The organism is Nonomuraea sp. NPDC004702 (genome assembly GCF_053601695.1).
Genome location: NZ_JBSGCE010000007.1, coordinates 1 through 221675, shown reverse-complemented (window position 1 = coordinate 221675; position 221675 = coordinate 1). Strand labels below are relative to the sequence as shown.

General features: G+C 71.2%; 220 protein-coding genes, 1 tRNA gene and 3 pseudogenes (1 of these 224 running past the window's edge). 118 read left to right on the top strand and 106 right to left on the bottom strand.

Annotated elements, in window-relative coordinates:
• Together ACWEJ6_RS12470 and ACWEJ6_RS12465 are read left to right on the top strand one after the other, a co-directional pair.
• Positions 1-266: the 3' portion of an RtcB family protein gene (locus ACWEJ6_RS12470; protein WP_452423459.1), read on the top strand. Its footprint begins 1252 nt before the window's first position; 266 of the gene's 1518 nt are visible here — the last part of the coding sequence; its start codon lies beyond the left edge, outside the window; the stop codon is at positions 264-266.
• A 714-nt stretch (positions 267-980) separates the two neighbouring features.
• On the top strand, positions 981-1430 hold the full coding sequence (locus tag ACWEJ6_RS12465) for an RICIN domain-containing protein (protein ID WP_452423457.1): 450 nt from the start codon (positions 981-983) through the stop codon (positions 1428-1430).
• 88 nt (positions 1431-1518) lie between these two features.
• Here ACWEJ6_RS12465 and ACWEJ6_RS12460 read toward each other — a convergent pair whose 3' ends face one another.
• The 3 genes from ACWEJ6_RS12460 to ACWEJ6_RS12450 all read right to left on the bottom strand — a co-directional run bounded on the left by ACWEJ6_RS12460 (position 1519) and on the right by ACWEJ6_RS12450 (position 3966).
• Positions 1519-2148 (bottom strand): CG0192-related protein, encoded by a 630-nt coding sequence (locus ACWEJ6_RS12460; RefSeq protein WP_452423455.1) that lies wholly within the window; start codon positions 2146-2148, stop codon positions 1519-1521.
• Positions 2149-2209: 61 nt separating this feature from the next.
• On the bottom strand, positions 2210-3304 hold the full coding sequence (locus ACWEJ6_RS12455) for a sensor histidine kinase (protein ID WP_452423453.1): 1095 nt from the start codon (positions 3302-3304) through the stop codon (positions 2210-2212).
• Complete coding sequence (locus ACWEJ6_RS12450) at positions 3301-3966, bottom strand: response regulator transcription factor (RefSeq protein ID WP_452423451.1); 666 nt, start codon at positions 3964-3966, stop codon at positions 3301-3303. Before ACWEJ6_RS12450 ends, ACWEJ6_RS12455 begins: the two co-directional genes overlap by 4 nt.
• A gap of 164 nt (positions 3967-4130) precedes the next feature.
• On the opposite strand from ACWEJ6_RS12450, the gene ACWEJ6_RS12445 reads away from it, so the two are divergent.
• The 11 genes from ACWEJ6_RS12445 (at position 4131) to ACWEJ6_RS12395 (ending at position 15224) form a co-directional block, all read left to right on the top strand.
• Positions 4131-5195: a hypothetical protein gene (locus ACWEJ6_RS12445; protein WP_452423449.1), complete on the top strand. Its 1065-nt coding sequence runs from the start codon at positions 4131-4133 to the stop codon at positions 5193-5195.
• Positions 5196-5516: 321 nt separating this feature from the next.
• Positions 5517-6848 (top strand): extracellular catalytic domain type 1 short-chain-length polyhydroxyalkanoate depolymerase, encoded by a 1332-nt coding sequence (locus ACWEJ6_RS12440; protein WP_452423447.1) that lies wholly within the window; start codon positions 5517-5519, stop codon positions 6846-6848.
• The gene (locus ACWEJ6_RS12435; RefSeq protein ID WP_452423445.1) at positions 6833-8221 is read left to right on the top strand and encodes an extracellular catalytic domain type 1 short-chain-length polyhydroxyalkanoate depolymerase; all 1389 of its coding nucleotides are present in this window, start codon (positions 6833-6835) and stop codon (positions 8219-8221) included. Before ACWEJ6_RS12440 ends, ACWEJ6_RS12435 begins: the two co-directional genes overlap by 16 nt.
• Positions 8222-8247: 26 nt before the next feature.
• Complete coding sequence (locus tag ACWEJ6_RS12430) at positions 8248-9825, top strand: lectin (RefSeq protein WP_452423443.1); 1578 nt, start codon at positions 8248-8250, stop codon at positions 9823-9825.
• Positions 9826-9851: 26 nt separating this feature from the next.
• Positions 9852-11234 carry a glycoside hydrolase family 43 protein gene (locus ACWEJ6_RS12425; RefSeq protein WP_452423532.1) on the top strand — a complete coding sequence of 461 codons (1383 nt, stop codon included), beginning with the start codon at positions 9852-9854 and terminating at the stop codon, positions 11232-11234.
• Between the two features lie 211 nt (positions 11235-11445).
• Positions 11446-11736: a hypothetical protein gene (locus ACWEJ6_RS12420; RefSeq protein WP_452423441.1), complete on the top strand. Its 291-nt coding sequence runs from the start codon at positions 11446-11448 to the stop codon at positions 11734-11736.
• A 203-nt stretch (positions 11737-11939) separates the two neighbouring features.
• Positions 11940-12299 carry a hypothetical protein gene (locus ACWEJ6_RS12415; protein ID WP_358296109.1) on the top strand — a complete coding sequence of 120 codons (360 nt, stop codon included), beginning with the start codon at positions 11940-11942 and terminating at the stop codon, positions 12297-12299.
• Positions 12300-12431: 132 nt separating this feature from the next.
• Positions 12432-13682: a sensor histidine kinase gene (locus tag ACWEJ6_RS12410; RefSeq protein ID WP_452423439.1), complete on the top strand. Its 1251-nt coding sequence runs from the start codon at positions 12432-12434 to the stop codon at positions 13680-13682.
• Entirely contained in the window at positions 13679-14329 is a 651-nt protein-coding gene (locus ACWEJ6_RS12405) for a response regulator (protein WP_452423437.1), read from the top strand. The genes ACWEJ6_RS12410 and ACWEJ6_RS12405 overlap by 4 nt, the downstream gene beginning before the upstream one ends.
• Before the next feature lie 66 nt (positions 14330-14395).
• On the top strand, positions 14396-14905 hold the full coding sequence (locus ACWEJ6_RS12400) for an alcohol dehydrogenase catalytic domain-containing protein (protein WP_452423435.1): 510 nt from the start codon (positions 14396-14398) through the stop codon (positions 14903-14905).
• A gap of 112 nt (positions 14906-15017) precedes the next feature.
• Entirely contained in the window at positions 15018-15224 is a 207-nt protein-coding gene (locus ACWEJ6_RS12395; protein ID WP_452423433.1) for a hypothetical protein, read from the top strand.
• Between the two features lie 8 nt (positions 15225-15232).
• Here the strand turns inward: ACWEJ6_RS12395 and ACWEJ6_RS12390 are convergent, their stop codons facing one another.
• Positions 15233-15931, bottom strand: a complete 699-nt coding sequence (locus tag ACWEJ6_RS12390) for an MBL fold metallo-hydrolase (protein WP_452423432.1) — start codon at positions 15929-15931, stop codon at positions 15233-15235.
• A gap of 121 nt (positions 15932-16052) precedes the next feature.
• On the opposite strand from ACWEJ6_RS12390, the gene ACWEJ6_RS12385 reads away from it, so the two are divergent.
• Entirely contained in the window at positions 16053-16985 is a 933-nt protein-coding gene (locus ACWEJ6_RS12385) for a LysR family transcriptional regulator (RefSeq protein WP_452423430.1), read from the top strand.
• A gap of 49 nt (positions 16986-17034) precedes the next feature.
• On the opposite strand, the gene ACWEJ6_RS12380 is transcribed toward ACWEJ6_RS12385, so the two are convergent.
• Complete coding sequence (locus ACWEJ6_RS12380) at positions 17035-18489, bottom strand: MFS transporter (protein ID WP_452423428.1); 1455 nt, start codon at positions 18487-18489, stop codon at positions 17035-17037.
• An 84-nt stretch (positions 18490-18573) separates the two neighbouring features.
• Between ACWEJ6_RS12380 and ACWEJ6_RS12375 the strand changes: the two genes are divergently transcribed.
• Positions 18574-19404, top strand: coding sequence for a helix-turn-helix transcriptional regulator (locus ACWEJ6_RS12375; RefSeq protein ID WP_452423426.1), 831 nt, complete (start codon positions 18574-18576; stop codon positions 19402-19404).
• Positions 19405-20387: 983 nt separating this feature from the next.
• Here the strand turns inward: ACWEJ6_RS12375 and ACWEJ6_RS12370 are convergent.
• Positions 20388-21077, bottom strand: coding sequence for a Pr6Pr family membrane protein (locus ACWEJ6_RS12370; protein WP_452423424.1), 690 nt, complete (start codon positions 21075-21077; stop codon positions 20388-20390).
• Positions 21078-21150: 73 nt separating this feature from the next.
• Here ACWEJ6_RS12370 and ACWEJ6_RS12365 point away from each other — a divergent pair, with 73 nt between their 5' ends.
• The 3 genes from ACWEJ6_RS12365 to ACWEJ6_RS12355 all read left to right on the top strand — a co-directional run bounded on the left by ACWEJ6_RS12365 (position 21151) and on the right by ACWEJ6_RS12355 (position 23041).
• Positions 21151-21759 (top strand): PadR family transcriptional regulator, encoded by a 609-nt coding sequence (locus ACWEJ6_RS12365; protein WP_452423422.1) that lies wholly within the window; start codon positions 21151-21153, stop codon positions 21757-21759.
• Positions 21756-22553 (top strand): alpha/beta fold hydrolase, encoded by a 798-nt coding sequence (locus tag ACWEJ6_RS12360; protein WP_452423420.1) that lies wholly within the window; start codon positions 21756-21758, stop codon positions 22551-22553. The genes ACWEJ6_RS12365 and ACWEJ6_RS12360 overlap by 4 nt, the downstream gene beginning before the upstream one ends.
• A 233-nt stretch (positions 22554-22786) precedes the next feature.
• On the top strand, positions 22787-23041 hold the full coding sequence (locus tag ACWEJ6_RS12355) for a hypothetical protein (RefSeq protein WP_452423418.1): 255 nt from the start codon (positions 22787-22789) through the stop codon (positions 23039-23041).
• Between the two features lie 111 nt (positions 23042-23152).
• Here the strand turns inward: ACWEJ6_RS12355 and ACWEJ6_RS12350 are convergent, their stop codons facing one another.
• Positions 23153-23674, bottom strand: coding sequence for a MauE/DoxX family redox-associated membrane protein (locus ACWEJ6_RS12350; protein ID WP_452423416.1), 522 nt, complete (start codon positions 23672-23674; stop codon positions 23153-23155).
• Between the two features lie 329 nt (positions 23675-24003).
• Here ACWEJ6_RS12350 and ACWEJ6_RS12345 point away from each other — a divergent pair, with 329 nt between their 5' ends.
• The 5 genes from ACWEJ6_RS12345 (at position 24004) to ACWEJ6_RS12325 (ending at position 27684) form a co-directional block, all read left to right on the top strand.
• Positions 24004-24192 (top strand): hypothetical protein, encoded by a 189-nt coding sequence (locus ACWEJ6_RS12345; RefSeq protein ID WP_358296152.1) that lies wholly within the window; start codon positions 24004-24006, stop codon positions 24190-24192.
• Positions 24193-24262: 70 nt separating this feature from the next.
• Positions 24263-24841, top strand: coding sequence for a TlpA family protein disulfide reductase (locus tag ACWEJ6_RS12340; RefSeq protein ID WP_397159378.1), 579 nt, complete (start codon positions 24263-24265; stop codon positions 24839-24841).
• Positions 24842-24863: 22 nt separating this feature from the next.
• The gene (locus ACWEJ6_RS12335; protein WP_387667416.1) at positions 24864-25400 is read left to right on the top strand and encodes a TlpA family protein disulfide reductase; all 537 of its coding nucleotides are present in this window, start codon (positions 24864-24866) and stop codon (positions 25398-25400) included.
• Positions 25397-27223: an ABC transporter ATP-binding protein gene (locus tag ACWEJ6_RS12330; RefSeq protein ID WP_452423413.1), complete on the top strand. Its 1827-nt coding sequence runs from the start codon at positions 25397-25399 to the stop codon at positions 27221-27223. Before ACWEJ6_RS12335 ends, ACWEJ6_RS12330 begins: the two co-directional genes overlap by 4 nt.
• The gene (locus ACWEJ6_RS12325) at positions 27220-27684 is read left to right on the top strand and encodes a S26 family signal peptidase (protein WP_452423411.1); all 465 of its coding nucleotides are present in this window, start codon (positions 27220-27222) and stop codon (positions 27682-27684) included. The genes ACWEJ6_RS12330 and ACWEJ6_RS12325 overlap by 4 nt, the downstream gene beginning before the upstream one ends.
• A gap of 27 nt (positions 27685-27711) precedes the next feature.
• Here ACWEJ6_RS12325 and ACWEJ6_RS12320 read toward each other — a convergent pair whose 3' ends face one another.
• Positions 27712-28584: a PASTA domain-containing protein gene (locus tag ACWEJ6_RS12320; protein WP_452423409.1), complete on the bottom strand. Its 873-nt coding sequence runs from the start codon at positions 28582-28584 to the stop codon at positions 27712-27714.
• Positions 28581-29081, bottom strand: a complete 501-nt coding sequence (locus tag ACWEJ6_RS12315; protein ID WP_452423407.1) for a SigE family RNA polymerase sigma factor — start codon at positions 29079-29081, stop codon at positions 28581-28583. Before ACWEJ6_RS12315 ends, ACWEJ6_RS12320 begins: the two co-directional genes overlap by 4 nt.
• A 251-nt stretch (positions 29082-29332) precedes the next feature.
• On the opposite strand from ACWEJ6_RS12315, the gene ACWEJ6_RS12310 reads away from it, so the two are divergent.
• Positions 29333-29797: a GNAT family N-acetyltransferase gene (locus ACWEJ6_RS12310; RefSeq protein WP_452423406.1), complete on the top strand. Its 465-nt coding sequence runs from the start codon at positions 29333-29335 to the stop codon at positions 29795-29797.
• A 175-nt stretch (positions 29798-29972) separates the two neighbouring features.
• On the opposite strand, the gene ACWEJ6_RS12305 is transcribed toward ACWEJ6_RS12310, so the two are convergent.
• The gene (locus ACWEJ6_RS12305; RefSeq protein ID WP_452423404.1) at positions 29973-30587 is read right to left on the bottom strand and encodes a TetR/AcrR family transcriptional regulator; all 615 of its coding nucleotides are present in this window, start codon (positions 30585-30587) and stop codon (positions 29973-29975) included.
• A gap of 136 nt (positions 30588-30723) precedes the next feature.
• Between ACWEJ6_RS12305 and ACWEJ6_RS12300 the strand changes: the two genes are divergently transcribed.
• Positions 30724-30945, top strand: a complete 222-nt coding sequence (locus ACWEJ6_RS12300; protein WP_397159398.1) for a hypothetical protein — start codon at positions 30724-30726, stop codon at positions 30943-30945.
• The gene (locus ACWEJ6_RS12295; protein WP_452423402.1) at positions 30942-32507 is read left to right on the top strand and encodes a carboxylesterase/lipase family protein; all 1566 of its coding nucleotides are present in this window, start codon (positions 30942-30944) and stop codon (positions 32505-32507) included. Before ACWEJ6_RS12300 ends, ACWEJ6_RS12295 begins: the two co-directional genes overlap by 4 nt.
• Positions 32508-32641: 134 nt before the next feature.
• On the opposite strand, the gene ACWEJ6_RS12290 is transcribed toward ACWEJ6_RS12295, so the two are convergent.
• The 3 genes from ACWEJ6_RS12290 to ACWEJ6_RS12280 all read right to left on the bottom strand — a co-directional run bounded on the left by ACWEJ6_RS12290 (position 32642) and on the right by ACWEJ6_RS12280 (position 35207).
• A complete protein-coding gene (locus ACWEJ6_RS12290; protein ID WP_452423400.1) occupies positions 32642-32851 on the bottom strand; it encodes a hypothetical protein in 210 nt (69 codons plus the stop codon).
• A gap of 110 nt (positions 32852-32961) precedes the next feature.
• On the bottom strand, positions 32962-33285 hold the full coding sequence (locus tag ACWEJ6_RS12285) for a M14 family zinc carboxypeptidase (RefSeq protein WP_452423398.1): 324 nt from the start codon (positions 33283-33285) through the stop codon (positions 32962-32964).
• Positions 33286-33380: 95 nt separating this feature from the next.
• Positions 33381-35207 (bottom strand): S8 family peptidase, encoded by a 1827-nt coding sequence (locus ACWEJ6_RS12280; RefSeq protein WP_452423396.1) that lies wholly within the window; start codon positions 35205-35207, stop codon positions 33381-33383.
• 388 nt (positions 35208-35595) lie between these two features.
• Between ACWEJ6_RS12280 and ACWEJ6_RS12275 the strand changes: the two genes are divergently transcribed.
• Together ACWEJ6_RS12275 and ACWEJ6_RS12270 are read left to right on the top strand one after the other, a co-directional pair.
• Positions 35596-37086 (top strand): M4 family metallopeptidase, encoded by a 1491-nt coding sequence (locus ACWEJ6_RS12275; protein ID WP_452423394.1) that lies wholly within the window; start codon positions 35596-35598, stop codon positions 37084-37086.
• Between the two features lie 260 nt (positions 37087-37346).
• Positions 37347-37598: a S8 family serine peptidase gene (locus ACWEJ6_RS12270; protein ID WP_452423392.1), complete on the top strand. Its 252-nt coding sequence runs from the start codon at positions 37347-37349 to the stop codon at positions 37596-37598.
• An 86-nt stretch (positions 37599-37684) separates the two neighbouring features.
• Here ACWEJ6_RS12270 and ACWEJ6_RS12265 read toward each other — a convergent pair whose 3' ends face one another.
• Positions 37685-38896, bottom strand: coding sequence for a helix-turn-helix domain-containing protein (locus tag ACWEJ6_RS12265; RefSeq protein WP_452423390.1), 1212 nt, complete (start codon positions 38894-38896; stop codon positions 37685-37687).
• A 447-nt stretch (positions 38897-39343) separates the two neighbouring features.
• Between ACWEJ6_RS12265 and ACWEJ6_RS12260 the strand changes: the two genes are divergently transcribed.
• A complete protein-coding gene (locus ACWEJ6_RS12260; protein WP_452423388.1) occupies positions 39344-39466 on the top strand; it encodes a hypothetical protein in 123 nt (40 codons plus the stop codon).
• Between the two features lie 116 nt (positions 39467-39582).
• Here the strand turns inward: ACWEJ6_RS12260 and ACWEJ6_RS12255 are convergent, their stop codons facing one another.
• The 4 genes from ACWEJ6_RS12255 to ACWEJ6_RS12240 are packed head-to-tail and all read right to left on the bottom strand — an operon-like array spanning position 39583 to position 43834.
• Entirely contained in the window at positions 39583-40926 is a 1344-nt protein-coding gene (locus tag ACWEJ6_RS12255) for an alpha-L-fucosidase (RefSeq protein ID WP_387667426.1), read from the bottom strand.
• Positions 40927-40936: 10 nt separating this feature from the next.
• Positions 40937-41758 (bottom strand): carbohydrate ABC transporter permease, encoded by an 822-nt coding sequence (locus ACWEJ6_RS12250; RefSeq protein ID WP_452423386.1) that lies wholly within the window; start codon positions 41756-41758, stop codon positions 40937-40939.
• Complete coding sequence (locus ACWEJ6_RS12245; RefSeq protein ID WP_357980176.1) at positions 41748-42584, bottom strand: carbohydrate ABC transporter permease; 837 nt, start codon at positions 42582-42584, stop codon at positions 41748-41750. The genes ACWEJ6_RS12250 and ACWEJ6_RS12245 overlap by 11 nt, the downstream gene beginning before the upstream one ends.
• Positions 42581-43834, bottom strand: coding sequence for an ABC transporter substrate-binding protein (locus ACWEJ6_RS12240; RefSeq protein WP_452423383.1), 1254 nt, complete (start codon positions 43832-43834; stop codon positions 42581-42583). The genes ACWEJ6_RS12245 and ACWEJ6_RS12240 overlap by 4 nt, the downstream gene beginning before the upstream one ends.
• 100 nt (positions 43835-43934) lie before the next feature.
• Here ACWEJ6_RS12240 and ACWEJ6_RS12235 point away from each other — a divergent pair, with 100 nt between their 5' ends.
• The gene (locus ACWEJ6_RS12235; RefSeq protein ID WP_452423381.1) at positions 43935-45050 is read left to right on the top strand and encodes an ROK family protein; all 1116 of its coding nucleotides are present in this window, start codon (positions 43935-43937) and stop codon (positions 45048-45050) included.
• A 54-nt stretch (positions 45051-45104) separates the two neighbouring features.
• Here the strand turns inward: ACWEJ6_RS12235 and ACWEJ6_RS12230 are convergent, their stop codons facing one another.
• The 8 genes from ACWEJ6_RS12230 to ACWEJ6_RS12195 form a co-directional block, all read right to left on the bottom strand.
• Positions 45105-46229, bottom strand: coding sequence for an NAD(P)/FAD-dependent oxidoreductase (locus tag ACWEJ6_RS12230; RefSeq protein WP_452423379.1), 1125 nt, complete (start codon positions 46227-46229; stop codon positions 45105-45107).
• A 60-nt stretch (positions 46230-46289) separates the two neighbouring features.
• On the bottom strand, positions 46290-47762 hold the full coding sequence (locus ACWEJ6_RS12225; protein ID WP_452423377.1) for an amidohydrolase family protein: 1473 nt from the start codon (positions 47760-47762) through the stop codon (positions 46290-46292).
• On the bottom strand, positions 47759-48934 hold the full coding sequence (locus ACWEJ6_RS12220; RefSeq protein ID WP_452423375.1) for an MFS transporter: 1176 nt from the start codon (positions 48932-48934) through the stop codon (positions 47759-47761). Before ACWEJ6_RS12220 ends, ACWEJ6_RS12225 begins: the two co-directional genes overlap by 4 nt.
• A 370-nt stretch (positions 48935-49304) precedes the next feature.
• Positions 49305-49730, bottom strand: coding sequence for a DUF2690 domain-containing protein (locus tag ACWEJ6_RS12215; protein ID WP_452423373.1), 426 nt, complete (start codon positions 49728-49730; stop codon positions 49305-49307).
• Between the two features lie 386 nt (positions 49731-50116).
• Positions 50117-50662: a hypothetical protein gene (locus tag ACWEJ6_RS12210; RefSeq protein WP_452423371.1), complete on the bottom strand. Its 546-nt coding sequence runs from the start codon at positions 50660-50662 to the stop codon at positions 50117-50119.
• A 51-nt stretch (positions 50663-50713) separates the two neighbouring features.
• Positions 50714-51172: an SRPBCC domain-containing protein gene (locus ACWEJ6_RS12205; RefSeq protein WP_452423370.1), complete on the bottom strand. Its 459-nt coding sequence runs from the start codon at positions 51170-51172 to the stop codon at positions 50714-50716.
• Positions 51173-51561: 389 nt separating this feature from the next.
• On the bottom strand, positions 51562-52689 hold the full coding sequence (locus tag ACWEJ6_RS12200; protein WP_452423368.1) for a sensor histidine kinase: 1128 nt from the start codon (positions 52687-52689) through the stop codon (positions 51562-51564).
• Positions 52679-53311 (bottom strand): LuxR C-terminal-related transcriptional regulator, encoded by a 633-nt coding sequence (locus ACWEJ6_RS12195; RefSeq protein WP_452423366.1) that lies wholly within the window; start codon positions 53309-53311, stop codon positions 52679-52681. The genes ACWEJ6_RS12200 and ACWEJ6_RS12195 overlap by 11 nt, the downstream gene beginning before the upstream one ends.
• Positions 53312-53585: 274 nt before the next feature.
• On the opposite strand from ACWEJ6_RS12195, the gene ACWEJ6_RS12190 reads away from it, so the two are divergent.
• Complete coding sequence (locus ACWEJ6_RS12190) at positions 53586-55571, top strand: hypothetical protein (protein WP_452423364.1); 1986 nt, start codon at positions 53586-53588, stop codon at positions 55569-55571.
• A gap of 183 nt (positions 55572-55754) precedes the next feature.
• On the opposite strand, the gene ACWEJ6_RS12185 is transcribed toward ACWEJ6_RS12190, so the two are convergent.
• A complete protein-coding gene (locus ACWEJ6_RS12185; protein ID WP_452423362.1) occupies positions 55755-56345 on the bottom strand; it encodes a helix-turn-helix domain-containing protein in 591 nt (196 codons plus the stop codon).
• A 73-nt stretch (positions 56346-56418) separates the two neighbouring features.
• Here ACWEJ6_RS12185 and ACWEJ6_RS12180 point away from each other — a divergent pair, with 73 nt between their 5' ends.
• Positions 56419-57582, top strand: coding sequence for an MFS transporter (locus tag ACWEJ6_RS12180; RefSeq protein ID WP_452423360.1), 1164 nt, complete (start codon positions 56419-56421; stop codon positions 57580-57582).
• 198 nt (positions 57583-57780) lie between these two features.
• On the top strand, positions 57781-58221 hold the full coding sequence (locus tag ACWEJ6_RS12175; RefSeq protein ID WP_452423358.1) for an SRPBCC family protein: 441 nt from the start codon (positions 57781-57783) through the stop codon (positions 58219-58221).
• Between the two features lie 314 nt (positions 58222-58535).
• Here ACWEJ6_RS12175 and ACWEJ6_RS12170 read toward each other — a convergent pair whose 3' ends face one another.
• Complete coding sequence (locus ACWEJ6_RS12170; protein ID WP_387675678.1) at positions 58536-59006, bottom strand: hypothetical protein; 471 nt, start codon at positions 59004-59006, stop codon at positions 58536-58538.
• Positions 59007-59363: 357 nt separating this feature from the next.
• Positions 59364-61079 carry a right-handed parallel beta-helix repeat-containing protein gene (locus ACWEJ6_RS12165; protein ID WP_452423355.1) on the bottom strand — a complete coding sequence of 572 codons (1716 nt, stop codon included), beginning with the start codon at positions 61077-61079 and terminating at the stop codon, positions 59364-59366.
• A 63-nt stretch (positions 61080-61142) separates the two neighbouring features.
• Between ACWEJ6_RS12165 and ACWEJ6_RS12160 the strand changes: the two genes are divergently transcribed.
• The 4 genes from ACWEJ6_RS12160 to ACWEJ6_RS12145 all read left to right on the top strand — a co-directional run bounded on the left by ACWEJ6_RS12160 (position 61143) and on the right by ACWEJ6_RS12145 (position 64175).
• Positions 61143-62030 carry a TetR/AcrR family transcriptional regulator gene (locus ACWEJ6_RS12160; protein WP_452423353.1) on the top strand — a complete coding sequence of 296 codons (888 nt, stop codon included), beginning with the start codon at positions 61143-61145 and terminating at the stop codon, positions 62028-62030.
• A 137-nt stretch (positions 62031-62167) separates the two neighbouring features.
• The gene (locus tag ACWEJ6_RS12155; protein ID WP_452423351.1) at positions 62168-62800 is read left to right on the top strand and encodes a TetR-like C-terminal domain-containing protein; all 633 of its coding nucleotides are present in this window, start codon (positions 62168-62170) and stop codon (positions 62798-62800) included.
• A 267-nt stretch (positions 62801-63067) separates the two neighbouring features.
• Positions 63068-63649 carry a hypothetical protein gene (locus ACWEJ6_RS12150; RefSeq protein ID WP_452423349.1) on the top strand — a complete coding sequence of 194 codons (582 nt, stop codon included), beginning with the start codon at positions 63068-63070 and terminating at the stop codon, positions 63647-63649.
• A 145-nt stretch (positions 63650-63794) separates the two neighbouring features.
• Positions 63795-64175: a hypothetical protein gene (locus ACWEJ6_RS12145; protein ID WP_452423347.1), complete on the top strand. Its 381-nt coding sequence runs from the start codon at positions 63795-63797 to the stop codon at positions 64173-64175.
• A 256-nt stretch (positions 64176-64431) separates the two neighbouring features.
• Here ACWEJ6_RS12145 and ACWEJ6_RS12140 read toward each other — a convergent pair.
• The 9 genes and pseudogenes from ACWEJ6_RS12140 to ACWEJ6_RS12100 form a co-directional block, all read right to left on the bottom strand.
• A pseudogene (locus ACWEJ6_RS12140) lies at positions 64432-64583 on the bottom strand (IS3 family transposase); the annotation flags it as partial.
• Between the two features lie 112 nt (positions 64584-64695).
• On the bottom strand, positions 64696-66807 hold the full coding sequence (locus ACWEJ6_RS12135) for a serine hydrolase domain-containing protein (RefSeq protein WP_452423345.1): 2112 nt from the start codon (positions 66805-66807) through the stop codon (positions 64696-64698).
• Positions 66808-66929: 122 nt separating this feature from the next.
• Complete coding sequence (locus ACWEJ6_RS12130; RefSeq protein WP_352326865.1) at positions 66930-67178, bottom strand: hypothetical protein; 249 nt, start codon at positions 67176-67178, stop codon at positions 66930-66932.
• Complete coding sequence (locus tag ACWEJ6_RS12125; RefSeq protein ID WP_364339121.1) at positions 67175-67507, bottom strand: ArsR/SmtB family transcription factor; 333 nt, start codon at positions 67505-67507, stop codon at positions 67175-67177. Before ACWEJ6_RS12125 ends, ACWEJ6_RS12130 begins: the two co-directional genes overlap by 4 nt.
• A 246-nt stretch (positions 67508-67753) precedes the next feature.
• Positions 67754-67921 (bottom strand): hypothetical protein, encoded by a 168-nt coding sequence (locus tag ACWEJ6_RS12120; RefSeq protein ID WP_452423342.1) that lies wholly within the window; start codon positions 67919-67921, stop codon positions 67754-67756.
• Complete coding sequence (locus ACWEJ6_RS12115; protein ID WP_452423340.1) at positions 67918-68547, bottom strand: hypothetical protein; 630 nt, start codon at positions 68545-68547, stop codon at positions 67918-67920. Before ACWEJ6_RS12115 ends, ACWEJ6_RS12120 begins: the two co-directional genes overlap by 4 nt.
• A 55-nt stretch (positions 68548-68602) precedes the next feature.
• Positions 68603-69148: a hypothetical protein gene (locus tag ACWEJ6_RS12110; RefSeq protein WP_452423339.1), complete on the bottom strand. Its 546-nt coding sequence runs from the start codon at positions 69146-69148 to the stop codon at positions 68603-68605.
• 78 nt (positions 69149-69226) lie between these two features.
• Entirely contained in the window at positions 69227-69691 is a 465-nt protein-coding gene (locus tag ACWEJ6_RS12105) for an N-acetyltransferase family protein (RefSeq protein ID WP_452423337.1), read from the bottom strand.
• A 123-nt stretch (positions 69692-69814) separates the two neighbouring features.
• Positions 69815-71230 carry an MFS transporter gene (locus ACWEJ6_RS12100; RefSeq protein ID WP_452423335.1) on the bottom strand — a complete coding sequence of 472 codons (1416 nt, stop codon included), beginning with the start codon at positions 71228-71230 and terminating at the stop codon, positions 69815-69817.
• A gap of 90 nt (positions 71231-71320) precedes the next feature.
• Here ACWEJ6_RS12100 and ACWEJ6_RS12095 point away from each other — a divergent pair, with 90 nt between their 5' ends.
• The gene (locus ACWEJ6_RS12095) at positions 71321-71899 is read left to right on the top strand and encodes a TetR/AcrR family transcriptional regulator (RefSeq protein WP_452423333.1); all 579 of its coding nucleotides are present in this window, start codon (positions 71321-71323) and stop codon (positions 71897-71899) included.
• 61 nt (positions 71900-71960) lie between these two features.
• Here ACWEJ6_RS12095 and ACWEJ6_RS12090 read toward each other — a convergent pair whose 3' ends face one another.
• Together ACWEJ6_RS12090 and ACWEJ6_RS12085 are read right to left on the bottom strand one after the other, a co-directional pair.
• Positions 71961-72398, bottom strand: coding sequence for a hypothetical protein (locus tag ACWEJ6_RS12090; RefSeq protein ID WP_452423331.1), 438 nt, complete (start codon positions 72396-72398; stop codon positions 71961-71963).
• A 409-nt stretch (positions 72399-72807) separates the two neighbouring features.
• Complete coding sequence (locus ACWEJ6_RS12085; RefSeq protein WP_452423329.1) at positions 72808-73209, bottom strand: ACT domain-containing protein; 402 nt, start codon at positions 73207-73209, stop codon at positions 72808-72810.
• A gap of 142 nt (positions 73210-73351) precedes the next feature.
• Here ACWEJ6_RS12085 and ACWEJ6_RS12080 point away from each other — a divergent pair, with 142 nt between their 5' ends.
• Together ACWEJ6_RS12080 and ACWEJ6_RS12075 are read left to right on the top strand one after the other, a co-directional pair.
• The gene (locus ACWEJ6_RS12080) at positions 73352-73609 is read left to right on the top strand and encodes a hypothetical protein (RefSeq protein ID WP_452423327.1); all 258 of its coding nucleotides are present in this window, start codon (positions 73352-73354) and stop codon (positions 73607-73609) included.
• 8 nt (positions 73610-73617) lie between these two features.
• Entirely contained in the window at positions 73618-74844 is a 1227-nt protein-coding gene (locus ACWEJ6_RS12075; RefSeq protein ID WP_452423325.1) for a M28 family metallopeptidase, read from the top strand.
• Positions 74845-74857: 13 nt separating this feature from the next.
• Here ACWEJ6_RS12075 and ACWEJ6_RS12070 read toward each other — a convergent pair whose 3' ends face one another.
• From ACWEJ6_RS12070 to ACWEJ6_RS12025, 10 genes are all read right to left on the bottom strand, one after another.
• Complete coding sequence (locus ACWEJ6_RS12070) at positions 74858-75193, bottom strand: sulfocyanin-like copper-binding protein (RefSeq protein ID WP_452423323.1); 336 nt, start codon at positions 75191-75193, stop codon at positions 74858-74860.
• 339 nt (positions 75194-75532) lie between these two features.
• Positions 75533-75952: an arsenate reductase ArsC gene (locus ACWEJ6_RS12065; RefSeq protein ID WP_452423321.1), complete on the bottom strand. Its 420-nt coding sequence runs from the start codon at positions 75950-75952 to the stop codon at positions 75533-75535.
• On the bottom strand, positions 75945-77021 hold the full coding sequence (arsB, locus tag ACWEJ6_RS12060; protein ID WP_452423319.1) for an ACR3 family arsenite efflux transporter: 1077 nt from the start codon (positions 77019-77021) through the stop codon (positions 75945-75947). The genes ACWEJ6_RS12065 and arsB overlap by 8 nt, the downstream gene beginning before the upstream one ends.
• 11 nt (positions 77022-77032) lie before the next feature.
• Positions 77033-77374 carry an ArsR/SmtB family transcription factor gene (locus tag ACWEJ6_RS12055; RefSeq protein WP_387675724.1) on the bottom strand — a complete coding sequence of 114 codons (342 nt, stop codon included), beginning with the start codon at positions 77372-77374 and terminating at the stop codon, positions 77033-77035.
• A 145-nt stretch (positions 77375-77519) separates the two neighbouring features.
• On the bottom strand, positions 77520-78626 hold the full coding sequence (locus ACWEJ6_RS12050) for a GNAT family N-acetyltransferase (RefSeq protein WP_452423317.1): 1107 nt from the start codon (positions 78624-78626) through the stop codon (positions 77520-77522).
• A gap of 9 nt (positions 78627-78635) precedes the next feature.
• Positions 78636-78971 carry an ArsR/SmtB family transcription factor gene (locus ACWEJ6_RS12045; RefSeq protein ID WP_452423315.1) on the bottom strand — a complete coding sequence of 112 codons (336 nt, stop codon included), beginning with the start codon at positions 78969-78971 and terminating at the stop codon, positions 78636-78638.
• A 660-nt stretch (positions 78972-79631) separates the two neighbouring features.
• Complete coding sequence (locus ACWEJ6_RS12040) at positions 79632-80489, bottom strand: aldo/keto reductase (protein ID WP_452423313.1); 858 nt, start codon at positions 80487-80489, stop codon at positions 79632-79634.
• 427 nt (positions 80490-80916) lie between these two features.
• On the bottom strand, positions 80917-81726 hold the full coding sequence (locus ACWEJ6_RS12035) for an FAD:protein FMN transferase (protein WP_452423311.1): 810 nt from the start codon (positions 81724-81726) through the stop codon (positions 80917-80919).
• A complete protein-coding gene (locus tag ACWEJ6_RS12030) occupies positions 81726-82301 on the bottom strand; it encodes an FMN-binding protein (RefSeq protein WP_452423309.1) in 576 nt (191 codons plus the stop codon). Before ACWEJ6_RS12030 ends, ACWEJ6_RS12035 begins: the two co-directional genes overlap by 1 nt.
• 9 nt (positions 82302-82310) lie before the next feature.
• On the bottom strand, positions 82311-83690 hold the full coding sequence (locus tag ACWEJ6_RS12025) for a ferredoxin reductase family protein (protein WP_452423307.1): 1380 nt from the start codon (positions 83688-83690) through the stop codon (positions 82311-82313).
• Between the two features lie 158 nt (positions 83691-83848).
• Here ACWEJ6_RS12025 and ACWEJ6_RS12020 point away from each other — a divergent pair, with 158 nt between their 5' ends.
• The gene (locus tag ACWEJ6_RS12020; protein WP_452423305.1) at positions 83849-84580 is read left to right on the top strand and encodes a response regulator transcription factor; all 732 of its coding nucleotides are present in this window, start codon (positions 83849-83851) and stop codon (positions 84578-84580) included.
• Positions 84577-86025 carry a sensor histidine kinase gene (locus ACWEJ6_RS12015; protein WP_452423303.1) on the top strand — a complete coding sequence of 483 codons (1449 nt, stop codon included), beginning with the start codon at positions 84577-84579 and terminating at the stop codon, positions 86023-86025. The genes ACWEJ6_RS12020 and ACWEJ6_RS12015 overlap by 4 nt, the downstream gene beginning before the upstream one ends.
• Before the next feature lie 92 nt (positions 86026-86117).
• Here ACWEJ6_RS12015 and ACWEJ6_RS12010 read toward each other — a convergent pair whose 3' ends face one another.
• Both ACWEJ6_RS12010 and ACWEJ6_RS12005 read right to left on the bottom strand, forming a co-directional pair.
• The gene (locus tag ACWEJ6_RS12010; RefSeq protein ID WP_452423301.1) at positions 86118-86963 is read right to left on the bottom strand and encodes an alpha/beta fold hydrolase; all 846 of its coding nucleotides are present in this window, start codon (positions 86961-86963) and stop codon (positions 86118-86120) included.
• 42 nt (positions 86964-87005) lie between these two features.
• Positions 87006-87545 carry a dihydrofolate reductase family protein gene (locus ACWEJ6_RS12005; protein ID WP_452423299.1) on the bottom strand — a complete coding sequence of 180 codons (540 nt, stop codon included), beginning with the start codon at positions 87543-87545 and terminating at the stop codon, positions 87006-87008.
• Between the two features lie 109 nt (positions 87546-87654).
• Between ACWEJ6_RS12005 and ACWEJ6_RS12000 the strand changes: the two genes are divergently transcribed.
• Complete coding sequence (locus ACWEJ6_RS12000) at positions 87655-88311, top strand: TetR/AcrR family transcriptional regulator (RefSeq protein WP_452423297.1); 657 nt, start codon at positions 87655-87657, stop codon at positions 88309-88311.
• Positions 88312-88426: 115 nt separating this feature from the next.
• Here the strand turns inward: ACWEJ6_RS12000 and ACWEJ6_RS11995 are convergent, their stop codons facing one another.
• Positions 88427-89029, bottom strand: coding sequence for a hypothetical protein (locus ACWEJ6_RS11995; RefSeq protein WP_452423295.1), 603 nt, complete (start codon positions 89027-89029; stop codon positions 88427-88429).
• A gap of 217 nt (positions 89030-89246) precedes the next feature.
• Positions 89247-90218 (bottom strand): AraC family transcriptional regulator, encoded by a 972-nt coding sequence (locus ACWEJ6_RS11990; RefSeq protein WP_452423293.1) that lies wholly within the window; start codon positions 90216-90218, stop codon positions 89247-89249.
• Between the two features lie 71 nt (positions 90219-90289).
• On the opposite strand from ACWEJ6_RS11990, the gene ACWEJ6_RS11985 reads away from it, so the two are divergent.
• Together ACWEJ6_RS11985 and ACWEJ6_RS11980 are read left to right on the top strand one after the other, a co-directional pair.
• Positions 90290-91135 (top strand): SDR family oxidoreductase, encoded by an 846-nt coding sequence (locus ACWEJ6_RS11985; RefSeq protein WP_452423291.1) that lies wholly within the window; start codon positions 90290-90292, stop codon positions 91133-91135.
• Complete coding sequence (locus ACWEJ6_RS11980; RefSeq protein WP_452423289.1) at positions 91132-91488, top strand: DUF4440 domain-containing protein; 357 nt, start codon at positions 91132-91134, stop codon at positions 91486-91488. The genes ACWEJ6_RS11985 and ACWEJ6_RS11980 overlap by 4 nt, the downstream gene beginning before the upstream one ends.
• 195 nt (positions 91489-91683) lie before the next feature.
• Here the strand turns inward: ACWEJ6_RS11980 and ACWEJ6_RS11975 are convergent, their stop codons facing one another.
• Positions 91684-91902 carry a cold-shock protein gene (locus ACWEJ6_RS11975; protein ID WP_387675774.1) on the bottom strand — a complete coding sequence of 73 codons (219 nt, stop codon included), beginning with the start codon at positions 91900-91902 and terminating at the stop codon, positions 91684-91686.
• Positions 91903-91954: 52 nt separating this feature from the next.
• A complete protein-coding gene (locus ACWEJ6_RS11970; RefSeq protein WP_452423287.1) occupies positions 91955-92386 on the bottom strand; it encodes a GNAT family N-acetyltransferase in 432 nt (143 codons plus the stop codon).
• Between the two features lie 119 nt (positions 92387-92505).
• Between ACWEJ6_RS11970 and ACWEJ6_RS11965 the strand changes: the two genes are divergently transcribed.
• Together ACWEJ6_RS11965 and ACWEJ6_RS11960 are read left to right on the top strand one after the other, a co-directional pair.
• Positions 92506-92919, top strand: coding sequence for a TetR/AcrR family transcriptional regulator (locus ACWEJ6_RS11965; protein WP_452423285.1), 414 nt, complete (start codon positions 92506-92508; stop codon positions 92917-92919).
• 123 nt (positions 92920-93042) lie between these two features.
• On the top strand, positions 93043-93672 hold the full coding sequence (locus ACWEJ6_RS11960; protein WP_452423283.1) for a hypothetical protein: 630 nt from the start codon (positions 93043-93045) through the stop codon (positions 93670-93672).
• A gap of 212 nt (positions 93673-93884) precedes the next feature.
• Here the strand turns inward: ACWEJ6_RS11960 and ACWEJ6_RS11955 are convergent, their stop codons facing one another.
• From ACWEJ6_RS11955 to ACWEJ6_RS11930, 6 genes are all read right to left on the bottom strand, one after another.
• On the bottom strand, positions 93885-94415 hold the full coding sequence (locus ACWEJ6_RS11955) for a hypothetical protein (protein ID WP_452423281.1): 531 nt from the start codon (positions 94413-94415) through the stop codon (positions 93885-93887).
• A gap of 52 nt (positions 94416-94467) precedes the next feature.
• Positions 94468-95376: a phosphotransferase gene (locus ACWEJ6_RS11950; RefSeq protein WP_452423279.1), complete on the bottom strand. Its 909-nt coding sequence runs from the start codon at positions 95374-95376 to the stop codon at positions 94468-94470.
• Positions 95377-95444: 68 nt separating this feature from the next.
• Positions 95445-95966, bottom strand: coding sequence for a hypothetical protein (locus ACWEJ6_RS11945; protein WP_452423277.1), 522 nt, complete (start codon positions 95964-95966; stop codon positions 95445-95447).
• A gap of 267 nt (positions 95967-96233) precedes the next feature.
• Positions 96234-97568, bottom strand: coding sequence for a serine/threonine-protein kinase (locus ACWEJ6_RS11940; RefSeq protein WP_452423275.1), 1335 nt, complete (start codon positions 97566-97568; stop codon positions 96234-96236).
• Positions 97569-97629: 61 nt separating this feature from the next.
• Complete coding sequence (locus tag ACWEJ6_RS11935) at positions 97630-98121, bottom strand: SRPBCC family protein (protein WP_452423273.1); 492 nt, start codon at positions 98119-98121, stop codon at positions 97630-97632.
• A gap of 36 nt (positions 98122-98157) precedes the next feature.
• Positions 98158-99036: an alpha/beta fold hydrolase gene (locus tag ACWEJ6_RS11930; RefSeq protein WP_452423271.1), complete on the bottom strand. Its 879-nt coding sequence runs from the start codon at positions 99034-99036 to the stop codon at positions 98158-98160.
• A 70-nt stretch (positions 99037-99106) separates the two neighbouring features.
• Here ACWEJ6_RS11930 and ACWEJ6_RS11925 point away from each other — a divergent pair, with 70 nt between their 5' ends.
• Positions 99107-99724, top strand: a complete 618-nt coding sequence (locus ACWEJ6_RS11925) for a TetR family transcriptional regulator (protein ID WP_452423269.1) — start codon at positions 99107-99109, stop codon at positions 99722-99724.
• Positions 99725-99880: 156 nt separating this feature from the next.
• Positions 99881-100687: a TSUP family transporter gene (locus tag ACWEJ6_RS11920; protein WP_452423267.1), complete on the top strand. Its 807-nt coding sequence runs from the start codon at positions 99881-99883 to the stop codon at positions 100685-100687.
• Between the two features lie 26 nt (positions 100688-100713).
• Here ACWEJ6_RS11920 and ACWEJ6_RS11915 read toward each other — a convergent pair whose 3' ends face one another.
• On the bottom strand, positions 100714-101646 hold the full coding sequence (locus ACWEJ6_RS11915; protein ID WP_452423265.1) for a TetR/AcrR family transcriptional regulator C-terminal domain-containing protein: 933 nt from the start codon (positions 101644-101646) through the stop codon (positions 100714-100716).
• A 186-nt stretch (positions 101647-101832) separates the two neighbouring features.
• Between ACWEJ6_RS11915 and ACWEJ6_RS11910 the strand changes: the two genes are divergently transcribed.
• Complete coding sequence (locus tag ACWEJ6_RS11910) at positions 101833-102636, top strand: alpha/beta fold hydrolase (RefSeq protein WP_452423263.1); 804 nt, start codon at positions 101833-101835, stop codon at positions 102634-102636.
• Between the two features lie 104 nt (positions 102637-102740).
• Here the strand turns inward: ACWEJ6_RS11910 and ACWEJ6_RS11905 are convergent, their stop codons facing one another.
• Both ACWEJ6_RS11905 and ACWEJ6_RS11900 read right to left on the bottom strand, forming a co-directional pair.
• The gene (locus tag ACWEJ6_RS11905; RefSeq protein ID WP_452423261.1) at positions 102741-103358 is read right to left on the bottom strand and encodes a LysE family translocator; all 618 of its coding nucleotides are present in this window, start codon (positions 103356-103358) and stop codon (positions 102741-102743) included.
• Positions 103355-104104, bottom strand: a complete 750-nt coding sequence (locus ACWEJ6_RS11900; RefSeq protein ID WP_397159527.1) for a metallophosphoesterase — start codon at positions 104102-104104, stop codon at positions 103355-103357. The genes ACWEJ6_RS11905 and ACWEJ6_RS11900 overlap by 4 nt, the downstream gene beginning before the upstream one ends.
• A 71-nt stretch (positions 104105-104175) precedes the next feature.
• Here ACWEJ6_RS11900 and ACWEJ6_RS11895 point away from each other — a divergent pair, with 71 nt between their 5' ends.
• Positions 104176-104814 carry a CGNR zinc finger domain-containing protein gene (locus ACWEJ6_RS11895; protein WP_387675786.1) on the top strand — a complete coding sequence of 213 codons (639 nt, stop codon included), beginning with the start codon at positions 104176-104178 and terminating at the stop codon, positions 104812-104814.
• Between the two features lie 36 nt (positions 104815-104850).
• On the opposite strand, the gene ACWEJ6_RS11890 is transcribed toward ACWEJ6_RS11895, so the two are convergent.
• The 3 genes from ACWEJ6_RS11890 to ACWEJ6_RS11880 form a co-directional block, all read right to left on the bottom strand.
• The gene (locus ACWEJ6_RS11890; RefSeq protein ID WP_452423259.1) at positions 104851-105981 is read right to left on the bottom strand and encodes an oxidoreductase; all 1131 of its coding nucleotides are present in this window, start codon (positions 105979-105981) and stop codon (positions 104851-104853) included.
• Between the two features lie 81 nt (positions 105982-106062).
• Positions 106063-106683: a DsbA family oxidoreductase gene (locus ACWEJ6_RS11885; RefSeq protein ID WP_452423257.1), complete on the bottom strand. Its 621-nt coding sequence runs from the start codon at positions 106681-106683 to the stop codon at positions 106063-106065.
• Positions 106680-107069 carry a RidA family protein gene (locus ACWEJ6_RS11880; RefSeq protein WP_387675795.1) on the bottom strand — a complete coding sequence of 130 codons (390 nt, stop codon included), beginning with the start codon at positions 107067-107069 and terminating at the stop codon, positions 106680-106682. Before ACWEJ6_RS11880 ends, ACWEJ6_RS11885 begins: the two co-directional genes overlap by 4 nt.
• A 222-nt stretch (positions 107070-107291) precedes the next feature.
• Between ACWEJ6_RS11880 and ACWEJ6_RS11875 the strand changes: the two genes are divergently transcribed.
• Positions 107292-108389, top strand: a complete 1098-nt coding sequence (locus ACWEJ6_RS11875; RefSeq protein ID WP_452423255.1) for an epoxide hydrolase family protein — start codon at positions 107292-107294, stop codon at positions 108387-108389.
• Between the two features lie 50 nt (positions 108390-108439).
• Here the strand turns inward: ACWEJ6_RS11875 and ACWEJ6_RS11870 are convergent, their stop codons facing one another.
• Entirely contained in the window at positions 108440-109423 is a 984-nt protein-coding gene (locus tag ACWEJ6_RS11870; RefSeq protein WP_387675798.1) for a helix-turn-helix domain-containing protein, read from the bottom strand.
• A 286-nt stretch (positions 109424-109709) separates the two neighbouring features.
• Between ACWEJ6_RS11870 and ACWEJ6_RS11865 the strand changes: the two genes are divergently transcribed.
• The 3 genes from ACWEJ6_RS11865 to ACWEJ6_RS11855 all read left to right on the top strand — a co-directional run bounded on the left by ACWEJ6_RS11865 (position 109710) and on the right by ACWEJ6_RS11855 (position 113498).
• The gene (locus ACWEJ6_RS11865; protein ID WP_452423253.1) at positions 109710-111161 is read left to right on the top strand and encodes an alkaline phosphatase family protein; all 1452 of its coding nucleotides are present in this window, start codon (positions 109710-109712) and stop codon (positions 111159-111161) included.
• 70 nt (positions 111162-111231) lie between these two features.
• Positions 111232-112491 carry an MFS transporter gene (locus ACWEJ6_RS11860; protein ID WP_452423251.1) on the top strand — a complete coding sequence of 420 codons (1260 nt, stop codon included), beginning with the start codon at positions 111232-111234 and terminating at the stop codon, positions 112489-112491.
• A complete protein-coding gene (locus tag ACWEJ6_RS11855) occupies positions 112488-113498 on the top strand; it encodes a hypothetical protein (RefSeq protein WP_452423249.1) in 1011 nt (336 codons plus the stop codon). Before ACWEJ6_RS11860 ends, ACWEJ6_RS11855 begins: the two co-directional genes overlap by 4 nt.
• 48 nt (positions 113499-113546) lie before the next feature.
• On the opposite strand, the gene ACWEJ6_RS11850 is transcribed toward ACWEJ6_RS11855, so the two are convergent.
• Positions 113547-114155 carry a TetR/AcrR family transcriptional regulator gene (locus ACWEJ6_RS11850; protein ID WP_452423247.1) on the bottom strand — a complete coding sequence of 203 codons (609 nt, stop codon included), beginning with the start codon at positions 114153-114155 and terminating at the stop codon, positions 113547-113549.
• A 76-nt stretch (positions 114156-114231) separates the two neighbouring features.
• On the opposite strand from ACWEJ6_RS11850, the gene ACWEJ6_RS11845 reads away from it, so the two are divergent.
• Positions 114232-115449 carry a glycosyltransferase gene (locus ACWEJ6_RS11845; RefSeq protein ID WP_452423245.1) on the top strand — a complete coding sequence of 406 codons (1218 nt, stop codon included), beginning with the start codon at positions 114232-114234 and terminating at the stop codon, positions 115447-115449.
• Between the two features lie 393 nt (positions 115450-115842).
• Here the strand turns inward: ACWEJ6_RS11845 and ACWEJ6_RS11840 are convergent, their stop codons facing one another.
• Entirely contained in the window at positions 115843-116277 is a 435-nt protein-coding gene (locus ACWEJ6_RS11840) for a hypothetical protein (protein WP_452423243.1), read from the bottom strand.
• Between the two features lie 67 nt (positions 116278-116344).
• Positions 116345-116776, bottom strand: coding sequence for a hypothetical protein (locus ACWEJ6_RS11835; protein ID WP_387675819.1), 432 nt, complete (start codon positions 116774-116776; stop codon positions 116345-116347).
• Positions 116777-117187: 411 nt separating this feature from the next.
• Between ACWEJ6_RS11835 and ACWEJ6_RS11830 the strand changes: the two genes are divergently transcribed.
• The gene (locus tag ACWEJ6_RS11830) at positions 117188-117532 is read left to right on the top strand and encodes a hypothetical protein (RefSeq protein WP_452423241.1); all 345 of its coding nucleotides are present in this window, start codon (positions 117188-117190) and stop codon (positions 117530-117532) included.
• A gap of 213 nt (positions 117533-117745) precedes the next feature.
• Entirely contained in the window at positions 117746-120841 is a 3096-nt protein-coding gene (locus tag ACWEJ6_RS11825; RefSeq protein ID WP_452423239.1) for a BTAD domain-containing putative transcriptional regulator, read from the top strand.
• Between the two features lie 62 nt (positions 120842-120903).
• Here ACWEJ6_RS11825 and ACWEJ6_RS11820 read toward each other — a convergent pair whose 3' ends face one another.
• Positions 120904-121860 (bottom strand): LysR family transcriptional regulator, encoded by a 957-nt coding sequence (locus ACWEJ6_RS11820; RefSeq protein ID WP_452423237.1) that lies wholly within the window; start codon positions 121858-121860, stop codon positions 120904-120906.
• Between the two features lie 130 nt (positions 121861-121990).
• Here ACWEJ6_RS11820 and ACWEJ6_RS11815 point away from each other — a divergent pair, with 130 nt between their 5' ends.
• From ACWEJ6_RS11815 to ACWEJ6_RS11805, 3 genes are all read left to right on the top strand, one after another.
• Complete coding sequence (locus ACWEJ6_RS11815) at positions 121991-122716, top strand: SDR family oxidoreductase (protein ID WP_387675829.1); 726 nt, start codon at positions 121991-121993, stop codon at positions 122714-122716.
• Positions 122717-122765: 49 nt separating this feature from the next.
• A complete protein-coding gene (locus tag ACWEJ6_RS11810) occupies positions 122766-123548 on the top strand; it encodes an SDR family NAD(P)-dependent oxidoreductase (RefSeq protein ID WP_452423235.1) in 783 nt (260 codons plus the stop codon).
• A gap of 94 nt (positions 123549-123642) precedes the next feature.
• Positions 123643-124248, top strand: coding sequence for an ester cyclase (locus tag ACWEJ6_RS11805; RefSeq protein ID WP_452423233.1), 606 nt, complete (start codon positions 123643-123645; stop codon positions 124246-124248).
• A gap of 15 nt (positions 124249-124263) precedes the next feature.
• Here the strand turns inward: ACWEJ6_RS11805 and ACWEJ6_RS11800 are convergent, their stop codons facing one another.
• Positions 124264-125469: an MFS transporter gene (locus ACWEJ6_RS11800; RefSeq protein WP_452423231.1), complete on the bottom strand. Its 1206-nt coding sequence runs from the start codon at positions 125467-125469 to the stop codon at positions 124264-124266.
• 57 nt (positions 125470-125526) lie between these two features.
• On the opposite strand from ACWEJ6_RS11800, the gene ACWEJ6_RS11795 reads away from it, so the two are divergent.
• Positions 125527-126504 carry a DUF5937 family protein gene (locus tag ACWEJ6_RS11795; protein WP_452423229.1) on the top strand — a complete coding sequence of 326 codons (978 nt, stop codon included), beginning with the start codon at positions 125527-125529 and terminating at the stop codon, positions 126502-126504.
• A gap of 295 nt (positions 126505-126799) precedes the next feature.
• Here ACWEJ6_RS11795 and ACWEJ6_RS11790 read toward each other — a convergent pair whose 3' ends face one another.
• Positions 126800-127819, bottom strand: coding sequence for a LacI family DNA-binding transcriptional regulator (locus ACWEJ6_RS11790; protein ID WP_452423227.1), 1020 nt, complete (start codon positions 127817-127819; stop codon positions 126800-126802).
• Positions 127820-127945: 126 nt separating this feature from the next.
• Between ACWEJ6_RS11790 and ACWEJ6_RS11785 the strand changes: the two genes are divergently transcribed.
• Both ACWEJ6_RS11785 and ACWEJ6_RS11780 read left to right on the top strand, forming a co-directional pair.
• Positions 127946-129199 (top strand): MFS transporter, encoded by a 1254-nt coding sequence (locus ACWEJ6_RS11785; protein WP_452423225.1) that lies wholly within the window; start codon positions 127946-127948, stop codon positions 129197-129199.
• Positions 129196-131901: a family 78 glycoside hydrolase catalytic domain gene (locus ACWEJ6_RS11780; protein ID WP_452423223.1), complete on the top strand. Its 2706-nt coding sequence runs from the start codon at positions 129196-129198 to the stop codon at positions 131899-131901. Before ACWEJ6_RS11785 ends, ACWEJ6_RS11780 begins: the two co-directional genes overlap by 4 nt.
• A gap of 106 nt (positions 131902-132007) precedes the next feature.
• Here the strand turns inward: ACWEJ6_RS11780 and ACWEJ6_RS11775 are convergent, their stop codons facing one another.
• Entirely contained in the window at positions 132008-133480 is a 1473-nt protein-coding gene (locus ACWEJ6_RS11775; RefSeq protein ID WP_452423221.1) for an alpha/beta fold hydrolase, read from the bottom strand.
• A gap of 93 nt (positions 133481-133573) precedes the next feature.
• On the opposite strand from ACWEJ6_RS11775, the gene ACWEJ6_RS11770 reads away from it, so the two are divergent.
• From ACWEJ6_RS11770 to ACWEJ6_RS11745, 6 genes are all read left to right on the top strand, one after another.
• On the top strand, positions 133574-134158 hold the full coding sequence (locus ACWEJ6_RS11770) for a hypothetical protein (protein WP_387675862.1): 585 nt from the start codon (positions 133574-133576) through the stop codon (positions 134156-134158).
• 166 nt (positions 134159-134324) lie between these two features.
• Positions 134325-134582, top strand: a complete 258-nt coding sequence (locus tag ACWEJ6_RS11765) for a hypothetical protein (protein ID WP_452423219.1) — start codon at positions 134325-134327, stop codon at positions 134580-134582.
• A gap of 56 nt (positions 134583-134638) precedes the next feature.
• Positions 134639-135205 carry a MauE/DoxX family redox-associated membrane protein gene (locus tag ACWEJ6_RS11760; RefSeq protein ID WP_452423217.1) on the top strand — a complete coding sequence of 189 codons (567 nt, stop codon included), beginning with the start codon at positions 134639-134641 and terminating at the stop codon, positions 135203-135205.
• Positions 135202-135756 carry a hypothetical protein gene (locus tag ACWEJ6_RS11755; RefSeq protein WP_352354283.1) on the top strand — a complete coding sequence of 185 codons (555 nt, stop codon included), beginning with the start codon at positions 135202-135204 and terminating at the stop codon, positions 135754-135756. The genes ACWEJ6_RS11760 and ACWEJ6_RS11755 overlap by 4 nt, the downstream gene beginning before the upstream one ends.
• Positions 135757-135806: 50 nt before the next feature.
• The gene (locus ACWEJ6_RS11750) at positions 135807-136157 is read left to right on the top strand and encodes a hypothetical protein (RefSeq protein ID WP_387675868.1); all 351 of its coding nucleotides are present in this window, start codon (positions 135807-135809) and stop codon (positions 136155-136157) included.
• Between the two features lie 206 nt (positions 136158-136363).
• The gene (locus ACWEJ6_RS11745) at positions 136364-136924 is read left to right on the top strand and encodes a hypothetical protein (RefSeq protein ID WP_358298058.1); all 561 of its coding nucleotides are present in this window, start codon (positions 136364-136366) and stop codon (positions 136922-136924) included.
• Between the two features lie 38 nt (positions 136925-136962).
• Here ACWEJ6_RS11745 and ACWEJ6_RS11740 read toward each other — a convergent pair whose 3' ends face one another.
• Positions 136963-137547, bottom strand: a complete 585-nt coding sequence (locus ACWEJ6_RS11740; RefSeq protein ID WP_358298056.1) for a hypothetical protein — start codon at positions 137545-137547, stop codon at positions 136963-136965.
• Positions 137548-137694: 147 nt separating this feature from the next.
• On the opposite strand from ACWEJ6_RS11740, the gene ACWEJ6_RS11735 reads away from it, so the two are divergent.
• The 5 genes from ACWEJ6_RS11735 to ACWEJ6_RS11715 all read left to right on the top strand — a co-directional run bounded on the left by ACWEJ6_RS11735 (position 137695) and on the right by ACWEJ6_RS11715 (position 140774).
• Positions 137695-137790: transfer RNA gene (locus ACWEJ6_RS11735), tRNA-Sec, on the top strand.
• Between the two features lie 18 nt (positions 137791-137808).
• The gene (locus ACWEJ6_RS11730; protein ID WP_452423530.1) at positions 137809-138270 is read left to right on the top strand and encodes a rhodanese-like domain-containing protein; all 462 of its coding nucleotides are present in this window, start codon (positions 137809-137811) and stop codon (positions 138268-138270) included.
• Positions 138261-140000: a selenocysteine-specific translation elongation factor gene (gene selB / locus ACWEJ6_RS11725; protein WP_452423214.1), complete on the top strand. Its 1740-nt coding sequence runs from the start codon at positions 138261-138263 to the stop codon at positions 139998-140000. The genes ACWEJ6_RS11730 and selB overlap by 10 nt, the downstream gene beginning before the upstream one ends.
• Positions 140001-140046: 46 nt before the next feature.
• Positions 140047-140352, top strand: a complete 306-nt coding sequence (locus tag ACWEJ6_RS11720; RefSeq protein ID WP_452423212.1) for a hypothetical protein — start codon at positions 140047-140049, stop codon at positions 140350-140352.
• 41 nt (positions 140353-140393) lie between these two features.
• The gene (locus ACWEJ6_RS11715) at positions 140394-140774 is read left to right on the top strand and encodes a hypothetical protein (RefSeq protein WP_452423210.1); all 381 of its coding nucleotides are present in this window, start codon (positions 140394-140396) and stop codon (positions 140772-140774) included.
• Between the two features lie 92 nt (positions 140775-140866).
• Here ACWEJ6_RS11715 and ACWEJ6_RS11710 read toward each other — a convergent pair whose 3' ends face one another.
• Positions 140867-144724: a terpene synthase family protein gene (locus ACWEJ6_RS11710; protein ID WP_452423208.1), complete on the bottom strand. Its 3858-nt coding sequence runs from the start codon at positions 144722-144724 to the stop codon at positions 140867-140869.
• Between the two features lie 2 nt (positions 144725-144726).
• Here ACWEJ6_RS11710 and ACWEJ6_RS11705 point away from each other — a divergent pair, with 2 nt between their 5' ends.
• From ACWEJ6_RS11705 to ACWEJ6_RS11695, 3 genes are all read left to right on the top strand, one after another.
• Positions 144727-144990, top strand: coding sequence for a hypothetical protein (locus ACWEJ6_RS11705; RefSeq protein WP_452423206.1), 264 nt, complete (start codon positions 144727-144729; stop codon positions 144988-144990).
• A 54-nt stretch (positions 144991-145044) separates the two neighbouring features.
• Positions 145045-145974 (top strand): phosphotransferase family protein, encoded by a 930-nt coding sequence (locus ACWEJ6_RS11700; protein ID WP_452423204.1) that lies wholly within the window; start codon positions 145045-145047, stop codon positions 145972-145974.
• 386 nt (positions 145975-146360) lie between these two features.
• Positions 146361-147209 carry a CPBP family intramembrane glutamic endopeptidase gene (locus ACWEJ6_RS11695; protein WP_452423202.1) on the top strand — a complete coding sequence of 283 codons (849 nt, stop codon included), beginning with the start codon at positions 146361-146363 and terminating at the stop codon, positions 147207-147209.
• A gap of 191 nt (positions 147210-147400) precedes the next feature.
• Here ACWEJ6_RS11695 and ACWEJ6_RS11690 read toward each other — a convergent pair whose 3' ends face one another.
• Positions 147401-148060 (bottom strand): MmyB family transcriptional regulator, encoded by a 660-nt coding sequence (locus tag ACWEJ6_RS11690; protein WP_452423200.1) that lies wholly within the window; start codon positions 148058-148060, stop codon positions 147401-147403.
• Positions 148061-148282: 222 nt separating this feature from the next.
• On the opposite strand from ACWEJ6_RS11690, the gene ACWEJ6_RS11685 reads away from it, so the two are divergent.
• The 6 genes from ACWEJ6_RS11685 to ACWEJ6_RS11660 all read left to right on the top strand — a co-directional run bounded on the left by ACWEJ6_RS11685 (position 148283) and on the right by ACWEJ6_RS11660 (position 157822).
• Positions 148283-149026 carry an SDR family oxidoreductase gene (locus ACWEJ6_RS11685; RefSeq protein ID WP_452423198.1) on the top strand — a complete coding sequence of 248 codons (744 nt, stop codon included), beginning with the start codon at positions 148283-148285 and terminating at the stop codon, positions 149024-149026.
• A gap of 353 nt (positions 149027-149379) precedes the next feature.
• Positions 149380-149916: a hypothetical protein gene (locus ACWEJ6_RS11680; RefSeq protein WP_358298048.1), complete on the top strand. Its 537-nt coding sequence runs from the start codon at positions 149380-149382 to the stop codon at positions 149914-149916.
• 77 nt (positions 149917-149993) lie between these two features.
• The gene (locus tag ACWEJ6_RS11675; protein WP_387675890.1) at positions 149994-150587 is read left to right on the top strand and encodes an RICIN domain-containing protein; all 594 of its coding nucleotides are present in this window, start codon (positions 149994-149996) and stop codon (positions 150585-150587) included.
• Positions 150584-151594, top strand: coding sequence for a hypothetical protein (locus ACWEJ6_RS11670; RefSeq protein ID WP_452423196.1), 1011 nt, complete (start codon positions 150584-150586; stop codon positions 151592-151594). The genes ACWEJ6_RS11675 and ACWEJ6_RS11670 overlap by 4 nt, the downstream gene beginning before the upstream one ends.
• Positions 151595-151631: 37 nt before the next feature.
• On the top strand, positions 151632-154019 hold the full coding sequence (locus tag ACWEJ6_RS11665; RefSeq protein ID WP_452423194.1) for a S8 family peptidase: 2388 nt from the start codon (positions 151632-151634) through the stop codon (positions 154017-154019).
• 53 nt (positions 154020-154072) lie between these two features.
• A complete protein-coding gene (locus ACWEJ6_RS11660; RefSeq protein WP_452423192.1) occupies positions 154073-157822 on the top strand; it encodes a GDSL-type esterase/lipase family protein in 3750 nt (1249 codons plus the stop codon).
• A gap of 75 nt (positions 157823-157897) precedes the next feature.
• Here the strand turns inward: ACWEJ6_RS11660 and ACWEJ6_RS11655 are convergent, their stop codons facing one another.
• The gene (locus ACWEJ6_RS11655) at positions 157898-158914 is read right to left on the bottom strand and encodes a nuclear transport factor 2 family protein (RefSeq protein WP_452423190.1); all 1017 of its coding nucleotides are present in this window, start codon (positions 158912-158914) and stop codon (positions 157898-157900) included.
• A gap of 200 nt (positions 158915-159114) precedes the next feature.
• Here ACWEJ6_RS11655 and ACWEJ6_RS11650 point away from each other — a divergent pair, with 200 nt between their 5' ends.
• Positions 159115-160710, top strand: a complete 1596-nt coding sequence (locus tag ACWEJ6_RS11650; RefSeq protein WP_452423188.1) for a sensor histidine kinase — start codon at positions 159115-159117, stop codon at positions 160708-160710.
• A gap of 78 nt (positions 160711-160788) precedes the next feature.
• On the opposite strand, the gene ACWEJ6_RS11645 is transcribed toward ACWEJ6_RS11650, so the two are convergent.
• Complete coding sequence (locus ACWEJ6_RS11645) at positions 160789-161463, bottom strand: alpha/beta hydrolase (protein WP_452423186.1); 675 nt, start codon at positions 161461-161463, stop codon at positions 160789-160791.
• 81 nt (positions 161464-161544) lie between these two features.
• Positions 161545-162696 (bottom strand): twin-arginine translocation signal domain-containing protein, encoded by a 1152-nt coding sequence (locus ACWEJ6_RS11640; RefSeq protein WP_452423184.1) that lies wholly within the window; start codon positions 162694-162696, stop codon positions 161545-161547.
• A 154-nt stretch (positions 162697-162850) separates the two neighbouring features.
• Between ACWEJ6_RS11640 and ACWEJ6_RS11635 the strand changes: the two genes are divergently transcribed.
• The gene (locus ACWEJ6_RS11635) at positions 162851-163444 is read left to right on the top strand and encodes a hypothetical protein (protein WP_452423182.1); all 594 of its coding nucleotides are present in this window, start codon (positions 162851-162853) and stop codon (positions 163442-163444) included.
• Between the two features lie 60 nt (positions 163445-163504).
• Here the strand turns inward: ACWEJ6_RS11635 and ACWEJ6_RS11630 are convergent, their stop codons facing one another.
• The gene (locus tag ACWEJ6_RS11630; protein ID WP_452423180.1) at positions 163505-164287 is read right to left on the bottom strand and encodes a helix-turn-helix domain-containing protein; all 783 of its coding nucleotides are present in this window, start codon (positions 164285-164287) and stop codon (positions 163505-163507) included.
• Positions 164288-164373: 86 nt separating this feature from the next.
• Between ACWEJ6_RS11630 and ACWEJ6_RS11625 the strand changes: the two genes are divergently transcribed.
• Positions 164374-165216 carry an NAD(P)H-binding protein gene (locus ACWEJ6_RS11625; protein WP_452423178.1) on the top strand — a complete coding sequence of 281 codons (843 nt, stop codon included), beginning with the start codon at positions 164374-164376 and terminating at the stop codon, positions 165214-165216.
• 31 nt (positions 165217-165247) lie between these two features.
• Here the strand turns inward: ACWEJ6_RS11625 and ACWEJ6_RS11620 are convergent, their stop codons facing one another.
• The 3 genes from ACWEJ6_RS11620 to ACWEJ6_RS11610 form a co-directional block, all read right to left on the bottom strand.
• Positions 165248-165466: an EF-hand domain-containing protein gene (locus ACWEJ6_RS11620; protein WP_189654025.1), complete on the bottom strand. Its 219-nt coding sequence runs from the start codon at positions 165464-165466 to the stop codon at positions 165248-165250.
• Positions 165467-165621: 155 nt separating this feature from the next.
• Positions 165622-167082, bottom strand: a complete 1461-nt coding sequence (locus ACWEJ6_RS11615) for an endo-1,4-beta-xylanase (RefSeq protein ID WP_452423176.1) — start codon at positions 167080-167082, stop codon at positions 165622-165624.
• A 352-nt stretch (positions 167083-167434) separates the two neighbouring features.
• Complete coding sequence (locus tag ACWEJ6_RS11610) at positions 167435-168034, bottom strand: TetR/AcrR family transcriptional regulator (protein ID WP_452423174.1); 600 nt, start codon at positions 168032-168034, stop codon at positions 167435-167437.
• A gap of 75 nt (positions 168035-168109) precedes the next feature.
• Between ACWEJ6_RS11610 and ACWEJ6_RS11605 the strand changes: the two genes are divergently transcribed.
• Positions 168110-168496: a DUF4345 domain-containing protein gene (locus ACWEJ6_RS11605; protein ID WP_452423172.1), complete on the top strand. Its 387-nt coding sequence runs from the start codon at positions 168110-168112 to the stop codon at positions 168494-168496.
• A 42-nt stretch (positions 168497-168538) separates the two neighbouring features.
• On the opposite strand, the gene ACWEJ6_RS11600 is transcribed toward ACWEJ6_RS11605, so the two are convergent.
• The 3 genes from ACWEJ6_RS11600 to ACWEJ6_RS11590 all read right to left on the bottom strand — a co-directional run bounded on the left by ACWEJ6_RS11600 (position 168539) and on the right by ACWEJ6_RS11590 (position 171671).
• A complete protein-coding gene (locus tag ACWEJ6_RS11600) occupies positions 168539-169081 on the bottom strand; it encodes a hypothetical protein (protein WP_387675931.1) in 543 nt (180 codons plus the stop codon).
• Between the two features lie 127 nt (positions 169082-169208).
• Positions 169209-170456, bottom strand: coding sequence for an alpha-L-fucosidase (locus ACWEJ6_RS11595; protein WP_452423528.1), 1248 nt, complete (start codon positions 170454-170456; stop codon positions 169209-169211).
• Positions 170457-170483: 27 nt separating this feature from the next.
• On the bottom strand, positions 170484-171671 hold the full coding sequence (locus ACWEJ6_RS11590) for an ROK family protein (RefSeq protein ID WP_452423170.1): 1188 nt from the start codon (positions 171669-171671) through the stop codon (positions 170484-170486).
• Positions 171672-171766: 95 nt separating this feature from the next.
• Between ACWEJ6_RS11590 and ACWEJ6_RS11585 the strand changes: the two genes are divergently transcribed.
• The 6 genes from ACWEJ6_RS11585 to ACWEJ6_RS11560 are packed head-to-tail and all read left to right on the top strand — an operon-like array spanning position 171767 to position 180464.
• Positions 171767-173056, top strand: a complete 1290-nt coding sequence (locus ACWEJ6_RS11585) for a sugar ABC transporter substrate-binding protein (RefSeq protein WP_452423168.1) — start codon at positions 171767-171769, stop codon at positions 173054-173056.
• Complete coding sequence (locus ACWEJ6_RS11580; protein ID WP_387675938.1) at positions 173053-174021, top strand: carbohydrate ABC transporter permease; 969 nt, start codon at positions 173053-173055, stop codon at positions 174019-174021. Before ACWEJ6_RS11585 ends, ACWEJ6_RS11580 begins: the two co-directional genes overlap by 4 nt.
• Positions 174018-174869: a carbohydrate ABC transporter permease gene (locus ACWEJ6_RS11575; protein ID WP_452423166.1), complete on the top strand. Its 852-nt coding sequence runs from the start codon at positions 174018-174020 to the stop codon at positions 174867-174869. The genes ACWEJ6_RS11580 and ACWEJ6_RS11575 overlap by 4 nt, the downstream gene beginning before the upstream one ends.
• Entirely contained in the window at positions 174866-175876 is a 1011-nt protein-coding gene (locus tag ACWEJ6_RS11570) for a Gfo/Idh/MocA family protein (protein ID WP_387675944.1), read from the top strand. Before ACWEJ6_RS11575 ends, ACWEJ6_RS11570 begins: the two co-directional genes overlap by 4 nt.
• Positions 175873-176838 (top strand): Gfo/Idh/MocA family protein, encoded by a 966-nt coding sequence (locus ACWEJ6_RS11565; protein WP_452423163.1) that lies wholly within the window; start codon positions 175873-175875, stop codon positions 176836-176838. Before ACWEJ6_RS11570 ends, ACWEJ6_RS11565 begins: the two co-directional genes overlap by 4 nt.
• The gene (locus ACWEJ6_RS11560; RefSeq protein WP_452423161.1) at positions 176838-180464 is read left to right on the top strand and encodes a carbohydrate-binding protein; all 3627 of its coding nucleotides are present in this window, start codon (positions 176838-176840) and stop codon (positions 180462-180464) included. The genes ACWEJ6_RS11565 and ACWEJ6_RS11560 overlap by 1 nt, the downstream gene beginning before the upstream one ends.
• 128 nt (positions 180465-180592) lie before the next feature.
• Here ACWEJ6_RS11560 and ACWEJ6_RS11555 read toward each other — a convergent pair whose 3' ends face one another.
• Positions 180593-181780: an NAD(P)/FAD-dependent oxidoreductase gene (locus tag ACWEJ6_RS11555; protein ID WP_452423159.1), complete on the bottom strand. Its 1188-nt coding sequence runs from the start codon at positions 181778-181780 to the stop codon at positions 180593-180595.
• A gap of 172 nt (positions 181781-181952) precedes the next feature.
• Here ACWEJ6_RS11555 and ACWEJ6_RS11550 point away from each other — a divergent pair, with 172 nt between their 5' ends.
• From ACWEJ6_RS11550 to ACWEJ6_RS11520, 7 genes are all read left to right on the top strand, one after another.
• Complete coding sequence (locus ACWEJ6_RS11550; RefSeq protein WP_452423157.1) at positions 181953-182894, top strand: RNA polymerase sigma-70 factor; 942 nt, start codon at positions 181953-181955, stop codon at positions 182892-182894.
• Positions 182895-182945: 51 nt separating this feature from the next.
• Positions 182946-184175, top strand: coding sequence for a cytochrome P450 (locus ACWEJ6_RS11545; RefSeq protein WP_452423155.1), 1230 nt, complete (start codon positions 182946-182948; stop codon positions 184173-184175).
• An 83-nt stretch (positions 184176-184258) separates the two neighbouring features.
• Complete coding sequence (locus ACWEJ6_RS11540; RefSeq protein ID WP_452423153.1) at positions 184259-184777, top strand: SigE family RNA polymerase sigma factor; 519 nt, start codon at positions 184259-184261, stop codon at positions 184775-184777.
• On the top strand, positions 184774-186027 hold the full coding sequence (locus ACWEJ6_RS11535) for a hypothetical protein (protein ID WP_452423151.1): 1254 nt from the start codon (positions 184774-184776) through the stop codon (positions 186025-186027). The genes ACWEJ6_RS11540 and ACWEJ6_RS11535 overlap by 4 nt, the downstream gene beginning before the upstream one ends.
• A gap of 287 nt (positions 186028-186314) precedes the next feature.
• Complete coding sequence (locus tag ACWEJ6_RS11530; protein ID WP_452423149.1) at positions 186315-189368, top strand: tetratricopeptide repeat protein; 3054 nt, start codon at positions 186315-186317, stop codon at positions 189366-189368.
• Positions 189369-189535: 167 nt separating this feature from the next.
• Positions 189536-190807, top strand: coding sequence for an FAD-dependent monooxygenase (locus tag ACWEJ6_RS11525; RefSeq protein ID WP_452423147.1), 1272 nt, complete (start codon positions 189536-189538; stop codon positions 190805-190807).
• A gap of 121 nt (positions 190808-190928) precedes the next feature.
• On the top strand, positions 190929-191168 hold the full coding sequence (locus ACWEJ6_RS11520) for a hypothetical protein (RefSeq protein ID WP_452423145.1): 240 nt from the start codon (positions 190929-190931) through the stop codon (positions 191166-191168).
• A 61-nt stretch (positions 191169-191229) separates the two neighbouring features.
• On the opposite strand, the gene ACWEJ6_RS11515 is transcribed toward ACWEJ6_RS11520, so the two are convergent.
• Positions 191230-191922 (bottom strand): SDR family oxidoreductase, encoded by a 693-nt coding sequence (locus ACWEJ6_RS11515; protein ID WP_452423143.1) that lies wholly within the window; start codon positions 191920-191922, stop codon positions 191230-191232.
• A 96-nt stretch (positions 191923-192018) separates the two neighbouring features.
• Between ACWEJ6_RS11515 and ACWEJ6_RS11510 the strand changes: the two genes are divergently transcribed.
• The 5 genes and pseudogenes from ACWEJ6_RS11510 (at position 192019) to ACWEJ6_RS11490 (ending at position 197939) form a co-directional block, all read left to right on the top strand.
• Complete coding sequence (locus tag ACWEJ6_RS11510) at positions 192019-192588, top strand: TetR/AcrR family transcriptional regulator (protein ID WP_452423141.1); 570 nt, start codon at positions 192019-192021, stop codon at positions 192586-192588.
• Positions 192589-192671: 83 nt separating this feature from the next.
• Positions 192672-193271 carry a LysR substrate-binding domain-containing protein gene (locus ACWEJ6_RS11505; RefSeq protein WP_452423139.1) on the top strand — a complete coding sequence of 200 codons (600 nt, stop codon included), beginning with the start codon at positions 192672-192674 and terminating at the stop codon, positions 193269-193271.
• Between the two features lie 710 nt (positions 193272-193981).
• A pseudogene (locus ACWEJ6_RS11500) lies at positions 193982-194980 on the top strand (TROVE domain-containing protein); the annotation flags it as partial.
• Between the two features lie 365 nt (positions 194981-195345).
• Entirely contained in the window at positions 195346-195645 is a 300-nt protein-coding gene (locus ACWEJ6_RS11495) for a hypothetical protein (RefSeq protein ID WP_452423137.1), read from the top strand.
• Positions 195646-195887: 242 nt separating this feature from the next.
• On the top strand, positions 195888-197939 hold the full coding sequence (locus tag ACWEJ6_RS11490; protein WP_452423135.1) for a WD40 repeat domain-containing serine/threonine protein kinase: 2052 nt from the start codon (positions 195888-195890) through the stop codon (positions 197937-197939).
• 45 nt (positions 197940-197984) lie between these two features.
• On the opposite strand, the gene ACWEJ6_RS11485 is transcribed toward ACWEJ6_RS11490, so the two are convergent.
• From ACWEJ6_RS11485 to ACWEJ6_RS11475, 3 genes are all read right to left on the bottom strand, one after another.
• The gene (locus tag ACWEJ6_RS11485) at positions 197985-198890 is read right to left on the bottom strand and encodes a S41 family peptidase (RefSeq protein WP_452423133.1); all 906 of its coding nucleotides are present in this window, start codon (positions 198888-198890) and stop codon (positions 197985-197987) included.
• Positions 198891-198988: 98 nt separating this feature from the next.
• Positions 198989-200014, bottom strand: coding sequence for an RNA polymerase subunit sigma-70 (locus ACWEJ6_RS11480; RefSeq protein WP_452423131.1), 1026 nt, complete (start codon positions 200012-200014; stop codon positions 198989-198991).
• A gap of 32 nt (positions 200015-200046) precedes the next feature.
• A complete protein-coding gene (locus tag ACWEJ6_RS11475) occupies positions 200047-201039 on the bottom strand; it encodes a zinc-binding dehydrogenase (protein WP_452423129.1) in 993 nt (330 codons plus the stop codon).
• Positions 201040-201256: 217 nt separating this feature from the next.
• Here ACWEJ6_RS11475 and ACWEJ6_RS11470 point away from each other — a divergent pair, with 217 nt between their 5' ends.
• Positions 201257-201604, top strand: coding sequence for a hypothetical protein (locus ACWEJ6_RS11470; protein WP_452423127.1), 348 nt, complete (start codon positions 201257-201259; stop codon positions 201602-201604).
• 63 nt (positions 201605-201667) lie between these two features.
• On the opposite strand, the gene ACWEJ6_RS11465 is transcribed toward ACWEJ6_RS11470, so the two are convergent.
• Positions 201668-202129: a DoxX family protein gene (locus tag ACWEJ6_RS11465; protein WP_452423125.1), complete on the bottom strand. Its 462-nt coding sequence runs from the start codon at positions 202127-202129 to the stop codon at positions 201668-201670.
• Between the two features lie 81 nt (positions 202130-202210).
• On the opposite strand from ACWEJ6_RS11465, the gene ACWEJ6_RS11460 reads away from it, so the two are divergent.
• Positions 202211-202798, top strand: a complete 588-nt coding sequence (locus ACWEJ6_RS11460; RefSeq protein ID WP_452423123.1) for a TetR/AcrR family transcriptional regulator — start codon at positions 202211-202213, stop codon at positions 202796-202798.
• 55 nt (positions 202799-202853) lie between these two features.
• Here the strand turns inward: ACWEJ6_RS11460 and ACWEJ6_RS11455 are convergent, their stop codons facing one another.
• A complete protein-coding gene (locus ACWEJ6_RS11455; RefSeq protein ID WP_452423121.1) occupies positions 202854-203828 on the bottom strand; it encodes a DUF5937 family protein in 975 nt (324 codons plus the stop codon).
• A 69-nt stretch (positions 203829-203897) separates the two neighbouring features.
• On the opposite strand from ACWEJ6_RS11455, the gene ACWEJ6_RS11450 reads away from it, so the two are divergent.
• Together ACWEJ6_RS11450 and ACWEJ6_RS11445 are read left to right on the top strand one after the other, a co-directional pair.
• The gene (locus tag ACWEJ6_RS11450) at positions 203898-204749 is read left to right on the top strand and encodes an alpha/beta fold hydrolase (protein WP_452423119.1); all 852 of its coding nucleotides are present in this window, start codon (positions 203898-203900) and stop codon (positions 204747-204749) included.
• Positions 204750-205050: 301 nt separating this feature from the next.
• Positions 205051-205326: a hypothetical protein gene (locus ACWEJ6_RS11445; RefSeq protein ID WP_452423117.1), complete on the top strand. Its 276-nt coding sequence runs from the start codon at positions 205051-205053 to the stop codon at positions 205324-205326.
• A 16-nt stretch (positions 205327-205342) separates the two neighbouring features.
• Here ACWEJ6_RS11445 and ACWEJ6_RS11440 read toward each other — a convergent pair whose 3' ends face one another.
• Complete coding sequence (locus ACWEJ6_RS11440; RefSeq protein ID WP_452423115.1) at positions 205343-206185, bottom strand: universal stress protein; 843 nt, start codon at positions 206183-206185, stop codon at positions 205343-205345.
• 115 nt (positions 206186-206300) lie between these two features.
• On the opposite strand from ACWEJ6_RS11440, the gene ACWEJ6_RS11435 reads away from it, so the two are divergent.
• A complete protein-coding gene (locus tag ACWEJ6_RS11435; RefSeq protein ID WP_452423113.1) occupies positions 206301-206810 on the top strand; it encodes a hypothetical protein in 510 nt (169 codons plus the stop codon).
• A 61-nt stretch (positions 206811-206871) separates the two neighbouring features.
• Here the strand turns inward: ACWEJ6_RS11435 and ACWEJ6_RS11430 are convergent, their stop codons facing one another.
• Positions 206872-208692: a M4 family metallopeptidase gene (locus ACWEJ6_RS11430; RefSeq protein WP_452423111.1), complete on the bottom strand. Its 1821-nt coding sequence runs from the start codon at positions 208690-208692 to the stop codon at positions 206872-206874.
• A 222-nt stretch (positions 208693-208914) separates the two neighbouring features.
• Between ACWEJ6_RS11430 and ACWEJ6_RS11425 the strand changes: the two genes are divergently transcribed.
• Positions 208915-210228, top strand: a complete 1314-nt coding sequence (locus ACWEJ6_RS11425) for a hypothetical protein (protein WP_452423109.1) — start codon at positions 208915-208917, stop codon at positions 210226-210228.
• Positions 210229-210258: 30 nt separating this feature from the next.
• On the opposite strand, the gene ACWEJ6_RS11420 is transcribed toward ACWEJ6_RS11425, so the two are convergent.
• Positions 210259-211317: a polyprenyl synthetase family protein gene (locus ACWEJ6_RS11420; protein WP_452423107.1), complete on the bottom strand. Its 1059-nt coding sequence runs from the start codon at positions 211315-211317 to the stop codon at positions 210259-210261.
• A 256-nt stretch (positions 211318-211573) separates the two neighbouring features.
• On the opposite strand from ACWEJ6_RS11420, the gene ACWEJ6_RS11415 reads away from it, so the two are divergent.
• Positions 211574-212125 carry a GNAT family N-acetyltransferase gene (locus ACWEJ6_RS11415; protein ID WP_387676024.1) on the top strand — a complete coding sequence of 184 codons (552 nt, stop codon included), beginning with the start codon at positions 211574-211576 and terminating at the stop codon, positions 212123-212125.
• An 89-nt stretch (positions 212126-212214) separates the two neighbouring features.
• On the opposite strand, the gene ACWEJ6_RS11410 is transcribed toward ACWEJ6_RS11415, so the two are convergent.
• Together ACWEJ6_RS11410 and ACWEJ6_RS11405 are read right to left on the bottom strand one after the other, a co-directional pair.
• Positions 212215-212640 carry an NUDIX hydrolase gene (locus ACWEJ6_RS11410; protein ID WP_452423105.1) on the bottom strand — a complete coding sequence of 142 codons (426 nt, stop codon included), beginning with the start codon at positions 212638-212640 and terminating at the stop codon, positions 212215-212217.
• Between the two features lie 51 nt (positions 212641-212691).
• Positions 212692-213348 (bottom strand): annotated as a pseudogene (locus ACWEJ6_RS11405) (MFS transporter); the annotation flags it as partial.
• Positions 213349-213377: 29 nt separating this feature from the next.
• On the opposite strand from ACWEJ6_RS11405, the gene ACWEJ6_RS11400 reads away from it, so the two are divergent.
• Entirely contained in the window at positions 213378-213935 is a 558-nt protein-coding gene (locus ACWEJ6_RS11400) for a TetR/AcrR family transcriptional regulator (RefSeq protein WP_452423103.1), read from the top strand.
• Between the two features lie 20 nt (positions 213936-213955).
• Here the strand turns inward: ACWEJ6_RS11400 and ACWEJ6_RS11395 are convergent, their stop codons facing one another.
• Positions 213956-214597: a TetR family transcriptional regulator gene (locus ACWEJ6_RS11395; RefSeq protein WP_452423102.1), complete on the bottom strand. Its 642-nt coding sequence runs from the start codon at positions 214595-214597 to the stop codon at positions 213956-213958.
• A gap of 75 nt (positions 214598-214672) precedes the next feature.
• Between ACWEJ6_RS11395 and ACWEJ6_RS11390 the strand changes: the two genes are divergently transcribed.
• From ACWEJ6_RS11390 to ACWEJ6_RS11380, 3 genes are all read left to right on the top strand, one after another.
• Entirely contained in the window at positions 214673-215602 is a 930-nt protein-coding gene (locus ACWEJ6_RS11390) for a zinc-binding dehydrogenase (protein WP_452423100.1), read from the top strand.
• Between the two features lie 47 nt (positions 215603-215649).
• Positions 215650-216249 (top strand): hypothetical protein, encoded by a 600-nt coding sequence (locus ACWEJ6_RS11385; RefSeq protein WP_452423098.1) that lies wholly within the window; start codon positions 215650-215652, stop codon positions 216247-216249.
• A 421-nt stretch (positions 216250-216670) separates the two neighbouring features.
• Complete coding sequence (locus ACWEJ6_RS11380) at positions 216671-217375, top strand: hypothetical protein (protein WP_452423096.1); 705 nt, start codon at positions 216671-216673, stop codon at positions 217373-217375.
• A gap of 99 nt (positions 217376-217474) precedes the next feature.
• Here ACWEJ6_RS11380 and ACWEJ6_RS11375 read toward each other — a convergent pair whose 3' ends face one another.
• Complete coding sequence (locus ACWEJ6_RS11375; protein ID WP_452423094.1) at positions 217475-218296, bottom strand: MBL fold metallo-hydrolase; 822 nt, start codon at positions 218294-218296, stop codon at positions 217475-217477.
• 113 nt (positions 218297-218409) lie between these two features.
• On the opposite strand from ACWEJ6_RS11375, the gene ACWEJ6_RS11370 reads away from it, so the two are divergent.
• Positions 218410-219018, top strand: coding sequence for a helix-turn-helix domain-containing protein (locus tag ACWEJ6_RS11370; RefSeq protein WP_449924655.1), 609 nt, complete (start codon positions 218410-218412; stop codon positions 219016-219018).
• Between the two features lie 22 nt (positions 219019-219040).
• On the opposite strand, the gene ACWEJ6_RS11365 is transcribed toward ACWEJ6_RS11370, so the two are convergent.
• The 3 genes from ACWEJ6_RS11365 to ACWEJ6_RS11355 all read right to left on the bottom strand — a co-directional run.
• Entirely contained in the window at positions 219041-220177 is a 1137-nt protein-coding gene (locus ACWEJ6_RS11365) for a hypothetical protein (protein ID WP_452423092.1), read from the bottom strand.
• Positions 220174-220713, bottom strand: a complete 540-nt coding sequence (locus ACWEJ6_RS11360) for a SigE family RNA polymerase sigma factor (protein ID WP_452423090.1) — start codon at positions 220711-220713, stop codon at positions 220174-220176. The genes ACWEJ6_RS11365 and ACWEJ6_RS11360 overlap by 4 nt, the downstream gene beginning before the upstream one ends.
• 118 nt (positions 220714-220831) lie before the next feature.
• Positions 220832-221675 (bottom strand): hypothetical protein (locus ACWEJ6_RS11355; protein WP_452423088.1); only part of this gene is annotated, 844 nt, incomplete at its 5' end.

Below are 221675 nucleotides of genomic sequence, written 5' to 3'. Positions count from 1 at the left end.
GGCGAGTCCCGCGCGGCGCCACCGCACGGGCCGGCGACCGCGATCTCGACGCGTTCCTGCGGGAGTTCCGCGTGGTCACGCCGCTGGACCACCGCGATCCGACCGTGGCGCGCCGCGCGGACGTGATGGCGGCCTGGCGGCGCGACCTCAAGCAGGAAGCTCCGTGGGCGTACAAGGACATCGGGCCCGTGGTGTCGAGCCTGCACGCGGGAGGTGTGGCGGACCCGGTGGCCGAGCTGCGCCCGCTCCTCACCGTCAAGGGCTGACCGCCTTTTCCGCGCATGGCATCGTCCGGTCGGGCCAACCCGATCGGTTGGCCTGGAAATAGGTCGCCCAAAAGCCGATAAGGTCAAATCAAACTTCCCGATGAACTGAACTATTGGCCTATTCCGATAGCCGCCTGCCCATGGGCGATGTCCTGACCAGCACCAGTGCTTCGGCCGCGCATAATTCTCCATACGGTCGGCCGTGACGCGCTGCTGCCATTGGCATCGGATCTGAACGTTGATAGTCGCCTGCGCCGTTTTCTCTTGAGGCGGGGTGGCCGGGAACGTCGTGATGAGCTTGTCTGACACTGCTGGTGGGACCGGGTGGCGGAGGCTTGAACCCTGTCCGGATGTGGCCACGGCTGGAGGGTGATTTCCCGCCCGCAATCAAGTTTCATAGAGACGAACAGCGCGTCGCCGCCTCGATCATCGACTGGAGGGAAGCAAATGGCCATTCCTGCTGTCGCCGATCGAGCCGTTGCCGACAAGTCCATGATCTCCAGGCGCAGCCGTGGTCTGGCAGCTCATCACGGGTTTTCATGACGGGCGCGTCTGCCGGAATTCAAGGCTGAGAAATAGGCCCCTGATATGGCCACTGTTTCGCTGTTGACCCTTGAATGTCGACCGGCTCAATGTGGTGACCACTGGCAGGGCCGCACCGTCCGGTGTGTGTGGCAGGGTCCTGCCCCCGATTCCCCTACCCAGGAGGTACTCATGGCTCCTTTCCCGCCGCGAGCCCGGCTGATCGTCAAGCAATCGGGCAAGGTGCTGGCCATCGAGAACGCCAGCCTCAAGGACGGCGCCAGCCTGAACCAGTACGACACGGGCACCCAGGACAACGAGAAGTTCGAGCTGCGTGACGCCGGCGACGGCTACGTCCGTATCGTGGTCAAGCATTCGGGCAAGGTGCTGGCCGTCGAGAACGCCAGCCTCAGTCAGGGTGCCAGCGTGAACCAGTACGACACGGGCACCCAGGACAACGAGAAGTTCGAGCTGCGCGACGCCGGCGACGGCTACGTCCGCATCGTGGTCAAGCATTCGGGCAAGGTGCTGGCCATCGAGAACGCCAGCCTCAGTCAGGGCGCCAGCGTGAACCAGTACGACACCGGCACCCAGGACAACGAGAAGTTCCGGCTGGAGCCCATCAGCGACGCCAACTGGTAGTTCACAAGGTTCACCACGTCCGTGCCGTCCGTGCCCCGGGCGGCCGGGCGTGCCGCGAGCGTGTCAGGCGCCGGTGGTCTCGTAGACGTCAGCGAAGTCTCGCGGACGCCAGTGGCACCGGCGTCTCCTGACCTGGCCAGGCACCACGTAGCACCACGTCCGCGAGCTCGACGCCGACGTCGAGTCGGCGGACGACGACCAGCTCGATCGTGTCTGTCCCGATCACCGTCGGGTCGTCCTCGGTGACGCGCTCGATCTCTCCCACGGCCGGCATCACCGCTGCCTCGCCTCCACCACCGATGACGGTCATATCAGGCTCGCGACGCACCAAACGGCCATCGACCTGCACCAGTTTCTCGGCCTGGCCCGTGCCGCCGATGATCGCCCTCGCCAGTGCCGCAGCGTAGACAGGATCACCGACCGCGTCATAAACCCAGCGCATACCCAGCACCGAGTGCTCGGCGGTGCCCAGCAGCCACGCGTCGCCCCCGGGCAACGGCGCCTCCCGGTAGGTGAGCGGCATCTGATGAACCGGGCCGTCACCGACCCGTACCAGCATCGTCTCCATCCCGACCGCGCCGGCCGGGTCATCGAACCGGAAGGAGGCCAGCTGCTGCGTCTCGCCGGCCGGCCCGGTGTACCAGGGGCGGCCGGGCAACCAGCCGCTCAGCAGCTCAAGCTTCGTAGGCCGAAGCGTTGCCTGGTAGAGCAATGCCATGGGGCCATCGTAGCGTGATCGAAGAATACGCAATCGGGAGAATTTCCGCCCCGAACCGGGATCAGCCGAACAGTATCGTCACGTCCAAGCCGCCATCGGCGCGTGGAAGCGCCGTCAGCCGTGCGCCGTGCGCCTGGGCGACGGCCCGGACGATCGCCAGGCCCAGTCCGTGGCCGTCGGTCGTGTGGGTGCGTGGGGCGCCGAGCCGCTGGAACGGCTGGAAGAGCCGCCGCAGGTCCTGCGGCCGGATGGGCGGGCCGGTGTTGCCGATCGTCAGGCGGGCGCCCTCGCCGGTGAGGCCGGTGGCGATGGTGACGTGTCCGTCGGGAACGTTGTGGTGGAGCGCGTTGTCGACCAGATTGCCGATCATGCTGGCGATCAGGTCGGGGTCACCGCTGACGGGCGCGGGGTCCAGCGACGTACGAACCGTGACCGTTCGCCCGGCGGCCTCCGCGCGGCGCGACGACACCGCCTGCTCGGCGACCTCGGCCAGGTCGACCGGCTCCCGGTGCTCGATGCCCTTCTCTCCTTCGGCCAGCGTGAGGAGAGCGCCGATCAGGCGTTCCTGCCGCGCTCCGAGAGCGAGTGCCTCCTCACACGCGGCCCGCAGGCTCGCCTCACCCGCCTCGGGGTCGGCGAGCGCGACCTGGAGCACGGCGCGCTGACCGGCCAGCGGGGTGCGCAGCTCGTGGGAGGCGTTGGCCACGAAATGGCGCTGCGCCGCGAACGAGGAGTCCAGCCGCTCGAACAGGTCGTCGAGGGTGCGCCCCAGCCTGGTCAGCTCGTCGTCCGGGCCACGCAGGCCCAGCCGACGGTTGAGGTTGGTGGCCGAGATCTCCCGGGCGGTCACGGTCATGGCGCGCAGCGGGCGGAGGAAGCGCCCGGCCAGCCACCACGCGGCCAGCACGGTCAGGACCACGACGACGATCCCGGTGACCGCGAGCACGGCGTCGACCTGCTGGGCGGAGCTGTCGGGCGGTGGAGCGGCGTCCCCCGCCCGGCGGCGGACCTGGTCCCTGCCGAACAGGAATCCGGCGACCAGCATCATCGGGACGACGACGGCCAGAACCAGTCCGGCGTACAGCGTCGTGAGCTGCGCGCGCAGGGACGGCCGTCGCAAGTGGCGCCGAGCGCGGCCGGTCACCGTCAGGTTCATCGCGGGACCCCGATGCGGTAGCCGCCCTCACGGACGGTGCCGATCACCGGTGGTTCGCCGAGTTTGGCCCGTAACCGGCGCACGGTCGTCTTGACGGCCGTGGTGAACGGGTCAGCGGCCTCGTCCCAGACCCGTTCCAGCAGCTCCTCCGTGGACACGACCCGGTCACCGGCGGCGAGCAGGCACTCCAGCAGCGCGAACTCCTTCGGCGTCAGCTCCAGGCGCCGCGCGCCGCGAAAGGCCACCCGCCTGCTCGGGTCCAGGATCAGGTCCTCCGCCCGGAGGATCGGCGGCACGGCGGGCGCCGAGCGGCGTCCCAGCGCGCGCACGCGGGCCACGAGTTCGGCGAAGTCGAACGGCTTGGGCAGGTAGTCGTCCGCGCCCAGCCCCAGACCCTCGACCCTGTCCCGTACGGTGCCCGCGGCGGTGAGCATCAGCACCCGCGACCCCGCGTCACCGGCGGCGATCTCGCGGCACACCTCGTCGCCGGGCGTGCCCGGCAGATCGCGGTCCAGCACCACCACGTCGTACCGGGTGGCGGCCAGGCGGGCCCGGGCGTCGTCGCCGTCGAGGACGACGTCCACCGCCATGCCCTCGCGCCGCAACCCGGTCCCGATCGCCCGCGCCAGGACCTCGAAGTCCTCGACGACCAGTACTCGCACGACCGTCCTCCTCACCCCGGTGGTGGCGCCGTTCCGTCCACCGCGTCCGGTCACCGGACACGATGCCAGGGATCCGGTGTCGAGCGGGTGTCAGCGGCTGACACCCGGCCGACACCGGCCGTGCCGTACAACCGTCGGTGATTCCCCTTCGGAAAGGACGAGACGTGACAGATCCGCGGTTGACCCGGCGCAGGTTCCTCGCCGTCACCGGGGCCGGTACGGCAGCCGGCGGACTGCTGACGACCAGCTCGACGACCAGCTCGAAGGCCGGCTCGAAGGGCACGGGCGAGGTGTCCGCACGGGGCCTCACCCAGGCCGTCCTGTCGGCCTTCGAACACCACCGGCTCGTCGCCGTCGGCGAGTCGCACGGCCAGCAGGAACACGGTGACGCGCAGCAGATGCTGCTCACGGACCCGCGGCTGCCGGACGTGGTCGACGACATCGTCGTCGAATTCGGCAACGCGCTCTACCAGCCGGTCATCGACCGGTTCGTCGCCGGCGCGGCCGTCGAGGACCACGTGTTGCGGCAGGTCTGGCGGAACACCACGCAATCGCCCGGGGGCACCGGCGACCAGCCGATCCGTGAGCAGTTCTTCCGTACGGTCCGCGCCGTCAACTGGACGCTGCCCACCGCGCGGAGGATCCGGGTGCTCCTCGGGGACCCGCCGATCGACTGGTCACGCATCACCACCCAGGACCAGGTGGACGGCTTCCTGGCCCAGCGTGACACCCACATGGCGTCCCTGGTGCGGCGGGAGGTGCTCGCCAGGAACCGCCGGGCGCTGATCTGCTACGGCAGCGGGCACGTGACGCACTCGCCGGAGCGGGGCCAGAACGCCGACCACGCGGTCCCGCTGATCGAGGAGCAGACCGGCCGGCGCGTGTACGTGATCGTGGCCGGCAGCCATCCCCGCCTGGCGGCCTGCCCACGGCGTACCGTGATCGCGTGCTCCGGCAACTGGCTGGAGTCGGCCGACGCGGGACAGTTCATGGACGCGCCCCGGCTGTGCGGCTTCCCGCTGGGGAAGCTGGCCGACGCCGTCCTGTACCTGGGGCAGCTGAAGGACCTGACGCAGCCGCTGTGGAACCCCGCGATCTTCCTCGATCCGGCGTACTGGGCGGAGCTCCAGAGACGCAACGCGATCAACGGGAACCTCGTCGACCTGGAGGCGTACCGGCGGCAGCAGCCGATCTCCCTGCCCTCGTCACCGCCCGTGAACTGCGCCTGACAGCGCCGGCCAGGGCGCTTGCGGCCCCGCCCGTGCCGTTCGTCTCGATCGCGCAGGTACAACCTGCACCTTGGCGTCCGGAGAGTTTCGTCAGCTGCTGTCGCGGGAGGCTGATGAAAGTTTCACGGCGACGCTCTCGCCGGCCCGCCTCGATAAGTCAAGGTGAGCGCGCTCGGCGGCCGCCTCCTCCGGCCGCCGCGCGCCATGGCGCTCTTGACAGCGCCTTTACGGCTCGTATTTGCTCCCTCCGTCCCTTCCATCGGCCCGGAAGAGCTCGGCCGGGCAGCGCTTTGTTAGCGCTAACATGCGAGAGGTGGAGGCATGAAGCCAGGCGAATCGCGCAGGACGAGGCGCGCGGGCATCGGAGCCGCTCTGGCGGCTGTGATCACGGCGGCGGTCACCGGTCTGTCCATGCTGCTGGTGGGCGCGCCGCAGGCGTCGGCCGCGGTCCTGACCGAGGTGACGAACTTCGGGGCCAACCCGGGCGGGCTGCGGATGTACCTCTACGTCCCCGACAGGGTGGCGGCCAGGCCGGGCGTCCTGGTGGCGATGCACGGCTGCAACGGCTGGGCTCCCGGCTTCCACCAGGGCACCGAGTTCGCCTCGCTGGCCGACCGGTACGGCTTCATCGTCATCTACCCGCAGGCGAACAAGAGCGCCAACGGCCTGTCGAACTGCTTCGACGTCTGGTCGAACGAGGCCCTGCGGCACGGCGGCGGCAGCGACCCGGTGTCGATCGTCTCCATGACCAACTACGTGCTGCAACGCTACAACGGCGACCCGCAGCGGGTGTTCGCGACCGGCTTCTCCTCCGGGGCGATGGAGACCGGCAACCTGCTCGCCACCTACCCCGACGTGTTCAAGGCGGGAGCGCCGTTCTCGGGCGTGCCCTACGGCTGCCTCGGGCCCGCCGGATGCGGGGACAAGACGCCGCGGCAGTGGGGCGACCTGGTCAGGAACGCCTACCCCGGCTACACCGGGCCCCGGCCGCGCGTGATGGCCTGGCACGGCACCGCCGACTCCGTCCTGCCGTACACGATGTTGCAGGAGGAGGTCGACCAGTGGACCGACGTGCACGGCCTGAGCCAGACCCCCGCCTCCACCGACAGCCCGCAGCCCGGCTGGACCCGGCGGGTCTTCGGCTCCGGGCAGGTCGAGGCGTACACCGTCACCGGCGCCGGACACGACCTGCCACATCCCGGGATGGCGGCGTACGCCATCCGCTTCTTCGGCCTGGACGGCGGCTCGTCCACCACGACGCCGACTCCACCACCCGCAGGTCAGATCAGGGGAGTGGCCTCCGGCCGCTGCGTGGACGTGCCCAACGCCGGCACCGCCGACGGCACCGCCGTACAGCTGTGGGACTGCAACGGCCGCACCAACCAGCAGTGGACGCGGACCTCGGCCGGAGAGCTGAGGGTGTACGGCGACAAGTGCCTGGACGCCGGAGGCACCGGAAACGGCGCCAGGATCCAGATCTACTCCTGCTGGGGCGGCGACAACCAGAAGTGGCGCGTCAACTCCGACGGCACCATCACCGGCGTCCAGTCCGGGCTGTGCCTCGACGCCGTCGGCGCAGGCACCGGCAACGGCACCGGGCTCCAGCTCTACACCTGCCACGGCGGCACCAACCAGAAGTGGACCTGGACGTGATGCCCCTGGCCCGCCGCGCCGACCGCGGCCCCGCGACGACCCGGGCATCGCGTGCCGCGCTCGCGACCGCCGCCGTCCTCCTGATGGCCGCCGCCGTGCTGCTGGGCGTCAGGCCCGCCGCGGCCGCGTCGCTGACCCGGGTAACCGGCTTCGGCAACAACCCGACCAACCTGAACATGTACATCTATGTCCCGGATCGGCCGGCGGCGAGGCCGGCGCTGCTGGTCATGGTGCACTACTGCACCGGCTCGGCCGCCGGGGTGTTCAACGGCGTCGGGCACGACTACGTCAGTGCCGCCGACCAGTACGGATACGTCATCGTGGTCCCGGAGGCCACCCGCAGCGGCCAGTGCTTCGACGTGTCCACCCCGGCCGCGCTGAGACGTGACGGCGGCGGGGACTCCACCGGGATCATGTCGATGGTCAGCTATGCCCGGCAGCGCCACAATGTGGACCCCGCCAAGATCGTGGTCAGCGGCTTCTCCTCGGGCGCGATGATGACCAACGTACTCGCCGCGCAGTACCCCGACGTGTTCTCGGCCGCCGCGGCGTTCTCCGGCGTCCCGGCCGGATGCTTCGCCACTACCAACGGGTCCTTGTGGAACAGCGAGTGCTCCGGCGGCCGGATCGTCAAGACCGCCCAGCAGTGGGGCGACCAGGCCCGCGCCATGTTCCCCGGCTACACCGGCGCCTACCCGCGCATGCAGCTCTGGCACGGCACCGCCGACACCACACTGGCCTACGCCAACTTCGGCGAGGAGATCAAGCAGTGGTCCGGCCTGAACGGGGTGAGCCAGACCCCGGCGTACACCGACAGCCCGCGCTCGGGCGTCACCCGCACCCGGTACGGCGGCACCGGAGCCCAGCCGCGGGTCGAGGGGCTCAGCTTCGCGGGGGACGGCCACTCCCTGCCGTTGACGGGCATGTTCCCCCACGCCCTCTCCTTCCTCGGGCTCGACGGCACCTCGCCTGGCCCGGCGCCCGGCGGCCAGGTCAAGAACGTGGGGTCGGGCAGGTGTCTCGACGTCGCGGGCGCCTCCCAGACCAACGGCGCCCAGGCGCAGATCTGGGACTGCCACGGGCAGCCCAACCAGCAGTGGACCTCCACCGCCTCCGGTGAGCTGCGCGTGTACGGCGGCAAGTGCCTGGACGTGGCCAACAGGAGCACCGCCGACGGCGCCGGCGTGATCATCTGGGACTGCAGCGGCCAGAGCAACCAGCAGTGGCGCTTCAACGCCGACGGCTCCATCACCGCCGTCGGTGCGAACAAGTGCCTGGACGTGCCGAGCAACAGCACCGCCAACGGCGTCAAGCTCCAGATCTGGTCCTGCAGCGGCGCCGCCAACCAGCGCTGGGCCCGCGCCGGCTCATGACGACACCCAGGAGGTGGAGAACCGAAATGCGCAGAATTCTGGGCCTGACGACGGCCGTGATACTGGCGGCCGGCTCCCTCGTCGCGATCGGCGGTGCCACGTCCCCGGCCGTCGCGCTGGAGAACGGCCTCGCCCGTACCCCGCAGATGGGCTGGAACGACTGGAACAGCTTCGGCTGCAACGTCAACGACGGACTCATCCGCCAGACGGCCGACGCCATGGTCTCCAGCGGCATGGCGGCGGCGGGCTACACCTACGTCAACATCGACGACTGCTGGTCCACCAAGAGCCGGAACGCGAGCGGAGACCTGGTGCCGGATCCGCAGAAGTTCCCCAACGGCATCAAGGCCCTGGCCGACTACGTGCACTCCAAGGGGCTCAAGCTCGGCATCTACTCCTCGGCGGGCACCACGACGTGCGCGGGTTACCCGGCCAGCCTGGGCTACGAGCGGCGGGACGCGGCCCTTTGGGCGTCGTGGGGGATCGACTATCTGAAATACGACAACTGCGGCGACCACCGTGGCATGAACGGGCAGCAGCGGTACACGGCCATGCGGGACGCGCTGGCCGCCACCGGCCGCCCGATCGTGTACAGCCTGTGCAACTGGGGTCAGGAGAACGTGTGGACCTGGGGGGCGCCGGTGGGCAACTCCTGGCGTGACACCGGCGACATCGCGGCCAACTGGAGCTCCATCATGGGCATCCTGGACCAGCAGGTCGGGCTGGAGTCGTACTCGGGCCCGGGGGGCTGGAACGACCCGGACATGCTGGAGGTCGGCGTCGGTTCGGTGACGGGCACCGAGGGGCGCGCGCACTTCAGCCTGTGGTCGCTGCTGAACGCGCCCCTCATCGCCGGCAACGACCTGCGCACGATGAGCGCCGACACGCGCACCATCCTCACCAACACCGAGGTCATCGCGGTCAACCAGGACTGGGGTGGCCGGCAGGGCCACAAGATCAGCGACAACGGCGACCTGGAGGTCTGGCGCAAGCCGATGAAGAACGGCTCGGTCGCGGTCGTCCTGCTCAACCGAGGCACCTCGACCGCGACCGTCTCCACCACCGCCGCGGCCCTGGGGCTGGGCTCGGCGTCCTCCTACTCCGTGCGTGACCTGTGGGCGCACACGACGTCCTCCTCGCCGGGGACGATCAGCGCACCGGTCCCCGGGCACGGGGCGGCCATGTACGTCGTGACGGGAGGCGGCATCGTCACGCCCACCGCGGTCGCGATCAAGGGAGTGGGCTCGGGAAGGTGCCTCGACGTCGCCGGCGCCTCGCAGGCCAACGGCTCACAGGCGCAGATCTGGGACTGCCACGGCCAGGCCAACCAGCAGTGGACGCCCACCGCGAGCGGCGAACTGCGCGTCTACGGCGGCAAGTGCCTGGACGTGTACGGCGGTGGAACCACCGACGGCACCAACGTCATCATCTGGGACTGCAACGGCCAGAGCAACCAGCAGTGGCGCTTCAACGCCGACGGCTCCATCACCGCCGTCGGTGCGAACAAGTGCCTGGACGTGCCGAACAACGCCACCGCCAACGGCACCAAGCTGACCATCTGGTCGTGCAACGGCGGCGCCAACCAGCGCTGGACCCGTAACTGACCCGTCATCCGGGAGCGATCGTGAGAATGGCATTACGGTTGCCGGCCACCACAAGAGCCGGACGCGGAATCGCAGGGGTGCTGGTCCTGCTCGGCCTCGTGGCGTTCCTGCCCGCCCACCCGGCCAGGGCGGACAATCCGATCATCCAGACCGTCTACACCGCCGACCCGGCGCCGCTGGTGCACAACGGACGGGTGTACCTCTACACCGGCCATGACGAGGACGGCTCGACCTGGTTCACCATGAAGGACTGGCGGGTCTGGTCCTCCGCCGACATGGTGAACTGGACCGACCACGGATCCCCGCTGAGCCTGACCACCTTCAGCTGGGCGAAGTCCGACGCCTGGGCGGGACAGACCATCTACCGGAACGGCCGGTTCTACTGGTACGTGCCCACGACCAACCGGGCGACCGGCCGGATGGCCATCGGGGTGGCCGTCTCCGACAGTCCGACCGGGCCGTTCAGGGACGCACTCGGACGGCCGCTGATCGAGAACGGCGAGATCGACCCGACGGTCTTCATCGACGACGACGGGCAGGCCTACCTCTACTGGGGCAATCCGCACCTCTGGTACGTGAAGCTGAACGCCGACATGACCTCGTACTCGGGAAGCGCGACGCAGATCCCGCTCACCACGGCGGGCTTCGGCACCAGGACGGGCGACGCCAACCGCCCGACGCTGTTCGAGGAGGGGCCCTGGGTCTACAAGCGGAACGGCCTGTACTACCTCGTGTTCGCGGCCAAGTGCTGCTCGGAGTTCATCGCCTACTCCACGGCCCCCGGCCCCACCGGGCCCTGGACCTACCGAGGGACGATCATGCCCACCCAGGGCGGCAGCTTCACCAACCACGCGGGCATCGTCGACTACCAGGGCGGCTCGTACTTCTTCTACCACAACGGCGCACTGCCGGGCGGCGGCGGCTTCACCCGTTCGGTGGCCGTGGAGAAGTTCGCCTACGGCTCCGGCGGCACGATCCCGACGATCAACATGACCGCGTCCGGGGCGCCCCAGGTGGGCACCCTCAACCCGTACGTCCGCCAGGAGGCCGAGACGATCGCCTGGGAGTCCGGGGTCGAGACCGAGCCCTCCAGCGAAGGCGGGATGAACGTCGGCTGGATCGAGAACGGCGACTACATCAAGGTCAAGGGCGTCGCGTTCGGCGCCGGCGCCAGGACCTTCACCGCGCGGGTCGCCTCGGCGTCCGGCGGCGGCAGGCTCGAACTCCGCCTGGACGGCGTCAACGGCCCGTCGGCCGGGACCTGCACCGTGCCGGGCACGGGCGGCTGGCAGACCTGGACCACCGTGTCCTGTCCGGTCAGCGGCGCGAGCGGCACCCGTGACCTGTACCTGAAGTTCACCGGCGGAAGCGGCTACCTGTTCAACATGAACTGGTGGCAGTTCAGCTGACGTCACATCTCCCGCGCGTCACCGGCGCCACCGCCACCCGCCTCCCGCTCCGCCGGCGAGAGGGGGTGGCGGTTCCCGTACGACTGACACCTGGTCTTCCGGCGTCGGCGGGGGCCAGGACGGGTCCCATCGCCACCTGGAGAGCATGATCATCGAACGGACCGACAGCCAGGTGATCGCGGCGCGCTGGTGAACGGAGGGAACGGGAGTCATGATCAAGCCCTTCGGTTCGCCGACCACGGCCCAGAGGGGGCCCGGCTGGACCGGGTGGCCGCCGCCGCGGGCGTCAACCAAGGAGCGCATCCACCAGTACTTCGGCAACAAGGAGCAACTGTTCGCAGCCGTGCTGACCTGGGCGCTGAAGCAGCTGGCCGAGGCGGGGGACGGTGCGGGCAACGCTCGCGACACTCTCGTCCGCCGGTTGCCAAGATCGTCGCATGACGTCACTCCACCGCCCGCGCGGGAACCCCACGCAGAAGCAGACCTTGCCCGCATGAGCTGAGTGCTCACCGTCCTCGTGCCCGGGCGGCCGTCCCGGGCCGGGGCGCTCGGTGAGAGCATGCTCCACCGATCGGCTGATCGGCTCCACCACCTGAACGGTCACCCGAATCCACCGCCCACTCGGAGGATCGGGCGATCCGCGCGGGGCGCCTGCGTTGCGACGCTGGATCCCGTCGGTGAGCACCAAGGACGGAGACGGTCGAGATGCGCAATGTGGTGTGGCTGGTCAGAGGGTACGTCCTGGTCAGCGTGCTGACGCTGGTCACGATGGTCGTGTTCCGGAACGACGCGGCGATGGTCCCCGACTCGGTGTGGATCCGCGGCACGCTCGTCGCCGTCGCTTCGCTGGTCACATGGTTCTTCGCGGTACGGGCGGCCAGAGGCGAGCGGAAGATGCTGCTGCGGCTGCGGATCGTCACCTCGATCATGCTGGTCGCGATCGTGGTGATCATCGCGTTGCCCGGTCTGTTCCCGCTCTGGTTCAAGCTGGAGCAGGGTGTCTGCGGCCTGCTCCTGCTGCCGGTGGTCGTCCAGCTCAACCGGCGGCCGGCGGACCGGCGCTGAGCGCGCCGATCGACGAGGCGGCGCAGGAGCGCGCCGACCCGAGGGCGGCGGACGGCGCTTCCGGCGGCGCGGGAGTCCCGACGGCGGCGGCTAGATTGTTCTGGGAGCGGGTGAGCGATGGACAATTGGCGGATGGCCGCGCCGGCGGGCTGGGAGCGACGGCTCCTTCCCATGATCACCGTGGTCCCGTACGTGCTGCTGGCCGTCATGGCCGCCCTGACGATCGTCGTCAAGCACGACCAGCCGGGCTCGCTCGCCCTCGACCTCGCGCTCTGCGCGGCAGCCGCGGTGTGGAAGCTCGTGCTCTTCACGCTGCACCCGCAGTGGCGCGGGCGAGTCGGCGTGATGAGCGTGTTCATCGCGGGCCTGATCCTGTTCGGGCTGGTCATGGTCGTACGCGATCCGTGGTTCGGCGTCTACACGCCCGCGCTGTACTTCTACGCCTTCCGGATCATCGGCTGGCCGCGTGAGCTGTACTTCATCGCGGGCGTCGCGGTGGTGGCGGGCACGGCGCAGTCGGCCGGTCTGGACTTCGGCACCTGGATGGGCCTGCTGGAGTATCTGGGGGTGCTGGCCGTCAACGTCGTGCCGATGTGCCTGATGGCCTGGCTCAGCGAGGTCGGCGCACGCTACTACGCGGCACGGGAGACGGCGCTGCGCGAGAGCAGGGAGGCCAACGCCCGGCTGGCCGCGGCCCTGGCCGAGAACGCGGCACTCCAGGAACGGCTGGTCGAGCAGGCTCACGAGACCGGCGTCCTGGACGAGCGGGCCCGGATGGCGCGGGAGATCCACGACATCCTGGCCCAGGGCCTGACCGGCATCGTCACGCAGTTGCAGGCGGCCGAGCAGGCGGCCGACGACCCGGCCGCGTGGCGGCGGCACCACGCGGCGGCGACCGCGCTGGCCAGGGAGAGCCTCACCGAGGCGCGGCGCTCGGTGGACGAGCTGCGCCCCGAGCCCCTGGAGTCCGGCCGTCTGGCCGACGCCGTCAGCGAGGTCGCGGCCAAGTGGTCGGCCCGCCACGGCCTTCCGGTCCAGGTGGCCGTCACCGGCGAGACCCGGACGATGCCCCCGCAGGCCGAGGTCGCCCTGTTACGGGTCGCGCAGGAGGCGCTGGCCAACGTCTTCAAGCACGCGTCCACCGCCACCCGCGTCGGCCTCACCCTCTCCTACACGGATCGGCAGGTGGTGCTCGACGTCCGCGACGACGGCCCCGGCTTCGACCCGGACGTGCGCGCCGGTCACGACGGGGGCTTCGGGCTGGTGGCGATGCGGCAGCGGATCGAGGCGCTGTCGGGCGCGTTGCGAATCGAATCAGAGGTGGGCGGCGGGACCGGGATCTCGGCCTGTCTGCCCGCGGACACGCCGGAGGCAGGCACATGAGTGACGCCATCAGGCTGCTCGTGGTCGACGACCATCCCGTCGTGCGTGACGGGCTCAGCAGCATGTTCGCCCGCGATCCCGAGTTCATCGTGGTGGGGGAGGCGGCGGACGGAGCCGAGGCCGTCCGGCTGGCCGAGGCCCTCGCGCCGGACGTGATCCTGATGGACCTGCGGATGGCGGGCATGGACGGCGTCACCGCGATTGGTGAGCTGGCCAGGCGCGGCGTGCCGGCCCGGGTGCTGGTGCTGACGACGTACGACACCGACAGCCACGTGCTGCCCGCGATCGAGGCGGGCGCCACCGGTTACCTGCTCAAGGACGCGCCGCGCGAGGAGCTCGTCCGTGCCGTACGCTCGGCCGCGCGCGGCGAGGTCGCGCTCTCGCCGTCGGTGGCCGCCCGCCTGGTGAGCCGGCTCCGCACCCCGGCCCCATCGACCGGGCCGTTGAGCCAGCGCGAACTGGAGGTGCTACGGCTGGTCGCGGCCGGCCACAGCAACCGCAAGGCCGCCGTCCGGCTGTTCATCACCGAGGCCACGGTCAAGACGCACCTGCTCAACATCTACGCGAAACTCGACGTCAACGACCGCGCGTCCGCGGTGGCGGAGGCGTACAACCGCGGCCTGCTGGGGACGCCCGAGCGCCCGTAACCCTCGCCGCCCGCCCCGCTCCGGCGAGCCCGATCGGCGGATCCCGGCACCAACTGGGCGGAGTGGGTGCGTTACCCGTTCCGGCCCGGGTACAGCATGGCCGGGATCGTGGAGGCGGTCGGCGAAGGCGTCACGACAGTGCGGCCCGGCGACCGCGTGCAGAGCTACGCGTCCCACCAAGAGCTGGTCACGCTCCCCGAGCGCGAGGCCCGGCTGCTGCCCGGCGGCGTCGCGGACGAGGAGGCGGTGTGGGTGCCCCTCGTCGTCACGGCGGCGGGCACCGCCAGAGCCGCGATCACCCTGGGCGAGACCGTCGTGGTCATCGGACTCGGCCCGGTGGGACAGCTGGTCGTCCAGTACGCGGTCGCGCATGGAGCCTCCCGCGTCATCGCCGTCGACACCGATGCCAGGCGGCTCGGCCTGGCCCGTACGCTGGGCCGTGTCGTCCTGCTCGGCGACACGCCCACGCCGCCCTCGTCTCCGACGACCCGTCAGCCGGCCCGCTCAACCGTGACGCGGTGGCCGAGTTGTACTTCCGCCGCCTCGCCTCCGGCACGTTCCGTACCGCCGGAATGATCTCCGAGCGGGTGTCGCCCATGGACGCGGAATCCACCTACGCACGCCTGCGGGACGGCGGCGCACCGCCTGGAGCCCTCTGCTTCGACTGGACCGACACGAAGGGGGAACGGTGACCGCCAAGATCGCGGTCGCCACCCGCGGGTCGGTGTCCACGATGAGCCTGCGCCGCCCATGCTGCCTGATCGTTCTGGTACGCGCCGAGGAGTCCTGGGACGGCGACCCGATCCGCGCCGACGCCGAGGGCATGGCCGCCGCGCCCGACGCCTCGCTGACGGCCTGGCTGGCACGCCCGAAGAGGACGGCTGAGAACGCCTGAGCAGCGGGTCAGGCGGGGAGCTCGGCGGCCGCCTTCCGGAGGGCGTCGCCGGCGTCCGTGACGGGGTCGCCGTGGCCCACGCAGGCCGTCCGGACGTCCAGTTCGGCCAGCCGCCGGAACGAGCGGAGCATCTCGTCACGGTCCATGTTGAACACTCCGGGCATGACCAGCCCGGACACGTGCGCCACAGTGTCGCCCGTGAAGAGGACTCCGTGCTCCGGCAGGTGGAGGGCGATGCTGCCGGCGGTGTGCCCGGGGGTGGCGATCACGCGGGCCCCGCCCCCGAAGGCGATCACGTCGCCGTCCTCAAGCTCGCGGTCCACCCGGCACGGCGGCGCGGGCGGCAGCAGGTGGGCGCCCAGACTGCGATGCAGGGCCCGCTCCTCGTCGGTGAAGTTCGGCGGCGGGGCGGGCACGTCCCCTCGGATCACCGGAGCCTCCAGGCGATGGGCCATCACCGTGACCTCGCCCCACGCCGTCACGTCCGCCGCACTGCCGCAGTGGTCCTCGTGGTAGTGGGTGAGGACGACCCGCCGTACGGCGTCGGTGCGCAGCCCCAGCAGGCCGATCGCCTCTGCGATCTCCCCGGCCGAGGTGGCGATGCCCGTGTCCACCAGGGTGAGCACACCGTCGTCGTTCCACAGGTACGCCTGCCCGAACGTCAGCCGCAGCAGGTGCAGGCGCCGGTCGACCTCCACGACCTCCATCGCGGAACCCCTCTCATCAGCACGGATGTCAGGGAACAGGTAACCGGTCCGCCGATGGCACTGTCCAACATCCATGGGACCGCGGATTGACAACCGATGGTTGTCGATGCAGGGTCTGGGCGTGGAAGCAGACGTTTCCGGCGTACGCGCCTTCATCGCGACCGCCGAAGAACTGCACTTCGGCAGGGCCGCCGCGCGCATGTTCATCACCCAGCAGGCGTTGTCGAAACGCGTCCGCAGGCTGGAGGACGCCCTCGGCACGCCGCTGTTCGACCGGACCACCCGATCCATCGAGCTGACCGCCGCCGGAAGGCGGTTCCTGCCCCTGGCCGTGGCGGCGGTGGCGGCGTTCGACGAGGCCGTGGGGGCGGTCCGCGTGGTGGACAGCCCCGTCCGCGTGGACGTCTACGACGAGCGCTTCACGCCCCTGCGCATGGTCAGGGAGGCGAGCGAGCGCGAACCGCGGCTGCGCGTGGAGGTGAGCATGCGACAGGGGCTCGCCGTGGCGTTGCCGGCGCTGCGCCGCCAGGAGATCGACGCGGCCTTCGGACGGGCGCGCGACCTGCCGTGGCCGGAAGAGCTGGCCCAGCGGATGGTCCACCTGGAGCCCCTGGCCGCGTTCGTCCCGGAGGATCACGCGCTCGCGCACCTGAGGGAGCTGCGGCCCGCCGACCTGCGGGCGGGCGGCATCGCGATGCCCGACCCGGCGGGCGCCGCCGAATGGCGCGCCTACCTGGGACGCCTCGCCGACCGTCTCGGCGTCCCCTTGCGCTTCACCGAGCCCGCCATCGGCCAGGGGCATCTGGTCCAGCAGTTCCTGCGCGAGAAGAGCGCCGTCGGCCTGGGGGAGTGGAGCATCGGCGCGACGGGGAGCGGGCTGCGCCGCATCCCCATCGTGGACCCGGTCCCCCTCCTGCCATGGTGGGTGGTCTGGCACCGCCGCAACCCGCACCCGCTGCTCCGTACGCTGCTCGGCCGGCTCCCACGCGTACGCCCGCCGGACCCGTCGGACGGGCGGCACTGGATCCCCGACGCCGACCGTGCCCTCCCGTAGGGGCGCGCCGGCGTGACCGGCGCGGCCTGACCGGCGGGCCGCGGGCCGTTCACGCGTGCGTCCTTCGTGGCCGGCGGGAGGTGGTGCGGAGCAGGGCGTACCCGATCAGGAGCGAGACGGCCAGCAGCACGCCGGCGTCCACGGCGGCGGCCAGCCGGACACCGCTCAGCAGAGCCGGGGCCGCGGCCTGACCGGCGGCCTGGAGCGTCGACACCTGCGCCATGCAGATGGCGCTGAGGATCGGGGTGCCGACGGTGATGCCGATCTGCTGGGCGCTCGTCACCAGCCCGGTGGCGACCCCTTGAGCCGTGTCGGGCAGCCCGGACGTCACGGTGACGCCGTAGGAGACCACGACCGACATGTGGCCCACGGAGGCCAGGCAGATCACGGCCAAGGCCGGCCAGGCACCCTCGGTCACGGTCATCGCGGCGGTGCAGACGCCCTGCAGGGCCAGCCCCGCGACCAGCGTCCGCCCCGCGCCCAGCACCCGGATCACCGAGGAGGACACCATGCCCGTCACGGCCAGCACGACGCCCTGGCCGCCGAAGAACAGACCTGTCCACAGGGGTGACAGCGCCACGACGTCCTGCAGGTAGAGAGTCAGCAGGAAGATGAACGAGCTCATCATGGAGAAGGTGATCAGGCCGCCCAGGCTGCCGAAGGCGACCGTGGGCCTGCGCAGCATCGTCAGCGAGACCAGCGGCTGCGCGGCTCGCGACTCGATGACCACGAACCCGCCCAGCAACAGCACGGCCGCCGCCATGGCCACCACCCTCACCGCTCCCGCCGCCGACAGGGCAAAGATGAGGCAGACCAGGCCGCCGCTGACGGTGGCGGCTCCGGGCAGATCCAGCCGGGGGGAGCGGGCGCCCCGGCTCTCGGTCAGCAGTCGGGGCGCCGCCACGGCGAGGACGCCGCCCGCGACGGCCAGCAGCGCCATCGTCGAACGCCAGCCCAGCGTGTCGGTCATGGTGCCGCCGACCAGCATGCCGACGGTGAATCCGAGGGAAAGCACCGACCCGCTGGCCCCGAGCGCCCGGTTGCGCTGAGGCCCTTCGGCGAAGGTCGTCGTCAGCAGCGACATGCCGGTGGGAACGACTGCTGCGGCCCCCAGCCCCTGCAGGACCCGCCCCGCGACGAACACCCCCGGGTTCCACGCGAGGGCGGCCACCACGGAGGCCACGGTGAACAGCAGGACGCCGCCCAGGAAGAGCCTGCGCCTGCCGTACAGGTCTGCCATGCGGCCGAACAGCAACAGGCACCCGCCCGAGGGCAGCGCGAAGGCGGTGATCGCCCATTGCAGGTCGGCCTGTTCCATCCCCAGCTCCCTGCCGAGATCGGGCAAGGCCACATTTAGAATCGAAAAATCCAAAGAAATGATGAATTGTGCGGCACACAGGATGGCAAGGATGAGTTTGGCACGCGTGGTGAAGCGAGCGCCGTGCTCCCCGGAGGAGGTTCCGGCACCGGCCTCGGCGTCCCTGGACAAGGGGTCGATCGTCATGACGTCCACGCTCGGCCATCACCGATCCGCGCGGGGAGAGCGTGGTGACACCGGTGGTGGCACCACCAGCCGAAGCGGTGCGCGGTGAGGTCGGGAGAGGAACGTCGCCGGGACCTGCGTGACTTCCTGGTGAGCAGACGCGCCCGCGTCAGCCCTGCCTCCGCCGGCCTGCCGGCGGGCGGGCGCCGGCGCACGCCGGGGCTGCGCCGTGAGGAGGTCGCGGTGCTGGCCGGGGTGAGCCCGGGTTGGTACCAGTGGCTGGAGCAGGGACGCGACATCAACGTCTCCGCGCAGGTGCTGGACGCGGTGGCCCGGGTGCTGCAACTGGACGAGGTCGAACGGCGGCACCTGTACACGCTGGCCGGGCACAATCCGCCGTCTCCGGCCGGACACCCGCACGCCTACTGCGAGGGACTGCAACGACTGATCGAAGCCTGGGACCCCAAGCCGGCGACCATGCTGGACGCCTCCTGGAACCACGTGGCCTGGAACGAGTCGGCCAGGCTCGCGCTGGACCTGGCGCAGGCCGAGCGCAACTGCCTGGTGGGCTTCTTCCACGACCCGCGGTACCGACGCCGGGAGCGGGCCTGGCAGGACCTGGCGCCGACCGTGGTGGCGGCCTTCCGCGCCACGGCGGCTGAGCAGCCCCGCGATCACGACATCCACGACGTGGTCCGCGCACTGGACGCGACCAGTCCCGAGTTCGCCCGGCTGTGGGCACGACAGGACGTCCAGGCGGCAGGAATCTGGATCAACGAGGTCGACCATCCCGTCGTGGGCACGCTGACCTTCGAGAGCAGCCAGATGAGACTGCCCGCCAGACCCGACCTGACCATGGTGCTGTACAACCCGCTGCCCTGCACCGACACCGCGGACAAACTCGCCTGGCTGCGCTCCGTCACCGCGCCCGTCTGAGACCGGCGGCCGTGAAGGGAGACGGGCTCATCGGCGGACAACAAGCTCCGGATTGTCGTGCTGGGCCACGTCTGATCGTTTCGCGGGCAGCAAGGCGGCCTTGGGTGATCATGTGCGGTGTGGAGTCGCTGCTGATCGCTCAAGGCCGTGAGGGTGAGTCTGCTCTGAAAGATGCCGCCTGTGTCGAGTCCTCCAGGGTGTTGTCCCGCTTCCGGAACGATGTCTACGCCTGCCTCAGGCCGCGGGCCGATGCGTTGTTGTGCGAGCCAGAGCCAGTGCGCTTGCCGGTGGACCTGAGCCTGTCGCCGGAGTACCGGCGTGGGCACGGCGCGTTGTACGGCGGGCTCAACCACGGCCGGATCGACCTGGAGCAGCTTCGGCAGGTGCTAACAGGTTGCCGTTACCGCGCTGGCCGGACGGACGGATCGTGCTGGCAGTGGACGTGTCGTCGCGGTTGCGCTCGGACGCCGCCTGCTCGCCGAGCGGCTGTTCTGTCACGTCTGCGGCCGGCCCAACGCGCCTCACAGTCATCCCAGGCTCGCCGTACTCGTTCGTCGCGGCGCTGAAGACGAGCCGCAGCTCGTGGACGGCGCCGCGGGCTCGTCTCGACGTCCTGGCTTTCCTGCTCCGGCCGCCCGTGTTGCTCACCGTTCGGTATCCAGGGCAGCCCCGCTATGACGAATACCATCTGGCCCAGCTGGCTGCCGAGAAGATCGGCTCAGAACTCATTTGTCTCGAGCTCCCTACGACGACCTGTGCCCGTGACATCGGGCACAACGCCGCGCTGGCACCCCGATCGACAAGTCGCCTCGGCTGAGCTGTTCGCCGTAGACGCGTGGTCAGGGGGAGCGGTTCGAACTCGCGTAAGGCGTCGATGGACGGACCGCGCGGAGTGTCGGCCTCGCGTTCGATCATGATCTCGCCCAGCACGGGACGCGCATGCGCGCCGCGTCCCTGAGCATCCACTCCACCGCCGGCCGGTCTCAGCGCCTTGCTGGAGTGGTGGGGTCTGCTGTGTCGGCGGCAGCCGAAGGGGGGAAGATCGCGAGCCTGCGACTGGCGTGATCGACCAGGCTGCGCAGGGCGATCAACCCGTCTCCGAGCAGTACGAAGCACACGGCCAGCGCCAAGGCCATGAGCGCCACCCCGTCGTACCCGAACTTGTCCACATCCAGAAAGGGATAGGGATACCGCTTCCACGCGTCGGGAGGCAGTAGGGCGCCTCTGACCAGGGCGAAGGCTAGATACGCCATCGGGTAGACCAGCCACCTGACAGCGGCCGCCCATCTTGGCCGAGGAGCGTTCCGGTCGAAGAACAGCCAGTCGATCACAGCCATGACGGGCGTCACATAGTGGAGGAGGAAGTTGCCCAGACCGTAGCCGTGCAGGGAGAGATGTTCGAAGGGGCTCGCTCCCCGCATGCGTAGAAAGTGCCAGACCAGCCCCGTGATCACGATGTAGAGCGTCACGGCTCCCTTGAGCTCGGCAGAGGGGCGCCAGCTGCCGATCACTTTCCAGGAGTAGAACCCCATGAGCAGCAGATTGCTCTGCACGGTGAAGAGCACGAGCGGGTTCAGCGGGCTGCCCAGGCCCATCCAGGTATAGATCAGGCCCACCATGGCAGCCGCTATCAGCATCAAGCGGTACGCCGTCCCCCAAATCACAGGGATCATGGTCGCACGAAGCGCATCGTACCGACCCACAATCACGCTTGTTAGTCATAATATGACTAGTTAGAGTATGGCTATGGCGCAACGTTCCGTCCTTGGACTCATCGTGCTGGGGCTGCTCACCGAGGAACCCATGCACGTCTACCGCATGCAGAAGCTCATCGAGCTGTACGGCAAGGACCGCGTCGTGAACGTCAGGCGCCGGGCAAGTCTGTACCAGACCATCGACCGGCTGACCCGCCTCGGCCTGGTGGAGGTGCTGCAGCGGGAGAGCACCGAGAGCCACCCGGACCGCACCGTCTACGCCATCACCGACCTGGGGCGCGAAACCGCCGAACGCTGGCTGCGCGAGATGCTGCGCACCACGGGCGGCGAGTTCCCCGAATTCGTCGCGGCCATTTCGATACTGGTCGGGCTCCCACCGGAAACAGCGCGCAAGGAGCTGGAGACACGCGCCCACGCGCTGGCCGGGGCCCTGACGGAGGTCGAGTCGACTCTGAAGTCCTCCGGTGAGGTGCCACGGCTGTTCCTGCTGGAGGAGGAGTACCGCCGCGCGGTGCTCACCGCCGAACTGGAGTGGGTCCGCGGTGTGGTCGAGGACCTGCGGCAGGGACGGCTGACCTGGGACGAACCATGGCGGCGCGCGATCGCGGCCGCCCTCGAATCGCCGGAGGAAGAGGCATGAGCAAGGGGTTGTACTACAAAGTGACGGGCTCGGGCCCGTTACTGCTGCTGATCGCCGGCGGCACCGACGACGCCAGGGACTTCACCGGGATGACGCCGCTGCTGTCCGACAGCTACACGGTGGTCTCCTACGACTGTCGCGGCATCTCCCGCAGCCGGTCCGACGGCCCGCCTCCGGACGTGTCGATGGAGACGCAGGTGGAGGACGCCCGTTCGGTCCTGAAAGCCGCCGGCGGCGGACCGGCGCACGTCTTCGGCAACAGCAGCGGCGGCCTGATCGCCATCGCCCTCGCCGCCCGCCATCCCGACCTGGTACGTACGGTGGTCACCCACGAACCGCCCGCCGTCTCCCTCCTCCCCGCCGACGATCCCCGCAGGAAGCTGGGCCACGAGGTGGACGAGGCGTACCGAAGCGGCGGGGTGGAGGCGGCGATGGCGCTCTTCGCGGCCGGCGCCGGTCTCGACAAGTGGGACCCGGACCCGCCGGGCGGAATCGCGGAGTCGCCGGAAGCGATGGCGCAGATGCAAGCCAAGCTCGCCCGGATGCAGACCAACCTGGAGTTCTTCTTCGGGCATGCGGCACTGTCGTACATGTCGTACAAGCCCGTCGTGGACCCCTCGATCCACGTCGTGGTGGCAGTCGGTGAGCAGTCGCGCGGGCAACTGCCCCACGACACGGCACTGGCGCTGGCCGAACGACTGGGCGTCAAGCCGATCATGGTCCCGGGCGGGCATTCAGGCTTCGTCACCCACCCAACCGCATTCGCCCACAAACTCCGCCAAATCCTGGCCTAACCCGGCCTCCTGAAACCCATTCCACCTTCGGGCGGCCTGCGTGGGTGGTTCCGCAGAACTGCGATGGCCTTGAGCAGGTGGCCCCGCTCGCCCCTCGTCCAGGTCGAGTTGAGCCCCGCCGGTAGGCAGCCGACGGTGCCCGGCAGCATGGTGTCTTGTTCGCGCGGCGCGTCCCCGGCCTTGCCCCGATAACGCGCCAGGGGTTGCGATCCAGCCCCGCGACTGGCACCACCGTGCCCGACACCGCCGCCGTGGCGCTCGTCCCCGGCGCGATCGGCCGGGCCATCCGGGTGGCGGGGGACGTGCTGACCATGATGGAGTTCCCCGCCCTGGAACGCGGCACCGGCCGCCGACTGTGGCTGCGCCGGCGCGGCGACGCCGACGAACTGGCGGCCGGGATCAGGCCGCCGGGATCGGGCGGCCGGGATCAGGCGGGGGCAGGCGAAGGCCCCCACCCGGGGGAGTACGTCGCCCTCCAGCACCCCTGAGGCATGGTCACCGGCAAGGCCAAGCTGAACCCGCTGCACCACAACCGCTCCCCAGCAGTCCGCCCGGCCCGTGTCAGCGAGTTCGCGAGCACGCTGCGCCCCTGACCCAGGTCAGCCGCGCAGCAGGGCGGTGAGGTCGTCCCAGCGGGACATGAGCAGCCCGGCGACGGCGCCGAAGACGCCGACGACGGCGGCGAGCGCGAGGTCGGCGGGCTGGGGAGTCGACGCGCCGGCCAGCCCGAGCAGGGCGACCGCGAGGAGCACGAGGTTGCGCACCACGTGCTGCACCCCCATGGGCGTGGTCGAGGCGCCGAAACAGCGGCACGACACCGCGGCCCCGCGCCGGACGACCAGCACGACGGCGACCGTGAGGCAGGCCAGCAACCCGGCCGCCAGCACGAACGCCGCCGTCCCCGCCCACGGCAGCGGGATCGCGGCCAGGACGACCACGAGGGCCTCCGCCACGGCGGCCGCGACGGCGACCGGCCGGGCCGCCGCGCCACGGGCGACCCTCATCGCCCTGACGGACTCGACGAACTCTCTCCAGGCCGTGCGGCTGGTCACCTTGCTCGCCAGCGCGAGCGCGAACGTGGTGAGCAGCAACAGCCGGCACGCCACGTCGACGTACTGCATGATCGCAACCTCACGAATCGGGCGATGGGGATGACGGGCCGGAGTGCGGCCGGGACCCGTCGGTCGTGGAGTCGCCGGCCCGCGCCGGGCTCGCCGAGGCCAGTGGGACGAATTCTTTCGGCTGATCCCTTACCGCCCGCATGTTGGCAGGTGATTCCCGTCCAGCGCAACACCCCGGATCGGCCGGCCGGGCCGCGCCGTCCGGAGAACCGGCGCTCTGCCTGGGCCGATGGGAGGCCGATGGGAGGCCGTTGAGAAACCATTGAGAAATCGTTCAGGAGGCTGACGCATGCTGCGGCCACCAGCCCACCGACCGAAAGGAAGGCTTCATGCGTGCCATGACCAAATTGGCCGATCGGCTGCTGGAGATGGTCGCCCCGCACACCGTCGCCCGGGCGACCGACTGCGACTACCAGTGTTGCAGGGCGGACTACTGGAAGTACTGCTGCTACTACCCGAACGGCACCTCGCACTGCGGCTCCTGCATCACCAACTCGAGCGCCAAGCAGTGGTGCTGAGACCGACCGGTGCCCGGCCGCCGTCCGGCGGCCGGGCGCCTCGTTCGTGCCCCTCTCCGGGAGTTGGACAGTGTCCTACGCAATCGCCGTGCCGGCTCTCGCCGGCGTTCTGTTCCTGATGAACCTGGTGCTGGCGCTCGCGGTGCTGCGGCGCCTGCGCAGGCACACCGCCCGCATCGACCACCTGTACGAGGTCGTCGCCGGCACCCCCGACCTCGACGGCCCCGCCACGGGCGACCTGGTCGGCGACTTCTCCGCGACGGACCTGGACGCGGCCCCCGTGACACGGGACTCGCTGCCGGAGGGCGGCGTGGTGGCCTTCCTGTCGCCCGACTGCGAGGGCTGCCGGGCGGAGCTGACCGAGCTGACCGCCTGGGCGGCCGGGCAGGACCGGTCGCGGGTCCTGGCGGTCGTGGACGCCCGCGCCGGGGACCCCGCCCGGATGGTCGCGGCGCTCTCCCCTGTGGCGCGGGTGGTGGTGGAGCGCGACCACGCGCACGTCGCCGAGGCCTTCGGGGCGCGGACCGTGCCGACCGTCTTCCGCGTCGCCGCGGGCGGGACGGTCCTGTCCCGCGTCCGCAGCGTCACGCGGCTCCCCGAGACCGCCGGGAGCCGCGGGGCTGAGCGGGCGGCGAGCAACCCGTCGTGAACGTCGAACCGGAGGTGAACCCGTGACCCCATTGCTGATCGTCTCGAGTCTGTTGTGCGTGTTGTGCCTGGCGGGCCTGGTGCTGATGCTGGGGTTGGCCCGGCGGCTGCAGGAGCACGGCAAGCTGCTCGACGCCCTGGACGAGGTCGTCGAGCAGCGCGGCGGGCCCGGCGGGAAGGGGCTGGCGGCCGGTGAGGTGGCCGGCGCGTTCGACGTGCGGACGGTCGACGGCGACCGCGTCGCCCGCGACCTGCTGCCCGAGGGCGCCGTGGTCGCCTTCCTGTCCTCCGACTGCGGCCGGTGCCGGACCGAGCTGCCCGAGCTGGCCTCCTGGGCGGCCCGGCAGGACCGGTCGCGGGTGCTCGTGGTCGTGGACGCCGAGCCGCTGGCCCGCACGCTCTCGCCGGTGGCCCAGGTGGTCGTCGAGCCGGACGGCGGGCCGGTGACCGGCGCGTTCCAGGTGGACTCCTTCCCCAGCTTCTTCCAGGTCGCCGCGGGAGGCGGTGTCCTGGCGCGCATCCGCGGCGTCGCCCAGCTGCCGGCCGGCTCGGCGGCATGACGGACGGGCCGGGCCCGCGCGTCCTGGCCGCGTGCGCGGTGCGGGGCGTCGGGCTGGTGTGGCGGGCCGCGCCGCTGTACGTCCTGGGGTACGTCACGGTCACGCTGGTGAGCGGCGTCACCCCGGTCGTGCTCGCGTGGCTGACCAAGGCGGTGCTCGACGGCGTCGCCACTGGGCGGGTCGCCTCGCTGCTCTGGCAGGCGGTGGCCGTCGCGGCCGTCACGACGCTGGCGGCCGGCGCCGCGCAGGCGGCCCAGTACCTGCGGGCCGAGGTCGACCGGCAGGTGTCGGTGCGGGCCAAGGCCGAGCTGTTCGCCGCGGTGTGCGGGTTCACCGGGCTGGCCAGGTTCGAGAGCCCGACCTTCCTGAACCGGCTGCGCATGGCCCAGCAGAGCGCCAGCAACCCGGGCAGGCTGGTGGACACCGCGCTCTCGACGACCAGCAGCGTGATCACCGTCGCCGGGTTCGTCGGGTCGCTGGTGGTGATCAGCCCGGCCTTCACTGGGCTGGTGCTGCTGTCGGCGGTCCCGGCGCTGCTGATCGAGCTGCGGCTGGCCCGCCAGCGGGTGGACATGATGTGGCGGATCGGGCCGGCCGAGCGCCGGGAGATGTTCTACGCCCACCTGATGTCCACGACCGACGCGGCCAAGGAGATCCGGCTGTTCGACCTCGGGTCGTTCCTGCGGCTGCGCATGCTGGGCGAGGCGTGGACCGCCATCAGGGCCCGCCGGACGATGGACCGGCGCGAGTTCGGGATGCAGGCGGGCCTGGCGGGCGCGTCGGCGCTGGTCGCCGGGGCCGGCATGGTGTGGGCGATCCTGGCGGCCGGACAGGGGCGGCTGAGCGTGGGCGACGTGGCGATGTTCGTGGCGGCCGTAGCGGGCGTGCAGGCGGCGCTGAACGTCACCGTCTCGGCCGGGACGATGGCCCACGAGCAGTTGCTGACCTTCCACCACCACGTCACGATCCTGGACTCGGGCCCGGGGCTGCCCTCGCCCACGCGGCCCGTCCCGCTGCCGGCGCTGCGCCGCGGCGTCGAGCTGCGCGACGTGTGGTTCCGCTACAGCGACGAGCACCCGTGGGTGCTGCGCGGCGTCGACCTGTTCATCCCGTACGGGCACACGGTCGCGCTGGTCGGGCGGAACGGCGCCGGCAAGAGCACGCTGGTCAAGCTGCTGTGCCGGTTCTACGACCCGACCCGCGGCTCGATCCTGTGGGACGGCGTGGACATCCGGGACGTGGCCCCCGGGACGTTGCGCGCCCGCATGGGGGCGGTGTTCCAGGACTTCGTCTCCTACGAGCTGACCGCGGCCGACAACATCGCCGTGGGCGACCTCACCGCGGAGGGCGATCGCGACCGCCTGGAGCGCGCCGCCCGCGAGGCCGGCGTCCACGACGCCCTCTCCGCCCTGCCGCACGGCTACGACACGATGCTGAGCCGCGAGTTCGCGCCGGAGCAGGACGAGGAGGAGGACGGCGTGCTGCTGTCCGGCGGGCAATGGCAGCGGCTGGCGCTGGCCAGGGCCTTTCTGCGGCGCGACGCCGACCTGATGATCCTGGACGAGCCGAGCGCCGGCCTCGACGCCGAGGCCGAGCACGAGGTCCACCGGCAGCTCGCCCGCCTGCGGGCCGGACGGACCAGCGTCGTCGTCTCCCACCGGCTCGGCGCGATCCGCGACGCCGACGGCATCGTGGTGCTCGGCGACGGCGTGGTCACCGAGCTGGGCACGCACGGCGAGCTGATGGCCCTGGACGGCACGTACGCCCGGCTGTTCACCCGGCAGGCCAGCGGCTACCGGGACGACGTGGAGGTGCCCGGATGATCCTCACCGGCCTGGCCGCCGGGGTCGGGGCGATCGTGCTCGGGCTCGCCTGGCTGCGGCGCGCGTACGTGGTGGTGACCGTGGAGGGGGAGAGCATGCTGCCCACCTACCGGCCCGGGGAGCGCGTGCTGGTGCGCAGGACCGGGCCGCGACGGCTGCGCACCGGCCAGGTCGTCGTCCTGGCCCGGCTCGTGGAGGCGGCCGAGGACGGGCAGGCGCGCTGGATGATCAAGCGGCTCGCGGCCGTCCCTGGCGACCCCATTCCCCGCGCGACCGTGCCCGCCCTTCGCGCCGCGCCGGGAACGCGCGTCCCGGACGGCCATCTCGTCGTGCTGGGCGACAACCCGCGGCGCTCGCTCGACTCCCGCCGCACCGGCTACCTGACCGCCGACCGGCTGCTCGGCGTGGTGCTGCGCAAGGTCGAGAGCACGGACGCCCCTCGGGTCCCGCGCGCACCATGATCGGACGAGCGCCGCTCCGGGCGCGCGTCACCGGGCCGGGCGGACGCCTTTCGCGATCTTCCTCAGCTCACTCATGGCGTCGATCTCCTTGGCGTACTCGGGGCCGATGAGCACCTTGACGGCCAGGTCCTTGCGGAGCTTCCAGGTGACCGTGGGCGTGCTCGGGCCGCCGGCGGCCCCCGAGTCGCCGTCCCTGGACAGTCGCGCGGGCCTGCCGTCGAGGTCCACCGTCTCGGTGTGCGGTTCCGGCCGGAAGTCGTACAGGGCGTCCGCGGACGCGCCATGGGCCACGATCACCTGGACGGCGTAGCCGCCCTGCTGGAGGCCCGGCCTCCGGAAGCTGGTGGTGTAGCTCTTGCCGGGGCCGACCACGTCGTCCTTCGACCATTTGCCCCATTCGAGCCCGTCCGGCAGGTAGGTGAGCTGGATGCCGCCGAACTTCCGCCCGTCGCCGAGGTCACCCAGGGCCTGCGGCGTCGGCGCGGGCGGCAACTGGACATGCAGCGTGACCGTGCTGCCCCGCCCGACGACCTGGCCGGCAGCCGGTTCCTGCGTGCCCACCAGGCCGTTGTCGCTCCGCATCCCGGCGAGCGCGACCTTCAGCCCGGCGTCGTGGAGCGCCTTGGCCGCCTCGCCGGCGCGCCGGCCCGTCACGTCGGGCACGGTCACGTCGTCGCGGATCACGACCTGGTTCGGGCCGTTGTCGGCGGGTTCGCCGGGATTCAGCATCACCGGCGCGGTCACGGCCACGGCCGCCGTGACGATCGCCGCTCCCGCCACGCGGAGCCTGGTCACGCGGGCGCGGTGCCCCCGGCGTACGGCGCTGCCCAGTCCGGGCCCGGCCTGAACCTCGGCGACGTGCGCCGCCATGGCGTCGGCGAGGTCGTCCTCGATCGTCATCTCGTCACTTCCCTTGCGACATCCATGTTCTGGCGGATCCTGACGAGCCCGCGCGCGGCCTGGCTCTTGACCGTCCCGGCCGAGCAGCCGAGCAGGGCCGCGGTGGCCTGCTCGGACTGGTCCTCCCAGTAGCGCAGGACGAGCACGGCGCGCATCCTGGGCGGCAGCCTGCGCAGCTCACTGATGAGGGTGTCGCGCAGGTCCAGGTCGGGAGAGTCGGCGGCGGTCTCGGGCGGCCGGGCGAACATGATCTCCTGGACGACCCTGCGCCGCCGCGCCCGGCTGATCGCCGCGTTCACGACGACCTTCCTCGCGTACGCCTCGGGGTTGTCGTGCCTGATCCGAGGCCAGTTCCGGTAGACCTTCTCCAGCGCGTGCTGGACCAGGTCCTCGGCGTCGTGCCGCGTCGCCCCGCACACCAGGATCGCGGTACGCAGCAACGAGGTGCTTCTGGTGGCGAGGAAGTCGTCGAAGGCAGCCTCGTCGTCATCTGTCATCAGTGAAGGTCCCCTTTCGCCCTCCCTAACGCGCGAGCCCGCCCGGAGGTTGAGTGCCTTCCCGAAGAGTCGAGGTCGGGCGACGACGCCGTCCGCGCGCAGGGACACCGGCTCCGGCGGCGACAGGCACTCAAGCGCGCCTGCGCGCTGGGATACCGGTGGCCTCGGTGATCAGGTGACGCCGGCTGCCGGCCAGGTCTGGGGTATCCCTGCACCATGAGGGATCTTGTCAGGAGAGGAAGATCGCGCCCATGAACACCGACAACTTCAGTGCACTGTCTGTTCGAGCCGGGGGAGCGGTCGATGCCGAGGCCCTCGTGATCCTTGATTCCGTCGCGAGATCCGATGGTGGCGAGCGGCGCGGCAGCATCGAACGTTGGTGTCGCGACGGGTCCGTCCTTGTCGCCGGCACTCCGGCCGGGCTGGTCGGCTATTGCGTCGTTGAGTACACCTTCTTCGAGCAGGGGTTCGTGACGATGCTCATGGTGGCTGAGCCGGCCCGGGGGCATGGCGTTGGCGAGAGGCTCCTGCGCGCTGCAGCAGCCTCATGCCGGACCGCGAAGCTGTTCACCTCGACGAACCTGTCCAACCATCCCATGCAGCGACTGCTCCAGCGGGTTGGCTGGCAGCCGGTAGGGATGGTGCACGGCCTCGATGAAGGCGATCCTGAGGTGTTCTACCTCTGTACTTCTCCGAGCACCGAAGGTGCGGAGTGATTCCGGACAGTGCACGGATGTGCTGGGCGTTGGCGGGCGCACACCTTGAGCGGGGCGTCCTGACGGCCTCGGAAGACAGGTGGGACGTGGCGGTGCACCAGGCGGAGGTGATCGGCCGCTTCGATGATGGCGACCTCTGACGATCGAGTGGCGCCGGTCCCGGCCTCCTCCACCGTCACATCCTCGACGTGGTGGTGCTGAAGACGCGGGCAAGCTGGTGGTCGATCATGGCTACGGCGTCCTCGGCGGACCGCTGCCTCAGCAGAACGCTCGACTGCATCCCCTCGGCGCCTGCCACCAGGAACGCGGCCTCGGCCGCGGCGTCGATGTGCGGGGGCACCTGACCGGACTCCTGCCCTTGCACGAGCAGGCCGGTGACCAGGTTCTCCAGCGCACGCGGTGCGTCCTGGGCGACCTTGGCCAGGGCAGGGTCGGTCAGGAAGCGGACGAAGTAGGCGGCGTACACCAGGTGCCGGCTGCGTCGTTCCTCGTCCAGCGGGAGCAGCTCGCACAGCACTCCGCGCACGACCGCGTGCATGCCGGGCGCTTCGCCGAGCTTTGCGAGGCGTTCGCGGGCCCGCTGCTCGGCGTCGTCGTTGAGGATCTCCAGCGCGCCGAGCAGCAGCTCATCGCGGGTGCCGAAGTAGTACTGCAGCAGCCGGGCGGAAACCCCCGCCTCCGCGGCGACCTGCCTCAGGGTGACGTCTTCCAGGCCACCGCGGGTGGCCAGGCGCCAGACGGCTTCTGCGATCTGGCGGCGGCGCTGGTCGTGGTCCACCTGTCGTGGCATGCCATCCTTCCTCGCGAAACGTTTGTGGTGCGATCGTACCAAGTCCGGTGTTATGGTTCGATCGCACCACAAACCGTGGAGGGCGTGTTCACGCCTGCCGTCACTGCCCTTCGGGGCGATGGGAGACAAAGCGCACATGAAGCACGTCACCGTGCTGATCATTGGCATGCTGCTGCTGGTCCTGGGAGCGCAAGGTGCCATCCGGCTGCTCGCCGACCATGACAACGCCGGGCTGCTCGCATGGCTGCCCGGTGGATTCGCGGTCTGGCTGGCGTGTTACGCGGTGGCCGCCGTCACCGGAGCCTTGCTGGCCGGCTGGGGCAGCAAGAAGGCAAAGCAGAGCGGCCACGGGCGATGACCGGCCGCACTCCGGCGCCGGCCGCGATCGTCGCCCTGCTGGCAGCCGCATGGACGCTCGTGGCGGGCGGCACCACCGCCCATGCCGGCGACATCTCCGGCCCGGTCGTCATGACGGCGTCGGGCAAGGTCCAGGGCACGAATCAGAATGGGGTCCGCCGCTTTCGCGGCATCCCGTACGCCGCCTCGCCCACCGGAGAGCGGCGCTGGCAGCCACCCCGGCCGGCGGGTTCCTGGACCGGCATCCGCGACGCGACGAAGGCGGGACCGGCGTGCATGCAGCCGGAGGCGCCTGACATGCCGAAGGGCACCCCGCAGAGCGAAGACTGCCTGACCCTGGAGGTGACCACACCCGTCCGGCCCGGCAAGGGGCGGCCCGTCATGGTCTGGGTGCCCGGCGGCGGTTTCATCACCGGCGCCGGCTCGATCTACGACCCGGCCCGGCTGGTCAAGGCCGGCGACATCGTGGTCGTGACGGTCAACTACCGGCTCGGCGTGTTCGGCTTCTTCGCCCATCCCGAGCTCGGCGAGGCCGGCAACTTCGGCCTGCAGGACCAGGTGGCGGCGCTGCGCTGGGTGCGCGCCAACATCGCCGCGTTCGGCGGCGATCCCGGCAAGGTCACCCTCGCCGGAGCCTCGGCCGGCGCGATGAGCACCTGCACCCTCATGACCTCACCGGCCGCCCGGGGCCTGTTCCACCGGGCGATCGTCCAGAGCGGGTCGTGCCGCACCAGGCATCCGGCCGGCGCGATGGGCGAGGGCATGCCCGCGATCTCCTCCTGGCACCCGCTCAGCACGATCCAGGGAGCCGGACAGGCTCTGGCCGGGCAACTGGCCTGCGCCGACGTGTCCTGCCTGCGCCGCAAGAGTGCCGGCGAGCTGCTGCCGCACACCGCCGGGTTCCCGCTGCTGGCCTACGGCACCAGCCTCGTCCCGCAGGAGCCGGCCAAGGTCTTCGCCGCGGGCAGGCAGGCGGCCGTACCCCTGCTCCAGGGCGACGTCCGCGACGAGCACGTCGAGTTCGCCCTGGCCGTCTACCCGCACGGCATCACCGCCCGCCAGTACCCGGCCATGCTCACAACCGCCTTCGGAGCGGCCGCACCACGTGTCGAGCGACGCTACCCGGCGCGACGCTTTCCCTCCCCCATCGCGGCGGCCGGCCGCGTGTTCAGCGACAGCGGCTGGATCTGCCCCTCCTGGAAGTCCGGCCGCGAGCACGCCAGGAAAGCGCGCACCTACGCCTACGTCTTCACCGACCCGTCCGCGCCCACCCCCAGCGGACAGCCCTTGCCCGCCCACGTCCGCCCCGCCACCGCGCACGGAGCCGAGACCTTCTACCTGTTCGACTTCCCCGACAGCTCAGGGCTCACCGCCGACCAGCGGCGCCTGGCCGACCGGATCGTCGGCTACTGGACGCGGTTCGTCCGGACCGGTGACCCCAACGGGCCGGGCAGCACGACCTGGCCCCGTCTCGACGCCGCCGACCGCGCGCTCAACCTCTCTCCTGAGTCGGTACGCCCGATCGACATGAAGAACGCCCACCACTGCGGTCTCTGGTTTTGACGGCCGGGTAGGCCCACGAGCGTTTGATCAAACGACGATGCCAGGCCAACAGGGTGCCGGAGTGACCAGCCGATGAGCTCGCAGCACTGTCTTGTTCAGCTCCGACCGGCGCGGCAAGTTCTCGGACCGGCCCTCTACGGCCCCATGCCCACCACCACTTGAGCCATTGTCAGCTGGCTCTGAGCGGTGGCGCAGTACTGTGCTTCCTTGCCGATCGCGCGGTACACGCAGTCGGCGTACTCGGCGAGCATCAGGAGCGCCTCCTTGTTGCGGGTTGTCTGCGGCACGATCTGCTCGTCGGGTGGGTGGAAGCCGCCGCCGGAGCAGCACCAGGTCGGGTACATCTCGAACGGTGTAGGCAAACACGCTGTTCTGGTCGACCGACATGTCGGTACCCGTATCCGCCTACTTGGAGTCGTACGGCCACAGGATCAGCTCGGAGTATGAGTGCAGGTCAGCATTGATCCTGATCTGTTGCACTCCGCCAATGCGGCGGCTGAGGACGAAGTCGCGCAGGCGCTGCGCTCGGGCGCTGAGAACGCCGACGCGCCGCGGTAGTCCTCCGCGGACCTCGTGCTGCTTTCAGCATCGGGATGATCCAGAACTCGCGGGTGTTCACCAGGTTCGCGATCCGCCTGTCGGACGGGTAGGAGCCGGTGAGCAGGTTCGCCAGGTACAGCGCCTGCTCCACCGTGATGTGCTCGCGGGCGTGTTGGTCCGCGTTGACCAGCACCTCCGGCTCGTTCTCGTCCGTGCCGACGTTGTCGGAGATCTTCACGCCGTAGATCGTCCGGTCTTGGCACGGTTGTGCGTCGGGCGCGGGCGGTGAAGGCCGCCCACGCCCGACGTCAGCTGCTGATCGAGGGATGTCCGTCAGGCGCCGCTGGTGCCCAGGTTGAGCTTCCAGGAGTCGATGAACCCGGCCACGCCCTGTTTGGCCATGTCACGGGTGAGCAGCTGCCACGTGCCGTTCGCCGTCTCACCCGACAGGTTGAGCGTGTAGACCTTGTCGATGTTGACGACGGATATGCCCGTACGGTTGTGCAGCGTGTACACCGTCCCCTTGGGCGAGACCAGGGTGACGATCAGGTCGCTGATCTCCCCGTGCTTGATGTGCACCTCCGCCGTGCTCGCCCCAAGTGTCCCCGAGCAGCCGGAGACGGTTACCAGGCTCTGCGCGGCTTTCTGACTGCTTCCTTCGGCGATCGGTACATCGGTTCCGTTGGTCACCGAGCAACCCGGACGGGCGCTGACGGTCAAGGTGAAGGAGGCGTTCTGGGCGTGGACGGTGCCGACGCCGACGACGGTGAACGCATAGGTGCCCGGCGGCGTCGCCGACGTGGTCGTGATGCCCATCGTCGAGGTCGCGCCGGAGGTGACCGTCGAGGGACTGAAGCTCGCAGTCGCGCCGGGGGGCAGTCCGGTGACCGACAACGAGACCGGTTCGGAGCCGCCGACGGTCGTGGTGGTGCTCACGGTCGCCGACAGCGTGCCGCCGATGCCGACCGTGCCGGAGCCGGGTGTCACCGCCATGGCGAAGTCCTGCGAAGGCGGCTGGACGTTGCTCACGTTCAGCAGCCTGTTCGGGGAACCGGCGCCGGGGTCGGTGACGGCGTTGTAGACGGCGGTGTTGACGACGAGCTTGTCGCGTACCTGTTGCGGGGTGAAGCCGGGGTTGGCGGCCAGGACGAGCGCGGCGGCTCCCGTCACGTGCGGTGTCGCCATGGAGGTGCCGCTGATGGTGTTGGTGGCGGTGTTCGAACCGATCCACGCCGACGTGATGTCGCTGCCAGGGGCGAAGACGTCCACGCATGGGCCGTAGTTCGAGTACGAGGCGCGCGCATCGGCGTTCGTGGTCGCGCCGACGGTGATCGCGGCTGGCGTGCCGGCCGGGCTGAACTCGCAGGAATCGGCGTGCGCGTTGACGGCCGCGACGGCGAAGACCACGCCGTCGTCGATCGCGCCGGTGATCGCGTCGTTCAGAGCCTGGGAGAAGGGGCCGCCGAGGCTCACGTTCGCCACGGCCTTCTGCCCGGCGGCGTGGTCGGCGGCGACCCAGTCGACGCCGGCGATGACGTCCCCGTACGCGCCCGCACCGTTGCAGCCGATGACGCGGACGCCGACGAGGGTGACGCCTTTGGCCACCCCGTAGGAGGAACCGCCCACGGTCCCCGCGACGTGGCTGCCGTGCCCGTGGCAGTCGGTGGCGTCCTTGGCCCGGTCGAGGATGTTGATGCCCGAGATCGCGCGTCCACCGAAGTCCTGGTGGGTGAAATTGATGCCGGTGTCGATGATGTACGCCTTCACGCCCGCGCCGTTGTTCCCGTACGTGTAGGAGTTGTCCAGCGGCAGGGCTCGCTGGTCGATCCGGTCCAGGCCCCACGACGGGGTCGGCGACTGGGTTGCCTCGATCGAGATCGTCCGGTCCTGTTCCACATAGGCCACGGCCGGATCCGCCGCGAGCCGCTTGGCGGCGTTCTCCGACATGCCGGCGGAGAAGCCGTGCACTGCGCTGCCATAGGTCCGTTTGACGCTCCCGCCGTACCGGGTGGCGAGGCCCCTGGCCGTCGCGGCAACGGCCTTCACGCCGACCGCGTCCTTGAGGACCACGATGTACGAACCGGGAACCGCGGCCGGGTCACCGGCATGCTGGATCCGGCCGCTCGGCTCGGCCTGCGCGGCCTGGCCGAACGTGGTCATGGAAGCAAGCACGGCGATGAATGCGGTGACCGCGGTGACCGCCAATCTGGGTAATTGACGCTTGGGTGTCATGCCACTCCTAGGGTGCGCATGCCACACCGCCATGATTCGACGAGTGCATGGCGGTGTGGCAGCCGCCGGCTATTCCGGCGGATGTCGTCAGGTGCACGAAGGTTCGGACAGGCCATTGGCGAGGTCAAGGCTCCCAATGCCGCTCTCCGGCCCTCCGCGGGAATACTCCCGCAGGTCAGCATGGTGAATACGGCTGAATAACGCCCACTGTCTCCGAGCAGTCCACATGAGCTCGGCAGATCTATAGCCTCTCCACCAATCGAACATTCCATGTCCCGCCGTGACCTCGCGGGTGAACACGAAGGAAAGGAACACCATGCGATTAGGCAAGGGCGCGAAAGTCGCCGGCGCATTACTCGTCGCCTGCAGTGTCGTCGCCACCCTCACCGTTCCGGCCGCGGCCAGACCCGCTCCACCGAACACACCGGCGGCCGTCCTGGCCGACAAACCGGCTTTCCTGCACGCGAGTACGCATGACCGCTTCGTTCAACGGTCGGCGACCGACTTCGAAGGCATGAGGTTCCTGGTCTATGACCGGACCTACAAGGGCCTGAAAGTTGTCGGCGGCCAGTTCGTGCTCGTCACCGACCGCACCGACAGGGTGATCGACGAATCGGTCGCGCAGACCAGGAGCATCGGCGATCTCTCGGTCACCCCGAAACTCAGCGCGGCGGACGCAGAAACGGCCGCCAAAGGTCAGCTGACCTCGGTGAGCGCGGTCGAGGGTACGAGGCTGGCTGTCAGGGCTGTTGGTGACACGCCCCGGCTTGTGTGGGAGACCACGGTCACCGGGACCGGCACCGAAGGCCCCAGCAGCCTCACTGTCCAGGTCGACGCCCTGACCGGCGCGGTCCTCGACAGCCAGGAGCACATCCACTACGACGTTGGCAACTCCGGCTGGAACGGCACCGTCTCCCTCGACACGACGTTGTCAGGCGGCGTCTACAGCATGGACTCGCCGAGCACCAAGAACATGCCCTGCCAGGACTCGGCCACCAACGTCACGTTCTCGGGCCCCGACAACGTGTGGGGCAACGGTGACCCCGCCGACCGCGAAACCGGGTGCGTGGACGCGCTGTACGGAGCCCAGGGTGAAATGCGGATGCTGAAGGAGTGGCTCGGCCGCGACGGCATCGACGGCAGCGGGGGCGCCGTACCGATCCGCGTCGGCCTCCAGATGGTCAACGCCTTCTACCAGGACGGCAAACAGGTCCAGATCGGGCACAACAAGCTGAACGGCCAGTGGATCGGTGACATCGACGTCGTCGCCCACGAACTCGGCCACGGTGTCGATTACCAGACCGGCGGCGGCCTGTCCGCGTGGGGGACCGCGGAGTTCATCGGCGACGCGTTCGGCGCTGCCACCGAGGTGTACCTGCGGGGCAAAACGGACTGGCTCGTCGGCGCCGGCGTCAACCTCCGAGGCGACGGCGCTCCCATCCGCAGCATGTACGACCCGCCGCTGAAGTGTTACGACGGCGGGTACTACGAGGAGCACTACGCCGCAGGTGTCGGCAACCACTGGTTGTACCTGCTGACCGAGGGATCCAACCCGACCAATGGCCAACCGGTCAGCCCGACCTGCAACGGCAGCACCACCACCTCAGGGATCGGCATCAAGAACGCCATGAAGATCATCTACATGACGATGCTGTCGAACGCCTGGAAGTCCAACTACATGACCTACCGCGCCGGGACCGTCAAGTCGGCCAAGATTCTCGACCCGACGGGTGCGCTGTGCCGCGCGACCAAGGCCGCATGGGACGCGGTCTCCGTCCCGGTCCAACCAAGGGAGGTCACCTGCTGAACAAGCGTGGGGCGGCTCCGTGAGGGGCCGCCCCACGGCGCGCGAAGCATCCTTTGCGGACACCTGGAAGGAGCCGGACGATGAGACGGCCAGCCGGCCTTGGCCACATTCGCGGCGATCATCGTCGCCGCCGCTCCAACCACCCCGGCCCAGGCGGCACCCGCCGAGGCCGCACGTCGACTCGCCGTCGATCCCGCCGTCGACTACGTGCAGGCGAACCAGACGATGTCCCTCACGGGCACCGAGTCGCCCGTGCCGTCGTGGGCCTGGACCGGATCGACCAGCGGGCCTTGCCGCTGGACAACTCCTCCACGTACGCGAACACAGGCACATGGATGGCGGCGCCACACGTGGCAGGTGCCGCAGCGCTCCTCCTGGCGGCCAACCCCGGATTCACGCCACAGCAGGTACGTGACCACCTCGTCGACAACGCCACCCCGAACGTGGTGACCAACGCGGGGACCGGTTCACCGGACAGGCTTCTGCACATCGCTCAGGCACCGATGCTCTGACCGCCGACCCGACCGGGGACCAGGTCGAAGCCGTCTCGCGCCGCCGGTGCAGGTGGGCCGGCCCGCCGGGGAGATGTCCAGTGTGGTCACCCAGTCCTCAGTCTGTCGTGGAGGGCGATGACCGCGGCCAGCTTGCGGGCGCGGGGTGGGACGGCGGCGAGTACTGCCTTGGCGGTGACGTTCACGCTTTCGAAGCGCACGGTGGCGTCCGTGTCGTCGAGCACGCTGGTGGCGCACGCGATGCCTTCGGTGATGTCGCCGTCGATGACCAGGCAGCGCGCGCGGTGCAGCAAGATCCTGGCCCGATCGCGGGGCATGTCGGTGTGGTAAATGCCCAATGCGCGGTCCTGAGCGGCGTAGGCGGCCGCCGTGTCGCCGCAGGCGGTGTGCACGTGAGACTCGGTATACCGCAGCCGGACCTCCGGCCAGCCGAACAATGACCCCCGATCGTCGGCAACCGCGGCGGGCACACGTTCGGAGAGCCTGGCCAGTTGCCGCAACGTCGTCACGGCCGCAGGATCGCCGAGGTCGGCTTGGGTCTGGGCGAGCCCGCTCAGCAATGCGCATGACGCACAGTCCGGGACGAGGTGCTTGCCGAGCCGTTCACGGGCCAGGGTGAGGCTCTCGACCGGTCGTCGGTTGATATAAGGCCCGTTGGCCACCGCCCACGCGCGCACCCACACCTGCGCGGCCGGGTCCTCGGACTGGTCTGCGGCGTCGATGGCGGTGTGCCACCAGCGGCGGGCTTGGCGGCGCTCGCCCAGGTTCGACCACGCATACGCGGTGACGCCGGCCAGATATCCCGCGGAGCGCAGCAGTCCGCGCCGATCGGCGTCGGCGCCGTCGGAAATGTGTTTCTTGAGCACGGCGGCGTCGGCGAGCACATCGCGCAGCATTTCCGTGGGCGGTGCGAGATAGTGGCTGGCGCCGTAGTCGGCGATGGCCTGCTGCCACCACTCGGCGCGGGAGCGGCGGCCGACCGCGTCGTGCAGACCGGCGCGGACCGACTCGGCGGCGGTCAGCGCGGGAACGGTGCTGCCCAGCGGACCGGCAGCGGCATCGCGCAACAGTTCCGACACTTCGCGGAACTGCACGTCCTCGCCTCCCGCCTCCAGGACGTGGCCCTTGTCAGCCAGCGCGCGCCGGTATGCCTCCACCACGGGCGCAGTGGCCGCCCGGTCGCCGCGCTCCACATTGGACAGATGACTGTACGAGATGCTGGTGCGGCGGGCCATGCCCCGCATCGAAATCCCCGCCCTCACCCGTGCGGCGCGCAGGGCCTGCCCACTGATAAGCATGCCAGCCTCACTTACCCGAATATCCCGGTTTGAATATGGCTGAATATCACTCGCTCGCTATAGAGGTGACCGCAGCGGACGGACGGTGGTCAAGGGCCAAGTTGCACGCCCTCGTTGTGCACGTTATGGACACCGGCTCGACAGTTCAAGGCATTCCATCCCAGTGATCCCTTTCATTCTCAGGATGCCTGAGCAACGCGATGGTTCTGGGCAACGGCGATGGCTTGCCGGGAGCCCTTCGCAGCGGCAGACGTGGTAATTGCCGGCGCCGGGAATGTAATGCTCCGTCGCGGCGTGGGGCGGCCCGTCGTTGGTGATGGCGAAGATCTCCTGTGTCGCCTCCCGGAACGCTGTCGTGCCGCCCGTCAGAAACAGGGTCTCGGCGTGGACGGCCTGGTGAAGCAGGCTGCTGTGCTTCGGATTGCTTCGCACGGAGGTCTTCAGCCCGTGGTCGCTCTCGCGCCCGCTGCCACCAGGAGCGGGCGCACCGTCGTGGTCGACGCCGGGACCATGACGGCCGCCTACGGCCTGCTCCAGGTCATCGTCGCGCTCCCCCAGAACGGGCCGTGAGCAGACGAGGGCGACCCGCCCGGCGCAGGGGCCGCCCCCCGAGCGCCGGCCCCCCTACCTCCAGTCCCGTCAGCCTTCCACGCCGGTGGTGCGGTCGCGGCCCATCGTGTCCCCGTTCAGGCGCCGGGCGCCAGCCTGAGGACGGCGGCCGGCAGCCCGCGCAACGCCTCGGGGACGACGACCCCGCCGGAACGGTCCACCGCGGCCGGGCCGTCACCCCAGGTGGCTCCGGCCCGCGCCCGTTCGACCAGGTCGCCGGCGAGCGTCAGCCGTCCCGCGGCCGGGTCCAGGGCGATCACGTGGAGGGCGCCGTCGGGGGCGGCGGTGTAGCGGACCGGGTCGCCGACGGGCTCGGCGTGCCGGACCCACGGCCGGGTGCCGTAGATCGCCTCGCCGTGGGCCGCCAGCCAGGCGCCCAGGTGGCGCAGCCGTTCGACCTGGGACTCCGGCAGTGAGCCGTCGGCCCGCGGCCCGATGTTGAGCAGCAGGTTGCCGTTCTTGGCGACGGTGTCGACCAGCAGGTGGACGAGCTCGTCCGGCCGGACGAGATGGCGCTCGTCCTCGGCCCGGTTGAAGCCGAACGACTGGCCGAGCCCGCGCGTGGCCTCCCACACCCACGGGGAGGTCTGCTGCTCGGAGACGTACTCGCGGGTGCGCGAGCCCAGGTGCGGCACGCCCCAGCGATCGTTCACGATGCCCTCGGGCACCCGCTCGTAGTAGTGCTCGAACAGCGCCTGCAGGCTGTGCGGCCCGGCCGCCTTGCCCGAGTCGGGCCAGTCGATGTCGTTCCACAGCACGTCGGGGGAGTGCCGGTCGATCAGCTCCATGGCCTGCTCGAAGCAGTAGCGCGCGAACGCCTCGTCGTTGCGGCGCAGCGTGAACAGGTCCGTCATCGACTGGATCGGCGGGAAGTCGGACACGTGCCAGTCCAGCGCACCGGAGTAGTACAGGCCGAACCGCAGGCCCGCCGCCCGGGCGGCGCGGTCCAGCTCGGCGATCAGGTCGCGGCGGGGGCCGCGGCGCGCGCTGCTGAAGGCCGTGGTGGCGGTGTCCCACAGGCAGAACCCGTCGTGGTGCTTGGCCGTGGGCACGACGTAGCGCGCGCCGGACCCCGCGATCAGCCGCATCCAGGCCGCCGGGTCGAACGCCTCCGCCCGCCAGGAGTCGGCCAGGTCCTCGTACGGGGTGCCGACCCCGTACTCCCGCTCGTGGAAGGCGCGGGCGGGCGAGCCGGGGATGCGGACGGTGTTGGCGTGCCATTCGGCGTACTGGTGGTGGCTGAACTCCAGCTCCACGGGCACGTGCTCGCCGGGCAGGCGGGCGGTCGCCCACGCGGGCACCGAGTACAGGCCCCAGTGGACGAAGACGCCGAACTTGGCGTCCCTGTACCAGTCGGGCACGTCCCTCGCCGGGTAGTCGGCGCCCAGGTCGGGGCCTACACGGCGGTCGAAAAACAGCACTATGGTCCTTTCAGCGGCCGGCGAGACCGGCGGTGGCGATGCCCTTGACCAGATGCTTCTGAAGGGCGAGGAGGAGCAACAGCGTCGGCAGGATGGACACGATGGAGGCGGCCATCACCAGATGCCACTGGTTGCCGTTCTGGCCGAAGAACAACTGCAGGCCGAGCGGCACGGTGCCGCGCTCGGTCACGTCGTTGATCATGATGAGCGGCCACAGGAAGCTGTTCCAGTAGTTGATGAAGGTGAACACGGCCAGCACCCCGAGCGCGGGCCTGGCCAGCGGCAGCATGATGGACAGGAAGATCCGCACCTCGCTCGCGCTGTCGATGCGCGCCGCCTCCTGCATCTCGCGTGGCACCGAGCGGAAGAACTGCCGCAGCAGGAACGTCCCGAACGCGGTGAAGGCCCACGGGAAGATCAGCGACTGGTAGCTGTCCACCCAGCCGAACTTCTGCATGAGGATGAACATGGGCACGACCAGCACCTCCTGCGGCACCATCAGCGTGGCCAGGAACAGCAGGAAGACGCCGTCCCGGCCGCGCCAGCGCAGCGAGGCGAAGGCGTAGGCGGACAGGGCGGAGGCGGCCAGCACGACCAGCGTGCCCACGCCCGCCACCAGCACGCCGTTGAGGATGTAGCGCTGGAACGGCACGTACGTGAACACGTCGCCGAAGTTCTGCCACCGGATCCGCGAGCCGACCAGCGACCCGGGATCGCTGAACGTCTCGCCCGCCGGCTTCAGCGCGGTGGCCACCGCGAAGACCAGCGGATAGAGGAAGGCCAGCGTCACCGCCGCCAGCAGCATGTGGGAGACGACGGATCTAACTCTCATAGTGCACCCACCGCCTCTGGCCGAGGAACTGCGCGGCGGTCACGAGCAGGATGATCGCGAACAGCACCCACGCGCCCGCCGCCGCCAGCCCGAGCTCGCGCGACTGGAACCCGGCCTGGTAGACGGTCATGACGAGCGTCTCCGTGGCGTTGCCCGGCCCGCCGGCCGTGAGGATGTACGGCTGCGTGAACACCTGCAACGAGTTGATCACCGTCATCGTCGTGGCGAAGAACAGCGCCGGCGAGATCAGCGGGAGCTGCACGCTGACCAGCTTGCGCAGCCCCGTGGCCCCGTCGAGCGAGGCCGCCTCCAGGACCGACGGCGACATCTCGTTGATCGCCGCGGAGAAGACGATCAGGTTGTACCCGAACCCCTGCCAGACGCTCATGGCCACCACCGACACCAGCGCGGTGCGCCCGTCGGCCAGCAGGTTCGGCTCGGTGCCGACCATCTGGAACAGCAGCTTCCAGATGACCGCGTTGGCCACCATCGGCGTGATCGCCGGGATGAAGAACAGCACCCGCCACAGGTTCTGCCACCGCGACCTGCTGATCCAGAACGCCAGCGCCAGCGCCAGGACGATGTTGAGCGGCACGTACAGGCCGGTGAAGACGAACGTGTTGCGCAGCGCGGACAGGAAGGCCGGGTCCTCGCCGAACAGGTAGCGGAAGTTCTCCAGGCCGATGAAGCTGCTCCCGCCCAGCATCGGCCAGTCGAAGAAGCTCATCACCACGGCCATGCCGACCGGGAACAGGGTGAACAACCCGAGGCCGAGCACGCTGGGCGTGGCGAACCCCAGCGCGCTCCACTGCTCTCGTGACCTCACTGCCCGCGCGCCCCCTGCTGCTGGATGGTGGCGAGCGCCTCCTTGGCGCCGCTCGCGCCGGTGTAGACCTGGAGCAGGTGCTGGGCCATGAGCTTGGTGACGTCGTCCCAGTTCTTGGTGGTGAACAGCGGCACGCCGCCGGCCACCGCCTCCTTGACCGCCGACACCGCCGCCCGCACGTCGTCGGCCTTGTCCTGGTTCTTACCGACCAGGAAGTTCTCGTACGCCGACTGCTCGGAGGTCATCGCCGGGAAGCCGCGCCCCTCGCCCGCCAGGTACGCCTGCGCCTGCTTGCCGCTGAGCACGGAGACCGCCTTGACCGCCTGCTCCTTGTACGGGCAGCCCTTGGCCACCCCGAACCCGGAGTTGGCCACGTACGTCTTCGCACCCCCGGACCCGGCGGGAAGCTGGGTGATGCCCACCCGGAACTTGGCGCTCTTGATCGTGGACCCGATGTTCCAGGAGCCGTCGACCGCCATCATGGCGTTGCCGTTGACGAACTGCGTCTCGCCCCAGCCCAGCTCCGCCGACCCGGCCGGCACGCTGGCCGCCTTGTTCCCGGCCAGGCCCGCGTACCAGGTGGTGGCCGCGACCATGGGCTCGCTGTCGAGCTGCAGCTTCACGTCGTCGGTGACCGGCTTGGCGCCGTTGTAGGACAGCAGCATCGACAGCAGGTGCAGATCGGAGAAGGACATGCCGAACCCGTACTTGCCGCCGGTGGTCAGCTTCCTGGCGGCCTGCTCGAAGTCGGCGGTGGTCCAGCCGGGCTTGGGCTCGGCCAGGCCGGCCTTGGCGAAGGCGTCCTTGTTGTAGTAGAGGAGCATCGGGCCCAGGTCGTAGGGGAGGGCCAGCTGCCGGCCGTTCATCTTCAGCGCGTCCAGCGCCGCGGGGGCGAAGCCTTCGGGAGCGGTGAGGGGTTCGAGGAGATCGGCGTAGGCGCCCAGGCGCAGGCTCTGCATGGAGACCAGGCACGGCTGCTCGCCCGCGGCGAACTCGGTCTGCAGCTTGGTGAAGTAGGCGTTGAAGGGCGCGGTCCGCAGGTTGATCCTGATCTTCGGGTCCTGCTGGGTGACCATCTTGGCCAGGTGGTCGAGCTGGGCCTTCTCCTCCTCGCTGCCCGCCCACATCTCCCAGTCGAGGGTGACCGTACCGTCGTCCTGTTGGGCGCCGCCCGCCGTGCCCGCCCCGCCGCCGCCGCACGCGGTGACGCCGGCGAGGAGTACGAGCCCCGCGGCCAGGAGTGCCTTCATGGGGGGACCTCCGTCAAGGTATATTTTTCGGGGTCGAATTTATTATTGATGCGGAACCCTAGGCTTGTTCCGGAACACACGTCAAGAGGGAGGACCGCGGATGCGCGAGGACCTGGCCAGGACGGAGATCCTGACGACGCTCGGGTCCGGGCCGCTCAACCGCACCCAGCTCGCCCTCAGGCTGGGGCTCGGCGCGGCGACCGTGACCGAGCACAGCCGGCGCCTCATCGAGCTCGGCTACGTACGCGAGCTGGCGCCGCAGGCGGCCGGGCGTGGTCGCCCGAAAGTGCCCCTTGAGCTGGTGCCGGACGCCGCCTACACGCTCGGCCTGCGGGTGCACCACACGCACGTGGTCGGCGTGCTCATGCGGCTCAACGGCAGCGAGGCGCGCCGCTTCACGGTGCCCTTCGACCCCCGCGCCGACCCCGTCGGGCAGCTCGCCGCCGTGTGCGCCCACGAGCTGGCCGAACCCGCCGCCGGCGGGCGGGTGCGCGGCATCGGCCTGGCCGTCCCCGGCGTGATCGACCAGGCCAGGGGGATCGTGCGCATCTCGCCGCACCTGGGCTGGTCGGACCTGCCGCTGCGGCCCCTGCTGGCCGAACGCCTGCCGGTCCCCGTCCTCATCGACAACGACACCCGCGCCAGCACCAGCGCCGAGCTGCTGTTCGGCGCCGGGTGCGACCACGACGACTTCCTGGTGCTGGCCGTCGGCGGCGGCATCGGCATGGGCATCGTGCTCGGGCGGCGCATCCATCGCGGGCCCGACGGCGTCGCGGGCGAGTTCGGGCACGTGCCGATCGACCCGCAGGGGCCGCCCTGCGTGTGCGGGCGGCGCGGCTGCCTGGAGTCCTACGCGGCCGACTACGCGCTGGCCGCCCGCGCGTACGAGCGCGGGCTGACGCCGGCGCCGGTGCCGGTGGCCGAGCTGCCCCGGCTGGCCGCCGAGGACGTGCCGGGCGTGCGCGACCTGATGGCCGAGGCGGGGGCGGCGCTCGGGAGGGCGGCCGCGGGCGTGGTGAACGTCCTGGCCGTACGGGCGCTGGCGGTGATCGGCGAGAGCCACGTGTTGTGGCCGTATCTGGAGCCCGGGTTCCGGCCGGCGGTGGAGAGCGGCGTGCTGTCGGGAGTGGAGATCATGGTCCGCCCCTGGGACGACAGCGGCCACGCCCGCGGCGCCGCCACCCTGGCCCTGTCGGCCACGGTCGCCGCCCGCTGACCGGCGGCTCGTCGCTCAGTCCGCCAGGGGGCGCAGCACCAGGCACGCGTACCGTCAGCTCGCCGGGGTGTCATGGGAGAACCGTTCCGGGCGGAAGCCGGCGAGCCTCTCGTCCCTCCTCCCGCTGACGATCTCCGACGCGAGCAGCCGGCCGATCACCGGCCCGAGCGTGATGCCGCTGTGGGAGACGGCCTCGTAGTAGCCCGGCACGGACGGCACCGCTCCCACCGAGGGGTGTCCGTCGCCCGGGATGGGCCGGTCGACCACCCGTGTCCCGACGATACGGGAGTCCTCGAACCCGCGAACGACGTGCCGCGCCGACTCGTGGAGCAGCCGTTCGAGCGCCGCCGGATCCTCGCCGGTGTCGATGAGCGCGTCGACCTCGCGGCTGTGGAGGACCACCGAAGCGTCCCCGTCAGGACGGATCGCGACGCGCGGCGCGTGCATGGCCCGGCGGATCGGCGCCTGGGCACACTCGATCCGGGTGACGAGGCCGGGCTCCCGGCGCATCGGCAGGTGCCGCGCGACGAGCCCGGCGACGTGGGCGGCGCCGGGCCCCGCGGCGTTCACGACGGCGTCGACGTCGAGACGGCTGCCGTCGGACAGGACGACGGTCCGTACGCTCCCGTCGGCGCCGGTGCCGACGTCATGGACCGTGGTGCCGAACCGGTGCTCGGCGCCGGCCGCGACGGCCTGGCCGACCAGGCGGCCGACGAGATGGCGTCCGTGCACCCACGCTTCCTCGGGGAAGAACACGACCGGAACCTCGTCGGACACCGTGAGCGCGGGTTCGAGATGGCGGCGTACCTCGGCTCCCGTGCGTACCTCGGCCCGGTAGCCCCAGCCGGCCAGCAGCCCGGCCGTTTCCAGGAGGCTCGCCTCCGTCGCGGGGTCGTCCGCCCAGCGCAGGTGGCCGCCGGGGTGCCACCATGGGTCCGGCCCGATGATCCCGGCAAGCTCGCGGTACGCCGCCATGCTCGCGACGTTCAGCTCGAAGTAGGACCTGCTCGCGGTCTTGGCGCTGGCGTTGACCCACGAGAACGACCAGTCGGTGACCCCTTCACCCGGCCGGCCCGCGTCGACGAAGACCACCTTGACGCCGTGCCGTGCCAGATTCCAGCCCACACAGGCTCCGAGAACGCCCACCCCGATGACAGCAACACATCCAGGCCGCTCCACGCCCCGATTCTCGCACGAACAGGCAGTCGGCCTTGTCGACCAGGCGGCCCTGGGCAGGCATCAGGCTCTGACGGCGCGCCCGGGCAGGGCGGTCGGCTGCAGCTGCTCGTCGCGGACCACGAACTGGCCGCCGACGAGGACGTGAACGAAACCGGAGGAATGCCGGACCGTCTCGGTGTAGTCGGCCTGGTCGCTGACGGTCTCGGGGTCGAAAACGGTCAGGTCGGCGTCGCAGCCCGGCTGAACGCGACCCTTGCGCCGCATCGCCGGGACGCCTGAGCCCACGACGTCGGCGGGGACGAGTGTGCACCGGCGCACAGCCTCAGGCAGCGACAGGACGCCGTCCTCCCGGACGAGCCTGCGCAGCGTCCGGCCATAGGTGCCGGCGGTACGGGGGTGGGTGACGGCGTCGGGACGGAGCGGCCATGAGAGCGGGTCAGGCGCTCCGGAGCGCCACAGGAGGGGGACGGCGTCGGTGGCGACGGCGGCGTCGGTGAAGGTGACGGCCCGCCGGATGTAGTCGAACTGGGCGGGGTCGTCCTCGTCGAGCAGGTGGACGAAGGCGGCCGAGCCGGGTGCGCTCTCGCGGACCCGGCGCAGGGCGTCGGCGTCGGGGATACGCCCATGGGCGCCGAGCAGGCCGATGGAGTGCGGGGTCAGTCCGCGCCGGTGGAGGAGTTCCGGGGCGAGGAAGGCCGCGCCGACGCCGGTCATGCCCGCGCCGTAGGGGTAGGCCTCGGTGGTGACGCGCGAGCCTTCGGCGCGGACCTTCTCCACCAGTCCGAGCACGCGGTCGACATGGCGTATGGAGGTGCTGTTGACGTGGCAGTAGTGCATGTGCGCGCCGGTCTCGGCGGCGGCGCGGACGATCTCTTCAGCGCCGTCGACGGGAGTGGTGGGGTCCATCTCGACAAGTTCGCGGGCGTGGGTGTACGTGGGCAGCCCGGCTCGGGCGGCGAGGGCGGCTACGGCGAGGTACTCGGAGGGGTCGATGCGAGGCGCGTAGCCGACGAGGATTCCGATGCCGAGCGCGCCGTCGCCGAGGTCACGCTCCAACATGCCGGTGATGCGGTCGACGGTCTGCCGCGGGGCCGCACGCTGCCATTCCTCGCGACCGATGTTGGCGAGGAAGTCGGTCGTCAGGTCGCCGCCGGTGTCGAGGCCGAGGAGGACGGCCATGCGGGCCACGGCCCAGGAGGTGGCGAAGCCGTAGTTGAGCGGCCTGCCCTCGGTCTCGGCTCTGCGGTAGGCGGCGGCGACCGGGTAGGCGCCGGCTTCGAGTTCCAGGACGGTGGTGACGCCGTCGAGTGCCTGCAGGCGGTGGCCGGCGACGTCCGTGCTGTGGCTGTGCAGGTCGATGAAGCCCGGGCTGACGACCAGGCCGGTCGCGTCGACACTGGTGACGCCGTCGAGCGGCTGGTCGGAGACGGCCTGGATGACCCCGCCGTTGACGCCGACGTCGCGCACGGCATCCAGACCGGTCTCGGGGTCGATGACCCGGCCGCGGGCCAGGACCAGATCGTATGTCGTCACGCGAGCTCCTTCGTAGCGAGGCTGAACTGCTCAGGGCGCTGGGGCACGATCAACGCGATCAGCGCGCCGAGGACAGTGGTGGCGATGAGCAGGCCGAAAGCGGCGGTGTAGGAGAACTTGTCGACCAGGAAACCCATGAGGACGGGGGCGAGGACACCGGCGATCTGACCGCCGACGTTGACGATGCCCATGCCGGAGCCGATGACGGCGGGCGGCAGGGCGCGCACGGGCATGCCGAGGATGCCCATCGAGGAAAGGCCCGCCACCCCCATGGCGAGGGTCTGGTAGATGGTGAACCCGACAGCGGAGTCGGCCATCAGCATGAGCACCAGGAGCACGGCGGTGACCAGCAGCAGGGGGATGACGTAGAGCCGGGCTCTGTCATGGAAGAAGCGGTCGAACAGCCAGCCGCCGAGGAAGACGGTCGCGCACATGACCAGGCCGGGGATGGCGGACATGACGCCGGTGTTGATGAGGGAGATTCCGCGCTCCTCCAGCAGGTAGCTCGGCACCCATGTGATCAGGCCGTAGCCGAGCATGTTGGTGGCGCAGAAGAGGGCGGCGAACTTCCAGACCGACGCCGAGCGCATCACGGCTCCGAGGCCGAGCCCCTTGTCCTGAACGATGTCGGAGCCGTTGAGGTGGGCGGGCAACGCCTTGGGCAGCAGCTTCCAGAGCAGCACCCCGATGACGACGCCGGCGGCGGCGGTGACCCAGAAGGTGTGGCGCCAGCCGAGGACGAGGATGAGCGGCGCGACGATGAGCGGGGCGACGCCGGCACCGAGTTGGTTGGAGGCGAGCATGGCACCGGCGGCGGTGGCGCGGACGGCGGGGGTGGTGCGTTCGGCGATGGCCTTGAAGGACGCGCCGGGGAACAGGCCCTGGCCGACGCCGAAGAGGGCACGGATGACCAGGAGAGATGCCAGGCCCCAGGCGATGCCGGTGAGGGCGGTGAAGACCGACCAGAGCAGCAGGGAGACCATGAGCTGGCGTCGGGCGCCGAACCGGTCGGCGAGGATGCCGCCCGGTATCTGGCACAGCAGATAGACCAGGGAAAAGGCAGTGATCAGCCAGCCTTGCTCGGTTTTGGTGAGTGTGAAGTCCTCGCCGATGAACGGCAATGCGACGGCCATCATCACCCGATCGACGTAGTCGATCACCCAGACACCCATGAGCAGCCCTACGGTGACGGTCGCCGTCCTGCGTATCTGCGCAGGGGCCAGGGGGCGAGTGTCTTCGGCGAGTCCCATTCACAGACCTCCGGAGCTTTCACGTCAGTGTTCCAGCAACCCTCCATCACGTGACCCGGGAGTGCTTCGTGCAGGGACATGAAGTCGGAGCCGCCGGCGGTGCAATTGCACCAAGCTCGGTCCGCCGACGTTGGCGATCTGTCTCGGGATTCGTTCCCCAACAGGTGTTCCGGAAAGGGGCTGCCGGGACGCGTTGCGGAACGTAACATCGCCCGCAGTACCCCGCCGGCGGGGGGATGCCGCCGCACGACGTCGACGATGTCCAGGGCGTTGTGGAAGACGACAGGGGGTGTCAGTACCAGGGGCTGCACAGGTCGGGGTCGTCGGGGTCACTGGGGGTGTACTTGTTCTGGGCGCACACGCGGGCAAGTTGGGTGCCGTCGACCATGCTGGTGAAGCGGTTGCCGTCGCCTCCGTATTGCAGATCGACTCTGGCCGTCCTCCTCCCGTCCCAAGTTTGGGCCCACATCCAGAGCGGGGGATGGCTGCCGCTGGGGTATCGGGCCCAGTTGGCCGCGCAGTTGGCGGAGTAGCGTAGTTCTACGTAGGCATTCCAATCAGGAACCTTCCACGATGTCACGGTCCGGACCTCGTCGTCGCACAAGATCGGTGATCTGCCGACACAGGTGGCTCCCACACACGCGGGCGGGGGCGGCCATGGCTGGGCCGCGGCGGGGGAGACCGGTGAGATCGCGACGCCGAGAACAGCCGCGATCATGACAGCGGCACGGGTCCTGTGACGCATCTGCCTGCCTTTCGCTTGCTGAGGAATGACGCGGTTGCGCGATCGGCCGCCAAACAGCCCTTGCCGGGCAGTTCGGCGTCAGGGGGTCGTACGGCTGAGCGAAGCCGGTGGCCGTTACGATCACGTCGCCGGTCCCACCCGATCGAGGCTCGCCACAGGCCGGTCATTGTGACCGTCCCGCCCGCCAGGGTGAGGCCGAACAGTATGACCGCATGGGCGCGGGCCCACAGCTTGCCTCTGGGCAGCTCTCTGACCAGCGCAACCTGGTGATTCCGCCGGCCGGCAGGTAGGCCAGGAACGCGCACGCGTGCACGGTTCAGGTACCACGCGCCGTCCCTCTGTCAGGGGAGCGGGCGCAGTCATGCCGGGCATTCCTGCTTGATGCTCCACACGGCGGACTTGCCCCACCCGATCTTCACCGGGTGACGCTGTCCGTTGTCGTCACCGAACCAGATGCGCGTCACTCCTGCTCGCCTGGCGATGACGCGCCACGACCAGACGGGCCCTTCGTCGAGAGTGACGACGTCAGAACCTCGGGACGGCCGCGCGTTGCCGTACTCGAAGTGGAAGTCGATCTGCCCGGTGGCGAGGCTGCCCTTGGGCACGTAGAAGGAGTAGGCGCACGTCTCCTTCCGGAAGTAGGGCTGGTAGCCCACCTCCAGACAGCGGTGCGAGCCGTTGGCGTAGGTCCAGTTCACGGACGTGCCGTTGTCGTCGACGCCGGTGTTGTACTGGGCGTCCTTGCCGCCGGCACACCCCTGGGCGGCGTTGCCGAAGTCGAGCACCGTCATCTTCGGGGACAGGAAGGAGACCCGGGGCCAGGCGGCCTGGGCAGGCGCGGTGGCGATCGCGGTCAAGAGCAGGGCGGGAACGGTGAGCGTCAGGGAACGCGACAAGATCGACATGGCTCTCCAGAGTCGGACCAGGCGCTGTGCGCAGGCTGGGCGGGAGACGGTTCAGGCGGTGACGGCGGAGGCCAGCTCGAAGGTGAGGCCGAGCGGTTCGCCGGTTTCGACGAGGGTCTTGAGGTTGGCCAGTCCCATCGGCCAGGCCCGTACGGTCAGGGCGGCCGTCACGCCCGCGGGGTCGAGCTGGTCGTGCACCACCCGCAGGTGCGTCAGGTGGGCCAGCTCGGTGAAGGTGCAGGAGACACGGGAGGCCTGCTCGGCGTGTGCGTCCGGGTGCCACAGTTCCTGCCAGGTGCGCACCAGTCGATGGGGCGCCTCGGCCTCCAGCACGATGCCGTCGACCATGACCGGGCCGTCGCCGATGCGGCTGGGCAGGCGCGAGCCGACATTCCAGTCGGATTCGATGGTCGCGCCGAAGTTGATGTGCGGGCTGAGCTCGGGATCGGTGAAGATGCGCCACACCTGAGGGGGTGTGGCACGGATGTAGCTGTCGAAGGTGTACGTCATGCGGGGCTCCAGGGACGGGGAGGCAGGCAAGAGGGTGTCAGAGCGCGGCGGTCAGCGGCCGACCGGTCTCGGCCACGGTCTTCAGAGCACTCAGGGCACGCCGGCTGGTCACCAGTCTGCGCGGAGGATCGAACATCTCGACGAGGCCATCGCTCAGCGGCTCACCGCCGGGGCCCAGGACATGAAAGGGCGACCCGGGCTCTCCGGACGTGCCGGCGGGACGTCCCGCCCGGAGCCGGTGTCGAACCTGGCCCTGTTGCCGGAGTGGTCCGGCCTCGTCACGGGCGCGGCGCGCCGTCGACGTGGTGCGGTGGGGCTTCATGCATGCCAGTGTCCGGAGGACGATCTCATCCGCATAGTCGTGAAATAGCGGGACAGCAGGGGTGGTGTCATGAGGGGACACGGAGTTCGACCAGGGTGCCCTCACCGGGTGCCGAGTCGACCACGGCCGTGCCGCCGATGTCGGCGATCCGGCCTTCGATCGACTCTCGCAACCCCAACCCCGCACCACGCGCACTGAAGCCGTCGCCCTGGTCCAGGACGCTGACCACGATCTCCCCGCGACGTGCTCGGCCGTGCACGACAGCCTGGTCCGTGCCGGCGTGCTTACGGACGTTCGTCAACGCCTCCCGTACCGCGCCGGTCACCGCCTCGACCGTGGCGATCGGCAGAACCACGTCGGCTGACTTCAGGCCGGAGGCGTGCAACTGCACGTTCAGCCCTGCCTGGTTGGCGTGTTCGACCACTTCCTCCAAGGCGGTGACCAGGTTGTTGCCGGCGCTGTCGTGCTCGCCCCGGACGTAGCGGCGCAGCCACCTGGCTTCCGCGGCCACGTGCCGCCTGACCTGCTCATCGCTCACCCACCCGTCGCGGACCAGGGCCTCCAGGGTCTGCAGGACCCGGTCGTGCAGGATGCGGCCGTTCCTGGCGCGTTCCTGCTCGGCGGCCAGCCTGGCCACCTGCCCTCGCGCCTCGTCCAGTTCGGCGGCGTTCCGGCGCAGCAGGGAGGTGACGAACCAGGCGATGCCCGCGTTGACCCAGAATCCGATCGTGTGCGGCAGCGCGCCCAGCCAGAAGAAGCCACTGGAGCCCTGCATGTACAGGTAGGCCGCGGCCAGCGGCGCGGTGGCCGCCAGCGCGCCGGGCAGCGTGCGCACGCACACGCCGACGCCGATGGACACCAGCAACATGTACGGCAGCAGGAAGTCGGGGCCCGACCCGCGGAGCGCGGCGCCGGCGACCACCGTCATCCCAACGCCGACCCCGGCGGTCAGCAGGGCGTCAGCCGCGACGAGCCGGCCCGCCGGGGGCCGGCGGCGAAGCCGGCACGCCATGACCACCACGGCACTTGTCAGCCCGAGCACCGCCAGCGCGCCGCCGAAGCCGGGAATGTGCCGCCGCCAGCCACTGTCGCCCACGTAGTTGAGCGCGACGACCTCGGCCAAGGCTCCGGCGCGGAAGAGGATGACCGTCCAGGCGAGCACGGCCTCGGTACGGGCGCCGGCCTCACCGGCCACGGATGGCTCGCTCGGCGATCCGGTCCAGGGCGGCGGCGATCAGCTGGGCCTTGTTGCCTACCTGCAGCTTGCGCCTGATCCGCTCGACGTGGGTGTCGACCGTGGACTTCTTGATGCCCATCCGGCGGGCGATCTGGTCGTAGGTGAAGCCTTGCGCGATATGGGTGAGCACCTCCTCCTCGCGCGGCGCCAGCGGCACTGCCGGGGTGGGCGTGGTCAGCGCCGACATCCGCGCGTGCAGGATGTCGGCCAGCTCGGCCGACAGGTAGAAGCCGCGGGCCGCCACGACGCGGATGGCGCTGGCCAGGAGCCCGGCGGGTTCGCTCTTGGTGACGTAGCCGCGTGCCCCGGCTCGTACGGCGGCCACCAGATCGGCGGGTCTGGCCGAGGCTGAGATCACCAGGATGTTGTACAGCTGCGACAGTTCGGCGATGGCGGGCACGCACGGCTCGTCGTCCCCCAGGTACAGGTCGAGCACCAGCACGTCCAGCTCGGGCTGGGTGCCGACGGCCGCCAGGTCGCGCCCGCCGAGCACGACCGCGAAATCCTCCGACTGTGCCAGGACGTGTTCGAGCCCGTGTCGGATGAGATCGTGATCGTCGATGACCCCGATCGTGATCATGTCCCGCTCCTGCATAAGCCACCGTGACCCAGGAGATGACCTCATGGCAAGTCCCGTATAACAGGGACAAGAGGGGACAAGCGTCGGGTGTGACGGCCCCGGCCTCGCCGCAGCCCCGGACCGCTCGGAGCAGGTCATCGCCGGCGCCCGCACGTACTTCGACAAGGGCGCCCTCGGTTTCGTGATCAGATGACTCCTTGTTCGGCTTGACGCCAGTGGTCATCTATGGATTGATCATTACTGTCATTCGAACTTGTGACCGAAAAGGGCTGTGATGTCAGAACGCTCGTCGTCGACCCGCACGACGTTGTCCCGATTAACCCACCGGCTCCTCACCTGCGGCGCTGCCGTCGCCTTGGCGGCCGGCCTGCTCGTGGCCCAGGCCCCCGCGGCCATGGCCACCGATCTCATGACCGACCTCGGCGAGCACCTCTCCTGGGCCTCCGACGTGGCCACCGCGAACGACAAGGTCTTCGTCTCCGGCAGCGACCGGATCGTTGTCGCCGACTCGCGGGGCTCGCTCACCGGTGTCATCACCGACCTGCCCGGTGTGATCGGCCTCGCCGCGGCACCCGACGGTGCCCGGCTGTATGCGGCGCTGAGCGAGGCGAACCAGGTCGCCGAGATCGACACCGCCTCCCTCGCCGTCACCCGGCGCATCGACCTGAAGGCGTTCGCCTGCCCCTCGCCCTGGTACCTGTCGCTGTCCGGCAGCCGGCTCTACGTCGGCCACGGGTGTTACGCCCAGTCCGGCTCCGGCGGCGTCGTGAGCATCGACGTGGCGGCGTCGCAGCCGGAGCAGACCCAACTGGTGACGGGGGCCTACAGCGTCCCCATCGTGGGCGCCGCGGGGACGACCCTGGTGGTCGGCAGCCAGGGGCTGTATCCCGGCTCCTTCGCCGTCTACGACGTGTCCGGTTCCGGCGCCACCCTCCGGGGCCAGATCAACGGCCACGATCACGGCTTCTCGGCCCTGCACGACCTCGCCATCAGCTCCGACGGTTCGACGGTGTTCACCACGTACAGCACTCCCAGCAGGTACGACGCCTGGGACACGACCGATCTGACCCTGATCCGCAGCTACGGTGTGGAACCGACGTTCACCGGCCGGTCGAACGCGGTCGCGCTCAGCCCCGACGGCGCCTCCGTGGTCGGCGGCAGGTGGGGCGAGACGTCCGTCGGCGTTTTCGACACGGCCACGGGCGCGAAGACCTTCAGCTACGCGAACCCCGACGTGCAGCTGGTCGACAAGACCCTCGTCCACACCGGCAAGGACGTCTTCGGCGTGGTGAAGGACACCTCCGACCGGCTCCATCTGTGGAGAGTGCCCGACGTCGCCCTCGCGATGTCGGAGCTCACCCTGACGGCCCCGTCGTCGGCAACCGTGCTCGAACCGCTCACGCTGACGGGCCGGCTCACGCTCTCCGACGGCTCGGCGCCGGGGGCGCAACCGCTGGTGGTGACCCGCCGGCTGCCGGACGGCACCCGCAAGACCCTCCCCGCGACGACGACCACCGCCGACGGCGCCTTCACCGTCACCGACACGCCCTCGGTGACGGGGACGATCGGGTACGAGGTGCTCTGGCAAGGCAACCCGGCGTTCCGGTTGAGCAAGGCGTCGGCGACCGTCAACGTGCTCAAGGCCAAGTCCTCGATCAGCCTGACGCCGCCGTCCTCGGCCACCGCGCTCCAGCCGTTCACCCTGACGGGCCGGCTCGCCCTGGCGAACGGCTCGGCTCCTGGTGAGCAACGGTTGACGGTGACCCGCAGCCTTCCGGCCCGCCCGGTCGAGACCCTCCCGGCAGTGACGACCACCGCGGACGGAACCTTCACCATCACCGACACCTGGCCGCTCGGCGGGACGGGCACGTACGAGGTGAGCTGGCCGGGCAGCGCTCTCTACGGGCAGGCCACCGCCACGCTCGGCATCACGGTGGCCAAGGCGCAGGCGGAGCTCACGCTCTCCGGCCCCAAGAAGGCCCCCGCCGGCAAGGAGCTCCAGTTCAGCGGCGCGCTGACCTCACCAAGCCGGCTCCCGTCGTCTGTGCTGATCGAGGTCTTCCGCACCGTCACCGGCCGCGACGGCACCGAGACTGTCCAGCTGCCGTCGATCCAGGCGTACGGCGAGCTGACGTTCGGCTTCACCGACACCCCACAAGCGGGCGGTGAATACACCTACACGGTCAAGTGGAGCGGCGGCCCGGCGCACTTGCCCGCGGAGGGCGGCCACGTCGTCGTGGTCGGAGGCGCGTCCGACTGACGTCTCCCCGGCCCGGCCGGGTGGCCCGACGGTGGACGCCGTCGGCCCACCCGGCCGATGCGGAGGGGGTCTCGTATCGTGGCCGGCCAGTGCTGACAGGCCGGTCATCGTCGCCGGGTGCTCTGCGGGTCGTCGGGACGGATCGGAGCGCCGTAGGGCGGAGCCGCACGTCAGACCGTCGAATCAGCCGGGGACAAGACTCGCGTAGCGAGGGTCTCGGGCGCCGGCATAGACCACGACCATCGTGAAGTGGGCCGGCTCCGGGCCTTGGCTGCTGTAGGCGTGCGGGCGGTCGCCTCGCATGCGGAGCGCGTCTCCCGCGGCGAGTCGGAACAGCGCTCCGCCGACGGTGACCGCGACGCTGCCCGAGTGGAGCTGCAGCAGTTCCCGGGTGCCGGGCGGATGCGCGGGCGTGGAGATCTTGTCGCCGGCAGGCAGCCGGAACTCCCAGAGCTCGGTGAAAGGCGGCTGGCTGTCGTTGATCAGGAGCCTGGCGCGGCCTTCGGAGCGAACCACGGCGTCGGCGGCACGGGAGACGCGTCCAAGCTCCTCCGGGGGCTCCACCAACTCGCCGATCGACACACCCAGCGTGGCGCTGATCCGGGCGAGCGTCGCGATGCTGGGGTTGGTGCGCATGGTCTCGATCTGCTGGAGCATGCCGCGGCTGACGCCGGACCGGGTGGCCAGCTCTTCCAGCCGCCAGCCGCGGTCTTGACGGGCAGCGCGCAGGTTCGCGGCGAGGGTGTGGCCTACGGCCTCGGCGGGATCGTTCATGGCGCAATGCTGCCCCAGGGTGCAAAATAGTGCGACTATGACACAAGATACTGGTCGTACCGAGCGTCGAGCGGTGCGGCGGCTGCTCGGCGCCAGCTTCATGGACTTCCTTGGCTCGGGGCTCTTCTTGGCCTTCTCGGCCGTCTACTTCACCGGCGTGGTGGGGCTCGCCGCCGGCCAGGTCGGGCTGGGCCTGAGCATCGCGGGCGCCGCGGCCATAGCCGCCGCGATACCGCTGGGCCGGGCGGCCGACCGCTACGGCGTCCGGCGGGCACTGGTGCTGGTGCATGCCTTACGCGCTGCCGGAACCGCCGCCTACGCCTTCGTCGGAGACTGGTGGGGGTACCTCGTGGTCGTCACCGTCATCACGGTCGCCGACCAGATCGCGACCGCGCTGACCCAGGCGTACGTGGCAGAGATCGTCGAAGGGAACAGCCGGGTGAAGGTGCTGGCCTCGTATCGGACGGTGATCAATCTGGCGATCAGCATCGGCGGCCCACTCGGCGGGCTGCTGGCCGGCACCGGACTCTTCCGGACCATCATCCTGGCCAACGCGGCGGCCTATCTTCTGGTCACCGCGGCCTTCGCCACCCTGCCCCAACCGGTTCGGACCGTAGAGCCCGCCCCGGTCCGGCGAGGCTTGGGCGTGCTACGTGACCTGCGGCTGCTCTCGCTGGCTGGTGTGGATGGCGTACTGCAGCTTTGGCAGCCGATCCTCAACCTCGCCTTTCCGCTGTGGCTCGCCCAGGCGACCACATTGCCGGACGGCTTGCTCGGGGCGCTGTACGCCATCAACACCGTCCTCGCGCTCGTCTTCCAAGCTCTCATAGCACGCCACATCACCAGCCTCAGAGCTGCCCGGCGATGTCAGCCCGTCGCTGCGGCATTCGCTGCCGCCGCCTGTCTGTTGTTCTGGTACGCGGCCCAGTCGATGCCTCTCGCACTCTTCTGTGCTGCGCTGGTGATGCTGACCGCGGCGGAACTGATCGCTGTCCCCGCGGCCTGGACGTTGTCGTACGCCTTCGCTCCGGATGACCAGAGAGGCGAGTACCTGGCGGCGTTCGGCATGGGTCGCTCGGTCAGTCGCTACGTTGTCGGCCCCATCTTGATCACCGGCATGCTCCAACTGGCGGGCGGTTGGACCTGGGGCGTCCTGGCACTGCTCTTCGTCGCCGCAGGCATCATCGCCCCCCTGACCGTCAGGAACGCAGACACAACGCGGTCGGCCGCAAGCTGACCACCATCTGCCCGGCACCTGACGCTCAACCCCGGCCCGTTCCGGCCGTCCTCCGGTGGCACTCTGACCAGCCGGAACGCGAACGCGTGCACCTGATGACACAAGCCTTACCGACACCCCGGATCGCGCCATCCGCACCCCGCCGGCCTGCCGGAACGCCGCGAACCGCGGCAGAACCGCCGGCAGTATCGTGGCGGGATGATCGAGCTTCGAGAGGGCGGTGTGATCGGCTGCTCCGCCGCACGGGTGTGGGCGGTGGTCGCCGACTACGCGCAGGACCCGCGGTGGCGGAAGGGCGTCGAGACGATGGCGCCGTCGCCCGAGGGACTCGTGCGGGTGGGGACGACCACCGCCGAGGTCATGCGGTTCGCCGGCAAGACCTATCGCAACGGCGGCGAGGTCGTGGCCGTGGAGCCGGGGCGGTCGTTCGCGTGGCGGACCACCTCGGGGATCGTCGCCGAGGGCGGCAGGCTCGTCGAACCGCTCGGTGAGGAACGGTGCCGCTTCACCTTCCACGTGCGCGTCACCCCGCGCACCGGCTCCGAGCGGGTGCTGGAGCCGGTGCTCAGATGGTTGCTGCGGCGCTCGATCCGTGCGGACGTCCGCCGGCTGGCCGTGGGGTTCAGCCGCGCTGATTGAGGGCGCCGTCCACGGGTTCTACGCCGAAGCCCCGGACGGCGCTCCTGAGCAGCACCGCCCTGGCCACAGCGGCCTCCCACAAGGCCACCCGCCGGACCAAGCGCTCCATCGCCCCAGTCCGGTTCGGGAAACGATCAGTCCTGACGCGCGAAGCGATCTTCCAAGGTCCGCGGTGCGTAACGCCGGGTGCCGCACAGCCCGTGGCACGCGGCCCATGGCGATCCAGGTCGCGGCCGGCCCGTGCCGGGTCGAGCAGCACGCAGGGAGCTCCTGCCCGTGTGGCGTTCACGAACACCACGCGCGGCGAGGGGCGTTCAGGAGTGGACGGCGCGGATCTCCGTCACGGTGAACGCGTCGACGATGTGCCGGTTCTGCACCAGGAACCCCACCACTCCCGCCACCGCCTCCACGCCCAGAGCGGCTGTCACCCGTGCGCTCAGAAGGTAGACCAGGGGCGTCGACGGCTGGGTCAGCGTGAGCCCGCGGTCGTGGCGGTGCACGTCCTGCAACGCCCTGATGGGGATCGGCCGCTCGGTGGTGAACCACGCCGCGACCTCCCATTGCGGATGTGCCGGATCGGCCTCGGCACAGGCGTGGTAGCAGGCGACGCAGCCATGGCCGGCATGCCGCCCATGGGGACAGGTCCATTGGGCGATCTCGGCCGGGCTCTGGTCGTGGGCGCTCAGGACGGCCGCTTCGGTGACGCGGCGGCGCGCCGGCCGTGACCGGTCCTCCGGCGGAGAGGCAAAGTCGCTGCTGATGATCGGATCCCTTCCCGGCTGCATCCCAACACGTCGGAGCCTAGCGGCGGCGGCCTGTGGAGCCGGTCGAGGGCTTGATGACCGCGGTCCAGTGTCTGCACCGACCGTTCCATGATGGAGTTCATGCGCGGCATTCGGATGCCGGTGAATACGGTCTGGATACCGATTCTGGCGAGATCTCGTCCATGAGAGCGGTGAACTTGCCATCACGGTCTCGAATCAGGAACGGCGGCCGGCAGCCCGTAGGGCGTGCTCGATGACTGCGCCGGCAGTTTCGCCATGCGGCCGAGGCGGGGCTGTCGGGCCGCCTGCCGATCGAGTTGCTCGTCGCTCGCGACCGGCCCGGCCGGGACGACTGGTCCCGGCTCGGGCGTGCGTTCGTCAGAGGGTGCGGCGCGGGCCCGCATGGGCGCGGATGGCGGTGGTCGCGGCGTTCAGTTCCTGCTCGTCCTTGATGGTGCGGTTCTCCTCGTACGTGACCCCGGGTGGCGGGGCGTCGTGGCCGAGCGGGTCGGCGTCCCAGAAGTTGCCCCGGTAGACGACGTTCTCCAGCGGCGGGCCCACGTGCAGCACCGCCGTGTTGTCGGCGCGCGCGACGACGTTCTCCTCCACCCGAACCCAGGAGGCGCCGTAGTCGGTGTAGAGCCCGAAGTTGTACGGCGTGCGGGTGTCCTCGATGACGTTGCCCAGCACCAGCGCCCCGTCGTCATGGGAACCGCCCTGCGGCCCCGACACGTACACGCCGCCGCCGTCGGCCAGCACCTGCATGGTGTCGACGGTCCGGTTGCGTACGATCCGGGTGCCCTCGCCGGGCCCGGCGGTGATCCCGCAGTGTGGCACGTCCCTGACCTCGTTGTGCGCGACGACGCACCCGGACGTCCCCAACACCGCGATCCCCGGCGATCCCGGATATTCGAGCCCGACGCCCCGCACCCGGTTGTCCTCGATCAGCGTGCCGCGGCTGCCCGTCACCACGACGGCCCCCGCCGAGAGCGTGTCGAAGTCGCAGCCGCGCACGACGTGCCCCTCGCCGCCGGACACCCCCAGCCCGGACGCCCCCAGCCTGGTGAACCGGCATCCCTCGATCACCACGTCCGAGCAGTCCTCGAACGTGACGCAGGCGGGAATCGTCACGGAAGCCGTGGGATACGTCACGGACGCCCCCTCGCCCAGCTCCGCCACGCCGACGCCGCCACCCTCGTAGAAGCCGCTGCCGTGATAGTGCACGAAGCCCTCGGGGCGGCTCGGGCGCAACCAGGTCGCCTCGGCGAACGTCAGCCCGCGGAAGGTCACCCGCCGCGCGCCGGACCCGCGTACCAGGGTCTCCAGCGCCGGGGCGACCACCCGCGTACGGGCCGGGTCCTCGCCGGGGCGGGGCAGGTAGCGCAGCACGTGGTGGCCCGGCCGTGAGCGGTCGAGCACGAACGTGCCCGGCTCGCGCAGGAAGCTCGGGTCGTTCTCGATCCTGGTGGGCAGGCCGGGACCGGCGGAGGTGGTGCCCTCCCAGGTGGAGTTGTACAGCTCGGCGGCCCATCGGAAGGCGGGCGTCGCCATGGTGATCACGGTCCGGTCGCCGTCCTGGGCGACGTCCGCGACGGGCAGGCGGCCCTCGGTCCACGGGTACACGCCGCGGTGGACGAACTCCACGTCGCGCGGGCTGGTCCAGGCCAGCGGCGCGGCGCTGTCGGTGACGTAGCCGGTGGCGGTCGCGGCCGGGGACGAACCGGGCAGCCCCTCGATCCCGGCCCGTTCGGCGCGGCGGCCGTCCACGTAGAGCTGGCGGGTCTCCAGGTCGCCGACGTCGGCCAGCCAGACGCCGTCGCGCACCTGCCAGCCCGTGATCGTCCGGCCACCGCTCAGCACGGCGTCCTCCTGGTCGGGGGTGCCGTGGCCGTACGCCTGGTAGACGGTGCCCGAGTCGGCCTCGGTGAGCTCCAGAGGCTCGCCCAGCGCGTGGACGCCGCGCCTGAGATGGACGACGGACTCCCCGCCGGACTCCCTGGCGGCCTCCCGGGCGCGTTGGACGGTGGCGAAGGGGCGGTCGAGGGAGCCGGGCCAGGAGTCGTCCCCGCCGGGTGCGACATGGAAGTGGAACACAGGTTTCCCCTTTGCTGTTTATGGCGTACACGGAGTAATACACCATAAACGAGGGAGGTGCCAATGGCGCGAGGTGTGGCGGGGGACCCGGACCACGGGGTCGAGCTGTTGTGGCGGGACGCGGAACGGGAGCCGCGGCCCGGCCTCAGCCTGGGCCGGATCGTGCGGGCCGCGGTCGAGCTGGCCGACGCCGAGGGCCTGGAAGGGTTGTCGATGCGCAAGGTCGCCGACCGGCTGGGCTTCACGACCATGTCCCTCTACCGCCACGTACCCGGCCGCGACCAGCTCGTGGACCTGATGCGCGACGAGGTGCTGGGCGAAGCCCTCGTCACCGCCCCGGACGCCGCCCCGGACAACTCTCTGGACGCCGGCCCGGACGCCGATGACGGCTGGCGGGGGCGGCTGGAGGAGGCGGCCCGGCGGGCCTGGGAGCTCCGCATGCGGCACCCGTGGCTGGCCGAGGTGCGCGGCTCCCGCCACCTGCCGGGTCCGAACGCGGTCGCCCACTACGACCACATGCTCGGCGCGCTGACCGGCACCGCGCTGCGGCCGTCCGAGGTGGTCGCGGTGGTCGGCCTGCTCGGCCGGTTCGTGGACGCCGAGGCGCTGCTCCTGGCCGAGACCCGGCGCGAGGAACGCCGCAGCGGCGTGTCCGAGCAGGAGTGGTGGGGTGCTCGCGAATCCCTGTACGAACGCCTCGACCGCTTTCCCGCCCTCTCGCGCCTGTGGGAGACGGGCGGCTGGGACGCCCCGGAGGACTCCTTCACCTTCGGCCTGCGCCGCCTCCTGGACGGCGTCGAGGTGCTGATCCGAGAGCGTGACGAAAACCGTGACGAAAGATGCCCCGAGTGTGGCACACCACTGGAATCCGCCCCCTCGGGCCGCCCTCGCGTCTACTGCTCGCGGGCCTGCCAGCAACGCGCCTACCGCAAGCGCAGGTCGGCCGACTGATCCAACCCGGCGGGCCGTCCCCGGGTAGCCGGGTAACTGGGTATGTGGGGGCCGGCGTGGTGGTGGGCGGGTGATGGGCGCAGGAGCCGTGGCGGGGTCGCCAAGCTGCGCGGACGGCGCGGATACTGCTCCACTCGATGTACGGGCCTGCGGCCGCCGTCCACCACGCCGCCGACCGGCCCCGTGCGGCGGGGCACGAGGTGCGCGTCCCTGACATGTACCACGGCCGCGTCGTGGACAGGCCCGAGGCGGGGACCGCCGTCAAGGAGGAGATCGGCCTAGGAACTGCTGCGGCGGTCCATATCCGCGGGCGCGCCGCTGTCCGCCGACGGCCTGGTCTACGCCGGCTTCTCGCTCGGCGCCGACGACGGGCGCCCCGATTACGCCGGTTCCCTGCTGGGCGACCTCTCGGCGCTCAACCACGAAAATCCGGCGGCCCTGGCCGGGCAGCCGTCGATGGCGGCGGCCCTGATCGCCACGTCGTTCCGCTGGGAGGAGGCGGCCCGCGGCGTGCGCGGCTCTGGGAGGACCGGTACACCCGCTGCGAGGTCATCGTCCGGCGGGCCGTCGAGCGCGGCGAGCTCCCGTCGCACACCGACGCGCGGCGGCTGCTCGTCGCCGCCCCCACGCCGCTCTACCACCACCTGGTGTTGTTGCGTACGCCACCCGACCCGGACCTGCCCGGCCAGGCGGCCAGGACGGCCGTGCTCGCCGCTTGGGCGGGCGCGTTCGCCGGCACCGAGCGCCCGTCGATTGAGGGCCCGCGGTAACCGAGGCCTTCTCAGCGTTGGACGTCTTCGGCGGCCGTCCCGCGTCCGCACAGCCACGTCTCCAGTGCGACGTGGTAGGCGTCGGCCAGCCCCGGACGGGGGCGATCCGGCGGAGGAGGGCATGGCCCGGGTGGTGGGCGGACACCCAGGTCCGGTCGATGGCGGTGATCTCGTCGTCCACCTAGCCGAACGGGCGTCCGGCACCACCGGCAGGCGCGGCAGGCCCAGGAGCGGGGGACACAGTCGTTTGCGTCGTCCATCCAGGTCGTGGCCCCCGACCAGGTCGCACGGCAGCGCCTTCAACCGGGGCCGTGCGCGGGGGCGACCCTGGCCAGGAGCGGGTTCGCGGAGGCCGTACGGAAGGTCGGGAAACGCGAGAGCGCGCTCACGCAAGGCGTTCCGCTCATCGATCGTCAGGCCGGCCGCGGCCAGGGGATCCCCATCCTGCTGGCCGGCCTCGACCGTGAGGACGTCGCCGAGGGCGGACTTCATGGCGGTTACAGCCCAGCTGCCATCGGCCAGGACGCCCTGGAGGATGGCGATGAAGTCGCTGCCGAACTCGAGGGAGTGACCGGCCTGGCGTGCGAGCTCGAGCCATGCGTCTCGGACGAGCGCGATGGCTTCGGCCGACGTCTGCCTTCTGTCGAACTCCGGTTCCCGGTCGCCCGACCAGCCGTCGGCGCGCAACGACGTGAGCACACGGTGCACATGCGCCAGGCCCGCGCTCAGGACCTTCTTCGCCTTCGTCTCCAGGCCCTGCTTGGCCGCGTGATCTCCTGCATCGGACGCGGAACGATATGTATGAGGTTGGTCGGTCCAGCTCCCGCCGAGATGCGTTTGCGGAGCTGACCAGGGTGAACGCCGTGGCTGGTGTCAGGCGACAGTGACGATCGCCGAGACATAACGAGCTTAAAGCGAAACAAAATCCGGGATTCGTAATCTCATGCGCAACGTGTACGGGCGAGCTTTCCCTTCCGAAAGGATGATCATGCGAATGATTCATGCACTCGTCAGTCTCCTGGTCGCTGCTCCCCTCGCCGCTGGCGGCGCGACCTCAGTGCAGGCCGAGTCCCAGTCCTCCGCCTGCCCGGGAGGCCATGCCTTCGCCAACCTCGACAATCGGTATGACACGATCAATGATCGAGGCATAGATAAGGTCGGAATCCGCATCGGGCTATCGGTTGATTGCAGCGCGGTCTTCTATCTGAAAGAAGGGGCCCAGGTCGATCTCTGGTGTTATGCCCATGGTCAGTACATCCTTGACGGACCCACCTGGACATACATCCGGTACAACAACGGTAGCGGAGACAAATACGGCTGGGTCAACGACGGCTACCTGCACGGGTACGGGTCGAATCAGTATTGCCCGTATTGACAAACAACTGGACCCACGTCCAATGTGGCGCTGGCCGGCGTCCTTCGGCGCCTGCTTCGAGCGCTCCCTCACCTCTGGGTGGACGGGGCGCTCGTCCTGTTGGTCGTCCTCGTCGAAGCCTGGCCGCTGGTCTCCGGAGAACACCTCGGACTAGGCCGTTCCATGATCGGATGTAAGTTCTCTCTACGTCTATCAAGGGCAGACGCCTTTTGGCGGCGCAGCAGGCACTGGTGGACATCGAGCAGCCGCGGTCGGTCAGGACACGGCAGATCGGCTCGACGCCGAACACCTCGGCGTGCTGGTCGATGAAGGTCACGAGTGCGGGTGTGGCCGGTCGAGCGCGGCCGCGAAGAAGGCCGAGGCGGGCTTCAGGATCTCGTTGGCCCGCCGCAGTTCAGTGTTCTGCCGGAAAGGGGCCCGGTCCCGGACCCGGTCCCGGTCCCTGCCACGCGCCGCGCGCTGCATGCCGGCGGCAGAGGCGCGCGCCGCCGGCATGTCCGGTGGGAGTCTCCGGAGGCTCTCAGCCGATCAGGTTGTAGGCGGCGGCCACACTCAGGTAGGCGAGCGCGGCGAGGACCACGACGGTGCAGTGAACCCGCCCGGCCAGGGTCCACCAGCCCTTGACCCAGGCCAGCCCGGCGGTGACCAGCGTCACCCCGGCCCCGGCTGCGGCCAGGACGGGCAGCGTGGTGATGGTCGTGAACAACGGGCTGCCGCCCAGGAAGAACTCGGCCTGGTTGGCGTCGAAGTCGGCGAACATCGCCACGAGCGATCCGGCGGAGGCCGTGACGAGCACCGCCGTGATCCACGCGGGCAGCCCGGCCAGGCGTGGCCCGCGAACCGGCCGCCGCCGCGCCGCCCGCCCGCCTCCGGCGGCAACCCCGAAAGCACCCGCGACTGCGGATCCGTCGCCGACCCCGCCGGCTCCGCCAGAGCGGCCGGACCCGCCAGACATGCCGGGCCTGTCGGACCCGGTGGACCCGCCGAAGCCGCCGGCCCCGCCGGACCCGCCGGACCCGCCGGACCCGCCGGAGCCGGTGGGCCGGCGGCGGCGGCGGGCGAGGCGTACGGCATGCGCGAGGGGTCCGCCCACAGCCGACAGCAGCAGCACGCTCAGGCTCACGCCGAGCACGCCGAGATGAAAGGTGGGCGACTGGTACCAGGCCAGGCGCTCCAGCGGCCCCGCCGGGTTCTCCGTGGCCAGCAGGCCGTCGGGGCGGAACCGGATGGTGCGGTAGCCGTTCTTCTCACGGAACAGGGCGGGGGCGATCTGCGTCCACTGGCGGCTCTCGGTGGGGCCGAGCGCGACCGCGCCGGTGGTGGTCAGGAGGCCGTCGCCGGCCGCGCTGACCGTCACGGTGCTGGTGAGCGAGCTGAGCTTGCCCAGGTCGGTCATGTCAGCGGCCAGGGCCGTACGGTAGGTGCCGGTGTACTGGGCGACGTCGGGCAGCGGCCCCGGCGTGCCGTCCGCCGGGACGGGGGCCGGGGCGAAGCGGTCGGCGAAGGCGTTGACCAGGGACCAGGCGGAGTCGGGGCCGCCCTTGCCGATGCCGTTGTAGGAGGCGTAGACGCCGATGCCCCGGTCGGGGATCAGCGCCATGATCGCGAAGTAGCCGGGAATGTTGCCCCGGTGCACCAGCAGGCGCCGGCCGTTCCTGGTGTACTCCTGGAAGCCGTACCCCATGCCGGCGGTGCCCTCGGCGTTGCCGAAGTGGCGGCTCTGCATGAGCCGCACGCTGTCCGGCCTGAGTATCCCCCTGCCGCCGGTCAGCTGGGCCAGCATGAACGCGGCCATGTCGGTGGCGGTGGAGCGGAAGCCGGCTCCGTGCGGCGGCATGTGCCCGTATTTGGCCCCTTCTGCCCGGACCTGGTGGCCGTCCTGGAGACGGTAACCGGGGGCCAGCGCCTCGGCGACGGGGCCGGGCTCGGGCTGGGCCATGCTGGAGTGCGTCATGCCGAGCGGGCGGAAGATGTTCTCCTGCACGTACTGGTGGAAGGGCAGGCCCGAGCGCACCTCGACCAGGTAGCCGGCCAGGCCCATCCCGTAGTTGGAGTAGACGGCCCTGGTGCCGGGCGGCCGGATCCGGGGCGGCTGGTGGTCGGCGAGGTGGGCGCCGAGCGGGTGCACATCACGGGCGGTGGCCGCGCCGGTGCCGAAGTCACCGCCGGCGAACCCGGCGGTGTGGGTCAGCAGGTTCGCCATGGTGACCGGCCGGCCCGGGTAGGCGTCGTCGATCTTGAACGTGGTGAGGTACTGGTTGACGTCGGCGTTCAGGTCGATCCGGCCTCGTTCGACGAGCTGCATGACGGCGGTGGCGGTGATCAGCTTGGCCACCGAGGCGGGGGCGAAGACCGTCCGCTCGGCGTCCACGGGACGGCCGGTCTCCACCTCGGCGACGCCGTACCCCTGGGCGAAGACCTGACGGCCGCCCGCCACGACGGCGATCGCCGCCCCCGGGATGTGGTGCTCCTTGAGCTGGCGGGGCACGTAGGCGTCGGCGAACTGCCGTACCGACCGTGCCGGATCGGCCGCCGTCGCGGCGGCGGGGGCGCTCACTGCCAGCAGCGGCGCGGCGACCGCCAGCGAGCACATGAGGGCACGCCAGCGGGATGATTTGCGTTCGAGCAGCATGAGCTGCTCTCCTTTCTGTGGGAGCACGTACGCGTCAAAGGCACGCCGTCACGGCGTGGTCGTGCGGTTCCGCCGTCCGGGGGTGAGTTGCCGCTCGCCCCCGGACCTGTGTCACAGGCTCGTCAGTCGACGCTGAGCAGGATCCTCTCCATCGCCGCGACCTTCTCCGTCAGCTCGCCCAGCCTGGCCTGCACCTCACCCTGTCGCTGCACGGCCTGCTCGGCCAGTTCGCGATATCTGGCCATCTCGGCCGTCAGCACGTCGGTGCGGTGCCGTTCGAACCGGAAGTAGAACGCCATGCAGGCCGTGATCGCGCCGAACAGAATCAGCACGACCACGATGGGGATCACGATGGAACCGATGTCGATCACTGCGGGGTCTCCTGCACCTGATGGGGTCCTTCCTCGTCGTCCGCGCGCAGAGCCGCGAGGACGGTGTCGATCGTCAGGGTGAGCTCGAAGGGCAGCAGCTCGATGTACTTCATCGCCTTGCCGTCGGCTGACAGCTCCAGCCGTCCTTCGATCAGCCCCGCCTTCTCCAGCCGCTCCAGATGCATGTAGAGCAGCGCACGGGACACCTTGATCCGGCGAGCCAGCTCGCTGACGTGGATTCGGCCGCCGGCGAGCTCGGCGAGGATCTGCAACCTGAGTGGATGCCCGACCGCGCCGAGCAGGCGGAGCAACTCTTCGCTGGTCGGCATGTCGTCCTTGGAGAGGGTCTGTCTTGCACCTGTTAGTTCAGTCTTACAGGTGCAAGTGTACGCGTCAAACCCGGGACGCTGAGGTCGGCCACGTCGTGGGGTTCCGGGCGCGGCGGGCGAGTCCGAGGCGCACATGACGATGGGCGCGGCCTGGTGGCCGCGCCCATCGTGAGGCTCGCGTCGTGGTCGAGCGGCGTGATCACGTCTCGCCGCGTCGGGATGTGGATCGCCTTACTTCGGGCTCTCCTACGGCTGGTCTCCGGCCTTGTCGACGACCTTGGCCGTCATCCGTGCGCTCCACACCAGAGGAGTGCCCGCCTTGACCGTGCGGGTCGCGCCGCCAGGAAGGTCGAAGGTGCGATCGGCGACGCTCTCGCCGTACGTCCCCAAGAACTGGTAGTCCTGCGCACTCACGATGATCTCGAAGCGTTCCCAGGTCCCCGTGTACGCGAACGCGACCCCGTGGCGGCCCGCACGTCGGCGACCAGCGGCTGCTCGCCCAGCAACTGGGAGATCGTCCGGAAGATCCGCTGCTGCCTCGTCGCGTCGGCGTCGTCGAACTCCGTCACGGGGATCGCGTCGACGCTCGCCCCGATCCTGGCGATCATCTCCTCGGGTGTGACCGGCGCCTCGGCCAGGTCCGCGCCCGTGACGCCGGGGCCGTACTCCTTCGTGACGAGCTTGCCGCGTCCGTTGTCCAGCGCCAGCTGCTTGCCGTCCAGGCTGTGCCACGTCTCAAGAGTCATGCGCCGGTCGCGATCCACCTCGGGCTCCGGCTCCTCGCGGAGCGGAGCGATCGTCTGCTTCACGTACAGCCAGCGGCCCGGCGACGGCGTGATCTCGTACGGATCGGTCTCGGCGCCCCTGGCCGCCTTGTCGCCCAGTTCCCGGACGCTGGCGACCGGGGCGGTGGCGGGTCGTTCACTGCCGCGTACCGTGATGATGCCCGCACCGACGGCCAGCGCGACCGACGCGGCCGCTGTGGCAGGGGACGGGGATGCCTTTCGAGCACGATGATCGCTGTCACCGGACGCCGTCACGGCATGCGCCGGCCAGGGCCCGGCGCCGGGCGGTGGCTTCGCATAGGGTGACCGGTCAGAACTTGCCGGGCTCGAACCGTCGGACGAAGACGTAGGTGCCGGATCGGCTGACCAGCTCTATCACTCGCCTGCGCGGGTGCTCCAGCATGGTGACCTTCACGCATTTCAGCGTGACCCTGCGCCGGCCGAGGAGCGCGTCGTAGGAGAGGTACATCTTGTCGAAGCCCCGGTTGTTCCTCATCCCGACGCCCAGCTGTGTGCGGAACGTCCTCGAACCCGGCGGATTGAACGGTTTGGCGGCCACGATCGCGTCGGTGGCCTCGGCGGGGCAGCGTACGAGCACGCGAACGTAACTGTCCTGACGCGGGCGACGCGGCCTGATCTTGACCCCCGTCCAATTGCCGATCCCCGCCGGTGCCTTGGGCCGGCCCGCCGCTCCCTCAGGGTTGGTCTGGAGATCGGCGCTGTCGCCCTCCTCCACCGGAGGGTCGGGCATCGGCAGGACGGGCGCGGCCGCCGCGATCGTGCAGGGGGTTGCGACAAGGGCCGCGAGCAGGCCGAATGTCGCCACAACCCTCATGATCTCCCTCTCGACGGGCATGTGAAGCGATTGACGATGGGAGGGGGAGTGTCCCCAGTATGCGCGCGAGCCCCGGCGAAGAAGGGGATGCCACGCCGTTCACCAGGTGTTCGACGGTTCCGGGCGAGTCCGCGCCGGTTGCCAGCGGCAGATCTTCTTGGCGGTGAGGGTCGCGCCGATGCGGGCGTAGAAGCGTTGCGCGGCGACGTTGGCTTCGGACACCTCCCAGCGGACCACCTTGCCGTCGGCGGCTTCGGCCGCGGCCTGCATCAGCCGTTCGCCCACGCCGTCGCCGCGTTCGGCGCCGGTCACGTACAGGTCGTCCAGGGCGAGGTAGTCCTGGCCGGACCAGAAGCTGATGCGCTCCAGCCAGGAGACGTAGCCGACGGCCCGGCCGCCCCGCTCGGCGAGCAGGTAGGTGATCTCGGGGCGGGCGAGCATCCGCTCCAGATCCTCGACGCCTACGGTGATGGCCGAGGACTGGCCTTGGTGTTCGGCCAGAGCGCGAATGAGGTCGTGCACGATGGCGGCGTCTTCGGGCGTGGCACGACGGATCGTGGTCACAGTGATCCTTTCCGGTCGGGTTCAGGGGCGGTGCGTTTCAGGCCGCTCGCCGTCTGCCGGGCGAGCTTCGAGGTGGTCAGGGGAGTCGACAGGCCGTGGCGCCGGCAACCAGGCGGTCCCCGCTCACTGAGAGCCGGCTTGCGCCGCGGGTGACGGGCGGCCGGGCGTCACCAGCGCTGCGACGACCGCGCCGACCGCCGATGCGATCGCGGCCACGGCGAATCCGCTGGTGAAGCCGTTCAACGTGGTCCCGGCCAGGCTTGCGGCTGCGACGCTGGACATGACGGCGGCTCCGACGGACGCGCCGAACTCGTGGAAGGTGCTCACGATGCCGGAGGCGATCCCGGCCTCGTGGGGCGCCACTTGACCGAGCGCGGTCGCCGAGGCGATGACGAACATCGCCCCGGTGCCCGCCGCCGCGACGGCCACGCCCGCCACGACGCTGACGACGTTCGTCGAGAAGGCCGGTGCGGCCATGCCGATCGCCGCGACCGTCAGACCCGAGACGGCCAGGGCGCGCCCGCCCCAGCGGCCGAGCAGGCGCCCGGTCAGGTTGGCGCCGAGCATCGTCGCCAGCGCGACCGGCAGGAACAGCAGCCCGGCCTGCAGCGCGCCGTAGCCCAGAGCGTGCTGGAAGTAGAAGGTTCCCAGGAAGAACACCGCGATCATCAGTGCCGTGGCCATCAGGATGAGGAAGGCCCCGACCGCCACGGGCCGCCGGGCGAGCAGTCGCACGTCCATCAGGGGCGAACGCGCCCGCCTCTGCCACAGCACGAACAGCACGTAGCCCACGGCAGCGGCGAGCACGAGCCACCCGGTGAGGGCGCTGAGCCACCCCCGCTCGCCGGCGGCGATGAGGGCGTAGATCAACGACGCGCCGGCGGACGTCACCAGGATCGCACCGAGTACGTCGAGCCGGGGCCGGGAGGCGGGCGGAGGCGTACGCGCCGGGAGCAGTACGGCGAGGACCACGGCGATCACCAGGCCGATCGGCACGTTGACGTGGAACACCCACGACCATCCCGGACCGGCGGTGAGCAGGCCGCCGAGGAGAACGCCGAGCGCGGCGCCGCCGCCGCCGAGCGCGGACCAGACCCCCAGGGCCTTGTTCCGCTCCTCTCCGTCGAACAGGGCGACCACCAGCGACAGCGCCGCGGGCGACAGCAGCGCGGCCCCGACGCCCTGGGCCACCCGACCGGCGAGCAGCATGCCCGCCGACCCGGCCAGCCCTGTGACCAGCGAGGCGACGGTGAACAGCAACAGGCCGGCGATCACGATCCGCTTGGCGCCCAGCAGGTCCGTGATGCGGCCGCCGAGCAGCATGAGGCCGCCGAAGGTGAGCGTGTAGGCACTGACCGTCCAGGTCAGGGCCTCGCGACCGAGGGCGAGGTCCGTCTCCATGTGAGGCAGCGCGATGGCGACGACGGTGACGTCGAGGATCAGCATGAGCTGGGCCACGCCGAGGAAGCCGAGGATGCGCCACCGGGCCGGGAGCGGCTCGTGGAGCTCTGCCTGAGCGTGCACTGCAGGTTGGGTCATCAGATCCTCCAGCCGATATCTCGTATGTCCATATACGAGTTCCGCTGGTCACTATAAGCCGTATGCGCGCATACGAGATAGGCTGGGGGCATGGCTGCACCTCCTGCGCGTTCCAGGCGCCGTGCCGATGCCGAGCGCAGCATCGCCCGCATCGTGTCCGCGGCACGCGAACTGATGCGTTCGGACCCGCATGCGACCACCGACGACATCGCCCGCGCTGCCGGCGTCGGGCGGATGACCCTGTACGGGCACTTCCGGACCCGGGCCGACCTCATCGAGGCGGCACTGGCCGAGGCGCTGCGAGACGGTGACGAGCTCCTGGCCTCCGTCGACCTGACAGGCGACGCGCGCGAAGCCATGGGCCGCCTGCTGGCGTCCAGCTGGGAACTGGTGGCCGAATCAGCGGCCCTGCTGGCCGCGGCCGAAGGAGTCCTTCCCGCGGGACGGATCCGGGACCTGCACGCCGAACCCGCCCAGCGCATGGCCGACCTCGTCCACCGGGGCCAGGATCAAGGCGTCTTCCGTACCGACCTGCCCGCCACCTGGCTGGTCAGCCTCACCCACTACATCCTGCACGGCGCGGCGAACGAGGTACGCCAAGGACGCCTGGCCCGTGACGATGCCGCCGACACGGTCACGAAGTCCATCCAGTCGGTGCTGGCCGCCTGAGGCGGGAGCCCGGTTCCGGCGTGGGGCGGCGGACTCGCCGCACGCGTGGCCTGGGCAGGATTCAGAGCAGTTGTGCTCGCACGAATCCGGCGAGCAGCACAGCGAAGCCGCCGATTTCGCCCACGATGAGCGCCGCCATGAACGCCGTTGTGCCGCGGACGGGATGGCGGAACTGATTGCCGGTGTCCCGGCGCCGACCGTGAAGGACGTAGCTCGCGATCGCCGCGACGAAGAACACCACGACGACTCCCGCCGCGACGAGATCGACTGCCGCCGGCCAGCCGCTCAGCTCGACGAAGACAGCGATCAGCAGCGTCGCGAACGAATACAGCAATGCGGCACGATGTGCGATGTCCACATAGGGATGAGCCCTGTGGCGCTCCGAGTGGATCATCTGCCGGTATTTCCATACGCCCAGCACCAGGGCCGCCATGAAGATCAGTCCTGCCAGCAGCAGCACGACGATGGTGTCGTCGCCCAGGGGCACGGCGCTACGCATGACGGGCCTCCGGGAAGAGGCCGGGGAGCGACGCTGACCCATCGTGAGAAACGGTGAGTCCGCCGCCGGAGGCGACCGGCGTGACCGTTCTGGCCGACCGTGAACTGACCGTTGCTGATGCTCGTCCCTCTCTCGGCGCTTCTCGTGCCACGTCCAACCACCTTCCCGATAACTCGAACATAGATGTTCGAGTTATCGGAGCCTATCTGACTCTCCGGTGCAGGGGCGACGGCTGAGGGCTTCCATGCCGAGCCTGACAAGCCGCCGCCACCGGGCCGTGCTGGCCGGACAGAACGCCGAAAGCGTTGGCGACCTGGGCGGTTCGTCGCCGTCGCGCCCGTACGCGAGGCCCGCGACCTGGGCGCGCTCATGGTCGGCTTCCGTCCCGCCCTGGTTCGCCTGGCCCCCGCTACGGCTGCGCGGCCCCGGCGGCACTCGCGCCCTGGCTCGTCACCTGGTGCCCCGCTTCCTCAAGGACGGCGATGGCCTGCTGTTTCCTCGGCTTGGGAACCAGAACCAGGTCGGCGTGGAAAGTCGAGGCCACGAATACCGGGATCGCCGCCTCCGCCAGCGGCTTGACGATCGCGGACAGCATGCCGGGAATGTCCAGGCCATGTGCTGTGGCGCCTCCGTAGAAGCCGATCCACTGCTCCGCCGCGTCCATATCTCTGGCCTCGCGGACCACGGTCAGCCCTTCCGGGGCGCGGACGAGCACCAGCCAATCGTCCTCGGGCACCCCTTCGTGCGGCAGATGCTCGACGGCGTATGCGGGAGACATGATGTTGAGGTGCTGGGCGGTGGATGCGTTCATGGGCATGTGTCTATCAGGCGCCCCTTATTTCGACTCCCGTCTATCTTGACGAACGTCTAAGCAGCGTGGGATCGTCGTGCCTGATTCGACATAGGTCGAAGTGTTGATGGCCTCGACCTCACACCGCAGAAGGGAATCCATCATGACGACGGACCAGACCAGCGGCGGCTTCATCGGCGACCTGGCAGAGGCTTTCGCGCCGCCCGCCGCCGGTGGCTGCTGTGGAGCTCCTGCCGCCGCCTCCGCGGCCGGTGACACGGCGGACCTGGCAGAGGCAGCCGCAAACGCCTGCTGTGGCAGCACGGCCGCCGCCCAGCAGGCCGCCCAGGCCGGTTGCTGCGGTCAGGCCCCAGCCGCCACCCCGGCCGTCGAGGCAGCCGCCACCGGCTGCTGCGGATGATCTCCACCATGCCGGACCTCCCTCAGGCGCCCGGCCTGGCCGCCGTCGTGGAGCGGGTGTCGGCGGCGCGGATGCAGGCCACGGTGCACGAACTGGCCCGCGATCGCTACGCCGGGCGGCGCGTGGGCACCCCCGGAGGCAGGGCCGCCGCCGATCGGCTCGCCGAGCGACTGCGCGAGCTGGGCGCCGAGGTCGAACTCGACTCCTTCCCCGTCGCCGACGTGCGGGAGCTGTATGCCACCCCGGTGCTCGAATGGAACGCAGGCGACCAAGAGCTGCGACTGGAGCACCGGCGGGACTTCGTCGAGCACCTCGCCACCGCAGACTTGCCGGACCCGCGCACCGCGCCGCTCGCCGCCGCCTCCGAGGCCGACCTGCGCGGCCGATGGGTGCTGGCCGAGGCCGGAGGCTGGGTGTACGCGTGCGAACGAGCCGAGGCCCACGGCGCGGCCGGAGTGCTGACCGCGCGCGGCACCGACGCCGAGGGGTGGATGCCCAAGATGATCGCCGGACCGGCCCCCCGCGCCGTCCCGACCATCGCCCTTCGCGCCGACCTGCACGCCCGCCTGGCCGACGCGCTAGCCGCCGGGCCGGTGCGGGTGACCGCGTCGATGCCGCTCCGGCAGATCTCCACGGACGGCCGTAACGTGCACGCCCGCTTCCCCCACGCCGGGGGAGCGGGGAGCGGGCCGCGAGTGCTGCTGGCCGCGCACTACGACGGCGTCGGCGACGACCCCGGCCTGCGGCTGCCCGCGGCCGCCGACAACGCCTCCGGCGTGGCCGCCGTCCTGGAGGCCGCCCGCGTCCTGACGGCGGACCCGGCCGTCCGGGCCGAGCTGTCGGTGGTCTTCCTGGACGCCGAGGAAGCCGGGGCATGGGGCTCGGCCCACCACGCGCCCGCGCTGCCGTCCGACACGCTGGTGATCAACCTCGACGGCGCCGCGCACCTGCACCAGGCCGCCTCGGTCGAGGCCGGAGGACCCGCCCACGCGCTGCTGGCTACCCTGGACCAGGCCGCCCGCCTGACCGGCGTGCCGCTGCGAGCGGGCGCGATGGCGTCCGACAACCGCCGCTACGCCGCCGCCGGCCTGGCCGCGATCGGCATCGGCATGGGCATGCCCGGCTACCAGACCCCCGCCGAAACCCCCGACCGCGTCGAACCGGACACCCTCGTGGCGGCGGCCCGGCTGCTGGTCGCCACCGTGGGGCTGCTGGCCGCCCAGACCTCGATCTGATCAGGCCCATGGCCTAGCCGGTGACGTCGAGTTCGGCGTACATGCCGGCCGCGTAGTGGCCCGGGAAGTTGCACAGCAGTTCGTATCGGCCCGGTCGCAGTGTCAGCGTGGTCCAGCTCGTGGATCCAGGAGCTATGCCGTTCCCGGCGCCCGCCCCGCACGTACGGGACGCCTCGCCGAGGCTACCCGCCTCGCTGACGCGCCCGTCCGAACCGGTCACCCGCTGTCCCGGCGCGTGCCCCGCCGGGAGCGGCAGCACGACGACCTCGTGGGCGAGGACCCCCTCGTCGTACGCACGCAGCGAGACCTTGCCGGCTGGAACGCTCGAAGGCTTGGCCGTCAGTTTCATCCGCGTGCCATGCGGCCCTGAGCCGTACGGAGGGCCAGGGCTCACCATGCCTGATCCCATCTCCCCGAGGGACACATCCACCACATGACCTTGAAGCGGTGGCGCAGTGCACGCAGGCTGCTGACGTGGCGTGATCGCCGCAGCCAACGCGGCTCCTCCCAGGCCAAGGTTTGCGCACATGACGGCGCTCATCGCTGTGTAACTGATCCTGTGCAGCCACATGCTCGGCACCTCCGTCGCTCCGCCTCCACTTGAGGCCGGCCGTCCTGAGGCTCTGGGTGAGGACACCTCACCCAGGTCCCCCTGCCCCGACGGAGCCATGGCATGCCCACGCCCACATCAGTCTCGTGGCCGCCTTCGCCCGGGTGCCTCGCCGAGCAACTTCTCCACTTGGAGGCGGATGTCGTCGCGGATGGCTCGGACGGCGTCGATGCCCTGTCCGGCGGGGTCGTCGAGCTTCCAGTCCTCGTACCGCTTGCCGGGGAAGATCGGGCAGGCGTCGCCGCAGCCCATGGTGATGACCACGTCGGAGGCCTGGACCGCGTCGACGGACAGGACCTTGGGGCGGGCGGCGGTGATGTCGATGCCGACCTCGGCCATGGCCTCGACAGCGACCGGGTTGACCTGGTCGGCCGGGGCGGAACCGGCCGAGCGGACCTCGACCTGGTCGCCTGCCAAGTGGGTGAGCCAGCCGGCGGCCATCTGGGAGCGTCCGGCGTTGTGCACGCAGACGAACAGGACGCTGGGCTGGTCAGACATGCACGGGCTCCTTGGCGAACAGGCGGCGGCCGGCCAGGCTGACGTAGACCAGGGCGACCAGGACGGGAACCTCGATGAGCGGGCCGACCACTCCGGCCAGCGCCTGGCCGGAGGTGACGCCGAAGACGCCGACGGCCACGGCGATGGCCAGCTCGAAGTTGTTGCCGGCGGCGGTGAAGGCCAGCGTGGTGGAGCGCTCGTAGCCCAGGCCGATCAGCCTGCCGGCCAGGAACGATCCGCCCCACATGAGCGCGAAGTAGGCCAGCAGCGGCAGCGCGATGCGCGCGACGTCGCCGGGCTGGGCGGTGATCGGGCCGCCTTGCAGGGCGAACAGGATGACGATGGTGAAGAGCAGCCCGTACAGGGCCAGCGGGCCGACGCGTGGCAGGAAACGGCTTTCGTACCAGTCCCGGCCGCGGGCGCGTTCGCCGAGCCGGCGGGACAGATATCCGGCGGCCAGCGGGATGCCGAGGAAGATGAGCACGTACTGGGCGATGTCCCAGGCCGAGACCTGAAGCGCGGACTGCGCGAGGCCGAGCCAGCCGGGCAGCACCTGCAGGTAGAACCAGCCCAGCGCGCCGAACGCGACCACCTGGAAGACCGAGTTGAGCGCCACCAGGACGGCGGCGGCCTCGCGGTCGCCGCAGGCCAGGTCGTTCCAGATGAGGACCATGGCGATGCAGCGGGCGAGCCCGACGATGATCAGGCCGGTGCGGTACTCGGGCAGGTCGGGCAGGAGGGTCCAGGCCAGCGCGAACATGACGGCCGGGCCGAGCACCCAGTTCAGCACCAGGGAGGAGAGCAGCAAGCGGCGGTCGCTGGTGACGGCGCCCAGACGGTCGTAGCGAACCTTGGCCAGCACCGGGTACATCATCAGCAGGAGTCCGAGCGCGATCGGCAGGGAGATGTCGCCGATCCTCACCGCTTCCAGCGCGGTGTTCAGCCCCGGTACCAGCCGTCCGAGCAGCAGTCCGGCGGCCATGGCCGCGACGATCCAGACTGGCAGGAACCGGTCGAGCGTGGACAGGCCGGCGATGACGCCCTGCGCGGGCGCGGCCGAAGAGGACATCGCGGCGCTTCTCAGACGGTGGCAGGCACGTCGAGCAGGGCCGACAGCTCACCCAGCGTCTCGGGAACCAGCCGGTAGTACACCCAGGACGCGCGCCGCTCCGACGTCAGCAGCCCGACCTCCTTGAGCACCTTCAGGTGGTGGCTGATAGTCGGCTGGGACAGCTCGAACGCGCCGGTGATGTCGCACACGCACACCTCGCCACCGGCACGGCTGGCCACGATCGACAGGATGCGCAGCCGTACCGGGTCGCCCAGTGCCTTGAACACCCGCGCCACCCCGGCCGCCCGCTCGGCGTCCAGGGGCTCGCGCATCAGCGGCGGGCTGCACTCCAAGAGCTCCAGAGGTTCCACATCTTCTCCGTATAGACAGACATCAAAATCGATGTCTCTCTATATTGACACAAATCAAAGCCAGGAGGACCCGGTGGAGCTCGGGTGAGATCTCGTACGGCTCCGGCCGAGCGGCAGTCCGCGAACCGCCGTCCTGGGCGGCGACTCAGACCCCGGTCAAGGTGCTGCGGCGCTCGATCATCAGCACGTCCCGCCAGAGGCCGCGGTGACAGCCGATGCGCTCGCGGGTGCCGACCACCCGGAAACCGAGACCCTGGTGCAGGGCCAGGCTGGCGGCATTCTCGGGGAAGACGCCGGACTGGATCGTCCAGACGCCGGCATCTTCGGCGGCGGCGATGAACGCCCCCAGCAGCGCCCGGCCGATGCCATGAGCCTGGCAGCCGGGGTGGACGTAGATGCTGTGCTCGACCACTCCGGCGTAGACCGGGCGGGACGACACCGCCGAGGCGGCCACCCAGCCGAGCACCTCGCCGGAGTCGCTGTCGGTCGCCACGTACCGCAGATGCGGCAACCGGCTCGCGGTGAACCCCTCCCAGCTGGGCGCGGTGGTCTCGAAACTGGCCTGGCCGGTGTCCAGGCCGGCCTGGTAGATGGCCAGCACCTCGGCGGCGTCGCCCTCGCGCATCGGCCGGATCTCCAGGCCGGGCCCGATGGCGGGCTTGACGGCCTGGACGATGGCCGAGTGCACACCGTCGCCGTGATCGGCGGTCAGCGTGATCGTGACGGCGACGAAGCCGGCCGCGACGAGCAGATCCCGGTACTCCTGCACGGTGAGCGATCCGGCGGCATGGCCGATGCGCTGCTCGGCCCGCGGTCGCGCCTGCTCGTCGAGGCCCTGGGCGGTGACGACGTCGCTGACCCCGAACCGGCCCCCCGGTCGCAGCACCCGGAACGCCTCGGCCGGCACCGCCGCCTTGTCGTCGGACAGGTTGATCACGCAGTTGGAGATGACCACGTCCACCGTGTGGCCGGGCAGCGGGATCGCTTCGATCGTGCCGTGCAGGAACTGCGCGTTGGCGACACCCGCCTGTTCGGCGTTGCGCTGGGCCAGTTCCACCATGGCAGGGCTGGCGTCCAGGCCGAAGACCGTGCCGTGCGGGCCGACCCGGCGGGCTGACAGCAGCACCTCGATGCCGTCACCGGATCCAAGGTCGAGCACCGTCTCACCGGCGTGCAGCTGGGCGATGCGCTCCCCGCTGAGCGCGTTGCGGGCCAGGGCGGAGTGGTGGTCGACGATCTCGTCGTGCGCCATGGGATCTCCTCAGTCGCAGACCGGTGCGGCCGGCACGGGGTTGCCCATCACCACGTCGGCGGCGGTGGGGAAACAGCTCACGCAGGCTTCGTTGATCCGGTACAGGCTGGACGTGCCTTGCTTGTCGACCAGTACGAACCGCACGTCGGCCAGGATCTTCAGGTGGTGCGAGACGGTGGACTGACCTACCCCGGAAGCGGTCACGATCTCGCCCACGCTCATCGGCGCTCGCCTCCGCGCGAGCAGCGACACGATCTGAATCCGAGTGGCGTCGGCCAGGGCCTTGAACCAGCTCGCATACTCCTCGGCCTCGGCGCGCGGCAGAGGCCCCTCTGTCTCATCCATCGAACATCGACGATAGTCGATTCATGGCGAGCCTGGAAGCCTCTCATGGCACACGCCGCGAACACCGGCTCGCTGGACGCGACCCGCTCGCCGCGCCTGCCCGACCCAACGGCTTGCGGGCGCACTGCACGGACGAGGATCTGAGCAGGGCCGGACAGGGAGTCGAGCGGACGCCATCGGGGCGGAGGCCGATCAGGCCGTTTCCGGTGACGCCTCGGGCGGGAAGTTTCAGGCAGAGAGCCAGGACGAGGTCGACCAGCCGCCCGGTGGCGGATCGCCCGCCATCACAACCCCACCACCCCTTCCGTGTGCGGCAGCGCGTGGCAGACCAGGGCCGGAGACGCGGCAACCACCAGGAGCAGGCCCAGCGCTGTGCGCGTGACGAAGCTGATCAACAACCACCCGACGGTGGGCGAGCTGCGGCTGAGCTTCGGCGCCCGGACTCTCCCCGCGGCGCAGAGGCCGACCCTGACCGCGTACAGCGCCGAGCCGAACACGCCTGCAGCGGCGCGGAGGCGGGCGCCGGCGGAGCCGACCTTCGGAGATGGCGACCCCGTAGGGAGCCGGTGCCCACGACGAACCGAGGGGCCCAGGCCGCACGAAGGCGGCGAGAGGCCCCGACCAGCGCTGACCGGCCGGGGCCTCTTCCTGACGCGGCCGTCACCTACCGCTGTAGACGGGGAACACGCTGGAGTCGCCGTAGTCCTGGGCGTGCAGGTTCTTCAGGGTGTCCATGTCCGCCTCGGAGATCTCGAAGTCGACCTCGGCGTTGGAGCGCATGTGCTCGGGGTTGGAGGTCTTGGGCAGGGACACGGTGCCCAGCTGCAGCGTGTAGCGGATGCACAGCTGCGGGACGGTGACGCCGTACTTCTCCGCCATCGCCGCCAGCTCGGCGTTCCTCAGGATCTCGCCGTGCGCGATGGGCGAGTAGGCCTCGACGAGGATCTGCCTGTCCGCGCAGTACGCCAGGAGCTCGGTGGGCGTGTTGCCGGCGTGCACCAGCAGCTGGTTGACGTGCGGCGTGACGGTCGCGCCCCGCAGGAGGCTCTCCAGGTCCTGTTGCAGAAAATTCGAGACGCCGATCGAGCGGATCCTGCCCGCCTCGTGTGCCTCCTCGAGCGCGCGCCAGGCCTGCCGATTGCCCTCGGCGTAGTCGTCGCCGCGGAAATCGTCCCACGGCTGCGGACTGTGGATCAGCATCAGGTCGACGTAGTCGAGCCCGAGCTTCTCCAGCGACCCGTCGATCGCGGCGACAGCCCGGTCGTGGTCCTTGATCTCCGCGGCCAGCTTCGTGGACACGAACAGCTCGTCGCGAGGTACGCCCGCCGTGCGCACGCCCTCGCCGACGCCGCGCTCGTTGCCGTAGGCCTGCGCGGTGTCGATGTTGCGGTAGCCGATCCCGACCGCCTCGCGGACGGCTCCGGCTGCCTGGTCGTCGTCGATGAACCAGGTGCCGAGGCCGAGCCTGGGGATCTGGACGCCGTTCGACAGGGTGTAGGTCTCGTTCAGGATGGTCATGCGCTCGTTCCGTTCTTCGGCAGCGAGCCGTACGCCTCGTCGGTGACGGGCTTGAGCCATTCGTTGCCGAGGTTCTCGCCGGGGGTGATGAAGGCGACGTGGGAGAACCACGCCTCGGCCTTCGCCCCAGATGTGCCAGTTGTTGCGACAGCCCGGCTCGAAGCTCACGTCGCTGACCGGGACGCTGCCGTCGGCCGGCGGGGCCAGGTGGCTCTGGCCGATGAAGTGCCGCGCGTAGGCGTCGTCGGGCTCTCCGAGCGGGAAGAGCTGGTCGAACTGGGTGTCAGCCACTCGTGGTTACTTCCCAATCTCATGCGTACGCCACTCCGGTCGCGGTGTCCGACCAGCGGGTCCGGAACGGTGGGGGGTGAACGCCTGCTGCGTGGCTTGCGCCGGTACGGCCGCAGACGGGTGGCGCTGACCGCCATCACGCGTGCCGCCGCCCGGCGCCTTCTCGTCCCGGAGGGGTGGGCCCGGACCGGACGCGGCCGATGCGGAGGGTGGCCAGGTCCGGGAAGCCGGAGGTGTGCCAGGTGGCGCCGGTAGGAGTGACGGCGAACGCTTCTACGCCGGAGAGCCCTTCGATCCAGGCCCGGGCCGCCATGCCCATCGCGAAGGCGGCGGTGGCGTAGGCGTCGATCATGGTGAGGCCGGTGCCGGTGAGGGTGATCGAAGCCAGGTCCAGCGCGGGCCGGCCGGTGTGGGGGTTGGTGATGTGCGGCCCGCGTTCGGCCGTGCCGGAGGTCGCCACGGCCAGGTCGTCTCCGGCGATCACCGTGGCGGTCGTCCCCGGGCACAGTGGGTGGGCGACCGCGATCCGCCACGGCCGGTCGGGCGCGGGTCTTCCTGCGCACTGGAGGTCTCCGCCGCCGTTCAGGCAGTGATTCACGGCTCCGCAGCGGGTGAGGATGCGTGACGCCTGCTCGATGGCCCATCCTTTGACCAGACCGGACGGGTCGAGGCGGCCCGAGGGGCGGGTGGTGAAGTAGCCGCCGGACACCTCCGTCACCGACGTGCACAGTTCGAGGACGTCGGCCACTTGCGGCGGGCAGTCGTCCAGGCCGATCTCGCCTGCGTCCAGGCGGCTGACGGGGCTGTCCGCGCGGTAGGTCGAGAAGACGGCGTCCACCTGGTGCAGCCAGGCGACGGCCTCGGCCACGGCGTGCCGCCCGTCGCCGAACGGGGGGCGGAGGTCGAAGGAGAAGACCGTGCCCATGACGTGCTCGACGTGTCGCATCACAGGCCGGCCCGGTCCAGGGCGCTCTGCAAGGATCGGACGTAGCCCTCGCTGGTGTACGTGGCCCCGGAGACAGCGTCGATCTGGGCCGATCCCGCGGCCAGGGCCTCGTCATTGAGCGTCGGCAGCGCCTGGCTGTTGATGGCGATGTCGCGATGATTGCCGTCGGGGGCCTGGAGCACCCGGATGCCGGCCATCTTGCCGCCGGCCAGGACGAGCTCGATCTGCACGGGCCCCCAGCGAGTGGTGGCGACGTCACCTGTGACGACCTTGTCCCCGCCGGTGGCGCCTGCGACGGCGCCCGGCCCGGTCCAGGTGCCGTTGACCTGCGGGTTGGTGACATCCTGCCGGGCAATCGAAGCGCTGTCTGCCTTCTCGTTCTCGTCCTCGCTGTCGTCGCCCACGTCCTTCCGCCGGCGGCCGGAGGGAGGCTCGCCGGCGCTCGACGGCGGGGCGGTGGCCTGGGAGACGGCGGACGGCGGGGACGCCACCGCGGTGAGCTCGTGCGGCTTGAACGACAGGAGCAGCACCAGGCCGACGGCGGTGACGAGGACGGCGAACATCGCTCTGCGCATGGGGATTCCTCAGAACTCGAACGACTCATGATGGATGTGGCGATCAGGTATTCCGGCGGCGCGCAGGGCGGACACCGCCGCGCCGGTCATCCCGGTGGGGCCGCACACGTAGACCTCGTGCCGCGCCAGCTCGGGCACCAACCGTGCCAGCACCTCCGGCGTGAACGGATCTCCGACCTGGTCGCGCGGGCCGACGCAATAGTGCAGGGCCGCCTCACGCCGGCCGGCGATCTCCTCCAGCTCCGTACGGAACACCAGATCCTCTTCGCTGCGTGCGCGGTAGAGGAGGGTGAGATCGCCGGGCGCGGCGGGGATCGACTCGAACAGGGCACGCAGCGGGGTGATGCCGACCCCGCCCGCCACGAGCAGCACCTTGCGCCCGTGGCGTCGCCGGCCAGGGGTGAACGCGCCGCTGGGGCCTTCGGCGACGACCCAGGTACCCGGTCGCAGACGAGCGAGACGTCTGCTCTGGTCTCCCAGGTCCTTGACGGTGATGCGCAGTTCGTCGGGCTGGGGGACGGCCGACAGCGAGTACGGGTTGGCTGACCACCACAGATCCCTGGTGAGGAACCGCCATCGGAAGAACTGACCCGGCTCGACCCTCAGCCTGTCCAGGCGGCGGCCGGAGAGGTAGACGGAGACGACGCCCGGCGCCTCCGGCTCTACCCGGTCGACCCTGAGCCGGTGCCGCAGCGCCTGGCGGATCGGAGTGAGGAACCGGTACCAGGCGAGCGCGGCCGCGACCCCGAGATAGAGGGCGTACCAGGCGGCGCGGGCGACGGGCGAGCCGACGAACTCGCTGCCGGTCGACAACTGGTGCCCGAAGGCCAGCCATGCCGCCAGATAGGTGTAGAAGTGCAGGTGGAACCAGGTTTCGTAGCGCAGGAGCGGCCGGATCGCGCGTGCCGAGATGATGCCCACGCCCACCAGGAGCAGTACGGCCACCGTGGCCGCGAGCACGTCGGGGTACGACAGGTTCAGCGTCACCGTCTCGCTCGCCACGTCGGTGCCGTCCGCCACGGCGTAGCCCCAGATGATCAGCAGCGTGTGGGCCGTCGCCAGTGCGACCACGTAGCGACCGCCCATCGCGTGCCAGCGGGCGAGGCGATCGGAGCCCACGCCGCGCTCCAGCGGCGGGACCCTGGCCATCAGCGCGAGCAGCACGGCGATCCCGTATGCGGCCAGCAGACCGGTGATCCGGCCGGCCCCGCTGAGCCAGTCCCCGAGGCCGGCGACACGTGGGGTACCGCACCACCACAGGCCCAGCACGGCCGGCACCCCTGCGGCGATGACCGACAGGACGGCGGCGGGATGGGCGCGGACGGCTCCGCGCCGCCCTGTCCCTGTCCCTGCCCCGGTCGCGACTCGTCCGGCCGAAGCGATGCTCACGATCGTCCCCCTTGGGCGGAGTTCCTTCTCCATCGCGAGCACACTGCCAGCCGAACTTCTCTGTTCCCTCTGAACGAGGCATATCTCCGCCTTTCAGAGGGTTCTCATAGGTGAGACAGACGGTCCGCAGAGCGGACAGGGGGATCCTGATAGACACCATGCAAGCCAGTGCCCGTGAACTTCCCGAACTGCGCCGCGCCGACGGCGCGCCCGTTCGCGTGCTCGTCGTCGAGGACGAACCCGACCTCGCCGAGGTGCTCGGCACCGTGCTGCGCGAGGAGGGCTGGCAGGTCCGCACCGCGGGCGGTGGTGCCGTCGCCGTGAACGTGGCCCGTGAGTTCCGGCCGGACGCGGTGCTGCTCGACATCATGCTGCCCGACCTGGACGGCCTGGAGGTGCTGCGTCGCCTGCGGGCGGACGCGCCGCAGGTGTGTGTGCTGTTCCTCACCGCCAAGGACGCGGTGGAGGACCGGATCGCCGGGATCACGGCAGGCGGCGACGATTACGTCACCAAGCCGTTCAGCCTCGCGGAGGTCGTCGCCCGGTTGCGCGGCCTGCTGCGCCGAGCCGGCATGGCCCAGATCGCCGCGGGGAACCGGCTGGTCGTCGGCGACCTGACCATGGACGAGGACGCCCGGGAGGTGACCCGCGCGGGGGAGCTGGTGGAACTCACCCCGACCGAGTTCGAACTGCTGCGTCTCCTCCTGCGTAATCCGCGCCGGGTGCTCAGCAAGGCCCAGATCCTGGACGAGGTCTGGTCCTACGACTTCGGCGGCCAGGCGCACGTGGTGGAGCTCTACATCAGCTACCTGCGCAAGAAGATCGACTCCGGGCGCACGCCGCTGATCCACACGGTGCGGGGCGTGGGTTACGTGCTCAAGCCATCATGAGGCCGCACACCCTCCGCGGCCGGCTGATGGCCGGAGTGCTGGTCCTGCTCGCGCTGGCCTGCGCCACGATCGGCGTGGGCACCTCGATCGAGCTGGAGCGCTTCCTGGTGGACCGGCTGGACCAGCAGTTGTCCATGGCGGCCGGCCGGTTCGCCGTCACACTGGAGCACCGCCGGGAGGAGGAGCGCGAGCGCGGCGACAGCCGTGGTCAGTCGATCGGCACCCTTGGCGTGCGCATGGTGAACGGCCAGGTGATCAACGCAGCCGTGGTCCGGTCCCGCAGCGCGGACGACGCCGAGTCCAGTCTCTCCGCCCAGGACGTCGCCGCCTTGGCCGCCGTACCGGCGGACGGGCGCGGCCACGCCGTAGAGCTGTCCGAGCTGGACGACTACCGGGTCATGGCGACCCGGGGCAAGGACGGCGACGTGCTCATCGACGGGCTCCCGATGGAGGGAGTCGAGGCCACGGTGCACCGGCTGATCTTGGCTGAGTTGGTGGTGTTCGCCGTGGTGATGGCCGCGGCGGGGACGGCGGGCGCGCTGTGGGTGCGGCTGTCCCTGCGGCCGCTGCAGCGGATGGCTGCCACGGCGCAGCGGGTCAGCACGCTTCCGTTGTCCAGCGGTGAGGTGGCGCTGCCCGACCGCGTACCGGTTGAGGACCAGCGTACGGAGATCGGCCGGCTGAGCGAGGCCTTCAACCGGATGCTCGGGCACGTAGCTGATGCGCTCACCCGGCGGCACGCCAGCGAGCAGCGGATGCGGACCTTCGCTGCCGACGCCGGCCATGAACTGCGAACCCCTCTGGCCACCATTCGGGCTCACACGGAGCTGGCTCGCCGTCATGCCGCCGAGTTGCCGGCCGCGGTGGGGCACTCCTTGGAGCGGATCGAGGCCGAGTCGGCACGGATGGGCACGCTCGTCGACGACCTGCTGTTGCTCGCCAGGATCGACGCGGGACGGTCGCTGGCCCGCGAGGAGGTCGACCTGACCCGCGCGGTGATTGACGCGACCGGCGACGCCCGAGTCTCGGCCCCCGACCACCTCTGGCGACTGGAACTGCCGGAAGACCCGGTGACCGTGATCGGCGACGCCGCGCGTCTGTACCAGGTGGTGGTGAACCTGCTCGGCAACGCCGCCCTCCACACCCCTCGGGGCACCACGGTGACGGTATCCGTGCGCGTCCTGTCAGGGGAGGTGGAGCTGACCGTGACCGACGACGGGCCGGGCATCCCCGAGGAGATCCAGCAGGAGCTGTTCGAACGGTTCGTCCGCGCCGACAAGGGCCGCTCGCGTGCCCTGGGCGGCAGCGGGCTCGGGCTGGCCATCGTCAAGGCCGTGACCCTCGCCCATGGGGGAGCCGTGTCCCTCCAGAGCCGGCCAGGCCGTACCGCCTTCCGCGTGACTCTCCCTGCCACCGCGAGCCGTTCCGAGGCCGGACCGCAATAGATGGTCGAGCGAGCTCGACGACACGCTCGCCGTGGCCACCCTCTACTGGGCCACCAGCAGCATCGGTTCAGCTCCGTTGCTGCTGATGAGGGTCAGGCCAGGGCCCTGCGGATGATGTCGGCGCTGGTGAGAGGGTCCATCGCCAGGCCCTGATGGTCGCCGGGGAACACCAGCGGCACAGTGCCGAGCCGGTCGGCCAGCGCCTTGGCCGACAGAGCGGGAACGCCGTCGCCGGAGGCGGCCCCGACGCCGACGAAGATCGGAACGGAACCGGAGCGCAGAGCGGCGACGTCCGGCTCGAAGCGCAGCACGGGCAGCAGGACGTGGCCCAGGAAGTAGTCGAGGTTGCCCTGGATGCGGCCCATCATCTCCAGCGCTTCGGGCGGCATCCGGGAAGGGTCGGGCATGGCGGGCGGCGGGGCGTCCGGCCCGTCGACGGTGGCGATGAACTTGCCCATCGCCGCGCCGGCGCCGTGGTCGCGGTAGGTGTCGTGCACGTCCTGGAACGCCGCCCGCCACCGGTCGTGGTCGGGCAGCAGTTCCGGGAGCGGCGGCTCGTGCACGACGAGGGCGCGCACCTGCTCGGGGTGGCGGGCCGCCAGTTCCAGGGCGGTGAGCGCGCCGCCGCTGTTGCCCAGCACGTAGGCGGGTTCGTCGGTCAGGACGGCCAGCAGCCGGGAGGCGTCGGCGGCGAAGACCGTGACGTCGGTGTCGGCGGGTGGCCCGGTGAGGGGGCTGCGGGACAGGCCGCGCTGGTCGTAGGTGACCACGGTGTAGCGGTCGGCCAGCATGGCTGCCAGCCCGGCCAGCGCCCCGGCGTCGGCGGGTGCGCCGGGGATCATCAGCAGAAGCGGCCCGGCCCCCCGCACCTCGTAGTGCAGACGCGCACCGGGCACCTGGAGCGTCCTGGTCTCGGCCTTGATCTGGACGTCGTTCATGAGGGTTCCGTTCTCGGTCGGTGAGGGTGAATCAAAGGGGGATCAGACAGGCCGGTAGGTCAGGTCGAGGACGCCGTTGGCGAAGGCGGCCGACCGGGTCAGCTCCAGCGGGACGGGCGGGGTGCCCTCAGGGAACAGGCGCATGCCGGTGCCGAGGACCAGTGGGTGGACCAGGAGCCGCAGTTCGTCCAGCAGACCGGCTGCCAGCAGGGCGCGGACCAGGCTGATGCTGCCCGACAGCGTGATCGTGCCGCCGGGCTGGTCCTTGAGTTCCTTGACCGCCGCGATCGGGTCCCCTTCGATCAAGGTGGAGTTGTTCCAGGTGACCTGGGTCAGGGTCGTGGAGGCCACGACCTTGGTGATGCCGTTGATCGCCTCGGCCATCTCCCCGTTCTGGTGCGGCCACACCGCGGCGAACGCCTCGTAGGTGACCCGGCCCATCAGCAGCGTGTCGGCCTCGGCGTACATGCCGCCCACCGCCGCGCCCATCTCCTCGCTCAGGTACGGGAAGTGCCACCGCTCCGGTGCCTCCACCACCCCGTCCAGCGAGACGAACAGCCCAGCTACGATCTTCCGGCTCATTTCACGAACTCCTGACCAGGTAAAACGATATGTGGACGGCATCCACATCTGAAGGCGAGAGGAGTATGGCATACTTTTGTGGACGCCGTCCACATGAGAGGTTCCGGCCATGCCCGAGCGCCCCGGCAGACCCACCCGCGACACCTACCGCCACGGCAACCTGCATCAGGCGCTCGTGGAGGTGGGCACCGAACTGGCCCGCGCCGGAGGCCCGGACGCGATCACCCTGCGCGAGGTCACCCGGCAGGCCGGGGTCGCCCCCAACGCCGCCTACCGGCACTTCCCCAACCGCGACGCCCTGGTGCAGGCGGTCTCACTCCGAGCCATGGCCGAACTCGCCCACGCCATGGAGGAGGACCTCGCCGCCCTCGATCCGACCGGCGACCCAACCCGGACCGCCCTGGCCCGCTTCCGCGCCGTCGGCACCGGCTACCTGCGCTTCGCCCGCACCGAACCCGGCCTGTTCCGCGTCACCTTCTACGTCCCCGACGACATGACCCGGGCCCAGGTCCCCGCCTCCGCCGGACCAGGCGGCCTGACCCCGTTCCAGTTGCTTGGCGCCGCCCTGGACGACCTGGTCTCCTGCGGCCTGATGTCCCCCGAACGCCGTCCAGGAGCCGAGTTCCTGGTCTGGTCATGCGTCCACGGCCTGGCGGTCCTGCTCATCGACGGCCCCCTGCGCGGACTCCCCGACGAACTCGCCGATCCAGCCGTGCACGACCTGATCGACCTCATCGAAAAGGGCCTGCGACCAGACGCCACGTAGTGCTGCGTCAGGTCCGCCGGCGAAACTGGCGCGGCGGGAGGCTGCGACTCGGCGTCGGGCGACAGCCGGGTCCCGACGCTGCGTCACGTCGAGTTCGGGCAAGAGCCGGCATTTCCTACTGAAGCACCGCCCGCTGCCCGAACGGATCCCACTTCACCACGACGACCCCCTTGTATCGCTCTGCGAGTCTGTGGCGCAGATCTTGGTCGAAGGTGTTCGTCTCGACGACGACCCGGTTGGCCTCCTCGTCGATCCACCCCGCAAGGGTGGCGGGCTCGTCCTGCAGCTCATCCGCGTGGAACACGCGGCTCAGCGCCGCTTGACTGTTCGCCACCCGCCGCACCTCCGGCACGATGTCGAACCTGACCTGTCTCCCCTCGGACCAGTACGCCCCCGAGAGCACCGCAGCGGCCAGCGCGCGTCCTCGCGCCGTGACGTAGGGGGCGACGAGCCGGTACGGTCCGCCATGGGCGATGTACGGCGGAGCAAGGTCGTCCGGATGCGCCTCGGCCCGCTGCTCCGCCAGTAATTGCGCTCGGTTGAAGGGCTCGATGCCCTCGTAGGATCTGAGCATCACAGGGGAGACGGGCTCGTAGTACACCTCGGCCGCGTCTGTAGTGGCCGGCTGGATAACCACGCGCAGCTCACCGGGCAGGAACAAGGGCGCCGCCGTGACGGCGTAGACCAGGAGCAACATGAAGATCATCCTGAGGCGCATGCGCGCAGAGTGTAGCGGGGGCCGCACCGCCGTTACTGAGCTCTTTTCCTCCGGGGGCATGGGTGGTGCCGCGCACGCCCGGTCGGTGTGACGTCCGGCTCGGGGCACGTCAAGCTGACGCTTCCGGCGGAGCCGTACGACGTCGGGACCACCACGAAATCCGGGAAGACGAACGTCACGGTGACCGACGACCCCGGCACTCCCCGGAAGATCACCGTCACCAGGGCGGGTTCCGCGTCACGTCTGCTGTCCCGGGTGCGGTGTCCTGTGTCCAGCGGCGGCGGTAGTCGCCGGGGGTGGTCCCGTACTGCTGGCGGAAGGCCAGGTGGAAGCCCACCGTCGAGTGGTAGCCGACGCGTTCGCCGATCCGGCTGTGGGGGAGCGTGGTCTCGCTCAGCAGGCGTGCGGCTTCCTGCATGCGGCGGGCGGTCAGGTGCCGGATCGGCGCCTCGCCGACCAGTTCGCGGAAGGTCGCCGCGAACGCCGAGCGCGACATCCCGGCCTGGGCGGCCAGCGACTCGACCGTCCAGGGCTCGGCGAACCTCGTCTGTACGGCGTGCAGCGCCGCCCCGATCGCCGGGTGACGCAACGCCCGCAGGACCGGCGAGCCCTCGGCCATCTCGCCCACCGCGGCCCGCAACGCCAGCACGAAGACCAGCTCGAAGGCGCGCAGGGCGACCAGCGTCGCGCCGGGTTCGGCCAGGTCCCATTCGCCGGCCAGCCGTCCTAGGATGCCGCCGAGCAGCCCGTGACCTTCCAGCGTGGCCCGGTCGAGCACCAGGACGGGTGGCAGCGCCCGGTAGATCGGCGAGCCGGCGGCCCGGTCGTAGTGGAGCCCGCCGCAGAGCAGGACGGTCCGCTCGCCGGGCCCGCCCAGCTCGACGGTGCGCACGCCGCCCTGCGGCCGCTCGGGCAGCACAGCCGCCAGCGGCACGGCGGGACGCCCCGGCCGGTCGCCCAGCCGGTGGGCGCTGCCGTGCGGGAAGACGGCCAGGTCCCCGGCGTGCAGCAGGACGGGCTCGGCGCCGGGCAACTCGACGGCACATGTGCCCTCGTGCACATAGTGCAGCAGCGCGCAGTCCTCGGCCTCGCCCGCGACGCCCCAGGGCGCCCCGGCCTGCCAGCGGCTGTGGAAGACACCCTCCAGCCGCAGCGGGGCCAGCAGGGCGCTCAGCAGGTCACCATCCACCGGACGATCCTTAAATAAACCGATATTTCGCTTTATGGAGCGTATCGCCGACTCGGTGGAGGCTGTCCGGCATGACCTTTCTTGTGATCGGCGCGGCAGGCGCCCAGGGTGGCGCGGTCGCGCGGCGGCTCGTCGCCGAGGGCCACACGGTGCGCGGCCTGACCAGGAGCGGCCGCGTGCCGCACGGAGTGGAGCCGGTCGCCGGCGACCTCGGCGACGCCGAGGCGGTGAAGGCGGCCTTCGCCGGGGTGACGCACGCCTCGGTGACGCTGCCCATGGTCTACGAGCCGGACACGGTGGCCGCCCACGTCCATCATGTGCGCGACGCCGCGCTGGCGGCCGGGGTGCGGCGGCTGGTGTTCAACACCGCCAACCGGCTGCCCGAGGCCGCCACGCAGGTGGCGGCCTTCGAGACGCGCCGCTGGGCGGTGCGGACGCTGCGGTCGGCCGGACTGCCCGTCGTGGTGCTGTGCCCGCCGGTCTACCTGGACAACCTGGCCGCGCCGTGGGTGACGGGGCCGCTGGCGGCCGAGGGCGTGCTGCGCTACCCGCTGCCCGCCGACCTGCCGGTCCCCTGGCTCTCGCACGACGACCTGGCCGCCGCCACGCACGCCGCGCTCGTGCGTGACGATCTGGAGGGAGCCGTGCTGAGGCTCGGCGGGCCCGACGTGGTGACCGGCGACGAGCTGGCGGCCGCCTTCGGCGCCCGTTACGCCGCGCAGGATCCGGCCGAGTTCGCGTCGGGCCTGACGATGGCGCTGGGCGCGCCGACGGCCGCCGCGGTGGCTGCCACCTACCGCTGGGCCGCCGCCGACCGCGACCTGTTCGCGCCCGACCCCGCGGCGGCCGAACTGCTGGGCCTCCGGCTGACGCCGCTACGCACCTGGATCGCCGCCCAGCCCTGGGCGAACCGGTGAACGGCGTCGAGGCGGAGATCGTCCGTCACCACGAGGTCATCGAACGCTGGCTGACCGGCGCCGCCGCGCGGGAGGAGTTCGCCCGCTTCGCCGACGCCCACGCCCCCGGCTTCACGCTCATCACCCCCGACGGCCGGACGCTCACCCGCGACCAGGTCCTCGCCGAGGTCGAGGCACTCCACGGCAGGGCGCCGGAGCTGACCATCGAGATCCGCGACGTACGGATCATCGCCTCCGACGGCGCGCTCGTGGCGGCCACCTACCAGGAGATTCAGCCGGACAGGACCCGGCAGTCCACCGTGGTCCTCCAGTCCGCCACGTGGTTGCACCTGCACGAGACCTGGCTCCCGTGAGAGGTCGATGGTCACGGACTCGACGGCGGGGTCGGTGGTGACATGGTCCTTGTCGTTCGCGACGAGCACGATCCCGATGCGATGGACGGCAGAGCGCCACGGCGGCCTGCCTGCCTGCCGCCCAGTGTTGCCTACGCCGCCGTCGTCATGAAGGTACGGCCGCCGCCGGCGCCGGCCGTCTCATCCTGTCCTCCGCTACAGCACGCGGACGTTCTCGGCCACGTAATCGAAGCTGTCCTGTGACCGTTGGACGCAGTCGAATTCGACCTCGTCACCGGCCTCCAGAACGCGATACCCACTCGCCGAGATATCGCTGAAGTGCACAAACGCATCACGATCTGCCGGAAGGTCGGGGGAGGAGATCGCTCCCCACCCCTTCTCGGGCAGGAAGAACTTCACCGTGCCTCTAGTCATGATCGTATTCTCGCTGTCCACCTCTGGAACGGCCACTGGGTTTAGCCCGGGATCATGGGCGCTCGACGGACGTCCGCGTTCCGGCCTCCTCGGCGGCGCGGCCGGCGCTCCAGACCGTCGTCCGTCGGTGGACTCGTCGGCCGTGGTGGCGGAGGCCGGGCACCGGTGGTGCCGGGCCGTGCTCGGCGAAGCCCATGCGCTCGAAGAACCGCACCGCCCGGGTGTTCTCGACCAGGGTCTGCAGGCGGCAGCCCGGAGATCCGGCCTTCCTGAGCCGGTCGAGCCACCGGGTCATCAGCCCGCCGGCGGAGCCGGTCCCTCGCGCCTCGGGTGCCACGTTGATGTGCGGGTGCGCGGGCCACCTGGCGTCGGCGAACTCGCCGGCGCCGGGCTGCCCGCGGAGCGCGGCCCACGCCAGATCGGCCGGACTGCGCGCGAAGAAGGCCGCCGGCCTGGGACGGAAGACCAGCCGGTAGGTCCGCATCGCCTGCTCCATGCGCTCGCCCTCGCCGGGGAACCTCGCACTGTCGAGGCATCCCGTCAGGGAGCCCACCAGGGCGCCCCGGCGACGGCGACGAAGAGCTGCCACCCGTCGTGGCGCGGATGTGGGGCCGCGAACCCATCACGCGCAGAGGCCCGAGGCCGCGCCTGGACCTGGCCACGATCACGACCGCCGCCGTCGAGATCGCCGACACCGAGGGGCTGGCCGCCGTCTCCATGAGCAACGTCGCCGCCCAGGTGGGCGTCGCTCCGATGGCGCTCTACCGATACGTCGGCAACAAGGACGAACTGCTGACCGTCATGGCGGACAGCGCCGTGCCCGCACCGCCCGAACGCGGGAACCTGGCCTGGCGCGACCACCTCGCCACGTGGACCAGGCTCACCCACGACCTCCTGCCGTCCCGGCCCTGGCTGCTGGACCTGCGCCAGAGCACCCCGCCCATGGGCCCGCGGCGGCTGCTCTGGCTCGACCGGGCCCTGCAGCAGGCCCCGACCGGCGCGGGATCTTCCGGGTGATCGCTCGGACGCCCTGAAGATCGCAATGAGTCGCAATGACTTCCAAGCCAGATACCAGTGCCATGCACGACGGTGGGCGTCATCCCGACGGCGTGGGGTCGTCATACGGCAGGAAGGGGCACGATGAGCGGCAGGAAGACCATGCTGGCGGTCGGAGCGATGGCGGGGCTGATCGTGGGAGGCTCGGGGGTGGCGGTCGCCGGGGTGGTGGCCTCCGACGGTGTGATCACAGCGTGCGTCACGTCAAGCGGCACGCTGCGCGTTCCCGGCACCGCGCAGCCCACGGCCACCCCGTCGCCCACCCCGACGACGCAGACGGAACTGGCGCCCGCCGGCGAGCCGGGGCCGGAGGGCTGCGCGGCCGGGGAGCGGGTCATCACCTGGAACCAGCAGGGTCCCGCCGGCCCCACCGGTCCCGCCGGCCCCACCGGTCCCGCGGGCCCTGCCGGACCCACGGGTCCTGAGGGGCCGAACCCGTTCGACGGCCAATTCCAGGGCACGCTGAGCGCGTTGCTGCATCCGCGCACTGCGGGGTCCTACATCGGCAAGTGCCTGCGCGGGCAGATCGCGGTGAGCGGCGGCTACGAGATCACCGACTTGTACAACGAGGCGGCCGTGCCGGACGTCATCGTGTCCAAGGCGGCCCTGGTGTTCGACGCCGACGGCAAACCCCGCAGCTACGAGGTCAAGGCCAAGAATCCCACGGACCGGCTGCTCAACGTCTACTCCCGCGTGCACTGCGTCCCGGAGTGAGGCCTTCCGCGAGATCAGGGTTGAGCGCAGGGTTCAGCGTTTCCGCAGGTCGCAGACTTGATGCGAGAGCCGTCGCCGTCCTGTTCGAACACCACGGCCGCCGGGTGGCCGGCCTCGACCAACCTCGCGGACTGATACCTCGCCGATCAGGCGACGGGTAACGGCGCGCGCTCCGTCGTAGGCGTTCTGCTCATGAAAGGGATCCGCGCAGATCAGCTCATGCGAGCCTGGCGCGCTCCCTGGACCGGCCACGACACCATGTCCTTGCCGTACGCAGAGGCAGGAGGCAGGGCCGCCGCCATCGCGGCCGAGGCCGACCGCGTGGCGGGGGAGGGTGCGGACCTGGCAGGGTCGCCGCCGACGGCTGCCGGCACGGACGTGGCCGACGCAGTGCCCTGGAGCAGTACACGCGGGTCGGGCTCGCCGTCCATCTCGAACGGCCAGGCCCATGTCACCTCCGCCGACAGCCCGCGCCGAGCGGCCACGATCGTCGCCTGGGCACCAGGGTCGCCGTGCTCCGTCCAGGCATCCGTGGTGACCAGGGCCTGCACGCCACGCCATCCCCACTGGTTGAAGGCGGCCACGTCCTTGAGCGCGTCATCGCCGGAGCGACCGCACTCGGCGGTGCCACGGCGGGCCGTCGCGACCGCGCGGATCGCGACCTCGCGGGAGGTGGTCCAGAACCGCACCTCCAGCAGCTCGTCCAGTTCCGGGACCAGCAGCTTGCCGCTGTAGGCGGGCACGCCCTCCGACGGCATCCGTTGGAAACGGGCCGCGGGACGGCGGAGCCGCCGCTCAGTGGCCGCCACCGGGGGCGTGCTCGCGGCGGTCGAGGTCGGCCCGCAGCTGGGCGAGCCACTCCCGGCCCCTTCTGCGCCCGTCGGGGAGCTGGTCGTCGCGGTCCCAACGCCAGGAGACCGCGAGGGCGCGGCTGAGGATCCTGCAGTCGGCGAGCAGCCCAAGGTCGGCGCCTGGGTAGTGCGCGGCGACGTCCTCCGGAGCATGGGCGAGGTCGAACTCGACGGGGCCGCGGCAGGCGGTCTCCAGGTCGATGAAGAGCGGTCCGTCCGCGGTGGCGAGCAGGTTGCCGGGGTGCGGTTCGCCGTGCAGGAGCTGTTGCCGCGGGCCGCGGTCCAGGATCGCGCGGCTGATTCCGTGGAGGGTGTCGGTCAGCAGGGCGCGGTCCGCGGCGCCGAGGTCCGGGCTGACGGCGGGGTCCTCGACCACCCGGAGGGCGTCGGCGACACGGTCGGTGAAGTGCGGTGCGGCGTAGTCAACGCGGCGCAGGCCGGTGTGCGGTGCGGTGGAGTGCGGGGCGGCGAGGTTGATGCGGCGCAGGCCGGCGTGCAGCCGGGCCAGGGCGTCGGCGTAGGCGGCGGGCGGGTGGTCCTCGGGTGCGGCGGTGGGCTCGTAGTAGGTCCAGAGGGTGACGGCGAAGCCGTCACGGAGATGGACGCGCGGCTCGGCTCTCGGATCGAGCCCCGCCACCGGGCTGCCGGTCCCGGCGAGGCGCCGGACGAGCTCGACCTCGAAGTCGGGGCGGTGCGCGAGCGGCGCGACCCGGGCGAGGATGCCGCAGGGCCGCAGCCGGACGGCGATCCGGTTCGAGTTGTGCAGCACAGCGGCGTCGTCGGCGCCCAGGCCGTACTCGGCGGCCGTGTCGACGGCCGCGGCCACCGCCCGGGGGATCTCGGTGTCCTTCACGTGTTCGGTGCCTCTCCCTGCTGGAGTCGATGTGTGCGGGGCAGGCCCGTGGCCTGGCCGAGCGTCCTCTACGTCGTGACCAGCCCGGCGCGGCCGGGCATGGCGGCCCCGAGGCCATGGTCGTCCCGGCCCGTCATGGGCCGGTCAAGGAGAGCGCTCACGTCCGGCTCACCTCGAAGCAGCGCCGTGCTGGAGCCGTCGCCGCTGAGCCGGCGGCCGGCCGCGGTGAGGGTGGGCGTGAGCGCGTCGGCCTGCTCGGGAGGGCGCGGCAGCGGGATGGGGCCGAAATGGCGGGCGTCGTCGGTGGGGACGCGGTTGCAAGGTACGTCCCGTGGGCGGCCGGCGTTGCGTCGGCACCCGCGTGCGGTCGACTGCTGATGGAGCAGTGCGAGGGTCGGCCGGTCACGTTGGTATGCAACACCACCCGGCCGGTTCGGCGCATTCGGTTTGTTGCCGGTGCCGGTGCTGGTGCCGGTGCCGGTGCTGGTGCCGGTGCTGGTGCCGGTGCCGGTGCCGGTGCCGGTGCCGGTGCTGGTGCTGGTGTCGGTGCCGTGTCGGTGTCGGCGTAGGGCCTGGCCGCCACTGTCCACACGACAACCCCGCGCACGTCGCCGCGGCCCGCCCCATCCCCGCCGGTGTCGTGCGGGGTGGACCAGTGGCAGGGCGGCGGCCCCGAGCGGCTGTACGAGCCGGTGGGCAGCCACCCCCCGACAACACTGGCTCGAAGCGCCGCCCGGCCTCGTCACGGCAACGCACCGGACTGGGACGGGCAGTAGCAACAATGCATCGACAGTAAGTCAGGTCAATGCGTGACGGCGCGGTAGGTTCCGCGAATTCCATCGCGGGATGGCCGCGCCTCAGCACATCGACGGGATGCAGGTGAACGGGTTCTCCATCGGGGACGGCGGCTGCGGCTGGGCGGGCGGCTGGGTGGGTGCCTGCGTGGGCTGCTGCGACGGCTCGCGCGTGGGCTCCGGCGGCTTCTCGGTGTTCCGGGCGGGCGTCGGGTGGGGCGCCGAGCCGTCGTCGATGGGGCTGCTCACCGCGTCGTCCGTCCTGGCCGGCCGGGTCGCGGGGGCCGAGGTCCTGGGCCGGGCCCGCTGCGTGGCCGGCGGGGACGACGTCCGCCGCGCCGTGCTCCTGACCTCCTGCGGCGAGGCGGTGACCGCGGCCGGGGCCGGGGCGGTGGTGGTGCCGGACGGCGGGGGAGCGGCCGAGCCGATCGTGGCCGGGGGCGGCGGGGGCGGGCCGTCCGCGATGATCAGCACGCCGCCCGCGACGAGCAGCGCCGCCGTCGCGGCGGCGGCCGCCGCGGGCAGCGCGCGCCGCCGCGCCCGGCCGGCCTGACGCTCCGGCGGCAGGGGAGACCCGGCGGCCGGTACCGGTGCGAACCCGCGCGAGGTCAGCCCGGTGACCAGGTCGTCGGCGCTCGGCCGCGCGGCCGGGTCCTTCGACAGGCCGGCGGTGACGAGCCGGAGCAGGACGCCGTCCAGCCCGGAGACGGCCGGCTGCTCGTTCAGGATGCGGTTGATCACGGCGGGGGTGGAGTCGGCGCCGAACGCCGGCCGCCCGGAGGCGGCGAACACCATGGTCACGGCCCAGGCGAAGACGTCGGCCGCGGCCGTCACCTGCCCGCCGCCGATCTGCTCGGGCGCCAGATAGGACGGCGTGCCCATCAGCGGGCCCGTCGAGGTGTTGCCCGGCGCGTCCAGGGCCCGGGCGATGCCGAAGTCGATCACGACCGGGCCCTCGGGTCCCATGAGGATGTTGGCCGGCTTGAAGTCGCGGTGGAGCACCCCGGCCCGGTGGATGGCGGCCAGCGCGGCGGCGGTGCTGATCGCCAGCCGCTCCAGCGCGGCCCCCTGCCGTGGTCCCTCGGTGGCGACCAGATCGCGCAGCGAGGGGCCCGGCACGTACTCGCTGACGATGTAGGGCCGCCGGCCCGCCAGGTCGGCGTGGAGCACGGGCGCGGTGGAGAACCTGGCCACCCGCCGGGCGATCTCCACCTCCCGCAAAAACCCGGCGCGCGCGCCGGGATCGGTCAGCAGGCCGTTGTGCAGCAGCTTGACGGCCACCTGGCGGCCGGAGGGGTCGCGTCCCAGATAGACGACGCCCTGGCCGCCCTCGCCGAGCCGGGCGACGAGCTCGTACGGCCCCAGCCTGCGCGGATCGTCCTCCACCAGCTGGTCCATCTGGCTCCCTGGAACATATGAACGGACAGGACAAAAAGGTGTTGCGATGACGCCTGTTCTTTCAGGCTGACAGTCCGCTCGGGTCGGCGTCGGCGACGAGGCCGAGAACGATGTCGTGCTCCAGCAGCGCCTTGAGGGCACTGATCAGGAACGTGAAGCCGCCGGTGGAGTCGGTTACGTGGTGGACGAGCTCGTCGCCGGTGCCGGTGAACCCGGTTTCGGTGACTTGGACGTAGGTGGTGTCGTCGGGCATGGGGATGAAACGGAACTCGACTGTGGTGGGGGCGTCGGGCGCGTAGTTGCCCCAGGTGAAGCGGATCCGACTGTTTTCGTCCACCTCTTCGACCGAGGCTTGAGTCGACGCCCCGTACATCTCCCACTCCCAGGTCAACTCGGCGCCTGGGGTCATCGTCCCGCTGCTCTTGGTGTACCAGATCCTGCTCGTGATGGCGGGGTCCACGATGGCCTGGAACACCTCGTGGACGGGGCGGCGGATGAGCATGCCGACCTTCACCGAGGGGGGCGTGGTGAGCTCGATCGTCCGTGCGGACATGCGGTGGTTCTCCTTTCGCGGTCCGGCGGTACGCGGTCAACGTGTCAGGAAGGCATGTAACGCGGTGATCAGGGCGGCCGGATTGTCCTCCTGGACGTTGTGCCCGGCGTCCGGCACGACCACGAGCTCGCCGTTCGGGACGTGCGCGACCAGGCGTTCGGCGGCGGCCTGGGGGAGCACCCTGCTGCGTCCGCCGCGCACGAGCAGTACCGGCGTCCTGCTGAGCTGGGCGGGCAGCCGATCGATGGCCGCCAGGATGGCGGGGAAGTCCGGAGGCCGTGGATCGCCCTTCGGCGCCCAGCCGCCGCCGGGTGCCCGGCGGAACAGCGTGCTCATGCGGTAGGCGACACTGGGCCGGTGGGCGCGTGGATTGACCCGCATCGCGGCCTCCACCACCGTCTCCAGATCCCGCACCGGACCGAGCCCGCTGATGAACGTCCGCACCCGCCAGGTGCTGTCGAAGTCCACGCCGGGTGCGACATCGATGAGCGCCAGCCGCTCCACCCGCCCGGGATGCTCGTCGGCGACGTGGGCCGCGATGACGCCGCCCAGCGACATGCCGACCAGGTGGACCCGGTAGAAGCCGAGATGGTCGGCCGCGGCGACGACGTCGGCCGCAAGGGTGCCTGGGCGGTAGTCGCCGGACCAGCCGCTCTCGCCGTGACCTCGCAGATCCAGCGCGATCAGCCGGGCAGCGCCGCGCAGGCCGAGGCAGACGAAGTCCCACGTGTGCGCGGTCAACGCGCCACCGTGCAACAGCAGGACGGGAGATCCCGTTCCGCCCCAGTCGAGCCCGTGCAACCGGCAGCCCGCGCGGGAGAAGTGGATCTCGCGGGGCGGAGCCGGATCGTCGATCGTGACACCCAGTGCCGCCGCCAGCTCGGTCATCGCCGGAATCGCGAAGTGCCCCTGCACGCGCCACCTCCTTACCTTGAGCCATCAAGGTAAGGGAGGCTGCCTTGGCCGGTCAAGGTAAGGTGTGCGCATGGCCACCCGAGTACGACGTCAGCCTGAGGATGCCAAGCGGCTGATCCTCGAGGCGGCGAGCAGGTTGCTCGCCGCGGGTGGCCCCGCCGCCGTGCAGGTGCGCGCCGTCGCCGCGGAGGTCGGCGTGTCCGACGCCGCGGTCAACCACCACTTCGGCACGCGTGACCGGCTGCTGGAGTCGCTGCTGCGATTCGGCGGGGCCAGACTGAAGGCCGAACTGCGCACCGTGCTCGACACGTGGGCTGACGCCCCGATCGATCCCGCCGAGCTGGTGCGCACGCTGGCCGCGCTGTACGCCGGTGGTTACGCCGAACTGGCGCTCGCGCTGCACCGTTCCGGCTGGCGGGACGCCGGCAGCGGAATGCTGGACGAGGTGGTGGACCGGCTGCACGCCCAGGCTCGGCAGCAGTGCGCGGCCACCGGGCGGACGCCGCCGTCCCGCGAGGCGATCCAGCTGACCGTGTGTGCGCTGCACCAAGCCGTCGCGACGGAGCCGCTGTTCGGCGACGAGTTCCGCCGGAGCGTCGGACTGGACGACACCGCCCGGGACCGTCTGCTCGACTGGTGGACCGAGACCCTGCGCACGACCGTCGCCGGAGAGTACGGTGTCGGGTGAGTGTCTAGGGTTCCGCCGCCCGGCCCGTTTCATGCAGGTCTGGTGGGCCTGGTCCGAGCGACACCGCCGGCGGCTTCGGTGGCCACCGGTCAACTGAAGGGGCAAAAGCCTGGAGGTCGTGGTTCCCGCGAGCGTGGGAGCCGGAGAGGCCTTCCGGTGTGCCCGACCGTCGTCCTGTTCGTCCAGCAGCTGCCCGGTGGGATCTCGCGACTGAGCGCGTCGGCTCTTGGGTCGTCCACCGGCCTCATCCCCGCGCTGATGACCGCGTCACTGCTGGCCTTCGCTCTGGCCTGGCTGTCGTCGGTGGGCGGCGTGGGCGGCGGCGTGTTGATGCTGATCGCGCTCACCGCCCTGTTCGGTCTTCAGGTGGCCCTGCCCACCCTCACACTGACTCAATTGGCCAGTAACGGCGGCCGCGTCTGGTTCAACCGGCGCGCGGTCCAGTGGCGGCTCATCAAGTGGTACGCCCTGGGCGCCATCCCCTTCGCCCTGGCCGGAGGTCTCCTGCTGCCCTACGTGCCGGTCGAACCGCTCAAGCGCGTTCTCGGCGCGTTTCTCGTCGTCACCGTCTTCTGGCGGCGCTTCCAGCCGGTCCGCGCGGCGCCGGCCGACAAGACGTTCGCCGCCATCGGCGCCGGTTGCGGACTCGTCTCAGCCCTGTTCGGGGCGGCAGGACCGCTCGCGGCCCCGTTCTTCCTGGTCAAGGGCGTCATCGGCAGCGCGTACGTCGGCACCGAAGCGGCCGCCTCCCTGGTCATCCACCTGACCAAGATCGTCGCTTATGGCGCGGGCAGCCTGCTGTCCGTCCATGTGCTCCTCCTCGGTCTGGCTCTCACCCCGGCCGTCGTCGCCGGCGCGTGGCTGGGCAGAAGAACCGTCGCCCGGATGAACGCCCAGGCCCTCGTGCTGGTCATCGAGGGCGGAATCGTCGTCGCGGCGATCTTGTTGTGCGCCGGGATCTGAGCCGCGGCGCATCCTGGTCGACGTCGTCAGGGCGGCGGCCCGGCGATCAGCGTCGCGATGCCCTCCAGGAGGCGGTGGAGCCCGAACTCGAACAGGGTGTCCAGGTCGAGTGAACGGAATGGGACGAGTGCGAGATTCGGGAACGCCGTTTCGCCTGAAGGCCCCATCAGCGCCGGTGTGCTGCGGGTGTCCATCCACTGCTCGTCGGTGATCCCCGAGTGGGCCACGGCCGCGGCCTCGGATTCCAGGTTCGCGGCCACCCCCCGGACGTAGGCGGCCACGCAGACATGGATGTGCAGGCTCGTGGCCGGGTCCAGGCCGAGCCCGTCCAGGGCGCGCATCATCCACTTGCTGTGGACCATCGCGCGGGGAGCGGGCAGCGGGCGGGTGAAGGAAATGGCCTGAGCCAGCCACGGGTGACGCCGGTACATGGCCCACTGCTGCCTGGCCGCCGTCTCCAGGCGGTGGCGCCATCCGGGCGGCAAGGGCTCCGGAAGCGGGAACTGGCCGAAGGCGGCGTCGGTCATGAGCAGGATCAGCTGCTCTCTGCTGGAGACGTGGCGGTAGAGGGCCATGGTGGTGACGTCCAGATCGGCGGCGAGGCGGCGCATGGACAGTGCGGCCAGCCCCTCGGCGTCCGCGATGGCCAACCCCGCGCGGACGATCCGGCCCCGGTCCAAGGACGCCGTCGGACGTCTGCGATCGTGCGGCGTCCTCGGGCGGACGCCCGGCGTGTCGACGACCGTGCCGACTCCGGGAACCGGCCGCGCCAGGCCGGCCTGCCGCAGGGCGGTCAGCGCCTTCGTGGCGGTGGCCATGGCGACGCCGAATTCCCGGACGATCTGCCGCGTGGAGGGCAGCAGCTCACCGGGACGGAGCTCGCCGCTTTCAACGCGTCGGCGCAGTTCGGCGGTGATGCGCAGGAAGGGCGGATCAGCGGGGGGCTCGGCAGGGCTCATCACAGAACTCCCTTCATGGGGCCGCACTAGTGCACCGACGCTCGGCTCGGCCGTTGCCCCAGCCGCATCATCCCACTTGAACCAACCGCACTAGGGCGCGCTTGGCCGTAGGCGCCTCCGCAGTCTACGGTGCACACATCCAGCCGGAACCGCCTGGTCGGAGACCGAAACGATCGGAGCACCGAGATGCCGAGCGCGATCCCCACCCCGGTACGCGCAGCACTGGATCTGGACGGACGCCACCTGTCCTACCTCGACTTCGGCGGCCCTGGCCGGCCCCTGCTGGCACTGCACGGACATCTCGGCCAGGGCGCGATGTGGAGCGGCCTGGCGGCCGAGCTGGGTCCGCACTGGCGGGTCATCGCGCCCGACCAGCGAGGGCACGGCGAGTCGGACCGAGCCACGGACTACTCCCGCGAGGGGTATGTGGCCGACCTCGCGGCCTTGCTGGAGCACCTGGACGCCGGCCCGGTCGTGGCTCTGGGGCACTCTCTGGGCGGCCTGAACGCCTACCAGCTCGCCGCCCGTCACCCGGCCCTCGTCCGCGCCCTGGTCGTCGAGGAGATCGGCGCCGTCGTCTCAGGCCCGAGCCGTCTGGACTTCCTGCTGTCCACTCCGTACGAGGCCGCCACCCGTGAGGAGCTGGTTGCCGGGCTCGGCGCGGCGGGTCCGATGTTCGCGGGCGGTCTGCGGCAACTGCCGGACGGCGGCTGGCGCCTGCCGTTCCACCCCCACGACACGGTCGAGTCGGAACGCGCCAACTGGGGCGACCACTGGGCCGACTGGCTGGCGACCGACGTCCCCGCGCTGCTTCTGGTGGGCGAGAACAGCCCGATCACCCGCGGTCAGGCGCACGAGATGGCCGAGCGGCGGCCGCACACCCGGCTGGTGACACTCCACGGTGACCACTTCGTGCACCTCCAGGACCCGGCGGGTTTCATCGGCGCGCTCCAGGACTTCCTGCGAACGCTCGACGCCACCTCCGCGTGACGAGCGGCTGACGTTCCGCCGCCGGACCACGTACGTGCCGGCGGACCGGCCGGCAGCCGGCCGCGCGCCCCCGGGAGCGCTGACGCCGCCGACCGTGACAGCGCCTACGTCGTGGCGGCCCGGACGCCGAGGACGACGAGCACCACCGCCGTCACCCTGGCGACTGCGCGCCTGAAGCGGGCCCTGTGCAGGATGTGCGCCCCTCGGCGAACCAGGACCGTCCAGGTCAGCAGCCACACCGCCATCAGCAGGGCGTGGGCGGTGGCCAGGGTGAGGATCTGCCCGTCGAGAGGACGGCCGGGCACGATGAACTGGGGGACCAGGGTCAGGTAGATGGAGGCCGCCTTGGGGTTGAGCACGTTCGCCAGCAGGGCCTGGGCGTAGACGGAGCCGGTACGTCTCGGCCGATCCGTGAGCTCAGGAGGCGGGGGCAGGGTGGTGGAACGCCAGGTCCACAGGCCGAGGCCGATGAGGTAGGCCGCCCCGAGGAGCTTGACGACGGTGAAGGCCTGGCTGGAGTGCATGACCAGGGCCGACAGCCCGGCGATGGCCAGGGTCGCGTGGGCGTACAGGCCGCTGACCGTGCCGAGGATGATCGGGAGGGCCTGCCGGTGACCACCGGCCGTGACGTGCTGGACGAGCAGGGCCAGGCTGGCGCCCGGAGTGGCGATGACGGGCAGGATCGCCAGGAGGAACGCGGCGACCGCGTACGTGTGGGTCATGCCTGGAGCACGACGCGGAAGTGGGTGGTGAGGCGGTGGTCGTCGTCCAGGACGTGGAAGGCGAGGCCGGGCGGTTGGTCGCGGTCGGCGGGCCGGTCGCCCTCCCACGGCAGGCGCAGGGTCCAGGTGACGGCCGGCGCGACGATCAAGGGACGACCGGCGAAGGTGGAAGCGGCCGCGGTGTGAGCGTGGCCGGTGAGCACGGCGACGACCTGCGGATGCGCGTCGAGCAGCGCGGCCAGGTCGCCGGGCGCCTCCAGCCGCCCGGAGTCGGGCAACGGGTGGTGGAGGACGACGGGCGGCTGATGGAAGGCGATCAGCGCGGGCGTGTCCGGGGCGAGCCCGTCGAGGGTGGCGTGCATCCAGGCGAGGGTTTCGGCGTCGAGCCGGCCCTCGTCGCGCCCGGGAATGGTGGAGTCGCACATCAGGATGGCGGTGCCGCCGACGTGGTGCACCTGGTTGACGGGACCGGGCGCGGGTGGCCGTCGCAGCAGCGCCTTGCGGTAGGCCGGGCGGACGTCGTGGTTGCCGGGGCAGGTGAGCACCGGGAAGGGGGCGGCCAGGAGCTGGGCGGCCTGCTCGTACTCGGCCTCCGCGCCGTGATCGGCGATGTCACCGGTGACCAGCAGGGCGTCGACCGGGCGGGGCAGCGCCCTGAGGTGGTCCATGACCTGGGTGGCGCGCCGGGTCGCCCGGTCGGTGCCGTCCAGGTGCAGGTCGCTGATCTGGGCCAGGAGCAACGTCATCGTGCGATCCCCAAGCTGTCTAATGGTTAAATGGGATTTAGCGTTAGGGACCATAGAGTACGGAAGAGGACGTGAGCAACCGGGAGGTTGGAGTGGAGCGCTGGCCGGCACTGGAACTGGCGAGCACGATCCGCCACGACGGCGACGGCGGTGTCGCCGACGACCTGGCGACGGCGCAGAGCACGACCCGCTGGATCCATCAGCAGGCCGAGCTGCTGGCCGGCCGCGCCGACGTCGCAGAGCTCACGGTGGGGGAGGAGCTCAGGAGCGAGATCGTCGGGCTCCGCCGGGCCGTGCGGGCGCTGTTCGCGCATGCGGTCAGCCCGGCGCCTCCGAGCCGGGCCGACGCCCACCGGCTGATGCCGGTCGAGCAGGCGCTGGCGCACCTCAACGCGGCTGCCGCCCGTGAGGCGATCGTCCCGCAACTCGACTGGCCCGCGAGCGGAACACCCCGTACGGAAGTGTTGTCGACCGAGCGCGATGCGGGCGTCCAGTTGATCGCGGCGCTGGCGCGGGCCGCCATCGAGTTCCTGAGCGGTCCGCAGCGTGAGCAGTTGCGGGCCTGCAACGCGCCGCGCTGCGTACGCTACTTCGTCAAGAGCCACGGGCGGCAGGAGTGGTGCAAGCCGTCATGCGGCAACCGCGCCCGGGCCGCGCGCCACTACCAGCGCCACAACGCCACGACCGCCCAAGAGGTGGCCGGGCCCTGACCACTGCGGGACAAACCGGGCGGCACAGCGGCGATCCTAGGCGGGATGACGCACGCGGCGCATGCCCTGGAGCCGCTGTCGCGCGTTGCTCAGCGTCGCCATGGGTTCCAGGATGCGACGGTCGTACGTCTCCAGCGGCAGGCTCCGCGACACGCGACGGGGGAGATCGGGGTTGGCCAGCGCGCCCCGGCCGATGGACAGCAGGTCGGCATGGCCGCCGGACAGAACCTGGGCCGCCTGCGAGAGATCGTGCATGCCGCCGTTGGCGATGACCGGAAGACCGCTCACCTGGCGAGCCAGACTCGTGATCGTGACGCCGCCGTCCAGCCGGGCGGTCTCGATCCAGTCGCGTCCCTCGCTGGCGATGTGCAGGTACGTGGCACCCGCCGCCGCCAGCGCGGCGAAGACGATCCGGGCGTCGGCCGCGCCGCCGGGCCAGCGGTGGCCGAAGTCGTTGACCTTGCCCTGCGACAGCCGCACGCCGACGCAGAAGTCGGCGCCCAGCTCGGCCCGGATCGCGGCCACCACCTCGGCCGTCAGCCGGATCCGGTTCGCGACCGGGCCGCCGTAGGAGTCGGCGCGGCGGTTGGTGTAGTCGGTGAGGAACTGGTCCAGCAGGTAGCCGTTGGCTCCATGAAGTTCGACCCCGTCGAAGCCGGCCTCCCGAGCCCGGACGGCCGAGGCCACGAAGCCGCCGATCGCCGCCTCGATGTCGGCGCCGGTCATCTCCCGGGGCGTGGGCCAGCTTCCGGACCCACCGTACTCGGGCAACATCTCCGCACGCGGCCGCACGGCGGACGGCCCGACCGTGTCGGCGCGATACGGGTTTCCCTGCGACAGCGCGCCGGCGTGCATGAGCTGGAGCACGATACGGCTCCCGGCGGCCCGCACCTTGCCGGTGATCTCACGCCAGGCCGACACGTGCGTGGCGGAGACGATGCCCGGCTGATTGAGGTAACCCTGACTGTTGACGGTGTCGGTATAGGTGCCTTCCGTGATCACCAGCCCGAATCCGCCCTCCGCGTACCGCTCGTAGTATTCGGCCATCTCGCGGGTCGGCGTGCCGTCGGGGGCGGCGGACACCCGGGTCATCGGCGCGACGGCGAATCGGTTGGGCAGGTCGAGACCGCCGACCCGGACGGGCCGCAGCGTGTGGTGGTTCGTCATGGATGTACTCCCTTGATGGGTCGAAGGTCTGTTGCGGAACGCGCACGGCGGCGCGGAGGCGTGCGCGTTCCGCTCCCTCCCTCAGCAGCCCGCCACGCCGCATGAGGTCTGCACGGGCTCCGCGAGATTGTCGAGGACCTCGCGGAGCGCGCCGGCCCGAGGGACGCCCTCGATCCGGTGGGCGCCGTCGATGATGATCGTCGGGACCGAGCGGATCCGCAGTTCGTGCGCCTGCCGGAGCGCGGCCTGGTGCGTCTCGCCGTAGCGGCCGTCGAGGAGGGCGGCGCGGAACTCCGCCGCGTCGAGGCCCAGCCCGGCGGCCAGGTCCGTGAGCACGTCCAGGTCGCCGATGTCGAGGCCGTCCTCGAAGAACGCCCGCAGCAGCCGGTCGTTGTAGGACTCGGCGTCACCGTGCTCCCTGGCGTACTGGTAGCCCTCGAAGGCCAGCCGTGTGTACGGCTGGGGCGAGACGTCCGGCAGGTGGATGTCGACGCCCATCCGCTCCGCCATCGGGTAGATCGTCCGCTTCCAGATGTCCTGGAGGTAGGCGCCCTCGGGCTCCAGCGTCGGAACGGGTTCGGGGCGCAACTCGAACGGCATCCACTCGACCTCGACGTCACGTCCGGCGACAGCCTCCTGGATCGGCCCCTTGGCCAGCAGGCAGAACGGGCAGACGTAGTCGGACCAGATCTGGATCCTCATGAACGCGCCACCGCGGTCGCGTCGATCTCGATCTGCCAGTCGGCCTGGGCCAGCCGGGAGACCTGGATCAGGGTGTCGGCGGGGTAGGGCTCCGCGAAGAACTCCCTGCGCAGCCTGATGATGGTGGCCAGGTTGGGCTCCAGGTCGGTGACGAGGATGGTCACCTTGACCGCGTCGGCGAGGCTGGATCCCGCTGCCTTCAGCACCCGGTCGAGGTTGGCGAACGCCTGCCGGGCCTGGGCCTCGAAGTCGTCGCTGACGGTGACGCCGTTCTCGTCGAAGCCGGCCTGGCCGGAGGCGAACACCAACCCGTTCACCTTGATCGCCTGCGAGATCGCATAGGGCTCGTACCAGTCGGGGGTGGTGCTCACGCGCTCACGCTTCATGACATCTCCTTGTATGTGCATACTTTGTACGTGCAAGGAGATGTTGCATGTACATGTATATTCTTGTCAAGTCCTGAGGGGCGGAAGCCTCACCGGGACGCGCACATATCCGGAGGTCAAGCTGGTTGCCGCGGGTGAGCTGATGGCTCGGGTCGTGAAGCGCTGACAGAATCAGGTCGCTCGACAGACGTAGCTCACCGACCACCTGACGATTGCCGGAGCATGCGACCCCTTCACCTCGACGTACCGGAGCACGTGCTCGCTGACCTGCGAGTACGCCTGTCGCGTACCCGGTTCACCCCAGCCTCGGACCGCACGCGATGGACCGCGGGGACCGACCCCACGGACCTGCGTGCCCTGGTGGAGCACTGGGCGGACGGCTTCGACTGGCGCAGGGTCGAAGCCGGGCTGAACAAGTACTCGCACCACCTGGCCGACATCGACGGCCGGCGGGTGCATTTCGTCCACGTCAGGTCTCCGCGACGCGGCGCGTTGCCGCTGGTGCTCACCCATGGGTGGCCGAGCTGCTTCGTGGAGATGCTGGCACTGGCCGACCGGCTGGCCGCCGACTTCGACGTGGTCATCCCCTCACTGCCGGGTTTCGGGTACTCCGAAACACCCCACGGGCCTTTCACCGGTCATCGGGTCGCCGAGACCTGGCAGCACCTGATGACCACCACCCTCGGTTACCAGCGCTACGGCGCGTTCGGCGGGGACATCGGCGGCAGCGTCACCCAATGGCTCGGCGCCCTGTTCCCGGCCAGCGTGGTCGGGATCCACATGACCTCCGGCAGCCTCACCGCCGGCATCGACTCCTCGGCCGTGAACCCGGACGAGCGGATCTACCTGGAGGCCGAACAGGCCTACGACGCCCAGGACGGCGGCTACAGCGCGATCATGGCAACCCGCCCGGACACCATCGCCGCGGCGCTGACGGACTCACCGGCAGGGCTGTTGGCCTGGATCGCCGACAAGTACCGCGACTGGAGCGACTGCGGGGGCGACCTCACGGCCCGGTGGGAGGCCGACGACCTGCTCACCGTGGCCACCCTCTACTGGGCCACCGGCAGCATCGGTTCCTCCTTCCGTCCCTACTACGACCATCCGCACACCGGGCCCCGCCCACCGATCACCGTGCCGACCGCGATCACCCTGAGCCACGAGCCCCTGATGGCAGGCTTCCCCCGCAGCCTGGCCGAACGCGCCTTTCCCAACCTGCGACATTTCGCCCGCCCCGACCGCGGCGGACACTTCATGGCCCACGAGGAGCCGGACTACCTGGCAGACCAGCTCCGCACCTTCTTCCGACCCCTGACCTGAACCGGAGATCTCTCCAGAGCCGGGCAGGAACCGTGCGTTCGGCGGGCGGGTCAGATCCAGCCCTGGCGGGCCGCGTACAGGGCGAGCTGGAAGCGGGTGACGGTGCCGGCGCGCTGGTTGAGCTGCTCCAGGTTGCGGGACAGGGTGCGGCGGCTGATGCCCAGCAGTTGCGCGATGGTGTCGTCGGTGATCCCGGTCCCGAGCAGTTCCAGGATCCGTACGTGCATCGGCCGCAACGCGGCCGGGACGCGGTCGCTCAGATGCATCGGGAACGCCGAGCGCCACGAGGTCTCGAAGAGCCCGGCCAGCGCCGACAGCAGGCTGGAGGGACGCACCACCAGCAGCGAGTCGTTGACCTCCGCCTCGACGAACGACATCGAGACGATAGCCACCCGCCGGTCGAAGACGGTGAGCTTGACCGGGACGGTCGGCAGCACCCGTGCATGCTCGCCCGCCGCGATGCAGGGCCGGATGTTGACGGCGTAGTAGAGGCCGTTCTCCACCGCGGACTTGGAGTAGACGACCCGGTACTCCACACCGCGCTCCAGGTTGTGCACCTCGGTGGGATTGGCCCCCACGCGGACGTGGTACGGCGGCGAGTCGAAGCGCAGCACCTGCGACTCCACCGTGCCCTCGATGTGCTGGATCCGCTCGACGATGCGCGGCCCGGTCACCACCTCGACGAGATCGTCGGTGGCCTGGGGGCGCACCGAACGCCGGTAGTGACGGTAGGCGTTGACCGCCGCGGTGCGCGCCTGCAGAAGTTCCGCCGACCTGGCGTGGGACAGGTGGTCCAGCGCGATGGTGGGCTCCACGGCCGTGGCCTCCGGCCGTCCGGGGCCGCCGGCGGCGGCCAGGCCCAGGTCGACCAGGCGGCCGAGGGAGCGCTCGGCCTCGCCGGGCTGCCAGCCCAGATGCTCGGCCAGGTCCGCGGCGGTGGTCCGGCCGGTGTGCAGCATGGCCAGGTAGACCTCGGCCTCCTGCGCTGCCATCCCGAGGCGGCGCAGGTGTGCGAGCAGGTCGTCGTCGCTCATGAGGATCCCTTCACGTCCGGTTTGACGTGGCCGGGCAAATCCTGTCATGCAGGGGTTCGCTCACGCAGGACCCACTTCCGCGTCGGCGGCGGCCGGTCCGCCGAGGGACCGCCGCGCCCATTCCGGCCACTGGCGACGGGTCGCCACCACCCGGCGGCGGACGGGAGTACACCGGACTCGACACGCCCCCCGTTCCCCTCCCAGAGATGTCATGCGCCCTCGTCCGGACCGTCCCGTCCTCCCGCCGACGCCACCCACGGCGACCCCCCTGCAAGGAGGTCCAACGATGCACTCCCGCATCGCCGTCCCAGCCCGCGTGCCCGCTCTGGCGCTCCTGGCCGCGCTCGCGCTCGCCGCACCACCCCCGGCGGACGCCGCCGTGCCCGCCGCCCTGCCCGCCGCCGCAACCACTGCCGCAACCACCGCCGCGGCCGTCCCGCAGTTCGACCACGTGGTCATCGTCATGTTCGAGAACAAGAACTACTCGACCATCAAGGGCGGCTCCTCAGCCCCCTACCTCAACTCCCTGGCCTCGCAGGGAACGCTGTTCACCAGCTCCTTCGGCGTCACCCACCCCAGCCAGCCGAACTACATCGCGCTGTTCTCCGGCTCCCAGCAGGGCGTCACCAACGACGACTGCCCCAAGGCGCTGAGCGGCGGCAACCTCGGCCAGCAGCTCCTGAGCGCCGGCCGCACGTTCAGGGCCTACTCCGAGGGCCTGCCCAGCGCCGGGTACACCGGCTGCAGCAGCGGCAAGTACCGGCGCAAGCACGCCCCCTGGGCGGACTTCCCCACGGTGAGCGGCTCCGCGTACCACGTGGCGTACTCCGCCTTCCCCAGCGACTACAGCATGCTGCCGACGGTCTCGTTCGTCATCCCCGACATGTGCAACGACATGCACGACTGCTCGGTCGGCACCGGCGACTCGTGGACCAAGAGCAGGCTCGACGGGTACGTCCAGTGGGCCAAGACGCACAACAGCCTGCTCATCGCCACCTTCGACGAGGACGACTTCACCTCCGTCAACCAGATCTACACCGTCTTCGCCGGAGCCCACGTCAAGGCCGGTCACCAGTCCACCACCCAGATCAACCACTACAACGTGCTGCGCACCATCGAGGACATGTACGGCCTGCCCGCGCTCGGCAACGCGGCCGGCAAGTCTCCCGTCACCGACGCCTGGACGACCTCCGCCCCCGGGACCACGGTCTTCTCCGACGACTTCGAGTCCGACCAGGGCTGGCAGGTCAACACGTCCGGGACCGACACGGCGACCGCGGGGACGTTCGAACGCGGCGTGCCGCAGCAGACCACCTCCACGTACAGCAATCAGATCAAGCAGCTGACCGCGGCCTCCGGCACCCACGCTCTGACCACGGGCGCGGCGGCCGGCGCCGCCTACGGCGACAACGACCTGGACGGCGGCGCCACCACCGTCTCCTCCCCGCAGATCACCCTGCCCGCCACCGGCCCGCTGACCCTGCGCCTGTCCTACAACCTGGCCCACGGTGACAACTCCGGCGCCGACGACCACCTGCGGATCGGCGTCGCGGGCGGTCCCACCCTGATCGAACGGACCGGCGCCGCCGGCGAGACGGCGGGGGCCTGGCAGAGCGCCACCGCCGACCTGTCCGCCTACGCCGGCACCACGGTACGGCTGTCGATCGAGGCCGCCGACGCCGGCACCGCCAGCCTCTTCGAAGCCCAGATCGACGACCTGTCCATCACCCAGGGCTGACCCGAGCAGGCCCCCGCCGCCCGCCCGGCGGGGGCCTTTCCCCACCGCCACCGAGGAGGCGAACCAGCCCGTGTACCTGTCCACCATCGACCGGCCACCCGGGGGCCGCGCGGGCCGGGGCCTGCGCGCCATCGGCGTCAACGTCGTCGTGCTGGGAGCGGTGAGCCTGCTCACCGACGTCTCCGCCGAGATGGTCACCGCCGTCCTCCCGCTCTACTTCGTGCTCACCCTGCACCTCAGCCCCGCCGCCTACGGCCTGATGGACGGCCTCTACACCGGCGCGACGGCCCTGCTGCGGCTGGCCGGCGGCTACGTCGCCGACCGCCTGCGCAGGCGCAAGGCCGTCGCCGCCGCCGGGTACGGCATCTCCGCCCTGGCCAAGCTGGGCCTGCTGGCCGCCGGCGCCTCGGTGCCCGCGCTCGGCGCCGTCATCGTCGCCGACCGGGCGGGAAAGGGGCTGCGTACCGCGCCGCGCGACGCGCTCATCACCCTGTCGGTCCCCGAGCCGCTGCTCGGCCGCGCCTTCGGCATCCACCGGGCGATGGACAGCATGGGCGCGTTCGCGGGGCCGCTGGCCGCGCTCGGCGTCCTGGCGGCCGTCGGGGCGGCCAGCCCGGCCGCGTTCGACGCGCTGTTCCTGACCAGCTTCTGCGTCGCCGTCGCCGGGTTGCTGGTCCTGGCCGCCTTCGCCCGCGACCGCCGCGACAGGCGGCCCGCGGCCTTCCCCGTCACACTCCGCGCCGCCGGCGGCCTGCTGCGGGCCGCCGGGGTCCGCAGGCTGCTCTACGCCGCCGGCCTGCTGGGACTGGCCACCATCGGCGACGGCTTCGTCTACCTGCTCCTGATGGCCCGCCAGTCCATGCCGACCGGCTGGTTCCCGCTCCTGGCGGTGGGCGCCAACCTCGTCTACCTGCTCCTGGCCGCCCCCTTCGGCGCGCTGGCCGACCGGTACGGCCGCCGCACGGTCCTGCTGGCCGGGTACGTCGCGCTCCTGGCCGTCTACCTGCTGCTGTGCAGCGCCCTGCCGGCCGTCCTCGTGACGGTTGCCGCGCTCTGCTGCTACGGCGCCTTCTACGCCGCCACCGACGGCGTGCTGATGGCGCTGGCCGGCCCGCTCCTGCCCGCGGGCCTGCGTACCACCGGGCTGGCCTGCGTACAGACCGTGCAGGCCCTGGCCTACCTCGCCTCCTCCCTCGCCTTCGGGCTCGCCTGGACGAACTGGGGCAGCACCGCGGCGACCGGGGCCGCGGCGGTCGCCGCCGCCGTGGCCGCCACCGCCACGGCCGCCCTCCTGACGGGCCGCCGCACGACCGTGGAGAACGCGCCGTGACCGGCCGCGGACGGCTCCTGGTCGCCGGCATCGCCGGGCTCGCCGTCCTGGCAGCCGTGTCCATCATGATCGCCAGAGCGGCCGGCACGTCCTCGCGGGCCGGAGCCGCCGACAGCGTCTCGCTCGTCCCCGGGCCGCGGCTGGTGGCGCTCGGCACCACCGCCGGCAGCTCCGGCCGGCTGGTGTCCGTCGCGGCCGGCGACCCTGCCGGAGCGCGCGCGGTCTCCGCCTTGTCGTGCGCCAGGCTGTACGCGGCCGGTGGCACCGGGCTGTGCCTGCGCGTGGACCCCGGGCTGACGACGTACCAGCTCGCGGTCCTGGACGCGCGGCTCCGGACGGTCAGAGAGATCCCCCTGGTCGGCGTGCCCAACAGGGCCAGGGTCTCGCCCAGCGGCCGGCTGGTGACCTGGACGGTCTTCGTCACCGGCGACTCCTACAACGGCGGCCGCTTCTCCACCCGCGTCGGCATCCTCGACACCCGTACCCAGGAGCTGATCCCCACCCTGGAGGACTGGCCGGTCACCGTGGACGGAAGGCCGTACCGGGCCAGGGACCTCAACTTCTGGGGTGTCACCTTCACCTCCGACGACCGCCGCTTCTACGCGACGATGTCCACCGCCGGGCACCGCTACCTGGTGCTCGGCGACCTCGACAGGCATCGCCTGCGGGCCCTGACGGACAACGTCGAGTGCCCCTCGCTCTCTCCCGACGGCACCCGGATCGCCTTCAAGTCCGCGCTCGGCGGTGATCCGGCCCGCGGCTGGCGCCTGTCGGTGCTGGACCTGGCCACCCGCCGGGTCACCCCGCTCGCCGAGACCCGCAGCGTGGACGACCAGGCCGCCTGGATCGACCAGCGGACCGTCGCCTACGCCCTCCCCCGGGGACGGGAACACGCCGACGTCTGGACGGTCCCCGCCGACGGCACCGGCACCCCGCGGATCCTCATCCCCGACGCCGCGTCCCCCGCCGCCCTCGACGGCGGCGTCATCGGCACGGAGGCCGAGTGATCAGCGCGTCCGAGCCGCTGCCCGACGACGTCACGGCCGCTACGGCGATCACTCCGCGCGGAGCCGCGCCAGGTGGTGGTCGAGCAACGCCGCGACCTCCTTGGGCGTGTAGTGCCCGACCAGGGTGGCGTTCACGATGCCCTGAGCGAAGGCGTACAGGATGCTCGCCTCCTTGCCGGCGTCCAGGTGGGCGGCGAGTTGCCCGGCGGCCTGGGCGGCCCTGATATGTTCGGCGAGGAAGGACAGCAGGGACGAATACCCCGTCCGCATCGCGGCCGCCTGGTTCTCCGACACCACCGAGCTCGCCTGGAACGCCTGCCCGATGCGGTTGAGGTAGCTGCGCTCCTCATCCAGCGGCAACAGCTCCAGCACGGTCGCTCGCAGCACCTCCAGCGGCGTGGACTGGCGCGCGGCCACCGCCGTCACCCGGTCCCCGATCCAGATCCCGATGCGTTCCAGCGCCAGCAGCAGCATCTGGTCCTTCGTCGTGACGTAGTACTGCACCGCCCCCATGGACATGCCGGCCTCGGCGGCGACCTCCCTCAGGCTGACGCTCTCCATGCCCTTGTCGTGGATGACGCGGTGCACGGCCTCGGCGATGTGCCGCCGCCGGGCGTCGTGGTCGACGATCTTCGGCATCTCCCGCCACTTTCTCATGCGAGCGCATGGTAAAAGCTCTCGTTCCCGTTTATCGTGCGACTGTATGACAAAGCGGGCGACAGGGGGGATCCAGATGCGGGTTCTGATCGTCGGAGTCGGCACGCGTGGGGACGTGGCGCCGTACGCGGGGCTGGGGACGCGGTTACGCGAGGCCGGGCACGAGGTGGTGATCGCCGCGCACGAGCCGTACGCGGAGCTGGTGACCGAGGCGGGCCTGGGGTACGTCCCGCTTCCCGGAGACCCGCTCCGCGCGCTGACCGGCCGCTTGTCCATCAGCGCCTTCAAGGAGTACAGCGAGCAGCTCGTGGAAGGGCTGGCCGGGCTCGCCGGACAGGAGGCCGACCTGCTCCTGCTCGGTGTCGCGGGCGCGCCCGGCTGTCACGTCGCCGAGGCGATGGGCGTGCCGAGCATGGGGGTGCACCTGCAGCCGGTCGACCCCACAGGGGACTTTCCGCCGGTCATGAGCCTGTTCCAGCGGTCGCTCGGACGGTGGGGGAACCGCAGGGCGGCCCGGCTCGCGTTCGAGTCGCCCGCGGCCGGTCCGCTGCTGGCCGGGTTGGGCACCAAGATGCGGGCCCGGCTGGGACTGCCCCCGATGACCCCGCGCGCCCTCTACCGGCACCGGGAGAGCACGCGCTGGCCGGTCTTCCACGGGATCAGCCCGCTGGTGCTGCCGCGCCCGGCCGACTGGCGGCCAGGGCTGGAGATCACCGGCTACTGGTGGCCGCCCCGGCCGCGGGGATGGCAGCCGGAACCCGTGCTGCGCGACTTCCTGACATCAGGACCCACGCCGGTCTTCGTCGGCTTCGGCAGCCTGGCCGGGACGCGGGCCGAGCAGTACACCGAGCTGGCTGTGCAGGCACTGCGGCGGGCCGGGTTGCGCGGCGTGTTGCAGACCGGCCTGCGGGCACACATCTCCGACGATGTGCTGGCGATCGGCGACGTGCCGCACGACTGGCTGTTCCCCCGGCTGGCTGCCGTCGCCCACCACTGCGGCGCCGGTACCGCCGCGAGCGGGGTGCGGGCAGGGGTGCCCGCCGTGGCCGTGCCGGTCATGAACGACCAGCCGTTCTGGGCGTCCAGGCTGACGGCACTCGGCGTGGCCCCGGCCGCCATCCCGTTCCGCCGTCTGACGCCCGCACGGCTGGCCGCCGCGCTCACCACCGCAGTCACCGACCCGGCATACCGCCGGCGGGCCCAAGCCCTCTCGGCCCAGGTCTCGGCAGAGGACGGCGCGGCACCCGTCGTCGAGGCGGTGAACCGGCTCCAGACCACCCGCCGACCAGGATGACAAGCGGGAGGCGTCCACAAGGGCCGCCGGCGTCTACGACGGCACCCGCACCACCCTCTACGAAGGCAGCACCACCACGGGCAAGCTGAATCCGCGCCTGCGGGTGAACGACTACCTCGGCCAACTGCCGAGCTTGCCGTGAAGCGGCGGCTGCGGCTCGGCTCGGATCAGCTCGTACGCAGGTGCCGGACGCGGCATGACGAGCCCGACTCCCTCTGGAACCAGGCGATCAAGCCCTCTCGCCGGGTCGGAAGGGCGACCCTTGACCCGAACCCGGAGCAGGTTCGGAACCGCCCGAAGCAACGGCGTCCCATCTGATTCTCCTGATCAGATGGGACCGCGTCGACCTTGAGAATACTGTTTAATACCGGCTCAGGTCAGAGTCGATTTGCCTCAGCATTCTCCTCCCCAACCCTTGTTCACCAGATCGATGTTCTGTCCTATGGCGTCGATGAGCCCGGCGCTTCCGTGGTCGATGTAATAGCCGGTCTGGGTGTTGAAGTGGATGCAGTAGCTCGTGTATGTGCCCCAGGATAGGGTCTGGTATCGATAGTGGTCAGCGCCGAGTTGGGCGACCCCGTTGTTGAACACCCAGTAGTAATGCCCCTTGTCCAGCAGTCGGTTGGCGAGATTCGTATAGCTGGCGGCCATGAGCGAGTCGGCCTCGAGGCGATCCTTGTAGAGACACACCTGTCCCGAACGGCAGCCTCGGACTGTCGCCGTGCCGGCGGAAGCCGAAGTGGCGGGCGCGAAAGCGAGCAAAATCGCAGATGCGACGAGCGCAATCAGGCCGCGGGTAAGATTTTGGGCAGCTGAGGTTTTCATCATGTTCCTTTCGAGTGCTGCTGTTCCGCTCGTGGAGTGAGCTCGAAGAGCCGGAGCTCGCTCATGGCGACTACTCGTTGCAGGGGTACTGCGAGGCGTTGATCCAGTCGATCTCGGGGACTTCATTCGCGTAGGACCAAGACCTGATGCCGGCCGCGGGATTGCCCTCTTCTGCCCGGTGAATGCAAACCGGCCCATAGAACTGGTCGCCTATGGCGCGGACGGTGAGGGCGACGTGATCCTCGTAGTCCGGGTATCCGTAGTTGAACACCGAGCGGACGTTCCAGTACGACGGGCTGGACGCGCTGGACTTCCAGTCCTCGCCCCGCCCGATCCCGATCTTCGTCGCCGCGGAGGGGACCGGGGACGAGTACATGCAGATGTCGCCCCGCGCGCAGCCGTACATGCGATCGGGAAGGCTCGCCGCGCTCGCCGGTGACGCGAGCGCCAGCCCAGTCAGAGCGGCGACGGCGACGGCTGCCGGGATGAACCTTTTCAGCATGAGTTCTCCTCGCTTTGTTGCCTGGGCGGTCCCAGGTCGTGAAAGGGGCGGCCCACCGAGCGGATAACGGCAGGCAGGAGCCAGTCTTGATGGCTGATGGATTGTCTGGAACCCGGATTCGCCACCCAGACAAAGTGATCGCTGCACTGGCGGGCAGAATCAGTTCATCCCGCCGGGCTCGGGATCGTCACCCACTTTCAGCCTGAGCGGGAACACACAGGTCAGAACCTTCTCCTGTATCTCGGGCCGGGCGTTGCCGCCGGCCAAAAGCGTTGAACAAGACTCACGTACGCGATTCCACTCCCGGCGGCCCGTCGTCAGGAAGTGAAGGCTCGGTTCGTCAGCCGCCTGGACCTGTGGCCATAACGAATCCAAAGGCGATCCAAAGGGCTGCGTCCTACGGTGTGCCGCATGCGACCTACGACGGCAACGCGCCGCGCATTCATCATCGGGCTCGTAGCAGTGAGCGGATTCATCGCTGTCCCTGCGGGATCGGCCTCCGCCACTACCGTCCAGATTGCCTCTGACCTGCGCTGTTACAAGCAGGTTCTCACTGTCCGCGGTGGAGGCATCAGAGGATTCTCCGTCAACTGCACCGGCCCGATCCACAAAATCAGGACCTTCACCGTCTGGGGGTGGCGCCAGAACGCCAACCCGGTGGGGAGCAGCGGGATGAGCATCTACGGAGCTGAAAGCAGATGGGTGTCGCTGCCGACGCTCTCGAGCGGCACCTACGACCGGATCGACGTCAAGTGAACCCTGCTTCGGGTCCGGAACCTCTTCACGAGCAGAGAGCCTCCACGGCCGAGCTCGCCCACCGGCCCCACTGACCGCCACCACCACGATGGCCGCCACCCCGACCAGGGTGGCGGCCATCGGCGGCTGTCACCGCTCGCAGCCGTACCCCGCTGGGCCTGCTCGCCCGCCGCGCCGACGACGGGTGGCGACCGCCCTCGCTATCGTGATCACATGGGGGCAGACCACGTGCGGTTCAACATTCTGGGCCGGGTCGAGGCGACGGTCGGCGAGCGGCCGGTGCGGCTGGGCGGTTCGCGGGCCCGGCAGGTGCTGGCCATGCTGGCGGCCGGCCACGGTCAGGTGCTCAGCATCGACCGGCTGGCCACCGCCTGGGGCCATGACCCGCCGGCGACCGTACGCAACCAGGTCATGATCGCGGTGGCGGCCTTACGCAAGGCCTTACGCAGGGCGGGCGCCGAGTCGGAGATCATCAGGACCGAAGGGTCCGGCTACCGGCTGGCCGGCGGCCTGGTGGACACCCAGCTCGCGGAGCAGCGCATCGAACGGGGCCGGCAGGCGGCCCAGGCGGGACGGCAGGCCGAGGCCGCCGACCTCCTGGGCCAGGCCCTGGCTCTGTGGCGCGGCCCGGTGCTCGGCGACCTGGAACTGGAGGAGCTGGCGGCCTTCGCCGGGCGATGGGAGGAACTGCGCCTGGCCGTCCTCGAAGAGCGGGCCGAACTCGACCTCGCCCTCGGCCGCCACCGCGACGTGGTCGGCGAGTTGTCGGAGCTGCTCGCCGAACATCCGCTGAGAGAGCGCCTGCGGGGGCTGCTCATGACGGCGTTGCACGGCTCCGGGCGGCGGTCCGACGCGCTGGAGGTGTACCGGCAGGGGCGAGCCCTGCTGGCGGACGAACTCGGCCTCGACCCCGGGCCCGAGCTGCGCCGGCTGGAAGCGGCCATCCTCGCCGACGCCCCCGACCTCGACCTCGAACCCTTCCACGGGCGCGACGAAGCCGGGCAGGCGCCCGCCGAACTGCCCGCCGACGTGACCGGCTTCGTGGGACGCGAGCGCGATCTGGCCCTGCTGCGCCGGTACGCCTGCGCCGCGGGCACCCCGTCCGTCACGACCGTCACCGGCGCGGCCGGCGCGGGCAAGACCGCCCTGGCCGTACGGTTCAGCCATCTCGTGGCCGAGGAGTTCCCCGACGGCCAGCTCTACGTCGACCTGCGCGGGCACGCGCCCCGGCCGCCCATGCCGCCGATGGAGGCACTCGTCCGGATGCTCGGCTCGCTGGGGGTGCCCCCTGAGCGCATCCCCGAAGAGCAGGAGGCGGCGGCCTCCCTGTACCGCTCACGTCTGTCGGGCCGGCGGATGCTGGTGCTGCTCGACGACGCGCGCACGGCCGAGCAGGTACGCCCCCTGTTACCCGGCGCTCCCGGTTGCCTGGTCCTCGTCACCAGCCGCAACGCGCTCGCCGGGCTGGCCGTCTCCCACGGCGCCCGAGATCTGTCGCTCGGCGTGCTCGACCGGGACAACAGCGTCCGGCTGCTGGCCTCCATGGTCGGAGATCAGCGGCTGTCCGCCGAGCCGGAGGCGGCCGAGCAGATCGTCCGGCTGTGCGGCCGCCTCCCGCTGGCCCTGCGCGTGGCCGCCGCCACGCTGGCGACGCGCCCGCGCAGGTCGCTGGGCGAGTACGCCGCCGCGCTGTCCGCGCGAGGGCTGGACCTGCTGCGGATCGACGGCGACGTGGCGGTCCGGGCGGCGTTCGAGCTGTCGTACGCGGGACTGCCCGAGGCGGAGCGGCGCCTGTTCAGGCTGCTGGGGCTGATCCGAGGGCCGGACATCACCGCGCCGGCCGCCGCCTGCCTGGCCGACGTCGAGACCGCCGAGGCCGAACAGCTCCTGGACCGCCTCGCCGCCGCGCATTTGATCGAGGAGCACCGGCCGTACCGGTACACCTGCCACGACCTGCTCCGCCAGTACGCCGGAGAGCTCACGCTGCGCGACGACGCCCCCGCGACCGGCGTCCAGGCCCTCGAACGCCTCGGCGACTGGTACCTGGCCGAGGCCGTCGCGGCGGCCGAGAGCGCCTATCCCTCAATCACCCGCCTGCCGCTCCCCGTCACATCCGGGCTCAGGCCCCGCGCCGAGGCGATGGCCTGGCTCAGCGCCGAACAGGCCAACCTCGTCGCCTTCGCCCTGCACGCGGCCGACGCCGCCTCCCTCACCCCCGCCGCCCGCCGGCCTCCGATCAGCGGGCCCAGGCGGCACGCCTGGCTGATCGCCGACGCCCTGCGCGGCCATTTCGTCCACCACACCGCCACCAGCCTGGCCGACATCGTGGCGGTCTCCGACGCCGCGGTGCACGCGGCCACCGTCGAGGACGACCCGCTCGGCCTGGCGGCGGCCCACCTCAGTGCGGGCACGGCCGCCCTGTGCCGCGCCGCCTATTCCACTGCCCGAGCCGCCTGCGAGCTGGCCGTCCGGCACAGCGAGCGCGCGGACTGGTCCGCCGGCGCCGCCGCCGCGCACAACAACGCCGCCGCCGCCTGCCACGACCAGGGCGAGCTGGGCCAGGCCATCGACCATCTCGTCAGGTCCGTGGAGCTCAACCGCGAGATCGGCGACACCTACGGCGAGGCCCGCGCCACGGGCAACCTGGGCGCCGTGCACCTGGAATACGGCGACCTGGAGGCAGCGGAACGACACCTGCGTGACGCCCTCGCCCTCCACCGCAACCTGCGCGACAGCGAGCTGAGCCACTCCCTCAACGAGCTCGCCACCGTCCGGTGCCTCAGCGGAGACCTGGACGAGGCACTGGCCCTCGCCACCGAGGCACTCCGCCACGACCGCGCACGCGACCTGCACGTGCCCGAGTCCAAGAGCCTGGCCACGCTGGCGGAGATCCACCGTGACCGAGGCCGTCTCGACCTCGCCCTTGAGGCTGCGCTCCTGGCCGGTGAGCGTGCGGAAGGAGCGCGCCACGTCTATGCCATGTGCAGCGCCATGCACGTGCTCGGCACCGTCCGGGCGATGACCGGACATCACGGCGAGGCTCTGGACGCCCACCAGCAGGCGCTCACCTACGCCGTCACGGCAGGCATGCGGCGTCTGCAGGTAAGGCCGCTGCTCGGCCTCGCCCGCGCGCATGCCGGCCTGGGCATGCACGACCGCGCCCTCCAGTACGCCCGTCAAGCGCTGGACCAGGCGTCCTCGACGGGCTACCGCCGGCTGGAGGACCTGGCGCTGTCGCTCTTGGCCGACCTCGAAGGGCGGCCACGGCCGGCGCCTCGCGAGGGGGACGGGCGCCGTACTCGGCGGTGATGCGGCGCGAGGTGCGGGTCGCGCTGGGAGGTCGAACGGCGGGACCTCCGACGCCACGTTGATCAGAGCGGATTCGACGGCGCGTCGGCAGCCGCTCGCTCCTGGGAGACGGCGGTCGCCGGGAAGCACGCCGGGTTGACGCGCGCCTGCTGGGCGAGGAGGTCGGCGAAGGCCACGGTGATGGCGTCGGGACGGGTGCGGGTGTAGGCGGCGAGAGCGCGGCGGATCGGCGGATCGGGGCGGAGCAGGACGCCGTCGAAGTGGGGCGGGATGATGTTGGCCGGAACCAGGGCCGGACCGAGTCCGGCGGCCGCGAGGAGAGGAGCGGCGGAGGTCTGCTCGGCGCGGACCGCCGCCTGCGGGTGGAAGCCCGCTTGGGTGCAGACCTGGTCGAGCAGATCGGCGAGACCGTTGTCGGGGGCGTAGTGGACCCAGGCGCGGTCGGCCAGATCGCTGAGGGCGACCCTGCCGGTGGGGCTGCCGGCCAGGGGGTCGTCGGCGGGCAGGACGATCCCGAACTCCTCGACGCCGAGTTCGCGGATCGGTCCCTCCCAACCGGCGGGCACAGGGCCGACGGCGAGGTCGGCGCGGCCGGCGGCCATGGCGGCCTGGAGCCGGTCGGCGTGCGGGTACTCGCGCAGCCGGATCCGTACGCCGGGGTGCCGGCCGCGCCAGGCCCGCAGGACGGGCGGCAGGATGCCCAGACTGACCGAGTAGATGGCGGCCACCTCCACCTCGCCCTCCTCCAGTCCGGCCGTGCGCCGCGCCACCCTGTGCAGGCTCTCGGCCTCGGCCAGCGCGGCGCGGGCGTGCGGCAGCACCGCCCTGCCCATCGGGGTCAGGCGTACCGCGCGAGGGAGCCGTTCGAGCAGCGGGCCGCCGACCGCGGTCTCCAGCGCCCGCATCTGGTGGGAGAGCGCGGGCTGGGTGACGTGCAGGTGCTCGGCCGCGCGGGTGAAGGAGCCGAGGTCCACCACGGTCACCAGGTATTCGAGCTGCCGGAGCGTCGCCATCGCCATGAGCAGAGTTTATCGATCCGGTAGAAAACAAGCCTTGGACTCATGGCAGGTGGGTGAGCCAGAGTCGTGGACGTGGCCGCCACCGGCAAGGTCGGGCGGCTGATCCCCGACTGTTCGAAGGAGTTCTCCCATGTCCGATGACACGCGCTTGAAGGGACAACGGCTCGTCGTGGTGGGCGCGGGTTCGCACACCGGGCGCGCGCTGGCCAGGTCCGCGTCAGCGGCCGGCGCCGCCGTCGTGCTGGCCGGCCCGGACCTCCGCAAGCTGGAGTGGACGGCCGCCGAGCTGTCCGGGCCCGCCGAGGTGCGCGTGCTCGACCTCTGCGACGAACGGTCGATCGCCGACTTCGCCGGAGGTCTCGGCCGGTTCGACCATCTGGTCTCCACCGCCGCGGTGCCGGCCAACGGCCCGCTGAAGGACCTCGAAGCGGCCGACGTGCAGCGAGCGTTCTCGGCCAAGGTGATCGGGCCGCTGCTGCTGGCCAAGAACCTGGCGGGGCAGGTGTCCGAGCACGGCTCGTTCACCTTCTTCTCCGGTGTGGTCGCCTGGCGCCCGGCGCCCGCGCGCACGGTGATGGCCACCACCAACGGCGCGCTGGCCTTCCTGGTGCGGGCGCTGGCGGTGGAGATCGCGCCGGTCCGGGTGAACGCTGTTTCCCCCGGCATCGTCGACACCGGCGCCTGGGACGGCATGGGCGCCGACAAGGCGGCATTCCTGCGCGGGGTGGCCGAACGCAACCCGGCCCGCCGGGTGGGCACCCCCGAGGACCTGGTCAAGGCCGTTCTCTACGCCATCGACAACCCCTACGTCACCGGCACCGTGCTGCACGTCGACGGCGGCGGCCGCCTCGCCTGACCGCCGCCCCGCCGAATCATCCCGACCCGACCGACATCAGGAGCAGTTGATGGATCTTCACCTGGAGGGCAAGGTCTTCCTGGTCACCGGGGCCTCCGCCGGCATCGGCGCGGCCACCGTACGCACCCTCGCGGACGAAGGCGCCTTCGTGGTCGGCACGGCCCGCGGGACGGAGGGCATCGAGCGGCTCGGAGCCCGGGTGACCGCCGTCGCCGCCGACGTGACCGACCCACGCGCGCCCGCCCAGATCGTGACCGAGGTACTGGCCCGTCACGGACGCCTCGACGGCCTGGTCAACAACGTCGGCGGCCTCGAATCGCGCGGCGGCTTCCTGGAGGTGACCGACCAGCAGTGGCGGACGGCGTTCGACCTCAACTTCCACTCGGTCGTCCGCATGACCCGCGCCGCGCTGCCTGCCCTGCTGGAGCACGGCGGTTCGCTGGTCCATGTCAGCAGTGAGGCCGCCCGCCTGCCGGATGTGCCGCTGGTGGACTACGCCGCCGCCAAGACGGCCCTGCTGTCGCTGTCCAAGACCCTGGCGGGCGAGTTCGGCCCGCGCGGGGTGCGCTCCAACGTCATCGCCCCCGGCCCCACCCGCACCCGGCTGTGGGACGCCCCCGGCGGGTTCGCCGAGCAGCTCGGCGCCCAGTTCGGCCTCGCGCCGGAGGCGGCCGTCGACCACTTCGTCCGCGAGGTGCGCCGGCTGCCCAGTGCCCGGCTCGGCGAGCCCGAGGACGTGGCCCGGGTGATCGCCTATCTGCTCTCGCCGCTCGCGGGCCAGGTCACCGGCGCCGAGTGGGCCATCGACGGCGGCGCACTGCGTCAGATCTGACCCGTCATCACCCCGTTCTTCCGCCCGGTCGAAGGGACCGGACGGCCTTCCCGGCACGCGCCGAGCGTGCCGGCTGATCCGAGGAGTACCGCTCATGCGTTCACGCACCCTTGTCCGCGTCGCCGTCGTCGCCGTGGCGGCGAGCCTCGCGGGCGGCAACGTCACGGCCGCCCACGCGCACGACGACGGTCACCGGCAGGGCCCGTACGCCTGGCCCCAGCGCCTGATCGACCACTCACCCGACCTGGTCCAGCCCAAGGCGATCACCGTGGACCGCTCGATCGGCGACAGGCGCGCGGCCCAGGAGGTCCACCTGGCCCAGCAGCTGTACACGTTCTGGAACACCGGCGAGCAGAAGTACCTGGACGCCGCGGTCAGCCCGCGGTTCAAGGACAACACCCTGCCGGCCGGCCGTCCGCAGGGCCCGACCGGCCCGGTCTTCGCCTCGAAGAACTTCCGCGCCGCCGTGCCGGACCTGACCTGCGAGCTGGCCGACCTGCTGGTCACCGGTGACAAGATCACCGCCCGGCTGGTCTTCCGCGGCCACTTCACCGGCGCCTTCAACGGCGTCCAGGGCAAGGGCCAGAGCGTCGACTTCAACGCCATCGACATCCAGCACGTCGGCACCGACAGGATCATCGAGGACTGGCACATCGAGGACAACGCGACGCTGCTGAGCCAGCTCGGAGTCGACGGCTGACACCTCGCCTGACCCCTACGCCGCGTGCCTGGCCACCGCGGCGGCGCCCGTGCCGGCCAGGGCGAAGAGCGCGGCCAGGGCGAGCCAGCCCGCCGTACGGTGTTCGACGGCGGTGGTGGCGAGGATCGGCGAGACCATGGCGGCCAGCGCGTAACCGGTCTGGCTGAGCCCCTGGTAGGCGCCCGCGCTGCGCGGGTCGGCCAGTTCGAAGGCCATGCCCCAGCCGCCCGCCTCGCCCAGGATCTCTCCCATGGTGTGGGCGAAGGCGGCCAGCACGAACAGGACGCAGGCGACGATCACGTTCCCGTAGGCGGCCAGGGCGTACAGACCGCAGGCGAGAGCGAGCAGCCACGAGGCGCGCCTGACCGTGAGCCCGGCCTGGCGCACGTCGTCGGTGCCACGTGAGGCGCGCACCTGCAGCGCGGCGACGACCACGGTGTTCAGGACGAGCAGGACGGAGACGATGGCGGTGGGCGCGCCGGTGGTGGCGACCCAGAGCGGCACGCCGACGGTCAGCAGGCCGAACTGCATGGCCACCACCGCGTTGCACACCACGCTCGCGACATACCTGCGGTCCCTGAGCGGCGAGGGGCCGCCGGACGCCGCGCGCTGCCTGACGGCGGTCATCCTGGCGGCCAGCTCCGGCACCTGACGCCCGAGCCCGGCCAGCGGCACGGTGGCCGTCAGCAGCAGGACCCCGGCGGCGACCATCGCCACCCGGTAGGCCGCCGCGGTGCCGATCAGCAGCGCCGCCGCGGCTGCGCCCGTGCCCAGGCCGATGAAGACGTTCGTGACCACCCGCATCCGGGCCCGGATCTCGACCCGCTCCGGGCCGGGGTACCACCGGGCCAGCATCGCCTGCTTGGCGGAGGACCCCACCGAACGCGTGATCACCGCCGTGCAGGCGATCAGGGTGAACACGACGGCGTCGGAGACGAACGTGTAGGCGAGCAGTGCGAGCCCGTTGAGCCCCGTCGCCACCGTCTGGACGCGGTGCGCGCCGACCCGGTCGGCCAGCCACCCTCCCGCGTACGAGGCCAGCACCCCGGTGCCGCCCGCGATGCCCAGCCCGAGACCCACCGTCTGCACGCCGAGCCCGATGACGAGCGTGAAGTACAGCGTGCTGACGGTGTAGAAGACGCCGCTGGAGAGCGCGAACGCCATCGTGCTGAGGGTCAGCGAGCGGGCGACGCGGTCGCTGGGGAAGAACGTCTGGATCACGGGGGCCTTTATCCCGCGATAGGGCCTTTGTCGCCAATTGATGTAGCGTATGGCTTCATGCCGGGGCTGATCGAGTACGAGCTCGCGGGCATGGACGTCGCGGACGTCCGCTTCGCCATCTCGCCGCTCAACGAGCTCACGCTGTCGTTGCGCACGTTCCGCGACCCCGGGCGCTACCCGGTGCACCTGCCCTGGCTGCGCCGCACCGAGCAGGTCCGCTCCACGCTGGACGTGCCCCTGCTGCGCGCGCTCACCAACGACGACATGTGGACGCCGGACTACCTGTCGCCCCGCCCCCATGCGCCGCTCACCCGCATCGACGACGAGTTCGCCGCCCTGGCCCGCGTGCCCGCCGGCCGCGTGCTCGACGACCTGCGCTCCATCCACCCCCGGCTCCCCGAGCCGTTGCGCGGCGACCCGTCGGCCCGCATCCTGGACGCGCTGCGCGACTACTGGCGCACCTGCTTCGCGCCGTGGTGGCCCAGGATGCGGGCGGTCCTGCAGGCCGACGTGGTCCACCGGGGCCAGGTCATCTCGGCCCACGGCCTGGCGGCGATGTTCGCCGACCTCAACGAACGCGTCCAGCTGAAGGACGGGGTCGTCCGCATGCGGCTGATCAGCGACGCCCGCTACCGGCGCGCCACCAGCGGCGAGGGCCTCACCCTGGTCCCGACCCTCTTCAGCCGGGCCCCCACGACCCCCATCTCGCCGTCGGAGCCCCCTTTGGTCATGTACGGCACCCGGGGCGCCGGCACGCTCTGGCAGTCCGAGCCCCATACGTCCCCAGCGGTGCTCACCGACCTTCTGGGCGCCACCCGGGCAGGGCTGCTCACCACGCTCGAAGCCCCCGCCTCCTCGACCGAGCTGGCCGGCCGCCTGGGCGTCACCACCTCGGCCGTCAACCAGCACCTTCGCACCCTGCGCGCCGCCGGCCTGCTGGCCAGCGCCCGCCACGGCCGCTCGGTCCTCTACCTGCGCTCCGAACTCGGCGACGCCCTGGTCACCGGCTCGGGACTCCACCGTGAAGGCGATTGAGCCGGGCGCACCCAGGCACTCTCCGTCCTCCTGCGGAGGCCGTGCGCCGCATGGCGACCCTTGTGCGGACCGCCCGCGGCGGCGCCACGTGACCTGCGGGGCCGGGTGACGCGTTTCGCCGGAGCGTTCGACGACTCCACGATCGCGGAGGTCAGCCGTTGATGAGCAGGGCCAGGCGGTCCCAGGCGGGGGAGGAGGCTGCCGGCTGGGATTGCGCGGCCGGCCGGGCGATGGCGGGAAGGCGGGGATCGTCCGCGGGCGGAACGGGAAATCGGTTCGTCACCGGCCGGTGGCGTCAGAGAAGGCGTACGGGGCCCGTGGACTCACGCTCGATCAACGCCGGCTGTGACACCCACTCCCGTGCCTCCGTGCGCGCCTTGATCCGCTCCAGTGCCAGGTCGGCCGCGACGCGGCCCATGGCGGTGCCGTACTGGGCGATGGTGGTGAGCGAGAAGCGCGGGTGCGAGGCGAACTGGGTGTCGTCGTAGCCGACGACAGAGACGTCATCGGGCACTCGCAGCCCATGCTCCGACAGCGCCCGCAGGCTCCCGAAGGCTCCCTGGTCGGACCCGACGAACAGCGCGGTCGGCGGATCCCCCCGGTCGAGCAGCGCCGCCGTGGCCCGGTAGGTCTCGGCCTCGCTGCCGCCGCAGGTCACCACCGACAGGTACGCGTCGAGCCCCAGCCGTTGCATCGCCTCGCGGTAGCCGGACTCGCGTACGGCATGCGGGCTCAGCATGCCGGGCCCGGAGACGTTGTGCGAGAGGTGAGTGATCCGCCGGTGCCCCAGCGTCGCCAGGTGCTCGACGGCCAGGGCCGCGCCTGCTCGGTCGTCGTTGACGACGCGGTCGTAATGGTCGCTCGCGTCGTGCCTGGCCACCACCACCGTCGGCAGCCGCTGGGCGAAGGAGTCGAGCCAGGACGCGCGCACCTTCGGCGAGACGACGATGACCGCTTCCACCTCGCGGTCCCACAACGACTCCATGCCGGGGTTCCGCTCGCTGGTCTCGTGGTCGAAGGGGGAGACGAGCATCCGGTAGGGGCCGGTGTCCAGCTCCTCGTAGACGCCGTCGAGGATGTCGGCGAAGAACTGGCCACGCAGCAGGGGGACGGCCACCCCGATGGTGCGGGTGGCGGTGCGCATGGCGCGGGCGGCTTCCCGGGGGCGGTAGCCGAGCTCGGCGATGGCCCGTTCGACGCGTTCGCGCATGCGCGGGCTCACGCCGTAGGCGTCGCGCAGGACCTTCGACACGGCAGCCCGTGACACCCCTGCCGCGGCGGCGACGTCGGAGATCGTGGGGCGCGAGGAACTCATGTCAGCAACATAGCGGTCCGGAACTTCCCTCTTGAAAAATGTAGATCGATCCACAATAGTCGCTTCACACAACGCGGACCAGCGGCGTGCGGGCCGTGGAACCCCCTACACGAGGTATCGACGCAGATGACACAGACGACGGCCAGGCGTGCCTGGAGGACGGCCGCGCTCGGCGGCATGGCCTCCTACATGGACGCGGCCACCATCGTGGGGACCGGCACCGCGCTGGTTCTGTACAAGCAGCAGCTCGGGCTGAGCCCGTGGATGATCGGCACGGCGTCGTCCGTCCTGACGCTGGGCCTGGCCCTTGGAGCCGTGTTCGGCGGACGGCTCGGGGATCTGCTGGGCAGACGCAGGGTGTTCACCTACGACCTGGTCGTCTTCGTCGCCGGTCTCCTGCTGCTGGCCTTCGCCGTCCAGCCATGGATGATCTTCGTCGGTGTGGCCGTCACGGGGCTGGCGATGGGCGCCGACATTCCGACCTCCTTGGCGCTGGTGGCCGAGGAGGCGCCGGAAGGCCGGCGTGCCAGGCTTGTCGCCTTTTCGCAGGTGCTCTGGAGTTGTGGCGGATTCGCTGCCTACCTCATCGCGTTCCTGGTCTCGGGGACCGGAACGATCGGCGCGCGGATCATCTACCTGCACGTGATCGTCGTGGCCTTGGTGGTGCTCGTGCTGCGCCGGAGGCTGCGTGAGTCGGAGGAGTGGGTACGCGAGCGCGACCGGCAGCAGGCCGGCCCGGCCGAGGGCGTGCGCGGCGACTCCTGGCGCGTGCTGACGTCCAGGCCGCTCCTCGGCGCCGTCGTCGGGCTCGGCCTCTTCTACGCCGTCGGCAACCTGGTCGCCAACACGTTCGGCCAGTTCCAGACGTTCCTGTTCACCGAAGTGGCCGGGGCGCAGGTGTCGACGGCCACCCTCGTGGGGATGCTGGCCTATCCGCTCGGGTTCCTCACCATCCTGATCTTCATGAAGTACGTGGACGGGCCCGCCCGGATGCTGCTCTACACGATCGGTGTCGCGATCATGGCGATCGGGACGGCGATCCCGCTGATCGTGGGGCTGAACACGGTGACGCTGATCATCCTGAAGTTCGCCATCACGATCGGCGCGAGCTTCGCCGGCGAGGTCATCTTCAAGGTGTGGTCGCAGGAGTTCTTCCCCACCCTGATCAGAGGCACCGCGCAAGGCGTCGCCATAGCCTTCACCCGGTTCGTGGCGGCGGGCTTCGCGCTGGTCACCCCGGTGATCGCCGACGCCAGCCCCCAGGCGCTGATGGTGGTGCTGCTCGCCGCCGTGCTCATCGCCGCGCTGATCGCCTGGACGTGGATCTTCCCGCTGCGCCGCCGCATGCCGGCCACCGCCGACCCCATGGCGGTCCGGTGAGCGTCGACCTGCGGCTGCACGGCATGCCGGCGCCGCGACCGCGTCTGTCCTGGCGGACCACCGAGCCGTTCGACGCCTACCGCGTCGAGCTCACCCTCGCCGGCAGGCGACCCGTCGTGCACACGGCGGAGGGCGCCGAACAGCTCGGCGTGCGATGGCCGTTCGCCCCACTGGACTCCCGCGCCGCCGGAGCGCTGCGCGTCAGCGTCGGCAGCCGGGGCCGCTGGGGGGACTGGAGCCGGCCGCTGGCCTTCGAGACGCCGCTCTTCGGCGCCGGGGACTGGAGCGCGCGCTTCGTCTCGCCGCGGACCCTCGGCGGGGTGCTCACCGCCGCGCCGCTGCTGAGCCGTACCGTGAAGCTGCCCGCGGCGGTGACACGCGCCCGCCTGCATGTCACCGCGCTCGGGCTGCACGTGACGCGGATCAACGGCGAGCGCGTCACCGACGAGGAACTGGCGCCCGGCTGGACCAGTTACGGCCGGCGGCTGCGTTACCGCACCCACGACGTGACCGCCCTGCTCGGGCCGGGCGAGAACGAGGTCACCGCGCTGCTCGGCAACGGCTGGTACCGCGGCAGGCTCTACTCGCGCGGCGAGCGAGCCCTGTACGGCGACCGGCTCGCGCTGCTGGCGCAACTGGAGATCGAGTGCGCCGACGGAAGCACGCACCTGGTGGTGACCGACGAGAGCTGGCGGGCGCACGCCACGGGCGTCCTCGCGGACGACCTCTACGACGGACAGACCACCGACCTGCGGATCGGGCGCGGACCGGGCGAACCGGTGGAGGTGCTCGACGAGCCCCTCGACCAGCTCTTTCCCGGCGACTCTCCGCCTGTTCGGCCGGTCGCCGCAGTGCCGGGCGGCAGGCGGTACGCGGCCCCGTCGGGGGAGCTGCTGGTGGATTTCGGGGAGAACCTGGTGGGCTGGGTACGGCTGCGCGTGCGCGGGCGTGCCGGGCAGGAAGTCGTCGTCCGGCACGCCGAAGTGCTGGAGGACGGTGAACTGGGCGTCCGCCCCCTGCGCAGTGCCCAAGCCACCGACCGCTACGTGCTGGCCGGTGGACGGACCGAGGTGCTGGAGCCGTCGCTGACCTTCCACGGCTTCAGGTACGCGGGGCTGCGTGGCGTGGCTCCTGAGGAGATCGAGTCGGTCGAAGCGGTCGTTCTCAGTTCCGACCTGCGCCCCACAGGGCATTTCCGCTGCTCGGATCCCGATGTGCAGCGGCTCCACGACAACGTGGTGCGCAGCATGCGCGGCAACTTCCTCGACGTGCCGACCGACTGCCCCCAGCGGGACGAGCGGCTCGGCTGGACGGGCGACATCCAGGTCTTCGCGCCCGCGGCCGCCTTCCTGGCCGACTGCTCGTCCTTCCTGTCCTCGTGGTTGCGGGATCTGGCGGCGGAGCAGTTCGAGGACGGCTGCGTGCCGTTCGTGGTGCCGAACGTCCACCACAACATCCTTCCCGCTGCCGCCGCGTGGGGCGATGCGGCCACGATCGTGCCGTGGACCCTCTACGAGCGTTACGGCGACGCCGAGGTGCTGCGTGAGCAGTATCCGAGCATGCGGGCGTGGGTGGAACGGCTGCGCGCCTTCGCGGGGGAGGACGGCCTGTGGGCCGGCCGGTTCCAGTTCGGCGACTGGCTGGACCCGGCCGCCCCGCCGGACGCGCCCGGCGACTCCCGCACGGACAAGGACCTGGTCGCCACCGCGCACTACATCCGCAGCACCGACCTGCTGGCCAGGACCGCCACCGTGCTCGGCCTGAGCGAGGACGCGCGACGCTACCGAGACCTGGCGGCGCAGGTGAGGCGTGCGTTCGCGGCCGCCTACGTCACGGAGCGCGGGCTGATGGTCAGCGACACTCCCACGGCTTATGCGATGGCCCTGCACTGGGACCTGCTGCCGACGCCGGAGCAGCGGGAAGCGGCTGGAACGAGGCTGGCCGACCTGGTGCGAGCCAACGGCTTCCGGGTGGCGACCGGATTCGTCGGCACGCCGCTGATCACGGATGCGCTCACCGAGGCGGGATACCCGCACCTGGCGTTCCGGCTGCTCCTGGAACGCTCCTGCCCGTCGTGGCTCTACCCGGTGACGATGGGGGCGACGACGATCTGGGAACGCTGGGACAGCATGCTGCCCGACGGCTCGATCAACCCCGGCCAGATGACCTCGTTCAACCACTATGCGCTGGGCGCGGTCGCCGACTGGCTGCACCGGCGGGTGGCCGGCCTCGCGCCCGCCGCCCCCGGCTACCGGCGGATCGAGGTCCGCCCGCTGCCGGGACATGGGCTGACCTGGGCGGAGGCCGATCTGGAGACCCCGTACGGCGACGCGGGCGTGGCGTGGCGGATCAGTGACGGCACCCTCATCCTCGAAGCGCGGGTGCCGCCGGGGACCGAGGCGATCGTGCACCTGCCGGGGCGCGAACCGTTCCGGACCGGCCCCGGCCGTCATCAGTGGAAGGCCGAGCTGCCGCCGCCGGCGTCGCCGGAAGTGATCGCGGACGCCGTCGACGACGCTTGGTTGTGGGAGCGCCTGACACAGGCGATGACCGCCCATGGCGTGATCGGCGATCCGGCGGCCCTGGCCGCTCGCGGGTTGCGCCTGCCGCTGTCCGAGCTGGCCTCCGTCGTCGCCCCGCGTGCCACACCGGAACAGGTCGCGCGGCTGCAGTCGGCCCTGGAAGAGCAACTGCGGCCGTGAGCCGAGGTCGGGCCGGGCGCAGTGGACGGCCTCAGGTGCGGTGGGCGGGAGGCCGTCCATCGAGGCATGAGACGAGCCCCAGCCGTCTCGCACATGGCCGCCGTGCTCAGGTTCTGGCGCCTGCGGCCAGGACGCGCCCGACCAGGATGTCGGCGAACCTGTCCGGCTGCTCGAACAGCGACCGGTGCCCGGCCCCGGGCAGGACGGTGTGTTCCTTGTGCGGCGCCACGAGTGTGGCGTACCAGTCGTCCAGCAGCCGGCGGCGTTCCGGGACCTCGTCGGCGCCGTCGATGAAGTGGACGGGGACGGCGAGCCGCGGGACGCGCGTCCGCAGGTCGAGGTCGCGGGCCCGCGGGTAGTAGCGGTCGTAGGCGTCGAGGAAGCCGGTGACGAGGTGCACTTTGTCCAGCAAGGAGTATTCGGGCGCCGCCAGGCTCTCGTCGAGGCCGCCCTGTCCGTTCCCGGTCGCGTAGACCTTGCTCTCGGCGAGCAGCATCGGCTCGTAACCGTACATGCCGGCATAGGGCGGGGGCCCGACGGCCTCCAGCGCGGCGGCGAGGTCGCGGTCACGGTGACCGCGCGCCCAGGCGAGGGTGTCGGCGTACTGGACGCGGTCGGCGGCGCCGGTGTTCACTGCTTGACCGACGCCGACGTAGGCGTGGAACAGCTCGGGCCGCCGTTGCACGGCGAGCACCGCCGGCAGGGTGCCCCCGGAGTGCGCCAGGAGGTAGATCCGGTCCTTGCCGAATCGGGTTCTGAGGTAGTCCGCGGCGGCGAGGATGTCGCCGGTCTCGCTCGCCGGGGTCAGCGTGGCGGTGGGTTCGAGCGCCGGGTAGGAGCTGCCGCCGCCGCGGCGGTCGAGGGTGGCGACGACGGCGTGGTCCTCCAGCGCGGACAGGTGCCTGCGCACCGCTCCGCGTTCGGCCGCGCCGGGCGCGCCGGGGACGAACAACAGGACCGGCTTGGCCGTGTCCCGGCCGCGGATCATCAGTCCGAGCCGGTGGGAGCCGCTCGGGACGGTCGTCAGCTCGGCGACGGCACGCTCACCGGCGATCGGGGCGGTGCTCGCGGGCAGCGCGACGCCGATCGCCGGCGCGGCGACGATCACCGCGAGCAGGCCGATCAGCGTCCGGCCGAGCAGGCGCCGGACGCGGCCTGTTCCCGGTCCTGATCGGGCCAGGCCGGTTCCCTGTCCTGAGCGGGCAAATCCGGTTCCCTCCCTTGATCGGGCCAGGCCGGCTCCCCAGGCGGCGCCGACGAGCATCGGAAGCAACGCGAGCAGCCCGTGCACCCCCCGCCCGGCGAGGAACGCCAGCACTCCGAACAGCCCACCCTGAGGCGCGTCGACGCTCGGCCCTTCCGCGCCGGTGCGGACGATCTCGAAGACCAGGGCGAACACCGCCGGCGCCGCGATCATCGCCCATCGCGACCTGGCGAGGTATCCGGCGACCCCGCCCACGACCAGGCTGAACCCGATGCTGGTCAACGCCGCTGCCGGGGTCAGCGGCCCGCGCGGCGTACTCACCCCCGCGACCGCTCCCCACACCAGCGGTGCGAGTACGGGCGCAATCCTGTTCACGATCATCGCCACCCCCTTTCAATGTAGCAGTCGCTACATGCATACGAATGTAGCATGCGCTACGCTCGTGGGTGGGACTGCTACGGTCGAGCCATGGATCGTCGTGCCGAGCTGGCCGAGCAAGTGCTGGACTACGTGCTCGAACACGGTCTGATCGGGTTGTCGCTGCGTCCGCTGGCCACCGCCCTGAACACCAGCGACCGCATGCTGATCTACCACTTCGGCAGCAAGGAACGGCTCGTCGGCGCCGCCCTCGCGCTCGCGCAGCAGCGGCTGGCCGCGGCGGCCGAACCTCCCGGCGAGGCGGTGCGCAGCGTCGCCGACCTCGTCAGGCATCTGTGGTCCAGCCTCGCGCACCCGAGCGGCACGCAGGCCACCCGGCTCTATCTCGACCTGTCCGTCCTCGCCGCCAAGGAACCCGAACGCTGGAGGGCCGCCGTCGAACAACTGCGCGGGCCGTGGCGCGAGCCGTTGCGGAGCGGCCTCCTCGCCCTGGGGGTCGCGGCGGGCGAGGCGGAGCCCCTCGCCGACCTCATCCTCGCCACACTCGACGGCCTGGCGCTCGACCGCATGGTCGCCGCGGACCCGGCGCGCGCCGACAACGCGGCGGCGGCCTTCGCCGACCTCCTCGACCGCCACCCCGGCCGACCACCGGAAACCCGGCCGGCAGCGCAGTGACGGACTTCGGGATCAATGGGCGCGCTGGAGGTGCGTACCGGCACGCGCCGTCCCGAAACCCGGTGGCCGTTCGTTGTCGGCCCGCATACGTCCGGCCGCGTGGCTGACGAGTGCTTCGGGCATCCACGACTCGCCGCGATCCACGATCCGCTCGACCCCGACCGCGGTGACCTCGACGCCTACGGTCGTCGGCGTCGATCCCGCTCGGGCGTCCATCGACGTCGCGCACGCCGAACCCGGCAGTGAGCGAGTGCGCTGGATCTGCGGTGACGCGACGGGCGTCCCGTCGCTGCAGGTCGATCTGGTGACGATGACGGCGAACGTCGCCCAGGCCGTCCCGGGCGACGGTGCGCACTTGCCCGAAGCGCGACCGACCGGGCGCCGTCCTCGGGTATCCCGCGAAATCGATCTTGTCAAGAGTTGATCATTTAAGGCCCGTACCATACTTTTTCGTTCATCCGACCCTGACGGGAGCGACGGATGAATCTGAATGCGGCAGTTGCGACCGGAGCCGCTGCTCAGGCCGTACTCATCGTGGTTTTCCTGATAGCGGCACTGTCAAAGACCATAACCCACCGCGAACTCGGCCGGACCATCGCACAACTCGGTCCGGCGGCTCTGGGAAGGCATGCCGCGATCGCGGTGATCGGCGTCGAGATGCTGGCCGTGATCGGCCTGACGGTGGCGCCGTCCGCCTTGTGGCCCCGCGCGCTCATCGTGCTGCTGGCGCTGGCGTTCGCCGGCGCCGGGATCCGCGCGCTGAGCCGTGGCGAGAAGATCAAGTGCGGTTGTTTCGGGAACGGCGGCGCGGTGCTCGGCTGGCGCCAGGTGCTGTACCTCCCGCTGTGGCTGGCGCTTGTCGTGCTGGCCGAGGCGAACCCGCCGGCCTGGACCGGGCAGGAGGGCCTGCTCGGCCTGGCCGTGGCGCTGCTGGCCATGGTCGCCTGGAAGCTGAGGGCCGAACTGCGCCTGTTGCGCCCGCTGCGGGAGGACCGGATGGTGCTTCCCGACCCCACCCAACCCGAAGCGGAGGTGCACGCCGCATGACGACGGTGCTGCTCATCGTGATCTGCCTGCTGGCCGTGGTGCTGTTCGTCCAGATCGGCGCGCAGGTGGAACTCTTCCAGCAGGTCAAGCAGATCCGGGGCTACCTCGACATGGAGGACAAGCCCACCCCGGTGGAGCTGGGAACCCTGGAGGGTGCCCCGCCGAGCCGCTTCGGCCTGCCGGCGGCCCTCGACGAGGCCGAGCGGGCCATGGTGCTGTTCCTGTCCAACAAGTGCGAGACCTGCCACAACCTGGCGTCGGCGCTGCGTGGGGGAGCGGTGCCGCCATCGATGTGGGTCGTGGTCGTCCCGGTGTCCGGGGACGGCAACGAGTTCATCGCCGAGTTCGGGCTGTACGGCGAGCGGGTGGTCCTCGACGAGGACGAGAGCATCGTCGGCAGCATCGGGCTCGACATCACACCCGTCGCACTCCACGTCACCGAGGGGAAGCTGACACGGGCCCACACGGTGCCGACGGTCAGGCAGATGTACGCGGCCGCCCCTGTTCCCTACAAGCACAACCTGGCCGGCAAGCCCTCCGTACGGCACTGATCCGATTTCATCCCACGGCCAGAGAGGCCAACATGGATCACCTCCACAAAATGTCGGAAGGACCGGACGCGTCGAACCGGCGAGGATTCCTCGGCTGGATGGGCAGGGTCGGCGTCGCGGCGATCGGCGCGGTCGCGGGTGCGACCGTGATGACCAAGCCGGCGGCGGCGGCGAACTGGCGTTGCTGCAACCTCGCCCTCCCCAACACGTTCTGCAAGACCAACAGCAGCGGACAGTACGTCTGCCCGTCCGGCTACAGCATGAAGGTGTGGCAGTGCTGTAGCGGCTCGGCGCCGTACCAGCGGAAGTACGCCTGCGGTGAGTGCACGAAGGGCGCCGACTGCGGTACGGGCCCGTTCATCTGCTCGGCCGGCTGGACCGTCAACGCCAACGGCTGCTGACAGCGACCGGGTGGCCGGTCCGGCGCGATGGCCGCGGCCGGCCACTCCGGATGGAGGATGTCGTGTCCCTTGACACCTGGCTGACCTTCGCGCTGCTCCTGCTCATCGCGAGCGCGGGCTTCGCGCAGTTGTTCAGCTTTTGAGGCCTTTCCTTCGTCGGATACCTCCGCCCCCTGGTCCAGGGGAGAGTTCCCGGGGAGAAGCCCATGTACCGGCCGATCCTCATGCTCATGCTCGGCTTCAGCCTCTCCGCGCTGCTCGCGTACGGGCTGGTGCACCTGCTCGGCTCCGGCCTGTTCGGCGGGATGCCCGGGACGGGCGCCAAGCTCGCCGCGGCGACGGTGATGCTCGCCTGCCTGGTCATCGACTCCGGCCTGTTCGGGCTGCGCACGCCCATGTGGCGGCGCCAGACTCCGCAGCAGCATTTCTACCGGTTCGGCCCGGCCAGGGGAGCGCTCCTGTGGGGGCTGGACACCGGCCTGGTCCTGACCACGTTCAGGGTCACCTCGCTCACCTGGGCGGCGCTCGGCGTCACGCTGTTCGGCCTGGTGCCGTGGTGGGCGGGTCTCGCCTACGCGATCGGCTTCACCTGGCCGGGTTTCGCGCTGGTCGCGATCGTGCCGTCGTCGAAGGACCTGGTGGAGATCCCTGAGCCGATGTGGCTGATCGACTGGCTCATGGAGAAGGAGAAGCCGGTCAGGCGGCTGATGCTGGGCCTGCTCACGGTCGTGTTCGCCGGCGTCGTCGCTTCGTCGTTCCTGGGCTGACGCGCCGCCCGCCGCTCGCGCGGGCGGCGCGTCGAAGGTCAGCAGGCGCCGTTGAAGAAGGAGATCTCACGCCGGACGACGGGCTCGCCCGGCACCCGGAACTCCAGCGGGACGCACGCGGGCTCCTTCACGTAGAAGCCGCCCACGAACATCGTGTCGTGGTCGGAGCACGCGGTGAAGGACACCGAGTGATCGGCCTCGGCCGGGGTGCGGGCGTTCCTGGACGGCTCGGAGTAGAGCAGGCCCGCGCTGTCGTGGAACTTCGCCGGGATGGACACCGTGATCGTCTTGCCCTTCCTGACCAGCGCGCCGACCTTGAACCTGTGGTCGCTTCCGTACTGCTCGGCCCGCGCGTCGCCCCACGCGAGCAGCCCGGGGATGAGCAACGGCCCCACCACGAGGTCGTCCGGCTCGGCCGTGCGGCTCGCCGTCTTCTCTCCCGGGAACTCGCCGTTGCGGTTCGCGCAGTTCAGCACCCGCGGATTCGCCAGGCTTCCCGGCCGGCCGGACGACTGCGCCGCCGTTCCCGCGTCGGCCTCCCCGGTGGCACAAGCGGTCAAGGACGGCAGCAGCGCCACCAGCGCCGCCCAGATCGATCCCCTGCGTACACCTTTGAAGATCATTATCCAGTTGTACACCTCGCCGCCGGAGGTGGCCAGACGTCAGTGGATCACCACAGCGCGGTGCGCCGTCGTCGCCGTCCGCGAGTGAGTGGCTCGGCGTGAGAAAGATCTTCAGTCGGAGCCCCCGAGCGGGTTAAGATCACCAGCGGAGGCGTCCGGGTGCCTGGTGGCCCTCTCGGTCTTCAAAACCGATGGCGCCGAGCATCTCGGCGCGGCGGGTTCGATTCCCGTCCGCCTCCGCCAGACCTCACCCCTGGAGTCCTGCTGAGCATCGACGCGTTACTGGCTCGGGCGCGTGCCGGGCTGCGCCGCCTGCCGCCTGCCGAGGCTCTCGCCGCGGCGAGTCGTGGTGACGCCTACATCGTGGACACCCGGCCGGAATTCCAGCGGCGCAGCGGCGGCGAGGTGCCCGGCGCCATCGTGATCGAACGCAACCATCTGGAGTGGCGGCTCGATCCCCGTTGCGCCGCGCGGATCCCCGAGGCCACCTCGGCGCACATCCGCTGGATCGTCCTGTGCGACGAGGGATACTCCTCCAGCCTGGCCGCCTCGGCCCTCAGGCAGATCGGGCTGGCGAACGCCACCGACGTGATCGGCGGCTTCCAGGCGTGGATCGCGGACGGGCTGAGGGTGAGCCGCCCCGCCGTCCTCACCCGGCCGCGGGGTCCGGGCGAACCGGGCACGGACACGAGGCTGACGGCCGCCGAGCGCGCATGTGGGTGATCGCCACCGCCGGGCACGTGGACCACGGCAAGTCGGCCCTGGTCCGCGCGCTCACCGGGATGGACCCTGACCGCTGGGCCGAGGAACGACGCCGGGGCATGACCATCGACCTCGGCTTCGCCTGGACCACGCTCGGCTCCGGCCGGCAGTTGGCGTTGGTCGACGTTCCCGGGCACGAGCGGTTCGTCACCAACATGCTCGCCGGCGTCGGCCCGTGCCCCGCGGTCATGTTCGTGGTGGCGGCGGACGAGGGGTGGCGGGCCCAGTCCGCCGAGCACCTGGCCGCCCTGCACGCCCTGGACGTGCGGCACGGCCTGCTCGTGGTCACCCGCACCGACCTCGCCGATCCCGGACCGGCGCTGGAGGAGGCCCGCCTCCACCTGGAGGGGACGAGCCTGTCGGGGATCGACGCCGTCTCCGTCAGCGCCCGGACCGGGCAGGGCCTGCCCGAGTTGTCCGCCGCGCTCGACCGGCTCGCCGCCGGCCTCCCGGAACCGCGCCGGGACGGCCCGGTGCGACTGTGGATCGATCGGGCGTTCACCGTCACCGGGGCCGGAACCGTCGTCACCGGCACGCTCACGCACGGCACGCTGCGGGTGGGCGACGAACTGCTCGCCGGGCCGGACCGGCTCCAGGTCCGCGGCCTTCAGACGCTCAACCAGCGGCGGGACGCGGTGTCGGCGACGGCCCGCGTCGCCGTCAACGTCAGGGGCGCCGATCGCGACACGCTGCCCCGGGGCACCCCGCTGCTGACCCCGGACGCCTGGATCACCACCCGGACGGCGGACGTGCGCCTGGAGCCCGGCGTGGACGTTGGCCGGGAACTCGTCTTTCACCTGGGCTCCGCCGCCGTTCCGGTCCGGCTGCGCCCTCTCGGCGCGGGCACGGCCCGTCTCACCCTGGCCCGGCCCCTGCCGCTCATGGCCGGTGACCACGGCCTGCTCCGCGATCCCGGCCGCCGGATGATCGTGGCGGGGGTGCGCGTCCTCGACGTACGGCCGGCGCCCCTGCGACGACGGGGAGCCGCGGCGGTCAGGGGAGCCGCGCTCGCCGGCGTGACCGTGCCCACCGCCGCCGACCTGCTGCGCTGGCACGGACTGCTGAGTCGGGCCGAGCTGGCCGCGATGGGCGCCGCCCCCGATGGGCCGCCGGTGACGGGCGACTGGTTCGCCGACCCCGGCCACTGGTCCGAGCTGCGGCGCCGCCTGACGGAGCAGGTGTCGCAGCGCGACCAGGGGATCACGGTGGAGGCCGCCGCCCGGCTGCTCGGCCTGCCCGACCGGCGGCTGGCGCGGGCGCTGGTCGCCGAGCCGTTGACGGTCAGAGCAGGAGTGATCCTCAATGGCGACCAGGCGCGGGCGCCGATGCCGCCGCAGGTCGAGAAGGCCGTCGCCCGGCTGCGGAGTGACCTCGCCGGCCGTCCCTTCGACGCCCCCACCGCCGAGCGCCTGACCGAGCTGCAACTGACCGGCGCCGCCCTCGGCGCGGCCATGCGTGCGGCGGCGCTGCTGCACATCGGGCGGAACGTCGTCCTCCTGCCGGACGCGCCGGAGCTGGCGGTCGCCGTGCTGAGCACGCTGCCCGCGCCCTTCACCGTCAGCCAGGCCCGCACGGCCCTGGGCACGAGCCGCCGCGTCGCCGTACCGCTCCTGGAGTACCTCGACGCCCGGGGCCACACCCGTCGGGTCGACAACGACTCCCGGATCTGCGTCCCGCCCGTGGGGCGCTGACGCACCCGTGCACCTGCGGGCCCGCGGGTCAGCGGAGGGCGGCCTCGTGTACCAGCGTCGCCGCCTGCACCCGGTTGGCGAGGCGCGGTTTGGCCGGCGCGCGGCTGACGTGTGCCTTGGCGTTCGTCTCGGTCATGGACAGCTCGCGGCCGATCTGCCGGTCGGACAGGCCGCGGGCGACGGCGACGACGGAGCCGAAGTGCTGAAGACCCTGGCCGCGCCGATCTACCTGCGCCTCCTCATCACCGCCGAACCCGTCGACGACGCGATCGCCGACCAGGCGGTGCGCGTCACGCTCGCCGCGGTGCGCGCGGGCGCCAGACCCTTGATCCACTTGGTTGGAGATCAGTAGGGTTGGGCGCTTTCCTCCTCACCCCCGTCCCGGAGTGCCTCATGCGCCGCCATCGTTTCGGCCGGCTCGCCGCCGGTCTCGCGGCCCTCTACCTGGCTGTCATGACCCACCCCGACTTCGACCTCTGCGTCACCCTGGAGATCTACACCCGCCGGCCGCCCGTCGAGACCAAGGGCTGGGACAAGGTGGTCGAGGTCGGCTACTACAGCCCGGGCGGCCAGATCGTGCTCAACGACAGCCTCAGCGGCACCGAGCTGCCCAACCTCGCCCTCGACGGGCGCAAGGGGCACTACCGCATCCGCGTGCACTACGCCTGGTTCCCCTGGAAGGGCGAGGCGCAGGGTGGGCAGCGGCTGCTGATCATGGCGTATCCCGGCAAGGGTGACAGGGAGATCGTTCACCGGAACCGGAAGTTGACCTGATCCTCCTTCGGCGCCGACGGCGCTGCGGGCGTTGCCGCAGGTGATCGGCTCAGGAACGGGCGGGCCCATCGGATCCCGGCTCCGCCATGAGATCACCTGCCCCGTGGACCCTCGGTATCCGCGAGGGGCGGCCCGGGGGTGACCGCCTGGCGGAAGGTGAACAGCTGCTCGGGATCGAAGGCGGCCTTGACGCGCTGCATCCTGGGGTAGTTCCCGCCGTGGTAGGCCGCCGCCCATTCGGTGAGTTCGGGGTCCATGCCGTTGGTGTAGCCGCCGGTTCCCAGGTGCGGCCGCATGGCGGCGTGGACGTCGCGTAGCCACTGGAGTCTGCGGCCGATGTGCGCGCGGTCGGTGAACTGGTGCCAGTAGGAGTGGTACTGCACGACGCCGACCGCGGCCCGGTGCGGGAAGGCGGTGGCATCCGACGGGCGATCGCCGACCGCGCCGCCGAGGGCGTCGATGAGCAGGCCGCTCGCCCCGCCCACGCCGGGCAACCGGTGCAGCCGCTCAAGAGCAGCGGCCATCTCGGCCGCCGATGCCGGAGTCATCGGTTCGCGCACGATGTGGGACTTGGCCGCGAAGGCGACGCGGGGTCCCCAGGTGCCGCCGCCCCAGCGGTCCGCTTCGGAGGCGGCCCGGAGATAGTCGCAGGGGACGAGCACGCGGCCGGTTTCGGGCTCGCCCACTGCGGCGGTGAGCCGGTCCAGCATCGGTCCGAGGTCGCCGGGGGCGCCCATGAAGGTCCCGGTCACCGTCGGCGCCGAGGGCATGCCCGAGTCGCTGAGCTGCTCGAAGCAGCAGCACACCGCACGCGGCGTCGCCGGGTCGGCGTTCCAGGCCGTCCAGCCCTGGATCACGGCCGCGACCGCGGTGACGGGCCAGGTGACCATGAACTTGGTGAAGCTCAGGTCACGGATGTCCTCGATGGCGAACTCCAGAGAGGTGACCACGCCGAAGTTGCCTCCGCCACCACCGCACAGAGCCCAGAACAGGTCGTCGTCCGGGGACGGCGAATCGGGGCGCACGCGGCGGACTCGCCCGTCGGCGGTGACGATCTCGATCTCGGTCAGGTGGTCGCAGGCCAGCCCCCACGCCCTGGTGAACGCACTCAGCCCGCCGCCGAGGGTGACTCCGGCCAGTCCGATGGTGGGGCAGCGGCCCAGCGGAAGTCCGGCTCCGGCGGCGGCCAGTGCCAGGTGAGCCTGCAGGCCCTTAACCCCGGCGCCGAACAGCGCCCGCCCGCCGCCCACGCTGGTGGCATTCAGCGAGCTGACGTCGAGCACGAGTCCGGGGCCGGTGGAGTATCCGGCGTAGCTGTGCCCGCCGGAGCGCAACGCCAGCGGGACGCGGCCGGATCGGGCGAAGTTCACGCATTCCACTACGTCCTGGACGTTCGCGGGGTAGGCGATCGCTTGCGGGCGGATGTCGTCGAAGCGCTGGTTGACCAGCAGCCGGGCCTGTTCGTAGGCGGCCTGCTCCGGCCGGAGCAGCACACCGCGCATGCTCGACTCCAGCGCCGACCAGCTCGTCGCGGACCCGCCGGAGGGCGTCCGGCGGACCGGGGTGACAGGCACACGGGCGCGGCGCAGCGCGGACAGGGTGTGAATGTCGGTGAGCACCGGATAGTCGAACGGCAGCGGCCGCGGGCCGACCTGGTCGGGCAGCGAGGTGAAGCCGCCGTCGCGGTCCTGCCGGTCCAGCAGGTACCGCACCGCCCGACCGGCCGGGAGCGGGTCGCCGTGCCGGGCCAGCACGGGGACGGCCTGGGCGGTGGACAGCACGTCGCTGGGGTCGCCGGGGACCTGGCCCCAGCCGCCGTCGGGGTTCTGCGTCTGGACCAGGCGCGCCACTGATCGGGCGGAGGCGGTGGCGATCCGGGTGGCCAGGTCCGGGGTCGGCGCGGGGATCGCGTGCAGGGCGTCCAGGGCGCGCAGGATGGCGCTGGACTCGCTGACCGTCCAGCTGCGCTCGAAGGTCCCGTCGGGAAGCTGAGCTTTCAGGACGAACTCCACGGCGCCGACGATGAGCCGCTCGTGCCGTGCGGCGTGCGGGGCGAGCGCGAGGATCGCGCCGGCGGTCATGTCCAGGTCCGGGGCGTCGCCGCGCACCCAGGTGGGGAATCCGCCGCCGGGGTCGGCGATCTCGGTCAGGTACCTGGTGGCCTTCTCCAGCGCCCGGCGGTGCCGGATCGGGTCGGCGGCGTGCAGGAACTCCATGCACCGGGTGGTGGTGTCCACGTCGGTCTGCCGCATGCCGGTGGCGAACGGCCAGCCTCCGTCCGGGGCCTGCCAGGACGCGACGAGTTCAGCCATCCGAGGAACGAACGGCGCCAACGTGTCCTCGTCGGTGAACGCGAGGCCCGCCACGGCGGTCAGCCACAGGTCCTGGCTGTCCAGGAACGGCACGCCGTCGTCGACGTTGACGGCCAGGCACAGCCGCAGCACACCGTCGTCGAGAACTTGGGCGTCCGGCCGGAAAGTGCGCACCGCGTGCAGGCCGAGCAGATGGGTGGTGGCGCTGGCCTCCCACAGCACCCTGTCACGCCCCAGCGACAGCAGGGACACCAGCCGGTCCCGTTCGGCGTCGGTGACCGCGTGCGGACGGCCGCAGGCGTGCGCGTGGATGATCCGGGTCGACAGCAGGTGCACGTCGGTGAAGGTGGTGATGCTCTCCGGATCGGTCGGCGGGGGAGCGTCCCGGTGGTCGAGGGGGGAGCCGCACAGCAGATGCAGCACCGTGCGCAGCATGACGGCCTTGAGCCGTCCGCGCCCGGCGGTGCCGCCGCTGGCCGCTGCCGGCAGGTCGGCGGCCAGGTCCGGTGCGCGATCGGCCATCCCCACGGGGTCCAGGCAGGCGTCGATCAGCAAGGCGTCCACCTGGTTCGCGCCGGGCCGGCGCTCCTTCAGGAACCGGGTCAGCCGGTCCTGCTCACCGGGTTCGGCCCGCTGCTTTCGTAGCAGGGCCAGCAGCAGCGCGGATTCCAGCACGCGGCTGCCGCACCGGTCGTCGACGACGCCGGTGGCGTCCACGGCGACGGCCAGGTGTCGCGCCAGTGCGCGCACGCCCCGCTCGTGCTTGTCGCAGGTCATGCCGGAGCCTGCCGGGTTGCGGTGGGTTTCCCGCTGCCAGGCCAAGGATCCGCCCCGGACCCGGCGGATCGGTACGGCCCGGTCGCCGTGCGCGGCCCGGTCGAAGTCGTCCATGCGTTCGGCCAGCATCTGCCGGGCCCGCGCCGCGGCCTCGGACCGGCTGCACCGGTGGTGGCGGGCCAGCACGCCGACGAGGTTCTCCGCGCCCTCCTCCAGTTCCTTGGGCGCGGAGCGCAGGTCGTTGGTCCAGGCGACGATGTCGGCGGCCATGGCCCGCAAGCCGTCGAGCTCACCGTCCGCGGGCAAGGTTCGTTCCACGACGGCGAGCACCGGCAGCACGGTGATGGTGCGGCGGCGCAGCGCCAGGTAATCGTCGAGGCCGAGCTGTTCACCGCGGGCGCGCAGCCGCGTCTCGGTGCATGTGGCATCGGCGAAGTCCCGATAGAGAGCGAGGAAGCGGCTGCTCCATCCGGGTCGAGCCGAGACCTTGGTGCGCTCCCACAGATCGGTGAGCGCGCGGACCGCGGGTACCGGGTGCCGGGTTCCGTCCGCGCCGCCGAGCACGTCCAGCAGTTGGTCCAGCAAGGCGCGCACCTGCTGCGGCGACTGGCCGTGCCGATCGAACCCGTCGTCGACCAACGCGATGAACGCGCCCCACTGGGCGAGCAGACTCAGCTCCACCGGCCCGGCCTGCGGGGCCAGCCATCCGGCCATGCGCCCCTGGCCCATCCGGGCCAGTCGCCGCATCTCCGCCTCGCCGGCGACCAGATGGTGCCGCGCCGACCAGGAACGGGCCTGGCGTTCCGCGAGGTCCCAATGGGGGCTGCAAACAGTAATCGGACGGTCACTATTCGGCATCATGGGTGGCAGGCTATCGAAGGGGGACGATCAAGAACACCCGTCCGGGTGGTCACCGCGACGCGGCCTGGAACTCCAGCAGCTACGCCATCCCCTCCGCGCAGACCTTCAACGGCCCCAAGCCCCCCGGCCGCGTAACCACGCAGGGCTTGCGCATCCGCATCAACGAGATCCCCTCCGGCGTCACCAAGAGCGACGGACAGCACACCCGCGCGACGATCGGCTGGCCGTCGCCGTCGGCGAGCCTTCCACTGTTCAGGGGTAGCTGACGATCGTGATGAGTGAGGGCTTTCCGGACCGCGTCCGTGCCAGCATGATTCATCATGTCGGGATACGAGACGAGTGACGCGACCCTGGCCGCCATCGCCGGCCTGTTCGGGACCACCGCCGAGCACATACGGCCCCTCCCGTCAGGGGTGGCCAACCATGTCCTCCTGCTCGGCGACGACCTGGTCCTGCGCATCCCGCGGACCGAGCAGTTCCTTCCGGACCTGGTCAAGGAGGCCGCGGTCATCCCGTACGCCCGGCGCGCCGGCGTACGCACCCCGGAGATCGTCGCCTTCGACGACACCTGCTCGGTGGTGGACGTCCCCTACATGGTGCTCACCCGGACGCGCGGAACGGACCTCGCAAGCCTTGACCTGCCCGACGCGGACCCCGAACGGCTCTACCGGCAAGCCGGGCGGGAGCTGGGCAAACTCCATCGGCTCACTCCGGACACCGCACCCGCCCCTGCCGGCGTCCCCACGGACGACGGCAACGCGGACCCCTGGGCACTCACCGACCGCCTCCTCAAGGACGGCTGGATCGACGCCGAGACCGCCCGCTGGCTCGCCGGATGGTTCGACCGGCTCTCACCGCATCTCCCCACGAGCCCGCCTTCGGTCCTGATCCACGGCGACATCGCTCCCCAGAACCTGCTCATCTCCCCGCGGACGGCCCAGCTCAACGGGATCGTGGACTGGGGCGACGCCGCATGGGCCGACCCCGCTGCCGACTTCGCCAAGGTGCCCCTGACCGGCATCCCGGCCATGCTCGCCGGCTATCGGCAGGAAACCGGCATCCCCACGGGCCCGCCGACCTGGGAAGCTCGCGTGCTGTGGTTCCACCTCACCTGGGCGCTGGGACGCCTGGAGGACCCCGTCCCGCGCCCGGGCGAACGCCACTGGACCGCACCTCCGGCCAGCCGACTCCTCAGCCTGCTCCGCTTCTTCACCTCAGCCCCACCCACTCCTTGGGCCGATCTGTCCTGATGGCTCCGTACGTCGAGCGCTACGCGAACTCCTGTCCCCGCCGAACCCGCAGGCACGGCAGGAGGAGAAGGCGGCTGGGGCTGGAGGGAAAGCTCCCCTTGCAGATCGTCACGACGACACTCCTTGATTCACGGGGGTGGTCGTCCCGACAACTCGGCACGGGATCGAAGCAGCCCCCGCCCCTGCTCGCCACTGATTCCATCCTGACGGGTGGTGCCGGGTTCACCCCTTCGGGTGAGGCCGGGCCGATTCCTCCGCCCTAGCTTCGACATCGTGCGTTTCCTACGTCTCATACCTCTCGGCGTCGTCATGCTCGTCGGCTGGACAGCCCCGGCCGACGCCGGCGCCGCTGCTGGATCCTCGCGCCCGGACGAAACGAGGTCAGCATGACTGCCTCCTCCGCGCGCTCCCGTTCTGGCAGATCAACCGCCATCGATGTCACGTGGTTCTTCGCGATCGCCGTGCTGCTGTGTTTCGCGCTGTCCGTTCCGATGGTCTTCCGGCTCGTCCCGACGGACCTCTACAACCTGATCACTCCGATCATGCAGCAGTCCCCGCTGCTCGCAGCGATCATCATGTGGCTTGCCCGACGGCCCGGGACGTTCCGGGAGACGTTCGCCACCAGGTGGCGCGGCACACCCAAGTGGGCGGGCATCGGCATCGGCCTCATCGCCGCGATCGCCGCGATCCAGACCGCCATCGCACTGGCATCGGGGATCTGGCAGCTCAACCCCCTTGACCAGATCTTCGCGGCGACCATATGGATCGTTCCGGTCTTCCTCATGCAGTCGGTCTTCGCCGTCGGCGAGGAGTTCGGCTGGCGCGGCTGGCTGGCGACGCGCGCCGCGTCATGGGGATTCTGGCCGCTGGCCCTGGTCAGCGGTCTGGTCTGGATCGTCTGGCACCTGCCGGTCCTCGCCGTCATCGGTGATCGACCCCTCTGGGACATCGTCATCTACTTCGCGGGCATGCTGCCATGGGCGCCGCTGTTGCTCGCACTTCGCCGGCGGTCGGGGAGCGTCTGGCCCGCGGTCCTGACGCACGGAGCGATCAACAGCGTCCGGGTGTACCTGCTGCAATCCGTCCCCGACGCCACGGATCACCTGCTCATCGAGGTGATCGGCTGGGTGCTCACGCTCGCCGCCGCCGTGTGGCTGATGCGCCCGAGCCGGACGCGGCTCGTCCGCGATTCCCGCGAGGCCGGGCTGCTCGGGCAGGGTGGCGAGAAATCGTGAGGCGGTGATCATGCGGCGTCGAGGTCGCCTCCGCCCAAGGCCGGGCGCGGCCCGGCGACCACGGTGGCTGTCCGGACGCGTCATGTGCTGAGGCGTTCAGGTGGGTCAGGCCGCCGAGCGACTCCGGTCTGAGTCGTCGCTGCGGCGGCTGGGTCACGGGGCCTGGCCTGAGCGGTGCCTGCTCGATCGGTTCATCGGGCCGGTTCGGTTCGCATCGCCTGGGTGCCGACGACGGTCAGCAGGGCGAGCTTCTCGGCGGTGTCGGTACCGGCGCGTGGGGTGAACCAGAGCAACCGCTGGCGGCCGTCCTCGCTGAAGAGGCTGAGGCAGTTGAGGTCGAGCATGCCGACGGTGGGGTGGACGATCCGCTTGCGCTCGTCCCTGCGCACCTCCACGTCCTGGTCGGCCCAGAGCGCCTGGAACTCCGGCGACCGCCGCAGCAGCTCCTCCACCAGCTCGGTCGCCTCGGCGTCGCCCGCGCTGCGCCGCCCGACCGCCGCGCGCAGGTCGGCGACGAACGAGCGTGACTGCGGGGCGAGGTCCTCCTGCGGGTAGATCTGCCACGAGGACGGGTCGGTGAACCATCGGTGGATGAAGCTCGCCGCGCGGCCGTGGTGCGCGGACAGGTCGCCGAGCATCGCGACGGCGAGCGCGTTTTGGACCAGAACGGTGTGCAGGTCGGTGCTCACCATCGCCGGGGTCCCGTCGATCCGGGTCAGCAGGTCGAGCATCGCGGGGTGGACGTGTGACGCCGTCCCGCCCTGGTGGGGGATCGGGCGGTTCGCCAACCGGTACAGATGGTCGCGTTCGTCGCGACTGAGGCGCAGGGCGCGGGCGAGCGCGGCGAGCATCTGGTCGGAGGGCTGCGAGCCGGCGCCGCGGGCCGGGCGCGAGCCCGACCTCCTCGGGGCGGATCCGCTCGCGTCGCGAACGCAGGAAGCCGCCGAGTTCGGCGTATCTCGTGTTCGACATGGGCACAGCCTTCCGGGGCGGCGGCGTCGGCGCCAGGGGATGTCGTCCCCACCTTGGGGAGCAACTGTCGCGGGCCCGCGCCGCGCCACAGGGTGGACGCCATGCACATCTCACTCACTGACTCCGGCGCATCGCCGGTCGCGGGAAAGACGGTCCTGATCACCGGTGGCACGAGCGGGATCGGCGCCGCGACCGCCCGGCTCCTGCTCGGGCGTGGCCACCGGGTCGCCGTCACCGGGCGCGACCCCGGTCGGCTCAAGGCCTTCCTCGACGACATCGGCCACGCGGACCGCGTCCTGGGCCTGGTGGCGGACGCCTCCGACTGGGACTCCACGAACACGGCGGTCACCAGCGCGGTGGAGCGCTTCGGGTCGCTCGACGCGGCGATCGCGAACGCGGGCGGCGCGTCCGCGGACCACTTCCGGACGGGCGGCGTCGTCGACGGCGGCGACCCGGAGCTGTGGGCGCCGATGGTGCTCGCCAACGTGCTCGGCCCGGCTCTGCTGGCCAAGGCGACCCTGCCCCACCTTGAGCAGTCCCGCGGCCGGCTGGTGCTCATCGGCAGCGTGGCCGGGATCAAGAACAGCCCGGGCAACCTCTACTCCGCCACGAAGTGGGCAGTGGTCGGCTTCGCCGAGAACCTCCGCCTGCACGCCACGTCCCGAGGCGTCGGAGTCACGCTAGTGAACCCGGGCATGATCGACACCGCCTTCTGGCACGGCCAGGCTCCCCCCATCGCGATGAGCCCGGACGCGGTGGCCGAGGCGATCGGCTTCGCGCTCGACCAGCCGGCGGGCGTCGACCTCAACACGGTGACGATCCGTCCGATCGGCCAGCCCGTCTGACTCAGGCGGGCGGCGTGCTCACCGGCGAACCCGGAGCCCGTGGTGCGGAATACGACGCTGGTTGACACGGCGGCAGGGGCTACTGCGGTGGGTGGAGCCGTACGTCCACCGGCTGATTGACGACAGTCAAGACCGCCCGTGGATACATTGGCGCACGAACGACCGGCCCGCCGCATCGCGTACGGCGGGCCGGCCCCCCGCCTCACCGGCCTGAACTCGCCTCGAAGCGGTTCCTCGACCGACCGTCAGGCAGATCCGGGCGAACGTGCCCGTCCCCCACCCGTGGCGATGGATGTCGCGCCCGCGCTCGCACGCCGAGGCGCGGCATCCAGCCCTCCGAAAGGTGACAACACGTGAAAGCAGTACGAGTCGCTTCCGCCCTGGTACTCGGCGTGGCCGCCGCCGCTCTTCTCACCACGCCGCCCGCGCTGGCCCATTCGCCCCAGCCGTCGCCGACCCCGTCCCGCGAGCCGGCGACCGACGACGGCGACGTGATCATCTCGGAGGAGGTCCACGCGGCGGGACTGATCAACTACTCCTGCGGGCCCAACTACGACCCGTACGACTACTACCCCGCCAAGGGCGACAGGTCCCGGCTGGAGTACGTGGCCGGGACCTCCCGCGGCGGGGCGGGCCTCTACAGCGGTACGTGGAACTCCAGCATCTGGTGGGCCTGGGGCAGCGGCCTGCGATCGGGCGACAAGGTCTCGCTCGACTGGTCCGACACCGGCGGCTCGTCCTACCACGCCTGCCACAAGACGATCCCCAGCGGCGCGAGCAGCGGGACCACGGGCGGCGTCAACGAGGTGACCGGCCGCTACTTCAGGGCCTGCGTGAAGGGCGGCAGCAGCTGGAGGTGCACGCGATGGTGGCACGTCCAGGGTTCGTGAGCGGCCGCCGCCGGCCGGTGCGTCCCCGTGCCGGCCGGAACCCCTCGCACCTTCCGCGCAGAAGGGAGATCCACACGATGAAAGGCTCTCGTCCCGCCGTCCGCACGGCCACGCGGGCCGCGGTGACGGTCGTCGCCGCGGTCGCGACCGTGGCGGCCGTCCTCCCCGCCGCCGCGCACGCGGACGGCACATACCGCTGGCAGAACGAATACACGCGCCAGTACCTGGAGGTCTACCAGAAATCGAAGGCCAATGGCGGCATCGTCTCCGTCTGGCGCTACAACGGCGGCAAGAACCAGTTGTGGAAGGACACCAAGACCAGCGCCGGCTATTACCGCGTGCGTAACGTGAACAGCGGCAAATCGATGGACCGCTGGAACTCCACCTTCACCCCCGACTACAACGGCGCCGCGTGCCCGGTCACGCAATGGAGCTGGTGGGGCGGCGCCCAGCAGCAGTGGAAGGGCCGTAGCGTCTACAGCCGCATCTACAGCCGGCGATTTCTCATTTGGTACAACTGGCAGGGCTGCCGGGGCGACGGATGGCACGACACCCTGGGCGTGCTGCAGCCCTTCCATTATTCCAACGTCATTCTCTACTCGCGCGAATACTGCACCGAGGGCAGATGGATCGGCAAGGGCGAGTGCTTCTGGAGGAGGAACGGCAAATGAGAAAGGGCACACCACCGCTGCTGGCCGCCGGGGCCGTCCTGCTGACCATCGGGATCGCCGCGGTCAACCTCCAGCCGGCGGCGTACAGCTCGGCCGCCTCCCCGACCCTCGACCCCGACCCGCTGCCCACCACGGGCGAGGTGCTGCCGGTTCCCGGGCCCACGGGGACGCTCGGGCCGGAGCCGTCCCCGATCCCGGAGCCGGCGCTCACCGCCGTCCCGTCGGATCCGGGGCTGCCGATGCCGCTCGATCCGTACATGACGTCCATGGCCGACATCCACACCATCGACCTGGCCAAGGACGCCGCGACCGCCACGTGCATGCAGTCGCTCGGCTTCTCCGCCTGGACGGCGGGCGTCGTACGGAACTGGAACCCCGAGGACTACGTCGAGGCCGACCTGATCGAACCCCTCGACGCGACGGCGGCCTCCCGGTCCGGATACCCGAGGCCCGCGCTCGACCCGGCCGTGGCGGCCGCCGCCGCGGAGCCCGCCGACCAGCGTGCGCCCACGGCGGAGGAGATGGCGGCCTACGACGGCACGGCCGCCACCACCGGGCCGGGGCAGTCCATCCCCCAGGGCGGCTGCGCGACCAGCGGCGAGACCAGCGTCCTCGGCCAGGACCACGCGCTGGCCGCAGACCCCCGGCTGCTGGCCGACGACGCGAGCTTCCTCGCCCTGGAGCACACCGCCGTCGCACGGGCCCTGAACCAGTGGGTGAGCTGCATGACGGCCAAGGGGTACGCCTACGACAGCCCGATGAGCGCCCGCGCCGACCTGCGCTGGGCCGGGCGGGAGCCCGGTGTGGCCGCCACACAGGCGGAGAAGCAGGTCGCGGCCGACGACGCCGCCTGCGCGGACGGCGCCGGCCTGCTGCCGACGTACCGCGCGGCGAAGCGCGCCTACGAAGAGGTCATGGTCCGCGACCAGCGGCAGGCGCTGACCGAGTCGCTGTCCGTCTTCACCACCTGGGTGCGGCGTGCCAAGGCGGTACTGGCGGGCCAGTGAGCCTGCCGAGGCACGTCCTTCGTCGAGCGGAGTGCACATGAAGCAACCCCTGGTCCGCCGCCTCGTCACCGCGGCCGCCGTCATGACGGCCCTCATGACGGCCCTCGTCGCGGCGCCGCCCGAGCCGTCGCGGGCGGCCTCGGCGGAGGCGTCCGGCCCCCGCGTGGATCCCGGGCTGGCGGCGAAGCTGTCCGCGGGCGGCGAGGTCCGCGTGAACGTGGTGACGCGGGACCGCGCCGGCCTGTCCGCCGCGGCCGCCGCGGCCGGCCACGGACGGGTGATCCAGACGCTGTCGCGATTACCGGTGCTCACCGTGCGCGCCGGCCGCGCGGAGGTGGACCGGCTGGCGGCCCAGCCGGGCGTGGTCAGCGTGTCGGAGGACGTGCCGGTCCCGCCCACGCTCGCCGAGAGCGTGCCCCTCATCGGCGCGGACCGGACCCGGGAGGCGGGGCTGACCGGCGAGGGCAGCGCGGTGGCCGTCCTGGACTCGGGTGTCGCGGTTCACCATCCGTTCTTCGGCGGGCGCGTCGTGGCCGAGGCGTGCTTCTCGCCCAGCGACGCCGCCTACGGAGCCTCCAGCCTGTGCCCGGACGGCGCCGACCAGCAGGAAGGGCCCGGAGCGGCGGACGCCGACAGCGGGCCGTGCGCCTACCTCGACTGCGCCCACGGCACGCACGTGGCCGGGATCGTCGCCGGGCAGGAGACCGGCGACGCGGCGGGCGGGGTCGCTCCGGGGGCCGGCCTCGTCGCCGTCCAGGTCTACAGCAGGTTCGACTCCTTCACCTACTGCGGGAGCGCCGGGCCGCCGTGCCTGCTGAGCTTCGTCAGCGCCCAGCTCGCGGGGATGGAGAAGGTCCTGGACCTGATCGACGAGGGCGTCCCGGTGGCCGCGGTCAACCTCAGCCTGGGCAGCGGCAGGTACACCTCCCCGTGCGACGACGATCCGCGCAGACCCGCGATCGACCGGCTGCTCGCCGCCGGGGCCCTCACGGTGGTGGCCGCGGGCAACAACGGCTACACCGACGCCGTCAGCGCCCCGGCCTGCGTCTCCTCCGCCGTCGCGGTGGGCAGCACCACCGACCAGGACGAGGTGTCCTCCTTCAGCAATCGCGGCCCGCTGCTGGACCTGTTCGCCCCCGGGACGGACATCGTCTCGTCGGTGCCGGGCGGCCGGTGGCAGTCCATGAGCGGCACGTCGATGGCCGCCCCGCACGTCGCCGGGGCTCTGGCGGTGCTGCGCCAGGCGCGTCCCGACGCCACGCCGGCCGAGATCGAGGCGGCGCTGAAGGACACCGGCAAGCCCATCGCCCACGGCGGCGGCAGCACTCCCCGCATCCAGCTCGACGAGGCCGCTCTCGGCTCCGCGGCCCGCCCCGGCCCGCACCAGCTCTTCCAGACCCGCACCCGCGTCCTCGGCAACGTGCAGATCAGCGGGAACTCGACGTTGACCGTCCCCCTCGCGGGCGTCGCCGGGCTCCCCGCCGACGGCATCGCCGCCGTCGCGGTCAACATCGCCGCCAAGGGCGACTTCTTCAACACCGGCTCGCTGGCCGTCTACCCCTCCGGCGAGACGGAACCGAAGGGCGACGTGCTCTTCTACGACGCCGGCCGGTACGCCTCCACCATGGTCGTGGCGAAGGTCGGCGAGGACGGCGCGCTCAAGCTGGAGAACCGCAGCGGCCAGGCCGTCCGCGTCTACCTCGACGTGCACGGCTACACCCTCGACCACGCCGCGTCCGACGTCGGCGGCACCTACCACCCGGTGGCGCCGTCGCGGATCGCCGACCGGGTGCCGGTCGCGGCGCTGGGGAATCTCGAACTCACGACGCCCGGCCTGCCCTCCCCGCAGAGCGTCGCCCTGACGGTGCTGGTCAAGAGCGCATCCACCGGCACGATCCGGGTCTATCCCGCGGGGGACGCCTTCCCGGCCGACGCCAACGTGGACTACCCCGCCAACACCCCCGTGCAGTTCTTCACCATCGTCAGGCCCGGCGCCGACGGGAAGATCAATCTGCACAATCTGGGCGGCGGCGCGGCCGAGGTCTCGGTCGAGGTGAGCGGCTACTACACCGCCGCCGAACGGGCCTCACTCGTCAAGGCGATCGCCCCGGTCCGGGTCGGCGACGGCGTGACGGTCGCCGCCGGCGGCACGTACGTGCTGCGTCCCTCCGGCGGCGACATCCCCTCGGCGGGCGTCACGGCCGTCGGCGTCGCCGTCACCGCCACCGGGACGGCGAACGGCACGGTCGAGGTCGTCCCCTCCGGCAGCGCCACCGGCGTGCGGACGGTCGCGTACGCGGCGGGCCGGAACACGGTCGGCTTCGCCACGGCCGCGCTGCGCCCGGACGGCACGGTCGTGCTGAGGAACACCGGCACGTCCCCGGTCAAGATCTCGGTGGACGTCTACGCCTGCTTCACCGGCTGACCCCCAGGCTCTGCGGTTCCGCCCGCCATCCGCCACCCCCCTTGGAGCCCGTCATGAACAGACCCACGATCAGAGCGTTCGGCATCGGCGCGGCCGCCGCGCTGCTCACGGCCGGGCTGACCGTTCCGGCGGGCGCGGCCGCTCCGCCGGACACCCCGCCGCCACAGGAGCCCTCCTCGTCGGTGGCCCCGGCCGAGCGGGACCGCGTGCTGGCCGCGGACTGGCGTACCTCGCCGGACCTCGCCTGGACCACCGAGGGCGACGCGACCGGCTTCCACCTGCTGACGGCCGAGGAACGCACCGGCTACACCTGGCGCACGCTGGCGACGCTGAGCGAGCCCGGCTTCGAGACCGACCGCTGGATCGGCAACGTCTGCTTCACCGCCTCCGGCAGGAAGGCGGTGGCCGTGTACGCGCCGCGCGCCTTCACCAACCAGGCGGACCTGTTCGACCGCGGCGCCTTCACCGCGCTCATCGACGTGCCCACCGGCAAGGTCACCAAGCTGCCGATCCACTCCTCGCTCGCCTACTTCAACCCCGGTTGCGGCCAGGGAGAGCGCAGCGTGATCACGCAGGCCAGGGGAGGGGACCAGCCGGGCGGCCCGCCGGCGCGCACCCGGCTGTCCGTGCTCGACGCGGCCTCGGGACGGATGGCCGCGCCCGTCGAGCAGGCCGGGCAGGTCACGTCCGCCATCCCCGTGGACGGCGGCATCGTGGCCGCCGCCGGCAGCAGCCTGCGGTTCCTTCCCGCGCGCGGGAAGCCGCGCGACCTCGCCAGGGCGGCGTCGGTGCCGTTCAGGCTGGCCGCCGACGCCGGCGGCGGCGTGGTGTTCATGGAGCACCAGGGGGACGTCGCCCGCGTGCGCCGCGTGCCCGTCGCCGGGGGCGAGGCGGCGGAGCTGGCCTCGGGGCCGCTCACCGAGGTCGACGTGCGCGCGGGCACGGGCGGGAAGGTGTTCCTCACCGGAAGTCTCACGACCGCGCGGCCGCTGCCCGCCCCGGTGACCCGCGTGGACGTCCCCGCCACGGCCCGGCTCTCCTCGCACGGGCGGCTGGCCGTCCTGCCGCAGACGCGGCCCTCGATGGGATCGGGCCGGGAGCCGTCCGCGGAGTGGGTGCGGTCGATGACGTCGCAGCGCCCCGACGAGCCCCAGGTCGTCCATCTGAAGACCAGGATCACGACCACCGGCAGGGAGACCGGCTTCACGGTACGGACCTCGGACGGCGTGCCCGACACCGGCACCGCCGCCGCCGGCACCGGTTCCCTCGCGGTGACGGCCGCCACGTCGATGACCGGCACCGTCGACACCGGCGCCTACTGTTCCGTGCCGCGCAACGATCCCTACACGCAGGTGTACCAGCCGACGCCGCGCCAGGTGGAGTGGGCCGCGGACCAGGCGGTGGTCGGCAACCTGACGATGCTGCGCCCGACCGGCTGGAAGCAGTCGGGCCTGACGCAGTGGCGGCCGCAGGGCGAGTTCCCGCCGCTCTCCCTGGCGGGCGGCGGCCGGGTTCCGGTACAGGTGTTCCTCGGCATCATGTCGCAGGAGACGAACCTCTGGCAGGCCACCGGCCACGTGCTGCCGGGAAGCACCGGCAACCCGCTGATCGGCAACTACTACGGCCGTGAGCTCTACAACGACGACCCCTCCGACGACTGGGTGATCAACTGGGACAAGAGCGACTGCGGGTACGGCATCACCCAGATCACCGACGGCATGCGCAAGCAGGGCCACGAGCGTCCCTGCAAGCCGGACGAGAACTTCTGCGAGGTCGCGCTGCCCGCCTGGCAGCAGCGGGAGATCGCCGTCGACTACGCCACGAACATGGCCGCCGGCCTGCGCATCCTGCAGGACAAGTGGAACCAGACCCGCAACGCCGGTCTGATCCACAGCAACGGCGACTCGGCGTGGCTGGAGAACTGGATCTTCGCCATCTGGGCCTACAACTCGGGCTTCCACCCCGACCAGCACGACGGCTCGCCGTGGGGGGTGGGCTGGGCCAACAACCCCGCCAACCCCGTCTACCCGGCCAACCGCCACTTCTTCAACAGCAACCCGCACGACCCCGCGGAGCCGCAGCTGTGGCCGTACGAGGAGAAGGTCATCGGCTTCGCCGCCTACTCCATCTCCACCCCTGACGGCCCCGGCTTCCGTCCCGCCTGGTGGGTCAGCGTCGAGGACCGCAACGCCGCCAAGCCGCTCGTCTCGTCCTTCTGCGAGCCGGGCAAGAACGACTGCGACCCGGGCGACGCGGCCGCGCCGTGCAAGCACAAGGACGCCTCCGGCCAGTACGACCTGAAGTGCTGGTGGCACACCCCGACGTGGTACCGGATGTGCGGCAGCGGCGTGTGCGGCCACGAGCTGCTGCGCTTCGACACCTCCTATCCCGAGCAACCCGACGGCACCCACTACGCGCCCAACTGCTCGCTCAGCGGCATCCCGGCCAACGCCTACGTCGTGGACGACGTGCCGTCCTCGGTGCCGATCGTGCGCTCGGGCTGCAGCAGGACCTGGGGCAACTACGGCTCGTTCACGCTGTACTTCAACGAGGCCGAGCCGGCGCCGTACGTCTCCAGAGTCGACTTCCACCAGCTCGGCGGCGGCTTCGGCGACCACTTCTGGTTCACCCACACCAGGGACGCCACCAACGCCGGCCAGCTCAAGTTCGGCGTCACCGGCATCTGGCGCCCGCCGAGCTCCATGACCGGGTGGACGCGCATCAAGGTGCACATCCCGGAGATCGGCGCGCACACCCAGCTCGCCGACTACGTCATCGATCCCGGCGGCAACGCCCCCACCCGGCACCGGGTCGTGGGCCAGTACTGGCAGAAGAACACCTGGGTGGACCTCGGCGTGTTCCACCTCGACTCGGGCGCCAGCGTGTCGCTCAGCAACCTGACCAGACGCGAGGAGGGCCGCAACTGGGACTGGGACATCGCCTTCGACGCCATGGCCTTCATCCCGACGACCAAGCCCAAGGTCGACTACGTGGGCCTCGGCGACTCCTACTCGGCCGGGCAGGGCAACGAGCCGTACGACGAGACCAGCAACTTCACCCTCGGCACCCGCGGCTCGACCTGCCACCGGTCCAAGGCCGACGCCTACGCGCGGATGATCAAATGGCCCGGCTCGTCCGCCACCATCGAGAGCGAGGCGCGCACCGGCAACGGCACCACCGGCTTCGCCCTGCTGGCCTGCTCGGGCGCCCAGACCAAGCACGTCGCGGGCGACGCGTACGCCAACGGCGAGCCGCCGCAGATCGACCAGGGCTACCTGGACGCCGACACCGATCTGGTGACCCTGTCGATCGGCGGCAACGACGCCGGCTTCGCCGACGTCATCAGCCGCTGCACCGTCGGCCTCAACTGCCGCGACGACAGCACCGAACGGGCCATCGCGGCGCTCGACGGCCCGCTCGCCGACACCTTCACCAAGATCCACCAGAAGGCGCCGAACGCCCGCGTCATCGTCCTGGGCTACCCGCACCTGTTCAACGTGCAGAACGAGGCGCCGCTGACCTGCATCAGCTCCCTGCGCATCGGCCAGCTCGACGCCCTGTGGCTCAACGACATGACCGACCGGATGAACGCCGTCAGCGCGGCCGTCATCGCCCGCCTGCGCCAGCAGGGGGTCGACATCTCCTTCATCGACCCGGTGCCGGCCTTCACCGGCCACGCCATCTGCGACGACGACCCGTACGTCCGGGCGATCGACATCACCACCGACGGAGCCTCCTACCACCCCAACCCCGCGGGCCAGCGAGCGTACGCCGCGCTGGTGCAGTCCGCACTGAACGGCTGACCGGAGGGCGGCGGAACGCGTCGCCGGGCGGGCGCAGGCGGGGCCTGCGCCCGCCCCCTGACCAGGACCCGAGGGCTACCGCAGCCTGCCGTACAGCTCGGCGATCTCGGCTTCGTCGGCGACGAGCGGCAGCTGGTCGAAGGTCAGGGTCCAGCCGTTCGAGACGCCGCCGGCGTCGTCGACGCGCTCGATGATGCCGAAGCTGACCGCGTCGGCCTGGCCCTTGGGCAGGAGCGTGCCGTGCCATTCCAGGTAGGTCGCGCCGTTGACCTTCACGGCCTGCCCCGGCTCCAGCCGGACGTCGCTGACCTGTGCGAAGAACCTGTTCAGGTAGGCGAGCTTGCCCCGCGTGGTGCGCAGCGTGCCGCCGTTCAGGCCGGGGGCGGACAGCGGCGCACCGGTGAGCCGTGCCACCAGGGCCTGCGCGTCCTCGTCGTTCCACGCCTTGGCGCGGGCGACGAGCTCGTCGGGGCCGAGGACCGGCCTGCGGACCTGGTCGGGGCTGCCGCCGTCGGCGACGCCGGCGAACAGGTCGGGCAGCTCGGGGGCGAGCGGCCTGAGCAGGGTGTGCCGGTCGTAGTAGCGGCGGCCTTGCACGACCTTGCCGCCGTCGGTCAGCTGGACCCGGTAGACCGCGTCGTAGGCGACCTCGTGTCCCTTGACCGTGGCCTCGTTGCGCGCTTCGAACATCACGGCGGGACCGTTCACCGCGACGCGCGTGCCTCGGAACCGGAAGTCGGGGATCAGGCTGAGCGTTCCGCTGATCGACCTTCTGATGGCCTCCTCGCCCTGGAGCAGCGGAGTGCTCACCTTCGCCGGTTCCCACAGCGTCGCGTCCTTGGACCAGAGGTCGACATAGGCGCCCACCCGGTCAGGGGTGGTGACCTTGCCGAACGTGATCTGCCGCTTGATGAACGTGCAGGCGTTGGGCGACACCCAGCCGCTGATGGAGGAGACCTCCGCCCGCGCATCGGCGCAGCCGGCCGCTCGGTCCCAGCCTTCCTCAGTGGCCTGGGCCGGGCTCGCGATCGTGCACAACGCAAGCACCGTGCCGACCGCGAGCCCCATCCCCGCCAACCGCGTCGTCTTCATGACCAGCCCTTTCGATGTTCTTTCAGGTGACACCGAAATTAGGCTGATCCGCTGCGCGGCGAATCTGTCGACGTGACGGTAGTCGGGCGCACCGGGCGCACCGGGCGTTCGGCCGGCGCCGGCTCGACCGGCCAGTAGGAGGAGGGGGTCTCCTCCTACAGGAGTATCGATCTCCGGAACCGCCTGGATACCGTTGACGCATGCGATGGCGTGGCAAGGCGCTGGATGTCCTGCTCGTGACGGCCGCCATCGGCTTCGACGTCCTGACCACCTGGCACACCTGGGGTACCGCGTCGGCGCCCGTGGTGATCTGCGGCGCCTTCTCCGTGCTGGCCGGGGCTCCCATGGGGTTACTGCGGCGGTGGCCGGTGGCGGTGGCCGGCTACCTGGCGGGGCTGCTCGTCCTCACCGACCAGCTCGGCGCGTTCACCGTCAACACCGTGCAGATCCTGCTCCTCGCGGCCCTCGGCGTCGTCGCCCACAGGACGCGGCCGCTCACCGTGACCTGCTCGGCCCTGGTCGTGGGCGTGGCCACCGCGGTCAACCTGGCCGATCCCGCCCACCCCTTCACGGCCAACGCCTGGTGGTACTGCGCCGGAGCCGTCGTGGTGCCCGTCCTGATCGGCGTCTACCTGCGCGGCCCGGCCGGACGCCTGCCCGAGCGCGACGTCACTCCGGACGTGCTGCTGGCCGGCGGCGGGCTCACCCTGACCGTCCTGAACACCTGGACGGGCTGGGACACCGCCGGCAAGCCGGTCTGGGTCACCGCGTCGGTGGTGGTGCTCGCGGGCCTGTCCCTGGGCGTCGCGCGGCGGCTGCCGGGGCTGGTGTTCGTCCTTCAGGTCGTCCTCATGCTGCTGGCCGACCGGTACTTCGAGGAGGCGACGGCCACCTGTGTCATGCTCGTCCTGGTCGCCGTGGGCGTGTTCGCCATGCGCGTGGCCTCCTGGCTCTGGACGTTCGTCGTCCACCTCGTCGCCGTCCTCGCCATCGCCGCCGTCACCGCCGCGCCGGCCGACGCCGGGTCGCAGCCGACGCGGGTCCTGGCGCTGATGACGCTCGTCGTGGCCCCCGTGGCGAGCGGCCGCTACCTGCGAGCCCGGCAGGCCGCGCACCAGGCGGAACGGCTGCGCCGTCGCGAGTCGCAACAGCGCGCCCTGGCTCAGGTGCGCGCCGACCAGCTGGCCGAGCGCGAGAGCATCGCCCGCGAGATGCACGACATCGTCGCCCACCACGTCGGCGCCATGGTCCTGCGAGCCGGCGCCGCCCGCTACGCCGACCCCGGCGGGCCCTCCAGCCAGGCGCTCGCCGACATCCATGACGCCGGCCACCAGGTGCTCGAAGACCTCCGCGGCCTGCTCGACCTGCTGCGTGACCCCGACAAGCAGCCCGACCTGCTGGCCGACCCGGCCACCGTGATGCGCCGGTCGGCCGAACGCATGAGCGCGGCGGGGCTGCTCGTCGAGCTCGACATCGGCCCCGAAGTGGCGCGGGCGCCTCTGATGGCCCGCGCGTCGGCCGCCCGGATCGTCCAGGAGGGGCTCACCAACGTGCTCAAACACGCGGGGGCGGGCACCTGGGTGCGGGTGAGCCTCACCGCTGCCCCCGGCGGGCTGGCCGTCGAGGTGCGCAACGGCCGCCCGGCCGCCGCGCTGCTCAGCCTGCCCTCCTCCGGGCAAGGGCTGCGCGGCATGCGCGAACGCGCCCACGCGCTCGGCGGCACCCTCACCGCCGGCCCGGCCGAGGACGGCGGCTGGCTGCTCACCGCCCTGCTGCCCACCAGGCACGCGGCGTGATCCACCCGGCCCGGACATCGGGCGAGCTCAGCGCCGAGCCTCTCTCCCGGTCGGCGTACAGACGGCGGCGAGCAGGGTTCAGCCGGCCGCGGACCGCACGATGCCGTCGACCAGAGCGGCCAGACGGCGCGGCTGGGACAGGAACGGACAGTGGCCGCTGGTCAGCCTGCGGATCTCGGCGGCTCGGGCTGCCATCCGCTCCTGCAAGGCGGGCGGGACGGCTTGGTCCCGCTCGGTGACGATGTAGGTGGCGGGGATGTCGTGCCACCCGGCCGTGTCGGCCTTCTCCGTGAAGGACCGCCTGGTCTGGTTGACCAGGCGGCTCATCTCCCGCTCGGCCTCGGCGTCCGGCAGGTCGCCGTAGAGCGAGGTGCGTGGCTGGTCGATGAGGGGGAACAGGCCGCTCGTGTCGTCGGGGTCCGGCAGGCCGTGGAGGGTGCACAACGACTGTCCCCGGTCCGGCAGGTACGCGGCCAGGTAGATCAGCCGCTCGACGTTGCCGGCTCCGGTGGCGGCCTCGGTCGTCGGGATGCCTCCGTAGGAGTGGGCGAGCAGCACGATCGGGCCTTCGACCGCGGCCAGTTCCGCGGCCAGCACGGCGGCGTCGTCGTGCATGCCCGCGGTGGGACGTTCGCCGGCGCTCGGAAGCGCGGGCGTGCGCGTGGCGTAGCCGAGCGCGTGCAGCTCGGGCTGGAGCCTCGTCCAGGTGCTCGGGCGGTGCCAGGCGCCGTGGACCAGGATCACGGTGGTCATGAAGGGACTCCTAGGCTCCTAGGTGCTCGATGGGGACATGGGGCGTGTCGTGCCAGGGCTTTCCGGCGATTGCCCATGGCATCAGCATGGCCGATCCTGCGCGTCGGGCGCGCGGCCGAGCAGTCGCAGGATCTCGCCGGACAGAAGCTCGTCCCGGCCCTTGAGAGCGTCGGCGAGTTCCGTGTCGGTGCAGAAGATCATCTCGGCTGCGATCTTGTCCTGCACGATCCGGGCCACGTTGTCCAGGGCGACGGGGATCGGCTCGGAGGGGAGCTCGGCCGTGGACAGGTCGATCAGGTGGGTGTCGGCCTGCGCCGGGTCCATGAACTTCTTGATGATGAGCGAGTTCTGGTTCAGGGAGGAGGTGGTCCAGATCGTGAAGACGACGACGTACAGGCCTTTCCACGCGTTGTCGCCGAGTTGCCCGCGCCAGCGGGTCATGATGTCCGCGACGCCTTCGATCTGCACTTTGGACGCCCAGTACATGTTGGTGCGGATGTTCGGATACACGCTGCCCGAGTAGTCCTCGAAGGAATCCAGGTCGAAGGAGCGGCTTCGTGTGGTGTGCGCGATGAATTCGCGTGACCTGTCGAGAATGTTCGCGCACGACTGCTGAAGACCAGGTGGAAGTCTCGCCTCGTCGAGTCGCCGCCGGGCCGTGTTGATCGTGGCGGAGACGTCCTTGAGCGGCTGGACCCAGCCGTCCGCCGGCCCCTTGAACGCGACCATGTCCAGGTCGTGCGGATCGATCCTGGCGCTCTGGAACGCCGGAACCTGCTTGGGCAGGTACGGGGCGATGACGGTGAAGATGCCCAGCGGGAGGTGCGCGATCGACTTCGCCAGCTCGTAGATCTCGTCGACCGGGTGCAGCGACTCCAGTACCCGACCGTTCGAGACGAGGCTGTACAGGCCACCCCGATGGTCGTTCTGGACGACGATGACCGGGCTCAGGTGGTTGACGAGGCCGGCTTTCAGCGCGGCGTAGTTCCGCCGCGTGTCGGCGTTGACCGCACGGATCGCGTCGCGTGCCGGCCGAAGTCCGGCAGCGTCCGACGGGGACGTGCCGGCACGTGCGACGGGCAGGACGTTGCCGCCGAGCAGCGTCGTGGCACCGGCTGCGGTGGCGGTGCCGAGGAACGTTCTGCGTGTGACCACTGTCTGACCTGCCTCTCCAGAGCCGCCGTCCGCCGCAGCGCCGACGAGATCGTCCGCCGACGCCAGGCCCTTCGTCACACCGTCACTCCCACTCCGGCCAGAGGTGTGCTGGACCGGAATGTTGACTTAATGTTTGTGTATGGTAACGGTAAGTAGCAGATTTCTGGGTTCTCCAGCTCGGGACACGTGAGTTCCGACAACTGTGGCCATTGCGTCGTAGGCAGGAGAGGGAATGTCCATTCTCAAGGGCGTTACGCCGGTCGTGTCCGCCTCGCGCGCGCCTCGGTTCGCCGCCATGGCGATCGGCGGCCTCGCGCTGCTCATCGCCATGTTCGCCGCCATGTTCGCCGCCATGCTCGTCCCGGCCGCGACCGGCGCACGCGCCGCGATCGGGATCACCAAGTGCACTGGTTCCCAGACGGTGACCTACACGCCCGGCCTCACCGATCAGCCCCGGGAGGTCACGGTCAGCGGGAAGGCCCCTCTGCTTGACTGCGTCTCCACCAGTGATCCCACCATTTTCCAGGCCACGTCGACCTTCTCCGCCACCGGGACGTTCTCCTGCACCTCCGGCACGAGGGCCGGAAGCCGGAAGATCACCTGGAACAACGGCAACACCAGCACGCTGTCCTCCACCTCCACCGTCTCGCTCAACGGCGCCGAAACCGTCGTTCTGATCAAGGGCGTGGTGGTCGACGGCGAGTTCAAGGGAGCGCAGTGGACCGGCACGTTCGCCATGTTCAGCACGAAGCCTCTGGCCTGTCTCACCACGCAGGGGCTCGCCGGCGTCTCCGGCCCGCTCACCCTGAGCATCGGCTCGCTGTGAACCGGCCCGCCTGGGAGACGGACTGCGCGCCCGGCCCGAGGGGTGACCGCCGCCGGTGGGTCAGCAGGGCTGGAGGGCGGGCAGGCGGCCCTGGAAGAAGGCGGCCGGTGTGACGCCCATCAGCGTACGGAACTCGGCCGTCATGTGGGACTGGTCGTAGTAGCCGGTGGCGGTGGCCAGGTCGGCCCAGCGGCCGTGGGCGCGACCGAGGGCGAGGGCCTTGCGGACGCGTTCGATGCGTTCGTAGCGTTTGGGCGACAGGCCGACGGCGTCGGCGAACAGGCCGCGCAGGTGACGTTCGCTGACGGCGAGGTGGCGGGCGAGCGCGGGCAGCGGTTCGCGTCGCGCGCCCGTACGACCGCGCAGCGCCCGGACGGCGGCCTGGACCAGTTCGCGCCTTGCCCCGTCCGTCGAGATCCTGGCCGGCAGCGCCGCCGCCAGGTGCCGGAGCACCAGGCCGTGGTCGCCGCCCGCGTGCCGCAGCGCGGCGATCAGCGGATCGCAGGAGGCGCCCCACAGGTCCCCGAGGCGGACCACCCGGTCCACGACCTCGCTCACCGGGACGCCGAGCAACGCCCTGGTGGCGCCGGGACGCAGCCGCAACCGCAGGCAGAACGGGAGGTCCTTGCCGACGTGGTACGAAGCACGGGTGCGCGGGCCGATCACGAGCAGGTCGCTGTGCCCGGCGCGGGACGTACGGAAGACCAGGGACGTGCCGGGATCGGGGAGGTGCACCAGCGGCGGCCGCCCACCCGCCGCGGGATCCTCCCCCCTCAGCACGCTCACCGCCTCGACCAGCGGGCGCAGACCGTCCGGCACGGTCAACGGGACCTCGATGCTCATGACCCCACGGTAGCCGCGCCGCAGGCTGCGCACGTGTGCCGAAAGTTCCTATAGAGGCTGGTGGGCGGGGCGGCAGAGTGAGCCGCATGATTGTTGTCACAGGTGCCACGGGCACGGTCGGCGGTGAGGTGGTCCGGCTGCTGGCGGGCCGGGGTGAGCGGGTCCGGGCGATGACGCGGGAACCGTCGAAGGTCACGGTGTCGCCGGAGGTGGAGGTCGTACGGGGGGATTTCGACGATCCCGGGTCGTTGGCCGGAGCGGCGCGCGGCGCCGACGCCGTGTTCCTGCTCAGTGCACCCGGCCCGTGGCTCGCCCGGCATGACGAGGCGATGGTCGTGGCGGCGCGGGCCGAGGGAGTGCGGAAGGTGGTGAAGCTCTCGGCGATCGGCACGGGAGAGGAGCACGGCGGCGCCAGGGTCGGGGACTGGCATCGGGCCGGTGAGCGGGCGTTGCGCGCGAGCGAGCTGGACTGGACGGTGTTGCGGCCGTCCAGCTTCGCCTCCAACGCCTTGCGGTGGGTCGCGGAGGTCCGGCTCGGGCGGCCGGTGCCGAACACGACGGGCCGGGGCAGGCAGGGGGTCGTCGATCCGCGGGACGTCGCGGAGGTGGCGGTGCGGGCGCTGACGTCCGACGTGCACGTGCGGTCCGTCCTCACGCTGACCGGGCCCGAACTGCTCAGCGTCCCGGACATGGCCGAGGTGCTGGGGGAGACGCTCGGGCGGCCCGTCGAGACGGTGGACGTGCCGCTGGAGGTCTACCGCACGCAGTTGATCGCCGCCGGGATGGATGCCGAGTTCGCCGGCGTCGCGGTCGACGGCTCCCGGCTGGTGGCGCGGGACGGCAACGCCCGGCTCACCCCCGACGTCGAGCGGGTGCTGGGACGTTCACCCCGTACGTTCCGCACCTGGGCGGCCGATCATCTCCGGTGACGCCGGCCGCCGGGTCACGGCGAGTGTGCCGTCACTTGTTCCAGGCCACCAGGAACTCCGCCAGCGAGATGCGCCCGTCCACGTCCCCGTCGTGCTCGTCCGAGGCGTGAAAGATGGAGTCGAGTTCGGCCGCGGTGACCTCCTCGCCGCGGGCGTTCATGGCGAGCGCGAACTCCTCGCGGGTGATGTATCCGTCCCGGTCGCGGTCGAACTCCCTGAACGTGGCGGCCGGGTCGTCAAGGTCTGGCATCGGTGACCTCTCCTTCGATGTACGGACAAAGCAACATCGAAGCACAACCCCGAACCCGGGCGAGGGACGACGGGCCGAAAACCCCTGCCGGGCGGTTCCGGCGGGCGCCGGGCGGTCGGCCCGCCCGGCGCCGGGAACCGGGCTCTTTCCGGCTGCTACGGGTGTCCCGGCATGTCGGTCAGCTCCCAGACCGGGGTGCCCGAGCACGGCACCAGTTCGAGGACGGCTCCCGTGGCGGTGCTCCGGTCCTTGGCGGCGACGCATCTGGGGTTGCTGAGGGACACGATCTGCTGCCCGTCCCCCGACGGACGCAGCTCGAACCGGTAGTCGCTGAGCAAGGGCGCGCACGAGCCGCGGGTCAGGCTGTTCTCGATCCCCGCCCTCGGGATCCCGACCTTGAGGCACTGGTCTCCGGACGGGTCGGAGATCTGGTAGGTCTTCGTCGCCACGCGGCGGAACAGCAGCCGCTGGCCCGGCCCGCACTCCGCCTGGACGACCTGCGTGCCGGAGAAGGACAGGCACTTCTCGGAGTGACTCGCGACGGCGGTCGAGGTGAAGTCCCGGTCCGTCAGCCCGGACCGCAGCTGGAGGTAGGCGGGCTTCTTGGCCAGCTGCTCGTCCAGAGGGTGGGCGGCGCCCCAGCCGGGAACCCCGGACGGCACCCACGAGTACTTGTCGGTGAGGCTCCACATGGTCAGGGACACGCAGCGGGCGACGGCGAGGCACGCCTCGGCGGCCCGGCGGTAGACCTCGCCCTGGGCGGCCAGCTTGCTCGCGTCCACCGGCAGCTTGAGCCGGACGTCCAGCTCGGTGACGGCCACGTCGACCTTCAGCCCGGCGAACAGCTGCAGGGTGTCCTTGAGCTGTGTCAGCGGCAGCGTGGCGGGCAGCGGGTCGGCGACCATGGCGTGGGTCTGGAAGCCGACGCCGTCGATCGGCACTTCCTGGGTCCGCAGGTCGTGTACGAGCTTGTAGAGGCCGTCCCGCTTGCGGTTGTTCCATTCGGCGTTGAAGTCGTTGATGTAGAGCTTGGCCGTGGGGTCGGCCTCGTGGGCCCAGCGGAAGGCGTCGGCGATGTAGCCGGGGCCCAGGCGCTTGAGCCAGATGGACTGCCTGAGGGTGCCGTCCTCGGCGAGGACCTCGTTGACGACGTCCCACACGGCGACCCGGCCGGCGTAACGCTTGACGGTGGTCTGGATGTGCTGCTTGAGCGCGTCGCGCAGTTTCTCGTCGCTGAGTGAGCCGTCGCTGACCCAGGTGGGCAGACCGCCGTGCCAGACGAGGGTGTGACCGCGGACCGTCTGCTTGTTCTCCTCGGCGAAGGAGACGACGGCGTCCGCCTTGGCCCAGGTGTGCACATCCTGTTCGGGCTCAACGTTGACCCATTTCATGGCGTTCTCGGGGGTCACGCTGTTGAACTCGTACTTGAGCTTGTCGCGGTAGCCGTTGTCGGTCTCCAGGGCGCGGTCGTTGACGGCCGCCCCGATGCGCAGGTTCCGGGCCGCCGCCACGGTGCGCAGGGTCTCCTCGGCGGCGGAGGCGGGGATGACGGCCGTCGCCACGACGCCGAGCAGAACGGCGCTCATGCCGGCGAGGGACATGATGGATAGTTTCATCGCTTCTTTCGCAATTGGCTCACGAGCCGGAAGCTCGTCGTAAGTGAGGGGGGCAGGAGGGCCACCGCGACCGCGGCGGGCGCGCGGGCCGGGGAGGCGCCGTCACGTGCCCCGCCTTCCACCGCTTCCGAGACGGAACGGGCGCGCGGGGAGGGGGCTGGACGGCTTGCGGGTGTCCTGCACGGGCAGGCGCCCTCGCGAGGGGTGGACCAACGTGGGCTCCTGTCCGGTCACGGGCATGACCGGTGAGAGGCTGGTCCCCCCACCAGACCCATGACACTAGGGCATTCCGCCTCGATTCGCCCTCATTCAGTCCTCGAACCGCCCTCGGCGCCGCATCCCCCCGGGGCTCTCAGCGGCTCGCCGGGGTGTCGGCGAGCAGGGGTTCGAGGGCGCCGAGGGCCGCGCCGACGCAGATGTCGCGTAGCTGATCGCGCGTGCAGGTCTCGCGGGTGAGCCAGTCGACGCAGAGGACCTGGACGAAGACCAGCCAGCTCTTCAGGACCCCGGAGACGGCCTCGCGGACGTCGTCGCCCGCGAGCGGAAGGACCGCCAGCAGCCGCGCCCGGAGCGCGTCCAGCTCGTTCGACATGATCGTCTGGATCACCGGGTCGCCCGCGAGCACCCGGTTCGCGGCGAGGACGGCGTTGCGGTTGGCCACGAAGTAGTCGAGATGGACGTCCATGCCCTGCACGAGCTGCTCACGCAGCGAGTGGGCGGGGTCGAGCCGCGTCTCGGCGAGCAACCGGTCCGCGGCCTGCTGGTAGACGGCGGCGAAGAGGGCCTGCTTGCTCGGGAAGTGCCGGTAGAGCAGCGCCCGTGACACGCCGGCCTGCTCGGCGACCTCTTCCATCAGCACGTCGGCGTAGGGGTGGGCGGCGAAGAGCCGGGCGCCGACGGCGAGGAGCTGGGCGTGGCGCCCGTCAGGGGTGAGTCGCCGGCGTGGAGGCATGGACCAAGTCTAGTTGACACACGTCTACTAGCGCGCCACCGTAGTAGACACATGTCAACTATGGCGGGAGAGATCATGATCAAGGCGCTGCGTACGCTCGCCCAGCTGATGGGATGGGCCTGCGTGCTGATCGGCCTGCTCCACGTGGCGCTCGGCAACGCGGCGATCCCCGGCGCCGCTGCCGCGGGGCCGACGATCGACAGCTGGGGCCGGTTCATGGGGGCCGCCTTCGTCGGCTACGGGCTGGCGTGGGTGTGGGCGGCGCGGCAGCGCCCGATCCCGGCCGGGGTGGTGCGGTGGCTGGCCGCCGTCTTCCTGCTGGGCGGCGTGGGGCGGCTGCTCTCGCTCGCCGTGTCCGGCCGGCCGCACGGGTTCCAGATCGTGCTGGCGGTCATCGAACTCGTGCTGCCGCCGGTCTTCTTCTGGCTCGCCGGCAAGGAGGAGCGCGCCTGCTCGGCCTGAGCGGCCCGGCCGGGCGGGGCGCGAGCACCGCGACCGGCGGGGTCAGCTCCAGGTCGCCCGCTGGAGAATCGTGCCGAGCCGGCCGTCGCTCCACTGGTCGAAGACGAGGATCCTCGACTTGGGCAGGTGCCAGATCCGCTCCTGATAGGAGACGCCGGTCCGCTTGGCCGACTGCGTCGTGCAGCCGACCCGCCAGACGCGGTAGGTGGCCTTGTGTCCCGCCCCGACCGGGCGGGTGCCACGGGCGACGAGCTTGCCGGGGAAGTCCTCTATGTAGCGCTTGTCGGGTACGCAGCTCGCGAGCCCGTTGCCCGGGTGGTACGGCTCCTCGGGGTCGTAGGGGTTGCCGTGGCGGGCCAGAGAGATGCCCTCCGGCCCGACGAGGTAGAACCCGCGGCACTCGACGGCGCGCCGGTCGCAGCCGCCGGTCCTGACGTGAATGCCCCACCTGTCTTGTTTTCCGACCTTCCAGGTCGCAGGGATCTGGAGCGTCATGCCGCGGAAGGTCAGCGGCTTGGTCGCCGCGCTCTGCGCGGGCGCGCCGGTGAACAGGAGGGAGGCGGTCACAACCAGGGTCGTCAGCATGATCGCGAGACTAGGGAAGCCCGCTTGTGGCTCGGCTGCAACGCACTTGGAGCCCGCTCGAACCGCCCGCTCGAACCGCCCGCTCGAACCGCCCGCTCCTCCTGGATGCGACCTCGGCTCGTGACGGCTAGTCGCGGCCGCTGCCGCGGTAGAGGTCCAGCTCGCCGTCGAGTTCCAGGGCGAGCACCGTGGCGTGCGGGTCGATCGCGTGCGCGGGCGGCGCGTCGATCCACAGGATGCCGGGCACGCCGTTGAGCTCTCCGGTGATCGAGTGCCCGAGTTCGCAGTCGGCGCCGACCACCCTGGCGCGCAGGACGGTGTTGCGCAGCCCGCGCACCGTCACCGTGTCGCGGGGCGGGTCGAAGCAGGTCAGGTACAGGGTTCTGCGGTCGGCGGACAGCGTGCTCGGGCCGTAGTGGTGGCCCGCCGGCAGCCCGGCGGTGGTGCCGTACACCGCCTCGGCGTGCCGGTCGATCCAGGCGCCGAGGCCCTTCAGGCGGTCGGCCTGTTCGGGCAGGATGCGGCCGTCGGCGGTGGGGCCCACGTCGAGCAGGAGGTTGCCGCCCGCGCCGATGGTCTCGGCGAAGTAGCGGACCAGGTGGCCCACGGGCTTGTGGTTGGTGTCGTCCGGGCGGAAACCCCAGTTGTCGTTGATGGTGAGGCACAGCTCCCACGGGCCGTCGGGCGGCGTGATGGGGACGCCCTGTTCCGGCGTCGCGTAGTCGCCGCGCGAGAGCATGCGCGCGTTGAGCACGGTCCGCGGCCGTACGGCGAGGATGCGGTCGGCGAGGGCGTCGATGCGCCATTGCTCCTCCGAGCGCTCCCATTCGCCGTCGAACCACAGCAGGTCGGGCCGGTACCGCTCGACGAGCTCGTCGACCTGGCCGTCGCGGTAGGCCAGGTAGCGGGCCCACGCGGCCGGGTCCTCCCGGCCCTCCGGAGGCGTCACGTAGGGGCTCGGGTGGGCCTGCGGGCCGACGACGCTGGGGTAGTCGGGGTGGTTCCAGTCGGAGTGCGAGTAGTACAGCCCGACCTTCAGCCCGCGCTCGCGCAGCGCGTCCGCGAAGGGGCCGACCAGGTCGCGTCCCGCCGGGGAGGCGGTGACGTTCAGCTCGCCGTACGCGCTGTCCCACAGCGCGAAGCCGTCGTGGTGCCGGGTGGTGAGCACGGCGTACCGGGCTCCGGCCTGGGCGAACAGCTCCGCCCACGCCGCGGGGTCATAGCCGTCGGCGGTGAATCCGCCGAGCTGGGCCAGGTAGTCCTCACGGGAGATGTCGCCGTAGTAGAACGACCAGGACTCGGCCACTCCCTCGACGGCGTAGAGGCCGTAGTGGACGAAGATGCCGAGCTTGGCGTCGGTGAACCAGGGTTGCATGGGCACGGGGGGATCCTTCTTCGGTTCTTACCATTTCCAGGGCGGCGTCGAGGCGCTGGAGAGCGTCTTGCCGCCCAGGGCCGAGGCGTAGAGCTGTTCCATGACGGAGGTGGCGGCCAGGCCGCCCGCGCCGGTGATCGACGCGCGATCCTTCAACGCGGAGGGGACGATCGGGGGCGCGGGCCGTACGGTGCACAGCCTCTCGACGTGGCGGCGCAGCGGGTCGAGAAAGGTGTCGCCCGCCTGGACGTTGCCGCCGCCGACGACCACGATCTCGGGGTCGACGGTGAGCACCAGCGCGGCGATGCCGATCGCGATGACGTCGGCGAACCGGTCGACGGCGGCCACGGCGAGCGGGTCGCCCGCGGTGGCGGCGTCGAACACGCCCTCCCTGCTGACCCGCCGGCCGTCGGTGAGCTCGACGTCGTGCAGGTGCTGCTGGGCATGCTCCCAGCCCATCTGCGGCAGTGCGCCGATCTCGCCGGCGGCGCCGTTCGCGCCCCGCACGACGGTGTTGTTCAGGACGACCCCCGCCCCGGTGCGGTTGCCGGAGTGCACGTAGACCATCGAAGCGGCCTCGGCGGCGCTGCCCTTCCACGCCTCGGCGAAGGCGGCGAGGTTCGAGTCGTTCTCGACGGCGATGGGGCACTCGAAGGACGACGCGAAGGCGGTGCGCACGTTGAGCCCCTCCCAGTCGTCGAGGCCGCGCGTGACGACGTCCTGGTAGACCACGGCGGGCACGGACACCCCCATCGCCCACACGTCGGCGCGCCCGCGGCCCTGCGAGCCGAGGAGCCGGTCGACCACCCCGACGGCGTCGGCCAGGACGGCCTCGGGCGGGTCCGCGACGGAGACGGTGATCGAGTGGGTGGCCAGGACCTCGCCGTTCAGGTCGGCGAGCTCGGCGCGGGTGGTGTGCTGGCCGATGTCGATGCCGGCGACGACGGCCGCGCCCGCGTTGAACTGGTAGCGGTTGGCCGGCCGCCCGGCTCCGGTGGGGGAGAGGGGCTCGACGCTCGTCACCCAGCCGAGGGCCACGAGGTCGCCCACCACCGTGTCGGCCGCGGTCTTCGACAGCCCGACGACCTGGGCGATCGCCGGGATGGTGAGAGGCTCCAGGCGGATCGCCTCGATCACCGCCAGCGAATTGATGCGGCGCAGGCGCGACTGGCCCACGGGCTGGCGCAGCAGGCTCGCTTCACGTCCGATCAGCACTCACGTGGCCCTTTCGTATCCTGGGACGTCTTCCATTAAAACACAAAGTGTATTTATTATTGCCAACCGTGCCTCCCAGCAAGAAGGGACCATCCATGCGTAATCGCGCCATAGCCGTCGCCACCTGCGCCTCCGCCGTGCTCGCCCTCGGCGCGTGCGGCCAGAAGCTCCAGGACGCCGGTCCGTCGGCCTCCGCCGGCGCCGCGCCCGCGAGCCTCCTCTATTGGGGCAAGTGGGCGAAGGGCACCCCCCAGGCGAACCTGTTCGAGAGCGTCATCGCCGACTACACCCGGCAGACCGGCGTCAAGATCGACGTTCAGTGGCTCGCGCAGGGCCAGGAGCAGCAGGTCAAGAACGCCGTCGCCACCGGCGCCGGTCCCGACTTCTTCGACACCGCCATCGACCACACCGCCGAGTTCCGCGCCGCCGGCGTGCTCGGCGACATGGGCCCGATCTTCAGGACGAAGATCCCGAGCGAGGACAGGACCATCGAGGAGGTCCTGCCGAAGAGCGTGCTCAAGGCCATCGGCGACGACAAGGGGTACGGCTTCGTCCCGCACAGCGTCTTCTCCATCGGCCTGTGGTACGACTCCGCCAAGTATCCCGACTTCGCCCCCAAGTCGTTCGACGAGTTGCTGGAGATCGCCAAGAAGGAGAAGGCGTCCGGCCGCGCGCCGATCGCGCTCGACGGCTCGGTCAACGCCTACAACTCCTTCTGGATCCACCAGATGCTGCTGTCCACCGCCGGCCCCGGCATCCTGCTGAAGCTCGCCGCCGACCCGGCCGCCTGGGACCTGCCCGAGGTGAAGCGGGCGGCCAAGGCGCTGGAGTCGCTGGTGAAGGCCGAGCTGTTCGAGCCCGACTACATGGCCACCAAGTTCCCGGCCGCGCAGAACGCCTGGGCGGGCGGCAAGCACAGCTTCATCCTGAACGGCTCCTGGCTCGGCAGCGAGACCGCCTCGCTGCGCGCCGCCGCGGTCAAGCCCCGCATCATCGCCTTCCCGCCGGTCGACCCCGCCAAGGGCGCGGTCGCCACGGTCGGCGCGCTCGGCTGGGGCGTGAACGCCAAGTCCAAGAACCAGAAGGCGGTCGCCGACTTCCTGGCCTTCGCCATGCAGAAGAAGTACATCGACCGCATCGGCACCGACGCGGCCAACATCCCCTCGCGCGCCGACTCGCCCGCCCCGGTGGAGCTCCAGCAGCTGCAGGCGTCCATCCGCGACGCCGAGCAGGTCACGCTCGACGGCGACGGCGTCTCGACCGTGCAGCCCAAGTGGCTGGCCGACGTCTTCCTCCCCCTCGACGACAAGTTCGTCGCCGGCAAGCTCAGCGCCGAGGAGTTCCTGGCCGAGGGCAAGGCGAAGACCGCCGCCATGAACGGATGACCGTGACCGTGTCCGACACCGCCCTGCGGGCTCCGTCCGCGGGCAGGCGGGCGAAGGCGTCCCGCGGCGCGCTCCAGGGCGAGCGCCGCCGGCTGTACCTGCCGATGCTGCTTCCCGCACTGATCGCCTACCTGGTCTTCTTCGTGCTGCCGTCGTTGTTCGGCGTCGCGCTCAGCTTCGCCGAGTGGTCAGGGCTGGGGACCGAGCTCTCCTGGGTCGGCTTCGCCAACTACGTGTCGATGGCCGGGAGCGAGCTGTTCCGTGCCTCGTTCGTGCAGACGCTGATCCTGACGCTGGTCGTGGGCCTGGCGCTGTTCCTCATCGCCGGCGCCTCCATGATCGTATTGCGTGCGGCGCGCGGCAGCGCGTTCATCCGGGCGGCCGTCTTCCTGCCGTTCATGATCTCGCCCATCGCCGTGGGCCTCGCCGTCTCGTTCCTCTTCAACCCGGACGGACTGATCAACACCGTGCTGGGCGCCCTCGGCCTGTCCGAGCTGCGCCAGCCCTGGCTGGCCCCCGAGCTGATCTTCAACGTGATCATGGCCGGAGTGGTCTGGAGCGCGGCCGGCTTCTACGTCGTGCTGGTGATGTCCGCGGTCGACGGCATCCCGCCGAGCTACTACGAGGTGGCCAGGATCGAGGGCGCGAGCGAGCTCCAGCAGTTCCGTTACGTCACGCTCCCGCTGACCAGGGACATGCTGGCCATCGCCGCCTCGCTCTGGGCGATCGCCGGCATCAAGACCTTCGAGATCGTCATCGCCTTCGTCGGCACGGCGGGCACCCCGCCCCCCGAGGCCAGGACCCTCGCCGTCGAGCAGTACCTCCGGGTCACCGGCGGCCGTGAGGGCGGACTGGCCCAGCTCGGCGAGGCCGCGGCGATCGGGATCGTGATGACGGTGATCACCGCCGTCCTGATCGTGCTGTCGCGCAGGATCCAGCGGCGCGAACGACTGGAGCTGGCATGATCCGCGCCGGGCTCGCCCTGATCAGGGCCCTGATCTGGGCCTGGGTGCTGTTCAACGTCGGCATGGTGGTCTGGGTCCTGCTGAACTCGCTGAAGAGCTCGCGGGAGATCTTCGACAACCCGGCCGGCCTGCCCGGCACCTGGATGTGGGAGAACTTCGTCACCGCGTGGTCGGACTCCGGGCTCGGAGCCGCCGCGGTCAACTCGGTGGTCCTCACGCTCGTGTCCGTCGTGCTCATCATGGCGCTGTCCATCCCCGCCGCCTACGCGGTGGCACGGCTGGGCGGGCGTTCCAGCGGTCCTGTCGCGACCTTCTTCGCGGTGGGCATGAGCATCCCGTTCCAGGCGTTCGCCGTCCCCATGGTCCTCATCGGGGCGGGACTGTCCCGGTTCATGATCGACTGGGTCACCGGCGTCTGGGACACGCGGATCACCGTCACGCTCTTCTACGTCGTGCTCAGCCTGCCGTTCAGCATCTTCGTGCTCATCGGCTACTTCCGCTCGCTGCCCGGCGACGTGGAGGAGGCGGCCGCCCTCGACGGCGCGTCGCCGTTCCGGACCTTCCTGCAGATCATGGTGCCGCTGGCCAAGCCCGGCATCACGACCGTGGCCGTGCTGAACGCGCTGAGCCTGTGGAACGAGACCGTGATCGTGCTGATGCTCGTCCCCGAGCAGAGCGCGCAGACCCTCAACGTCGCCCTGCTCAACTTCTACTCCAACATGCAATACACCTCGAACTGGGGTGGGCTCTTCGCCGGCGTCGTCATCGTGGTGCTCCCGATGATCGCGACCTATCTCTGGTTCGGCCGCCGCATCGTCAACGGCATGACGCAAGGCATCGGCAAATGACGCATCGGCACCTGACAAGGAACGGATCTCCCATGCACGCAACGGTCGGACTCATCGGCGCCGGAGGCATCGCCAACGCGCACCTCCCGGCCTGGCTCGACCTCGGCCACGACGTCGTCGTCCACTCGATCGCCGACGACGCCGAGGCGCTGACCCGGCGCCACGGGGGCGGCCGGATCGTCCCCAGCCTGGACGCCCTGTTCGAGGCGGCGGACGTCGTCGACATCTGCACGCCGACCCACACCCACTACGAACTGGCGCTCGCCGCGCTCGGCCACGGCCTGCCGACGATCTGCGAGAAGCCGCTGACCCGTACGCTCCCCGAGGCGGAGGACCTGGTCGCCCGCTTCGCCGACGCCGGGGTCCCGCTGTTCCCCGCGCACGTCGTACGCTATTTCGCCGAGTACGCCGAACTGCACCGGGCCGTCACCCGCGGCGACATCGGCAGCGTCGCCGTGCAGCGGCACACCCGCCAGGGCCGCAGCCCGGCCGGCGGCTGGTTCCTGGACGAGGCGCTCTCCGGCGGCGTGCTGCTCGACCTCATGATCCACGACATCGACATGGCCCGCTGGATCGGGGGAGAGGTCGAGCGCGTCTTCGCCCGCACCCACGCGGTCGGCGGCAGCCAGAGCACCCAGGCGTTCCTCACGCACGCCAACGGCTCGATCTCCGTGCTGACGGCGACCTGGACCACCGCGCCGATCGAGTTCAGGACGCTGTTCGAGGTGGCCGGTTCGCACGGGCTGCTGCACGCCGACTCCGACGAGCGCCGCCCCTACCGCTACCAGGGCGACGCCGTGCCCGCGCCCGACATCCTGCCCGACTTCTCCCCGCTGACCAGCCCCTACCGGGCCGAGATCGAGGACTTCGTCCGCTCGGTCGCCACCGGTGTCCCGCCCCGCGTCACCGCGCTGGACGGCCTGGCCGCCATGCGCATCGCCGACGCCGTCGCCCGCTCGGCCGCCGAAGGCCGGCCGGTCGACCTCAAGCCCCTGGAAGCCGCATGAAGATCGCCCTGCTCTCCTTCGCCCACCTGCACGCCGCCGAGTACGCCGCCGCGCTCCTGCGCTGCGACGACGTGGAGATCGGCGCCTACGCCGACGGCTACGACGGCGTCCCGGACGGCGTCACCGCCTTCGAGACCGAGGACGAACTGTGGGCCTGGCGGCCCGACGGCGTGGTGATCTGCGCCGAGAACACGCGTCACCGGGAGTTCGCGCTGCGCGCCGCCGCCGAGGGCGTGCACGTGCTCTGCGAGAAGCCGCTCGCCACCTCGCTCGCCGACGCCACCGCGATGCTGGCGGCCGCCCGCGCCGCGGGAACCGTCCTCATGACCGCCTTCCCCGTCCGCTTCGCGCCGGCCTACGCCGACCTCCGGGCCGCGGTACGGCGGGGCGACCTCGGTCGGATCGTGTCGATCGCGGCCACCAACTGCGGCGGCGTCCCCACCAGCCGGGGCTGGTTCACCGATCCGGCGAGCAGCGGCGGCGGCGCCCTGACCGACCACGTCGTGCACGTCGCCGACCTGCTCGCCGACCTGCTGGACGACGACCCGGTCGAGGTCTACGCGATCGCCAACTCCATCCCCAACCCGGGCAAGGCCGTCGAGACCGCCGGGCTGGTCTCCCTGCGCTACCGCGACGGGGTCATCGCCTCCATCGACTGCTCCTGGTCGCGCCCGCCCGGCCGTCCCAACACCGGCGACCTGGTCACCCTCACCGTGATCGGCACCGAGGGCGTGGCCGACATCGCGCCCTTCTCCGGGGTCCTCACCGGATGGAACGGCGGCCCGCTCGCGCACGGGTACGGCGCGCCGCTCGACGACCTGCTCATCCGCGCCTTCCTCGACGCCGTCCGCGACGGCGAGGCCCGCCAGCCCGACGCCAGGGCGGGCCACCGGACCGTCGCCCTCGTCGAGGCGGCCTACCGCTCCCTGCACGACGCCGCCCCCGTCCCCCTGGAGATCTGATGATCCGCCATGCCCTCGGCGCCGCCACGATGACCGCCGCCTTACTCGTGCTGCCCGCGCCCGCCGCCTCCGCCGCCGAACCGGCCGCCGGCCGTACGACGGTGACCTTCTCCGACACCCACGAGATCCTGCACGGCAACCCGTACACCGGCACCGCGTTCGACGTGAACACGCACCGGACGCCGGGCACGCCCGGCTACACCTTCACCAACGACCCGGGCATCACCGACTTCATCGAAGGCAGGAAGAAGATCCCCGCCGACGCCGACGTGGTGCGGCTCCAGCTCGCCTGGGCCGACTTCGAGCCCGACGACGGCGTCTTCGTCTGGGACCGCCTCGACGCGTTCATGAAGCGGGTGAACGAGCAGGGCAAGACGGTCGAGTTCCAGCTGCTCATGTCGGAGGCGCCCGACTACAAGAACGATCCGGGCGTCTTCCCGTACGAGTACCCGCCGGCCTGGCTGTTCGACAAGGCCGGGGTGCCCTTCCGGATGGCGCCGTACAACGACTACTTCTCCAAGCAGCCGATCTACTACAACCCGATCTACCTGGACCGGCTCAAGCGCGCGGTGGACGCCTTCGCCGGCCGCTACGACGGCGACCCGGGCGTGGCGTGGGTGGACCTGCGCGCCTTCTCCCTGTTCGGCGAGTGGTCGGGCTGGAACGACGCGATGAACTTCCCGTGGCCCGACAACGCCACCCGCGTCTCGACGCTCCAGGCGATCCTCAAGATCTACGACGACGCGTTCGACAAGTCGATGGTCATGATGCAGAACGCCGGCGCGGAGGTGAACAAGAACGACCCCGACGCCGACACCCAGGCCAAGCGGTTCAGCGTGTTCGGCTACGAGAAGGCGGCCACGTTCGAGAACTGGGGCGTGCGGTCCGACACGGTCAACGCCGGCTTCGTCTGGCACAACTACGGCGACACCGCGCAGGCCCCGTACGTCAACCGCAGGCTCCGCCGCGACATGATCCAGGTGTCCGAGGGCTCCAACTGGGACAACCCCACGATCATGCTGAACAACCCCCGGCTGTTCGTGAAGAACTCGCTGGAGGGCTACCACTCCAACCTCCAGGGCATCAACAACACCGGCTTCGCGAACTGGCAGCCGATGAAGGACGCCTACGGCGAGTGGTTCGAGACGCTGGCGCGGTTCACCGGCTACCGCTTCCTCATGCCCACCGCGACCTACGACACCGAGGTCAGGCCCGGTGGCGAGTTCCGCATCTCGCACACCTGGACCAACAACGCGGTCGGCTTCAGCCCCCGGCGCTACCCGGTCGAGGTGCGCTTCACCGACAGGTCCACCGGCGACGTCGTGTGGCGCGGCACCGACGCCACCCTCGACCAGACCAAGCTCTTCAAGGGCGACGTCCGCCAGATCAACTCGGCCTTCACCCTCCCGTCCGACCTGCCCGCGGGCTCCTACGACGTGGCCGTCGCCATGCTCGGCGCGGACGGCAAGCCGCGGATCGAGCTGGCGATGCCGGGCGGCAAGGACAAGGTCTACCCGATCGGCGCCGTCCGGGTCGCCGCGGAAGCCGTACCGGCCGGGCGGCCGACGACCCCGCTGACGCAGTTCACCGTCCAGAACGAGGACTACACCGCGGCCAACGGCGCCTACGGCGTCGAGACCCCGCCCGAGGGCGGTCTCGGCGCGCTCTACATGGACGCCGCCGGCGAGTCCGCCGAGTACGACAACGTCGACGTGCCCGCCACCGGCACCTACCGGGTGGAGTTCCGGGCCTCCTCCGAGGAGGCCAACCACCTGAAGGTCGAGGTCGACGGCAAGGAGGTGACCACCGTCAAGGTGCCGGACTCCGGCGGCTACAACACCTACAGGACCTTCGAACGGCGGATCCCGCTCACCGAGGGCCGGCACACGATCAAGCTCACCCGGCCCGACGGACGCTGGTTCTTCCTCAACTGGATGCGGTTCACCCTGGAACGGCCCGAGTCGATCACCCTCCAGGCCGAGTCGGCGACCGGGCAGCAGGGCACCCAGAACACCGACCTCGCCGACAGCGACGACGGCACCCCCGGCGTCACCTCCATCGACACCGGCGACTGGTCGCGCTTCGACGCCGTCAGCGTCCCCGCCGACGGCAAGTACCTGCTGCAGCTTCGCTACTCGACCGTCAACGACAAGCCGCTGAAGTTCCGCGTCGAGGTCGACGGCGCCGACGCCACGGGACCGCTGAGCCTGCGCCCCACCGCGGGCATGCTCAGCCCGCGGACCGAGGACTTCGTCCTGCCGCTGACCGCGGGCGAGCACTCGGTCAAGGTCGTCTGGATCGAGGCGAGCTCCAACATCGTCTGGAACTGGCTGCGGCTCGACCTGCAGGGCACGTCCGAGCAGACCGTCGAGGCCGAGCGCTGGACCATGCAGTGGAACACCGACCAGGAGTGGAACTGGAAGGGCCCCGACACCGGCGTCGTCACCAAGGACGGCGTCGTCGGCGGCGTCGACCCGAACGACTACCTGCGCTACGAGAACGTGTTCGTCCCGAACACCGGCATGTACAAGGTGACCTTCAAGGGCTCGGCCGCCCAGGACACCACGTTCAGGTTCGAGGTGGACGGCGACCGCACCACGGTCTTCGTCCCCAAGTCCGACGACGCCAACGTGACCACCTGGATCAAGATGTCCGCCGGCCTGCACACCCTCCGGATCGTGAGCGAGGGCAGCGGGCTGGCACTCGACAAGTTCACCCTCACCGCCTCCACCGCCGCGATCAAGGCACTCGACGTCACGGGCGCCGGCGCCCTCAAGGTCGGCGAGCCCGCCCGGCTGTCCGTCGCGACGGTCGGCGCGGACGGCACCCGCACCCCGGTCACCGAGGGCGTCACCTTCAAGAGCTCCGACCCGTCGATCGCCACCGTGGACGCGGACGGCCTCGTCACCCCCCGCACCTGGGGCAGCGCCACGATCACCGCGATCCACGACGGATTCTCCGGCGAGCACAAGATCACCGTCACCGACCCGAAGGTGGTGCTCACCTACGTCAACGACACCGACAAGCGCATCGCCTACCCCGACGACGACTTCACCTACAGCCCCGACCGCGGGCTGGGCGACTACGGGGACGACGTCCACGCCGGCTGGCGCGCCGGGCAGGCCGTCGAGTTCGCCTTCACCGGCACCGGCATCAGCCTGCTGTCCGAACGCTACTCCGACATGAGCACCATCGACATCTACGTCGACGGCCAGCTCAAGGCCACGGTCGACTGCGACTCCCCGGTACGGCTGACCGCCCAGCGGGTGTTCCAGCTCACCGGGCTGCCGATGGGCGAGCACACCATCAAGGTCGTCAACGGCGCGGACAAGTTCCTCATCATCGACGCGTTCGTGGTCGAGACGCCCAACACCTGGAACGGCGCCGAGCTCGGCGTCGGCAACGTCAACGCCAAGTCGGTGACCCTGACCTGGCCGTCCGTGCCGGCCGCCACCGGCTACGCGGTCTTCAACGGCGGCACGGAGGTCATGCGGGTGACGGGGACGACGGCTCGGGTCACCGGGCTCCGGGGCCGCACGAGCTACACCTTCACCGTCCGCCCGCTGGCGGCCGACGGCACGACGCTCCCGATCGAACTGTCGGCCACGGTCCGCACCAAGGGCTGACCGCACTTGCTCCAAGCGGCCCGGCCGGCCCGGCCGGGTCGCTTCGGCATTTCCCCCGGGTTCCGCACCTGAGCCGGTCCGCCCGGCCGTCGGCCGCGGCGGTGGTGTCGAAGCGATCAAGGAGGCGGTCACGTGAGCGCCTGCTCGGCGGACGCGTCCGGCGCGGCGGGCAGACGGTGCCGGCGCTTGGGCAGGCCGAAGGTCGGGTGCGAGATGCCCCACAGCGAGATCTGGAGGATGCCGGACTTGATCCGCGCGGCCTTCCGGCCGCCCACGTACTTCGGTTTCGCCTGCGCTTCGTCGTCGACGAGCTGGAGGATGCCGTCCCGCCGTCCGAGGCTGATGTGGTTGCCCGGGTAGTGCAGCTTGCTCTTCGCGATGTCGCGGCCGGTCAGGCGTGCCACGATCGCGTCCGTGGCCCGCCGGCCGGTGGAGCCGGCCGACGCGCAGGACATCGGCAGCGGCCGGCCGTTGTCGCCCGTGGCGTGGGCGCTGTCGCCGGCGGCGTAGACGTTCGGGTGCGAGACCGACCGCATGGTGTCATCGACGATGATCTGCCCGTTGCCGGTGACCTCCAGCCCGGCGGCGGCGGCGATGGGGCTGACCGCGAACCCGGCGGTCCAGACGGTCGCGCCGGCTGCCAGGACGGTGCCGTCGGCGCACAGCACCCCTGATGCCTCGACTGCTTCGACGCTGGTGTGCTCCAGGACGGTGACGCCCAGCCGGTCGCAGGCCCGACGCAGGTGGCCGCGGGCTCCGGCGGAGAGCCGGGCGCCGAGCCGGCCATGGGCGATGAGCGTCACCGACAGGCCGGGCCGGGATTCGGCGAACTCGGTGGCGGTCTCGATGCCGGTCAGCCCGTCGCCGACGACCAGCACCCTCCCGCCCTCGGCCTGCCTGACCAGGCCGTCCAGGCGCTCGCGCAGGCGCAGCGCCGCGGGCCGGGCGGTGACGTGGAAGGCGTGCTCGGCCACGCCGGGTACGCCGCGGTCGGCGACGCCGCTGCCGAGCGCGTAGACGAGCGTGTCGTAGCCGAGTTCGCCGGCGTCGCTGTGGACGATCTGGCGCTCGGGGTCGACGGCGGTCACCCGGGCCAGGCGCAGCCGTATGCCCGTGCCCGCGAAGACGTCGGCGAGCTTGTGAGCCTCGATCTGCCGGCCGGCCGCGAGCTGGTGCAGCCGCAGCCGCTCGACGAAGTCCGGCTCGGCGTTGACCACGGTGATCTCGGTGTCCGCCGGGGACAGCCGGCGGGCCAGGTTCCCGGCCACGTAGGCCCCGGCATAGCCGGCGCCGAGGACGACGACGCGGTGCTTCATGTGGTGCTCCTGTCGGTTCGCTTGCTCCTGCTGAGTGGGGCGTCGGCGCCCTCGCCTCTGTGACAGTGCGGCCATGTGACGTGGGTCACCGGTCACGGCTGTCACACGGCGGGGTGAGCCGACGCCTAGTGCATGGAGCAGGATTTGCGAGGGCGACAGGCAGGAGCCAGGGATGAACGAGCGCAGGGACGCGACGACAGGCGCAGCCCGGCCGACGGCCGACGGCCGACGGACGGACCCGGCGACGGAGGCGTTCCTCGTCCATCACAACCTGCTGTTCACCGTCGTCTACGAGATGCTCGGCTCGGTGGCCGACACCGAGGACGCCCTGCAGGAAACCTGGCTGCGCTGGGTCAAGGTCGACCTCGGGCAAGTGGTCGACCAGCGGGCCTACCTGGTGCGGATCGCCACCCGGCGCGCGCTGGACCGGCTGCGCGTGATGAAGCGCCGCAAGGAGGCGTACGTCGGCCCTTGGCTCCCCGAACCCCTGCTCACCGCGCCGGACGTGGCCGAGGACGTCGAGCTCGCCGAGAGCGTGTCGATGGCGCTGATGCTCGTGCTGGAGACGCTGTCGCCGACCGAACGAGCCGTCTTCGTACTGCGCGAGGTCTTCGACGTCGGCTACGACGAGATCGCGGCCGCGGTCGGCAAGACCCCGGCGACCGTGCGCCAGATCGCGCACCGCGCCCGCCGGCACGTCGACGCCCGCCGCCCGCGCGAGGCGGCCTCCCCGGACGAGACCCGGGCGGTGCTGGCCTCGTTCCGGCGCGCGGTCGAGACCAGGGACCTGCAGGGCCTGCTCGACGTGCTGGCCCCGGACGTCGTCCTGATCAGCGACGGCGGCGGCGTCAAGCGGGCCGCTCCGCAGCCGATCACCGGCGCGGGCAAGGTGGCCCGCATGATCGTCGGCGGCCTCGGCAAGGCCCGGATCACCCTCACCGCCGAACCCACCGTGGTCAACGGCAACCCGGCGCTCCTCCTGCGCGTGGACGGCGACATCGACGGCGTCATGGCGGCCCGCGTCGAGCACGCCCGCGTCACCGGCCTCTACTACGTCCGCAACCCGCGGAAGCTGACCCGCATCGCATCGGAGACTCCGCTCACCCTGCGCTGAACCCGCACAAGCGGCAACACATTCACCAGATCTCATGCTGGGAGGTCATTCATGACAGAGAACGTCGCCCACACCGGCGAACTCGCCGACCTGGAACTGCCGGTCGAGCGCGGCTGCCCGTTCAGCCCGCCCGCCGCCTACGAACGACTGCGCGAGCAGGCGCCGATCAGCAAGATCCGGTTGGCCGGCGGAGGCCAGGCGTGGTGGGTGTCCGGGCACGAGGAGGGCCGGGCCGTCCTCGCCGACGGCCGCTTCTCCTCCGACAAGCGCAAGGACGGCTTCCCGCTCTACACCCTCGACGCGGCCACTCTGCAGCAGCTGCGCAGCCAGCCCCCGCTGATGCTCGGCATGGACGGCGCCGAACACGCCGCGGCCCGCCGTCCCGTGATCGGCGAGTTCACCGTGCGGCGGCTGGCCGCGCTGCGCCCGCGGATCCAGGACATCGTCGACCACGTCATCGACGACCTGCTCGCCGCCGACCAGCGGCCGGCCGACCTGGTGCGGGCGCTGTCGCTGCCGGTGCCCTCCCTGGTGATCTGCGAAATGCTCGGCGTCCCGTACGCCGACCACGACTTCTTCCAGAGCCGCACCGCCATGATGGTGCGGCGGACCTCCCTGGAAGAGCGCCGGCGCGCCTTCGCCGAACTACGCGCCTACCTCGACGACCTGGTCACGCGCAAGGAGTCCGAACCCGGCGATGACCTGTTCGGCCGGCAGATCGCCCGGCAACGCCAGGAGGGCGTCCTCGACCACGCGGCCCTGGTCAGCCTGGCCTTCCTGCTGCTGACCGCCGGGCACGAGACCACGGCGAACATGATCTCGCTCGGCGTGGTCGGGCTGCTGACGCATCCGGAGCAGCTGGCCCTGGTCAAGGCCGACCCGGACAGGACGCCGATGGCCGTGGAGGAACTGCTGCGCTACTTCACCATCGCCGACGGGGTCACCTCCCGGCTCGCCACCGAAGACGTGGAGATCGGCGGGGTGCGCATCAAGGCGGGCGAGGGCGTCATCGTCTCGATGTTGTCGGCCAACTGGGACCCGGCGGTGTTCAAGGACCCGGGCGAACTCGACGTCGAGCGCGGCGCCCGCCACCACCTCGCCTTCGGCTTCGGCCCGCACCAGTGCCTGGGCCAGAACCTGGCCCGGATGGAACTGCGGATCGTCTTCGACACCCTGTTCCGCCGCATCCCCACCCTGCGCCTCGCCGCACCGGCCGGGGACCTGCCGTTCAAGACCGACGCCGTCATCTACGGCGTGCACGAACTCCCGGTCACCTGGTGAGCAGGACGGGACGCGCGCATCGGGGGTGGATCGCCTCCAACCGGCTTCCGAGGTCCTGCGTTCATTAGGGCGGAAGGAGTCGCATGGACAAATATGAGGGATTCAGGGAGTTCGTCAGCGCCCGCCAACAGGCGTTGATGCGCACCGCGTACCTGCTCACGGGAGACGCCCACCGGGCTGAGGACCTCCTGCAGACCGTGCTGACCCGGATCGCCCGACACTGGCCCAAGCTGGCCAAGGACGGCAACCCCGAGGCATACGCCCGGCGGGCCCTGGTCAACGAGCACGTGTCCTGGCTGCGGCGCAGGCGCACGGACATCCTGACCAGCAGCCCGCCGGAACCGGCCTACGATCCGGAGTCCGCCGGGCTGCACCGGATGGTCCTGCAACAGGCGCTCGTCCGGCTGACTCCACGGCAGCGCGCCGTCCTCGTGCTGCGTTTCTACGAGGACCTCAGCGTCGAGGAGACCGCCGAGGCGCTGGGCTGTTCGGCCGGCACGGTCAAGAGCCAGACCCACTACGCCCTGGGCCGCCTGCGCGTCCTCGCGCCCGAACTGGCCGGTCTGTTGTCCGAAATCGATCCGGTGGAGGTGCCGCGATGACGAGGTTCCGTGACGAGCTCGACGCGATCGCCCGGCAGGCGCCCGACGTCGATCTCGCCGAGGTCGCGCTGCGGGGCGCCCGGCGTACGCGAACGACTCTGATCAGCGGCTCCGCGGTCGCGGCCGTCGCCGCACTGACGCTGGCCGTCACCCTTCTCGTCAATCCCGGCGGGCCCGCCGACGTCGGCGCCGTCACGAGGGGTACGCCCTCGTCCGCTCCGACCTTCCGCGGCGTTCCCGCGGGGCCGACACCGTCGCCGGAGGACCTCGTCCCCGTCCGCGCCGTGCTGCCCGCGTCCGGGGTGGGGCCGGTGCGCTACGCCTACTACGACTTCGGCCAGGACGCATGGAAGCCCGGCGCGGACAACGCGCCGGTGGCCGACGAGACGTGCCTGCAGTGGAAGGTGGTCCTGCGGGACGGAACCCGGTACCGGGTCGCCGATGCGCTGAGCGTCTACACCGACCAGACCAAGAAGAACTACATGAACACCGCCGCCCCGCTGGCGATCTCCCGCGACGGACGCCGCATCGCCTACTACGTCCCCGAGCGTGAACGCTTCGCCGTTCGCGAGCTCGACACCGGCCAGGTCTGGGACATCCCCCAGGTGGTCAGGCGCAAGGCCATGGTCAAGGGCGGCGGGCTGATCACCTTCTCGCCGGACGGGCGCCGGCTCGGCCTGAACCTGGTCGGCATCCCCCAGGTCGTCGTGGACGTGGAGAGCGGGCGGGTCGTCGAGGAGTTGCCCAAGGGCTGGCAATCCCTCTATCCCGCCGACGAGGGCGTCCCCATGGTCGTGGAGCACGAGGACGGCCGGTTCGGCGTGCTCTCGGACGGCAAGGTGACGGTCTTCGCCGAGCCGAAGACCTGGGCGCTGACGGGGGCCGTCGGCCCGGACGGCACGACCGTGGCCATGCTGACCGGCCCGGCGGCGAAGGGGGAGACCGTGACGAACAGCGAGCCGTACGACAAGATCGTCACCGTGGACCGGGCGAGCGGCCAGGTCAGGTCCGAGGTCAAGCTCGACCCGCCGCGGCAGCTGAATCCGCACCGGCTCGGATACTGGCTCAACGAGCGTGAGGTCCTGGCCCTGGGCACCGCCATACGGGACCCGGGCTCCGACCGGTGGCCCGACCTCGGAGACATCGCCTACGCCATCGACGTGACCACCGGCAAGATCCGCAAGCTCGCCGCCTACCGGCTGCCCCCGTGGGGCGGCAGCGTCTCGGCGCCCGGCTTCCCCAGCGGCTGACGCCCAGGACGACAGCGGCCGGGGCCGGCGCGGGAGCGGCCGCCACTCCCGCGCCGGACATGGTCGGGACCGCGGGGGCGGCGAGGCCGTCGGCCTCCACCGATTCCTTGGTGACCGTTCGGCGCGGCCGATGTCTGGACGATGCCCACGTCGCCGGAGGGCCGGCTGTCGTCGAACTCCACGGTCGGCCCGTTGCTGTGGCGGAGCATCGCGAGCCTGCCCTCGGCCTCCGGAAGAAATGGATCTTTCGGTTGCCTTGAAGTCCAGCCCGGCAGATACTTCTCGCTGTGACGGCGACCGAGCCTCTGCTGGCACGAGCGCAACTCACCGCCCTTTTCGATCAGATCCCGCGACACCGGCTCACCGTGGTGACCGCGGGCCCGGGCGGCGGCAAAACCTCAGCCGTACGCGGCTGGACGCGGGCCCGGCCTGATCAACCGGTGACGTGGCTGACCTGGGCCGACGACGCCACCCTGATCGAAGAGATCTGCCAGGCCCTGGGCGCGCCGGCCGGGTGGATCCGCTCGGCCGGGCTCGCCACCGAACTGGCCGCCGCCGTCTGCCGGCCGACCGTCCTCGTCATCGACGAGGTGGAGCGGATCGAGCCGGGCACCCCCGGGGCGCGCCTGCTCGAAGAGCTCTGTCACCACGGCGGCGACGACCTTCACCTGGTGTTGATCTCACGCTCCGCCGTGCCCTTCCCGATCCAGCGCATGCGCGGCCTCGGCCATGTCTTCCAGGTGTCGGCCGAACAGCTGGCCTTCACTCCTGCCGAGACCCGCTCGCTCGCCTCGATCGTCCTGGGGGCGGACGACCTGGCGGAGGAGGTTCAGGAGCTGACCAAGGGGTGGCCGGTCGCCGTACGGCTCACGTTGAGCTGGCTGAGCGGCCTGCCCCGGTCGGACCGTGCCAAACGGATCGCCGCTACGCCGGTGTTCGACTATCTGGTCGAGGAGGTGGTGAAGGACGAGCATGAGGAGTTCCTCCGCGCGACCGCTCGGCTGCCGTGGTTCACTCACGAGCTGTGCCAGGCGATGGGGGTCGCCGTCTCCCGCGAGGAGCTCCGCGCTCTGGCCGCTCAGCACATCCTGATCACGCCCAGCGATCAGGGCTATGTGGTGTCCACCCTGGTCAGGGAGTTCATGGGCGATGCCGGACGGGGGGCGGCGGCGGCCCATTGGTATGAGTCGCATGGGTTCGTCCGGGAGGCGCTGGCGGTTTGTGCCGAGCCCGGCCATCGGGTGGCGATGATCGAAAGGTGGCATGCGTCGCTGCTTGCCGAGGGGCACGCGGCTGAGCTCGTCCGGGCCTGCGTCGCCGTACCGGAGGAGTGGCGGACGTGTGCCGTGAATCTGGCCGAGGGGCGGGCCCGCCAGGTTCAGGGGGACTGGGCCGGCGCGCTGGAGTGCCTTCGCCGTGTCGACGCCACCGACCCCGCGGTGGCCTGGCGGATGGGGATGATCTATTACCAGCGGGGGGACTACAAGGCGGCATTGTCGACGTTCGAGCTGGCCGGCGGCTTCGACGGCTCGGCGTTTCCGCTGCCCTCGTCGAGCTCCTCCGACCGGGCGATGTTGCTGGCCTGGTCCGCCAGCGCTCGCTGGCTGGTCGGCGAGAGCGCGGAGGCGACCCAGCTGGCCGAACAGGCCCTGGCGATGGCCACCCGCTGCCAGGACGAACGCGCTGCCGCCTGCGCCCACACCGCGCTGGCCATGGTCACCCACGACGCCGGCGACGGGGCCGGAAGCGAACGGCACAGCGCCCTCGCCCTCGCCGCCGCGGAGAGCGCGGGAGACCTGCTGCTGTCGGCGCGCGTCCTGGCCAACCGCGCCGCGAGCCGCACGGAGGAGGCCCGCTACGACGAGGCCATCGCCGACTCCGACCTCTCGGTACGGCGAGCGGACCTGGTCGGCGACCCCGTCCAGACCGCGATCGCCCTGCACAACCGCGCCGAGGCGCTCATGGGCCTGGGCAGGCTCGACGAAGCCCTGGCCGACTTCCGACGGGCCCGCGACATCTTCAGCCGGGTGGGCAGCGACAAGCTCGGTCACCCACTGGCGGGGCTCGGCCAGGTCTATCTGGAGCGCGGGGAGCTGATGCATGCCCGGATCAGCTTCGAGAACTCCCTGAAGCATGCCGAACAACTCCGAAACGCCCATCTGACCCAGACGGTCCTGGCCGGACTGGCCCGTGTCCACGCGGTCGACGATCCGGCGCTGGCCGTACAGCTGGCCGAACGCGCGGTCGCGGCAGGCGGCGGCTCCAGCCGGGTGGACGCGCTCCTGGCCGCCGGCTGGGTCTGGGCGGAGACCGGCGACCGGACCAAAGCCGGCGCCTACGCCCGATCCGCCCACGAGGCGGCCGTCAGCCGCCGCGACCGGGCCAAGATCGCCGAAGCCCTGGAACTGTCGGCCTTCACCGTGGCCGAATCCCCGGGCGAGCGGGCAGACCTGCTGGCCTCCGCAGCGGAGATCTGGGCGCAGATCGGCAGCCCTGTGGACATCGCGCGTAACGCCTTCGCCCGCGCGCGGCTCAGCGGCTCCGGCCTCGACGAGGCGGAGCAGGAGCTCCGCCGCGCCGGCGTCCGCGGGCCGCACGGCTCCGGCGCCGGCCTGCTCCGCGTGATCACGCTCCTCGACCAGGACGCCGTGCGGTTGTGCATGCTGGGCGGAGTACGGCTCAGCCGCCGCGGCGGCGCTGTCGAATGGCAGTCCCGCAAGGCGCGCGACCTGCTGACCTGGCTGGCGTGCCAACGCGGCCGCACTGTCGCCCGGGAAGCGGCGATGGAGATCCTCTGGCCGGGTGAGGAGCCCGCGTCCTGCGCCAACCGGCTTTCGGTCGCTCTGTCCACCGTGCGCTCGGTCCTGGATCCGCAACGGAAGTTCGGCCCGGGGGAGTTCGTGCGCGCCGACAAGTACAGCATCCAGCTGGTCGGACTCCGTACCGATGTCGAGGAGTTCCTCTGCGCCGCCGCCGAGGCGCTCGCCGCCGAGGACGAGGATCTGCTCGTCGCGGCCGAAGCCCGCTACACCGGGGACGTCTGCGAGGACTCTCCTTACGCCGAGTGGCTGGAGCCTCTTCGTGAGGAGGCCCGCGCCGTGCACCAGGCCCTGCTTCGCGAGCTGGCCTCGCTCGCGGCGGCGGCCGACGACCCCGACGGAGCGGTGCGCTACCTGCTCCGGCTGCTCGAACGGGATGCCTACGACGAGGCGGCCCACCTGGACCTGGTTCGGACGTTGACCAAGGCCCGCCGCCATGGTGAGGCCCGTCGACGCTACCGGCTCTATGTCGAGGCGATGAGAGAGCTCGACGTGGAACCGGCACCCTTCAGCCTCACCTGAGCGCAGGATCGCAGGGCCCGGAGGGCACCCGGCGCGGGAGCGTGGACGCGACTTCGGTCGCGCCGATGAGTTCTGTGCGGACGCGTGGTCGATACGGCTGGACACACCGGCAGCGGTGGCCCTGTGCTGGGAACGTTCAGCGCGGGAGGAAGCACATGGAGGCAGTGATGAGCGTTGACGACTCCGAGCAGGAGCACACCATCCGGACCGGCGAGCAGCGGGCGAGCGGTCCCCGGGTGCTGGTGGCGGGGGCCAGCATCGCGGGACCCGCGCTGGCCCACTGGCTGCGCCGGCGGGGGGCCGAGGTGACCGTGGTGGAGCGGGCCGCCGAGCTGCGTCCCGGCGGGCAGGCGGTGGACGCGCGCGGGGTCGCCAAGGAGGTCATCGTGCGCATGGGGCTGGACGCGGCGGTGCGCGCGGCGTGCACCGACACCGCCGGCGCCCACACCGTGGACGCGGACGGGCACGTGCTGGAGACCTTCCGTGCCGACGACGACGGTGGCGACGGGTACATCGCGGACATCGAGATCCTGCGCGGGGACCTGTCCCAGCTGCTCTACGACGACACCCGCGACGGCGTCGAGTACGTCTTCGGCGACCGGATCGCGGAGCTCGCCCAGGACGCGGACGGGGTCGACGTGGTCTTCGCGGGCGGCGACCGGCGGCGCTTCGACCTGGTGGTCGGGGCCGACGGGTTGCACTCGGCGCTGCGGGCGATGGTCTTCGGCCCGCATGAGCGGTTCCTCCGCCACCTCGGGCACGTGCTGGCCTTCTACAGTGTGCCCAACAAGTTCGGGCTGGACCGCTGGCTGCTGGAGTACCAGGATCAGGAGTCCGGTCGCTCCGCCCTCCTGCGGCCCATCCAGGACGCCACCCGGGCGATGGCCATCTTCTCCTTCCCCGCGGCCGACTTCGACGTCGACCACCGTGACATCGCGGCCCAGAAGGTCCTGCTGCGTGAGCGGATGGCGGGCCTGGGCTGGTTGACCCCGGACATCCTCGCGCACCTGGACGACACCCCGGACTTCTACCTCGACCAGGTCGCCCAGGTGGTGATGGACCGCTGGTCGAGTGGACGGGTGGGGCTGCTCGGGGACGCGGCGTTCAGCTCTTCGCCGATGTCGGGGCAGGGCACCGGGCTGGCGCTGGTCGGCGCCTACCTGCTGGCCGGAGAGCTGGCCGCCGCCGGATGGGACCCCGACGCCGGGTTCGCCCGCTACGAGGCGCGGATGCGCTCGTTCGTCGAGGCCAACCAGGAGATCGGCCGGTTGAACGCCCGCAGCCGCGTCGTCCCGGGGCCGGACGCCGAGCCGCGCCCCGATTTCACCGGCGAATGGTTCACCGAGCTGGTCGGGCGCGCGATCAACGGCGTCGAGCTGCCCGACTACGCGGGGATACCGGACTCCGCAGCCCCGATCACCTCGCCGGCCAAGCCGTAGGTGTCACATCACCCGTCGAGAGGCCCAGTACGGCCTGCTGCTCAGCGCCCTCGGCGCGGGCGGCCTGGTCGGCGCGCTCACCGTCACCACGATCAACCGCCTGCTCGGACGCCGCTGGTCGATGCTCGCCGACCTGATCGGCACCGCCGCCATGGTCGCCGCGCCCGTGTTCACCGCCAACCTGTGGACCGTGGCCGCAGCCGCCTTCCTCGGCGGCATGGGCCCGCACCATCAGCCAGCGCCTCGTCCACCCGCCTTCACCCTTTTCGCCGTCGCGGCCCTGGCCGTCATCGTGCCGTTCCTGAGGACCGCCACCCCCGCCGCGCTCGCGGCCGCCGACGCGGCCGCACCCGCCGCCTGACTCCGGCGGCGAGCGGCGGAAGGCGGCGCGCGGAACGGGCGGCCCGGCTCGCGCCGGGCGATCACCTGCCGGTCAGGACGGGTCCTCGTGCCAGAGCCTGACGGATCCGGCGGGTGAGGTCGTCGGCCAGGATCTCGGCCTGGCCGCCGGCGAGCCCGTCGAGTGCCTGGGTGGCGACGTCGGCGGGGTCCGCCTTCGGGACACCGTCCAGCCCGGCGGTCATGTCGGTGTCCATGAAGCCGACATGGAGTGCCGAGACGCTGATCCCCCTGGGCTGGAGTTCCTCGCGGGCCGCGTCGGTCAGCGCCCACGCGGCCGCCTTCGCCGCCGCGTACGCCCCGGCTCGCGCCGGGTGCAACCACGAGATCACCGACAGGATGTTCAGGATCGCACCTCCGCCGTTCGCCTCGATGACCGGGGCGAACGCTCTGGTGACGGCGAGGGGGCCGTAGAAGTTCGTCTCCAGTTCCCGGCGCACCGCGTCGAGGTCGCCGCCGATGAGCGGCGTGCCGGTGGAGATCCCGGCGTTGTTGATCAGGACGGTCGCGTCGGTGGCGATCCGCGCGGCAGCCCGGATCGACGCGTGGTCGGTGACGTCGAGGAGCAGCGGGGTGACCCCTGGCAGGTCCAGGTCGTCGGGGCGGCGGACGGCCGCGTAGACCGATGCGCCGCGGTCCAGCAGCTGTGCGGCCAGGTGGCGCCCCAGACCCCGGTTCGCACCGGTGACCACCGCGACCGCGCCGTTCAGAACCATGCCTGCCTCCTTGATGCGGATAAGATAGATGATGAACGTAATCTATCTGCCGCAGCATAGGATAGATGACAACTGACATCCGAACGGGGGGCGCAGATGGGACGCGGATCACAGGCGCAGGCACGGCAGAACCGCCGGCGGGTCGTCGACACGGCCTCCCGCCTCTTCCGCGAGCAGGGCACCGAGGTCAGCGTCGCCGACCTGATGAAGGCCGCGGGTCTGACCCACGGCGGCTTCTACAAACAGTTCGCCTCGAAGGAAGCCCTCATCGGCGAGGCGACCGCGCGCGCCTTCGAGGAGCACGCCGACGTTCGCGCCGGCGCGCTCGAACGGCACGAGGGAGATCGCGAAGCCGCCCAGCGGGCGTTCATCGACGCCTACCTCTCCGCCACGCACCGCGACAACGCCGCCGACGGCTGCCCCGCCGCCGGACTCGCCGTCGACATCGCCCGCGGTCACGGGGACGCGGAGGCTCGCCGCGTGTTCACCGAGCAGGTCGGCGACACCGCGGCCTGGCTCGCCACCGCCGACCAGGACGGCGTCGTACGGCTGTGCACCATGGTCGGCGCCCTCGTCCTGGCCCGCGCCACCGCGGGCGACCCGCTGTCGGAGGACATCCTCGCCGCCGCCCGCACGGCACTGACCGGCGACCAGACCACTCCCTAGGGGGACGCCGCACGTGATTCGCCCGTTCCGCGGATCAATGAGTCTGGAAAGCTCATCTTTCAGGAGGAGCGGGCAGAGCAGGCGTGGAACTGCGTGACATCGAGATCTTCCTGACCCTGGCCGAGGAACCGCACCTCGGCCGCACCGCGGCCCGGCTGCACGTCAGCCGCTTCAGCGGCGCCTTCGCCACCCTGCGGCGCGGGGACATCGACGTCCTGATCGCCTGGTTGCCCATCGGCGAACCCGACCTCACCGTCGGACCGGTCCTGTTCGCCGAACCGCGCGTGCTCGCCGTCCCCGCCGGCCACGAGCTCACCCGCCGCACGTCGGTTCCCCTGGAGATCGCCGCGGACTTCCAGCACCCGCGCTCCGACACCCGGCCCGGCTGCTGGTACGACGCCGCCATCCCGCGCGAGACCGGCCACGGCCGCACGATCGAACGCGGACCCCTGGTCCACGACACCGAAGACGCGATCCCGCTCGCCGGCATGGCCGAGATCGTCGTGCTCTTCCCCGCCCACATGACCCGCCACTGGATCCGCCCGGACATCACCCACCTGCCGGTCACCGACATGGGGCCGCTGCCGTACGCCCTGGTCCGGCGCAGCGACACGGAGAACGAACTCGTCCGGGCCCTCGCCGGGATCGCCCGCGACCTCGGCCCCCTCCCGCCGCGGGACTGACCTGCCGAGCAGGCGGTGACGACGCCGTCCGCCGGAACAGGGCGGGTCGGTGCATTGCTCGGGACGATGGACTGATATTTCCCCATCTCGGCGATATTCAGGTGTGATGCGGCACGCTGATCGCTACTGTGGGATCAGCTTCGCGAGACACGGAAAGGCGCGGGTCGAATGGGCGTCGGTCATCTTTCTCCAACAAAGAACCCTCCGGTGCCCGCCACGCACATCCGCGCCTTTCCGGGCCGCGCGAAGCTGGTCAGGTCTGGTGCCGGCACGGGTCGAATCTCATCGGTTATCGCCTTCTAAGCCGGTGGTTGCGGGTTCGAATCCCGCCACGGATTCCGGTCCGTGTAGCTCAATGGCAGAGCACCGTAACGGCCGGTGGGGCACCCATATCCGTGCCGGTTCCAGACCTGATCGCACGTCAGCCTTGCCGGCGGTACGGGTCGAATTCGATCGGTCATCGATTCCCATTCGAGTTGTCCGGGTTCGAGCCCCGGCGCCGGCAAGGCTGACGCGCACAGGCAGGGGAGCGGGTCGAAGTTCGTCGGTTATCGGGAACAGGTTGTCGCAGGTTCGAGTCCTGCCCACCCGGCAAGGCCGGATGGTAGCTCAGCTGGAAGAGCGTCTGTCATAAAGGCCGGTGGACATCACCACATCCGCTCCCCTTCGTCATATCCGCCCTCGGGCGGGTCGAAAGCAAGGAGCTGACAATGGCACGTGACCCTCTCGCGAGCGTTTCGGCGTTCGCGACCCCGCAGACGCAGCCGATCCCCGGCCGTACCGACCAGGTGCGGAACGCTGCCGGCGGCTACGCGTTCGCCAAGGACGTGTGGCGCAAGCTGGAGGACTTCCTCATCCTCGGCACCACCGGCGGCACCTACTACGTGGGCGAGAACCAGCTGACCGCCGACAACGCGGGCGTGCTGTTCCAGGCCATCGCCGAGGACGGTCCGCGCGTCGTCAGGCTGCTCACCGACATCTCGACGGCCCGGCCGCCGCGCGCGCCGAAGCAGCGTCCGGCCCTGTTCGCGCTCGCCGCCTGCTACGCCAAGGGCGACGCCGACACCCGCCGAGCGGCCAAGCAGGCCCTGGCGAAGGTCGCCCGGACCACCGACCACCTGGCCCAGTTCTTCGGCTACTACAAGAACCTCGGCGGCAAGGCGACCGGTCGAGGCACCGCGCCCACGATGGGCCGGAGCCTGCGCACGGCGCTCGGCTCCTGGTTCCTCACCGGCGAGGCCGACGCGGTCGCGTTCAAGGCGTGCAAGGCGGCCCAGCGCAGGACGCCGCAGGGCGAGGCGTTCGCGCTGCGGGACGTGCTGCGGATCGCCCACCCGGTCGCCGACTCCGACCAGCGCAGGACGCTGTTCGGCTGGATCGCCGGCAACGTCTCCGACGACGAGGCGCGCGACGAGCTGCCCGCCGTCGACCGGTTCCTGACCGCGAAGGCCGTCACCACCGCCGAGGACGCGGTCCGGGTGGTCACCGAGGCGAAGGTGCCGTGGGAGTTCCTGCCGGACTCGGTTCTGAAGGAGCCGTCGGTGTGGGAGGCGCTGATCGAGACCGTCGGCCTGACCGCGCTCATCCGCAACCTGGCCCGCATGACCCGGCTCGGCACCCTCAAGCCGATGGCGGACGCCACGTCGCGGGCGGTGCTGCGGCTCACCGACCAGCAGGCGATCCTGCGCGCCCGCATCCACCCGATGGACGCCTGGCTCGCGATGCGCGTCTACGCCTCCGGGCAGGCGCAGCCCAACCCGCGCGCCGACGTGCACACCTGGCACCCCGTCCCGGCCATCCTCGACGCGCTGGAGCAGACGTACGAGCTGTCGTTCGGCGCGGTCGAGCCGTCCGGGAAGCGGCTGCTGGTCGCCGTCGACTCGTCCGGGTCGATGAGCTGGGGCGGCGGTGTCCGGGTGGGCGGTTCCCCGATCGGCTCCCCGTACGAGGTGGGCAACGCGATGGCGGTCATGCTGTCGCGCATCGAGAAGGGCGACCTGCACGTCATCGACGTCGACACGTCCGTGCACGCCTCCAAGGTGACCCCGCGCACGAACCTGCGCGAGATCGCCTCGTGGCAGCCGTCGGGGGCGGCACGGACCTGTCACTGCCCTTCACGTGGGCGCGTGAGCAGCGCATGGAGGTGGACGGCATCATCGTCTTCACCGACAACGAGACCTGGGCGGGACGCTCCCACCCGACGCAGGCCCTCGACGCCTACCGCCGCACCGTCAACGCCGACGCTCGCGTGGTCGTCGCCGCGATGACGCCCGCGGGACATTCGATCGGCGACGCGAAGGACGAAGGCGTCCTGAACGTGGCCGGCCTGGACGCGTCGCTCCCGCTCATCGTCAACGGCTTCATCCGCGCCTGAAAGCGGTAACTTCCCCTCGCTTGCGCCCGGGACAGCAGGCTCAACACTCGCATGAGTCGCAGCGCTCACGCCTCTCCCCGCGGACGGTTTTCCGGAAAAGATCTCCGACGGACAGACACCTGTGTTCTTCTCGATGGGGCGTGCGCCGATGGATCGCAAGCGGGCGAAGCTGACAAACGCTTCTCCGTCCACCGGGCGTACCGCGTGCTGGAACGCTTCCAGGACCTGCATACGGAGGTGCGATGAACTTCCCGCGCTGGCCGGAGCCCTTGCGGCCGGGTGATCCGCGCCAGGCGGGGGCCTATCGGCTGGAGGGGCGGCTGGGTGGTGGCGGGATGGGACAGGTGTTCCTGGGGCGCTCTCCCGGCGGCCGCCCGGTCGCGGTGAAGCTGGTGCGGCCCGACCTGGCCGACGATCCCGGGTTCCGGAGCCGGTTCGCCCTGGAGGCCGAAGCCGCCCGCCGGGTCGGCGGGTTCTACACCGCCCAACTCGTCGACGCCGACCCGGAGGCCGACCCGCCTTGGCTGGTCACCGCCTACATTCCCGGCCCGTCCCTGCACCAGGCCGTCGAAGCGCACGGCCCGATGCCCACGGAGGCGATCACCGTGTTGGGCGCGGGACTGGCCGAGGGGCTCGGCGCGATCCACGCCTGCGGCCTGGTGCACCGCGATCTCAAGCCGTCCAACGTCATCCTTGCCGCCGACGGCCCCCGCGTCATCGACTTCGGCATCGCCCGTGCACTGGACGCCACCTCCCACACCCTCTCCCGCGCGGTGGTCGGCACCCCGTCGTTCATGTCCCCGGAACAGGCACGAGGCAGGGAGATCGGCCCGTCCAGCGATGTGTTCTCCCTCGGGCTCGTCCTGGCGTTCGCCGCCACCGGTCGCAGCCCGTTCGGCGCGGGACGGGCCGAGGCGGTCGTCTACCGCATAGCCCACGACGAACCCGACCTGACCGGCCTGCCCGCCCCCCTGACGGAGCTGGTGAAGCGCTGCCTGGCCAAGGATCCCGGTGACCGTCCCGGCGTGGCCGAGATTCTCAGGGAACTCACCGACCCCACCCGGACGACCACCCGATGGCTTCCGCCGCCGTTCGCGACGATGATCGCCGAACGTCAGCTGCAGACCCCGCCGGACCTGGCGCCCGTCCCGCCTTCCGATTCCGGCGCCCACCAGGGCAGCACCCGGCACGATCCCGACCACGGTCGAGCCCTGGACGCTCCCGGTGACACGGAGCGGTACCCGCACCAGCCGGATCACCAGGCACCCGATGGCTCCGGCATGCCCGCCGGCAGGCGCCGCCCGACCCGGCGCCGGTTCCTGCTCGGCGGTCTGGCCGCGCTGGGCGCCGCGGCGGTCCCGATCGGCTGGAACCTCTGGTCCCGCCGCAACCGGCTGACCGACGAGGATCTGTACGCGGTGGCGTTCAGCCCGGACGGGCGCACCATCGCGGGAGGCAACATCTCCGGCGACGGCTGGCTGTGGGCCGCCGACTCGCACGAGATGATCGCCGACTTCTCCGACGAGAATTCCGTCAACGGCGCCATGGCCTTCACCCCCGACGGCTCCGCACTGGTGACAGCCGGGATGAAGGTGCCGTTGAGCTTCCGCGACCCCTCCACCGGGAAGGTGACGCACTCGCTCCCCTCGCCGGTCGGCGGCGCTCGCACGATGGCGTTCAGCGCGGACGGCGCCCAGCTCGTCGTCGCGGGAAACATCCCGGTCGGCAACCTCGAAGCCGCCGAGATCTGTGTCGTCTGGGACGTCGCAGCCAAGGAGCCGAAGCGCAAGCTGCCGTTCGCCACGAAGGCCGGTTCCGCGGTGAACTCGGCGGCGTTCATCGACGACGGCCGCTCGATCCTGCTGGCAGGGGAGGACCTCACCGCAGCCGACGGGACGGACGGATTCTGGCGCTGGAACCTCGGCAGCGGCGACCTGGAGGCGATCGGCCCCGACGGAGAAGGCTCGGCGGTCGCCGTGAGCCCCAACGGGAAGCAGTACGCGCTGGGCGGCGCACACGGCTGCTCCCTGACATCCGATGACGGAACCGGGCTGCGCACCATCAGCAACGCGGACGTCGATGCCCTCGCCTTCAGCCCGGACGGCGCCACCCTGGCAGTGGCCGACAAGGAAGGCATCCGGTTGTGGGACACGGCGACCGGCCGGGCGAAGGCGACCGTGACCGACCGCAGGGCTGCTGCGCTGGCCTTCCATCCCGATGGAACCTTCCTGGTCTCAGGAGGTTGGTTCGTGGATGCCGAGGGCTGCCGGCTGTGGCCGGTCGAAGACCCGTGACCCGGTTACGCGTCCGGTGCCGCACCGACGATGAGCTCGGCCGCGTCAGCCTGCCAGCCGGGCGAGGGCCAGGGCGTGCGCCCGGTCGAGGGAGTCCGCGGCGGCGCAAGGGATGTCCGGCTGCACGCCGGTGCCCTCCCAGTTCGCGCCCGAGACGGGGTTGACCGCGCGGCCGGTGGGGACGGTGGCCTCCAGGTGGGGGTGCACGGTCCAGCCCTTGCACGGGTGCGCGCCGCCGCGGGTGGGCTCGCCGACGACAATGGCGCGGCCGAGCTGCTGCAGGTCGTAGGCCAGTTCCTCGGCGGCGGAGAAGGTGCTGCCACTGGACAACACGTACAAAGGCTTGCTGCCGCCGAAACGCGCGCCGGGAACGTGCGGCAGGCTCCAGGACTGCTCGCCGCGCTCGCCGCCGCGCCAGTGCATGGTGTTGAGGTGGGTGCGCTCGTCCAGGAGGTAACTGCAGACGAAGGCGACGGTGTCCGGGTCGCCGCCCCGGTTGTCGCGAAGGTCCACGATCAGCGCCTGGGCGCGGGAGGCCAAGGTGAGCGCGGCGCTCAGCGGTTCGGCGGCCCAGTCCAGCGGGAACAGCATCGGGGCCAGCTCCACCACGGCGACCCCTCCGTCGAGCAGCTCCACCCGGGGCGCACCGCCCAGCGAGGTGTCGTAGTCGCGGCGGATGGATTCCAGGGTCGCCGCGCCCTGCTCGGGGGACACCGGGTCGGCGTGGTGCTTCAGCCTCAGGTGTTTGTCGCCGTTGACGGACTGCAGGTCCGCGGTGACCAGACGGGCGAGCTCCTCGGCGCCGCCGACGTCGTAGGCGCCCTCGGCGAGGCGTCGTCGTAGCAGGTCGGCAAGCTGCTCGGCGATCTCGGGGAAGATGTAGTGCTCGGTCAGCAGGCGGGCCGTCTCGTCGATGACGGGGGCAGGCCGGAGGTTCGTCAGGGGCGTCATGGCAGGAAGTAGAGCACCGCCCCTCCGAAGACGTCAAAGGCGCTTGAAACGCCTTCGGCAGGCGGCGAAACGGCCTGCACGGTGGGCTCGTCGGCGAGTCAGTGCATGAGCGCATCCGGGAAGCCGAACGTCGTGACCAGCGCGGGATCGTGGAACTTGATCACACGGGCGATGCCGGTGGCGGTGGGGGTCAGCACCACGACGCCGTCGGCCCGGAGCACGCCGTCCGCGTCCCGGCGGTACACGACGGCGGACGGGCGGCCGTTGGCGGTTGTCGCGATCATCCGCCAGTCGCCCGGTGTGCCCAGCACGTACGCGTCGAGCACGTGGAGGCACATCGCCCGGCCCGACTGCCAGTCGCGGAACGGCGTCGCCTCCAGCGTGGCGTCCACGCGCAGCACCTGTTCCAGCAGGCCGACATCGGAGCGCTCGAAGGCCGCGACGTAGCCGTCGAGCAGCGCGCGTGCCCGTGGGTCGGCCGGTTCGAGCAGTTCCGCGGGCTCGGGCTCCAGTTCGTCGAGCCGGGCGCGGGCGCGCTGCAGACCGCTCTTGACCGCCGCGGTGGTGGTGCCGAGGATCTCGGCCGTCTCGGCCGCCGAGAATGCGAGCACCTCGCGCAGGATGAGGATCGCACGCTGGCGGGCGGGCAGGTGCTGGAGCCCGGCGATGAGCGCCAGCCGCAGCGACTCGCGGGCGACCACCACCGCGGCCGGATCGTCGACGGGCGCGGTGACCCATGCGTCCGGCAGCGGTTCCAGCCAGGAGACCGCGCCCGGCGCGACGGGGCTCGGCGGTCGATCGAGTCCGTCGTACGGACCTGTCAGCCCCGACGGCAGCACCCGGATCGGGCGCGGCTTCAACGCCGTCAGGCAGACGTTGGTGGCGATCGTGTAGAGCCACGACCGGATCGACGCCCGGCCCTCGAACCCGGAGTAGGACCGCCACGCCCGCAGGTACGTCTCCTGCACCAGGTCCTCGGCGTCCTGCGCCGAGCCGACCATGCGGTAGCAGTGCGCCAGCAGTTCCCGGCGGAACCGCTCGGTCTCGGCGGTGAACCGGTCCTGACCGGGTGCCGCCCGCGGATGCGAGGTCGCGCCGAGAGCCTGGTGCTGGATTCCTGTCATCGGCGCCTCCGGATCGGGACAAGGGGACTCTTTCAGGGCAGCAGGGCCAGTTTGCCGACGGTGGCCCTGGCCTGCAGTTCCGTCAGCGCCTTCGGGCCGTCGGCCAGTTCGTACACGGTGGGCAGGCCGGGGGAGAGCACGCCGGCCGCGATCAGTGCGGACAGCTCACCCATGAGCTCGCCGAAGACCTGCGGTGCCGCCTGGCTCAGCACGCCGATATTGAGGCCGATGATGTGGATCTGGTGCTTGTACACCAGGTCCCAGTTGGTGATCGGGACTTCGCCGCCGGCCAGGCCGTAGACGACGACACGGCCGGTGACCCGTCTGGCGGCGGCAAGGCCGGCGTCGAAGGCGGCGCCGCCGGCCGACTCCAGCACGAGGTCGGCGCCGCGACCGCCGGTCAGCCGCAGCACCTCGGCGGCGAGGTCGCCGCCGAGAGAGTCCAGAACGTGGTCGGCTCCCAGCGCCAGCACGGTCTCGTGCTTGTCCGGCGAGGCGGTGGCGATGACCGTCGCACCGTAGTGCTTGGCCATTCTCACCGCGGCCTGGCCGGTCCCGCCCGCCGCGGCGTGGATCAGCACGACGTGCCCGGCGGCGACGCCTCCCAAAGGCTTGAGCGCGGCCAGCGCGGTGGGCCAGTTCACGACCAGCCCCAGTGCCTGCTGATCCGTCCAGCCCGAAGGCACCGGCACCGCCGCGGCCGCGGACAGGACCATGTACTCGGCGAAAGCGCCGGTTCCCACGCCGACGACCCGGGTCCCCGGCAGGGGACCGGTCACGGCCTCGCCCATCGCGACGACCTCACCGGCGGCCTCGAAACCTGCCAGGTACGGCGGCCGGGGGCCGCCCGCGAACACGCCGTGGGCCTTCGAGATGTCGGCGAAGTTGACCCCGGCGGCGGTGACGCGGATCAGGACCTCGCCCCGGCCGGGGCTCGGCACCGGCGCGTCGACGATCAGGCGCATGTCCTGTGGGCCGTTGAGGGACGTCTGCTGCAGCGCGCGCATGGTCGCGGGAACGCTCATTGGCGATCAGCTCTTCTTTCTCGGCGTACATGACAGATCGGCCCGGCGCGCGAGCCGATCTCTCATGTAGACCCCGGCCGCCACAGAAAGGAATCGGCCCCCCGAGCGGCATGGCATCAGCTTGCCGACTCAACGAATCCTCAATGCATCTTCAACGCGGCTCGGTTCAGACTCCCCATGACGTTCGACCCATCTTCGAATGAAACAGGGAGTGACCATGCACATCGTCCGTGCGATCAAGGCTCCGCTGTCCGGTCTGGCCTGCGCGGCAACGCTCACGCTGGGCGTCACCTCGTTCCCGGCGCCCGCGAGCGCGACCGTCACCCAGGCGCAGGCCGTTCCGGCGTCCGTGGCGGCAGGGAGAACCACGGCGCCGCCCTGCATCGAGCGGAGTGTGAGCAAGAAGAGGAAAACGGTCTGGATCTCGAATCGCTGCGGCAGGACGATGAAGGTGAAGGTCGTCGTCAAACACGGCCCCGACTCCTACTGCCGCACCCTGCGCGACTCCGAGACCATCTACTACCCCTGGCATTTCGGCTCCTATGACCGCACCGTGAACTGCTAGCCCCAGCTTTCCCCCGAACTCGCCGACGCCGGACGCCGACGTGTGGATCGACGGCCCCCAAGCTCATACGGCTGCCGCGACGGCGGCGGCGATGAAGAGCACTTGAAGGGCCGTACGGGCCGGCAGCGGGGTCACGGGTTTCCCGGCCAGCGTGAGGCCGCGGCGGGCCGCCGAGACGTTGGCCGGGAACATGGCGATCATGAGCAGCGCCAGCCCGATCGCCGCGTACGGCGCGACCGGCGCGAACAGCAACCCCGCGGCGCCGGCCAGTTCGAGGACGCCGGTGAGGGTGACCAGCAGGGCCGGCTGCGGGAACGACGGCGGGATCATCGCGACGAAGTCGCGGCGCCACGAGGGCAGGAAGTGGGGCACGCCGGTGAGGACGAACATCAGGGCCAGAGCGCCGCGCAGGGCCGGCTGCCAGGCGTCCAGTGCGTCGACGCCGGCCAGGCCGACGAGCCGCAGGACGACGAAGCCACCGATGAGGGCGATGAACGGAACCATTCCGTCCTCCAATCTTGTCATTGGACAGATTGGAGGGAGGTTCGTCATCTTGTCAATGTCAAGCTAGGGTGTGGTCGTCCCGCTGAGCCTTGGAACGCGGAGGTGAGGAACATCAGCCAGCCGTCCTACCACCACGGCAACCTGCGGCGCGTCATCATCGACGCCGCGCTGCAGGCCATCGGCGAATCCGGCCCGGCCGGATGGAGCCTGCGCGAGCTGGCCCGCCGGGCCGGCGTCTCGCACGCCGCCCCCGCCTACCACTTCGGCGACAAGCAAGGGCTGCTGACGGCCGTGGCCGCCGAGGGCTTCACCATGTTCGCCGACGCTCTTGAGCACGCCGCCTCCGACGTGTGGGAGGTCGGCGTCGCCTACCTCCGTTTCGGCCTCGACCACCGGCCCCACTTCGAGGTGATGTTCCGGCCGGAGCTCTACCGGGTGGACGATCCCGGCGTTCGATCCGCGCAGCAGCGCGCCGCGGACGTCCTCAACGCCAGCGCCCACTCGCTGTCGCCGAGCGCGGAACACGACCGGACGACCACGGTCGCCGCGTGGTCGCTGGCGCACGGCTTCACCACCCTGTGGCTGAGCGGCGCCTTGCCGGAAAGCGCGGACGGAGACCCGGAGGCCCTGGCCCGCTCGATGCTCCGCCTCGTCCTCGGCGCCGTGGCGGGCGGGGCGGGCAGCCCGTGATCTGACGGCCGGCGGCCTCGCCCGTCCTGCACCCTGAGACCTGACTCCCGTCGTGTCAGTGACCGTTCGGGGCCGGACCGTCCATCAGGTGGGTCGCTCGTTCCGTGCGCAGGTGGAGGGCCGTGCGGCCCTTGCGTTGTGTCGCCACCAGCCCTGCCCCCCGCAGCGCGCCCAGGTGTTGTGACACCGCGCTCGGCGTGATGTTCAGGCGGGCGGCCAGGGCGGCGGTCGTCAGGGGTTCGGCCAAGGCGGCGAGGATCAGCGTTCTCGTGTGGCCGAGCACCGGGATCAGGCCCGTCAGCGCCGGTCGGGGCGACTCCCGGAGCAGGCCGACGCCCATCGCCGGATAGCGGATCGACGCGGCGGCGATCGGGGCCTTGTCGACGCCCACGTCCGGCCAGTTGAAGACGCTGGGCTGCAGAACGAGGCCATGCCCGCCGGTGTCCACCGTGAACACGGAGTGCGGGGTGCGCCGGCCGTGCACGACCAGCTGGCCGTCGTCCCAGGCGATGTCGCGGTGCAACTCGGCGAACAGCGCCTGCACCCCGCCCTCCACCAGGGTCAGCGCACGCCGTCCGATGTCGGCCTCCAGCACGGCGCACATCCGGCCCCACTGGGGCGCGATCAGCAGCTCGTGGCAGCGGTGCAGCGCCTCGGCCAGCCTTGGCAGGACCGTCGCGGGCTCGGGGACGTCCTCGGCCGGCATGCCCAGGACCGCGCCGTACTCCTGCCGGAAGAAGTCGTCCTGCGTGGCGCGTACCAGGTCCAGCTCCGTCGCGATGGACGGCACGCGCTCAGCCGGCGCTGGAAACAGGAACGACGGCAGCGGCCCGGCGATCAGCGCGCGCAGCAGCGGCAGCTCGCGCTCGCGCGCCAGCAGCGGGCGCGCCTGGCGCACCCAGGGCCGGTGGACGGCATGACCGCCCGTGCCGAACAGGATCCGCAGCGCCAGCACCGTCTCGCCCAGCGGTGAGACGGCGAATCGCACCTTCGCGACCGACGCCGCGGTGAACCTGATCTCGACCGCCATCCGCCCCTCATCATGTAGCTGTGGCTTAACGATAGCCGCGGCGCGCCGTTTCCCCGCAGGCTGGCGGGCATGGACTTCTTCACCTCCCACGACGGCCTCAAGCTCGCCTGCCACGTGTCCGGCGACGGCCCCCCTGTGGTCTGCCTGCCCGGCGGGCCGATGCAGGCCTCCGCCTATCTCGGCGACCTCGGGGGCCTCTCGGCGCACCGGCGGCTGATCATGGCGGATCTGCGGGGCACCGGGCGGTCCGCCGTGCCGCCGGACACCGCCTCGTACCGTTGCGACCGCCTTGTCGACGACGTCGAGGCCCTGCGCGAGCACCTTGGGCTCGATCGGATGGACCTGCTCTCCCATTCCGGGGGCACGAATCTGGCCGTGCTCTACGCGGCTCGCCATCCGGAACGCGTCGGAAGGCTCGTTCTGGTCGCTCCGAGCGTCGCCGCCGTCGGCGTCAGGATCACCGAGGAGGTCCGGCGGGAGACCGCCCGGCTGCGCGAGGGGGAGCCGTGGTTCCCGGAGGCGTTCGCGGCCCTGGAGAAGGTCATGTCAGGCCAGGCCACCGGCGACGCCTTCCAGGCCATCGCGCCGTTCTGGTACGGCCGCTGGGACGAGACGGCCCAGGCGCACAAGGCCGCCGAGGACGAGCAGCGGAACAACGAGGCGGCAGCCGTCTTCGGCGCCGAGGGCGCCTTCGCCCCCGACGCCACCCGCGCCGCGCTCACCCGTTTCACCTCGCCGGTGCTGCTGCTCGCGGGCGAGGTGGACCTGAACTCCCCGCCCGCCGCGGTGGCCGAGGTCGCCGCGCTGTTCCCGCGCGCCGAGCTCGTCGTACAGGCCGGGGCAGGGCACTTTCCGTGGCTCGACGACGCCGGCCGGTTCGTGGCCACCACCTCGGCGTTCCTGCGTCAGGCGGCCGGGTGAGCGCACACCAGGCCGGAGATCGTTCTCATCGCCGCGGCACCGTCTCTCCGCCCTGCGAGAGGTCGAAGGGCGCGGGGGAGTGGCCTGCCCAGATCCGGCGGGAGACCTCTTCGGGGTAGGGGAGAGTGGCCGGCTCGGCGTCCAGGACGCGGGTCAGCCAGCGTGCCGAGCGCCAGGGGGACGTCGAGGCTGTGGCAGGCGCCCAGGGCGCCGCCGAGCGCCGGGGCGGTCCAGCACAGTTCGAACAGGTACGAGGTGCCGCCGGCTTGCGGCGTTGGCCTCGGCCAGCTGCTGTGACGGCATGCGGAAGAGGGCGTCGGAGTACACCGTCTCCACCAGCTCCTCCGGACCGGCCTGCGGAAACCCGGCGCGGTACGCCCGCGCGCCATGCGGCCGGGGTGCGAGCAGTTCCAGGGCCGTGCGCGCGTCCTGCTCGGTGAAGCCGCCTCACCCCCTCCTCGAACTGGACGTGATCGCCCCCCAGGACGCCCTCACCGCGATCGACCTGCATCTGGACAGGCTGTTCGCCGACATCGCCCCTGGCGAGCAGCCCGTCAGGTCCGGCGTGTTCGGGTGACAGGGCGTCCGGCCCGTCAACGGGACGCGCTGGAGGCCCCGCCAGGAGGCACCACGGCCACCGGGCAGGCCGCGTGGTGGAGCACCCCGTGGCTCACCGAGCCCAGCATCGTGGAGGCGAAGTCGCCCAGCCCGCGCGAGCTCACCACGACCAGGTCGGCCGTGGACGACGCGTTCCTGAGGGCGGCGACCGGATGATCGCACACCTGCTCGTCCACGATCCGCACGTCAGGGTTCCCCTCCCGCCACGGGATCACCTCCTGGGCGGCGTCGCGGGCGTTCTCCTCGAAGCTCTCGCCGGTCATCCTGTAGGCGGAGGCGTACGAGGACAGGATCGGCGGCCGCCAGGCGTAGAGCACCAGGAGCTCCGCGTCCTGGGCACGGGCCTGCTTCAGGGCGTACTCCATGGCGGCCGGTGACTGCCAGCCGTCGTATCCGACCACGATCCGGCCGCGGCGCATCGTGGCGGCCTCCCGGACGACCACGACCGGGCTCGCGGCGTGCCCGGCCAGCGCCAGGCTCGTGGAGCCGAGCACCATCCCGGCGAAACCGCCCCGCCCTCTGCTGCCCAGCACCAGGCTGTCGGCCTCCGCCGACTCCCGCACCAGGTCGTCCACCACCGGACCGGGCAGGATCTCCGTGCCGACCTCCACGCCGGGAACCAGGCCGCGCGCCCGGTCCGCCGCCGCTTCCAGCATCCCGGCGCAGTATTCGGCCGTTCCGACGTCGCCTGTCCACGGCTCGCACACGTGCACCAGCCGCAGCGCCAGCGAGCGCCTGCGGGCGTCCGCCGCGGCCCACTCGACGGCCGCCATCGAGGGCGGCGAGCCGTCCACGCCCGCCACGATCCGTCCAGCCATCTTCCGCCTCCCCCGAGCCCCCGCCCTTCCCCTACCCCGAACCCGCCCACCGTCATGTCTGGCGTGACCAGTCACCACCAGTGGATCACAAGACGGCCCTGGTAGATCAGGGCGGGTGAACGATGCTCTTCATCCGCTCAGCCGCAGGGAAGGCCCGTCCGGGGCGGACGAGCCGTCCGAGGCCGAGCGGCCGGTGCTCCCGCTCGACACCTCGCTGCCCGACGTGTGCGTGCGCCTGCCCGCGTGCCTGGCGCGGCACGTCCGGTCGGAAGGCGGGATGGGCCGGCTGCTGGGCGGCCTGGCCTTCTCGTGGGGGGTGTACGGGCTGCTGTGGGCCGCGGCCGGGATCTGGCTGCCGGGACCGTCCGCGCTCGCGGTCGCGGCGGCCCTGACGCTGCCGCCCGTACTGGTGTCGCTGGTGCTGCACCGCAGGCGGGGGCATCGAGGGTGGTGCTGGGTTCTACGGTCACTGGATCCGGACGCGGTCATGATGGTCATGGCCCTTCTCCTCGGCCCGTTCCGGTGGCTCGAACCGGTCTTCTGGGCGGCGGTCTGGCCCTTCCGTCAGATCCTGCGGTTGTTCGCCTGGATCGGGCGGGTTCTGTCAGCGTTGGGCGATCTGTAGCGCTCGCCTGCGCGGCCGCCGCGACCCCAGCCGGGCACAGCCCGGCTGAGGCGTCATCGGCTCATGGGGCCACGGTCAGGGTGAGGGTGGCTGTGTGGTCGAGGGCGACGCCGTCGCCCAGCACCGTGATCGGGTAGGTGCCGGACGGGGTGCTCGCGCCGGCCGTGACGGTCAGCGTGGAGGTGGCGCCGGTGGTGATGCTCGACGGGCTGAAGGAGGCCGTCATGCCCGCCGGAAGCCCCCTGGCGTACAGCGAGATCTGCTGCGGGGCGCCCGAGACGACGGCGCTGCCGACGGTGACGCTCACGGTCTGGCGGGGCTGCACGGTCGCCGCGGCGGGGTTGACCGCGACCGAGAAGTCGCACGTGTACGGCTCGCCGGCCCGCGCGGGCACGCGGACGGCGTTCCACGCGGCCTTGACCGTGTTGTACTCCAGGCACGACGAGGGGAACATGTCCAGGGCCGCCTGCAGCGAGGCGCGGCGGGCCATGGTGTGCGGCCAGGCGGAGGTCTTGCGCAGCAGCGTGCCCATGTAGATCTGGCCCGCCTTGCGCGCGCCGAGCCCGACGATGGAGGAGGAGTCGCAGGTCGGGCTGGGCGGCTGGCCGTTCGTCGGGTTGCTGCCCTCGGCCAGCAGGTAGAACCAGTGGTTCTGGACGCCGGCCCCGACCTGGGGCGGCATCGACGGCACCGCGCTGCTGTAGCAGTCGGGGTGACCGGGGATCAGCGACGGCTTGTACATGTAGCGGATCGGGCCGGTTCCGTCGACGTTGACCTCCTCGCCGACGGTGTAGTCCGGCGGGTCGAGGGTGGCGGGCTCGTTGGCGTACTGCTCGGTCAGCGCGCCGAAGATGTCGCCGGTGGACTCGTTGAGTATGGCCTTCTCGTTGTCGCCGAGGTCGATGCCGGGCGTGGTGGCGAAGACGATGTGGCCGTACTCGTGCGCCACGACGTCCATCGCGGTGAGCTGGCGCAGGTTGTCGGAGGTGTGGCCGAAGACGGTGTTGACGCCGTTCCAGTAGGCGTTGACGTCGTTCAGGCCGACGCGGGCGGGGTAGCCGTCGCCGGCTCCGTTGAAGCCGGAGCGTCCCAGCCAGGTCTTGAGCATGTCCCATTCGGTGTCGATCGCGAAGAGCGTGTCGACGCAGGCGGTTTCGAGGTTGGTGCCGCTGCCGTTGCCCCAGTAGTCGTCGGGCCCGGTGAAGGCGGAGCCGTTAGGGCCGCCGCAGCGCACGTTCCGCCGCACCGGGTCGATCATGGCGAAGGAGGAGCCGGTCGCCATGGTGCCGATGGTGACCGGGTTGCCGTTGTAGTAGCTGTTGCCCACCCCCGCCTTGACCTCGTCGGACTTCAGGACGACCGCGCCGGTCAGCGCGTCGACGAAGACGTGCAGCCTGCTCTCCCTGCCGCCGACGGCGCCGTGGACGAGCACCTCGTAGGCCAGCCGGCCGCGTCCCTGAGCCATGACCACCAGCCGGGGCGCGGCGATCGAGGAGACCTGGGGCAGCTGGCCCCTGGCCACGCGGACCGCCTCGGCGGCGCCGAGCCTGGGCGTGGTGGCCACGTCCAGGGGGCTGTCCTGGGAGACGGAGGTGCTCAGGACCTCGCCGGTGGCCGCGCTGACCACGACGAAGTCGCCGCCGTAGACGGGCAGCCCCGCGTACGTGCGGGTGTAGGGCGTGTAGCGCAGCCCGTTCTGCCCTTCGATCGGGCCCTGCCGTACGTACGCGTCCTCGGTCGAGCTGTGCAGCAGTGCGGGCCTGGCCTTCACCAGGAGGTCGGCGGGATCGCCTTTGGAGGCGTTCGCCGGGCCGGGGACCGAAGTGGCCACGAGCACACAGACGGCACTCGTGACCAGGGCTAACACGGCATTGCGTCTCATGGGGTCGCTCCTCTTGCGCCGGCGGGCGATGGACGGGGTCACCTGCATTTGAGTTGATGAACTACAGGAGGTCAATATCGAGGTAAATAGGCGGAAAAATCGGGATTTATGGCCATTTCAGGCCGGAGCCGATGACAGAAGGAACTCCACCGTCAGCACGTATCTGAGGCATGCCGGACCTGCTCGGGAGGGGCAGCCACACACATCCCCCAGGAGGCGTCCATGCCCAGGATCGGGTTCGAATGGCAGTTCCAGCGCAACGAGCTGAGGTTTCTGGCAGATACCAAGAACGGCTGGCAGACCGAGGACGCCCTGCCGTCCAAGGGACGCGTCTGCTACTGGCAGGACCCCGGGATCGCCATCGAGTCCGACGGCGGCGACGTCGAGATCATCACCGACTCGGTGACGACGTGGGCCCCCCTGCGCCGTCAGCTCGTCCTCATCGGCGAGCTGATCAGCCTGCTGACGGGCCGTTCACCCGACACCACCAAGCTTCCTGCCACGTTCCTGCGGTCCGACGAGCAGGAGGACGAGGCGACGACCGGCACCCGGCGATCGAGCAGGGCCCGGACGAGCGCCAAGACGCAGGCCGTGCGCGTGGCCCAGGGACACCTCAGGACCCACGACGACGTCCAGCCGACCGACGGGCTGCGCTTCGTGCCGGGCACCAACGTGGGCAACATCATCACCGTGTCCCTGGCCGCGCCCATCAAGCGGTGCGACTTCGACTCCGCCGGCAACCCGGTGATGACGCCCGTCTACGCCAAGGGCGACGTGCTGGCCTTGGCCGCCGGCAGGGACCTCGTCCACGGCACGGCTCAGGCCACCCTGGACGTGCCGCTGGCCGAGCTGCCCGCCCGGCTGGGGGTGCTCGGCTTCGACCCGAGCGCCCGGGTGGCCGCATGGCTGCAGGGACGTCACCAGACGGCCAACCTCATCGGGTTCGTCACGCTGATCCAGTACATCCTGTGGGTCTTCGCCCATCAGAACCTCACCTCCGGCGACGGGCCGAAGGCGGGCTTCGCGCTGCTGCCGCGCACGAACCTGCGCTCGGTCTACATGAACGCGCTGACGGAGGTGGAACGGTCCGCCTTCGACGCCATGGTCAACGCCCTGTCCGACGGGGACAAGAACTCCCGGGTGTGCCCCCGGCCGTACGGTCTGGGCGGGCGGCAGACGTATGACAACCAGCTCAGCCTCTTCTGGTGGCTGCGCTCGATCCAGGGCGGCGACCCGGGCCAGGGCGACGAGACGCTGGCCCTCCACATGAGCGGCGACGGCCCGCGCGGCATCGCCTACGACGCGATGTCCCCGCCGCGCGGCTACCCCGCCCACGAGCCCTTCCCCGGACGGCCGGCGGAGTGGTTCACGTACTCCATGGGGCAGAAGACGACGCCGTACAAGGCGACGCACGTGGTCGTGGAGTACCGGCAGACCGACCTGTTCGGCCTGAAGAACGGCATGGGAACCTACGAGCAGTTCGTCACCGCGGCGATGGACGCGGCCCGCAGCGCCGGTCTGGACGTGCCGCACTGACGGCTCCGCCCCTGGATCAGCCGGAACGGCTCACTGGTGGGCGGGGGGCTCAGCATCGCCCACCAGGTAGATGCCGGCGAGGGTGACCGCGTCGCGGTAGACGGCCGGCGGCGGGTCGGCTTCCTGGAGGCTCCGGAGGGCCAGGCGCAGGTGCGCGCGGTTCTGTTCACGGGTCCAGGCGCGGCCGCCGCACCGGTCGATCAGGTCCGCGACGGCGGCCAGCCCCTCCTCGGCGGGCTCGCCGTCCCCTTGGTAGAACGCGGCGAGCCGCTCGCTGTCGCGGTGCCCCGATTCCAGGCACGCCGCGACCGTGGGCGTGATCTTGCGACGGCGGACGTCACCGTAGCGCGACCGGCTGAGCTGCTCCGCCGGCCACAGGTCCGACAGATCGTTGTGGTACTGCACGGCCATGCCGAGATGGAACCCGAACCGGCCGACGGCCTCCACCTGCGCGCCGGAGGCGTCGGTCAGCAGGGCGGGCAGGCAGCACACCGCGCGCACGCCCTCGGCGGTCTTGGCCGCCTGCACGGAGACGGCCTGGTCGAGGCTGGTCTCGCAGCGGCCCTCGTGCTCCTCGTCGCGGACCTGGCCCGCGCACAGCTGGAGCCAGCCCGCGCGCATCGTCCGCAGCGCCTGCTGGGTCCGGGGGTGCGGGTGCTCGCCCAGGTGGGAGAAGGCCAGGGCCAGCAGGGCGTCACCGGCCATGATGGCGTGCCCGGTGGTGTAGGCCGCCAGGACGGTGGGCCGGCCGCGACGCCGGGCCTCCAGGTCGACGATGTCGTCGTGCAGGGTGGCCACGTTCATGAGGAGGTTGCCGGCGACGACGGCGGGCAGGCCGCGTTCGACCGGGCCGCCGTCGATGCCCGCGCACAGCAGGGTGAAGGCGATGCCCTTGCGTCCGGTTCCGCCGCGGACACCGGTGGCCGGCCCGCCGTCCCGGCCGGCCCAGCCGTAGTGGTAGTACACGCTCTCCCGCAGCGGTGAGGGCAGGCAGTTCACCGCGCGCATGAGCGCCGGATCGGTGATCCGCGCCGTGTCGGCCAGGATCTGCTCGGCGGTGCGGCCGGGTCCGGGCGGGGCGGCAGGCATGTCGGGCGGCTCCGTTCTTCCCCGGGTGTGTTTCTGCAGGTTAAGCGGTGAGTGCGGGGGAGAGCGGGTTGCGGGCCGGTGTGTCGCCGATGCCCAGATTTAATCTACATTGTAAAGGCGCTCGGGCGACCGCGCGCGGCTTCCTGGTCACCGACCACCTGGACCAGATGCCCGCCTTCCGCGCCGAGGCGGGTTCCGTCGTCCGGCTCGGGGAACACCGGCCGCTCGGCGCGGGCGGCGAGTAAGGTCAGCGTGCATGTACCCGGTCACGATCTCCTCCCCGAGGCTGGCCCTCCGGGAGTTCGTCCCGACAGACGTCGACGGGCTTCTGGCCATTTACGGCGACCCGCGGGTCACCGAGCACATGAGCTTCGAGCCCCGAAACCGGGAGCAGGTCGAGAGCACCATGGCGGGCGTGATCGAGTCGGCCCGCAACGACCCGCGCACGGACTACTGCCTCGCCGCGGTGCTGCCGGACGGCGAGCTGGTGGCGTTCGCGCGCGTCTCGATCGACTTCGGCCACCCGCTGCAGAACAGTGCCCAGATCGGGTTCGCGCTGCGCGCGGACCGGTGGCGTCAGGGGTTGGGCGCCGAGGTCGTCCGTCTGCTCCTGCGGCTCGGGTTCGAGCAGCTCGGCGTCCACCGCGTCTGGGGCGCGCGAAGCCCGCTCAACGAGGCGTCCGGGCGGGTCATGAGCAGGCTGGGGATGGTCGAGGAGGGCGTCATCCGCGGGCACCTGAAGCTGGCCGGCGGGTGGCGTGATTCGGTCGTCCACTCCATCCTGGCCCCCGAGTGGAAGGCGAGGTGACCGGCAGCTGGCACCGAGGCCCGCACGGCCGTGTCGGCCTCGGCCTGCGGCGTCACCCCGATCAGGGATGGCGATCGACGCGCCGGTGCTCACGGCTTCAGGTAGCCGGCGGCGACCAGCCCCGCGAAGGCGAGGTCGGTGTCGGTCATCTGCCCGCTGAGCACGTGCTGGACGAACGCGCCGACCGGCATGAGCACGGTCTCGATGAACTCGCCGTCATCCATTCTCGGCTCGGCGACCTTCCGGCACCCGCGGGCCAGGACCGCGTGGCGGCGATGTGAGGCGTACGACGCCAGAAAGGTCCGCATGACCACTTCGAGCGTCGCGGCTTCGTAGCCGGTCTCCTCCAGCAGTTCCCGCGCCGCCGCGACCTCGACCGGTTCGTCGCCGTCCGCGTTCCCGCCCGGCAACTCCAGCAGTACGCGTCCAGGCCCCGGCCGGTACTGCCGGGCCAGCACCACCTGCTCATCGTCGGTGAGGGCGACGGTCGCGCCGCCCGCGAGGATGTCCCACACGTCTTCGTTGCCGTCCGGGTGGCGGGGCTCAGCCGGGCGAGGCTGGAGGGCCTACGGCGCCTCAGGCGCGGCCGCGGGAGCCGGACGGGTCTTCATGGTCAGGGCCAGGAGGATCGCGGCGGCGGTGAACACGGCGGCGACGGTGAAGGCCGCGGTGGCCCCCTCGGTGAGGACCTGGTGGGACGGTCCGCGCGAAGCGCGCGTGGCCGCGCCGAACACCGTGACGAGGATGGCCAGCCCCAGCGCGCCACCGATCTGCTGCATGACGTTGAGCAGGCCCGAGGCAGCGCCGGCGTCCTGCGCCTGGGCGCCGGCGGACAACACGGTGGTGGCTCCCACCAGCAGGGCGCCCATGCCGAGACCGGCGATCATCATCGGGCCGAGCAGCGCGGAGGCGTAGTCGCTCTGGGGCGTCAGCCGCGTCATCCACAGCAGGGCCAGGCTGATCGTCCCGGCGCCGGCGGCGATCAGCGTCTTGGCGCCCAGGCGCGGCAGCAGCCGGGCCGCCGCTCCCGAAGAGGCCAGGATCACCAGGGCCAGCGGCACGAAGGCGAAGCCCGCCTGCAACGGGCTGTATCCGCGGACCTGCTGCAGGAACTGGGTGAGGAAGAAGAACATGCCGTTGCCCGCGGCCAGCACGAACAGCAGCACGACGTAGCCGCCGGCGCGGTTGCGGTCGGCGAACAGCCGCAGCGGCACGATCGGCTGCCGGGCACGGGACTCGACGGGCCCGGCCCGTGGGGCGCAAAGACGCGCGACGCAATTACGAGCGGCTCCTGGCGACCGCCCAGGCGGCGTTCGCCGAACACGGCGTCGGCGCGTCGCTGAACGACATCGCGCGCACCGCCGGCGTCGGCAACGTGACGCTCTACCGGCACTTCCCGACCCGCCAGGCGCTGCTGGAGGCGCTGCTGGGCGAAAGCCTGCGCGGCTTGCGGGCCCGCTCGGACGAGCTGCTCACCTCACCGTCCCCGAGCAGGGCCCTGATCACCTGGACGACGGCCGCCGTCGAGCACGCCATGGCCTATCGCGGCCTGGTCGACGCCCTCGTGGACAGCCTCGCCGACCCCGCGTCCGAACTCCACGCCACCTGCCAGGCCGTCAAGGCCGCCGGGGCACAACTGCTGACCAGGGCGCAGCAGGCGGGGGAGATCCGGCCCGATGTGGACGCGTCCGCCCTCTTCTCGCTGATCGCTTCAGTCGCCTGGGCGGTGGAGCGGACCCCCGCACACCGTGATCAGCTTCTGGCCGTCATGTTCGACGGGCTCCACCGCCGGGCGGATGGGCCGGCCTGAACCTGCTGGCCCAGGGGGGCTCAGCGGCCCGGCTCGTCGCCGGTGAACGTGGCCGCCTGCGGCGTGGCCGCGAAGACGGTGCGCAGTTCGGCGAGCAGGTCGTCGAGCGTGGGGTCCGGTGAGGCGGTGGTCCAGCCGCGCAGGGCGGCGTGGAAGGCGGCCACCAGCAGGTCGAGCGCGAGCCTGGGCCGGTGGTCGCGGTCGCCGAGGCCGAGCCGCCTGCGCAGGATGGTCTCGAAGGCCGCGCTGGTGCGGTCGCAGAACTGCAGCCCGTGCGCGGCGATGGACGGCGTACGCTGCGACAGCTCCTGACTGAGCCGCACGCGGGCCACCCATTCCGGCCCATCCGCCGACATTCGCCGCACCGCCGCGAGCATCGCCTCCTGCAGCACCTCCAGCACGGGACGGCCGCCGAGCGGCGCGTGCTCGACGTCGTCGAGGAGCGCGGTCCACAGCGCCTCCAGCGGGGCGGAGGCGACCTCCTCCTTGCTGGCGAAGTTGCGGAAGAACGTGCGCTTGGAGACCTCGACCTCCGCGCACAGCTCGTCAAGGGTCACCTGGTCGAAGCCGCGCTCGGTGAACAGCGCGAGCGCGGTGTCCACCAGGGCGGCCCTGGTCTTGAGCTTCTTGCGCTCGCGGAGCGGCAGCAGGTCGGCGGTCATCGTCCCCAGTGTATCCGGAGCGCATATGCCTCCTATAGGCTTATGCCACTCAGTGGCACTTTGGAGGATGTCATCATGCGCGCTTTGATCGTCGACCGTTCCGTTCCCGGTGGTCTGCGGGTGGGCCAGGCGCCCGACCCGGTGCCGGCGTCCGGCGAGGCGCTGGTCCGCGTCACCGCCACGTCGCTCAACTACGGCGAGGTCAGGCACGCCCTGCAGGAGGCGCCCGAGGGCACGGTGCTCGGCTGGGACGCGGCGGGGGTCGTCGTCCAGGCGGCGGCCGACGGCTCGGGGCCCGCCGCGGGCACGCCCGTGGTCACGCTGGGCTGGGACGGCGGGTGGGCCGAGCTGCGGGCCGTCCCGACCGACCGGATCGGGGTGGTGCCGCAGGGCGCGGACCCCGGCGCGATCAGCACGATCCCGGTCGCCGGCGCCACCGCGCTGCGCGCGCTCGACCGCCTCGGGCCGATCCTGGGGCGGCGCGTCCTGGTCACCGGCGCGACGGGCGGCGTCGGCCGGTACGCCGTGCAGCTCGCCCGGCTCGGCGGCGCGTACGTCATCGCCGCCACCGGCGACCCGGACCGGCACGGCGACGGGCTGCGCGCGCTCGGCGCGGACGAGGTCGTCACCGCCCCCGCCGAGAGCGGCGGACGGCTCGACGGCGTCCTGGACCTGCTCGGCGGCGTCCCGCTGGTCGAGGCGTTCGACCAGCTCACCGAGGGCGGCACGCTGGTCGCCGTCGGCCACTCCACGGGCGAGGGCGAGATCTTCCCGTTCGGCGCGCTGTTCGGCGGGCCCGACCGCCACGACCGCTCGCTGGTGACCTTCCACCTGCTCTACTGCCAGGGCCTGCACCGCGACCTGACCTGGCTGGCCGGGCGGGTCGCGGACGGCACGCTGAGCCCGGAGATCACCTGGCGCGGCGGCTGGGACGACGCCGCCGAGGCGGCGACCGCCCTCCTCGACCGCCGCGTGCACGGCAAGGCGGTGCTCGACCTGGCGTGAGAGGCGGGCTGGACGAGGCGTTCGAACAGGCCGCGAGGAGACACGGCGTGCCGGAGAGCGTCCTGCTCGCCGTCTCGTACATGGAGTCGCGCTGGGACTGCACGGCGGCAGGCCCAGTACGGCGGGCGGGTTCGGCCCCACGCACCTCACCGACGGCGCCATGCTGCGCACCTCGCGGCATCACCACATCGACCGGGAAGAGGACCCGCGCGGCCGCCCGCGCCGCCACCGGGCAGCGCTACGTCGTCGCCGACCGGCAGGGCGAGTGGACCGCCATCTGGTACCTGGGGCAGAAGGCGTGGTTCCACAGCCCGGAGTCCGGTCCGGTGGCCGTGCCCGGCCGGGCCCGGACGGCGACGCCCCGGCCCGGCCTGGACGCCGTCCCCGTGTACGGCCGCGCCTACCCGGAGGAGGCGGCGTACCCGCCGGACGTGGAGGTGCAGCCGCTGGTCCCGCTGCGGTACACGTTCCCGGCCGGGCAGGCGTACACGGTCGGACTGACCGCCACCGGCGAGTACTACAGGGCGACGACCTTCGACACCACGCAGCACCGGGTGGTCCGCGGCACCCAGGGGTACCACCAGATCCAGTTCGGCCACCGCGTCATGTTCGTCAGGAGCGAGGACGTCGTGGTGACCGACGCGTGAGCGCGACCCCGGCGTGCTCGGGGGGATCGAGCCGCGGCCGGGCCCGCTCCTCGTGTCGTCGCCCTGGAGGAACGCGGTGCCGAACTCGGCCGGCACCCATGGGAGCTGATCGGTTGATTCGCCGGAGGATGTCATCCATAGTGGCCGCAGAAGCGAGGATTCGCCGAGAAAGGCGGGACCGCAGATGCCGGCTGCGCGCCCTCCCCGTCGTCATGATCACCTGATTGCTCGGCGCAGGTGGTGGCACAGGCCCTGGGCGAAGTGGATAGGCGTCTCAGTGGCGACGCCCGTGCTGGTAGGCGTGTTGACCTGGGCCGTTCAGCGTCCGTTCTCCTCGACGGGAGTGCCTGCCACGCCTGCTCCGACGAAGACGTCTACTTCACCTACCTTGCAGAAGGAAGCGGAGGGACGACCAATTCTGGTGGACTTCGTGAAGATAGATCCGGAGCCCAACCCCACGCGAGTTCTGCCAGATCCTGTCGAGTTGTCACAAGCCGAACTCGCCTCGCTCAACCGGCTTCCCGCCGAGGGCCAGGAATCATGGTTCCGGGAGCACGGTTCCGTCGAGCTTGACTGGCTCCAGGCCCAGGTGATCCTGCGTGGCAACAGCGAGCACAAGGTCCGCATCACCGAGATCAACGCCGTCAAACAGTGTTCCTCCCCGTTCGACGGGACACTGTTCTACAGCCCTCCCGGAGGCGCCGACGACGATGTCATCCGCCTCGGCTTCGACCTGGACCAGCCGGACTCCCGGGCGCAACTCATGACGGGATGGAGCTGGAAAGGAGACTACTTCGACCAGAAGACCATCTCGCTGGTTCGGGGCGAGGACATCGTCCTGCAGTTCGTGACGACGACGGCCGAACATTACTGCAGCTTCTCGTTCGCGGTGAACTACCTGGTCGCCGGCCGTCCGGGAACGCTGACGATAGACGACCACGGCAAACCGTTCAGGCTGAACGCTTTGATCAAGGACATGGACGACTTCCCTTACGGGGACTACCGCAGATATCGCTCGTTGTACGTGGGAGGGCTGGGGGACCCCACCGGCAAACATCCCGAGTGGGTGAAGTGGCGGGCAGATGATCTCAGGAAGGCCGAGAACGCCCGGCTCTCCAGCGAGTAAGCGACGGCTGCCGGGCCGCCACGGGGCGGCCCGGATGCGACGCCGCCCGGGAACTCCGTGGCCGCCGTCATGAGCGCGGGCCGGAGCCGGCGGGGTCGATCAGCCGATCGGCGGTGCGAGGTAGTCCAGCGCGTAGCCCTCGCCGGAGGGGGTCACGCGCGCGATGCCGGGTGAGTCGAGGTGGGCGCCGGCCACGAAGTGGTGTGGCCGGCTCAGTCGTTCGAGCAGCGCCGCTCGCGCGGCGCGGGCCTCGGCCTGGTCGCCGTCGAGCTCCCAGGACACCTTCGGCCGATCGAACTGCAGTGTCGGGACGTGCACGGTGTCGCCCCAGACGAGAAGACGGCCGGCGGAGCTGCTGATCTCGTAGACGGTGTGCCCGGGGGTGTGGCCCGGCGTCGGGAGCGCGGTGGCCCACTCGTTGATCGCCACCTTCTCCGACACGGGCACGACCCGGTCGCGGATCGGCTCCAGCCGCCGCCCGGCGAAGACCGAGACGTCGCCCGCGCCGATCCACACGCGCTCAAGCTTCGGGAACGCCTCTGAGCCGTCCGGCGCGATCAGGCCGCTCACGTGGTCTTCGTGGTTGTGGGTGATGGCCGCGTCCGTCACGTCGGCGCGGTCGACCCCCGCCTCGTCGAGCGCGTCGTAGATCAGCCCCATGGTGGGGACGTGCCAGGCGTCGGACGCGCCGGTGTCGATGAGCACCGACCGCGTGCCGTCGGTGACGTAGAAGGCGTTGACCGACAGCCGCAGGTTGCCGTCGGCCAGCGGGACGGCGGCCGGCAGCTCGCCGAGCGTGCGCCCGTCCTCGTCGCGCAGCCGCGTGGGCGGCATGTCGATGTACCCGTCGCGCAACGAGATCACCCGCAGCTCGCCGAATTCGAACGTGGCGTGGAGCCGGCCACCCGAACTGAAACGCATGGAACCTCCGTCATGTCGGGCGCGCATCGCCCGTCTTCAATAGAAGACATTATCTTCTTTAGGAGAAACCGTACACTGTGGGACAGCGAGGGACGGATCGATCGAGGAGCACGGTGGTCGAGAAAGACGGAAACGTGGCCGAACCGCAGCACGGTGACGACCTGGCCGGCGCGTTCGGCGTCAACGTGCGGCGACGTCGCGAGGAGGCGGGCCTGACGCTGGAGCAGCTGTCCGCGCAGTCGTCGGTCAGCCGGGCGATGTTGTCCAAGGTCGAACGCGGTGAGAAGAGCCCGACGATCGGCGTCGCGTCGAGGATCGCCCACGCGCTCGACGCGTCGCTCTCGGACCTGATCGGCGCGCCGGCCGGGGCCGCGTCCGGCGTGGCCGTCGTCATGCGCAGGAACCATCGTCCCGTGTTCCGTGACCCGGAGACCGGCTTCGAGCGGCACATGGTGTCCGCGGCCCCGGGCGCGGGAGGAGCCGAGATGGTCTTCCACCACCTCCCCGCCCAGGTGTCCACCGGGCTGCTGCCCGCCTATCCGCCGGGTACGGAGAAACAGCTCCTGGTGCTCGAAGGCAGTCTCACCGTCGCGATCGGCGGGATCAACGAGACCCTGGAGACCGGCGACTCCCTGTTCTTCCAGGCCGACGCCGACCACGGCTTCGCCAACCGGACGAACGCTCCCTGCGAGTACATCATGTTCATCTCGCGCCGAACCTGATCGGCCGGGAAGCACCCTCCGGCTACAGGCGACGGCAGTTCCGCGGGCGTTCCGGGCGGTCGTCGGTCCAGCCCGTCGTCGGCGTCCAGGTCTGGGAGTCCACGGTCTGTCCTTCGGACAGGCCCACGGCGTCCTCTCCGGCCTTGGTGACCTCCGCCAGGATCTCGCCGGTCGCCGGGTCGAGGACGGTCGTATGGTCCTCGATCACCTCGTCGTCCTCGCCGAACTCCCTGAAGTACCGCTTGCCCTTGCCGAAGTCCACGGCCAGGCCCTCCCGGCTCAGCGGGTCCCTGACCACCCCCCGGACGGCGGTCGTCGGCAGGTCGGCCAGCAGGCGCAGGACGGTGGCCCGGACGGCCGGGCGGAGGGGCTTCGACAGCAGGAACCGGGAGCCGGCGACGACCTCCTCCAGCGGCCGCGTCGCGCCCTTGTCCTTCTTGGCCGCCTCGGCCCTCAGCCACTCCCGCAGCCCCTTCTCGTCGGCGGGCAGCGCCAGGATCTCGGCCGCGGTGTAACCGCCGAGCGCGGTGGCGCCGGGTCCGCGGACCGGCGCGACGTCGCGGGTGTACTGGCAGGCCGTGTCCTTCGCGAGCATCGGCAGCTTCACGCAGGCGGCGGCGCTCGTGCCGGAGGTGCACACCCGCTGCACCTTGGCGGGCGATCCCGCGGCCCGCCAGGCGCGATCGTCGGCCGGCGTCGCGGGGCTGAGGATCGGTTCACCGTACTGCGTCTGCACGGGATCCTTGGGGTCGCGTGGCAGCCAGAGCGCCGACTCGGAGGAGAGCTTCGCGTTGAACGCGCGTCCCCCGGCTCGTACCCGGATCAGGGTGTCGCTCAGCGCCGACTTGTACCAGTAGGCGCCCTGGTGTTCCGGCAGCCGCGCGATGCGGGCCGCCAGGCGGCGCAGTTCCTCGTTGCCGTCGGCGGCGTGCGGCGCGGGGTTCGACACGGGGGCGGGCACGGCGATCAGGTTCGAGACCAGCACGACCGCCGCGAGGACGACGGCGACCGCCGCCGCGGCCAGGATCGGCAGCCCTCGAAGGCCCCGTCGCGGCTGGACCGCGGCAGGGGAGGCGACCGGTGCGAGGCTCTCGGGGGACACCAGTTCCGCGCCGGCGGTGAAGGCGTCGCGGAGCCGGTCCTCGATGTCACGGGTCATCGTTCCTCCTCCAGTTCGGCGGCGAGCGCCCGCAGCGCACGGGATGCCGTCGACTTGACCGTTCCGCGGCTGATCCCCATCACCTGGGCGATCTCCGCCTCCGACAGTTCAAGGTAGAAACGCAGCACCAGCACCTCGCGCTGGCGCCGCGGCAGGTCCCGGACGGCCTGGAACACCTGCCGCCGGGTCTCACCCAGCAGCGCCGCGGCCTCGGCCGACCAGAGCGGAACCTCGCGTTGGCCGCGGAACCGCCCGATGACCGCCCTGCGCCGCAACACCATCCGGCTTCCGTTGAGCACGGCCGTGCGCAGGTAGGGCAGCACCTGTTCGTGGTCGGCCAGCGTGCTCCACCTGCGGTACACCGCGGCGAAGGCGTCCTGGACCACGTCCTCGGCGGTCTCCTGGTCGCCGACCAGCAGGAACGCCAGCCGTACCAGGGCGAGCCGGTGATAGAGGAATAACTCGGTCACCGCCGCGTCGACCGACGCCGCGGCGGCCGGCGAACGGGGAGGGCCGTGAGTGATGTCGAACTGCATGTCTTCTCCATGCGCGAGCACCCGCGAAGGTTGCGTCACGCCGGCACGATTCCGGCGAAAAGCTCGACCTCCAGCGGAGTCCCACATGCGACCGCCGCCTGACGACGAAGCCTGGAGCTCACCCGGGTCTCGCGTCCGCGGCCTTGAGGGCTTCGAGCAGTTCGGCGGGTGGCGTGCCGCGGCCGGCGGTGAGTGCGGCGGCGAAGGCCGTCCCGCCGAGCTCCGCGCGAAGCGCGCGCCGCAGCCGGCTGTCGCCCGGCCCGCCGGGGCCGCCCGCACCGCCGGGCCCGTCGGGGCCGGTGGGTGTCGCGGCGCCCAGCAGCCGGGCCGAGCGGGCCGCGAAGCCGGCGGCGTGTTCGGTCTCGGCGAGCAGTCGCAGGCCGGCGGCGATCAGGTTGTGGTCGTTGAGGGAGATCGCGGTGCCGGCGCCCTGGAGGAGATGGCGTCGCGCGCCCCGGTGGTCGCCGCGTGAGGCGGCCGCGCGGCCGAGCCCCAGACGGCAGTAGGTCGCGCAGCGAAGGTCTCCGATGCGGTGGAACTCCGGCAGGAGCTCGGTGAGCAGCGCCGTCGCCGCCTCCTGGTCGTCGCGGTGCTGGGTGAGGCGGGCCCAGTGGAGCTGGGCGTGCAGGCGTTCGTGGTCGCTTCCCGTGCTCAGGGCGAGGTCGAGCGCCTCGTTCAGGCAGGTCTCGGCCTCCGCCAGGCGGACCTCGTCGCGGATCAGGCGGCCCGCGAGGTGGTTGAGGCAGTTGGCGCGCTTCACGTGGTCGCCCAGGCGGCCGAACAGGGCCGCCGCGGCGCGGAGCCGGTCCACCGCGGTCGCGGTGTCGCCCGCCATGCTCCCGAGCACGGACAACGCCAGCGCGTGATGCCAGTCGTCGCCCAGCCGTCCGAACACCGCGGACGCGCCGTCGAGCGCCCGGGCCGCCTCGGCGTGCCCGCGCCGGTAGAGCGCCACCTGGCCG

Excerpts from the sequence above, each read along its gene's own strand:
- ACWEJ6_RS11710 (WP_452423208.1), bottom strand. The coding sequence starts at position 144,724 with ATGATGCCGAATAGTGACCGTCCGATTACTGTTTGCAGCCCCCATTGG.
- ACWEJ6_RS11940 (WP_452423275.1), bottom strand. The coding sequence starts at position 97,568 with ATGGACCAGCTGGTGGAGGACGATCCGCGCAGGCTGGGGCCGTACGAG.
- ACWEJ6_RS12010 (WP_452423301.1), bottom strand. The coding sequence starts at position 86,963 with ATGAACGACGTCCAGATCAAGGCCGAGACCAGGACGCTCCAGGTGCCC.
- ACWEJ6_RS11965 (WP_452423285.1), top strand. The coding sequence starts at position 92,506 with ATGTGGGGCCGCGAACCCATCACGCGCAGAGGCCCGAGGCCGCGCCTG.
- ACWEJ6_RS11455 (WP_452423121.1), bottom strand. The coding sequence starts at position 203,828 with ATGGCGGTCGAGATCAGGTTCACCGCGGCGTCGGTCGCGAAGGTGCGA.
- ACWEJ6_RS11365 (WP_452423092.1), bottom strand. The coding sequence starts at position 220,177 with ATGACCCGTGACATCGAGGACCGGCTCCGCGACGCCTTCACCGCCGGC.
- ACWEJ6_RS11995 (WP_452423295.1), bottom strand. The coding sequence starts at position 89,029 with ATGCGCCTCAGGATGATCTTCATGTTGCTCCTGGTCTACGCCGTCACG.
- ACWEJ6_RS11555 (WP_452423159.1), bottom strand. The coding sequence starts at position 181,780 with ATGAAGCACCGCGTCGTCGTCCTCGGCGCCGGCTATGCCGGGGCCTAC.
- ACWEJ6_RS11620 (WP_189654025.1), bottom strand. The coding sequence starts at position 165,466 with ATGCCAGACCTTGACGACCCGGCCGCCACGTTCAGGGAGTTCGACCGC.
- ACWEJ6_RS11850 (WP_452423247.1), bottom strand. The coding sequence starts at position 114,155 with ATGAGAAAGTGGCGGGAGATGCCGAAGATCGTCGACCACGACGCCCGG.
- ACWEJ6_RS11560 (WP_452423161.1), top strand. The coding sequence starts at position 176,838 with ATGATCCGCCATGCCCTCGGCGCCGCCACGATGACCGCCGCCTTACTC.
- ACWEJ6_RS11570 (WP_387675944.1), top strand. The coding sequence starts at position 174,866 with ATGACGCATCGGCACCTGACAAGGAACGGATCTCCCATGCACGCAACG.
- ACWEJ6_RS11690 (WP_452423200.1), bottom strand. The coding sequence starts at position 148,060 with ATGCTCGCCGCGCTCGCCCGCGCCCTGCGCCTCAGTCGCGACGAACGC.
- ACWEJ6_RS11915 (WP_452423265.1), bottom strand. The coding sequence starts at position 101,646 with ATGAGCCCTGCCGAGCCCCCCGCTGATCCGCCCTTCCTGCGCATCACC.
- ACWEJ6_RS11770 (WP_387675862.1), top strand. The coding sequence starts at position 133,574 with ATGGATCGTCGTGCCGAGCTGGCCGAGCAAGTGCTGGACTACGTGCTC.
- selB (WP_452423214.1), top strand. The coding sequence starts at position 138,261 with ATGTGGGTGATCGCCACCGCCGGGCACGTGGACCACGGCAAGTCGGCC.
- ACWEJ6_RS11865 (WP_452423253.1), top strand. The coding sequence starts at position 109,710 with ATGCACTCCCGCATCGCCGTCCCAGCCCGCGTGCCCGCTCTGGCGCTC.
- ACWEJ6_RS11810 (WP_452423235.1), top strand. The coding sequence starts at position 122,766 with ATGGATCTTCACCTGGAGGGCAAGGTCTTCCTGGTCACCGGGGCCTCC.
- ACWEJ6_RS12380 (WP_452423428.1), bottom strand. The coding sequence starts at position 18,489 with ATGACGATCGACCCCTTGTCCAGGGACGCCGAGGCCGGTGCCGGAACC.
- ACWEJ6_RS11565 (WP_452423163.1), top strand. The coding sequence starts at position 175,873 with ATGAAGATCGCCCTGCTCTCCTTCGCCCACCTGCACGCCGCCGAGTAC.
- ACWEJ6_RS11625 (WP_452423178.1), top strand. The coding sequence starts at position 164,374 with ATGATTGTTGTCACAGGTGCCACGGGCACGGTCGGCGGTGAGGTGGTC.
- ACWEJ6_RS12030 (WP_452423309.1), bottom strand. The coding sequence starts at position 82,301 with ATGCGCAGAGCGATGTTCGCCGTCCTCGTCACCGCCGTCGGCCTGGTG.
- ACWEJ6_RS12015 (WP_452423303.1), top strand. The coding sequence starts at position 84,577 with ATGAGGCCGCACACCCTCCGCGGCCGGCTGATGGCCGGAGTGCTGGTC.
- ACWEJ6_RS11875 (WP_452423255.1), top strand. The coding sequence starts at position 107,292 with ATGCGACCCCTTCACCTCGACGTACCGGAGCACGTGCTCGCTGACCTG.
- ACWEJ6_RS12365 (WP_452423422.1), top strand. The coding sequence starts at position 21,151 with ATGGCGCAACGTTCCGTCCTTGGACTCATCGTGCTGGGGCTGCTCACC.
- ACWEJ6_RS12000 (WP_452423297.1), top strand. The coding sequence starts at position 87,655 with ATGCCCGAGCGCCCCGGCAGACCCACCCGCGACACCTACCGCCACGGC.
- ACWEJ6_RS11845 (WP_452423245.1), top strand. The coding sequence starts at position 114,232 with ATGCGGGTTCTGATCGTCGGAGTCGGCACGCGTGGGGACGTGGCGCCG.
- ACWEJ6_RS12040 (WP_452423313.1), bottom strand. The coding sequence starts at position 80,489 with ATGACCATCCTGAACGAGACCTACACCCTGTCGAACGGCGTCCAGATC.
- ACWEJ6_RS11790 (WP_452423227.1), bottom strand. The coding sequence starts at position 127,819 with ATGAGTTCCTCGCGCCCCACGATCTCCGACGTCGCCGCCGCGGCAGGG.
- ACWEJ6_RS12220 (WP_452423375.1), bottom strand. The coding sequence starts at position 48,934 with ATGGGTGTCTGGGTGATCGACTACGTCGATCGGGTGATGATGGCCGTC.
- ACWEJ6_RS11715 (WP_452423210.1), top strand. The coding sequence starts at position 140,394 with ATGCGCCGCCATCGTTTCGGCCGGCTCGCCGCCGGTCTCGCGGCCCTC.
- ACWEJ6_RS12175 (WP_452423358.1), top strand. The coding sequence starts at position 57,781 with ATGATCGAGCTTCGAGAGGGCGGTGTGATCGGCTGCTCCGCCGCACGG.
- ACWEJ6_RS11960 (WP_452423283.1), top strand. The coding sequence starts at position 93,043 with ATGAGCGGCAGGAAGACCATGCTGGCGGTCGGAGCGATGGCGGGGCTG.
- ACWEJ6_RS11440 (WP_452423115.1), bottom strand. The coding sequence starts at position 206,185 with ATGGCTGGACGGATCGTGGCGGGCGTGGACGGCTCGCCGCCCTCGATG.
- ACWEJ6_RS12205 (WP_452423370.1), bottom strand. The coding sequence starts at position 51,172 with ATGACGTACACCTTCGACAGCTACATCCGTGCCACACCCCCTCAGGTG.
- ACWEJ6_RS11695 (WP_452423202.1), top strand. The coding sequence starts at position 146,361 with ATGACTGCCTCCTCCGCGCGCTCCCGTTCTGGCAGATCAACCGCCATC.
- ACWEJ6_RS12310 (WP_452423406.1), top strand. The coding sequence starts at position 29,333 with ATGAACACCGACAACTTCAGTGCACTGTCTGTTCGAGCCGGGGGAGCG.
- ACWEJ6_RS11830 (WP_452423241.1), top strand. The coding sequence starts at position 117,188 with ATGCGACCTACGACGGCAACGCGCCGCGCATTCATCATCGGGCTCGTA.
- ACWEJ6_RS12065 (WP_452423321.1), bottom strand. The coding sequence starts at position 75,952 with ATGTCTGACCAGCCCAGCGTCCTGTTCGTCTGCGTGCACAACGCCGGA.
- ACWEJ6_RS11835 (WP_387675819.1), bottom strand. The coding sequence starts at position 116,776 with ATGCTGAAAAGGTTCATCCCGGCAGCCGTCGCCGTCGCCGCTCTGACT.
- ACWEJ6_RS12190 (WP_452423364.1), top strand. The coding sequence starts at position 53,586 with ATGTCAGAACGCTCGTCGTCGACCCGCACGACGTTGTCCCGATTAACC.
- ACWEJ6_RS11475 (WP_452423129.1), bottom strand. The coding sequence starts at position 201,039 with ATGAGCGTTCCCGCGACCATGCGCGCGCTGCAGCAGACGTCCCTCAAC.
- ACWEJ6_RS12370 (WP_452423424.1), bottom strand. The coding sequence starts at position 21,077 with ATGATCCCTGTGATTTGGGGGACGGCGTACCGCTTGATGCTGATAGCG.
- ACWEJ6_RS11910 (WP_452423263.1), top strand. The coding sequence starts at position 101,833 with ATGCCGAGCGCGATCCCCACCCCGGTACGCGCAGCACTGGATCTGGAC.
- ACWEJ6_RS12300 (WP_397159398.1), top strand. The coding sequence starts at position 30,724 with ATGAAGCACGTCACCGTGCTGATCATTGGCATGCTGCTGCTGGTCCTG.
- ACWEJ6_RS11615 (WP_452423176.1), bottom strand. The coding sequence starts at position 167,082 with ATGAAACTATCCATCATGTCCCTCGCCGGCATGAGCGCCGTTCTGCTC.
- ACWEJ6_RS12160 (WP_452423353.1), top strand. The coding sequence starts at position 61,143 with ATGGCGCGAGGTGTGGCGGGGGACCCGGACCACGGGGTCGAGCTGTTG.
- ACWEJ6_RS12455 (WP_452423453.1), bottom strand. The coding sequence starts at position 3,304 with ATGAACCTGACGGTGACCGGCCGCGCTCGGCGCCACTTGCGACGGCCG.
- ACWEJ6_RS12345 (WP_358296152.1), top strand. The coding sequence starts at position 24,004 with ATGCGTGCCATGACCAAATTGGCCGATCGGCTGCTGGAGATGGTCGCC.
- ACWEJ6_RS12280 (WP_452423396.1), bottom strand. The coding sequence starts at position 35,207 with ATGACCACGTTCGGCCAGGCCGCGCAGGCCGAGCCGAGCGGCCGGATC.
- ACWEJ6_RS11515 (WP_452423143.1), bottom strand. The coding sequence starts at position 191,922 with ATGGTTCTGAACGGCGCGGTCGCGGTGGTCACCGGTGCGAACCGGGGT.
- ACWEJ6_RS11840 (WP_452423243.1), bottom strand. The coding sequence starts at position 116,277 with ATGATGAAAACCTCAGCTGCCCAAAATCTTACCCGCGGCCTGATTGCG.
- ACWEJ6_RS11430 (WP_452423111.1), bottom strand. The coding sequence starts at position 208,692 with ATGAGACGCAATGCCGTGTTAGCCCTGGTCACGAGTGCCGTCTGTGTG.
- ACWEJ6_RS11525 (WP_452423147.1), top strand. The coding sequence starts at position 189,536 with ATGAGCGTTGACGACTCCGAGCAGGAGCACACCATCCGGACCGGCGAG.
- ACWEJ6_RS11750 (WP_387675868.1), top strand. The coding sequence starts at position 135,807 with ATGTCGGAAGGACCGGACGCGTCGAACCGGCGAGGATTCCTCGGCTGG.
- ACWEJ6_RS11975 (WP_387675774.1), bottom strand. The coding sequence starts at position 91,902 with ATGACTAGAGGCACGGTGAAGTTCTTCCTGCCCGAGAAGGGGTGGGGA.
- ACWEJ6_RS12235 (WP_452423381.1), top strand. The coding sequence starts at position 43,935 with ATGCGCGAGGACCTGGCCAGGACGGAGATCCTGACGACGCTCGGGTCC.
- ACWEJ6_RS12020 (WP_452423305.1), top strand. The coding sequence starts at position 83,849 with ATGCAAGCCAGTGCCCGTGAACTTCCCGAACTGCGCCGCGCCGACGGC.
- ACWEJ6_RS12405 (WP_452423437.1), top strand. The coding sequence starts at position 13,679 with ATGAGTGACGCCATCAGGCTGCTCGTGGTCGACGACCATCCCGTCGTG.
- ACWEJ6_RS12390 (WP_452423432.1), bottom strand. The coding sequence starts at position 15,931 with ATGGAGGTCGTGGAGGTCGACCGGCGCCTGCACCTGCTGCGGCTGACG.
- ACWEJ6_RS11425 (WP_452423109.1), top strand. The coding sequence starts at position 208,915 with ATGCCCAGGATCGGGTTCGAATGGCAGTTCCAGCGCAACGAGCTGAGG.
- ACWEJ6_RS11375 (WP_452423094.1), bottom strand. The coding sequence starts at position 218,296 with ATGCGTTTCAGTTCGGGTGGCCGGCTCCACGCCACGTTCGAATTCGGC.
- ACWEJ6_RS11740 (WP_358298056.1), bottom strand. The coding sequence starts at position 137,547 with ATGATCTTCAAAGGTGTACGCAGGGGATCGATCTGGGCGGCGCTGGTG.
- ACWEJ6_RS12085 (WP_452423329.1), bottom strand. The coding sequence starts at position 73,209 with ATGAACGCATCCACCGCCCAGCACCTCAACATCATGTCTCCCGCATAC.
- ACWEJ6_RS11595 (WP_452423528.1), bottom strand. The coding sequence starts at position 170,456 with ATGCAACCCTGGTTCACCGACGCCAAGCTCGGCATCTTCGTCCACTAC.
- ACWEJ6_RS12440 (WP_452423447.1), top strand. The coding sequence starts at position 5,517 with ATGAAGCCAGGCGAATCGCGCAGGACGAGGCGCGCGGGCATCGGAGCC.
- ACWEJ6_RS11755 (WP_352354283.1), top strand. The coding sequence starts at position 135,202 with ATGACGACGGTGCTGCTCATCGTGATCTGCCTGCTGGCCGTGGTGCTG.
- ACWEJ6_RS11575 (WP_452423166.1), top strand. The coding sequence starts at position 174,018 with ATGATCCGCGCCGGGCTCGCCCTGATCAGGGCCCTGATCTGGGCCTGG.
- ACWEJ6_RS11665 (WP_452423194.1), top strand. The coding sequence starts at position 151,632 with ATGAAGCAACCCCTGGTCCGCCGCCTCGTCACCGCGGCCGCCGTCATG.
- ACWEJ6_RS12080 (WP_452423327.1), top strand. The coding sequence starts at position 73,352 with ATGACGACGGACCAGACCAGCGGCGGCTTCATCGGCGACCTGGCAGAG.
- ACWEJ6_RS12090 (WP_452423331.1), bottom strand. The coding sequence starts at position 72,398 with ATGCGTAGCGCCGTGCCCCTGGGCGACGACACCATCGTCGTGCTGCTG.
- ACWEJ6_RS11550 (WP_452423157.1), top strand. The coding sequence starts at position 181,953 with ATGAACGAGCGCAGGGACGCGACGACAGGCGCAGCCCGGCCGACGGCC.
- ACWEJ6_RS12100 (WP_452423335.1), bottom strand. The coding sequence starts at position 71,230 with ATGACCCAACCTGCAGTGCACGCTCAGGCAGAGCTCCACGAGCCGCTC.
- ACWEJ6_RS12350 (WP_452423416.1), bottom strand. The coding sequence starts at position 23,674 with ATGCAGTACGTCGACGTGGCGTGCCGGCTGTTGCTGCTCACCACGTTC.
- ACWEJ6_RS12265 (WP_452423390.1), bottom strand. The coding sequence starts at position 38,896 with ATGCTTATCAGTGGGCAGGCCCTGCGCGCCGCACGGGTGAGGGCGGGG.
- ACWEJ6_RS12070 (WP_452423323.1), bottom strand. The coding sequence starts at position 75,193 with ATGAAACTGACGGCCAAGCCTTCGAGCGTTCCAGCCGGCAAGGTCTCG.
- ACWEJ6_RS11825 (WP_452423239.1), top strand. The coding sequence starts at position 117,746 with ATGGGGGCAGACCACGTGCGGTTCAACATTCTGGGCCGGGTCGAGGCG.
- ACWEJ6_RS11610 (WP_452423174.1), bottom strand. The coding sequence starts at position 168,034 with ATGCCTCCACGCCGGCGACTCACCCCTGACGGGCGCCACGCCCAGCTC.
- ACWEJ6_RS12460 (WP_452423455.1), bottom strand. The coding sequence starts at position 2,148 with ATGGCATTGCTCTACCAGGCAACGCTTCGGCCTACGAAGCTTGAGCTG.
- ACWEJ6_RS11820 (WP_452423237.1), bottom strand. The coding sequence starts at position 121,860 with ATGGCGATGGCGACGCTCCGGCAGCTCGAATACCTGGTGACCGTGGTG.
- ACWEJ6_RS11605 (WP_452423172.1), top strand. The coding sequence starts at position 168,110 with ATGATCAAGGCGCTGCGTACGCTCGCCCAGCTGATGGGATGGGCCTGC.
- ACWEJ6_RS11785 (WP_452423225.1), top strand. The coding sequence starts at position 127,946 with ATGACACAGACGACGGCCAGGCGTGCCTGGAGGACGGCCGCGCTCGGC.
- ACWEJ6_RS11805 (WP_452423233.1), top strand. The coding sequence starts at position 123,643 with ATGCGTTCACGCACCCTTGTCCGCGTCGCCGTCGTCGCCGTGGCGGCG.
- ACWEJ6_RS11970 (WP_452423287.1), bottom strand. The coding sequence starts at position 92,386 with ATGCGGACCTACCGGCTGGTCTTCCGTCCCAGGCCGGCGGCCTTCTTC.
- ACWEJ6_RS12075 (WP_452423325.1), top strand. The coding sequence starts at position 73,618 with ATGCCGGACCTCCCTCAGGCGCCCGGCCTGGCCGCCGTCGTGGAGCGG.
- ACWEJ6_RS11675 (WP_387675890.1), top strand. The coding sequence starts at position 149,994 with ATGAAAGGCTCTCGTCCCGCCGTCCGCACGGCCACGCGGGCCGCGGTG.
- ACWEJ6_RS11585 (WP_452423168.1), top strand. The coding sequence starts at position 171,767 with ATGCGTAATCGCGCCATAGCCGTCGCCACCTGCGCCTCCGCCGTGCTC.
- ACWEJ6_RS12110 (WP_452423339.1), bottom strand. The coding sequence starts at position 69,148 with ATGCCCGTCGAGAGGGAGATCATGAGGGTTGTGGCGACATTCGGCCTG.
- ACWEJ6_RS11480 (WP_452423131.1), bottom strand. The coding sequence starts at position 200,014 with ATGACAGGAATCCAGCACCAGGCTCTCGGCGCGACCTCGCATCCGCGG.
- ACWEJ6_RS11935 (WP_452423273.1), bottom strand. The coding sequence starts at position 98,121 with ATGTCCGCACGGACGATCGAGCTCACCACGCCCCCCTCGGTGAAGGTC.
- ACWEJ6_RS11470 (WP_452423127.1), top strand. The coding sequence starts at position 201,257 with ATGCACATCGTCCGTGCGATCAAGGCTCCGCTGTCCGGTCTGGCCTGC.
- ACWEJ6_RS12250 (WP_452423386.1), bottom strand. The coding sequence starts at position 41,758 with ATGAGAGTTAGATCCGTCGTCTCCCACATGCTGCTGGCGGCGGTGACG.
- ACWEJ6_RS11905 (WP_452423261.1), bottom strand. The coding sequence starts at position 103,358 with ATGACCCACACGTACGCGGTCGCCGCGTTCCTCCTGGCGATCCTGCCC.
- ACWEJ6_RS11420 (WP_452423107.1), bottom strand. The coding sequence starts at position 211,317 with ATGCCTGCCGCCCCGCCCGGACCCGGCCGCACCGCCGAGCAGATCCTG.
- ACWEJ6_RS12305 (WP_452423404.1), bottom strand. The coding sequence starts at position 30,587 with ATGCCACGACAGGTGGACCACGACCAGCGCCGCCGCCAGATCGCAGAA.
- ACWEJ6_RS11360 (WP_452423090.1), bottom strand. The coding sequence starts at position 220,713 with ATGCAGTTCGACATCACTCACGGCCCTCCCCGTTCGCCGGCCGCCGCG.
- ACWEJ6_RS12215 (WP_452423373.1), bottom strand. The coding sequence starts at position 49,730 with ATGATCGCGGCTGTTCTCGGCGTCGCGATCTCACCGGTCTCCCCCGCC.
- ACWEJ6_RS12185 (WP_452423362.1), bottom strand. The coding sequence starts at position 56,345 with ATGAACGATCCCGCCGAGGCCGTAGGCCACACCCTCGCCGCGAACCTG.
- ACWEJ6_RS11465 (WP_452423125.1), bottom strand. The coding sequence starts at position 202,129 with ATGACAAGATTGGAGGACGGAATGGTTCCGTTCATCGCCCTCATCGGT.
- ACWEJ6_RS11660 (WP_452423192.1), top strand. The coding sequence starts at position 154,073 with ATGAACAGACCCACGATCAGAGCGTTCGGCATCGGCGCGGCCGCCGCG.
- ACWEJ6_RS12210 (WP_452423371.1), bottom strand. The coding sequence starts at position 50,662 with ATGTCGATCTTGTCGCGTTCCCTGACGCTCACCGTTCCCGCCCTGCTC.
- ACWEJ6_RS12095 (WP_452423333.1), top strand. The coding sequence starts at position 71,321 with ATGGCTGCACCTCCTGCGCGTTCCAGGCGCCGTGCCGATGCCGAGCGC.
- ACWEJ6_RS12145 (WP_452423347.1), top strand. The coding sequence starts at position 63,795 with ATGATTCATGCACTCGTCAGTCTCCTGGTCGCTGCTCCCCTCGCCGCT.
- ACWEJ6_RS12005 (WP_452423299.1), bottom strand. The coding sequence starts at position 87,545 with ATGAGCCGGAAGATCGTAGCTGGGCTGTTCGTCTCGCTGGACGGGGTG.
- ACWEJ6_RS11390 (WP_452423100.1), top strand. The coding sequence starts at position 214,673 with ATGCGCGCTTTGATCGTCGACCGTTCCGTTCCCGGTGGTCTGCGGGTG.
- ACWEJ6_RS11445 (WP_452423117.1), top strand. The coding sequence starts at position 205,051 with ATGCGGAAGAGGGCGTCGGAGTACACCGTCTCCACCAGCTCCTCCGGA.
- ACWEJ6_RS12320 (WP_452423409.1), bottom strand. The coding sequence starts at position 28,584 with ATGACGATCGAGGACGACCTCGCCGACGCCATGGCGGCGCACGTCGCC.
- ACWEJ6_RS11890 (WP_452423259.1), bottom strand. The coding sequence starts at position 105,981 with ATGACGAACCACCACACGCTGCGGCCCGTCCGGGTCGGCGGTCTCGAC.
- ACWEJ6_RS11580 (WP_387675938.1), top strand. The coding sequence starts at position 173,053 with ATGACCGTGACCGTGTCCGACACCGCCCTGCGGGCTCCGTCCGCGGGC.
- ACWEJ6_RS12195 (WP_452423366.1), bottom strand. The coding sequence starts at position 53,311 with ATGATCACGATCGGGGTCATCGACGATCACGATCTCATCCGACACGGG.
- ACWEJ6_RS11870 (WP_387675798.1), bottom strand. The coding sequence starts at position 109,423 with ATGAGCGACGACGACCTGCTCGCACACCTGCGCCGCCTCGGGATGGCA.
- ACWEJ6_RS12425 (WP_452423532.1), top strand. The coding sequence starts at position 9,852 with ATGGCATTACGGTTGCCGGCCACCACAAGAGCCGGACGCGGAATCGCA.
- ACWEJ6_RS11760 (WP_452423217.1), top strand. The coding sequence starts at position 134,639 with ATGAATCTGAATGCGGCAGTTGCGACCGGAGCCGCTGCTCAGGCCGTA.
- ACWEJ6_RS11520 (WP_452423145.1), top strand. The coding sequence starts at position 190,929 with ATGCTCGCCGACCTGATCGGCACCGCCGCCATGGTCGCCGCGCCCGTG.
- ACWEJ6_RS11635 (WP_452423182.1), top strand. The coding sequence starts at position 162,851 with ATGTCCATTCTCAAGGGCGTTACGCCGGTCGTGTCCGCCTCGCGCGCG.
- ACWEJ6_RS12360 (WP_452423420.1), top strand. The coding sequence starts at position 21,756 with ATGAGCAAGGGGTTGTACTACAAAGTGACGGGCTCGGGCCCGTTACTG.
- ACWEJ6_RS11900 (WP_397159527.1), bottom strand. The coding sequence starts at position 104,104 with ATGACGTTGCTCCTGGCCCAGATCAGCGACCTGCACCTGGACGGCACC.
- ACWEJ6_RS11630 (WP_452423180.1), bottom strand. The coding sequence starts at position 164,287 with ATGAGCATCGAGGTCCCGTTGACCGTGCCGGACGGTCTGCGCCCGCTG.
- ACWEJ6_RS11650 (WP_452423188.1), top strand. The coding sequence starts at position 159,115 with ATGCGATGGCGTGGCAAGGCGCTGGATGTCCTGCTCGTGACGGCCGCC.
- ACWEJ6_RS11815 (WP_387675829.1), top strand. The coding sequence starts at position 121,991 with ATGTCCGATGACACGCGCTTGAAGGGACAACGGCTCGTCGTGGTGGGC.
- ACWEJ6_RS11510 (WP_452423141.1), top strand. The coding sequence starts at position 192,019 with ATGGGACGCGGATCACAGGCGCAGGCACGGCAGAACCGCCGGCGGGTC.
- ACWEJ6_RS11655 (WP_452423190.1), bottom strand. The coding sequence starts at position 158,914 with ATGAAGACGACGCGGTTGGCGGGGATGGGGCTCGCGGTCGGCACGGTG.
- ACWEJ6_RS12275 (WP_452423394.1), top strand. The coding sequence starts at position 35,596 with ATGCGATTAGGCAAGGGCGCGAAAGTCGCCGGCGCATTACTCGTCGCC.
- ACWEJ6_RS12290 (WP_452423400.1), bottom strand. The coding sequence starts at position 32,851 with ATGTACCCGACCTGGTGCTGCTCCGGCGGCGGCTTCCACCCACCCGAC.
- ACWEJ6_RS12125 (WP_364339121.1), bottom strand. The coding sequence starts at position 67,507 with ATGCCGACCAGCGAAGAGTTGCTCCGCCTGCTCGGCGCGGTCGGGCAT.
- ACWEJ6_RS12155 (WP_452423351.1), top strand. The coding sequence starts at position 62,168 with ATGTACGGGCCTGCGGCCGCCGTCCACCACGCCGCCGACCGGCCCCGT.
- ACWEJ6_RS11925 (WP_452423269.1), top strand. The coding sequence starts at position 99,107 with ATGGCCACCCGAGTACGACGTCAGCCTGAGGATGCCAAGCGGCTGATC.
- ACWEJ6_RS11985 (WP_452423291.1), top strand. The coding sequence starts at position 90,290 with ATGACCTTTCTTGTGATCGGCGCGGCAGGCGCCCAGGGTGGCGCGGTC.
- ACWEJ6_RS12430 (WP_452423443.1), top strand. The coding sequence starts at position 8,248 with ATGCGCAGAATTCTGGGCCTGACGACGGCCGTGATACTGGCGGCCGGC.
- ACWEJ6_RS11485 (WP_452423133.1), bottom strand. The coding sequence starts at position 198,890 with ATGACGCCCCTGACGAACCTCCGGCCTGCCCCCGTCATCGACGAGACG.
- ACWEJ6_RS12135 (WP_452423345.1), bottom strand. The coding sequence starts at position 66,807 with ATGCTGCTCGAACGCAAATCATCCCGCTGGCGTGCCCTCATGTGCTCG.
- ACWEJ6_RS11745 (WP_358298058.1), top strand. The coding sequence starts at position 136,364 with ATGTACCGGCCGATCCTCATGCTCATGCTCGGCTTCAGCCTCTCCGCG.
- ACWEJ6_RS11685 (WP_452423198.1), top strand. The coding sequence starts at position 148,283 with ATGCACATCTCACTCACTGACTCCGGCGCATCGCCGGTCGCGGGAAAG.
- ACWEJ6_RS11670 (WP_452423196.1), top strand. The coding sequence starts at position 150,584 with ATGAGAAAGGGCACACCACCGCTGCTGGCCGCCGGGGCCGTCCTGCTG.
- arsB (WP_452423319.1), bottom strand. The coding sequence starts at position 77,021 with ATGTCCTCTTCGGCCGCGCCCGCGCAGGGCGTCATCGCCGGCCTGTCC.
- ACWEJ6_RS11395 (WP_452423102.1), bottom strand. The coding sequence starts at position 214,597 with ATGACCGCCGACCTGCTGCCGCTCCGCGAGCGCAAGAAGCTCAAGACC.
- ACWEJ6_RS11415 (WP_387676024.1), top strand. The coding sequence starts at position 211,574 with ATGTACCCGGTCACGATCTCCTCCCCGAGGCTGGCCCTCCGGGAGTTC.
- ACWEJ6_RS12410 (WP_452423439.1), top strand. The coding sequence starts at position 12,432 with ATGGCCGCGCCGGCGGGCTGGGAGCGACGGCTCCTTCCCATGATCACC.
- ACWEJ6_RS12330 (WP_452423413.1), top strand. The coding sequence starts at position 25,397 with ATGACGGACGGGCCGGGCCCGCGCGTCCTGGCCGCGTGCGCGGTGCGG.
- ACWEJ6_RS11535 (WP_452423151.1), top strand. The coding sequence starts at position 184,774 with ATGACGAGGTTCCGTGACGAGCTCGACGCGATCGCCCGGCAGGCGCCC.
- ACWEJ6_RS11880 (WP_387675795.1), bottom strand. The coding sequence starts at position 107,069 with ATGAAGCGTGAGCGCGTGAGCACCACCCCCGACTGGTACGAGCCCTAT.
- ACWEJ6_RS11540 (WP_452423153.1), top strand. The coding sequence starts at position 184,259 with ATGGACAAATATGAGGGATTCAGGGAGTTCGTCAGCGCCCGCCAACAG.
- ACWEJ6_RS12050 (WP_452423317.1), bottom strand. The coding sequence starts at position 78,626 with ATGGCGCACGACGAGATCGTCGACCACCACTCCGCCCTGGCCCGCAAC.
- ACWEJ6_RS11885 (WP_452423257.1), bottom strand. The coding sequence starts at position 106,683 with ATGAGGATCCAGATCTGGTCCGACTACGTCTGCCCGTTCTGCCTGCTG.
- ACWEJ6_RS11450 (WP_452423119.1), top strand. The coding sequence starts at position 203,898 with ATGGACTTCTTCACCTCCCACGACGGCCTCAAGCTCGCCTGCCACGTG.
- ACWEJ6_RS12240 (WP_452423383.1), bottom strand. The coding sequence starts at position 43,834 with ATGAAGGCACTCCTGGCCGCGGGGCTCGTACTCCTCGCCGGCGTCACC.
- ACWEJ6_RS11795 (WP_452423229.1), top strand. The coding sequence starts at position 125,527 with ATGCCGGGGCTGATCGAGTACGAGCTCGCGGGCATGGACGTCGCGGAC.
- ACWEJ6_RS12325 (WP_452423411.1), top strand. The coding sequence starts at position 27,220 with ATGATCCTCACCGGCCTGGCCGCCGGGGTCGGGGCGATCGTGCTCGGG.
- ACWEJ6_RS12415 (WP_358296109.1), top strand. The coding sequence starts at position 11,940 with ATGCGCAATGTGGTGTGGCTGGTCAGAGGGTACGTCCTGGTCAGCGTG.
- ACWEJ6_RS11700 (WP_452423204.1), top strand. The coding sequence starts at position 145,045 with ATGTCGGGATACGAGACGAGTGACGCGACCCTGGCCGCCATCGCCGGC.
- ACWEJ6_RS12035 (WP_452423311.1), bottom strand. The coding sequence starts at position 81,726 with ATGCGACACGTCGAGCACGTCATGGGCACGGTCTTCTCCTTCGACCTC.
- ACWEJ6_RS12045 (WP_452423315.1), bottom strand. The coding sequence starts at position 78,971 with ATGGATGAGACAGAGGGGCCTCTGCCGCGCGCCGAGGCCGAGGAGTAT.
- ACWEJ6_RS11490 (WP_452423135.1), top strand. The coding sequence starts at position 195,888 with ATGAACTTCCCGCGCTGGCCGGAGCCCTTGCGGCCGGGTGATCCGCGC.
- ACWEJ6_RS12420 (WP_452423441.1), top strand. The coding sequence starts at position 11,446 with ATGATCAAGCCCTTCGGTTCGCCGACCACGGCCCAGAGGGGGCCCGGC.
- ACWEJ6_RS12315 (WP_452423407.1), bottom strand. The coding sequence starts at position 29,081 with ATGACAGATGACGACGAGGCTGCCTTCGACGACTTCCTCGCCACCAGA.
- ACWEJ6_RS11645 (WP_452423186.1), bottom strand. The coding sequence starts at position 161,463 with ATGACCACCGTGATCCTGGTCCACGGCGCCTGGCACCGCCCGAGCACC.
- ACWEJ6_RS11600 (WP_387675931.1), bottom strand. The coding sequence starts at position 169,081 with ATGCTGACGACCCTGGTTGTGACCGCCTCCCTCCTGTTCACCGGCGCG.
- ACWEJ6_RS11545 (WP_452423155.1), top strand. The coding sequence starts at position 182,946 with ATGACAGAGAACGTCGCCCACACCGGCGAACTCGCCGACCTGGAACTG.
- ACWEJ6_RS12465 (WP_452423457.1), top strand. The coding sequence starts at position 981 with ATGGCTCCTTTCCCGCCGCGAGCCCGGCTGATCGTCAAGCAATCGGGC.
- ACWEJ6_RS12170 (WP_387675678.1), bottom strand. The coding sequence starts at position 59,006 with ATGCAGCCGGGAAGGGATCCGATCATCAGCAGCGACTTTGCCTCTCCG.
- ACWEJ6_RS12295 (WP_452423402.1), top strand. The coding sequence starts at position 30,942 with ATGACCGGCCGCACTCCGGCGCCGGCCGCGATCGTCGCCCTGCTGGCA.